This window comes from Paracoccus sp. Ld10, assembly GCF_045064235.1.
Classification (GTDB): domain Bacteria; phylum Pseudomonadota; class Alphaproteobacteria; order Rhodobacterales; family Rhodobacteraceae; genus Paracoccus.
The window spans coordinates 280,694-511,379 of the sequence record NZ_JBISHD010000032.1; the positions used below are offsets into that span (position 1 = coordinate 280,694).

Consider the following 230,686-nt stretch of genomic DNA (forward strand, 5'->3'; position numbering starts at 1 on the left):
TCGATACAAAGCGCAGCCGTTCCAGCAGGGGCACACGCGGGTTGCGCGCCTCGTCCAGCACGCGCCAGTTGAAGGACAACCATGACAGTTCGCGGTTGAAGAACCGCGCGGCTCCTTCGGGAACGCCCTCGGACATTGCCTTGGGTTCGGGGAACGGTGTGCGAAGAAAATCGGCTTGTGTCATGATCGTCCGGCAGCTGGCGTGGCCGCGATCATGCGTCAGCCTCGGACAGCTTGTCCAGCAGGTCGGCGGCAATGCGCCGGGTGACGGGCCCCTTTTGGGACATCGCCGCATGATCCATCGCGGTGACCAGACGACGCGCCAGCCCCAGATCGCGGTCCATGTGCAACACCAGCCAATCGATCAAACCCGCGGGTACGGCCACCTGACGATCCGCGAACAGCTTGACCAGCACGGCGGCCAGCAGCGCCTCGTTCGGGGATCCCAGGCGGACCTGGGGCATCGCGTCCATCCGCGACCGCAGGTCGGGCAGCACCAGCCCCCAGTCGCGCGGCGGCGTGCGCGCGGTCAGCAAAAGCAGACAGTCCCGCGGACCGCACAGGTTCCACAGGTGGAACAGGGCCTGTTCCGCACCGGCCGCAAAGCCCGCATGATCGGCATCCTCGACCACCACGGCGCCGCCATCGGTTGCCAGCAGATCGGCGGCATCGGGGCGCAGGGCCGATGCACTGATGCGTCGCGCACCGTTTTCAGCCGCCCAGAATGCCGCCAGATGGGTCTTGCCCGATCCTTCGGGTCCGATCAGCAGCATCCGGCCGGCGGGCCAGTCCTGCGGGCGGTCCAGCGCCTTCAGCGCGGCGTGGTTCGCCGGCGCCGGCAGGAAATCGGCCCGCGCATGGGCGGGTGGCGTCGTCAGATCCAACGTCAGCTGGCGCGAGGGCGGAAACAGGCTCAACCTGTCAGCCCCGGGGGTCGCGGCGCGCCAGGTCTTCCTGCATGGCCTCGATATACTGGTGGCTGCGGGCGCGGTCCGAGTCTACGCGTGCCGTGCGCATCCGGTCGGCCACGGTTCCCGCGGGCACCATCTCGACCAGGATGGGTTGCGACGGCTCTGCCGGAACGGTCTGTCCGGTGAACAGCGCGCTTTCGCGATAGATCGCGATCAGGAACCGTGCCAGCACCCCAAGCGCCGCCGCCATCGGCACCGCCATGACCAGGCCGACAAAACCGAACAACGCGCCAAAGACGGACAGCGCCAACAGCAACCACACCGGGTGCAGGCCGACATGGCCCCCGACGATCTTGGGCTGCAGATAATTGCCCTCAACGATCTGGCCCAGGGCAAAGATCGCCACGACAGCCCCGATCCACAGCGGATCGCCCCAAAAGCTGAACAGCGCCACCCCGATGGCCGTGGCACCCCCGATCAGCACGCCGACATAGGGGATGAACGACAGCATCGCGGCCATGATCCCGATGAAGAACCCAAACGGCAGCCCGACCAGCATCAGCGCCAGCGCGTACCACGTCCCCAGGATGGCGATCACAACCCCCTGCCCGCGCAGGAATCCCGACAGGGCGTCGTCAATCTCGGACGCCAATTGGCGGATGGTGGCCGCATGTTCGCGCGGCAGCAGGTTGTCGATGGCCGTGACCATGTGGTCCCAGTCCAGCAACAGATAGAACGCCACCACCGGCACGATGACCAACAGTGCCACCGTCCCCAACACGCCGGTGACCGATCCCAGCAGGGTCGAGGCAAGCCGTCCCGCCTGTTCGCCGACCGTCGCCTGAAAATCGGTCAGGGTCTGTTGCAGCCCGTCACCCTGCGGGATCAGGCTGGGGAACCGTGTGTCCAGAAATCCGCGCGCCTGGCTGATCATCTCGGGCGCGGTTTCGATCAGCGCGGTTGCTTGGCGCACCAGCACCGGCATGACCAGCAACACGACCGCGACAAAGACCAGCACGACAGCGAATGTGATCACCACCACCGCCATGGTGCGGGACAGGCCCGCGCGTTCCAGCCGGTCGGCGACCGGGTCGAGCAGATAGGCGATTCCCGCCCCCAGGATGAACGGCAGCACGGCCTGTCCCAGCAGCCACAGTGTCACCAGCAGCGTCAGGGCCGCGATGCTCCACCACATGACCTGTTTGCGTACGGCAATGCGCATGGTTCGACCCTTGTCCAGAAACCTGCGGCGAATGTGCCGCCCCCTGCGTCTGGTTGCAAGCGCGATGCTTGGCAAGGGCGGACCGATCCGGTAACGCTGCGGACCGAACCGCTTTGAAGGACCCGTGCCATGCGTCTGTCGCGCTATTTCCTGCCCGTGCTGAAGGAAGACCCCAAAGAGGCGCAGATCGTCAGCCACCGGCTGATGCTGCGCGCGGGCATGATCAAGCAGCAGACCGCAGGCATCTATTCCTGGTTGCCGATGGGCTTCAAGGTTCTGCGTCGCATCGAGCAGATCGTCCATGAGGAACAGGCCCGCGCCGGTCACATCCCGATGCTGATGCCGACCCTGCAACCCGCCGACCTGTGGCGCGAAAGCGGTCGCTATGACGATTACGGCGAGGAAATGCTGCGGATCAAGGACCGCAACAAGCGCGACCTGCTGTACGGCCCCACCAACGAGGAGATGATCACCGACATCTTCCGCAGCCACGTTGGCAGCTACAAGGACCTGCCGCTGACGCTGTACCACATCCAGTGGAAGTTCCGCGACGAGATCCGCCCCCGTTTCGGCGTGATGCGCGGCCGCGAGTTCCTGATGAAGGACGGCTATACGTTCGACCTGACCAAGGAGGACGCGCTGCACGCCTATAACCGGCATCTGGTCAGCTATCTGCGCAGCTATGAGCGGATGGGCCTGCAGGCGATTCCGATGCGCGCCGATGGCGGCCCGATCGGCGGCGATTACACGCACGAATTCCTGGTCCTGGCCGAGACCGGCGAATCCGAGGTGTTCTATGACAGCCAGATCACCGACCTGACCTTTGGCGACCGCCAGATCGACTATGACAGTGTCGAGGAATGTCAGGCCGTGCTGGAGGAATTCACCAGCCGCTATGCCCGCACCGACGAGACGCATGACCAGGCCGTCTATGCCGAGGTCCCCGAGGAACGCCGCCGCACGGCACGCGGGATCGAGGTCGGCCAGATCTTTTATTTCGGCACCAAGTATTCCGAACCGATGGGTGCCACCGTCCGTACTTCCGATGGCGCGCAGGTGCCCGTCCACATGGGCAGCCACGGCATCGGCGTGTCGCGCCTGCTGGGTGCGATCATCGAGGCGAACCACGACGACAAGGGCATCATCTGGCCCGAGGGCGTGACCCCCTTTCACGTCGGCATCGTGAACCTCAAGCAGGGCGACAATTCCACCGACGCCGCCTGCGACGCGATCTATGCGGAATTGCAGGCCCGCGGTCTGGACCCGCTGTACGATGATCGTGACGAACGGGCCGGGGCCAAGTTCGCGTCGATGGACCTGATCGGCCTGCCGTGGCGCATCACGGTCGGCCCGCGCGGCCTGACGGCAAATAAGGTCGAACTGACCAGCCGGCGCACCGGCCAGACCGAGGAAGTGTCCCCACAGGAGGCCATCGCCCGGATCGCGCAGATCTATCAGCCCGTACTGGGCGTCACGGTCGCTGACAAGTAAGCGCCGGATACGCGGGTTTGGTGTGGCCGAAATCGGCTGTCCTGATCTGGCGTTGTCAGTTCATGCGAACGGTAAACCACGCGACGTGGACTGGCACCGACGGATGTGCAGCCTGAGAGGCGGATTGATGGTGATATGAATCGTCACCGTTACCCCGTCCCGGGCGGTCTGTTTGTCGGCGTTGGGTGCGGCGTGGCGGCGGCACGATCACGCTTTGTGGCCGCACCGCCAGGTGGCATGGTCAGGGACATCGACGCGACCCCGTGCCGAAACGCTGTGTCCGATAGGGCTGCACGGGTGGTTCAGAACCGCCGACTTCACGCAGCCCGGCCGACGGCTCGGCGGGATCAAATCGGTTGGTCGTGGACCGGGCGTACCGATCACCCGGCACATTATCGTACCACCGACGTCCCCACAGCATTCCGCCCCTGCGACAAAGACGACGGCCTTTGAGGCATCGCCCTGTGCCGGACGTCAACCTGTCCGAAAACCATGCAGATACACGTGATATCGCGCTTTCTTTTTAGAAAGTGCGCTTTTAACCTGACGTGCAGGACAATGTTCCAACTGGGAGACTTCCACATGAAAAAACTTCTTCTTGCGACCGCCGCCGGGGCGATGATGGCCGGTGCCGCGGGCGCCGAAGAAATCAAGCTGGGCATCTCGCTCGGCTTTACCGGTCCGCTGGAATCGATGGCCCCTGCGATGCAGCAGGGCGCCGAAATGGCCATGACCGAAGTCAGCGATTCCGGTCTGCTGATGGACGGGTCAACCGTTGCCGCGGTCACCGGCGACAGCACATGCATCGATGCGGCCGCTGCCACCGCGACGGTCGAGCGCCTAATCGCGTCCGAGGGCATCAAGGGCCTGATCGGCGGCATGTGCTCCGGAGAGACGATCGCCTCGCTGGAAAACGTCGCCAAGGCGAACGGGATCGTCATGATCTCTCCGTCGGCCACGTCGCCCGCGCTGACCGACATCGAGGATGACGGCCTGTTCTTCCGCACTGCGCCGTCGGACGCCCGCCAGGGTGAAGTGATGGCCCAGATCATCGCGGACCGCGATATCGACACCGTCGCCGTCACCTATACCAACAACGACTATGGCAAGGGTCTGGCCGACAGCTTTGCCGCGGCCTTTACCGCCAATGGCGGCACCGTGACTGTCAACAGCGCGCATGACGACGGCAAGGCCGACTATTCGGCCGAGATCGCGGCCCTGGCGGCTGCGGGTGGCGATGCGCTGGTCGTGGTGGGTTATGTCGATCAGGGCGGTTCGGGCATCGTTCGCGGCGCGCTGGACAGCGGCGCGTTCGAGACGTTCGTGTTCCCCGACGGCATGGTTGGTCAGGCGCTGGAGGACAACTTCGGCTCCGAGATCGAGGGCAGCTTTGGGCAGAACCCCGCCGCCGAGGGCGAGGGCCGCGAGGCTTATCTGGCGATGGCCGAAACCGCGGGCTTTGACGGTTCGGGCGCCTTTTCGGCCGAGGCCTATGACGCGGCGGCGCTGATGCTGCTGGCGATGGCCAAGGCGAAATCCTCGGACCCGGCGGTCTACAAGGATCACATCATGGACGTGGCCAACGGCCCCGGCGAGGAGATCCTGCCCGGCCAGTTGGCAAAGGCGCTGGAAATCATCAACGGCGGCGGCGACGTGGACTATGTCGGCGGTACCTCGGTCGAGTTGGTTGGTCCTGGTGAATCCGCCGGTACCTTCCGCGAGATTCAGTTCACGGATGGCGTTCTGGAAGTGGTCGGCTATCGCTGATCACAGACCGGAACATGCGGCCCGGCATCATATTGGTGCCGGGCCGTTTTATAACAATAACAGCTGCTTGACGGCAGATCTTCACCCAGAATGTGAAGACAGGGAAGGTGACGCATGATCCGGGTCGAGGATCTCCACAGACATTTCGGTGGCTTTCGCGCCGTCGACGGCGCCAGCCTGACGATCGAGACCGGCTCGATCACCGGGCTGATCGGGCCAAACGGCGCGGGCAAATCGACGCTGTTCAATGTGATCGCGGGCGTGCTGCCCCCCACGTCGGGGCGCGTCTTCATGGACGGAGAGGACATCACCGGGCTGCCGCCCCACGCGCTGTTCCACAAGGGTCTGTTGCGGACCTTTCAGATGGCGCATGAATTCGGTTCGATGACGGTTCGCGAGAACCTGATGATGGTCCCGGGCGCGCAGGCCGGAGAGACGATCTGGAAGACCTGGTTCCAGCGCGGTCGCATCGAACGCGAGGAGACCGAACTGCGCCGCAAGGCTGACGAGGTTCTGGATTTTCTGACCATCCGCCACCTGACCCATGAAAAGGCCGGCAACCTGTCGGGCGGTCAGAAAAAGCTGCTGGAACTGGGCCGGACGATGATGGTCGACGCCAAGATCGTGTTTCTGGACGAGGTCGGGGCGGGCGTGAACCGGACCCTGCTGATGACCATCGCCGACGCGATCATCCGCCTGAACAAGGAACGCGGCTATACCTTTTGCGTGATCGAGCACGACATGGATTTCATCGGCAAGCTGTGCGACCCGGTGATCGTGATGGCCGAGGGAAAGGTCCTGGCCCAAGGCAGCGCCCGCGACATCATGAAGAACGAAGCGGTGATCGAGGCCTATCTGGGCACCGGCCTGAAAAACAAGGACATGGTGGGCGCATGAGCGACGCAGGCTTTGGCAATCGCGGCAATCGCGACGCCTCGGTGGTCAACACCAAGGGGATGGGCCAGATCGACGGGACACGGCGGTCGGGTCCGGTGGGGGCCGGTCGTGCAGGCGACCCGTTCCTTATCGGGGACGGTATGACGGGTGGGTATGGGACAGGCGCCGACATCCTGCACGACTGTACCATCGCCGTGGAGCAGGGCCAGATCGCGGTGATCGTCGGCCCCAATGGCGCCGGCAAATCCACCGCGATGAAGGCGATATTCGGAATGCTGAACCTGCGCCAGGGATCGGTCCGCCTGAACGGTCAGGACATCACCGCGCTAAACCCGCAGGACCGGGTCAAGGCGGGCATGGGGTTCGTGCCGCAGGTCAACAATATCTTCCCGTCCATGACGGTCGAGGAGAACCTGGAGATGGGCGCCTATATCCGACGCGACGACATCAAGGCGACCATGCAGCAGGTCTATGACCTGTTCCCAGCCGTTGCCGCCAAGCGCCGTCAGGCCGCGGGCGAACTGTCGGGCGGTCAGCGCCAGCAGGTGGCCGTGGGCCGCGCGCTGATGACCCGGCCAAAGGTGCTGATGCTGGACGAACCGACCGCGGGTGTCAGCCCGATCGTCATGGACGAGCTGTTCGACCGCATCATCGCCATCGCGCGCGGCGGCCTGCCGGTCCTGATGGTCGAACAGAACGCGCGCCAGGCGATGGCGATCGCCGACAAGGCCTATGTACTGGTGCAGGGCGCGAACGCCCATACCGGCACCGGGGCCGATCTGATGCAGAACGACGAGGTGCGCCGCACCTTCCTGGGGGGCTGAGCCGTGGATTTCCTGAACGCCCTTGTGGTCTTTCTGAACTTTGTCTTCATTCCTGCGGCCGCGTACGGCGCGCAGCTGGCGCTTGGCGCACTTGGCGTAACGCTGATCTATGGGATCCTGCGGTTTTCCAACTTCGCCCATGGCGACACGATGGCATTCGGCACGGGTATAGTGATCCTGCTGACATGGGGCCTGCAATCACTGGGCATCAGCGCGGGGCCGCTGCCCACGGCGCTGATCGCCCTGCCCTTCGGGATCGCGCTGACGGCATTGCTCGTTTTGGGCACGGACCGCGCGGTCTACAGGTTCTATCGCAGGAAAAAGGCCGCTCCGATCATTCTGGTCATGGCCTCGGTCGGCGTCATGTTTGTGATGAACGGGCTGACGCGCATTCTGATCGGGGTGGACGAATACCGTTTTGACGATGGCACGCGCTTTATCATCGCCGTGCGCGATTTCCGCGAGATGACCGGACTGGAGGAGGGTCTGGCCCTGCGCTCGACCCAGGCGCTGACGGTGATCGTGGCGTTCGTCGTGATGGTCGCGCTGTTCTGGTTCCTGAACCGGACGAAATCGGGTAAAGCCATGCGCGCCTATTCCGACAACGAGGATCTGGCCCTGCTGTCGGGCATCGATCCCGAACGTGTCGTGCGCCTGACATGGATCATCGCCGCCGCACTGGCGACCATTGCCGGGACGCTGTACGGGCTGGACAAGTCGTTCAAGGCGTTCAACTATTTCCAGATCCTGCTGCCGATCTTTGCGGCGGCCATCGTGGGGGGCCTGGGGAACCCACTTGGCGCGATCGCGGGCGGGTTCCTGATCGCGTTCTCCGAGGTGGCGGTGACCTATCCGTGGATCAAGGTCGTGGGCTATCTGGCGCCGTGGTACGAACCCGGCGGGCTGATGCAGCTGCTGGGGACAGAGTATAAGTTCGCGGTCAGCTTCGTGATCCTGATCGTCGTCCTGCTGTTCAGGCCCACGGGTCTGTTCCGCGGAAAATCGGTGTAAGGGGGACTGATCATGGCAACCAACCGTCAAGCGGCCGCATCCACGAACCCCTGGCGCGCACCGATCCTGTTCGGGGTGCTGGCCATCCTGTTTGTGCTGGAGGGGACGGTCCGCAACAGCATGTTCTCGGGCAGCTGGAACACATCGCTGGCGATCCTGAACATGGGTCTGCTGTCGGCAATCACCGCCCTGGGCGTCAACATGCAGTGGGGCTATGCGGGCCTGTTCAACGTGGGCGTCGTTGGCTTTCTGGCGATGGGCGCACTGGCCCCCGTGCTGGTGTCCCTGCCCCCGGTCGAAGGAGCATGGGCGGCGGGCGGCACGCGCCTGATGCTGGCACTGGCCGTGGGTCTGGGCACGCTGGCCATGGCCAAGCTGGCCTGGACCCGCACCCGCAGCGGCATCATGACCGCGGTGGTGCTGATCGGCGGCTTTGTCGCCTATCGCTGGCTGTTCGACCCCGCGGTCATCGCGATCGAGGGCAACAACCCCGCGCGGCACGGCAATATCGGCGGTCTGGGCTTGCCGGTGCTGTTGTCCTGGGCCGTGGGCGGCCTGTTCGCAGCAGCCGCGGCCTGGGCCATCGGCAAGGTCGCGCTTGGCCTGCGGTCCGACTATCTGGCCATCGCCACGCTTGGTATCGGCGAGATCATCGTGGCCGTGATGAAGAACGAGGACTGGCTGGCCCGCGGGGTCAAGAACATCACCTCGATCCCGCGCCCCGTCGCACAGGAGGTTGCGCTGCAGCGCAACCCCGATTTCGTCGATTTTGCCGCCAGCTGGGGTTTCCCCGCGGCCGAGGCGTCGGGCATCTGGGTCAAGCTGTCCTACATGTCGCTGTTCCTGGTCGTGCTGTTAGTCATCATCCTGCTGGCGGAACTGGCGCTGAAATCGCCATGGGGGCGCATGATGCGCGCCATCCGAGACAACGAGACCGCGGCCGAGGCGATGGGCAAGGACGTCACCCGCCGCCACCTGCAGGTGTTCATCCTGGGGTCGGCGGTGATCGGGGTCGCGGGCGCGATGATGGTCACGCTGGACGGGTTGCTGGCACCGACCAGCTACAACCCTCTGCGCTATACGTTCCTGATCTGGGTGATGGTGATCGTCGGCGGGTCCGGCAACAACTGGGGCGCGGTGCTGGGCGCCGTCACCATCTGGTTCCTGTGGATCAAGGCAGAGGTCTGGGGCCCTGCCATGATCGCGGCTTTGACCGGTCCGCTGGCGGATGGTCCGGTCAAGGCGCACCTGCTGGACAGTGCCCCGCACATGCGGTTCATCGCGATGGGGGCGGTGCTGTTGCTGGTGCTGCGGTTCGCGCCACGGGGCCTGCTGCCCGAAAAGTAAGCGAAAGGGGCGCGGATCACACCGCGCCCCTTGTCCGATCAGCGGCAGTTGTTGCCCAGGACGGTGCTGTGCCACAGCCGTCCATCCGCGCCGCGCGCGACCCCGCTTCCGATCTGATAGCTCAGCTGGCCCAACACCTGTTCACGCTGCGGTCCGGGGATCAGCCATGCGTTCACCGTCCCTTCGGGCGTGCCACCCGCACCGACCAGTTGCACGACACCGCAGGTCGGGTACCCGACCGAGCGCGCACGATCGACGACGTTCGACCCGTTCGATCCGGCCACATCCGCGCGCCCCGTGCGCGCCATATCGCAGGCATGCGACAGCGCGATGCGGTCCAGGTCGGCATTTGCGGCAAGGGCGTCCTTGCCTTCGGCCGCGCGGGCGGCACCAACGGCCGCAGTCAGGCGCATGCCCGCATCCGCATCGCCGCGGCATTCGGCGGCCAGTGTCTGATCGGCAGGGGCCTGCGGGGCCGTCATGCCGGGAAATGGCATCTGACAGGCCGACAGGGCCAGCAGGCAGGTGGCAGCAAGGGACAGGCGCTTCATCGGGATATACCTTTTGCACGGATCAGGGTGATTGTGGCGGAACGCGCGCCGGTTTCGCAGGTTCCCCCGCACTGTGGCGCCGAAATGCTTGCAAGGTGCTGAAACGACGCTTAAAGCGCACCCATGACCCAGCACCAGCGCCTTCTGATCATCGACTTCGGCAGCCAGGTGACGCAGCTGATCGCGCGTCGCCTGCGTGAACTGAACGTCTATTGCGAAATCCATCCGTTCAACACGGTGACCGACGACACGCTGCGCCAGATGGCGCCGCAGGCGGTCATCCTGTCGGGCGGCCCCGCCAGCGTCACGACCGACGGCAGCCCCCGCGCGCCCCAGGCCGTGTTCGACATGGGCGTGCCCGTGTTCGGCATCTGCTATGGCCAGCAGGTGATGATGGAACAGCTGGGCGGCCGGGTCGAGGCCGGGCACCACGCCGAATACGGCCGCGCCTTCATCGCCCCCGCGCCCGGCCACAAATCCGACGGCATCTTTGCCGGCCTGTTCGATCAGGCTGGAAAGAATGGTGGCCGCGAGGAAGTGTGGATGAGCCATGGCGACCGCGTCACCAGCCTTGCGCCGGGCTTCGAGGTCATCGGCACGTCCCCGAATGCGCCGATGGCGATGATCGCGGACGAGGCGCGGCATTTCTATGCCGTTCAGTTCCACCCCGAGGTGCATCACACGCCGAACGGCCGGACCATGCTGGAGAACTTTGTCCGGCTGGCAGGGTTCACCGGCGACTGGACCATGGCCAGCTACAAGGACGAGGCGATCCGCAAGATCCGCGAAACCGTGGGCGACCGCAAGGTCATCTGCGGCCTGTCCGGCGGCGTCGATTCGTCGGTCGCGGCTGTCCTGATCCACGAGGCGATCGGCGACCAGCTGACCTGCGTTTTTGTCGATCACGGGTTGCTGCGGCTGAACGAGGGCGAGGACGTCGTCAAGATGTTCCGCGACAACTATAACATTCCGCTGATCCACGCGAACGAGGCCGACCTGTTTCTGGGATCGCTGGAGGGCGTCAGCGACCCCGAGGTCAAGCGCAAGACCATCGGGCGCCTGTTCATCGACGTGTTCCAGAAATACGCCAGCCAGATCGACGGCGCCGACTTTCTGGCCCAAGGCACGCTGTACCCGGACGTGATCGAGAGCGTCAGCTTTAGCGGCGGACCGTCGGTCACGATCAAGTCGCACCACAACGTCGGCGGCCTGCCCGAAAAGATGGGCCTGAAGCTGGTGGAACCCCTGCGCGAGCTGTTCAAGGACGAGGTCCGCGAACTGGGTCGCGAACTGGGCCTGCCCGCCAGCTTCATCGGTCGCCACCCGTTCCCCGGCCCGGGTCTGGCCATACGCTGTCCCGGAGAGATCACCCGCGAAAAGCTGGAGATCCTGCGCAAGGCCGATGCCGTATTCATCGAGCAGATCCGCAAGCACAACCTGTACGACGAGATCTGGCAGGCCTTTGTGGCGATCCTGCCGGTCCGTACCGTGGGCGTGATGGGTGACGGGCGCACCTATGATTTCGCCTGTGCGTTGCGCGCGGTGACATCGGTCGACGGGATGACGGCGGATTATTATCCCTTTACGCACGAATTCCTGGGCGAGACCGCGACGCGGATCATCAACGAGGTCAAGGGCATCAACCGCTGCACCTATGACATCACGTCGAAACCGCCGGGCACGATCGAATGGGAATGACGCGGCACCGCGTCGCATGACATCGGGGGAACGCGCGGGGCAACCTGCGCGTCCTTGTCGTTCTGGGGGTGTGCAATGCGTGTGATTCTGGTGCTGGGCGACCAGCTGTCACCTGACCTGTCGGCACTGCGTGAGGCGCGGCCCGACGATCTGATCGTCATGGCCGAGGTGATGGCCGAGGCCAGCTATGTCCCCCATCATCCGCAAAAGATCGCGTTCCTTTTCACCGCGATGCGCAAGTTCGCCGAACAGTTGCGGCAGGCCGGTTACCGGGTCGCCTATACGACGCTGGACGATCCCGACAACAGCCAGTCCATCCCCGGAGAGCTGCTGCGCCATGCCGCGGCGCATGGCGCCGAGCGGGTGATCGCCACGCGGTCGGGCGAATGGCGGCTGATCGCCGCGCTGGACGACCTGCCCGTTCCCGTCACGCAATTGCCTGACGCCCGCTTTGTCTGCAGCCAGCCCGAATTCGAGGCCTGGGCCGATGGCCGCAAGGAATTGCGGATGGAGTGGTTCTATCGCGACATGCGCCGCAAGACCGGCCTGTTGATGGAGGGCGACCAGCCGGTCGGCGGCAAGTGGAACTTTGACCACGACAACCGCAAGCCCGCGCAGGCGGACCTGCTGCGCGTGCCCCCGCCCCGGTTCGAACCTGACGCCGTGACCGCAGAGGTTCTGGACCTGGTCGAGACGCGGTTCCCCGACAATTTCGGGCGTCTGCGGCCCTTTGGCTATGCCACCGACCGGGCGGGCGCGCTGCAGGTTCTGGACCATTTCATTGCTCATTCGCTGAACGAATTCGGCCCCTATCAGGACGCGATGCTGCAGGACGATCCGTTTCTGCACCATTCGATCCTGTCGCCCTATATCAACGCGGGGCTGCTGTCGCCGGTGGAGGTCTGCCGGGCCGCCGCCGACGCCCATGCCACGGGCAAGGTCCGCCTGAATTCAGCCGAAGGGTTCATCCGTCAGATCATCGGCTGGCGCGAATACATGCGCGGCATCTATTTTCTGGAAGGCCCCGACTATACCGCGCGTAACGTGCTGGGCCATGACCGCGCCTTGCCGCCGGTCTATTGGGGCGCGCCCACGCAAATGAACTGCATGGCGCAGGCGGTGGGACAGACCCGTGACCACGCCTATGCGCACCACATCCAGCGGCTGATGATCACGGGCAATTTCGCCCTGCTGGCGGGCATCGACCCTGCGCAGGTGCATGAATGGTACCTGGCCGTCTATGTCGACGCCTATGAATGGGTCGAGGCGCCCAATGTCATGGGGATGAGCCAGTTCGCGGATGGCGGCGTGGTCGGGTCCAAGCCCTATGTCAGTTCCGGCAATTACATCGCCAAAATGTCGGATTACTGTCGCGGATGCGCCTACAAGGTGACGCAGAAAACGGGTCCGGGCGCCTGTCCGTTCAACGTGCTTTACTGGGATTTCATGGTGCGCCACCGCGACCGGTTCCAGGCAAACCCGCGGATCAATCGCGCCTATGCAACCTGGGACCGCATGGATGCCGACAAGCGCAAACAGATCCGCGGCGATGCGGCCGCGTTCCTGAGCCGTCTGGATGCGGGCGATCCGGTCTGATCGGCTTGACGCGGGCGCATGCCCCGGCCACGCTGGCGACCGATCATCGAAAGGACCCGCCGATGGATTGCGCTTGCGGCCACACCCACACCGCCGCCCCGGACCTGTCGGGCACGCCCGTTCCCGTGGCGCGCGCGCCCATGGCGCTGCACGGTCACCTGATCTGCCACGACACGGCCCAGATGCTGACCGCGCTGGACCTGCTGGAGGATCATGCCACGGCCAGCCGTGCCGAACCCGGCTGCCTGCGCTTTGACATCGCTCAATCCGACGACCCGATGGTCTGGACCCTGACCGAGGTCTTTGCCGATGAGGACGCCTTCGCGGCGCATCAGGCCCGCACGGCGATGAGCCTCTGGGGCGTGCGCAGCCGCGATCTGGGCCGCGATTTTCACCGTCACCCCGCACAAGTCATGATCCGCCCTGAGGTGCCGTCCGACCATGCCGCGCTGGACGCCCTGCTGACGCTGGTATTCGGCGGGCCGTCCGAGGCCCGCCTGCTGCGCACCTTGCGTACCGATGGTGATCTGTCCCACTCGCTGGTGGCCCATGTCGAGGGCGTACCGGTGGGTCACATCGCGTTGTCGCCGCTGCAGGCGGTCGCGCCCGCATTCGCGCTGGCGCCGCTGGCCGTCCACCCGGCCATGCGGCGGCGTGGCATCGGGCGCGCATTGATCGATGCGGCATTGCGCGCCGCTGGAGCGCCGGTCGTTGTGCTGGGCGATCCCGCGGTCTATGCCGGATCGGGCTTTGTCCCGGCGGACCTGCTGTCGCCCTATGCGGGGCCGGGTCTGCAGATCCACGGCACCCTGCCACCGGGCAGCGTCGTCGCCCATGCTGCGGCCTTTGCGGCCCTCTGACGGCGCGCCCCTTGCGGCGCTGCCCGGCAGAGTCCACATCTGACACCAAGGCATTTTGAAAGGACCCACAATGGCAGGCACCACCGTATTCGACGCAACCGATCCGGCCCGCGCCAAAGGCAATTTCGGCATTCTGCCGGAATGGGACCTGACCGATCTGTACCCTGCCCCCGACAGCCCCGAGCTGACCGCCGACATCGCGCGCATCGAGACGCAGGCACAGGCCTTTGCTGCCGAATACCAGGGCCGGCTGGCCGATCTGACGCCCGCACAGATGCTGGCCGCCGTCGAGGCCTATCAGCAGATCCATATCCTGGCGGGGCGTGTCATGTCCTATATCGGGCTGCGCTATTACCAAAACACCACCGACCCGGTCCGCGCCAAGCAGATGGGCGACCTGCAGGCGCGCATCACCGATCTGACGACGCCGATCATCTTCTTTTCGCTGGAGTTCAACCGCATTCCCGACGCGACCTACGAGGCCGTGTTCACTGCCGCCGACGGGCCCGCGCGGTACAAGCCCGTGTTCGATCGCATGCGCGCCATGCGGCCCCACCAGCTGTCGGACGAACTGGAACAGTTCCTGCATGACACCTCCGTGGTCGGTGCCGCCGCCTGGAACCGCCTGTTCGACGAGACAACCGCCGCCCTGACATTCGATGTCGACGGAGAGACTCTGGGCCTGGAGGCCACGCTGAACCTGCTGACCGACCACGACCGGACCCGCCGCGAGGCAGGTGCGCATGCGCTGGCCAAGGTGTTCACCGCGAATGTCGGGCTGTTCACGCGCATCCACAACACGCTGGCCAAGGAAATGGCCATCGAGGACAAGTGGCGCAAGATGCCCACGCCCCAGCATGGCCGCCACCTATCGAACCATGTCGAACCCGAGGTGGTCGAGGCGCTGCGCAATGCGGTCACCGCCGCCTATCCGCGCCTGTCGCACCGCTATTACGCGCTCAAGGCGAAATGGCTGGGTCTGGACACGCTGCAGGTCTGGGACCGGAACGCGCCTCTGCCCACCGACGCGCCGCGCGTGATAGACTGGCCCGAGGCGCGGGCGACCGTTCTGGACGCCTATGCCGGGTTTTCGCCGGAACTGGCCGAACTGGCCGAACCGTTCTTTGACAGGGGCTGGATCGATGCGGGCGTCAAGCCGGGCAAGGCGCCTGGTGCATTCGCGCACCCGACCGTGTCCACCGCGCATCCCTATATCCTGCTGAATTATCTGGGCAAACCGCGCGACGTGATGACCTTGGCGCATGAACTGGGCCACGGGGTCCACCAGCGTCTGGCCGCGAAGCAGGGAGAGTTGCTGTCATCGACGCCCCTGACGCTGGCGGAAACCGCGTCTGTGTTCGGTGAAATGCTGACCTTCCGCGCGCTGTTGGCCAAGACAACCGATCCGGCGCAGAAAAAGGCCCTGCTGGCCGGCAAGGTCGAGGATATGATCAACACGGTCGTCCGCCAGATCGCGTTCTATGATTTCGAATGTCGCCTGCACGCCGCGCGTGCCGAAGGCGAACTGACCCCCGACGACATCAACGCCCTGTGGATGGAGGTCCAGCACGAAAGCCTGGGCCCGATCTTTGAATACATGCCGGGATACGAGACGTTCTGGACCTATGTCCCGCATTTCGTGCATTCGCCGTTCTACGTCTATGCCTATGCGTTCGGCGACGGGTTGGTGAACGCGCTCTATGCCGCATACGAGGATGGCCTGCCGGACTTTCAGGAGAAATATTTCGATCTGTTGAAGGCTGGAGGGTCCAAGCATCATCGCGAACTGCTGGCACCGTTCGGACTGGACGCGTCCGACCCAGCCTTCTGGGACAAGGGCCTGTCCATGATCGAAGGTCTGATCGACCAGTTGGAAGCGTTGGAGGCATGATGCCGTCTGGCGTCCCCGGCCCGTCGCGCTAGACTGTGCGCAACAGATCGGAGGGGTCATGTGGAAACGGGTGCTGCTGGGGACCGGCGCGGTTCTGGCGATAGGCGTGGCGGGGTTCCTGACCCTTGCCCCGGCCACTGTCGAACGCGGGATGAATCCTGTCACCATGCCGCCCGACGGCTGGCCGGTCACGCCGCAGGCGCAGGCGCTGCATGACCGGCTGGTGATCGGCGACTGGCATTCTGACGCGCTGCTGTGGGACCGCGATCTGCTGGACCGTGTCGATCGCGGCCATACCGATGTGCCACGTCTGCTGGATGGCAACATGGCGGTGCAGGTCTTTACCACGGTCACCAAAAGCCCGCGCGGCCAGAACTATGATCATAACGCGTCCAGCGCGGGCGACAACATCACGCCTCTGTTCATCGGCCAACTGCGCCCGCCGCGCAGCTGGTTTTCGTTGCGCGAACGGGCGCTGGTACAGGCGCAGGCGCTGCGGGACACCGCCGACCGCGCGCCTGACCGGCTGCGGATCATCCGCAGCCGTGCCGACCTGACCGACCACCTTGCGCAGCGGCAGGCGGGCGCATCGGTGCTGGGCGCGGTGCTGGGGTCCGAAGGCGGTCATCCGCTGGAGGGGGATCTGGCCAATCTGGACGTTCTGTACGACGCCGGGTTCCGGCTGATTGGGCTGACGCATTTCTTTGACAACGAACTGGGCGGCAGCCTGCACGGCGAAGGCGGCACCGGCGCGGGTCTGTCCGATTTCGGGCGTCAGGTCGCCGACGCGATGATTGCCCGCGGCATGATCATCGACGTGACCCATGCCAGCCCGCAGATGGTGCGCGACGTGCTGGCCATTCCCGACGCGCGTCCGGTGCTGTCCCATACCGGGATCACGCGCCATTGCCCCAGCCCCCGCAACCTGCCCGACGATCTGGTTGCGCAGATCGCGCAGGCGGGCGGTATCGTGGGCGTCGGATTCTGGTCGGATGTCGTCTGCGGATCGACCCCCGCCGACGTGGCGCAGGCCATCGCCGCCGCAATTGCGGTTGCTGGAGAGGACCATGTCTCGCTCGGCTCGGACTGGGACGGGTCGGTCGACACGCCGTTCGACGCCGCACACCTGCCCGCGCTGACGCAGGCGCTGCTTGACGAGGGCCTGTCCGAGGCGCAGATCGCCAAGGTCATGGGTGGCAACATGATGGCCTATCTGGCAGAAACCCTGCCGGACAATTAAAGAGGATCCGATGAAACGCACGACCTTGCTGCACGCTGAACTGTCCGGGCTGATCGCCGCGTTCGGACATGGCGACATGCTGGTGATCGGCGACGCCGGGCTGCCCGTGCCCCCCGGTGTCCGGGTCATCGACCTGGCCTTGACCCGCGGCATTCCAGGCGTCTTTGACGTGCTGGACGCCGTGCTGGCCGAACTGGTGGTCGAACGATCCACCATGGCATCCGAAGCAGATACCAGCCTGCAGGCACAATTCGCGGAACGCGACATCGGGCCGCTCACCCTCGAGTCACATGACGCCTTCAAGCAGTCATCCCGGCAGGCCCGCGCGATCGTGCGCACAGGAGAGTGCACTCCCTATGCGAACATCGCACTTTATGCGGGCGTGGCGTTTTAGGCGGAACCGATGCATCCGAATTGCGTTGCAAACCCAGATGCTTATCCACAAGGAGAATGAGCGATGCAGAAAAAGATCCTGGGCCTGAGCGCCGTCCTGGCCATGATGACGCTGGCAGCCTGCGAAACCGTGCAAGGCGCGGGCCGCGACATTTCGACCGCAGGCGCCGTCGTTCAACAGGAAAGCGCGCAGGTCCAATCCGGCATGTGATCCCGTTCGACCATCCGACCATGACAGCCCCCCGCAGTTTACTGCCGGGGGGCTTTCTTGTGATACGATCAAAGGACAAAGTTGGAACCAGATGCCGGATCAGGCCGTTTTGGCGGACCAGTCCAAAATAATGAGGCCGTTCATGCGGATCATGTTGATGGCGCTGTTGGCGCTGCCGTTACCCGCCCACGCATTCACCGCCCGAAATGGGATGGAAGCCAAACAAGTCAATGCGACCGACATCGCAGTGGAGTTCGAATCAGGTCGTGCCGGGACCGATTATTGGTGCGCTGCAGGCGATCTGGCACAGAGAGAGATGAATCAACCCGTCGGCACGCGGATCTGGCGGGCCAGTCCCGCACCCCGTGATGCCGGACGGGGCATCTTGTTCACATTGGACCCCGCCCGACAGGCCGAGGGTTCTGGCCTGTCGCAGTTCGGCTCGGGTGAGCAGGACGGCGCGATCTCGTTAGGCCACGCTGTTGCCAGCTACTGTCAGTCCGTCGTCCCGCTGTTCGACGACTAACCGTCAGTTGTCCATCTTCAGTGCCTGGATAAAGGCCGTCTGCGGAATCTCGACCTTGCCGAACTGACGCATCTTCTTTTTGCCGGCCTTTTGCTTCTCCAGCAGCTTCTTTTTGCGCGTAGCGTCGCCGCCATAGCATTTGGCGGTGACATCCTTGCGCATCGCGGACAATGTCTCGCGTGCGATGACACGGGCACCGATTGCGGCTTGGATCGGAATCTTGAACATGTGCCGCGGGATCAGATCCTTGAGCTTTTCGACCATCGCGCGGCCGCGGCTTTCGGCACGGTCACGATGGACCATGATAGACAGCGCATCCACCGGTTCATCGTTCACAAGGATCGACATCTTGACCAAAAAATCCTCGCGATATTCGCTGATCTGATAGTCAAAACTGGCATAGCCTTTCGTGACCGACTTCAACCGGTCATAGAAATCGAACACGACCTCTGCCAGCGGCAGGTCATAGACAACCATCGCCCGCGCACCGGCATAGGTCAGGTCCAGCTGAATGCCACGGCGGTCCTGACACAGCTTCAGCACGTCGCCCAAATATTCATCCGGCACCATGATCGTGGCCTTGATGCGCGGCTCCTCGATATGGTCGACATGGGTCAGGTCAGGCATGTCGGCGGGGTTGTGCAACTCGCGCACCTCTCCGTCACGCATATGCAGCTTGAAGACCACAGACGGTGCGGTGGTGATCAGGTCCAGATCGTATTCGCGTTCCAGACGATCGCGGATGACCTCCAGATGCAGCAGCCCCAGGAACCCGCAGCGGAAGCCAAAGCCCAATGCAGCCGACGTCTCCATCTCATAGCTGAAGCTGGCGTCGTTCAGCGCCAGCTTTTCGATGGCGTCACGCAAGGGTTCAAAATCGTTCGCGTCTACAGGGAACAGACCACAGAACACGACCGGCTGTGCGGGTTTGAAACCCGGCAGCGCCTTTGTGCAGGGCCTGCGTTCATGGGTGATCGTGTCGCCCACGCGCGTGTCACGGACCTGCTTGATCGATCCGGTGAAAACGCCGATCTCTCCCGGCCCAAGCTCGGCGATATCAACCATCTGCGGAGTCAGCACGGCCAGTTTGTCGATGCGGTGGCTGGCGCCCGTCTGCATCATCTTGATCTGGTCACCCTTGCGGATCACCCCGTCCATCACGCGGATCATCACGACCACGCCCAGATAGGCGTCGTACCAGCTGTCGACCAGCATCGCCTTCAGCGGCGCGTCGCGATCGCCCTTGGGCGCCGGCAGCCGTGTGACGATGGCCTCCAGCACTTCGGGAATGCCCAGACCGGTTTTTGCGGAAATCGGGATTGCGTCCTGGGCGTCGATGCCGATGACTTCCTCGATGTTCTCCTTGACGCGCTCGGGCTCGGCTGCGGGCAGGTCGATCTTGTTCAGGACCGGCACGATCTCATGGCCCGCGTCGATGGCCTGATAGACGTTGGCCAGCGTCTGTGCCTCGACCCCCTGGCTGGCATCCACCACCAGCAGCGACCCCTCGACCGCGCGCATGGATCGGCTGACCTCATAGGCAAAGTCCACGTGGCCGGGCGTATCGATCAGGTTCAGGACATAGGTCCGACCGTCCTTGGCGGGATAACTGATCCGCACCGTGTTGGCCTTGATGGTGATCCCGCGCTCGCGCTCGATATCCATGCTGTCCAGCATCTGGGCCTTCATGTCGCGATCGGCGACAGTGCCCGTGGACTGGATCAGCCGGTCGGCCAATGTGGATTTCCCGTGGTCGATATGCGCCACGATCGAAAAATTGCGGATGAGATCAAGGTCGGTCATGGCCGGGCTATACAGCCCCGCAAAGGCCGCGAAAAGAGGGTATCGCGGCCCTGCGCTATTTGGTGTCAGGGCGCGGCAGGCAGATCTGCCGCTGCCAGCATCAGCCGTGCGACCTCGGCCGATGAGGCGGGGTTCTGGCCGGTGACCAGCTTGCCGTCAGCGACCGCAAATGGCTGCCAATCGGGACCCTTCTGGTGCTTGCCGCCCCGGGCCTTCAGTTCGTCCTCCAACAGGAACGGCACGACGTCGGACAGGCCGACCGCATCTTCCTCGCTGTTGGTAAATCCCGCCACGCGACGGCCGTGAACCAACGGATTGCCCGATGACAGCTTTGCGGACAGCAGGCCAGCGGGTCCGTGGCAGACGGCGCCGACCACCGCACCCTTGTCAAATGCCGCGCCCAGCAGATCACCCAAGGCCTTTGACGCCGGCAGGTCCCACATGGTGCCATGACCGCCGGGCAGGTAGACGATGTCGCAGCCTGATACCTCGACATCATCGACCTTGGTTGTGTTCTCCAGCTTGTTCATGATCGCGTCGTCGGCCAACAAACGCCGGACGTCGTCGGTCACTGCGTCACCCTCGGCCGAGGAAGGGTCCGCAGGGGGCTTGCCTCCCTGAATGCTGGCCAATTCGATCTGCCACCCTGCGTCGGACAGGATCCAATAGGGGGCGGCCAGTTCCTCCCAGTAAAAACCGGTCGGTTTTCCGGTATCACCAAGTTTGTCATGCGAGGTCAGAATAAACAGCGCCTTGGGCATGGGAAGCCTCCTTGAAAGATGCGTCGCTCGCAATGATGCCGGGATGGCACGATGGCGTTCGGCAGCCCAATGTTTCCCGACGTTGCGAGGTTCCCCCTTGCGATGTCGCACCGGCGCGATCCAACAGGATCGCGCGGCCGCCAAGGCCCCTCGATGGGGCTGCGGCGGCCCCGCCCGCCAAAGCCACCCGAGGGCTGGCGTTCAGCCCGGGCCGGGGCGGATCAGGCTGTCGATGGGGCGCCGCCGACGCAGCCCAGCCTCGCGCCACATCGCGTAGCCGCCTGCCAACGCAATCAGCGCCGCGCCTGCCAGCGTGGCCGCATCTGGCCGTTCGCCAAAGATTACGGCCGCCACAACCAGTGCAAAGGCCAGCCGAGTATAACGGAACGGCGCGACCACCGACGCCTCGCCCAGGCGCGAGGCCGCGACCAGCGTGCCGTACCCCACCACGCCGAACACCACCGTCCCCGCCAGCAGGGCAACGTCGACCGCGCCCGGCATCACCGGCGCGGGTCCCGCCAGCATGCCCAACACCAGCCCCGCAGGAATCATCGCGCCATACGCAGACGCCGACAGCTGGTCCGACGCCACCCCTGCCGGGATGCGCCGCGTGGCCAGATCGCGCAGCGTCAGCCCCGCAACCCCCGCCACCGCCCACAGCATCGCGGGCTGGAACGCCGCCGTTCCCGGCCGCAGGATCAACAGCACCCCCACGAACCCCACGGCCACCGAAAGCCACCGCCGCCAGCCGACCTGCTCACCCAGAAACAGCGCCGCCCCCAGCACCAGCGTCAGCGGCAGCACCTGCAGAATCGCGGATGTGACCGCCAGATCGCCGACCGCCAGCGCCGTGACCAGGCAGACGGCGCCCACGACTTCTCCGACGTTGCGCAACAGCGCCATCGGGTGGAACAGGTCGCGCGTCCACAGATGCCCGCCCCGCCGCGCCAGCCGCACCCAGAAGACCGCGCCCGCGATCACCCCGACCGTGGCCAGCAATTGCCACACCGGCATCGTCCGGGTCAGCACCTTGAGAAACGCGTCTTCGATGGCGAACATCGCCATTGATGCCGACATGAACAGTGCGGCGCGCCCATTGTCGGTCATGCAGCACTCTCCAGCCGTGCGATCAGCGCAGGCAGCCCGCCCATATCGGTCAGCTGATGCAGGCGTGGATGGTCGGGGGCGTCGGCGTGTTCATGGCTCCACGTCAGGTCGTGGGGGATGAACACCCCCGTCCCGCCCAGCTCCAGCACCGGGATCACGTCGCTGCGCATGGAGTTGCCGACCATCAGGAACCGTTCTGGTTCGACCCCCTGCCCCATCAGGACGCGCGCATAGGATTCGGGCGTCTTGTCGGCCAGGATCCGCACTGCGGCGAATCGCTCCGCTAGACCGGACGCAGCGATCTTGCGTTCCTGATCCATCAGGTCGCCCTTGGTGATCAGAATCATTTGCCGCCCGTCCAGCGCATCCAAAGCCTGCTCCACCCCCGGCAGCAACGTCACGGGATGCGCCAGCATCTCGGCGCCCAGATCCAGGATACGGGCGATCTGGCGGCCCTCGATGCGCCCGTCGGTCAGCTCGATCGCGGTCTGGACCATCGACAGCATGAATCCCTTGATGCCATAGCCATAGCGCGCCAGGTTCGCGCTTTCCGTGTCGTACAGCCGGGCGGCAATGGACGCGGCATCGCCATGATCGGCCAGCATCGCGCAGAATTCGGTTTCAGTAACGCGAAAGAACGTCTCGTTCTCCCACAGCGTGTCGTCGGCATCCAGCCCGATGGCGTCAAACAGGGTCATGTCATCCTCTTGCGGTCGGCGCCGCGCTGTTTCAGGATCGCACGACCCCACAACCAAGGATCGCCCGATGATCTATTCCGTCCCCGACATGAGCTGCGGTCACTGCAAGGCCGCCATCGAGGCAGCCGTTGCCAAGGTCGGCGGCAGCGCGACCATTGATCTGCCCGAAAAGCGCGTCACCGTCGAGGGGTTGGACCCGGCAACCGCCCTATCAACCCTGATCGGCGCAGGGTTCACCGCACAGCCGATTGCCGCCGCGTGATACGAAACGCCGCCCTCACCACGATTGAGCGGCGGCCCGCTTGGTGCTAAGGTCCACAGATCGGCCAAGGCACACAAGAACCGATGAACCGGCGTGCGGCCGAAACAGGCACATCGAGGAGACAGTCCCATGCTGAACCGTTTTGTGATCGCGGCCGCCACGGTCGTCATGACCACGCCTTTGGCCATGGCCGGCCCCATTGACAGCGCCTGCGTGCGATCCGACAGGGCGCGCGGCAACGCACCGCTGTGCGGCTGCATCCAGCAGGTCGCCAACCAGACCCTGTCCCGGTCCGATCAGCGGCAGGCCGCGCAGTTCTTTCGCGACCCGCACCGCGCGCAGGAAGTCCGTACGTCGAAAAGCAATTCCGACAACGCCTTCTGGGCGCGCTATCGGAATTTTGCCACGCAGTCCGAAAGGCTGTGTCGCTGATCCGACCGGGGATCGGCCGACAAGGTCAGCCGATGCAGGCCAGGATTTCGTCCGTCAAGGACGCCATCTCGGCCATCGCCGGTCCTTTGGGTCGCTCGATCGCGCCCATCCCCATCCCCAGGCTTTCAGCATAGACGACGCGGTTCGCGACCTGCGTAACAGCCACCTGAGCGCCCAGTTCGGTGGCTTTCTGCGCAACCTCCACTGACAGGCGGGTATTGGGGCGGGCGCGGTTCAGAACGACCAGCACCTTGGCCTTGTCGCGTCGGGCCAGGTCCAGCACGCCCTCGGTTGCCCAGAGGTCGACATGGCTGGTCGCCACAGGCACCACGACCAGATCGGCCACGCGCAATGCGGGGCGCAGATCGCTGTCGATTTTGGGCGGGGTGTCGATGATCACATAATCGAACCGACGTTTCAGCTTCTCTGACTCGTAGCTGGCCCCCCACGCAGACGAGGTTGAGAAATCCAGCGCCTCGTCCTCGCCCATCGCGGACATGCGTTCCATGAACCAACGGCCCATGCTGCCCTGCGGATCGGTGTCGACCAGCGCCACCGAATGGCCCTGTGCATGCAGGCAAACGGCCAGATTGACGGCCAGCGTGGTTTTGCCCGATCCGCCCTTTTGCTGCGCCACCGTGATGATCCGACCCGACATGCGCTATTCCCCCGTTTGTCCCAGCCTATGCAGCGGCGGCAACGATTGCACCAAGTTTCTGCACATGCAGCATCAGGGATGCACCGACTGAACCTCGTACATCACGGGTTCGAATGACTTGCACATACCGTGGATCTCCCGGTTCCGTCGACGCATCTCGGGGTCGCGCAGCATCGCTTGGTAGTCGCGACGGTCGCGCCACTGCGAATAGGTGGCAATGCGGGTCTGCGCATCGTTCAGATGGATCGCGCCCCCCAGACACCCGGGCCGCGCGCTGATGACCTGGGACCAGGCCTCGGTCAGCAGATCCAGCACGTCATGGGCGGTGCCAGGGGTCACTTCGAACGTGGTGATCACGGTTTGGCCGTCGAAATCGGGGGCGATGTGGGGCATGGGCTGGCCTTTCATGGGCTTGGTCCTGTGATCAGGGTACTCGCAACGCCACTTGGCGCAAAGCGGCATTGCAGGGCAGTGCGTGATGTGCATCCTGACCGGACCAGACAGTAAGGACCCGACATGAACCCGGTATTCGATGGCCACAACGATTTCCTGCAGCGCGTCGTGGCGGCCGGTGCAGATGCGGACCAACTTTGGCTGCATGGCGATGGCAACGGCCATCTTGACCTGCCCCGCATGCGGGCGGGGGGCATGGTCGGCGGTTTCTTTGCGATCTGGGTTCCGACCCCGGCTGTCCTGGGCGACGACCACGCCATGGACGCGATGGAGAATCCGCCCTTCGAACTGCCCCTGCCGCAACAAATTGCGTCGGACGTCGCGCTGCCGCAGGCCTTTGCCCAAGCAGCGGCCTTGATGGCGCTGGAGCGCACGGGAACACTCGACATCGTGCGCGACGCTGCCGGCCTGCGCAGCACGATCTCGGCAGGGCGCATTGCAGCCATCATGCACATGGAGGGGGCCGAGGCGGTCCGCGATCGTGATGCGCTGCACCTGTGGCACGCGGCCGGCCTGCGCTCGCTTGGCCCGGTGTGGTCGCGTCCCACCCAGTTCGGAGAGGGCGTGCCCTTTGCCTTTCCCGCCAGCCCCGACATGGGCGGACCGCTGACCCCGGAGGGGCATGCGCTGGTCGTGGAATGCAACGCCCTTGGCATCATGCTGGATCTGTCGCACCTGAACCAGGCCGGGTTCGACGATGTCGCCCGCTTGTCCGACGCCCCTCTGGTCGCCAGTCACAGCGCGGTCCACGCGATCAGCCAAAGCAGCCGCAACCTGACCGACCGACAGCTGCACCAGATCGCAGACAGCGGTGGATTGGTCGGACTGAACTTTGCCTCCAGCTTTCTTCGGTCAGATGGGCGGCGGCAGCCATTGCAGGACCTGGGGGTGATGATTCGCCACTTGGATCATCTGCTGGAGATACTGGGGCCGGACGGCGTGGCACTTGGGTCCGATTTCGACGGCGCATTGATGCCGCAAGACCTGCCAGATGCAGCAGCCCTGCCCGCACTGATAAACGCGATGACGGCGGCGCAATACGGTGACGACCTCATCCGCAAGATCGCCTGTGACAATTGGATCGGTCTGTTGGAGCGGACGTGGCGCTAGGGGTCCGGCCCGGACGGGTCGGACCCACCGGGCCTACTCCGTGTCGGGCTGACCGGGAATCGAAACCTGCGCGACCGCGATCATCTGGGCAAGTTCGGGATCCGCATTCGGGTCAGCCAAGGCGAACCGTTCGGTCAGGCTGGCTGAAGACAGCTCTACTCCGCTGATGACCTGCGCCCCAGGCGCTGCGGGGCCGTAGGTCTGGCCGCTGACCGCGAAATAGACCGCGCCCGAATTTCCCGTGCGCAAGACAGGCGGCTGTTCCAGCGTCGGCAGGACAAAGCGCTCTCCTGCGTCCATGATTTTCTCCAGCAGCACGGTGCCGTCAGCCGAGGTTACGCGAACCCATGCCGGACGCGCGGCCATCAGCTCCAATCCCGGAGCTTCTGGAGCCAGTGTCCGAACCGCGCTCTCGGGGACATTGTTCTGCGCGGTCTGCAACGGACCGATGACACCGGGCAGCCCGGTCGGGACCTGTGCGACGCCCGCCTGCTGGGCCAACGCATTCTGCGGCAGCGGAATCTGCGCAATCTGGCCGGCCGATGCAATCACGTCCTCGACCGTGGCCGAGCTGTCCAGCAGGCCGGGATCGATCGCGGCGATCGGACCGTCACGCGCAGTCAGAACCGGCGCCTCAAGGATCTGGGGGCGGTACAGACGATCCAACGCCTCTGGCTGCGGCAGGCTTTGCGCGATGTCGTTGCCTTGTGCACCATCGATCACCGGGTCGGACAGACCGGCGCCTTGCGTCGGGTCCAGTTCGGCGACCACCGTCGGCAGATCGTCGCCCGGCGTCAGGGTCACGCGCTGAACCTCTTGCAGGACAGCCCAGCCCCCATACGCCAGACCGCTGATCAGTGCCATCAGGACAACAATCGCACCGATGGCGCGCGGCTCGACCTCGGCCAGAAAACCACGTTCCTGAGGGATGAACAGCGCGCGCGGATTGGCCAGCGCCTCGACCGGGTCGGACGGACGGCGGGCCGGCTTGGGTCCCGCGGCAGCAGGGGCCATGCCATGCGTCGGCTGAAAGCCGGACTCCAGGCAGAACCGACGAAACACCCAATCGGGATCCATGCCAAGATAGCGGGCATAGGACCGCACGTATCCAGAAATGAAACTGGGCGTATCAAAGGCAGAGATATCACAGTTCTCGATCGCCGCGACATAAGAGGCACGAATACGCAATTCGCGTTGGACGTCCAAAAGGGACTTGCCCAACGTCGCCCGCTCTCCGCGCATCAGATCGCCCAAACGCGTGTCATCGTCGAGGAACACGGCGGCATCCCCAACCTGCACGAAATCTTCTGCCGGGTCAGGTGCCCGCAGCCTGCTCATCGCCAATGCCCCATTCGCTTGTTAGAGGTCGCCCCGAATCAAAGGCTACCAAAGCTTCTTTAGACAAAGGTTATCACGCACGCGAGAGCAGTTCATCCGTGGATTGCATCATGCGCTCAATTCAGCGCGATTCAGCGCGCAGTGCGACCACAGTGCATCCATTGCGCCGACAAGATGGTCGATCTGCTTTGGATCGTGCACCGGCGACGGCGTAAAGCGCAACCGTTCGGTGCCACGAGGCACGGTGGGAAAGTTGATCGGCTGCACATAGATGCCATAGTCGCGCAGCAGCATGTCCGACAGTGCCTTGCAATGCACCGGGTGACCAACGTGGACGGGCACGATGTGGCTGCCATGATCGATGATCGGCATGCCAAGCGATTTCAGGCGCATTTTCAGAATTCGGGCATGCAGTTGCTGCGCATCACGCAGCTTTTGCCCTTCGGGGGTCTTCAGCAGCGCGATGGACGCGGCCGCACCTGCAGCGACTGCCGGTGGCAGCGATGTCGTGAAGATGAACCCCGGTGCATAGGACCGGATTGCATCGCACATCCGGGCGCTGGCCGCGATATAGCCGCCGAACACCCCGAATGCCTTGCCCAATGTACCGTTGATGATGTCGATCCGTCCCGACAGCGCATCGCGTTCGGAAACACCGCCGCCGCGCGGACCATACATCCCCACCGCGTGCACTTCGTCCAGATAGGTCAAGGCGCCGAATTCGTCGGCAAGATCGCACAACCCTGCAATAGGGCCAAAATCACCATCCATCGAATAGATCGATTCAAATGCGATCAGCTTGGGGGCATCCGGGTCGTCGGCGGCCAACAACTCGCGCAGATGGGCCAGATCGTTGTGACGGAAGATCCGCTTGGCGCTGCCGTTGCGCTTAATTCCCTCGATCATCGATGCGTGGTTCAATTCGTCGGAATAGATGATCATGCCCGGAAACAGCTTGGGCAGCGTCGACAGGGTCGCATCATTGGCGATGTAGGCGCTGGTAAAGACCAGCGCGGCCTCTTTGTCGTGCAGGTCGGCCAGTTCGGCTTCCAGTCGCTTGTGATAAACGGTGGTGCCGCTGATGTTGCGCGTGCCGCCAGACCCTGCACCAGTGGCGTCCAACGCCTCGTGCATTGCGGCCAGAACGGTTGGGTGCTGGCCCATGCCCAGATAATCGTTCCCGCACCAGACGGTGATTTCCTGACGTTCGCCATCGGGACGGTTCCAGACCGCCTGGGGGAAACGACCCTTTGCACGTTCGATATCGATGAAGGTGCGATAGCGACCTTCTTCGTGCAGACGTGCCAGAGCATTGTCCAAGGCGACATCGTATTTCATGGCGGGCGATCCCTTGCATAGCTGGCTGGGTGCGATCATTGTCCGACCGCGCGCTTTTTGCCTTGATAGAGGTCAAGGCCCGAAGAAAACAGGCCGAAAACGTCGCAATTCGACGAAAGGCGCAGGTAAAACCCTTTAACCGACACCGCAAAAGGTAGGAATCATGGGCGAACACGCAAGGTTGCAGGACATCCTGACGCATCTGGACCAAGGGTTGGAGGATGCACTGGCCCGGCTGATGCGGTTCCTGGAGATCCCGTCGATCTCGACCGATCCGGCGCATGTGAATGACGTGCGCAGCGCCGCCGACTGGCTGGCCACCGAGCTGCGGGATCTGGGGTTCGACACCCACATCCATGAAACGCCCGGCCACCCGATGGTCACCGCACGCAGCCCCCGGGGCGATGCGCGCCCGCTGCTGTTTTATGGCCACTACGACGTCCAGCCTGTCGACCCGCTGACCCTGTGGGATCGGCCTCCGTTTGAGCCCGCGATCGAGGATACACCCCAAGGCCGCGTCATCCGCGCCCGCGGTGCTTCAGACGACAAGGGTCAGCTGATGACGTTCGTCGAGGCGTTCCGCGCCTGGAAGGCTGTCCACGGCACCCTGCCCACCGACCTCATCCTGCTGTTCGAGGGAGAAGAGGAGTCCGGTTCTCCGTCGTTGCGGCCGTTCCTGACCGCGCATGCAGACGACCTGCGCGCCGATCTGGCGATGATCTGTGACACCGCGCGATATGCCGACGGGCGGCCTGCCATCACCACGCAGCTGCGCGGACTGGTGGGACAGGAGGTCGTGATTCACGCCGCCGACCGCGACCTGCATTCGGGCAGCTTTGGTGGGCTGGCCGCGAACCCGATCATGATCCTGGCGCAGGCGCTGGTGGCGCTGAAGGACGACACGGGTCGAGTCACGCTGCCCGGCTTTTACGACGGGGTGGCCGACCTGTCGCCGGAACTGGCCCGCGACTGGCAGGCGCTGGACTTTGATGCCGCCGATTATCTGTCGCGGGTCGGGCTGTCCCAGCCCATCGGCGAACAGGGCCGCACCGCGCTGGAGATGGTGTGGAACCAACCCACTGCCGAAATCAACGGCATCGCCGGCGGTTATGCAGGCGACGGGTTCAAGACCGTGCTGCCGGGCATGGCTCGCGCCAAGGTCAGCTTTCGCCTGACCGGCGCCCAGGACCCTCAGGCGGTGCGGGCCGCGTTCCAGGACCATGTCCGCCGCTTTGTGCCCGCCGATTGCAGGGTCGAGTTCCACGACCACGGCGCCAGCCCCGCCAGCGTGATGGACATCAGCGACCCCGCCTTTGGTCAGGCCAAGGACGCGCTGACGCAGGAATGGGGTCAGGAGGCCGCCTATATCGGCGGTGGCGGGTCCATCCCGATCGCGGGCGATTTCAAGGAATTGCTGGGCATGGATTCGATGCTGGTGGGCTTTGCCCGCGATGACGACCGTATCCATTCCCCGAATGAAAAATATGACGTCGAAAGCTTTGCCAAAGGCGCGCGGTCCTGGGCGCGCATCCTGGCGGCCCTGCGCTGACATGAAAAAGGGGGCCAGTCAGGCCCCCTTTTTTCGCTCGAACCGTTTTCAGCCCTGGGTGCTGCAATAGCTCTGGCTGGAGGTCCATGCCGCGATGTCGGCGCGCTTTTTGCTGCTGCGCATGGGTGCCCAATCCCGGGCAACGCCACGCCAGCCGCCGTCGTCGCGGGCGACCGCATTGTCGCGGCCGACCTGCTGCGCGGTGATCTTGACCGCGCAGGCCATGTTGTCGGCGCCGTCGCGGATGTTGCCGGTGCAATCGTAATTGCGCCACGTTGCCGGCGAGATCTGCATCAGGCCGATCCATTGCCCACCACCGCCCGCAGCCTGCGGGTTGAAGGTGCTTTCGTGCCGGGCGACCGCCGACAGCAGGCCCGCCCAGAACGCCTTGCGGCCCGTAGGGGCCAGCTGACGATAATTGGGGCAGAACTCCGCGATGTCATGGGGGACGTTCGACAGCATCGTGACCCCTTCGCGGTCAAGCGCCTCCATCGTGGCGCGGGTCCATTCGTCCGAACCGTTTCGCTCTCCCCACCGCATCGGGGGCACCTGGGTCAGAGCCATCTCTTGTGCCTCGACCGGGGCCTTGGTGGTGCCAGAGGCGGTCGTGGAACAGGCGGCAACCAGGGCCAGGGCGGCAAGGGAAAGCGCGGCGCGCATGAGGACCTCAAAGGGTGGTTTCGTCACCATCCGCCATACCCTGTCGGGAAAATCGTGCAAGATGAAGGATTTGCCTCGGCGGGAACCCGCCGCGCGGTGGACGTCGTATGGTCGGAAATCCGCCGATCGATACAGATCGCATTCGGCAATTCATCAAACTTTATGGAATGCGCCGCCGGATCGACGATTCGCGTGTCACCAGCGGGCGGGGCCGTGACAATGCCGCGGCCTTGCCGTAAAACCGCCGCCAGACCGTTTGCCGCCAAAGAGGCCCGCCATGCTTGACCTGACCTACTCCGCCCCCCAGCCCAAAGTCATCCAAGGTGCGAAAGGTGATTGGGAGTTGGTGATCGGGCTGGAGGTTCACGCCCAGGTCGCATCGAACGCCAAACTTTTCTCCGGCGCCTCGACCCGCTTCGGTTCCGAACCCAACAGCAACGTGGCCTTTGTCGATGCGGCCATGCCGGGCATGCTGCCGGTCATCAACGAATTCTGCGTGTCACAGGCCGTACGCACCGGATTGGGCCTGAAGGCCCAGATCAACCTGCGCAGCGCGTTTGACCGCAAGAACTATTTCTATCCCGACCTGCCGCAGGGCTATCAGATCAGCCAGCTGTACCACCCCATCGTCGGCGAAGGAGAGATCATCGTCGACATGGCCCCCGGCGTCGCCCGCCGGGTCCGGGTGGAACGCATCCACCTGGAGCAGGACGCAGGCAAGTCGATCCACGACATGGACCCGACCATGTCCTTCGTCGACCTGAACCGCACCGGCGTGGCCCTGATGGAGATCGTCAGCCGCCCCGACATCCGCGGCCCCGAAGAGGCCGCCGCCTATGTCGTGAAATTGCGCCAGATCCTGCGCTATCTGGGCACCTGCGACGGCAACATGCAGAACGGCAACCTGCGCGCCGATGTGAACGTCAGCGTCTGCAAACCGGGCGATTACGAGCGGTTCATCGAAACCGGTGATTTCGGGCATCTTGGTACGCGCTGCGAGATCAAGAACATGAACTCGATGCGCTTTATCCAGGCGGCGATCGATTATGAGGCCCGACGCCAGATCGCGATCCTGGAGGATGGCGGCTCGATCGTGCAGGAGACGCGGCTGTATGACCCCGACAAGGGAGAGACCCGGTCGATGCGGTCCAAGGAAGAGGCGCATGATTATCGCTACTTCCCCGATCCCGACCTGCTGCCGCTGGAGATAGAGCAGGCCTGGGTGGACGACATCGCCTCCTCCATGCCCGAACTGCCCGATGAGAAAAAGGCCCGCTTCGTGCGCGACATGGGTCTGTCGGAATATGACGCCGGCGTGCTGACCGGCGAGGTCGAGAACGCGGATTACTTCGAGGCCGTGGCATCGGGTCGTGAGGGCAAGATGGCCGCGAACTGGGTCATCAACGAGCTTTTCGGCCGCCTGAACAAGGAGGGGCTGTCGGTCGCGACCTCGCCAGTGTCGGCGGCGCAGTTGGGCGGCGTGATCGACCTGATCGCGGATGGCGCGATCTCGGGCAAGATCGCCAAGGACCTGTTCGAGATCCTGTGGACCGAAGGCGGCGACCCGGCCCGGATCGTCGAGGACCGCGGCATGAAGCAGGTCACCGACCTTGGCGCGATCGAGGCTGCGGTCGACCAGATCATCGCCGACAACCCCGCCCAGGTCGAAAAGGCCCGTGCCAACCCCAAACTGGCCGGTTGGTTCGTGGGTCAGGTGCTGAAGGCCACCGGCGGCAAGGCGAACCCCGCCGCCGTCAATGAACTGGTCGCACGGAAACTGGCCCTGTGACCCCCACCCCTTTGCGACAGGACGCTGAGATGCGCTTCGAATATTCCGTCATTCCTGCGCCGACCAAGGCTGAAAAGGCCCGCGAGGCCAAGACGCCGACCGACCGTTTCGCGCTGTCGCTGACCGCCGAACTGAACCGCATGTCGGCCGATGGCTGGGAGTACGTGCGCGCCGACGTCCTGCCAAGCGAGGAACGCAGCGGCCTGACCGGGCGCACCACCGTCTATCACAACGTGCTGGTGTTCCGCCGAAAGCAGGGCGCAGACCCCGAAGTCGGCCGCCTGCCCCAGCCCGACGTGCCGGATACCGCCCCCGCAGCCCCCGACGCGATGACCGACCGCCCCTAAGGGTCAGGCCGCTGCGCTGAGGGGTGCGGGGCAAAACGGCACAATCTCGACGCGGTCGCGTTCGAATGTGCAGAAGCTGCCGGGCGGAACCTCGGTCCAGTCGGCCTCGTCGCTTTCCAGCGGTTCGGACACGACAGCCCACCCCTGACGGCTATCCGACCAGCGATGGTACAGCGACGGCGCTTGATCGTCGCTGCTATAGCGCAATGCGTACAGCCGCTCTCCATCCGACAGGGCGCAGGCGGCGCGGACATGCGGGGCACAGCCACGCTGAAGGGCCAGCGCACCCAACAGGCCAAGCGCCCGTTCCATCGCCATCTTGGGGTCCCGATCCAACCCGCACCCCAAGGCGACCAGAAACAACGCTTCGCTGTCGGTCGCACCCTTGCGGTGGGGATAGTACTCATCGGGGATCAGCACGTCGGCATGGCGCCGAAACCCGTCATAGCCCCCGAACTGGCCATTGTGCATGAAGCTCCATCGACCAACGGCAAAGGGGTGGCAGTTGTTGCGGCTGGTCGCTGTTCCCGTCGAGGCGCGCACATGGGCCATGAACAGCCCTGACCGAACCTGCGCCACCAGACTGCGCAGGTTGGGGTCCGACCACGCCGGCATGACGTCGCGGTACAGCCCCGGCTCGGGCCGTTCACCGTACCACGCGATGCCGAACCCATCGGCATTCACAGGCGTATGGCACCGCATCGCGCCCTGGCTCTGCCGGATCAGCGAATGCGCTGGCCGGCTGACGATGTCTTCCAGAAAGATCGGTGCACCCAGATAGGCGGCCCAACGACACATGCCCTGCCCCTTCACGTCTCTTTTGTGACAGGACTAGCACGAAAGTCTGAAGGCTTCACCTATTCCGTGGCGGGCGCGGCCTCTTCCACGATGACAAGATCGCGTTCGCTGGCGTCTTTGGCATGTGCAAGCGCGGCTTGGTATTCGGTGCTGTGATAACAGGCAACAGCTGCGTCAATCGAGGGAAACCGTGCGACCACGTGGCGGGCGCGGTCCGCCCCCTCCAGGACGTGGTATCGGCCGCCACGCGCCAGGAAAACACCGCCATGCGCGGCGATGGCGGGCCCCGCCGCCTTGGCGTACAGACCATAGGCATCTGGGTCCGTCACGGTCACATGGGCAATCCAAAGCGCTGTCATTTGCTGTCCTCGATGATCTTGCGGGCGTCCTGGAACGCCGTTTCCGCGGCCGCCAGAGAGGGCGCGCCCCCCTGTGCCCGGTCCGGGCGGCCGCCACCGCCCTTGCCGCCCAGTGCAGCGGTTGCTGCTTGCACCAGCGCCACGGCACTGATGCGGCCTGTCAGATCGGTCGTGACGCCCGCGGCGACGGTGGCCTTGCCGCCATCCTCGGCCAGCAGCAGCACGGCGCCGCTGCCCAGGGATGCCTTCATCTCGTCGACCAGCGCGCCCAGTTCCTTGCCGCCGACGCCCGCGACCTTGCGGGCGATGAACTTGACGCCCGCGATCTCCTCTGCCTCGTCACCGCCACCCATGGCCAGCTGACGCTTCAACTGCGCGACCTCGTTTGCCAGCGCCTTTCGTTCGTCGGCCAGCGCACGGACGCGGGTCACGACCTCGGCGGACTGCGCCTTGAGGATGCCCGCGATCTCCGCCAGACGGCTGTCCGCGTCGCGCAGGTGGGCCAGCGCCGCCTGCCCGGTCAGCGCTTCGATCCGCCGGACACCCGCGCTCGAGGCCGCATCGCCCAGCAGCACAAACGCCCCGATGTCGCCGGTGCGCGCCACATGAGTGCCGCCGCACAGCTCCAGCGAATAGGTCGCGCCATCCGCGCCCTTGCCGCTGCCGGTCTGCGCGCCCATCGACACGACCCGGACCTCATCGCCATATTTCTCGCCGAACAGCGCCTGCGCGCCCAGTGCGCGCGCATCGTCCGGTGTCATGATGCGCGTGTCGACCGGGCTGTTCTGACGAACATAGCCGTTCACCTCGGCCTCGATCGTCGCCAGCTGCTCGGCCGTCACCGCGTGGTTGTGGCTGAAATCGAACCGCAGGCGGTCGGGCGCGTTCAGGCTGCCCCGCTGCGCGACGTGGTCGCCCAAGGCCGCGCGCAGCGCTTCGTGCAACAGGTGAGTCGCCGAATGGTTCGCCCTGATCGCGGAGCGGCGGCCGTGATCGACCGACAGCTGCGCGCCTTGGCCGCGACTGATCGTGCCCATCGTGACCTCGGCCTGATGGATAAAGACACCGGCAACCTTTTTGGTGTCGGTGACGCGCGCTGCGCCGGTCTCAGTGCGAATCAGGCCGTGGTCACCCACCTGCCCACCGCTTTCGGCATAAAACGGCGACTGGTTCACCACGATGGCAACCTTGGCACCCTCGGCCGCATCCGCGGTCTCGGTGCCGTCGACCACCAGCGCGGTGATCTGGCCTTCTGCCTCCTCGGTGTCATAGCCCAGGAACTCGGTGACGCCATGCTTTTCGGCCAGCTCGAACCAGATGGTGGCGTCGGCGGCCTCGCCGGAACCCGACCACGCCGCGCGGGCCATGCGCTTCTGCTCGGCCATCGCCGCGTCAAAGCCCTCTGTCTGTACCGCGCGACCCTTTTCGCGCAGGGCATCTTGGGTCAGGTCCAACGGAAAGCCGAACGTGTCGTACAGCTTGAACGCCGCCTCACCCGGCAGGTCCGCCCCCTCGGGCAGGCGCGCCAATTCGTCATCCAGCAGGCGCAGACCCCGGTCCAGTGTCTGGCGGAAACGCGTCTCCTCGGACCGCAGCGTCTCCTCGATCATCGCCTGCGCGCGGGTCAGTTCGGGATAGGCCGCGCCCATCTGGCGAACCAGCGCGGGCACCAGCTTGTGCATCACCGGGTCCTGCGCGCCCAGCATGTGGGCATGGCGCATCGCGCGGCGCATGATCCGGCGCAGCACGTAACCGCGCCCTTCGTTCGACGGCATCACCCCGTCCGCGATCAGAAAGCTGGTCGAACGCAGGTGGTCGGCGATCACCCTGTGATGCACCTTCCCCGGACCGTCGGGATCCGCGCTGGTCGCATGCGCCGAGGCCTCGATCAGGGACCGCATCAGGTCGGTGTCATAGTTGTCGTGCTTGCCCTGCAGCAGCGCGCCGATCCGCTCCAGCCCCATGCCGGTGTCGATGGACTGCATGTCCAGCGCGCGCATGGAGCCGTCCTCGAACTGCTCGTTCTGCATGAAGACTAGGTTCCAGATCTCGATGAAGCGGTCGCCATCCTCGTCCGGGCTGCCCGGAGGGCCGCCGGGGATCTTGTCGCCGTGGTCAAAGAAGATCTCGGTACAGGGGCCGCAGGGGCCGGTCGGGCCCATCTGCCAGAAATTGTCGCTGGTCGGGATGCGGATGATCCGGTCGTCGGACAGACCCGCGACCTTTTTCCAGATCTGAACCGCCTCGTCATCGGTGTGATAGACAGTGACCAGCAGCCGGTCCTTGGGGATCGCAAAATCGCGGGTCAGCAATTCCCACGCATGGGCGATCGCCTGATCCTTGAAGTAATCGCCAAAACTGAAGTTGCCCAGCATCTCAAAGAACGTGTGGTGCCGTGCGGTATAGCCCACGTTGTCCAGATCGTTGTGCTTGCCGCCCGCCCGCACGCATTTCTGCGCGCTGGTGGCCCGGTTGTAGTCGCGCGTCTCGACCCCGGTGAACAGGTTCTTGAACTGCACCATGCCGGAATTGGCGAACATCAGCGTGGGGTCGTTGCGCGGGACCAGCGGGCTGCTGTCCACGACCCGGTGGCCGTTCCTTTCGAAATAGCCAAGGAAAGTCGAGCGGATGTCATTCAGACTGGGCATGGCGGGCCTTCATCGCAAAAGTGTCTCCGGCCAAGCCGGGCTGCCGATGGTCTATCGCCCGCCCGCAGTCCTGTCCAGCAACCGCCATGCGAAAAGGCGCAGGGTTTCCCCTGCGCCCGTCCGTCGTAATCGTCGTGGACTCATTCGGTCAATGAGTCGTCTTCGCTGCTGTCCGAGCCTTCACCGACGCCGAACTCCAGACCGTGGCTGGCGCGGATCTTGTCCTCGATGGCAAAGGCCACTTCGGGGCGGTCGCGCAGGAACTGCTTGGCATTCTCGCGGCCCTGCCCGATGCGTTCGTCGCCATAGGAATACCACGCGCCCGATTTCTCTACCACGCCGGCCTTGACGCCAAGGTCGATCAGTTCACCGACCTTGCTGATGCCCTCGCCGTACATGATGTCGAACTCGACCTGCCGGAACGGCGGCGCGACCTTGTTCTTGACCACCTTGACGCGCGTGGCGTTGCCCACGACCTCGTCGCGGTCCTTGACGGCGCCGGTGCGGCGGATGTCCAGACGAACCGAGGCATAAAACTTCAGCGCGTTGCCGCCCGTGGTGGTTTCCGGGTTGCCGAACATGACGCCGATCTTCATGCGGATCTGGTTGATGAAGATCACCATGCAGTTGCTGCGCCCGATGCTGGCGGTCAGCTTGCGCATGGCCTGGCTCATCAGGCGGGCCTGGCTGCCCATCTGCATGTCGCCCATGTCGCCCTCGATCTCGGATTTCGGCGTCAGCGCCGCCACCGAATCGACCACCACCAGACTAACGGCACCCGACCGCACCAGCGTGTCGACGATCTCCAGCGCCTGTTCGCCCGTGTCGGGCTGGCTGATCAGCAGCTCATCCAGGTTCACTCCCAGCTTGCGGGCATAGAGCGGGTCCAGCGCATGTTCGGCGTCGACAAAGGCGCAAACGCCGCCCTTTTTCTGCTCCTCGGCCACGACGTGCAGCGTCAGTGTCGTCTTGCCAGAGCTTTCGGGCCCGAAAATCTCGATGATGCGACCTTTGGGCAGGCCGCCGATGCCAAGCGCGATGTCCAGACCAAGTGAGCCGGTCGAAGTCGACTCGATCTCGGCCACGGGGTTATCCTTGCCAAGCTTCATGATCGAACCCTTGCCGAACTGCCGTTCGATCTGGGCCAGGGCACTGTCCAGCGCCTTCTGTTTATCCGCTGCGCGTTTGTCCGTCATGTCGAAGATGCTCGCCTGTGCCATGTGATCCCCACGTTATTTCACAGCCCTCCGGGCGGGGCAATCAATTCGACCGACCGGATGTTCTTGTCTTGTTCACCACTAGATGCGCCATCCTTAACCAGTTTTCAAGGATGTTGTTGTCGATTGACGATCCGCCTGCATCAACATGGCCCAATGAAGGTTAACAAAGCGTTTACAGCTTTGGATCGGGACAGTATCCAAGCAAATCGAGTGGCCAAAACACGATGGTGGATCATACGCATGCTGATATTCTGGGATCAGAAACTCGTGTTCCTTGCGACACCCAAGGCCGGGTCCACTGCGATCGAAGTGGCACTGGAATCGCTTGCGTCGGCCTCGCTGTTGCGGCCTGCGGCACTCAAGCATACCGACATCGCAGGCTATCGCAAATTCGTCGGTCCTTGGTTGCACGCCCAGTCAGGCCATACATTCACCACCGTCGCATTGATGAGGGAACCCGTTGAATGGCTGCGCAGCTGGTACCGCTTCAAGTTGCGCGATGACGACGATCCGCGTCACGCGATGGACGGTATCAGTTTCGCCGATTTCGCGACACGTTACGCCGACGGTCGGCACCCCGAGATAACCAGCCAACTCGATTTTCTGACTGATGGAAGCCAGTGTGTAGACCGTATCTTCCGCTACGAAGACATCGGCCGGTTTGTCGATTTTCTGGAGGGGCGTCTGGATTGCGCAATCGAGTTGCCGCGCATCAACGTACCGCCCAGTGTCGACGTCCACCTGCCTGAAGCAGCCGAGGCACAATTGCGCCAGGCCATGACCCGCGATCTGCAGCTGTACCGGTCGCTGCAGGATCAGGGCTGAGCGAGCCTTGTATCAGTGCAGCCGGTCGGTATCGATGGGACGCGCCAATTGCATCTCGACCAACTGGGTCAGTTCGGTCAGCGTGAACGGTTTTGCCAGGAATGACGCGTCCGCAATCGGCACCTGCTGGTCGACAAAGATGTCTTCGGTATAACCGGACATGAAGATGACCTTTGCCGCCGGCACCATGCGCCGCCCTTCACGAACCCATGTGGGGCCATCCATCCCGGGCATCACGACGTCGGTGACAAAGATGTCCACCGGCCCGTTCTGGGCCTGCAGCAGGGTCAGTGCGGCCTCGCCCGACCCAGCCTCCAGCACATCGTACCCTTTCAGTTTGAGCGCACGTGCTGCAAAGGCGCGAACCGGGGCTTCGTCTTCGACCAGCAGCACGGTCGCACGGGGGCCGGTCTGCGGCTGCGGCGCCGTGCGCACGACCGGACGTGTCGCAGGGACCGATGCGATCAATGCACGCGCATGGGCGGGGAAATACAGCGAAAAGGTCGTGCCCTCTGCTAGTACGCTGTCGCAGAAAATGAAGCCTCCGGTCTGCTTGACGATGCCGTAAGCCGTCGACAGGCCCAGACCAGTCCCCTCTCCCGTACGCTTGGTCGTAAAGAACGGTTCGAATATTTTTCCCAGATGGTCTGGTGCGATACCACAGCCGTGATCACGCACCAGGATACGGACATAATCGCCCTTTGGCAGGGTGACCTGATCACGTGTCATTGCTTCGGCCAGATGCACGTTTTCAGTGCGAACGGTGATGTCACCGCCGTTCGGCATGGCATCACGCGCGTTGACGACAAGGTTCATGATGACCTGCTCCAGTTGCCGCTTGTCGGCGCGGATGGCGCGCAGCGCCGGATCGTAGGTGATGGTCAGGCCAACCCGCTCGCCCACCAACCGATTAAGCAGGTGGGTGAGGTCGGCAAGTGTGTCGCGCAGGTCCAGCGTCTCCAGCCGCAACGTCTGTTTGCGCGAGAAGGCCAGCAACTGACCGACAAGTGCCGCTGCGCGATTGGCGTTCTGGCTGATCTGGTCCAGATCAGCGTAATCGGGGTCACCCTTGTCACGCTTGAGCATCAGCAGGTCGCAATGTCCGCTGATCGCCGTCAGAAGGTTGTTGAAATCATGCGCGACCCCCCCTGCGAGCTGACCGATGGCCTGCATCTTCTGGCTCTGTACGAATTGCGCCTCCAGCGTCTTAAGCGGGCTGGCATCGGTCAAAACGGCAATCATCCGGCCGGATTCGGCAGGGTCGCATGCCAAGGACAATTGGAAATAGCGATCGCGCATTTCGCCCTGTCGGCTGTCGGGATGGCGCAGGCGCAGCATCTCTGTTCCGTTGGTGGCGCGCCCGGCGCACATGTCGGCCAGCCAGTCCGCCAGCGGGCGTCCCGGTCCTTCCAGCAGTTCGGCCAGATTCTGACCCTCATCCGCCAGCATCCCGTCCAGCAGATGGCGGGCGGCGGCATTTGCACGACAGATGCGGCCATCGGTCGCCAGACGCAGCAGCGCGACGGGGATGGCGTCTAAATCGTCGGCGGGAGAGTGATCGTCCTCCATCGCCAGGGCCAGTTCGAACCCGTCAGGCCGCACCCCGGCGCGGTAAAGCGACCAGATCTGCAGCGGCGCGTCCGGCAGGCAGGACAGGGACAGGATCTCTCCGTCAGGCAGCTCCAGGTCAGCATTGCCAACCCTGAGTGCGCGGGCCGTCAGGTCGGCCAACTGTCCCTGAGCATCGGCGCGCAGGCGCGCGATCAAGGACAGGACGGGGCGACCCGTCAGATCCTCGAAATCGGTCCGGGCGGCATCATTCTGAAACAGCACCAAGCCGCGCGCATCGCACATCCAGATGGGATCGGAGGCCGTCGCGACCTCACCCCGGATCGCGCGGAGGGCCCGCCGCGCCGCAACACCGCGTGCCAGATGGCCCACAGCGACCGCACCGCCCAGCAAATACCAAGCCACGGCCACGGTCGAGACGACCACTGCCGTCGTGCCAGTTGCGGCGCCCGGTTGCACGATCAACGCGCCCGCCCCAACCACCATCGGGGCCAATAACAGAGGCAGAGCGGCCAACGCTCCGCGTGGCAGGCCCGCCTGTTCGTCTAGATGCGCCATGCGAATCGTCCCTTGCTGTGACCGATCCTGGCATCGATAGCGCAATATTGCTTAAGTTTGCGTTAACCGCGTCGCAGCTGTGCCAAATAGAACCCGTCACCGCCTGTCAGCGGCGTCCAAACATGTTCGTCAACACGCTGAAATTGGGGGAATCGGGCCATGAACGCATCGATCTGGCCCCCGTTCTCGGCCGCAAGAAGGGAACAGGTCATATAGGCCAGATGCCCGCCCGGCGCGACCAGGGCCGCCGTCTGGTCAAGGATCCGCGCCTGCAGCGCAACAAGATCATCCAGATGCGCCGCCGTCAGACGCCATTTCGCATCCGGCGTTCGCCGCCACGTGCCCGTCCCGGAGCACGGCACATCGGCCACGACCATGTCGAACAACCCACGTGGCTGTGTCAGGATCTGGACCGGCGTCCCGGCGCGCGCAGCGCGCGCAGGCAGATCGGCCATGCGCGCCGGTGCCACGTCATGCGCAGACACCTGCATGTCGGGCTGGCGCGCCGCCAGCGCCAGCGCCTTGCCACCACCCCCCGCGCAATAGTCCAGCACCCGCAGCCCCGGCGAAAGAGGCAATCGGGCACAGGCGAGTTGCGGCGAGAGATCCTGCAACTCGACCAAGCCGTCCAGATAGGCCGCCGACCGCGCGACCTGTCGATCGCCCGATACGACCCGAAGTGCCGAGGGGGCATCCGGGGCGCCCGCGACCGTGATCCCGTCAGCCGCCAGCACCTGTATGGCCTGCGCGGGCGTTGCGCGCGACGTGTTCACACGCAGCCACACAGGCGCCCGCTGCGTCATCGCGTGCGCCACGGCATCGGCTTGATCTCCAAGGGCAAGCCGCCAAGCCGGGCGCAGCCAGTCAGGCAGATCGTCGGGCAGCGGGTTGGGCGGCACCACGGCGGCCTCTTTGGGTGTCAGTGGTGCGGGTGCGTGACCCTCTCCGGTAAAGATCGCGTCTGGCGTCTGCCCAGAGTGGCGAACATGGCCGATCATCAACCCCCTGCCCGTCAGGCCACCACCAAGAGCCGCAAGGCTGTCGCGCCGACGCAAGGCACCAAAGACCAGATCGCGTATCGCCGCCCGATCGCCTGACCCTGCAAAACGGCTGGAACGCGACCAGCGCAACAGCGCCTGCTCGGCCGGGTTGCCTGCCAGGATCTGATCCAGCACGCCGATCGCGGCGGCAATGCGTGCAGACGGCGTCACGACGCGGCCAGCACAAAGGTGCGGATATGTATCATTCGGTCCTTTGATGCAGAACAGCGCATCAGAAAGATAGCACGAATGACCCGGCACGCAAAAGCGTCATCAGGGAATCTTACCGCAATATCAGATAAACAAAATTTACCTGATACAATAGTCACGCTAATGTCCCTTCATTACGAATCGCCCGCCGTAGAATTGCTTCGCTTAACAATGCGAAGGGGTGACACGCAGCCAGCAAGATGGAGACTATGATGGACGGCAATCCGATGAACAGCGCGGGCAAATGCCCTGTGATGCATGGCAGCCATACGTCGACCGCAGCGTCGAATACCGATTGGTGGCCCAGTGCGCTGAATTTCGACATTCTGCACCAGCATGACCGCAAGACGAACCCGCTCGGTGCCGATTTTGATTATCGCGAGGCGCTGAAGTCGTTGGACGTAGAGGCGTTGAAGAACGACATCCGCGCCCTGATGACCGACAGCCAGGACTGGTGGCCGGCGGACTGGGGAAGCTATGTCGGCATGTTCGCGCGTGTGACCTGGCATGCGGCCGGGTCGTACCGTCTTGGTGACGGACGCGGCGGCGCAGGCACCGGTAACCAGCGTTTCGCACCGCTGAACAGCTGGCCCGACAACAACAACACCGACAAGGGTCGTCGCCTGCTTTGGCCGATCAAGAAGAAATACGGCAACAAGATCAGCTGGGCCGATCTGATCGTGCTGGCAGGGACGATCGCGTATGAGCAGTCGGGCCTGAAGACCTTTGGTTTTGCGTTTGGCCGCGAAGACATCTGGCATCCTGAAAAAGACATCTACTGGGGTGCCGAAAAGGAGTTTCTGGAAGGTTCGGAAAGCCGCTATGCGGATGTGACCAAGCCTGACACGATGGAGAACCCGCTGGCGGCTGTTCAGATGGGCCTGATCTACGTGAACCCGGAAGGCGTGAACGGCCAGCCCGATCCAATGGCCACTGCCCAGCACATCCGCGAGACCTTTGCCCGGATGGCCATGAACGACGAGGAAACCGTCGCCTTGACCGCCGGCGGCCACACGATCGGCAAAAGCCACGGCAACGGCCGCGCAGAAGACATGGGCGCCGAGCCGGAGGGTGCCGCACTGCATGAGCAGGGACTGGGCTGGAACGCACAGGACGGGCGCCGGGGCATCGGCCGCGATCAGATGGTCAGCGGCATCGAAGGTGCGTGGACCACCAATCCCACCAAGTGGGACATGGGTTATTTCGACATGCTGTTCGGCCACGAATGGGAGCTGCGGAAATCGCCCGCCGGCGCCAACCAGTGGGAGCCCGTGTCCATCGCCCCCGAGGACATGCCCGCCGATGTCGAGGATCCGTCGATCAAGACCATGCCGATGATGACCGACGCAGACATGGCAATGAAGGTGGACCCGGTCTATCGCGCGATCTGCGAAAAGTTCATCGCCGACCCCGCCAGTTTCGACGACGCGTTCGCACGTGCGTGGTTCAAGCTGACCCACCGCGACATGGGCCCCAAGGTCCGCTATCTTGGCCCTGACGTGCCGTCCGAGGACCTGATCTGGCAGGATCCGGTTCCCGCCGGCCGCACCGACTATGACGTTGACGGCCTCAAGGCCCGCATCGCCGCAACCGACCTGACCATCGCAGAGATGGTGACGACGGCATGGGACAGCGCGCGCACCTTCCGCGGGTCGGACCTGCGCGGCGGTGCCAACGGCGCCCGCATCCGCCTGGCCCCGCAAAAGGACTGGGCCGGCAACGAGCCCGAGCGTCTGGCCCGTGTCCTGTCCGTCCTGCAGCCCATCGCCGATGAGGCCGGTGTGCCGCTGGCCGACGTGATCGTGCTGGCCGGCAATGTCGGGATCGAGAAGGCCGCGCAGGCCGCAGGCCACAGCGTCACTGTGCCCTTTGCACCGGGCCGCGGCGACGCGACCCCGGAACAGACCGACGCGGCCTCGTTCGACGCGCTGGAGCCGCTGCATGACGGGTTCCGGAACTGGCTTAAGGCCGATTTCGCCGTCAACGCCGAGGAGCTGTTGCTGGACCGTGCGCAATTGCTGGGCCTGACTGCGGCCGAGCTGACCGTTCTGTTGGGCGGGATGCGTGTGATCGGTGCCAACCATGGCGGGTCCAAACTGGGCGTGCTGACCGACCGCGAAGGCGCGCTGACGCAGGATTTCTTTGTCAACCTGACGGACATGGCCAACCGCTGGTCCAAGGCCGAAGGCGACGCCGAGGTCTATGAAATCCGCGACCGCAAGACGGACGCCGTCCGCTGGCAGGCGTCGCGCATCGACGTCACCGTGGGGTCGAACTCGATCCTGCGCAGCTATGCAGAGGTCTATGCCCAGGACGACAATGCGGAGAAGTTCGTCCGTGATTTCGTCGCGGCGTGGGTCAAGGTCATGAACGCCGACCGTTTCGACATCGCGGCCTGATCAAGGGGGGCGCATTCGTGCGCCCCGACCGCCCATGATAAAGGCGGCCCCTTTGCGGGGGCCGCCTTTTTTGCTGTGACGCATCTGTTCAGCTAAGACGATAGTTCGGGCTTTCGCGGGTGATCTGCACGTCGTGGACGTGGCTTTCCTTAAGCCCTGCCCCGGTGATGCGGACGAACTGGCAGTTTGTGCGCATCTCGGGAACGGTGGCGCAACCGGTATAGCCCATCGCGGCACGCAGACCGCCGACCAGCTGGTGCACGACGGCGTTGGCGGTACCCTTGTAGGGAACCTGTCCCTCGATCCCCTCGGGGACCAGCTTGTCGCTGGCGGCGTCCTTCTGGAAATAGCGGTCGGCCGATCCGCGCGCCATGGCGCCCAGGCTGCCCATCCCGCGATAGGACTTGAAGCTGCGGCCCTGATACAGGATCACCTCGCCGGGGCTTTCGTCGGTCCCGGCGATGGCGCTGCCGACCATGGCGCAGCTGGCCCCTGCGGCAATAGCCTTGGCGAAATCGCCGCTGTACTTGATGCCACCGTCGGCGATGATTGGTACGTCGCCCGCGCCGGACACCGCATCCATGATTGCGGTCAGCTGCGGAACGCCCACGCCCGCCACGATCCGTGTGGTGCAGATGGACCCTGGCCCGATACCGACCTTGACCGCATCGGCGCCGGCGCCGATCAGGGCGCGCGTGGCCTCGGCGGTGGCGACGTTGCCGGCGACAACCTGCACGCCCTCGCGGAATGCCTTGACCCGTTCGACGGCACGCGCGACGCCCGCGGAATGGCCATGTGCGGTGTCGATCACGACCATGTCCACGCCCGCCTCGATCAGGGCACAGCTGCGCTCGTAGCCCTCGTCTCCGACGGTCGATGCCGCAGCCACGCGCAGGCGGCCCAGATCATCCTTGCAGGCCTGCGGGTTCAGCACGGCCTTTTCGGTGTCCTTCAGCGTCAGCAGGCCGGTCAGCTTGCCCGACCCGTCGGTGACCAACAGTTTCTCGATCCGGCGCGCCTTCATCAGGCTGATCGCCTCGGCCCGGTCGGCGGGTTCACGCAGGATGGCCAGGTTGTCGGACGACATCATCGCCCGGACCGGGGTGCGCATGTCGCTGGCGAAGCGCATGTCGCGGTTGGTCACGATCCCCAGGACGCGCCCATCCGCATCGACGACCGGAAAGCCGGTGACGTTGAAGCGGTCCTGCAACGCCTTGGCATCGGCCAGGGTCTGGTCGGGCGTCAGGGTGATCGGGTTGTAGACGATCCCGCTCTCGAACCGTTTGACGCGGCGGACCTCATCGGCCTGCTGTTCGGTGGTCAGGTTGCGGTGGATCACGCCCATGCCCCCCGCCTGCGCCATGGCGATGGCCATGCGGCTTTCGGTGACCGTGTCCATGGCGGACGACAGCAGCGGGATGTTCATCCGGATCGACCGGGTGACATGGGTGGTCACGTCAGCGGTCGAAGGAAGCACTGTCGATGCCGCCGGAACCAGAAGAACGTCGTCGAATGTGAGGGCCTCACGAATCTGCATGGGGGGTGTCCTTGCGGCAATCTCGTTTGGCAGTTTCCCCTTTCATGCCCCGCCCTCTTTGTCCAGCCCGCGCGCATGCGTTGCATGGATGACACGGCGAACTGTCGCGGATGACACAGACGTCACGTCAGCGTGTTTGGTGAATTGATCAGTAACATTCTTGCGCTACGGTGGATCCAGAGGGCGGTTCGCCCGACCGAGGGAGGATGACATGAAATTTACAATCACAAGCATGGCCGCGCTGCTTGCAGGAACCGCGCCGTTGCTGGCTGGGGGGATCGAACGCGCGCCGCAATCATTGAACATTCTGTTCGAAGAGGGCAATTACGCCGAGCTTTCTTTCGGCGCCATCGATCCGACGGTCGAAGGGAGCGACATCGCAGGGTTCATGACCGGCGACGTGGCCCAAGGGTACGGCTTCGTGGGGCTATCTTACAAACATCAGTTCACTGACCGGCTGTCGGCCGCAATCATCGTTGAGCAACCGTTTGGGGCGGACATCCTGTACCCCAGCCAAACCGGCTTGCCGGATCCGTCCGCCGATGGCTCGCCTGTGCTGGGCGGTACCCGGGTACAGATCGACTCCACGACCTACACCGCGCTGGCGCGCTACAAAATCGGCAGCAATTTTTCGGTCCACGGCGGGATCCGCGCGTCGACCGCCGATGGCACCGTGCAGTTGAATGGCGTTGGTTATCAGGGCACGGCCGGATACGATCTGAGGATCGACGATGAATGGGGCATGGGTTACGTCCTTGGAGCGGCATACGAGATACCCGATATCGCCGGCAGGGTCTCGTTGACGTACAACTCCCCCATCGAACATGACTTCGAGATGACGGAATCCGGGCCGATCATCCTGGCCGCGACCAGCGGTATCACGGACACCATCTCTGGGACGTACACCGTCAAGACCCCCCGCAGCTGGACGCTGGAAGGCCAGACCGGCATTGCGCAGGACACGCTGGTGTTCGGCTCGATCCGGTGGGTCAAGTGGTCCGAGTTCATCGTAGACAACGCGGTATTCCCGATCGGTCTTCCGACCGGTGGCTCGATCCCGCTGGTGGAGGTCGAGAATACCACGACCTACACCGTCGGCATCGGTCGAAAGTTCAACGACACCTGGTCGGGCTCTGTCTCGTTCCTGTACGAACCCAGTGAGGGCGAAACCGCCTCGCCGCTGGCACCGACGAACGGCCGGAAAGGTGTGACCCTTGCGGCGATCTACACGATGGACAACCTCAAGATAACGACCGGCATCAACTATACAAAGTTGGGCGATGCAGAGTTGGGCATTGGTGAAACCGGGAACAAGACCACGGTGGCACAAATGGACGACAGCGACGCCTTTGGTGTCGGTGTCCGGATAGGATACAGCTTCTAGTGGTCGCCAAGGGCCGGACCGGAACACGTTACCCGGCCCGCCAACCATATCAGCAGAACCCGAGGTCATCTCTGCGTTCCTGATCCTTGATCGGCCCCGTCATCGCGACGGGGCCGATCGCCTGTTCCAGCCCCCTTTCCTCGACGCGGCGTCAAGGATACCAAAGCACGCAATCGAAGAAGGGAACGGCGGATGATCTACCGCGATGCGGATGAATGGCGGTCAACGGCAAGCAAGCGGGTCGTGCTGTTCGGCATGTCCGGGTTGGGCAAGACCTATCTGGCATCGATGCTGCGCGACACCGGCGACTGGTTCCACTACAGCGTCGATTACCGCATCGGCACACGCTACATGGGCGAATACATCGCCGACAACTTCAAGCGCGAGGCGATGAAGGTTCCGTTCCTGCGAGAACTGTTGATGTCGGACAGCGTGCATATCGCCAGCAACATCACCTTTGACAACCTTGCTCCCCTGTCCACCTACCTGGGCAAGCCGGGCAGCCCGTCGCGCGGGGGGCTGCCCTTTGACGACTATTGCCAGCGTCAGGATCAGCATCGCCGGGCGGAAATCGCGTCCCTGCTGGACACCCGCCATTTCATGGACCGCGCCCGCGACATCTATGGCACACCGCATTTCGTCTGCGACAGCGGCGGCTCCATCTGCGAGGTCGTAGACCCTAACGACCCCCACGACCCGGTGCTGCAGGCGCTGGAACGCGACCTGCTGCTGGTGTGGATCAAGGGCAGCGACGCGCATACCGCCGAACTGGTGCGACGTTTCGACCGCGCACCCAAGCCGATGTACTATCAGCCGCAATTTCTGGAACGCGCCTGGATCGCCTATCGCGTCGAAAAGGGGCTGGAGGCCGATCAGGTAAACCCCGACGACTTTATCCGCTGGACCTATGCGCGGGCGTTGGCGCATCGCCAGCCGCGCTATCAGGCGATGGCCCGGCGCGGGGTCACCATCCTGGCCGAGGAGGTGGCGCAGATCCGCACGCCTGCCGATTTCAACGACCTGATCGCGACCGCAATCGCGCGCAAGGATATCTGACATGCCCATCACGCTGAACGAGAGCCTGCCCGCCTATCGCATCCTGTCGCAGGAAGGCGTCATGGTGATATCGCCGGGCCGTGCCGCGACACAGGACATCCGCCCCCTGCGCATCGCGCTGCTGAACCTGATGCCCAAGAAGATCCAGACCGAGAACCAGTTCGCCCGGCTGATCGGCGCAACGCCGCTGCAGATCGATTTCCAGTTGATCCGCATGTCGGACCACGAAAGCCGCAACACCGCAGCGGACCATCTGGAAAGCTTTTATCGCCCGTTCCGCGACGTCGAGGCGTCGGGCGAAAAGTTCGACGGCCTGATCATTACCGGCGCCCCGATCGAGCATCTGCCGTTCGAGGACGTGACCTATTGGGACGAACTGACACGCGTCTTTGCCTGGACACAGACCCATGTGCATTCGACCTTTGGCGTGTGCTGGGGCGGCATGGCGATGGCTGCGCATTTCCACGGATTGCCCAAACACCCGCTGCCCGCCAAGGCGTTCGGCTGCTTTCGGCACACGAACCTGGCCCCCGTTTCCCCCTATCTGCGCGGGTTTTCCGACGAGGTTCTGGTCCCCGTCAGCCGCTGGACAGAGGTGCGGCAGGACGATGTCGATGCCCGTCCGGCCCTGACCACGCTGCTGGCCAGCGCCGAAGTCGGGCCCTGCCTGCTGGCCGATCCGGGGCACCGGGCGCTGTATGTGTTCAATCATTTCGAATATGACAGCACCACGCTGAAGGAAGAGTACGACCGCGACGTAGCGGCAGGCAAGCCGGTCACCCTGCCTGTCAATTACTATCCTGGCGACGATCCGGCGCGGATGCCATCGAACCGCTGGCGCAGTCACGCCCATCTGCTTTACGGTAACTGGATCAACGAGATCTATCAGACGACATGGTACGACATGTCGCGCATTGGAGAGGTTTGAGGACATGGGCGCCGAACTGCCGGACCTGCCGCTGGTCGGCAAGATCACCGACTATCTGAACGACGGCGCCCCCGCGCCCATCCGCAAGGCCGTCGAAAAGGCGTCGTCCAAGGACATTCTGGACCGCGACTATCCCTATCGGGACGTGATGTCCAAGGACGAGTACGAACCGCAGATGGCGGCGTTGCAGACCCAGCTGGTCCGCATGATGCATGACGTGATCGACACCGGCAAACGTCTGGTCGTCCTGTTCGAGGGGCGCGATGCCGCAGGCAAGGGCGGCACCATCGAACGCGTGCGCGAGAACCTGAACCCCCGTTCCGCCAGCATCGTGGCCCTGCCCAAACCCAACGAACGCGAGGCGGGCCAATGGTATTTTCAGCGCTATGTCGACTGGCTGCCGGCCGCCGGAGAGATCGCGTTGTTTGACCGCAGCTGGTACAACCGCGGCGTGGTGGAACGGGTCTTTGGGTTCTCGAACGAAACACAACGGGCGGCATTCTTTCGACAGTTGCCGGGGTTCGAACAGATGCTGGTCGATGACGGGGTCATCCTGGTCAAGCTGTGGCTGAACGTCGGCCGCGCCGAACAGCTGCGCCGATTTCTGGACCGCGAAAAGGATCCTCTGAAACAGTGGAAGCTGAGCGGCATCGACGTGGACGGGCTGGCCCGGTGGGACGAATACACCGCGGCGATCCGTGACACGTTGACGGCGTCCCATTCCCCCATCGCGCCCTGGACGGTAATCCGGTCCGACGACAAGCGCCGTGCGCGGATCGCCGCAATCCAGACCATCCTGGGCGCGGTCGATTACGCGGGCAAGGACGTCGACGCCATCGGAACCTGCGACCCGCTGATCGCAGGAGGACCGGACCTGTTGCAGGACTGATCCCGACATGCGGGTCACGCCGTGCCGAAGCATCCAGCCGGAAGATCCGTTGGAATAGATCTGCGAACCGCCGCGCCCATTCGTGACACGGACGTGCAGAGGTGACCGTGCTGAACCGCCCCGCGGCGGCTTTGGGTGCTGTGGGCATCGGAACGCATGGCGCAGTGGCCAATGTCACCGACAAGGCCATCATGGCCGGGGCGCTGGACCATCCTATGGCCCCACGGACGCGGCATCGTCGTCCGATTGGACTGCGCAAGTGTGGTGTTGGGTGACAATCCAAGGGACAGCGACGACCCGATTGGCTTGTCACCCGCGAACGACCGTGCACAGAACCCTGTCATCGCGCGTATCGCATTCATCACGCCTGCGGATGTTGGCGGGCCAATGCCGACGGCTCTGCCCAACCGAAGATCAGGACAGCTGGCTGGCCACGGTGCCCTTTCCCAAGGCAGGTTGCTGATCCGATTGAATGCCCGGACCTTCCTCTGAGTCATTCAAAACAATCATCTGAACCGAGAGATGACCGGCATCGATGGTGCATTGCGGATGCAGGAGGCATCCGTCGGTCATGTGCACGCGAAACCCTTGCGCGCGCCCGCAGTGCGCCTTAGCGTCGTCGCAAATCAGACAACAGAGAGGCCAGTTTTCATGCGCTTGCTGACCACCACCATCCTGGCTGCGGCGGCCCTGCCCGCCTATGCCGCCGACCCCGACCTGACCGTGTTCGATTGGGCCGGTTTCGAGGAGCCGTCGATCTTTCAGAGCTATATCGACACGCATGGCGACAGCCCGACCTATGCCTTCTACGGCGATGACGACGAGGCGTTCCAGAAGGTCGCGTCGGGGTTCAAGGCTGACGTGATCCACCCCTGCAGCCAGATGGTCGGCAAGTATCGCGATGCCGGCCTGATAGAGCCGTGGGACACGTCGCGCATCCCGAATTTTGACCAGATCGAAGACCGCTTTCTGGACAGCGAGGTGTTCCGCGACGATCAGGGTGTGTGGTTCATCCCTACGGACTGGGGCGCGACGGCCATCGCCTATAACACGGAAACCGTCCCGGCAGAGGACGTGGCCAGCCTGAACGTGTTCACCGACCCGAAATATCAGAACCGCACCTCGCTGCCCGACAGTTCGGACGACGTGTGGGCGCTGGCCTATCTGGCGACCGGCGTGACCGACTGGTCCGAGGTCAGCGACGAACAGTTCGCCGCCGCCGCCGCGTGGCTGCGCGAGGCGCATCTGAACGTCGCCGCCTATTGGGCCGATCCGTCCGAACAGGCACAGCTGATGGCATCGGGCGCGGTCGACGTGGCGTGGTCGTGGAATGACGGCGTCGTCTATCTGCAGGAGGACGACTATCCCGTCGGCTTTCAGCGAGAGGCCGCCGAAGGATCGTCTACCTTCTTTTGCGGCTATGTGAACGCCAAGGGTGGTCCGGGCAGCGAAGACAAGGCCTATGATTTCATCAACGCCTGGCTGGAACCGGCCGCGGCCAAGGCGCTGCTGGACACGATCGGCTATGGCCACACCTCTGCCGAGGCGATGGCGACGATCGCCGACGAACCCGCCGTGGCCGAGGGTCTGGCAGAGATCGAAGCCCCGGTCCTGGCCCAGACGCCGAACGATCCCGAACTGCGTCAGCGCCAGCTGGCCGAGTTCGAAAAGATCAAGGCGGGGTTCTGACGCGACCCAAACGCAGACGGATCAGAGGGCGATCACGATGTGGTCGCCCTTTTGCATGATCGGGACGGCGTCCAGACCACAATCGGCACCCCGGACCGCCGCGCCCGTCGATTTGTCAAAACTGGCGCCATGCGCGGTGCACAATAGCCGTGTGCCGTCCGCCGACAGCAGCGTCGTCCCGCGATAGTCCAGCGGCAGGTACTGATGCGGACAGGCGTTCACGAACGCGCGCAGGACGTTGCCATCCCGCAGCACGATCATCGGAAACGCCCCACGGTTGGTGGTGACGGTCAACGGATGCACGCCGGTGATGTCAGCCGCCGGGCAGACGCGCGTCCCGGGTGCCGGGGCGCTGCTGTAATCGGTTCAGGCCATGATGACCGCTGCGTCGCCTTACTGGGCCGGGGTGGCGGCAAGGACGCCACGCCGGATCTGGTCTTCTTCGATTGATTCGAACAGAGCGCGGAAATTGCCCTCTCCGAAACCGTCGTCGCCCTTGCGCTGAATGAATTCGAAAAAGATCGGCCCGATCACCGTCTTGGAAAAGATCTGCAGCAGGATCCGCGTCTCTCCGCCGCCCACGACGCCTTCGCCGTCGATCAGGATGCCGCGGGCCTTCATGCGGTCCAGCGGTTCGTCATGATCCTTCACGCGGCGGTGCGACATCTCGTAATACGTGTCCGGGGGGCCGGGCATGAACGCCATCCCGGCATCAGCGATCTTGTCGGTGCCCGCATAGATGTCGTCCGAGGCGATGGCGATGTGCTGGATCCCCTCACCCTTGTACTCGCGCAGGTACTCTTCGATCTGGCTGTGATCGTCGGTGCTCTCGTTGATCGGGATGCGGATCTTGCCGCAGGGCGACGTCAGCGCGCGGCTGACCAGACCGGTCTGCTTGCCCTTGATGTCAAAGAACCGGATCTCGCGAAAATTGAACGTGTCGTGATAGAACTTGTACCACGTGTCCATGTTGCCGCGGATCACGTTGTGGGTCAGGTGATCCAGGTAAAAGAACCCGAACCCCTCGGGGCGCGGGTCGGGTTCGCCGGTCCAGTCGTAATCCGCGTCATAGGCGCTGCCCGCGTCTCCATAGCGGTCGATGAAATACAACAGCGACCCGCCGATACCCAACACCGCGGGCGCCTCGATCGACTTGCCGGGGCCGGTATATTCGGTCGCGCCCAGCTCCAGCGCGCGGCGCAGGGCGACCTGCGCATCGACCACGCGCCATGCCATGGCCGGGGCGCAGGGTCCATGTTCGGCGACAAAGCCCGCCGCGTGACTGTCTGGTTCCGCGTTCAGCAGATAGTTGATGTCGCCCTGACGGTACAGGGTGATCGCCTTGGTCTTGTGCGTGGCAACGGGAACGAACCCCATCTGGCGAAAGATGCGGTCCAGCACGGCCGGGTTGGGATGGGCGTATTCCACGAATGCAAAGCCGTCCGTCCCGGCGGGATTGGCGGCGCTGATCGTGGCCTTGGGGGCATCGTGGGGAAAGGGTCCCATGGCATTCCTCCTGCTGGTTGACGCCATGATGCGCGCGAAACGGCGCAATATGCTTGCAAAGCCGCCGTACCCGTGGCCAGAATTGCACGGATCGCGCATGATCTGCGCCTGTACCGCACGGATGACGCATGGACCGGTTCGACACTGCCATCCTGACCGCTCTGCAACGCGACGGTGCGTTGGGCAATGCTGCCTTGGCGCAGGTGGTCGGGCTGTCAGCCAGCCAAATCTCGCGCAGGCGTGCAGCCCTGGAGGCCGCCGGCGTAATCGAGGGTTACGCCGCGCGCCTGTCGGCCAGCAAGCTGGGCCACGGCTTTCGCGCGGTGATCCGCGTCAACCTGCGCGGCCATGGCCAGGGGCGCGAGGATGAATTCGCTCGGTTCGTGGCAGGACAGCCGATGATCCGACAGGCATTCTCGGTCTCGGGCGATGCCGACTATGTGCTGGACGTGCGGGCCCGCGACCTCGAGGCGTTCGCCGATTTCGTCCACCGCCATCTGCTGCCGCATCCGCAGGTGGCACAGGTCCGGTCCGAGATCGTCCTGAAAACGCTGAAGGACGAAGGCGGCGTTCCGGTCTGACCATGCGCCCGGCTCATGATCGTGTCGAATACTATGAATTTGCCGATGGGACGCGGAACGCCTATATCACGGGTTGAAACCGAAAGGCCTGATCCATGTCCCTGCCCCCATCACCCGCCTTCGCAGCCCTGAACAAGGCTGCATCCGAACGCATCCTGATCCTGGACGGCGCGATGGGCACGCAGATCCAGGCCTTGGCCCTGGGCGAGGATGACTATACCGGCCACGGGTCGGGCCATGTCTGCCGCCACCACACCGACCACCCCCAGCAGGGCAACAACGACCTGCTGATCCTGACCCAGCCCGATGCGGTCGAGGAGATCCATTTCCGCTATGCAATGGCCGGCGCCGATATCGTGGAAACGAACACCTTCTCCGCGACCACGATCGCGCAGGCCGACTACGGCCTGCAGGACGCCGTCCATGATCTGAACGTCGAGGGCGCACGCGTCGTGCGCCGCGCGCTGGACCGCGCCACGGCACAGGACGGGCGGGCGCGTTTCGTTGCCGGCGCCATCGGCCCGACGAACCGCACCGCGTCCATGAGCCCCGACGTGAACGACCCCGGATACCGCGCCGTGAACTTTGAGGGGCTGCGCGCCGCCTATCTGCAACAGGCCAAGGGCCTGATCGCGGGCGGCGCCGACATCCTGCTGATCGAGACGATCTTTGACACGCTGAACGCCAAGGCCGCCATCTTTGCCTGCATCCAGGCGATGGAGGATCACGGCCATCGCCTGCCGATGATGATCTCGGGGACCATCACCGATGCGTCGGGGCGCACGCTGTCGGGGCAGACACCGACCGCGTTCTGGCATTCGGTGCGTCATGCGAACCCCTGGACCATCGGCCTGAACTGCGCGCTTGGCGCATCGGCCATGCGGCCGCATCTGGTCGAACTGTCGGGCGTGGCAGACACGCTGATCTGCGCCTATCCCAATGCGGGCCTGCCCAACGCCTTTGGCCAGTATGACGAAGGCCCCCTTGATACCGCCCCGCAGGTCGCTGAATTCGCGCGCGCCGGTCTGGTCAACGTGGTCGGCGGCTGCTGTGGCACGACGCCCGACCATATCCGTGCCATCGCCGATGCCGTGGCTGAATTCGCCCCCAGAAAGGTGCCCGCCTATGCTTGATCGTTATCTGCGCCTGTCGGGGCTGGAGCCTTTCGTGCTGACCCCCGACATTCCTTTCGTCAACATCGGCGAACGCACCAACGTCACCGGCAGCGCGCGTTTCCGCAAGCTGGTCAAGGAACGCGACTATGCCACCGCGCTGGAGGTGGCCCGCGATCAGGTCGAGAACGGCGCCCAGATCATCGACATCAACATGGACGAGGGTCTGATCGATTCAAAGGCCGCGATGGTCGAATACCTGAACCTGCTTGCGGCCGAACCTGACATCGCCCGCGTGCCGATCATGATCGACAGCAGCAAGTGGGAGGTGATCGAGGCCGGCCTGCAATGCGTGCAGGGCAAGCCTGTCGTGAACTCGATCAGCATGAAGGAGGGCGAGGACCAGTTCCGCGAGCAAGCGCGGCTGTGCCTGGCCTATGGTGCGGCGGTCGTGGTCATGGCCTTCGACGAGGATGGGCAGGCCGACACCTGCGCGCGCAAGATCCAGATCTGCGAACGTGCCTATCGTATCCTGGTCGACGAGGTCGGTTTCCCGCCCGAGGACATCATCTTTGATCCCAATATCTTTGCCGTCGCGACGGGCATCGAAGAGCACAACAACTATGGCGTCGATTTCATCGAGGCCACGCGGTGGATAAGGGCTAATCTGCCCCATGCGCATGTGTCGGGCGGCGTGTCGAACCTGTCGTTCAGTTTCCGCGGCAATGAGCCTGTGCGCGAGGCGATGCACGCCGTGTTCCTGTACCACGCCATTCAGGCAGGCATGGACATGGGCATCGTCAATGCGGGCCAGCTGGCCGTCTATGACCGGATCGACCCCGCCCTGCGCGAGGCCTGCGAGGATGTGGTCCTGAACCGCCGCTCCGACGGCACCGAACGCCTGTTGGAGATCGCCGAGCGGTTCCGCGGTGACGGCCAGGGGGCCAAGCGTGAAAAGGACCTGACCTGGCGCGAATGGCCGCTGGACAAGCGGCTGGAACATGCGCTGGTCAACGGCATCACCGAATATATCGAGGCCGACACCGAGGAGGCCCGTCAGGCGGCCGCCCGCCCGCTGCATGTGATCGAAGGCCCGCTGATGGCGGGGATGAACGTGGTGGGTGACCTGTTCGGCGCGGGCAAGATGTTCCTGCCGCAGGTGGTGAAATCGGCCCGCGTGATGAAGCAGGCCGTGGCCGTGCTGCTGCCCTATATGGAAGAGGAAAAGCGCCTGTCCGGCGGGACAGAGCGTGAGACGGCGGGCAAGATCCTGATGGCCACCGTCAAAGGCGACGTCCATGACATCGGCAAGAACATCGTCGGCGTCGTTCTGGCCTGCAACAATTTCGAGGTAATCGATCTGGGCGTGATGGTGCCCGCGCAGAAGATCCTGCAGGTCGCGCGTGACGAGAACGTGGACATCATCGGCCTGTCCGGTCTGATTACGCCGTCGCTGGACGAGATGGTTCATCTGGCCAGCGAAATGGAGCGCGAGGGGATGGACATCCCCTTGCTGATCGGCGGCGCCACGACCTCCAAGATCCATACGGCGGTCAAGATATCGCCCAAATATACGCGCGGACAGGCGGTCTATGTGACCGATGCCAGCCGGGCCGTGGGCGTAGCCTCCAGCCTGCTGTCGGACGACCGCAAGGCCGCCTATATCGACGAGATCCGCGCTGACTATGTCGCCGTCGCCGACAGGCACGAACGGTCCGAGGCGTCCAAGTCCCGCCTGCCGCTGGCCAAGGCGCGGGCCAATGCGCTCAAGATCGACTGGACGGGCTATGCGCCCGTGGCCCCGACCTTTACCGGTGCCCGGGTGATCGATGATTGGGACCTGGCCGAGATCGCGCGATATATCGATTGGACGCCGTTCTTTCAGACATGGGAGCTGAAGGGCGTCTATCCGCGAATTCTGGACGACGAAAAGCAGGGCGAGGCCGCCCGCCAGCTGTTCGCCGAAGCACAGGAGATGCTGGCCCGGATCATCGACGGCCAGTGGTTCAAGCCCCGCGCCGTGGTCGGTTTCTGGCCTGCCAATGCGGTGGGCGACGACATCCGCCTGTTCACCGGCGACGACCGGGCCGAGACGCGGGCGATGCTGCACACCCTGCGCCAGCAGGTCACTAAACGCGGCGACCGTCCCAACGTGGCGTTGTCCGATTTCGTGGCTCCCGAGGGTATTCCCGACCATGTCGGCGGCTTTGTCGTGACCGCAGGTCCCGAAGAGGCCGAGATTTCGGCGCGCTATGAACGCGCCAACGACGATTACGGTGCGATCATGGTCAAGGCGCTGGCCGACCGCTTTGCCGAGGCCATGGCCGAGATGCTGCATGAACGCGTGCGGCGCGACTATTGGGGCTATGCGACGGACGAGACGTTTGCCCCCGAGGAGTTGGCGGCCGAACCCTATACCGGCATCCGTCCCGCGCCGGGCTATCCGGCGCAACCCGACCACACCGAAAAGCTGACCTTGTTCAGCCTGCTGGACGCAGAGGCCGCGACCGGCGTCACCCTGACCGAAAGCATGGCGATGTGGCCGGGTTCGTCGGTATCGGGCCTCTATATCGGGCATCCGGACAGCTATTATTTCGGGGTCGCCAAGATCGAGGAGGATCAGGCCCGCGATTACGCCGCGCGCAAGGGCTGGACCCTGGACGAGGCCGAACGCTGGCTGGCACCGGTCCTGAACTATACCAAGCGTCAGGCAGCAGCCGACGCGGCGTGACGACCGGCCCGCATCACTGCGGGCCATTCGTTCAGCCGCGCAGCATCTGGCGGCCCAGAATGTGATCGGCAGCCTTTTCGCCGGTCATGATTGACGGGCCGTTCAGGTTGCCGTTGGTGATGCGCGGAAAGATCGAACTGTCCACGACGCGCAGGCCGTCGACCCCGATCACGCGCAACTCTGGATCGACCACCGCGTCGACATCGTGTGACGCACCCATCCTGGCCGTGCCACAGGGGTGGTACGCCGACTCCGCGTGTTCGCGGATGAACGCGTCGATCTGGTCGTCCGTCTGGATCGCGTCGCCAGGTTGAATTTCATCCCCACGGTAAGGCACAAACGCAGGCGCGTCGAAAATGCGGCGCGTGTGACGGACGCAGGCGCGGAAGTCCTGCCAATCCCCGGGCTGGGACATATAGTTGAAGCGGATCTCCGGCGCCACCGACGGGTCGCCGGATGCCAGCCGGATCGTGCCACGCGAGGTTGATCGCATCGGGCCGACATGGGCCTGGAACCCGTGCCCCTTGGCCGCCGACTTGCCGTCATAGCGCACGGCCAGCGGCAGAAAGTGGTACTGGATGTCGGGATAGTCCTGGGCGTCCGACGACCGGATGAAACCACAGCTCTCGAATTGGTTGGACGCCCCCAGGCCCGTTTTCTGCAACAACCATTCGAGGCCCACACGGCCTTTGCCCAGCAGGTTGTAATACGTGTACAGCGTGATTGGCTTCAACGACTTGTACTGCATATAGATTTCAAGGTGATCCTGCAGGTTGCCGCCCACGCCCGGACGGTCGGCCAGCGGCGTTATCCCGTGTTCGCGCAGGTGATCCGCCGGACCGATGCCCGACAGCATCAGCAACTTTGGCGTGTTGATCGTGCTGGCCGAGATGATGACCTCGCGCGTCGCATGAGCAACCAGAACTTTTCCGTTACGTACGATTTCAACACCGTATGCCCGCTTTCCTTGAAATAGGATGCGGTTTGCAAGGCCGTGCACGACGGTCAACAATCCGGTTTTCTTTGCAGGCCGCAGATAGGCGTTGGCGGCTGACCAACGGCGACCTTTCCAGATGGTCGCCTCCATCGGGCCGAAACCCTCTTGCTGGGTGCCGTTATAATCGTCGGTGCGCGGCCAGCCTGCCTGGTGGCCAGCCTCGATGAAGGTGTTGAACAGCGGATTCTTGCGCTTGCCGCGTGTGATGTGCAGTGGACCGCTGGTGCCGCGCACCGACGATGTGCCGCCGTGCCATGTCTCCATGCGCTTGAAATAGGCCAGAACGCCGGCATAGTCCCAACCCGCCGCGCCGCTATCGGCCCAGTGCTGAAAATCCATAGGGTTGCCGCGAACAAAAACCATTCCGTTTATCGACGATGATCCACCGATGACCTTTCCGCGGGGCGTTGCCAGCGTCCGTCCGCCCAGATGCGGCTCGGGTTGGCTGGCAAATCCCCAGTCATAGCGGCTCATGTTCATCGGATATGACAGCGCGCCCGGCATCTGGATGAAGGGGCCCAGATCGCTGCCGCCGAACTCGATCAGCGTGACGGTCCGCCCCGCTTCGGTCAGCCGATAGGCCAATGCACAGCCAGCGCTGCCCGCACCGATAATGACGTAATCCGCGTCTTTGGCTGCTTTCGGCAGGTCAATAGGGTGCATCGACGCCTCCCATTCCCACATAGACGGATTTGATCTGTGAATAATGCTCGATCGCGGCAGCGGAATTTTCACGCCCCAAGCCCGATAACTTGACGCCGCCAAAGGGCATTTCGACGGGTGTCAGGTTGTACGTGTTGATCCAGCACGTGCCTGCCTCCAGTGCGGCGACCACGCGATGTGCCCGGGTCAGATCCTGGGTGAACACACCCGCAGCCAGGCCAAAGCCTGTACCATTCGCGCGGGCAATGACCTCGTTCTCGTCGACGAAACTCAGCGCGGTCATGACGGGGCCAAAGATCTCGTCAGTGGCTATGGCCATGTCGTCGGTTGCGTCGGCAAAGACGGTGGGCGGGATGAACGCCCCCTCGCCTTCGCCGCCACAGACAAGGCGGGCCCCCGCCTCACGACCGGCGCGGATTGCCGCGCGAATCTTTTCGGCCTGCGCCATGTTGATGACGGGTCCGTGGTTGGTCTCAGGATCCAGCGGATCGCCCATCCGGACGGCCTTTACGCGCTCGGCCAATCGGGCGAGGAAATTCTCCTTGATGCCCTCCTGCACGAAGACGCGCGTGCCGTTCGAACAGATCTGTCCCGAGCTGTAGAAATTCGCCAGGATCGCGGCGCTGACTGCATCTTCCAGATTTGCATCGTCAAAAACGATCAACGGCGACTTTCCACCCAGCTCCATCGTGACATGACGCATCCCCTCGGCGGCGGCGGCATAGACGCGGCGCCCGGTCGGCACCGAACCGGTCAGCGATACCTTGGCGACGTGCGGGTCGGTCGCCAGCGCAGCGCCAACGTCTCCCCGCCCCTGAACGACGTTGAAGACACCTGGCGGCATCCCTGCCGCGATAAATATTTCGGCCAATTTCAATACACCTAGAGGCGTTTCCTCAGATGGTTTGAAGACCATCGTGTTGCCCATGACCAGCGCCGGCGCCGCCTTCCAGCAGGCGATCTGGCTGGGATAGTTCCACGCCCCGATCCCCGCGCAGACGCCCAACGGTTCGCGCCGTGTGTAGGCCCAGTCCGCGCCAAGAGGGATCATCTGCCCGGTCAATGTCGCAGCCAGACCCGCGAAATACTCCAGCGCGGCGGCACCCGATGGCCAGTCGGCCACAAGCGTCTCCTGAATCGGTTTGCCCGTGTCCAGGGTTTCCAGTCGCGCCAGTTCATCGTTACGCTCAAGGATGATCGCGGCGGCGCGCCCCAGGATGCGGCCCCGTGCGACAGGCGCCATTGCCGCCCATTCGGCCTGAGCGGCCTTGGCCACGGCGCAGGCCTGCGCCACCTGATCAAGGGACGCTTCGCGAAGCGTCGCGATCACCTCTCCGGTCAGGGCATATCGGACGGGCACTTCGGCACCCTGACCCTCGACGGGCTGACCCCCGATGAACAGGGAGGCGGTGGGCTGGGCGGAAAGGCTCATGCAAGTGCCTCCTTCAGGTAATCCATGATCGTGTTCAGGGCCGCATCGGCATCGATCGGACCGGGGGTCAGAACCGCGCGCAGATAGACGCCATCGATCAACGCACCCAGGGTTTCGGCAGTGCGCGTTGGGTGATCGGTCAGACCGCGCAGGGCAACGATCAGATTGGATCGCAGGCGTTTGTGATAAACCCGCAGCAACCGCGCAGCCTCGGGTGAGGTCAGCGTCAGCACATAGAAGTTCATCCAGGCGCTGACCGTCTCCCGCTGAAAGTTCTGTGGGGCAAAATTGGCCGCCACGATAGCGTCAAGGCGTCCACGGGGGCCCTGTCCCGGCAGGGCATCAGCCACCGACCGACCATAGGTGCGAAGAATGTGTCGCATGGCCGCAAGAAAGATCTGGTCCTTGGATCCAAAGTAGTGATGGGCCAGGGCCGGGGACATGCCGGCCCTCTTTGCGATCTGCGCGACAGTGACATCCAGCGAGCCCGCACGCCCGACCTCGACGATCGCGGCATTGATCAGCGCCGCTTTTCGGATAGGCTCTGCCCCGAGTTTCGGCATGACTGCACCTTCGGCGGATAATTTCTGTTGCGTTGCCGTTTCCATGTATCGTTAATTGACTGAACAATCAAGAACCGGGAGCCTATCATGACCCTTCCCCGCATCCTCGCGGCCCTTGCATTGACGCCCGCACTGGCATTGCCCGCCGCGGCGCAGGAACCTGACAGTTGCCGGCAGGTGGTGTTTTCCGATGTCGGCTGGTCGGACATCACCGCGACGACGGCCATCGCGTCGACCGTGCTGCAGGCATTGGGCTATGAGACGGAAACCCGCATCCTGTCCGTACCCGTGACCTATACCGCGCTGTCGACCGACGACGTCGATGTGTTCCTGGGCAACTGGATGCCCACGATGGAGGCCGACATCGCCCCCTATCGCGACGCGGGCACGGTCGACACCGTGCGCATAAACCTGACGGGGGCGAAATACACGCTGGCCACCAACAAGGCCGGAGCCGACCTGGGCATCGCCGATTTCGCCGACATCGCCGCGCAGAGCGAGGCCCTGGACGGCAAGATCTATGGCATCGAGCCGGGCAACGACGGCAACCGCCTGTTGCTGGAGATGGTGGCGATGGATCAGTTCGATCTGGGCACATTCGAGGTCGTCGAATCCAGCGAACAGGGCATGCTGGCTCAGGTTCAGCGCGCCGGCAACAGCGACGAGCCGGTCGTGTTCCTGGGGTGGGAGCCCCATCCGATGAATGCCCAGTTCGAGATGACCTATCTGACCGGCGGCGATGATATCTTCGGCCCCGATCTGGGCGGCGCCGAGGTGCGCACCAACACCCGCGCGGGCTATGTCGCCGAATGCGCCAATGTGGGTAAGTTCCTGACCAATCTGGAATTCACCCTGGCGATGGAGAACGAGGTCATGGGCGCGATCCTGAACGACGGTCGGGACCCGATGGACGCCGCCCGCGCCTGGCTGGCGGCCAACCCCGATGCCGCGAACCCCTGGCTGGTCGACGTGACCACCGCGGATGGCAACGACCCGCAGACCGCGCTGGCCGAGGCGTTGGCACAGTGACCCCCGGCCCCGGCGCGATTCCGCCGGGGCCTCCGATCTTGCAAAGGGCGCAGGCATGGAACAGCTGACCGCATGGGTCACCGACACCAAGATTCCGGTGGGACGGACCGCGAAACTGGCCTTTGACTGGCTGAACGCCAACGCGGCCGGGCTGTTCGACGCCATCTCGATCGCGATGGAGGCATTGATCGATGCCGTTCTAGCGGGCCTCGAGGCGCCCCATCCGTTCGTGTTCATCGCCCTGGCGATGGCATTGACCTGGGCGCTACAGCGGCGGTGGGGCACCTGTCTGCTGGTCATGGTGGGGCTGCTGTTCGTGCTGAACCAGGGCTATTGGTCGGAAATGATGCAGTCGCTGACACTGGTCCTGTCGGCCTGCATCGTCTGCATGGCGGTGGGCACGCCCATCGGCATCGCCTGCGCCCACCGGCCACGGCTGTATGCCTGGATGCGGCCGGTTCTGGACCTGATGCAGACGCTGCCGACCTTTGTCTATCTGATCCCGGCGATCGTGTTCTTTGGCATCGGCATGGTGCCGGGGCTGCTGGCCACGGTGATTTTCGTCCTGCCCGCGCCGATCCGCCTGACGCAGCTGGGCATCGCCTCGACCCCGCCCGCGCTGGTCGAGGCCGCGACCGCTTTTGGCGCCACCCCACGCCAGTTGCTGTGGAAGGTCGAACTGCCAAGCGCCCTGCCACAGATCATGGCCGGGCTGAACCAGACCATCATGCTGTCGCTGTCGATGGTCGTCATCGCGGCGCTGGTCGGCGCGTCCGGGCTGGGCGTGCCGGTGGTCCGGGCGCTGAACAGCGTGAACACCGCGTTGGGGTTCGAATCGGGCATGGTGATCGTCGTCGTCGCCATCCTGCTGGACCGGATGCTGCGCATGGAGGGTCGCAAATGAACGCCGTCGAATTCGACCAAGTCTGTATCGTCTTTGGCGATCACCCTGACCGCGCCCTGCCCCTGATGGACGAAGGGCTGGACCGCGACCCCATCAAGACCGAGACGGGCCAGGTTCTGGGCGTCCATGATTGCAGCCTGTCGGTCGCCGAAGGAGAGATCCTGGTGCTGATGGGGCTGTCCGGGTCCGGGAAATCCACGCTGCTGCGCGCTGTCAACGCGCTGAACCCCGTCTGCCGGGGAGAGGTCCGGATCAAGCGCGGCGGACAGATGGTCAGCGTGACCGCCGCGGGCAGCCGTGCCCTGCGCGACATCCGTCTGCGTGACGTGGCGATGGTGTTCCAGGCATTCGGCCTGCTGCCGTGGCGCAGCGTGCGCGACAATGTCGGCCTGGGGCTGGAGCTGGCCGGCATGTCAAAGGCCGAACGGCGCGCAAAGATCGACGGCCATCTGGCGACGGTCGGCCTGTCGGAATGGGCCGACCGCAAGGTGGGAGAGCTGTCGGGCGGCATGCAGCAGCGGGTGGGCCTGGCCCGTGCCTTTGCGACCGAGGCGCCGATCCTGCTGATGGACGAACCCTTCAGCGCGCTGGACCCGCTGATCCGCGCCCGCCTGCAGGACGAGCTGTTGGAGCTGCAGGCCAAGACCGGGCGGACCATCATCTTTGTCAGCCACGATCTGGACGAGGCGTTTAAGCTGGGCAACCGCATCGCGTTGATGGACGGCGGCCGTATCGTGCAGATCGGCACCGCGCGCGAGATCATCGCCAACCCGACCAGCGATTACGTTGCCGATTTCGTGGCCCACATGAACCCGCTTGGCGTGCTGACCGCCGAGGATATTGCCGAACCCGGCACCGCCGAGGGCGAGCCTGTGCCCCGTGACATGCCCGTGCGTGCGGTGATGGGCCTGCTGGCGGATCGGGCAGCCCTGCCCGTTCAGGGCGGGGGGCGCATCACGCAGGCCGCCGTTCTGGCGCGCCTGATCGACCCGCGGGGCTAGCTGTTCTGCAAGTCCCGGTGGTATCGGACCAACAGCGCCAGCCCAAGCGCGAACAGTCCCAGACCCAGCCCGAAGACATAGACATAGCTGACGTATTCACCGGCATATTGCGGATAGAACGACCTGCGCATCTGTCCGATCACATGGATGAGGGGGTTCCACCAAAGCCAGTCCTGATAGGGCTGGGGCACGTCATCAAAGATGAAGAAGATGCATGACAGCAGGAAAAACGGCTTCATGAAAATTCCCCACAAAGGCTGCCACCAGTTGACCGCCTCGAACATGAAGCAGTTCATGACGCCGATTGCGGCACCCGTCACCACGACCATCGCCATGGCGATGGCGATCTGATCCATCTGCGGGTCGGTCCGTGTCTCTGACGTCAGAGTGATCATGGTAAAGATCACCGTGGCCACCATCAGCTGCGTGATCGCACTGAAGGCGATGCGTGCCAGCAGTGCGTCCATGAAAGTCACCGCCGGATAGGACAGCAGGGCCATGGAGTAGCGCACCGAACCGGCGACCTTGCCGGAAATGTCCAGGTACCCCAGGAACGGCACCATTCCGGTCGCATAGAACATCGCAAAGCTGGTCCCGATCGGCGGCAGTGCGAATGTCACCGAAAAGATCAGGGTCAGCAGCATGATCCCGCCTGCCGGTTCGGCGATTGCCCAGAAATATCCGCCGGTGGCGCGGCCGTTGCTGGTCTGCATCTCGCGCAGGACCAGTGCAGAGATGGCCCGCAGGCTGGCGAAACTGCGGTGCTTGCGCACCTCTTTCAGGACGCGCGGCGCTGCGGCGGTTGCTGTGCGCTGTGGAAGCGGTGCTGGCGTCGGGCCGTGTCGGGGTGTGTTCGTCTGGGACATGCGGATCACGAATGGCGCCGGGGGCGCGTTTGCGCTGCTCACGATTCCGGCAACGGATCGGTGCTGGAACTGTTCTGCGCGCTTATGTATGACAGCGCCAGCAAGATCAACAAGGCAGGCGGGGTAAGCGCATGTCCGCCCAGGACCCGAATTCCGGACCCCATGACAAGACGACCCCCGGTGCAGCCGCACCGCAGGCCGGTCCCCACCCCCCGGCCCAGGGCCAGGGACCTGCACAGGGGCAGGCTGGACAGGGGCAGCAGCCTCGACCCCAGGGGGCGGGTCAGGGGATGAATCGTCCGCTTGCCCAGCAGGGCGGTCCTGTGGCCCATCGTCCCGGTCAGGCGGCAGGCCAGCAGGTCATCCGCCCCGGGCAGCACAATCCGCAGATGCAGGCCCGAATCCAGGCCGCCATGCAGCAGCCCGTTCTTCCGCCCGCCAGCCCCGCCCGCCTTCATCGACGCCATTACGGCATGGCGATCAGCTTTGTTCTGATGGTGATCGTACCGATCCTGCTTAGCGCGATGTACATCTATACCCGCGCATCGGATCAATACGCGTCCTATGTCGGCTTTTCGGTGCGCAGCGAGTCCGCGGCCAGCCCGACGGATGTTCTGGGCGGTCTGGGTTCGCTGGTGGGTGTCACGTCCAGTTCGACCAGCGACACCGATATCTTGTTCAAGTTCATCCAAAGCCGCGATCTTGTCGAGCGCGTTGACGCCCGTATCGACCTGCGCGACGTCTGGTCCAAGGCCCCGAATGACCCGATTTTCGGGTTTCGCGGCGGTGAATCGCTGGAAGATCTGGTCAAGGAATGGGAGCGTAAGGTCCGCATTCACTATGACTCCGGCATGATCGACCTGCGGGTTCTGGCCTTTGACGCCAGTGATGCCCAGACAATCGCCAACGCGATTCTGGACGAGGGCGGCATTCTGATCAATCAGCTGAACGACATCGCGCGCGAGGATGCGCTGCGCTATGCACGCGACGAGCTGGAACGGGCACAGGACCGCCTGCGCGAGGCCCGCCAGGAGGTGACCGAATTCCGCAACCGTTATCAGCTGGTGGACCCCGTCGCCGATGTGCAGGGACAGATCGGCGTCGTCACGTCGCTGCAGCAACAATTGGCGGAACAGCTGGTCGGGCTTGGTCTTTTGCGGGCCAACGCCCAGCCCGATGACCCCCGGATCGATCAGGCAGAGCTGCGCATTCAGGTCATCCGCGACCAGATCGAGGCCGAACGCCAGAAGTTCGGCTCGACCGGCGGAGAAGAGGCCCTGTCCGATGTCGTGGGCCAGTTCGAGATTCTGACCGTCGATCGACAGTTCGCCGAGGCCAGCTATACGGCAGCTCTTGCGAGCTTTGAGACGGCTCGTGCCGAGGCCGTCCGCCAGTCGCGCTATCTGGCGCCTTACATTCGTCCGACCCTTGCACAAGATGCGGAGTTCCCCGAAAGGGCAAAGTTGCTGCTGATGATCGCCGGGTTCCTGACCGTGCTGTGGGTGATCGGCAGCCTGATCTTTTACAGCCTGCGCGACCGGCGATGATCTATCTGCAGAACCTCTGCAAGACGTACACGCTGAACGGCAAGCACAAGGTGGTGGCCGACGACATCACCGCCACGTTTCCGTCCGGCGTGTCCGTCGCCCTGCTGGGACGCAACGGTGCGGGCAAGTCATCGTTGTTGCGGATGATTTCCGGGGCAATGCTGCCGTCGTCGGGCAAGGTGCTGTCCACGGGCACGATCAGCTGGCCGGTCGGCTTTGCCGGGTCGTTCAGCGGAGAGTTGACGGGCGAACAGAACTGCCGGTTCGTTGCGCGCATCTATGGTGTCGACACCGAGGAATTGCTGTATTTCGTCGAAGATTTCGCCGAACTGGGCGACCACTTCAAGTTGCCGATCCGGACCTATTCATCGGGCATGCGGTCGCGTCTGGCGTTCGGTCTGTCGATGGCCGTCCCGTTTGACACCTATCTGGTCGATGAGGTTTCCGCCGTGGGTGATGCGGCCTTTCGCACCAAATCCAACCGGGTCTTCAACGCGCGCATGTCGAATGCCGGGGCAATCGTCGTGGCGCATTCGATGGGAATGCTGCGGCAGACCTGTCACGCGGGTGCCGTTCTGGAGCAAGGCAAGCTGACGTTCTATCCCGATCTGGAAGACGCCATCGCCGCACATATGGCCAACATGGAGCAAGCGCAGGCCGACTGAGCTTTGCCAGCTTCATGACGTCCCGGTGACGCCGTTTCTGCAGGGGTGGCGCATCCGTGATTGACCCGATATTGATTTGAATGAATTTGGCGCGACATTCGGCAAGGTCATATCATGAAAATCATCGTACTGGGTGGAGACGGTTTCTGCGGCTGGCCCACCGCCCTGCATCTGTCTGCCCGCGGCCACGACGTCGTGATCGTAGACAACCTGTCGCGTCGCAAGATCGATGTGGAACTGGAGGTCACGTCGTTGACCCCGATCCGTCCGTTGGGCGAACGGGTCAAGGTCTGGGCCGAACTGACTGGACGCGTCATCGGGACGGTGAATCTGACCGTCGGTCAGGACTATGATCAGTTGTTGTCCCTGCTGAACCGCGAGCGCCCCGACGTGATCGTGCATTTCGCGGAACAGCGCGCTGCACCCTATTCGATGAAATCCGCGCGCCACAAACGGTACACCGTCAACAACAACCTGAACGCCACGCATGACGTGCTGGCCGCGATCGTCGAATCAGGTCAGGACATCCACCTGGTGCATCTGGGCACGATGGGCGTCTATGGCTATGGCACCGCGGGGATGAAGATCCCGGAGGGTTATCTGGATGTGACCGTCCAGACTGCCAAAGGGCCCCATGATCAACAGATCCTGTACCCGGCGAATCCCGGCAGCATCTATCACATGACCAAGACGCAGGACGCGTTGTTTTTCTTTTATTACGCCAAGAACGACCGTCTCAGAATCACCGACCTGCATCAGGGAATTGTCTGGGGCACGCAGACCGCCGAGACGCAGATGGACGAACGGCTGATCAACCGGTTCGACTATGACGGCGATTATGGGACGGTGCTGAACCGGTTCCTGATGCAGGCGGCCATCGGCTATCCGATGACGGTGCATGGCACAGGTGGCCAGACACGGGCCTTCATCCATATTCAGGACAGCTGCCGCTGCATCGAACTGGCCATCGCGAACCCGCCCAAGCGCGGCGATCGGGTGCAGATCCTGAACCAGATGACGGAAACCCACCGCGTCCGCGATCTGGCGGAGATGATCGCGGACCGCACTGGAACCGACATCGCGTACCAGAAGAATCCGCGCAACGAGTCCGATGAAAACGACCTGCACGTGGTCAATGACAGCTTTCTGGGGCTGGGCCTGCAGCCGATCACACTGGCCGAGGGGCTGATGTCCGAGGTGCGTGACATTGCCCGCAGATACGCCGACCGCTGTGATCGCGACAAGATCCCCTGCATATCGCAATGGCGCACGGCCGACGCAGCCGAATAGGGTGACCGGAGGCGGACTATCCGCCCCCGCCGCAGGATCAGGCCAGAAACGCTTTGAGGTCGTCCAGCAGACGCTCTCCATGTGTGGCTGTCAGCCCGTGCGGGGCATTGTCGTATTCGATCAGCTTTGCCGTCGGCACCATGCTGGCCATCCGGTGCGCTGTGGCGCCGATGGGCACGATCTTGTCCGCGGTCCCATGCACGACCAGCGTTGGCAGGGTGATCTGCGCGACATCGGCGGTGAAATCGGTCATGCCAAAGGCCGTCACGCATTCGATCGTGGCGCGCGGGCTGGCCATCATCGCCATGCCCTGCGTCCAGTCGAGCACCGCCTGACTGACGCCGCCCAACAGTCCTTGGCCATAGAACTGCTTGGCGAAATCCTGCAGGAAGGCGGGACGGTCCTTGCGCAATCCGTCGCGCATTCCCTTGAACAGGTCGGCAGGGGCACCTTCGGGATTGGCGTCGGATTTCAGCAGTGCAGGCGCGACCGAGGAAATGAACCCCAACCGACCGACCCCCTTGGCACCGTGACGCGAGACATAGCGGGCGACCTCTCCGCCACCCATGGAGAATCCGATGATGGCAGCATCGGTCAGCCCAAGGCCGCCGATCACCGCGGCCAGATCGTCCGACAGCGTGTCATAGTCATAGCCGTCCCACGGCTGTTCCGACCGGCCAAAGCCGCGGCGGTCATAGCTGATGACGCGGTATCCGGCCTCGGCCAGACCCATGGCCTGCGTCTCCCAGCTGTCGGCGGTCAGGGGCCAGCCGTGGATCAGGACGACGGGGCGGCCCTGCCCCCAGTGCTTGACGTAAAGCTGCGTGCCATCTTTTGCGGACATCATCGGCATGGTGCGTTCCTTGGTCGGTGGTTCGCCCAAGGAACGCGTCGGGGCCATGACAGGTTCGCCCGGCCCCGATCACTGTTCTGTCGACGCTATTGCACCCGCGCCCAGGTCTGGCTGCTGCACAGCAGACCACCCGCGATGCAGCCCGACAGGCTCATCCGGTCGCCGGCGACGGCGGCCTTGCCAGCATAGACCTTGTCGTTGGACGGGCGCCATACGCGGCCCGCATAATCGCCGCCGCCACTGGGTGCCATGTCGATGACGATCTGGCGGCCCAGGTTGGGCGACTGGTATTCGGTGCTGTCCCGGAACGTCCGGGTGATCGTGCCGCAGAACGCGCCGCCACAGGGGGCGACGGTGACATGGGCGAACGCGCCCTCGTCGGGTTGGGTCTGCCAGACCCCTTCGATCGGGTCGGCGCTTGCCGCCCCTGCCGCCAGCGCGAGTGCGGCGGCCAGAATGATGTGACGCATGGGTCTCTCCTCCTCAGGATGGGGTCAGATTGCGCGGGCCGCCGCTGTCCGGGCAAGCATGACGTCAGGTCCCTTGCCGTTCCCGCCCGCCCCGTGGCAAAGGAGGCGCAACCCTTGATACCGGAGCGTGCCGCCATGATCCTCTATCCCGCCATCGACCTGAAGGACGGCAACTGCGTGCGCCTGCTGCGCGGCGACATGGATGCCGCCACAGTCTTCGGCAGCGACCCCGCCGCACAGGCCCGCGCATTCCAGGACGCGGGCGCCGAATGGCTGCATCTGGTCGACCTGAACGGCGCGTTCGAGGGCAAGCCCGTGAACGCCGCCGCGGTCGAGGCGATCCTGGCCGCCACAGACATCCCGACCCAGCTGGGTGGCGGCATCCGCGACATGGCGACCATCGAATCCTGGCTGGACCGTGGGCTGACCCGCGTGATCCTTGGCACCGTCGCCGTCGAAAACCCCGACCTGGTGCACGAGGCCGCGGACGCGTTCCCCGGCCGCATCGCGGTGGGCATCGATGCGCGCGCCGGGCGGGTCGCCACGCGGGGCTGGGCCACGGAAACGGACGTGAACGCCACCGAACTGGCGCGCCGGTTCCAGGACGCGGGCGTCGCCGCGATTATCTATACCGACATCGACCGCGACGGCGCGATGGGCGGCCCGAATATCCACGCGACCGAGGCGCTGGCCCGCGCCGTCACCATTCCGGTGATCGCATCGGGCGGGGTGTCGTCGCTGGCCGACCTGCAGGCGCTGGCCGACACGCAGGTGATCGCAGGCGCCATTTCCGGGCGGGCGCTGTATGATGGCGCGCTGGACCTGCGCCGGGCGCTGGCCGCGCTGGCCTGATGCCTGGGGGCCTCTGGCCCCGCCCCTGTCGCTGCGTTAGAACTCAGGGCTGAACAGCCCCAGCCAAAGGCCCCGCCGATGCTCAAGACCCGGATCATCCCCTGCCTGGACGTCGCCGATGGTCGCGTGGTCAAGGGCGTGAACTTTGTCGACCTGATCGACGCGGGCGACCCTGTCGAGGCCGCGCGCGCCTATGACGCCGCAGGCGCCGACGAGATCTGTTTCCTGGACATCCATGCGACGCATGAAAATCGGGGCACCATGTTCGATCTGGTGACGCGGACGGCGGAACAGTGCTTTGTGCCGCTGACGGTGGGCGGCGGCGTGCGGACGCACGAGGACGTGCGCGCCCTGCTGTTGGCGGGCGCAGACAAGGTCAGCTTCAATTCCGCGGCCGTGGCCGACCCCGACGTGGTGGCAGCCGCCGCCGACCGGTTCGGCAGCCAGTGCATTGTCGTGGCGATCGACGCCAAGTCCGTGGCGGATGGCCGGTGGGAAATCTTTACCCATGGCGGTCGCAAGCCCACCGGCATCGACGCGGTCGAATTCGCGCGGCTGGTCGAGGCCAAAGGCGCGGGAGAGATCCTGCTGACGTCGATGGACCGCGACGGCACGCGGTCGGGGTTCAACCTGCCCCTGACGCGGGCCATTGCCGATGCGGTGAACGTGCCGGTCATCGCTTCGGGCGGGGTTGGTACGCTGGATCACCTGGTCGAAGGCGTCACCGAAGGCCATGCCAGTGCCGTTCTGGCCGCCAGCATTTTTCACTTTGGCACCCACACTATCGCCGAGGCCAAGGCACACATGGCTGCCGCCGGCATTCCCATGAGGCTGACATGACCGCCCTGCACCGCCTTGCCGCGACCGTCCAGAACCGCAAGACAGCCGAACCCGACAGCAGCTGGACCGCCAAGCTGCTGGCCAAGGGCCCCGAAAAATGCGCCGAAAAATTTGGCGAGGAGGCCGTCGAGGCGATCATAGAGGCGGTCAAGGGCGACCGTGCCCGCCTGACGTCGGAGGCCGCTGACGTCATCTTTCATCTGCTGGTCATGCTGGCCGCGCGCGACGTCACGCTGGACGACGTCGAGAAGGAACTGACGCGGCGCGAAGGCATATCGGGTCTGGCCGAAAAGGCCGCCCGCCCGGGGAACTGAATGAGCAAAGCGCGAGGGAACCCTTCCCCTTGGGCAGGCACAAGGGCTATAAGCCCCGCAATCGCCGCGCATGGACGCGGCCCGACCTGAACACGTCAGAGGATGGCATGAGCAACGATTCCCACAACGACAAGCATCACGAGGGCGACGTGGCCTTCATCCGCTCGCTGGCCGAGCTGCTGAATTCAAGCGAACTGAACGAGATTCAGGTCAAACGCGAATACGGCGAGCATGACCGCCTGACGGTCAGCCTGACCAAGCAAGGCAAGCAGGTCGTCTATGCCCAGAGCCATGCCGCCCAGTCCGCCCCCGCCACACAGGCGCCCGCGCCGAGCCCGGCTGCGGGATCCGCGCCGATGCCTGCAGCCGCAAGCGCCGATCCGGCCAGCCTGCCCGGCGCGGTGACCTCGCCCATGGTGGGCACCGCCTATCTGTCGGCAGAACCCGGTGCGGCCGCGTTCGTGACAGTCGGCCAGTCCGTGGCCGAAGGCGATACGCTGATGATCGTCGAGGCGATGAAGACCATGAACCACATCCCCGCCCCCCGCGCGGGCACGGTGCGCCGCATCCTGGTCGATGACGGCAATCCGGTGGAATTCGGCACCCCCCTGATGATCGTCGAGTAAGCGCATGTTCGACAAGATCCTCATCGCCAACCGGGGCGAGATCGCATTGCGCGTGATCCGCGCCTGCCGCGAGATGGGCATCGCCTCGGTCGCGGTCCATTCGACCGCCGATGCCGATGCGATGCATGTCCGCATGGCCGACGAATCGGTGTGCATCGGCCCGCCGTCATCGACCCACAGCTATCTGTCGATGCCCGCGCTGATCTCGGCCTGCGAGATCACCGGGGCGCAGGCGATCCACCCGGGCTACGGCTTTCTGTCGGAGAACGCAGGATTCGTGCAGATGCTGGAGGACCACGGCATCACCTTTATCGGCCCGCGCGCGGAACATATCCGTATCATGGGCGACAAGATCACAGCCAAGGACACCATGAAGGCGCTTGGCGTTCCATGCGTACCTGGCAGCGATGGTGGCGTCGATGACGTCGATCAGGCCAAGGCGGTGGCGGCCCAGATTGGCTATCCGGTCATCATCAAGGCGACGGCGGGTGGCGGCGGCCGCGGCATGAAGGTCGCCGAAACCGAAGCCGGCCTCGAGGTCGCGTTCCGCACTGCGCGATCCGAGGCCAAGGCGGCCTTTGGCAACCCCGACGTGTATCTGGAAAAATATCTGCAAAGGCCCCGCCATATCGAGATTCAGGTCTTCGGCGACGGCAAAGGCCGCGCCGTTCACCTGGGCGAACGCGACTGTTCGTTGCAGCGCCGCCACCAGAAGGTTCTGGAGGAGGCCCCCGGCCCGGCCATCACCCCCGAACAACGCGCCCGCATCGGCAGGGTCTGCGCCGACGCCGTGGCCAAGATCGGCTATTCCGGCGCCGGCACGATCGAGTTCCTGTTCGAGGATGGAGAGTTCTATTTCATCGAAATGAACACCCGCCTGCAGGTCGAACACCCTGTGACCGAGGCGATATTCGGGGTTGATCTGGTCCGCCAGCAGATCCGCGTCGCCGCCGGTCTGCCGATGGAGTTCCACCAGGAGGATCTGGTGATCAACGGCCATTCAATCGAGGTGCGGATCAACGCGGAAAAGGTGCCCGGCTTTTCACCATGCCCCGGCAAGATCACCCAGTACCATGCACCGGGCGGACTGGGCGTGCGGATGGATTCGGCATTGTATCAGGGCTATTCGATCCCGCCCTATTACGACAGCCTGATCGGCAAGCTGATCGTGCACGGCCGTGACCGGGACGAGGCATTGGCGCGCCTGTCGCGTGCGTTGGGTGAGCTGATCGTGGACGGGGTCGACACGACCGTGCCGCTGTTCCGCGACCTGCTGGCCGAACCGGACATCCAATCGGGGAACTATTCGATCCACTGGCTGGAACGCTGGCTGGCCCGGCACTACGCATAGGGGTCCGATGCTGACGCCAGCGCAACTGCTGACCGGTTACGCGCGGGGCGTCTTTCCGATGGCCGAAAGCGCGGATGACGACCGCCTGTACTGGTTCGACCCCCCGATGCGGGGGGTCCTGCCAGTGGGCGGCATCCATGTCTCTAGGTCGCTACGGCGAGATTTGCGGCGCGGCGGATGGTCTGCGCATATGGACTGTGATTTTGCGGAAATCGTCGCCGCCTGTGCGAACCGAGAGACCACTTGGATCAATGCGCCGCTTGCCGACCTGTACCAGGCACTGCATGGGGCAGGTCATGCCCACGCCATTGAAATCCGCCATCACGGGGAATTTGCCGGAGGCATTTTTGGGGTGACACTCGGCGGAGCATTCTTTGGTGAATCGATGGTTTCGGCACAGGAAAACGGGTCGCGCATGGCACTGTGGTGGCTTTCATCACATCTGAGACGGTGCAATTTTTCGCTTTTTGATACGCAGTTCCTGACGCCACATCTGGCGCGAATGGGCGGCAGCGAGATACCAAGGAAAACCTATCGGATGCGTCTGACATCTGCGTTGCGCCGCAAGGCTGACATCCGTGCCGTTGCATTGGAGTCAGCAAAGGCGCTTGCAGATCAGCCCTGACAACTCATGACCCAGACATCATAGCGCGCGTCGTCCAGTGCCGACAATGCCGGCGCGCTGGCAATCATCCAGCCGCTGAAAACGGACGCATTCTGGCGCAAATCGGTAATCGTAAGCTGCGCGAACGCGTCAGAACTTGGGTCGCCAGCCGGGTACCGGCATTCCCCCAACCTGATCTCCAGACGCCCATATCTGACGGCCTGCCCGATCTGCAGCGGCAGCTCAGTCGTCCGTCCCGATACCTTGTCCAGCCCTCGCAACATCGCACCCTGCGCACGGGCGGTTTCTTGAGCAGCAAGCGGTGATGCGATCAGCATCAAGCACAACATGAGACGTATCACTGAGGGTCACCGTCCGCCGACTGACTGTCTACGAATTTCAGCATAAGCTGCAATAGACTGACAGCTCCCTGAACGTCCTCTATCTCGTCGCCTGGGGACAAGTTGTCCATAGCTCCGCCCGGTTGCAACTGAATATAGGCACCGCCCAGCAACCCGTCAGACTGAATCAGTGCGGCGCTGTCAGTCGGCAATACGATATTGTCGGGAACCGTCAGCACAGCATCGGCAAAATAGGTCTGAGGATTCAGGCGCACTTCACTGACACGGCCAATACGCACCCCTGCCAGACGCACCTCGGTACCGACCGCAACACCGTCCACATCGGGAAACGACGCTGTCAATGAATAGCCACCGCTGCTCCATTGCCCCGACGCAGCCCAAGCTAGAAAGCCCACAGCAACTGCCAAGACGGTCGCACCTGCAATCAATTCAGCACGCGTCTCGGATCGGTCAACGATGTCACCTGACATGTTATTCGGGGCGCCACGCATCATAATCACTGCGGATGACAGGCGCTGCGCGATAGAGCGACCCGGCCGGGACATAGGCATCGGACGTGCCGGTCAGGTTGGCCTGATGCGGCTGCTCCCACTTCTTGCGCGGGACAGCCAATTCGGTTGGCGCTTCGTTCCAAGTGTGGTGCAGCCAGCCGTGCCACTCTGGAGCAATCTGGCTTGCCTCGGATTCTGCTTTGTAAATGACCCAACGGCGCTTGCCATCTTTGGTCTTGTAGAACACGTTGCCCGCCGCATCCTCACCGACCTTGACGCCGTTGCGCCACGTCCAGAACTGGGTATTGAGCGTCTGGCTGTTCCACCAAGTCAAAAAGCGCAGCATGAACGACATCGGCAGGACCCTCAACGAACTGTATTTCCATTGGCATATGCCCCAGTTTCCGCGCAAGGTCCAGCCTTGCGCGGCCCGCTCTGGTCAGCCTGCCGATGCAGTCTCTTTCTTTGGATCGACGTGGATCAGCAACGGCTTTGCCGTTGGGTTGTCGACCGCCTCGTCGTTGACAACAACCTCCTGGACACTGTCTAGGCCGGGCAGTTCGAACATCGTATCCAAAAGGATCTCTTCCATGATCGAACGCAAGCCCCGCGCACCCGTCTTGCGCTTGATCGCCCGCTTGGCAATCGCTGTCAACGCATCGTCGGTAAAGGTAAGCTGGACGCCTTCCAGATCGAACAAGCGCTGGTATTGCTTGACCAATGCATTCTTGGGCTTGGTCAGGATGATGATCAGTGCTTCTTCGTCCAGATCGGTCAACGTTGCGATAACCGGCAGACGGCCGACAAACTCCGGGATCAGGCCGAACTTCAGCAAGTCTTCCGGCTCGAGTTCCTTGAACAGCTCCCCAACACCCTGATCTCCCGATTCCTTGACCGAGGCGCCAAAGCCCATCGCGGTTCCCTTGTTCCGCTGAGAGATTATTCGGTCCAGACCCGCAAATGCGCCACCGCAGATGAACAGGATGTTCGTCGTATCGACCTGCAGGAATTCCTGCTGGGGGTGCTTACGTCCGCCCTGCGGAGGCACGGATGCGACCGTACCCTCCATGATCTTCAGCAAAGCCTGCTGCACACCTTCTCCGGACACGTCACGGGTGATGGAAGGGTTGTCCGACTTACGGGTAATCTTATCGACCTCGTCGATATAGACGATGCCCCGCTGCGCTCTCTCGACGTTGTATTCGGACGACTGCAGCAGTTTTAGAATAATGTTCTCGACATCTTCTCCAACGTAGCCAGCTTCGGTCAAAGTCGTTGCGTCGGCCATGGTGAAGGGAACGTCGAGAATGCGCGCCAGCGTTTGCGCCAGCAGCGTCTTGCCGCAACCGGTCGGGCCGATCAGCAGGATGTTGGACTTGGCAAGTTCAATGTCGGTCTTGGAGCCGTGATTCAGGCGCTTGTAATGGTTGTGCACAGCCACCGACAGAACGCGCTTGGCATGTTCCTGCCCAATGACGTAATCGTCCAGCACGCCGCAGATCTCACGCGGAGTGGGCACGCCTTCACCCGACTTGAGACCGCTGGTCTTCGTCTCCTCGCGGATGATGTCCATGCACAGCTCGACGCACTCGTCGCAGATGAACACGGTCGGCCCTGCAATCAGCTTGCGGACCTCGTGCTGGCTCTTGCCGCAGAAGCTGCAATAGAGCGTGTTCTTGCTGTCGCTGCCGGACTGGTTCGCCATCGTCCATTTCCTTGACTGCCGTCCCGCAAGGTCGCGGGGCGGGCGACGGCGGGATCAGGTTTCCACGCGCCGCATCTTCGGGTTTTCTGCGGCGGATCGGCCGCCGCAGGTCATTCATGCCATGTTACGGGCCAGTCGGGCCCGTCACAATCCCTATCAAAGCTATTTCTTTTCGGGAACGGCCTTGCCACGCGGCGCCACGACCTCATCGATCAGGCCCCATTCCTGTGCCTCGTCCGCGGTCATGAAGCGATCGCGTTCCAGCGCCTCTTCGACCTCGGACAGGGATTTCCCGGTATGGTGGACATAGATCTCGTTCAGCCGGCGCTTCAGCTTCTCGGTTTCGCGGGCGTGGATCAGGATGTCGGTGGCCTGACCCTGATATCCACCAGACGGCTGGTGCACCATCACGCGGCTGTTGGGCAGCGAATATCGCAGTCCCTTTTCACCCGCCGCCAGCAGCAGCGACCCCATGCTGGCCGCCTGACCCACCACCAACGTCGAGACGCGCGGCTTGATGTACTGCATGGTGTCATAGATCGACAGGCCGGATGTCACGACTCCGCCGGGGCTGTTGATATACATGCTGATGTCCTTGGACGGGTTCTCCGCCTCCAGAAACAACAGCTGTGCACAGATCAGCGTCGACATCCCGTCATGAACGGGACCCGAAACGAAAATGATCCGCTCCTTCAGCAGGCGCGAGAAGATGTCATAGGCCCGTTCCCCGCGCGAGGTCTGTTCGACCACCATCGGCACCAGGGTGTTCATGTAGAATTCTGCCGGATCGCTCATCTTCTGTCCTTGCCTGTTCGCCCCTGTCCCCGCGATTCGACCGGGCACTTATCCCTGTCTTATCCGCGAAGTGTTGACAGAGTCTTAGTAACGGGCAAGGACAGCCGCAAGGGATGGAACGCAAATCGCCCCCGGCGGGCGGACAGGAGGCAGCCGTGAAGCTGATCGTGGGGCTGGGAAATCCCGGCGCGAAATATGCGGCCAATCGTCACAATATCGGGTTCATGGCTGTGGACAGGATCGCAGCAGACCACGATTTCACACCATGGCGCACCCGGTTTCAGGGTATGGCCGCCGAAGGGCGGCTGGGCGACATGCGCGTCACACTGCTGAAACCGCAGACATTCATGAACCTGTCCGGCCAATCTGTCGGAGAGGCCGCGCGCTATCTGAAACTGACGCCCGCGGACGTGATCGTGCTGCATGACGAGCTGGACCTGGCGCCGGGCAACTGCCGCGTGAAACAGGGCGGTGGGCATGCCGGGCACAATGGGCTGCGGTCCATCCATCAGCATATCGGCGCGGAATATGGGCGGGTGCGGCTTGGCGTCGGGCATCCGGGACACAAAGACAAGGTCGCGCCCTATGTCCTGTCCGATTTCGCCAAGGCCGAACAGGATTGGCTGGACGATCTGCTGCGCGGGATTTCGGACGGGGCGGTGGCGCTGGCTGCCGGCGACGGCGGTCGTTTTCAGAATGCGGTCGCGAACCGCACTGCCCCTGCACGAAACAGCGGTACCGACGCCCCTGCCCCAAAGGCCGCCGCGCAAGCCGTGGCCAAACCCGAACCCTCCCAGCAACCCGCCACCCTGACCGACCGACTGCGCGCCTTGAGTGAGCGGTTCAAGTGAGCGTCGTCGCAGCCTTTGGCCATCAGGCGCAGGCCTGTGCCGCCCTCGGTTCGCCACTGACTGCACAGCTGTGCCGGACGCTGCCTGATGTGCTGGGTGACGGCCCCGTCGGGGACCGCGTGCTGGGCTGGCAGGGCGATCCGTCGACAGGGGCGGATTCGGTGCCGCTGCGACTGTGTGGCGCACTGCATGCACTAGTGCTGACCGGGCGGGCACCCGATCTGGCACGCGCCTATGATGGCGGCCAGGTGAACCCGTCATTACTGCGCGCTGCGCTGAACGATTATGTCGATTTCATCCTGTCGTGGCTGGACAGTCCCCCGCAAACGAACGAGGTCGCCCGCGCCGCGCCCCTGATAGGCGCTGCCCGGTTTCTGGGCGCATTGTCGCCCCTGCCCCTGCGGCTGCTGGAGTTGGGCGCTTCGGCAGGGATGAACCTGAATTTCGACCGCTATCACCTGGGATCGAACGGGTCAGGTGTCGTCCTGACGCCCGAGTGGCGGGGCACAGTGCCGCAGGGACCGGTATCGGTCGCCAGTCGCCGAGGGGTGGATCTGAACCCGCTGGACCCGGATCGCGACGGCCTGCGGCTGATGGCCTATTGCTGGGCCGACCAGCATGACCGTATGGCGCGTCTGCGCGCAGCGCTGGACATTGCCCGCAAAGATCCGCCGCAGGTCGACCGGGGTGATGCGGGCGCATGGCTGACCGATCAACTGGCCGCAGCGGTCCCCGATCGGCTGACGCTGGTCTATCACACCGTGGCCGCGCAATATTTCCCGCCTGCAACGGTACAGGCGTGCGACGCGGCGCTGATCCGCGCCGGACAGGCGGCCGCCCTGTCCGCCCCTGTCGCGCATTTGCGGATGGAGGCGGATGGTGGCGACGGTGCCGCGCTGGACCTGACCCTGTGGGATGGCGCGCGCCGTGACTGGTCGCTTGGCCGTGCGGATTTCCATGGTCGCTGGATCGACTGGCAACCAAAGCAGTTGTGACTTTCCCCGATGCCCGGCCAAGCCTAGTCTGACGGAAAAGGAGACCGCATGGACCCCTCTATCAACGTACTGGGTGGCGCATTGCAGCCATGCTCGACCAAGCCGATGACCGGATTTTATCGCAATGGATGCTGCGACACGGGTCCAGAGGATCGCGGCAGCCATACTGTCTGTGTGATCCTGACCGATGAATTTCTTGCGATGTCACGCTATCTTGGCAACGATCTGACGACGCCACGGCCGGAATACGGCTTTGCAGGACTGCAAGCGGGCCAGCGCTGGTGCCTGTGCGCCAGCCGGTTTCTCCAGGCGGCCCAAGAGTTTGCCGCGCCGACCGTGGTTCTGGAATCCACGCACCGGAGCGCGCTTGATATCGTTCCGCTGGACCTGTTGAAGCGTCATTCCGGAACCGACGCGGACTGACGTCGGGACCCCTACCTCACATGCGGCCAACGCGCCGCGATGCAGGCGCAATCATCAGTAACGGCCGGACTGCGGTCCGACCCGCTCTGCATTGCGGCCACCGGACTGCCAAGGTAGGCGGTGTCCAATTGGATACATGATGGTCGCACGGCCGACGCAGTTCAGAATGAACGCCTGGCAGGCCGATCATCGGATGCCAGGCGCTTTCACGGCGGACCCATCATGGGCGCCGTCCGCGCCACGGTAAGCGCCTTGATACGCCACGATTTAGCAGACCGCCTGTACGCTGATCAGGTCTTCAGGTCCTGCCCCAGATGCTTGGCGACAGTAAAGATATCCTTGTCGCCTCGACCACACATGTTCATCACGATCAGATGGTCGGCAGGCAGATCAGGGGCGATCTTGATTACATGGGCCAGCGCGTGGCTGGGCTCCAACGCGGGAATGATCCCCTCCAGCGCGCAGCACAGCTGGAATGCGGCCAAGGCCTCGTCGTCGGTGATGCTGACATATTCAGCACGACCGATATCCTTGAGCCAGGCGTGTTCCGGCCCGATGCCGGGATAATCCAGCCCTGCGCTGATCGAGTGCCCCTCCAGAATTTGGCCGTCATCATCCTGCAGCAGATAGGTGCGGTTGCCGTGCAGGACGCCCGCGCGGCCACCGGACAGGCTGGCGCAGTGCTCCATCCGGTCGTCCACCCCCTTGCCTCCGGCCTCGACACCGATGATGCGGACATCCTTGTCGTTCAGGAACGGATAGAACAGGCCCATCGCGTTCGACCCGCCGCCGATGGCCGCGATGATCGTGTCGGGAAAGCGACCTTCACGTGGCATGATCTGCTCGCGGACTTCCTTGCCGATGATCGACTGAAAGTCGCGGACCATCGCCGGATAGGGATGCGGCCCCGCGACGGTCCCGATGCAATAGAACGTGTCGCGCACGTTCGTGACCCAATCGCGCAGCGCGTCGTTCATCGCGTCCTTCAGCGTACCCCGGCCCGAGGTCACGGGAATCACCTCTGCGCCCAGCAGGCGCATGCGGAACACGTTGGGCGACTGGCGTTCAACGTCATGCGCACCCATGTAAACGATGCATTTCAATCCGAACCGCGCGCAGACGGTGGCAGTTGCGACACCGTGCTGGCCCGCGCCGGTCTCTGCGATAATGCGCGTCTTGCCCATGCGGATGGCCAGTAGGATCTGGCCCAGGACGTTGTTGATCTTGTGCGCGCCCGTGTGGTTCAGCTCGTCCCGCTTCATGTAGATCTTGGCGCCGCCCAGATGCTGGGTCATGCGTTCGGCGAAATAAAGCGGGCTTGGACGGCCAACATAGTGCGTCCACAGGTCGTCCATCTGCGCCCAGAAAGACGGGTCGGTCTTGGCACGTTCGTATTCGGCCTCCAGATCCAGGATCAGCGGCATCAAGGTTTCGGACACGAAACGCCCGCCATAGATGCCAAAGCGGCCCTGATCGTCGGGGCCGGAGGTAAAGCTGTTCAGGAGATCGTCGGCCATTGAATCCGCCTCTGGGTAAGCTGGGTATCCGGGCAATCAAGATGCCCCTTTCCCCTGTTCTAGTCGCCTTGACGCGCAGGGTGAACCCCGTCCGGGCCGGGCCGTGGCGAAACTGCACGATTTCCGCGTGGCGTCATGACGCGGACCATATTCGCAGTTGACGGACCGGCAGCGACGGTCGAGACCATCCCTGCATCCTGCGGAGCGACCATGCAAAGGCCCAGACCCCTGTCGGTGAGCGATCACCATGTCGCCAGTGTCGCCCCCGCCGAGGGGCTGTTGCGCAACCCTGACCGGCAAATGCTGGAATGATGACGATCTGGACACGCTGGCTGGGCGGTTGATCGACGGGTGGACGGGCGCCGTGCCGATCTTTGCTTATGGGTCGCTGATATGGAATCCGGGATTCGCCGTACAGGACCGACGCCGCGCAACCGCGATCGGCTGGCACCGGGATTTCTGTCTGACCCTGAATCATTTTCGCGGTACGCCCGAGCGACCCGGGCTGATGCTGGCGCTGGCGTCGGGCGGCACCTGCGAGGAGCTGCTGCTGGACATCGCGCAAGGCACCGAGGTCGAATCGTTGCGGGCCATCCTGCGCCGTGAACTGGTCGCGCTGATGTCGGTTGAAGAGCAGGCGGGGCGGTTGGCGACCGCGGCAGGTGCCGCAGGCTCGGGCGCCGATTATCTTCTGCGCACTGCACGGGGACTTGCGGAGTGGGGTATCGACGACGACTACATCTGGACGTTGCAACGTCTGGTCGCTGAACAGATCGAGGCCGATCCAGGCTTTGTGCCCCAAAAGCCGCGCTTAGCCTTTCCGGACATCATTGGCATTTGCGGTAGTATTGCACGGGCTGGTGATCGCCATGAGGGCTGGCGTCAGAACCCGCAGATCGATGCATTCGGCGCTGGCAGGCGGTATCCTGGTGGAGTCTGCTGCCTGGACGTCCTGTTGTGGCGACGTGAAACCGGCGAACCCAGATATCAGCCCCCCGCCATCTGGAACGGCCGTCACTGTTGAGAAAGCCGTTTCCCGATCAGCTATCGTCGGTCTCTTCGCAGCCGCTACACATGGTGATAGTTGCGCGGGTAAACGCCGATTGCGCCGTCACCTGTACCAGTCAATGTTTGCCATTCTCTGACGACAAAATTTCTTTGGTTGGCAAACCTCATGACTGCAGGCGGGTCAGCTGGATGGCCATGCCAAGGCTTTGTTGCACAAATCGCGTGAGGGATTCATTTTGTGAATTCAGCGTTGTAACTGTGCAGTCTGAGCAAACCCACATCTCCCGCCTACAAGACCAGGAACTGGCCCGCCTATAACGAAGCGCTCAAGCGCCGTGGTTCGCTGACAATCCGGTTCGATCCCGCCATGACCTGGGAGGCGGCGCCGACCGGCAAGCGTGGTCGCCAGCCCGACTGCAGCGATGCTGGGATCCAGACCTGCCTGACGATGAAGGTGCTGTTCGGCATGGCGCTCAGACAGATCGAGCCATGAGAACGCCACCGAGTGACCATGGCGAGGGGGGTTTGTCGAGAGCCTGCTGAGGTTGATCGACCTGGACTGGGCTGTGCCGAACTTCAGCACACTGAGCCGTCGCCAGAAGACCCTGAAGGTCAACATCCCCTATCGCGGATCAGATGGCCCGCTACACCTGCTGATCGACAGCACAGTCATCAAGGTCGAGGGCGAAGGGGAGTGGAACGTCCGTAAGCATGAGGGCACCAAACGCCGCGTCTGGCGCAGGATCCGCACCGGAATTGATGAGAAGACACTGGAAATCCGGGCCACCCAGTTCACCAGAAGCAATATCGGCGACGCGCCCATGCTGCCCGAGCTGCTGGACCAGATCCCGCCAGATCAGGAGATCGGCAGCGTCACTGCTGATGGGGCCTTTGACACCCGTAAGTGCCATGAGGCCGTTGCCGCCCGCGGTGCAGCCGCAATCATCCCGCCGCGCAAGAACGGCAGGCCGTGGCAGCCTGACACTCCCGGCGCGATCGCGCGCAACGAGGCCTTGCGAGCGTCAAAACGCTTCGGCAGGACGATCTGGCGACGATGGCGCGGCTATCACCGCCGGAGCCGCGTCGAAACCAGGATGCCTTGTGTGAAACTGCTGGGCCAACGTCCGGCCGCTCGGGACTTCGACCGTCAGGTCGCCAAGTTCCAAGTCCGTGTCGCCGTCCTGAACGGCTTCACCGCGCTCGGAATACCCCTCACTGAAACCGTAGGATGAGTCTGTCCGGGGATAGAGGAACCACAACCGGCAGACCATTTGTGCAACAAAGCCTCTTCGGATGCACACCGTATTCGGCCGCCAGCTTCGACACGGTGTGCCTGCCCTTCACGGTCTCACGCGCTACGGGTGCCTTTGAGCCTACGTCATGGTTTCTGCGTTTCCGCATTCCTGACCCCCTCGTTCTTGGAGACATGCAAACGTCAGATTGTAGCTTTCGTCACTGTCTAATTGCCGGGGAGTCGCTGAAACGCTATCAAGGGCATATCACATAGAAAATCAGAAAAACTAAAGTACTTTGCCACGCTGAGTATCACGCTTCTACCTAGCCTTCAGCTTCATTGCCCTGCCCGGACGCACGATGTCTTCGACGCGGATTAAATCACTTCGATACCCCTGCGTTAAATCGGCCGCCACCCGCAGGTGCCAAATGCCTCATTCACTTGTCTGCGGTCAAATGGAATGACCTCAACATGGCGACCAAGCGCGACAGGGCACAGCGCGCGGCGCGCGCGCGGGCGTGCTCGGGCCGTATTCTGGCAGCCATTTTGGGCCCGATGATCCAATACAGCCTGACAAACAGCCGACCTGCCCGCGCCTTGACAAGATGATTGTCCCGAAATGCCCGCAGTGCAACGACATCGGGATGGTGCGGATTACCATAGGCCGACGTCGCGACAAAGCACGCGCCGCCAGACGCGGACGCGTCATCCTGATCGGTGTGTGGATCATCGGGGTCAGGGGTGTCGGGTTCATCGACGATTGGTGGAAGGACGGGCAAGACATCGTCTACGTCCGGGCGGATCGGCGGCTGCCCGTCGTCGGGAGAGGGATCGTTGCCCTCGTCCAGGTTGAGGCGTGCCATCGTCGCTTCCAGTTCGTCGAAATACATGGACACATCACGATCCCGCAGGTCTTCGAAGCCCTCAGCCTTCTGTCGAAAGACTTCGACAACCTGGTCGAATGACAGATCGTCCAGATACCCGTCGGTGACGTCCAAGATCTGGTCACGGTCCATGAAATCGATAACCCGCTCATGGAACATGTCGATATGCTCGGCCTGACCCGTCAGAACGACTTGGCTGCCGTCGGGCATGTGGACAACGATATCGCTGTCGACGACCTGTACGGCATCGTAAAGCGCCTCCGCATCGGCAAAGGACCCGCCGAACCCGATGGAATCCTGATCCGAAAAATCCAGAATCGTCGTGTTGCTTGCCGGTCCGATCAGGAAAAGGTCACTTCCTCTGCCACCTTCGATGATACTGCTGGCCTGTCCGCCACCGCCACTGGCAAAGACGACATCATCGCCATCGCCGCCCATGACCGTATCATCACCACCGTCGGCAAAGATCACATCGCCTTGATCCGATGCCACAAGCACATCGTCTCCCCTGCCGCCGGAAATGACGTTCCGCCCGCCGTGCCCCTCGATCGTATCGTTTCCGACATGACCGCGCAGAATGTCGTTGCCACGCCCGCCGACGATCAGATCGTCAACCATTCCGGTCGTCGGGTCCGTGACATTATGCGCACCCTCGATCACCAGATTCCTGTTCGGATCGGAAATTACGACGACCATCATCTCTCCCGGCCGCAGGTCATATGCCCCCTGGACGCCAAAACCGGAGGTTACCTTCATGTCGGCGCGCGCGTCAGCGATGCCATTCGGGCCAGTGAGTGTCACACCCGACTCGTCGAACCATGGTGAATGTGGCGAATCCGCAGGGGTCAGCACACGCATCGACATATGCATTCCGTCGGGTATTTCGGAAAAATCGAGGGTGCCCGTCCCACCGGTCGGATTGTGCAGAAACACGATCTGCTGGCTGTCATCCTTGAAGCCGGTCACACCAATTCCGTCAGTGGCCTCGATGTTCCGCAATGCCTCGCCGTCGGTCATGGACGTCTTGCCGACCAGATGGCTTTGGGCAATGTCATAGATCTGCCCCATCGGCGTTGCTATCGTGGCGATCTGACCTCCATTGGCTTCCGCGGGTGGAAACTTGGTGTCGTAGAACTTGTTCGACAACCAGTCATAGGCAATGCCCCAATGGTCCATTGAATCAACACCAAGATCGACCGCCCGTGAGAATGCATCAATCCACGCTGCACCCTGATCGATGCCGATGGCGCTGTTCGCACCGATGTTGAATTCGGAAAGAGAGAATTTCAGATCATTTGAAAATCCTTCGGATCGCTCGAAGACCTCCATTGGGCGGATCGCCCAGTTCAAGTTCTGCGCAATCGTGCTGGCGTCGGGATAGGAGTGTTGAAAGATCGTGTCGACCATGCCGCGGTTTTCCAGCGAAATGTTCGAGATGATGTCAGCTGATTCCTGCGGTCCGTCCGCAGTCCATTTTCCGTCCGGACCCTGCGTTGCGCGCCATTGGACACCGGCCTGAACACCCAGACCCGGACTTTGCCAGCCGGAAATGTCGTCGGACAGCCGTTCGATCATATCGTTGAGTTTGGGGATCTGGACGTTCGCGATCGTGCCATATTCGTATCCGGTAAGGCTGCCCCAGGCCATGCTGCCCCAGTACTCGTTCCCGATTTCAAGATTGCTGATCCGAGCGTCGGGATATGCCTTGAAAGCGGCCTCGAGCCTGTCGAGGTACCGGTCGAAACCCATGTGGTCAAATGCGGCACTGCGAGTGTCATAGAACTGGAAGGTCGGGACCACCACGGTCATCGGTTTACCGGTCAAAGAGGCGTATTCCAGTGCCTCGTTGATGGTCATGACATAGTCGCTACTGCCGGGCTCGATCGGATTGCCGAACATTCGGTCAAGACCACCGTTTGCCCATGTCTGATCCTCCGTCACCCCGCCACCGGGATAGCGAAAGCTGGAGAATTCGATTTCCTTGAGCGTCGATGCGAACGGCTGACCATCGTTCAGGCTATCCCGCGTCAGGATAATGTTCGCGCCAAAATGAGCATCTGTGATCATTGACACCGGTTTCTCTCCTTCAAGCCGGCACACGCACTCTGTCGAAAAACGTGTTCGACGCACGCAAGCCAAACCGCGTATCGTCGAGCGGTGGCATCAACGAAGCTACGAAAGAGCCCTTGAGAAACGGTTAAATGGCACAAAGTTTTGCGCAGCGTGCAGGCGTGCTCGGCTTTGTCATTTGGAAACGTGATCACGGACAGGCACCCGCGGGCGTCGTCGCAGTTCGGCCGGTCGCTATTTTCGTTGCGTGAAACCATGCGACAGAGCGGGGTGCACGAGCGATTCGGCACGCGTCTGTAACCGGCTGACAATCCGGTAATCTGGCCGTTCTGTCGTTGGAACCCACGGATCGCGATGGATCTTGCTGATCGTCACCTTGACCAGGCTTGCGCAACAGGACGCGAGTATGGGGTCTTGGATGCCACGACCCCAATCTGTTCCCGATTGATCTAACAGCAATAGCCGTAATGCAGACGGTAAGGATGGTGCGCCTTGGCTGGGCGGTTCCAGACGACACCACACTGGCCCAACGTCATAGGACGTTGACCTTCGATCCCGAATTGCCATGCGAACCCAGTCGAGACACGGCTGCTGGATAGTGCCGAGGTTACGCTTCCAGGCAACGGCGCATGACAGGAACGATCTGGCGACGGCATATCAACAGCTGATTTCCCTGCGGCCTGAGGTTCCCAACCGCGTCTTGAGGGGAACGGGTCGGCATCGTCGCTGCCAACAGCCTCTGATATCCGCCGCTGCCCCACGGCGATCATCGCCGGCCATGCTACTGCGATGATACGCACCCCAAGAGCAGATGCCTATGGATAGAACGTTGCCTGGCACCACGCGTCTCAAACGAGATTGGGCGTGTCAGGCGGCACAACGGCAGAGGCGCGGATATAAGTGACCCTGACGTCATAATGGAACGCATAAACGGTTCCAAAATCACGGTCCACGCCACAGCGTCCACGGCAAAGTCATAGCGAGACGGCGGGTATAGGTGGTGGGGATCGGCACGGCTTTGTTGGAGAAAACGGGTGAGGGATTCATGCGGTGAGTTCAGTGTGGTCGCTGGTCCGCAGGAGCAAACCGATACCTCCGACCTACAAGACCACGAACTGGGCTGCCTACGAGGAGGCTTTGAAGCGTCGCGGGTCACTGACGATCTGGCTCGATACTGATATGAACTGGCATTCCAGACCCTCCGGCAGGAGACAGTTCACAGACGTTCAGCGACGCCGCGATCCAGACGTGCCTGACCATGAAAGTGTTATTCGGAATGGCGCTTCGGCAAACGACAGGCTTCGTCGGGAGCCTCTTACCGTTGACAGGTCGGGATTGGGTTGTGCCGGTTTTCAGCACCATCTACCGACGCCAAAGGACGCTTGCGGTGGACATTACGTATCGTGGCGCGCACGGCCCCCTGCACTTCCTGATCGACAGCACCGGCCATCAAGGTCGAGGGCGAGTGAAACGCCCGCAAGCATGGCGGCCCCAAACGACGCGTCTGGCGCAAGATCCCCATCGGTATTGATGAGCAAACGCTGGACATCAGCGCGGTCGAGATCACGGGCAGCAACACCGGGGATGCACCGATGCTGCCTCATCTGCTCACCCAGATCCCGCGCGATCAGGAAACCGGCCGCGTGACCGCGGATGGCGCCTCCTGCACGCGCCGATGCCATGACGCCATCGCTGACCGCGGTGCGGCCGAGGTCGTCCCGCCACGCCGAAATGCCCGGCCATGCAAGCCAACCACCGCCGGCGCCATCGCCAGGAACGACGCATTGCGCGTCGAGATATCTGGGCCGGGCGCTCTGGCGACACTGGAGCGGCTATTACCGCCGGAGCCGCGTCGAGATATGAGGCGGATCGTTTTCCCGACGATTGGATGCATCGTGCACGACTGCTGGGCCAGCGGCTGATGGCGCGGGACTTTGACCGGCAACGCGCAGAGGTTCAGGTGCGCGTTGCGATCCTGAACGGCGGCACCGCCCCTGGCATCCCCGTCACAAGGGCCGTGGGATAAATCCATCTGGGGAAAAGCGAGAACCGTCTGTCAGCTGATTTGCACAACAGAGGCACCTCGGGCTGCCGCCCGTGAAAGACCCTCGATGATGGTTGCTAACATCACTGGCCACCCGGGTGCCGATCTTATCAATGGCAGCTGCGAAAAGGCTGTTGTGAACGGCAGAGCAGGCAACCGTTTCAACTATCGGCACGCGGGCGGTGCCGTCGTGGATGGTGATGCGGGGAATTATACGCACCTTGAGATAAATGCCTGACAGATTTCCATTCTGGTAGCGCAATGCGCGTAGGTTCACCGTAACCGGCGCTACGACGGCTCTGGACTTAACTGAGCTCCGGAACCTTGTAACGCTGACAGATCATTGAATGGACGGTGCGGTGCGCGGCTCACCAATTCGTGAGCCAAGCGGCACAGTGGGAGTTAGTACATCCTTTGCGGCGCAACGCCCTTGTTGTTTAAACCCTGTCCAACCCGTCGCGCTCAGCAACCGGATTTCATGTCTGGGACGCCCAATGCCATCGTGGCGCAGCCGCCCGCAGTGGGTCGCACCATCGTCTGTCCAGCGCCGAATACGCTGATCGAAACCAAGGCTTGCCGACAGCCCTAGAGGCGTGCAGGTTGTCGCCAACCCCTTCGCAGACCACGCGCAGCAATGGCATCGGCAGTCGTGTCGTCGACCAGAACGGAGTTCACGTCGTCAGCAGGCCGCCCGCAGAAACGGGCCAGCATCAGTCTGCGGCGTCATACTGCAATCTTTCTTTTCTGCGGACGTCCCGCGACATAGGTCTGGGCCACGGCACGGTCGTCGCCCATGATCTGCAGAATGAAAAGCTCCTGCGACACGGTCTCGGCGCGTTCCATCCGCAGGGCCATGGCGGGGGTGGCGCGCGCGTCCAGCACCACCAGATCGGCGGCGCTGCCGGGGGCCAGGGTGCCGATGTCTGCCTCCATGCCCAAGGTCAGGGCGTTGCCGCGCGTGGCCCAGTGGAATGCCGACAGCGGATGCAGCTTTTGCCCCCGCATCTGCAGGATCTTGTAGCCCTCGGCCAGGGTCTGCAGCATGGACCAGCTGGTGCCGCCGCCCACGTCGGTGGCGATGCCGCTGACGATGCCCGCCGACCGCAGCCCGTCGTGATCGAACAGACCCGACCCCAGAAACAGGTTCGACGTCGGGCAGAACACCGCACGGCTGCCGGTTTCCGCCATGCGCGCGATTTCGCGGGGTTCCAGATGGATCGAATGGCCCAGCAACAGCCTGTCCGACAGCAGGCCGTAGCTTTCGTAGATGTTCAGATAGTCGCGCGCCTTGGGGTACAGCGACAGCGTGTATTCGATTTCGTCCACGTTTTCGGACAGGTGGGTCTGGATATGGCAGCCGGGATGGGCGCGGGCCAGTGCACCCGCCGCCTCCATCTGCTCGGGGGTCGAGGTGATCGCGAAGCGCGGCGTAATCGCATAGCGCTGGCGGCCCTTGCCGTGCCAAGCGTCGATCAGGGCATCACTGTCGTCATAGCCCTGCTGCGGTGTGTCCAGGACGGCGGCGGGGGCGTTGCGGTCCATCAGCACCTTGCCCGCTACCATTGCCATGTCGCGCGCATGGGCGGCGGTGAACAACGCATCTGCGCTGGCCTTGTGGCTGGAGCAGAAGGCCACGGCCGTGGTCGTGCCATGGGCCGTCAGCTGGTCCAGAAACAACCCCGCCATGTGGGTGGCATGGGCCGGATCGGCGAACTCGGCCTCGGCCGGGAACGTATATGTGTTCAACCAGTCCAGCAGCTGCGCACCCCAGCTGGCAATCACCTGCAGCTGGGGGAAATGGATATGCGGGTCGATGAACCCCGCCAGGATCAGGTGCGGACGGTGGTCGATCTCCTCCAGCCCCTCGCGGGACAGGTCGGCATGATCGCCCACGGCGACGATGCGCCCGTCATCGACCAGGATGGCACCGTTTTCCCATAGGCGGTGGTTGTCCGCCGTATCCTGAGGGTCGGCGTGAAAATCGAGGACGCGGCCGCGGATCAGCTGTTGCATGGGTATGTTTTCAATGAAGAAGCGGTGAGGCGCGCCATCAGTTCGGCGGCGGTAAAGGCGGCGATGATTTCGGGTCGCTTGTCGCGCGAAAAACCCGCCCCGATGGGGCAGGTAAGGGCCGCGGCATCGACGCCGCGCGACGTGGCAAAGCGTGTGAACTGTGCGCGTTTCGTGGCGCTGCCGATCATGCCGACATAGGCCAGATCGGCGCGGGCCAGCGCCTCTGCGGCCAGCAGAAAGTCCAGCGCGTGATCATGGGTCACGATGATCACGGACGTGCCGGGCCGGGCCATGCGGATCTGTGCCTCGGGCAACGGGGTCAGCAGGGTCGGGCCGCTGGCTTGGGCCAGTTCATCGGCCCGGCCGTCGATCAGCAGAGCATTCACCGGCAGCGGTTCCAGTACGCGCGCCAAGGCGCGCCCGACATGGCCCGCACCAAAGATCAGCGCGTCAGAATGATCCAGCGGCGCGGGGCCGTGGCGATCCAGCGTCAGCATCACCCGCCCGCCGCAGCACTGGCCGATCTGGGGGCCCAATGGCACGTCCATGGTCGCGTCGGTTTCGCCTCGTACCAGCATCTGGCGGGCACGGTCGATCGCCATGTATTCCAGCTGGCCGCCGCCGATCGTGCCGGTGACGCGGGCCGTGCCCACGAACATCTCCGCCCCCGCCTCTCGCGGGGTCGAGCCTTGGGTGCGGGTGACGCGGACGCGGATCATCCGCGCAGCCGTTCCACCGCCATCAGCACGCGTTCGGGCGTTGCCGGGGCATCAAGGCGCGAGGGCGTGCGATAGTCGGCAACCGAGGCCACGGCCATGTTGATCGCCTCGAACACGCTGATGCCCAGGACAAAGGGCGGTTCTCCGACGGCCTTGGACCGCTTGATGGTCCGCTCACTGGCCTCGGACCAATCGGCCAGCGCGACATTGAAGATGCGTGGGCAGTCGCTGGCCAGCGGCACCTTGTAGGTCGACGGCGCATGTGTGCGCAAGCGACCCTTGGCGTCCCACCACAACTCTTCGGTCGTCAGCCAGCCCGCGCCCTGGACGAACGCGCCCTCGATCTGGCCCAGGTCCAACGCGGGGTTCAGGCTGCGGCCCACGTCGTGCAGGATGTCGGCGCGGTCGATCTGATATTCGCCGGTCAGTGTGTCCACCGAAACCTCGGCAACGGCTGCGCCATAGGCGAAATAATAGAACGGGCGCCCCTGCCCCCTGGTCCGGTCCCAGTGGATCTCGGGCGTCTTGTAGAAACCCGCCGCCGACAGCTGGATGCGCGCCATGTAGGCCGCGCGGATCACCTGTGCAAAGGGGATCATCTGGTCGCCCGCCCGCACATGGCCGGGCACGAACGCGACCTGATCGGACGCGACCTTCCAGTGATCGGCGACGAATGCCACCAACCGTGCCTTGATCTGTTCCGCCGCGTCCAGCGCCGCCATGCCGTTCAGATCGGTCCCCGATGACGCCGCCGTGGCAGAGGTGTTGGGCACCTTTTCGGTTGTCGTCTTGGTGATCTTGATACGGCCCAGGTCGCATTGGAACGCCTCGGCCACCACCTGCGCGACCTTGGTGTTCAGCCCCTGCCCCATCTCGGTCCCACCATGGTTCAGGTGGATCGAACCGTCGGAATAAACGTGGATCAGCGCGCCCGCCTGATTGAACCATGTCGCGGTAAAGCTGATGCCGAATTTGACCGGGACCAGCGCCATGCCCTTGCGGATCACCCCACCTTTGGCGTTCCAGTCCAGCACCGCCTGCCGTCGGGCATGATAATCGCTGCTGGCCTCGAGTTCATCGAAAATACGCGGCAGGATCTGGTCCTGAACCGTTTGGTGGTACGGCGTCAGTTGACCGTTCTGGTACAGATTGCGCTTGCGCACCTCCAACGGGTCCATGCCCAGCGCATAGGCGATCTCTTCGATCATACGCTCGGCCACGATGGCGCCTTGGGGGCCGCCAAAGCCACGAAAGGCGGTGTTGCTGACAGTGTTCGTCCGCATCGGGTGGCTGCTGATGCGCACGTCGGGATAAAAATAGGCGTTGTCCGCGTGAAACAGCGCCCGGTCCGTCACCGGCCCCGACAGGTCGGCCGAAAATCCGCAGCGGGCATAGAAATCACCCTCGACCGACCGGATGCGGCCGTCATCGTCAAAGCCTACGGCGTAATCGACCACGAAATCGTGCCGCTTGCCCGTGGCGATCATGTCGTCGTCGCGGTCGGGACGGATCTTGACCGCGCGGTTCCAACGCTTGGCCGCGACCGCCGCGACGCAGGCAAACAGGTTCATCTGCGTCTCCTTGCCGCCGAAACCGCCGCCCATGCGCCGCACGTTCACCACCACCGCGTTGCTGGGCACGCTCAGGACATGCGCCACCATGTGCTGCACTTCGGACGGGTGCTGGGTCGAGACATGCAGGACGACCTCGTCATCCTCGCCCGGCACCGCCATGGCGATCTGGCCCTCCAGATAGAAATGATCCTGGCCACCGATGGCAAAGCGGCCCTCGATCCGACGCGGCGCGCCGGCCATAGCCGCGGGCGCATCGCCCCGGCGCAGGGTCAACGGATCGGTGACATAGCCCATGCCCGCATCGCGCGCCGCGATCGGGTCCAGCGCATGGGGCAGTACGTCGTAGTCGATCTTCGCCTTGTGCGCAGCGCGGCGCGCCTGATCGCGGGTTTCGGCGATCACCGCAAACACCGGCTGGCCCCAGAACTGCACCACCCCGTCGGCAAAGATCGGATCGTCGTTCTTGCCGTTGGGGGACACGTCGTTGACGCCGGGCAGATCCGCCGCCGTCAGGATGCCCAAGACGCCGGGCTGGGCCAGCGCGTCGGTGAAATCCATGCCCGTGATGCGGCCATGCGCACATGACGACAGGCCCAGATAGGCATGGATTGTGCCAGTGGGTTCGACCAGATCGTCGGTATATTCGGCGCGGCCGGTGACATGTTTTGCGGCGCTGTCATGCGCGGTGTCCTGATGGGCCTGTCCGGTGATGGTCGCGCTGTCGTCCTTCATGGGCTAAACCCCCTCACTCTGGCGCAGCCGCACGGGCAGGCCGGGTTCCGATTGCTCCAGCCAGAAACGCCGGATCAGGTTACGCGCCACCATCGCGCGATATTCGGCGCTGGCGCGCATGTCGGACATCGGCTGGAAATCCTTGTCGATGGCGCGGGCGGCGGCGTCAAACGTCGCCGCCGCAAAAGGCTGCCCCTTCAGTACGGCCTCGGTATGGCGGGCACGCTTGGGCGTTCCGGCCATGCCGCCAAAGGCCAGTCTCGCGCGGGTGATCTTGCCATCCGTCACATCGACGCAGAACCCCGCCGCGACGGACGTGATGTCGCTATCGCGCCGCTTGCTGACCTTATAGGCCGCGATGCGCGCCTGTGGCTGCATGGGGATCAAGACCTGTTCGACAAATTCGCCCAGCTGGCGGTCCTGCTTGCCATAATCGACAAAGAACTCCTCCAGCGCCAGCTCGCGCCGCACATCGCCCCGGCGCAGCACGATCCGCGCATCCAGCGCAATCAGCAACGGCGGCGTGTCCCCGATGGGAGAGCCGTTGGCGATGTTCGCCCCGATGGTGCCCGCATTGCGCACCTGCCAGCCGCCGATGCGCGACCAATATTCGGCCGCCTGCGGGACGTGGCGGGCGATCAGGGAAGCGGCCTCGCTATACGTCACCCCGGCACCCAGGCGCATCATTCCGTCCTCGACCGTGATGTCCTTCATCAGGTGCCCGATGAAGATGGCGGGGCTGATGTCGCGCATGAACTTTGTCACCCACAAACCGACATCGGTGCCACCCGCCACCAGCGTGGCCTTGGGTTCGTCCAGCAACAGCTGGGCCAGATCGTCGGTATCGGCGGGGACCAGCGCCCGGTCCGCGCCGCGCGCAAGCAAAACCCTGGCGCCGCGCATCCCGGTCAGGCGTGCGGCCACCGCATCGCGTTCGTGCGACAGGGCGTCCTGGGCCTGCCCTCCGGCTGCGCCCGCGGCCAACGCCGCGCGAATGATCGGGGCATAGCCAGTGCAGCGGCAGATGTTGCCCTGAAGGGCGGTTTCGATATCGGCTGCATCAGCTTGGGGATTGGTCATCCACAGCCCATACAGCGCCATCACGATGCCGGGCGTGCAGAACCCGCACTGGCTGCCGTGATGATCGACCATTGCCGCCTGAACCGGGTGCAGCCCGCCATCGGGTCCGCGCAGATGTTCGATGGTGACGATATGGGTGGCGTGGCACGACGCCAGCAGCCGGATGCAGGCGTTCACCGGCTCATAGACCAACCCGGTGGCCGTCAACCGGCCCGCCAGCACGGTACAGGCCCCGCAGTCACCCTCGGCGCAGCCTTCCTTGGTGCCGGTCATACGGCGCGCTAGGCGCAGATGATCCAGCAGCGTGTCCGATGCCCCGACCTCGGTCAGCGCGATCTCGGTGTCGTTGAGCAGAAACCGCAGCTGGGTCATGATCGCCTTTCCTTGCCTTGGGTCAGAGTCTACGCCCTGCCGATGCGTTTCGAAATCGGCGGTGATCTAGAAGACTTTACACGTTCCGTTGAAAGCGGACCACCGCGACATGGCATCCGGTGCGAAAGCACGGGCGCATGCGACAATCAGAGGCAGCCACTGCGTCGACAGATCATGTCCTTGCCGGGGGCGCAGAATGGCGCGGCGGCCCCCATCGAGGGGGACCGCCGCGCCCGGGGGACTGCGCCCCCGTGTCCCACGGTCGTGCAAGCCGTGCGCGCCGCAGGACCGGCATCAAAGCCCCGCCACACCCAAGGGTCCGACCTGGCGGAACCAGCGCAGGATGGCGTCGCGTTCCTCATCCTCCATCCCGGTAATGTTGGCGGGGGGCATCGCGTCGGTCAGACCCGCCTGAATATAGATCTGATGCGCCGCGCGGGCGATATCGGCGGGCGTCTCCAGCAGCATACCTTTGGGCGCGGTGCGGATGCCCTCCCAGACCGGTTCGCGTGCATGACACATGGAACAGCGGCCGATGACGGCCTGGCTGGCCGCCTCGAACCCATCGGCTTGGGCAAAGCGAGCCTCGACCGGGGTCAGGGGCCGGGCCATCGCCTCGTCATAGCTGTCCTGATTGACACCAACCGACGCCAGCCACATCACCCCGATGAACAGCATCGTGGTGACAGCCCAAGTCCACCATCGATACCCCTTGCGGGCGTGCATGGTGTTGAAGAAATGCCGGATCGTCACGCCCATCAGAAAGATCAGCGCCGCGATCAGCCAGTTGTACTGGCTGGCGAATGCCAGCGGATAGTGGTTCGACAGCATCAGGAAAATGACCGGCAGCGTCAGGTAGTTGTTGTGGGTCGACCGCAGCTTGGCGATCTTGCCGTATTTCGGATCGGCGGCGCGCCCGGCCTTGAGGTCGGCCACAACGATGCGCTGGTTCGGCATGATGATCAGGAACACGTTCGCGGTCATGATCGTCGCGGTGAACGCGCCCAGATGCAGCAGCGCCGCGCGACCCGTGAAGATCTGGTCATAGGCCCAGCCCATCGCCACTAGCGCCGTAAACAGCAGCAGCATCAGCACCGTGGGGCGGTTGCCCAGGGGCGACTTGCACAGCCCATCATAGATCAGCCAGCCCACCGCCAGCGACCCGCCGGAAATCAGGATCGCCTGCCAGATCGCCAGGTCGGCCTTGGCGGGCTCGATCAGGTACAGGTTCGCACCCGCCCAATAGGTGACCATCAGCAGCGCGGCCCCCGACAGCCAGGTCGCATAGCTCTCCCATTTGAACCATGTCAGATGCTCGGGCATGCGTTCGGGGGCGACCAGGTATTTGCGAACGTGATAGAACCCCCCGCCATGGACCTGCCATTCCTCGCCATGCGCGCCCTTGGGCAGGTCAGGCGCCTTTTGCAGGCCCAGATCCAGCGCGATGAAATAGAACGACGACCCGATCCACGCGATCGCGGTGATCACATGCAGCCAGCGGACGGCAAAAGACAGGAATTCCCACAGGATGGCGGTTTCCGGGATCATCTCAGCTACCCCGATAGGTGGAATAGCCGAACGGAGAAATCAGCAGCGGCACATGGTAATGATCGTCCTGCGACATGCCGAAACGGATCGGGATGACGTCCAGAAAGCGTGGGCTTTCGGGTGCCACGCCCGACGCGTCCATCCAGGCACCGGCATGAAATTCCAATTCGTAGGTGCCGGTGGCGAAATCGCCCGCCGGCAGAATATGCGCGTCGGTGCGCCCGTCGGCATTGGTCACCATGCGCGCGATCTCCTGTCGCTCCGGCGACAGCCGGAACAGCACGACATGCATCCCGCGCGCGGGCAGCCCGCGCGCCGTGTCCAGAACATGCGTTGTCAGATAACCGGACATGAAAGCCCCCCGTCTTGATCGTTCATCCGCCGTGATACCCGATTTCCCCTGCCCCGGCATGGCCTTGATGCGCAAGGCAGTCTTAAGAAACCGTGCATAATCTGACACTAGTGATCGGCCAGGCGACCGGCCTGGGCCAGCTCCGCCTGATCCGCGGGGGCCGCACCGTTGTAGAACCAGTTCAGCGCCACCGCGCTGACCGCGGCCAGCAGGATTCCCGAATGGATCAGCGGATGAATCGCATGGGGCAACCACTGCTTGAAGTTCGGTGCGACCAGCGGGATCATCGCCATGCCGATGCTGATGGCCACGACGAACAGGTTGTGTCGGTTCGCGGTGAAATCGACGCGGCTCAGGATGCGGATGCCGGTGGCGGCGACCATCCCGAACATCACCAGCCCGGCCCCGCCCAGCACGGTGGTCGGCAGGCTCTCGACCAGGGCGCCCATCTTGGGGATCAGGCCCAGCACGATCATGATGACGCCGCCGGCCACGCAGACGAACCGCGACCGGATGCCCGTGACCCCTACCAGCCCGACGTTCTGCGAGAACGAGGTATAGGGGAATGTGTTGAAGATCCCGCCCAACATTGTGCCCAACCCGTCGGCCCGCAGGCCCGCGGCCAGATCGCGCGAATTGATCGGGCGGCGGCACATGTCCGACAGCGCCAGGAACATGCCCGTCGATTCGATCATCACCACGATCATCACCAGCACCATCGTGACGATCATCACCGGGTCAAAGGTTGGCAGGCCGAAATGGAACGGCTGGATGACGGCGAACCAGGCCGCCTCTGCGACCTTGTCGAATTGCATCAGGCCCATCGCGGCGGCGGCGACACCGCCCACCGCAATGCCCAGCAGCACGGCGATGTTCGACAGAAAGCCGCGGGCAAAGCGTGACACCAACAAGATCGTGCCCAGCACCAGCACCGCGATCAGGATGTTGGTGCCCGACGCATAGGCGGGGTTGGCCATCGCCGGGGCCAGACGAACGCCCGCAGGCACGCCGCCAGCCGCCACCGCCTGATCCAGCCAGGCCTGCTGCGCCGGATCGACCAGCATCGGCGCGGTCGGCCCCACCGGCAGGCCAAAGATCCAGTTGATGCCGATGGGCATCAGACTGATGCCGATGGCCAGGATCACCGTGCCGGTGACGACAGGGGGAAAGAACCGCAAGACCCGCCCGATCAGCGGCGCCAGCAATATGGCCACTAGGCCCGCCGCGATGATCGCCCCGAACAGGGCGCGCGCACCCTCGGTGCCCGGCGTCTGGCCCGCAATGGCGACCATCGGCCCGACGGCTGCAAAGGTCACGCCCATCATCACCGGCAGGCGGATGCCGAAATACTGGGTCATTCCCAGGCTTTGGATCAGCGTTGCCAGACCGCAGACGAACAGGTCGGCCGAAATCAGGAATGCCACCTCCTCGGGGGGCAGCTGCAGGGCGCGGCCAACGATCAGAGGCACCGCGATGGCACCCGCGTACATGACCAGCACATGCTGGAACCCCAAGGTGATCAACCGCCCCGTCGGCAGCATCTGATCGACGGGATGGACCGTGGTCCGGGCAAGGCTGTCTGTCATGGCGGGATCCCCTGTGGCGTCTTCGACATCGCGTCGTGACTGCGCGACTGTCCAAGACCTAGCGCGGTCAGACATTTTCCCGAAACGGATTTTCAGCCTGCGTCTTGCGCCGGGCGTGCGATTGCCCGAAAACGCGGCACCGGTTCAGGACTGGCACGTCACGCGGCGGCAGCAGTTCCGGCGTGAAAATGGAAATGAATTCTGAACGTTGGCTTTTTGACTTGCGAGGCTTCCTTTTCGCCCGCATCTAAAGGCTGCATCAACAAGGGACGCATAATGGCCGACCCGACCCGCAAGCGGGGCCGACCCCGCAAGACCTTGCCCGACGCGCCGGGCACCGTGCAGTCGCTGGACCGGGCGCTGGACCTGCTGGATCTGCTGGCGGCGCATCCCGGCCTGACCCTGTCCGAGGTGTCGGAACGATCGGCCCAGCCACCATCCACGGTGCACCGCGTCCTGCACACGCTGGCCGCGCGGGGCATGGCCGAAAGCGACCCTGCGACGCAGGCGTGGAACATCGGTCCGCAGGCGTTCCGATTGGGATCGGCCTTCATGCGCCGGTCGGGTCTGGTGGAACGCGCGCGTCCGATCATGCGCGCGCTGATGGAACATACCGGGGAAACAGCGAACCTGGGCATCCTGCAGGGCGACAGCGTGCTGTTCCTGTCACAGGTCGAAACGTCCGAAACGATCCGCGCATTTTTCCCCCCCGGCACCCGGTCGCCGCTGCACGCATCGGGGATCGGCAAGGCGCTGCTGGCGTTCCGGCCCGACAGCGTGCGGTTGCTTGGGCCGCTGGCGCGGTTCACCGACACCACGCTGACCGACCCAACCGCGCTGGAGGCGGATCTGGCCCGTATCCGCCACCGCGGCTTTTCCTTTGACGACGAGGAACGCAGCCGGGGCATGCGCTGCATCGCGGCCCCCGTCTTTGATCTGTCCGGAGAGGCGATCGCCGGGATCAGCGTCAGCGGCCCCACGCATCGCATCGGGGCCGAACACGTCAAGACCCTGGGCGCGGTGGTGGCCGCCGCGGCGGCCAGCCTGTCCGATGCCTTGGGCGGCCAGACGCCCTGACAGGGATCAATGCCCGCCGAACAGCGCGAATTTGGCCACGAACAGGGCCGCGATGACCCAGGTCGCGGCGTGCACCTCGCCTATGCGGCCGGTCAGCAGCTTGATCACCGCATAGCTGATGAAACCAAAGGCCAGACCGTTCGCGATGGAATAGGTCAGCGGCATGGCGATCGCCGTCAGGACGGATGGCGCGGCCTCGGTCACGTCGTCCCAATCGATCCCCGCCAGTTCGCGCACCATCAGCGTGGCCACATAGAGGAGCGCGGGCGCGGTCGCATAGGCCGGCACCGACCCCGCCAGTGGCGCAAAGAACATCGCCGCCAGGAACAGTACACCCACGACGACGGCGGTCAGTCCGGTCCGCCCCCCCGCCTGCACGCCCGACGCGCTTTCAACATAGGCGGTGGTGGACGACGTGCCCAGCAGCGCGCCCGCGGTGATCGCTGTCGAATCGGCCATCAATGCGCGGCCCAGGTTCGCGTTCTGGTGGGTCTGTCCCTCGGTCAGCAGTCCCGCACGCTTGGCCACGCCGATCAGCGTGCCGGTGGCGTCGAACACCTCGACCAGCACCATGACCAGCACGACCTGAAAGATGCCAAAGGTCAGTGCGCCCATCAGGTCCATCTGCAGAAAGGTCGGCGCGATGGATGGTGGCATGGACACGACGCCGGAAAACTGGCTGACGCCCAGCGCGATGGCCGCGACCGTCACCACCAGAATACCGATCAGGATCGCACCTGTCACCCGCAGCGCATCCAGAGCCACGATCAGGAAGAACCCGCAGATCGTCAGCAGCGTCCCCGTCGCGGTCAGATCGCCCAGCGCGACCAGCGTGGCGGGGTTGCCCACCACGATGCCCGACGACTGCAGCGCGATGATCGCCAGGAACAGACCGATGCCCGCCGCGATGGCGCTGCGCATCGATGCGGGGATGCCCGCGATCAGCCAGCGGCGGATGCCCGTCAGCGACAGGAACAGGAAGATCAGGCCGCTGATGAACACCGCGCCCAGCGCCTGTTGCCACGTGAACCCCATCACGCCCACCACGGTAAAGGCAAAGAACGCGTTCAGCCCCATGCCAGGCGCCATGCCGATGGGCCAGTTGGCCCACAGCCCCATGATCAGCGATCCCAGCGCGGCGGCAAGGCAGGTCGCGACAAAGACCGCATCGCGGTCCATGCCGGTGGTGGACAGGATGTCGGGATTGACGAAGATGATATAGGCCATTGTCAGAAAGGTGGTGATCCCGGCGATCACCTCGGTCCTGACACTGCTGCCTTTTTCGGCAAGTCCAAAATAGCGTTCCATGCGTCCCCCTTTTGGCGAACCCCCCGTCCACCGTTGGTCCGGACAGTGGGTGGCGCGGCGTCGTGCCGCAATTGCCCCCGGCGCGTAAGACTTTCAACGCCGATTTGAAAGACCCGGGCATTGTCGCGCATTCCTTGATACAGAATTCCGCCCCTGACCGCTTGTCCTTGCACGGCTGCCGCGCTTTGCTGACGCAACGACAGACACGAGGGAAGACCGATGCGCTACAGCCGCGACCTGACCGGATATGGCCGGACCACCCCCGACCCCCGCTGGCCGGGCGGTGCCCGCATCGCCGTCCAGATCGTCCTGAACTATGAGGAGGGCGGAGAGAACAGCATCGAACATGGCGACCCCGCCTCGGAGGCGTTCCTGTCCGAGATCATCGGCGCCCAGCCTTGGCCAGGCCAGCGGCACTGGAACATGGAATCCATCTATGATTACGGCGCGCGGTCGGGGTTCTGGCGAATGCACCGGATGCTCAGGGACCTGCCCATCACCGTATACGGCGTGGCCACCGCGCTGGAACGCAGCCCCGAACAGGTGGCCGCCATGCAGGAGGCCGAGTGGGAGATTGCGACCCACGGTCTGAAATGGATCGACTATCGCAACGTCCCGCGCGAGGTCGAGGCGGACCACATCGCCCAGGCCGTGGCCCTGCACACCGCGATCACCGGGGAACGCCCGCATGGTTTCTATCAGGGGCGCACGTCGATGAACACGGTGGCTCTTGGCTGCGAGGAAGGCGGGTTCGCGTACCTGGCCGACACCATCGCGGACGATCTGCCCTATTGGCACGTCCACAACGACCGGCCCCAGCTGATGGTCCCCTATACGATGGACGCCAACGACATGCGGTTCTCGTCGGGTCAGGGGTTTGGCACGGGGACGGATTTCTTTGACTATCTGCGCGACAGCTTTGACATGCTGTATGCCGAAGGGGTGGCGGGCGCGCCCAAGATGATGTCCATCGGCCTGCATTGCCGCCTGGCCGGCCGCCCCGGCCGCGCCATGGCGATCCAGTGGTTCCTGGACCACGCGCGCAGCCATGACGGCGTCTGGTTCGCCAGCCGCCAGGACATCGCCCGCCACTGGGCGGAGGAGCATCCGTTCCAACCCCGCATGCGCCCGTCGCAGATGGACCGCGACGGCTTTGTCGCGCGGTTCGGCGGCGTCTATGAACATTCGCCCTTTATCGCCGAACGGGTCTGGGACGCGGAAATGGGCGCGGTCCATGACACACCCATGGGCCTTGCAGGTCGTATGGCGCAGATGTTCCGCATGTCGGGCGACGACGAACGTCTTGGGGTGCTGCTGGCGCACCCGGACCTTGCAGGCAAGCTGGCACTGGCGAAACGCCTGACCGCCGACAGCACCGCCGAACAGGCCAGCGCGGGCCTCGATGCCCTGACCGATGCGGAACGCGCCGAGTTCACCCGCCTGAACGACGCCTATGTCGCCAAGCATGGGTTCCCGTTCATCATCGCCGTCCGCGACCATGACAAAACGGGCATCCTGTCCGCCATGCAGACCCGCGTCGACAACGACACCCCGACCGAACGCGCCACCGCCGAGGCGCAGGTCATCCGCATCGCCACCCTTCGCCTGAAAGAGATCCTGACATGACCGATACCGGCCCCGCAGGCGCCCCCACCGGCGACATCGCGCAACTGCCCACCGACGACGCAACCGCACCCCTCATCCGGTATGCCGGTCCCGTCGCGGGCCTGCCGCCACAGACGGGAATGACCACGGACACCGCGGTTTTCACCGACGCCTATGCGGTCATCCCGCGCACCGTGATGCGCGATATCGTCACCAGCTATCTGCCCGGTTGGCAGCGGATGCGGTTCTGGATGCTGGCGCGTCCGCTGACAGGGTTCGCCGAAACCTTCAGCCAGTACATCGTCGAACTGGCCGAGGGTGGGGGCAGCGACACCCCCGATGATGACCCCGAAATTCAACACGCAATCTTTGTCACCGGCGGCGACATGCAGGTGGTGATCGACGGGACCGAACATTTGCTGTCGCCGGGGGGCTTTGCCTATATCCCGCCCGGCACGCCGTGGCGGGTCAGGAACCGGACCGCTGGCCCCGCGGGCTTTCACTGGTGGCGCAAGCGCTGGCAACCCTTTGCCGGCATCGAAAAGCCCGACCCGATCGTGGTACAGGAACAGGACATCCCACCGTCCATGATGCCCGACACGGACGGTGCGTGGGGCACCACGCGGTTCATGGACCCGGCCGACCTGCGCCACGACATGCATGTCACGGTCGTGACCTTCAAACCCGGTGGCTCGATCCCCTTTGCCGAAACCCATGTGATGGAACACGGCCTGTTCGTGCTGGAGGGCAAGGCCGTCTATCGCCTGAACCGGGACTGGGTCGAGGTCGGCCCCGGTGATTACATGTGGCTGCGCGCCTTCTGCCCCCAAGCCTGCTATGCGGGCGGTCCGGGGCCGTTCCGCTATCTGCTGTACAAGGACGTGAACCGCCACGCGACCCTGTGGCCGAACCGGTGATCGCGCGGGCCACGATCACTTCAGCGGATCGTGGCCCCAGTTCATCAGGGAATAGCGCCAGTCGCTGTGTTCCTTGTCCTTTTCAGGGCCGCCCTGCGCCAGATGGCGCTTGATGTAACCTGCGACCTTGGCCATGTGCGACCAGTCGTCATCGGTCAGGTCGGCCTTTTTCTTGTCCTTGATGCGCAGGATGTGGCGGCCCGACTTGTGGCCCGTGCTTTCACCCTGCCCGCTCGTATCCCCGACCGACTTGCTGTCGTCGGTGTCCAGCCAATCCTTCAGCTGAGACGGCGTCATGTTGACCAGCTCCTGCCAGTCGCTCCAAGTTTGCTCATGTGATGTCATTCCGGCCTCCTGAGATCAGCGGGGAACTCTTGGCTTGGACACGCGGTTCCCGTCCGGCGATGCCGCGCGATGGCCCGTCATCGGACACAACGCAAAATAACAACGGCGGTACACGGATGCGGATAATAGGCCTGGACGCGACACGAAGCCTGGCGATCGTGCTGGCGATGTCATCGCACGTCTATGCCGACGTAAACATTGGCACCCATCTGCCCGATCCCGTGGTGCGCATGATGTGGTTCTTCTTTCAGTTTGCGACGCCGACGTTCATCCTCCTGTTCGGGACCATGCTGGAGATCGTCTATCAACCGCGTTGGACGACGCCGCTGGCGCGGCACCGCGTGGCGACACGGCTTTTGTCACGGGCGTTTCAATGCTGGGTTCTGTACGCACTGACAATCTTTGTGCTGTTCCTGACAGACGATGGATACTCGATCAAATACAGTATCGCCGCCGTGCTGTTCATGGGAAATTCGCCCTATGCCGAAATCCTGAAATTCTATGCGATCACGTTGGCATTTGCGCCCGTCCTGCTGTGGCTGCGCGGGCGGTTCGGACTGTGGCCGCTTGTGATCGCCGCGATTGCCTATCACGCCGCCTGGCCGCTGCTCACTTCCTTGCCCGATGTCGAATCCGATCTGGGCGCCCCCCGCCATATCGCCAGTCTGAGCCAGTTTCTGACCGGGTTTGGCGAATTGTCGCGTGCAGGCCCGTCGATCCTGCACGGTCTGACGCTGGTGGTCGTGGGACAATGCCTTGGCAATTATCTGGTTGGCCAGTCTCGCGCAGGCCTGCAGGGGCTGTCTACCGCGGGTAATGCAGGCTTTGGTCGACGCGTCCGCACCGTTCTGGTCGGGGGTGTGATGCTGGCGCTGATCGGGGGGCTGTTCATCGACCGTACCGTGATCGATGGGCTGTCGCAGGGGCTTTTGCGCCGGGACAGCCATCCGATGTACTTTGCTGCAGGCATCCTGTCCGCAACGGTGATGACCATGCTGTTCGTGTGGCTGATCGACGTCCACCGTATCGGGCGCACCGATGCATGGGTCCGCGCGACGTTCTTTGGCCGGACCAGCATGTTCACCTTCGCGTGGGGCAACATTCTGTTGTATCTGGTCGACCTGACCCCGGACACGCTTGGTGCGACGCTGGCTTGGGCTGCGGCATTGCTCGCCGCAATCTGCGCGATGAGCATCGCGTTCGATATCGCCGCGCGTCGTTCGACCGTGACCGCTGCAGGATTAAGGTGGCTGGGGATGCCCGGAGACCGGCTTGCCCAAGGGTTGCTGTGGGCGTCACGCGGCGGGCGACCCGTCAGGGGCTAGGGTCAGACCTTGGTCGCACCGACCGGCGGAGTGACCACGCGTGCGCGGATCCGGGCTTCGCGCCATGTGATATAGCTGATTGCCCCGATCATCAGCCCGCCACCCAGAATGACCCAAGGGTCCAGGGGTTCGTGAAACACCAGGACACCGACCAGGCTGGCCCAGATCAACTGCAGAAATGTCACTGGCTGCGTGACCGTCAGTGGCGCCGCGGCAAACGCCCGCGTCATCGTATAATGCCCAAGCGTCGCAAAGACCGCCACCAGCGCCAGCCAGCCCAACTGGGCGATCGTTGGATGGACCCATGTCGCGATTGCCAGCGGTGCCAGCCCGACCGAAACCATCAGCGACATCATCGCAACGACGACGGCCGCAGGCACCCGGTCGGATAGCTGCTTGGCGATCAGGTACGACAACCCAAAGGCGACCGCCGCCAGCACTTGGCTAAGATGCCCGGGATCCAGTTCCCGCATCCCCGGCCGCAGCACCACCAGCGCCCCGACCAGCGCCACCCCCACCGCAGCGATCCGGCGCGAAGCCAGCTTTTCGCCCAGAAACAGCGCGGCACAGATCGTCACGATGATCGGGTTCAGGAACCCGATTGCCGTCACCTCGGCTATGGTGATGCGCGACATGGCATAGAACCACGCGACGACCGCCACCACGTGCAGCGCGCCACGCAGGACGAACAATCCCCAGATCCCGCGCGAAAAGCCGCCCCTCAGCGCGCCAAGGATCACCGGAGCCAGAAATGCCATTCCGAACAGGAACCGGATGAATGCCGCCTGCGCCGCAGGCAATGCGCCGTCCAGACCGCGCACGATGGTATTCACCGCGACAAAGCACAGCCCTGTCGCCAGCATCCAACCGATGCCGATCAAGTCGCTGCGTGTGTCGCTTTGTTTATGCATGATCTGCAACTGCCGCCTTTGCCCGCGACGCGCAAGGCGCAAAACGCAAAGACGGGCCGCCCCTGGTTGGGAACGGCCCGCCTTTGCGACAGACAGCGATTACAGCTGTGCCGCAACCTCTTCCGAAATGTCGAAATTGCCGGTGACGTTCTGGACGTCGTCATCATCTTCCAGCGTATCGATCAGGCGCATCAGTTTCTGCGCGGTCTCCAGGTCGGTGACCTCCGTCGGGGCCTGGGGCTTCCAGATCAGCTTGGCGGTGTCAGATTCGCCCAACGCTGCCTCCAGCGCGCTGGAGACCTCGTTCAGCGCAGTGTCGGCGCAATAGATCCAATGGCCTTCGTCGTCGCTCTCGACATCGTCGGCACCGGCCTCCAGCGCGGCCAGCATGACCGTGTCCGCATCACCTGCGGATGCAGGATAGACGATCTCTCCGACCCGGTCGAACATGAAGCTGACCGAACCGGTCTGGCCCATGTCGCCGCCCGACTTGGTGAAATAGCTGCGGACGTTGGATGCGGTGCGGTTGCGATTGTCGGTCATTGCCTCGACCACCAGCGCGATTCCGTTGGGGCCGTAACCCTCATAGCGGATCTCGTCATAGGTCTCGGCGTCGCCGCCCTGTGATTTCTTGATGGCGCGGTCGATCACGTCCTTGGGGACGGATTTGACTTTGGCCTCCTTGACGGCCATGCGCAGGCGGGGGTTCTTTTCAGGGTCAGGGTCGCCCATCTTGGCGGCCACGGTGATCTCTTTTGCCAGCTTCGAGAACAGCTTGGACCGCAGCTTGTCCTGCCGTCCCTTGCGGTGCTGGATGTTGGCCCATTTGGAATGCCCTGCCATGTCGGGTCGTCCTTCGTCGTGCGGAAAACTGGATTATCGCCCGCTTCTAGTCCAGCGGGCACCCCCATCGCAATGCGAAACGCGGCCCCAAAGGGCCGCGCGATGGTCGTCCGATGCCTGAGGCACCATTACAAAGCGGCGGCGCCGCCCAAAATGCGGCGGACTTCGCCGTCGCGGGTCAGGCCCTTTGCGGCCAATTCCGCGTCCGACAGCAGGCTGAGCCGGTTCAGCGCGCGCATCTGCGGGCTTGCCTCGGCCAGCGCGATCAGAAAGCGGCCCACGGCACGGAACGGTGCCAACAGAACGCCAGCAGAGAAACCGTTGGATTTTTGATCGACAGAAGCGATGGTCGCCATATGGAAACTCCTTGTAAAGGACAAAGTCGTTTCCTCCCCTGACGCCTAGATCGGGGTTTTAGTCCCGAATCACAACCGCCGATGCTGCATGGCAGCATTGCAGTTGTGACAACCTCTCGTGGTTATGGAACCAGCGGCCAAAGGATGGGGATGATCACGCAGGCGACGATTCCGCAGATGATGTCCAGCGGAACGCCAACCTTGACGAAGTCTGAAAAACGGTACCCTCCGGGCCCATAGACCATCATGTGCGTCTGATACCCGATGGGCGTGGCGAAGGCGACCGTTGCCGCGAACATGACCGCGATGACATAGGGGCGCGGATCATGGCCAAGCGTTGTCGCCAGCGCGATCGCGATCGGCGTCAGCAGCACGGCGACGGCATTGTTCGACAGCACCTCTGTCAGGATAAGGCCCAGGAAATAGACCGCGGCCAGCGTCATGAACGGCGGCAGGCCCATCAGATAGGGTGCGATGAAATCAACGATCAGATTGACGGTACCGGTATGTTCAAGCGCCTCGCCCACCGCCAGCATGGCAAAGATCATCGCCATCAGGCGACCGTCCACGAAAGAGAACGCCTCTTCGGCATCGACACAACGGGTCATCAGAATCACCGCTGCGGCCAGAAAGGACAGCGCAAGGATCGGTGCGACATTCAGCGCCGCCAGCGTCACCACCGCCAACAGGCAGATGATCGCGATGGGCGCGCGGTTGCGGCGATAGGCCCGCGCCGAGGGCCGCGAGACATCAACCATCTCCATGTCGCTTGCGAGGCGGCCGATATCCTCGGGCGCGCCCTCCAGCAACAGCGTGTCGCCGACACGCACGACCAGGTCATCCAGTTGCCGGCCGATATTCTGGTTCCGCCGGTGCGCCGCCAGAACATAGATACCATAGCGACGGCGCAGGCGCAGATCGCCCAGACGCCGCCCTATCAGGTGACAGCCCGGCGAAATGAGGACCTCGACCGTCTCGGTCGCGACAGAGCCCAGCTTGTCCAGCATCTGCAGGTTCTTGTTGTCCAGCATCTCCAGCAGGTCGGACATTTCGGACCGCAGCACGACCCGGTCACCGGGTGCCAGCACGACCTCGGGCAGGTTGCGGCGCAGCGACGCGTCGCCGCGCAAGACATCGATCAGCCGCACGGCGTCACGTTTGAACAGTGCCACCTCGGTGACGTTCTGGCCGACAAGCGACGAATCCTCGGGGATCGCGACCTCGGTGAAATACTTCATCTCGCGGCGCGCGCCCAGAAAGCCCGCCAGCGACGTGCGCTCTGGCAGCAGCTTGCGTCCTATCAGCAGAAAATAGGCAATCCCCGCCAACGTGATGGCGATGCCGACCGGGGCAATTTCAAAGATGGTGAATGGCTCCATCCCACGTTCGCGGGCAACCCCGTCGACCAGTAGGTTGGTCGAGGTTCCGATCAGCGAGATCATCCCCCCCATCAGCGTAAAATAACTAAGCGGCATCAACAGCTTGGACGGCGTTGTTCCAAGGCGCATCGACAGCTGGATGCAGATCGGGATCATCACGGCGACAACAGGCGTGTTGTTCATCACCGCCGATGCGACGATGACGAACCCGAACAGGCTGGCGATGGCCAGCATCGGATTGGTATCGGCGCGGGCGGACACGATGCTGGACATCATGTCCAGCGCCCCTGTCCGCATCAAGCCACCCATCAGCAGATACATGAACGCGATGGTCCAGGGCGCGGCATTCGACAGAACGCCCGCCGCATCTTCGACCGGCAACAGCCCCAACACCATCATCGTCGCGGCCGACGCAATGGCGATGACCTCGGGCGGGTGCTTTTCGCGGATGAATAGGACAAATGTGATGCTGACGATGATCAGCATCGCGACAGAAGCGGTCGTACCGGTCAGTTCAAAGCCAAGCATGCAGATCCTGTCTGATCACACGGCCCGGATGCGGCCCCGACATCGGGGTGTACGGCAGTTTTCTGCGCTGCCGCAAGTGAAAGTTGTAAACGATGCCTGCCGGTCAGGCAGGGTGTGTCGCCGCCAGTCGACCACCATCGCGAACCGGCTGGACGCTGCGCGCCTGGCCGGTGCGGTCGTCGGTCTCGACCAGCACGCCTGACAGGGTCGCCTCACCCTCGGCGGGAACGAATCGATCGCGCACCATGCCGGTGATGAACCGGCGCAGTGGCTCTGCCTTGTCCATGCCGATCACGCTGTCATAGTCGCCACACATTCCCGCATCGGTCAGATAGGCGGTTCCGCGCGGCAAAACCTGTGCATCGGCCGTCGGAACGTGGGTATGCGTGCCGACAACAAGGCTGGCGCGACCGTCGCAGAAATGACCGACGGCCATCTTTTCGCTGGTCGCCTCGGCATGGATATCGACAAGCGCCGCCTGCACCATTCCGCCCGGAGGATGCGCACGCAGCACCCCGTCCAGCGCCGAGAACGGATCGTCATAAGGCCGCGACATGAACACCTGCCCCAGGGCCTGGACGATCAGCGCCTTGCGCCCGCGCTGGTCGCTGATGATGGTGTGACCCCGGCCCGGCGCCTCGCGCGCGAAATTCAATGGGCGCACGATCCGCGGCTCGCGGTCGATGAAGGCCAGCATGTCTTTTTGGTCAAAGGCATGGTCCCCAAGCGTCAGGCAATCGGCCCCCGCCTCCAGCAGCAGCTGCGCGTGGCCTGCGGTCAGACCACGACCACCGCTGGCATTTTCCGAATTGACCACGACAAGGTCGGCCTTCAGCCGGGCACGCAGCCCCGCCAGCCGTTCGGTGATCGCACGACGGCCGGATCGGCCCATCACATCGCCAAGAAACAGGATTTTCATGGGAGTCTGCTATGCCAGAATGGGTGCGGCCTCAAGCGCGCACATGCAAAAAGGGCTGCCTTGCGGCAGCCCTTTCATATCGTCGCCAAAAAGGCGTCGGATCAGACGAACTGAACGTTCGTTGCCGATTCGCGACCGTCACGGCCACGCTCCAGCTCAAACGTCACTTTCTGGCCATCGGCCGGAGCCGACAGGCCCGCGCGCTCAAGAGCCGAAATGTGCAGGAAAACGTCCTGGCGGCCGCCTTCCGGTTGAATGAAGCCGAAGCCTTTGGTGCTGTTGAACCACTTCACGGTGCCGTTGGCCATCGTGAGATCTCCTGTCTTAGTGTTCCACCCGCAGTATGCGGTGGCTTGGCCGTCAGATTAACAAAGCAGACTGAAGGCAGAAGCAGACAGGATGCAGAGAATTTAACGTAGCCATGTCTAGATAGGGCAAACTGTGGCGGGATGCAAGGGTAAGTTGGTGCCGGCTGAGGGATTTGAACCCCCGACCCCCTGATTACAAATCAGACGCTCTACCACTGAGCTAAGCCGGCAATGCTGCCCGATTATCAAGCCGTCCGAAATTACGCAAGCGGCCGCTTTGCGCGTCGTGCGCCGCTCAGGTTAGTGCGTGCCAACAAGATGACGGCCGCCAGCCCCACAGCCATCACCAGCAGGGCGGCTGGCGCGGCATTGCCCAGATCCTCAAGGCTGGCACGTTCATGCGTTCGGGTCGCCAGCGTTTCGAAATTGAACGGGCGCAGCAACATGGTCGCCGGCAGTTCCTTGACGCAATCGACGAACACCAACAGCAGCGCCGCCCCCACCGACCCGCGCATCATCGGCAGATAGACCGCGCGCAACACGCCCGCGTTGTCGCGCCCCAGCGACCGCGCCGCCATCGGCAGCGACGGTGGCACCCGCGTGAACGCCGCGTCGATGGCCCCCTGTCCGATCGCAAAGAACCGCACCAGATAGGCCAGCACGATGGCCGTCCCCGTCCCCGTCAGGATCAGCCCCGGATCGGTCCCCGTCACCGCCAGCCAGCCATCCGCGACCCGGTGGTCCAGTGCCGCCAGCGGGATCAGCAGCCCGACCGCCAGCACCGCCCCCGGCGCGGCATAGCCGATGGTCGTCACAGGCATCAGCAGGCGCGGCAGGGCGCGTCCCGACAGGCGCGTCCCATAAACCATGATCAGCGCCATCAGCACCGTCAGCACCGCGGCAAGCCCGCCCAGCGACACCGTATGCCACGCCGCCCGCACCAGCCCCGGTGACAGCCACCCCTGCGGATAGGCCAGCGCGTAGGTCGCGATCACCCCCACCGGCAACACGAACCCCAGCGCGAATGGCAACGCACAGGCGAGCGTTGCAGCGGCCCCGGTAAGCGCGCGCAGCCGCTGGCGCTGAATCGGCCGGGGCTGCCGGGCGCTTTGGTAATAGCGCGCATTGCGGCGCGCGAACCGTTCCCACAGCGACAACAGCACGATGATGGCCAGCATCGCACAGGCGATCTGGGCCGCCCCGCCCGCGTTGCGACGTTCCAGCCACGTGGTGAAGATGCCGGTGTTCAGGGTCTGGACCCCGAAATAGCTGACCACACCGTAATCGGCGACCGCCTCCATCATTGCGATGGCCGACCCCGCGACGATCGCCGGACGCGCCAGCGGCAGGCCCACGCGGCGGAACAGCCCCCATGGCCCGGTGCCCAGGGCACGCGCGACCTCGTACGCGCTGCCCGACTGTTCGTGCAGCGCCGCGCGTGTCAGCAGATAGACATAGGGATACAGCGCCGATGCCAGCACCACGATCGCCGCCTCCAGCGACCGGATGCGCGGAAACCAATAGTCGCGCGCCGTCTCCCATCCGAACCAGCCGCGCAGGGCAATCTGGACGGGGCCGGAATAGTCCAGAAAATCGGCCAGGGCATACGCCCCGATATAGGCCGGCACAGCCAGCGGCAGCAGCAGCAGCCATTGCAACGCGCTGCGGCCCGGAAATTCGTACATGCTGACCAGCCAGGCCGATCCGGTCCCCATCGCCGCCGCCAGCAGGCCCGTGCCCACCGCCAGCGCGACCGTGTTGCCGAAATAGCGGGGCATGACGCTGGACATCAGATGCGGCCAGATGTTGTCGGTCGGGTTCAATGCCAGCCAGACCACCGACAGGACCGGCATCAGCACCAGCCCCGCGACCAGAACCGCTGCAACCGACCACCCGCGTCCGCCCCCCTGGCGCAGCGCATGGTCGTGACGGCGGCTGTGGGTCGGGTCTGGTGCTGTCCGGGTCATGGCGAAAGGCGATATGCCAAAGCGGTTTGACTGTCCACGTCGGACGGTTAATCTGCGCGGCATATGCAGGGCAGGTCCATCCGGGCACGCCACGACAATAAAAAGACGGGACAGTTCAGATGCAGATGGTTTTTCACCTGGGGGTGCATGGCACCGACCGCGACCGCCTGCTCAAGACGTTGCTGAACAATCGTGACGCCCTGCATGGCGTCGGCACCGAGGTCGTGACCCCGAACCGCCATCGCGGCCTGTTCGATGAGGCACTGGCCTCGCTGAACGGCGGCACGGCCACGGCCGAGATGGAACAGATCATGCTGGACGCGATGCTGGAAACCGACGACCCCAAGCGGATCGTGATGTCCACATCGACCTTCATGGGTGCGCCGGGGCGGGCCGTCGGGCGCGAGGGGCTGTACCCCCAGATCGGCATGCGTGCCGCCGCGCTGTCGCGGTTGTTCCCGTCGGCGCGGACAGAGTTCTTTCTGGCGATGCGCAACCCCGCCACCCTGCTGGCCGAGGTGCTGCCTCAGTTCGGCGGCGGCGGATACGACGACCTGATGCAGGGCAACCATCCGCTGCAGCTGCGCTGGCGACTGGCCATCCAGAAGCTGGTACGATCCGCCCAGGGTCGTCGCCTGGTTCTGTGGTGCCACGAGGACGTGCCCCTGATCTGGCCCGAAGTGGTGCGGCTGATCGGCGCATTGCCCGATGGCGTACCGCTGGCGGGCAACCTGCCCTACATGTACGACCTGCTGGGCGCGCCCGGCATCGAAAAACTGCGCGAGGCGATGGCGGGGCGCGACCAGACCAACGTCGCGCAGCGCCGCCAGATCTATTCCGAGGTCCTTGAGGCCCACGCCCTGCCCGAGGTTCTGGACCAGACCATCGACCTGCCGGGCTGGACGCAGGAGCTGGTGGATCAGGTGACCCAGAACTATCGCGCCGACGTCGCCGAGATCGCGGTCCTGCCCGGCGTCGAATTCATCCTGCCCTAGGGCCGCGCGGGGCGGCCCCGGGGCGGTATCGTCAGACCATCCCCAGGGCGGCCTTGTACATGTCCAGAATCGCCTCTTCCTCGGCGATGTCGTCCTTGTCGCGGCGGCGCAGGGCGATGATCTGCTTCATCACCTTGGTGTCGTATCCACGGGCCTTGGCCTCGGCCATCACCTCTTTCTGGCGTTCGGCGATGTCCTTCTTTTCGGCCTCAAGCTGCTCGAACTGTTCGATGAACTGGCGCAGCTCGTCTGCGGCAACCCCGTAAGCCTGATCGTCCTGCATCGGATTCGTCCCTTTGTTCGCGTTTGCACCGGGTGTTAGGCGGTCTTGTTGCGGGGTGCAATCGCCGCTAGGGGACGGTCGCGAAACCCCGCTTTGCCCAAGGAGACGACCATGACCCTGTTCGACTGGATCATCTGGAGCGGCGCGGCCCTGACCCTGATCGGGCTCGGCGCGCTGGTCTGGTGCATCTGGACCGTCTCGCGCGCCCGCGCGCGGGGTCTGGACGATGCGGCGCTGCGCGAAAAGATGCGCGGCGTGCTGGCCGTGAACATGGGTGCGCTGGCGGCGTCGGTCATCGGTCTGATGATGGTCGTGATCGGCATCGTGCTGGCCCCGTGATCCGGACGTGAGGGTCCTGATCCAGCGCGTGACCCAGGCCAGCGTCACAGTCGACGACCAGATCGTGGGACGGACGGGCCCGGGCCTGCTGATCCTGGTCTGTGCCATGCGGGGCGACGATCAGGCGGCCGCAGACAAGATGGCTGCACGCGTGGCACGGCTGCGCGTTTTTCGGGACGATCAAGGGCGCATGAACCGGTCGTTGCAGGACACGGGCGGGTCGGCGCTGGTCGTCAGCCAGTTCACCCTGGCCGCCGACACGCGCAGCGGCAACCGTCCCGGTTTTTCCGCAGCAGCCGCCCCGGACGATGGCCAGCACCTGTACGAGCGGTTTGCACAGACGCTGCGTGATCTGGGTATCGCCACCGAAACCGGACGGTTTGGGGCCGACATGCAGGTGGCCCTGGTCAATGACGGGCCGGTCACGATATGGCTGGACAGCGCCGACCGGGGTTGACTTTCGCGTCATTCTGGCCCATCTGACCCCATCGCCGTCCGCTGCCGCGTGAGCAGCCCCTTGGGCCATGCCCGATGACGCCGATACCATTTCAGTTTCCCATTCACGCGGGGAGGCAGCAGGCATCCTCGTATCGCGCCTGCACCCCTGCCACTGGCCACGCCCTGCGCGTGGCCCCTGCCTTTGCGTCCGATACGGGGGACGAAAGGGACGAAAGATCCTGATGGAACAGAACAACACCCGCCGCCGCCCCAACCGTGGCGGCAAGTCCACCCCCAGCCGCGCGCCGATTTCGGCACAGTCGAACGAGGGGCGCCGCGCCCCCGCCCGCGAACCCGTCATCACCGGTCCGTTCGCGGACATGGGGATCGACCACCGCATCAACGCCAACATCATCGCGATGGGCCTGACCACGCCCACCCCGATCCAGGAACAGGGCATTCCCGCCATCGTGGAAGGCCGCGACGTGCTGGGCCTTGCCCAGACCGGCACCGGCAAGACGGCGGCCTTCGGCCTGCCGATGCTGACCCGCCTGATCAACTATGGCAAGAAGCCCGACCCCAAGACCTGCCGTGCGCTGATCCTGGCGCCGACCCGCGAACTGGCCACCCAGATCGCGACGAATATCGACGCCTATGCCGAAGGCACGCCGATCCGGTCGTTCCGCGTCGTGGGCGGCGCCTCGATCAACACCCAGACCGAGCGTCTGTCGCGCGGCGTCGATGTGCTGATCGCGACTCCGGGCCGCCTGATGGACCTGATCGAGCGTCGCGCGATCAGCCTCGAGGCTACCACCTATCTGGTGTTGGACGAGGCCGACCAGATGCTGGACATCGGCTTCATCCACACATTGCGCAAAATCGCGCGGATGCTGCCCAAGGAACGCCAGACGCTGATGTTCTCGGCCACCATGCCGAAGCTGATGTCAGAGCTGTCGGACACCTATCTGACCAACCCGCTCAAGGTTGCCGTGAACCCCCCGGGTCAGGCCGCCAAAAAGATCGATCAGGGCGTGCATTTCGTCAGCCAGGGCGACAAGGCCACGCTGCTGGCCGAATACATGTCCAAGCACACGACCGAGATGGCGATGGTCTTTGGCCGCACCAAGCATGGTTGCGACAAGCTGGCCAAGCTGCTGGAGAAGTGGGGCTTTGCCGTCGCCGCGATCCACGGCAACAAGAGCCAGGGCCAGCGCGAGCGCGCCCTTGAGGCGTTCCGCAAGGGAGAGACCAAGGTTCTGGTCGCCACCGACGTGGCCGCACGCGGTCTGGATATCCCGGACGTGGCGCATATCTATAACTACGATCTGCCGAACGTCCCCGAAAACTATGTCCACCGCATCGGCCGGACGGCGCGCGCGGGTCGTGACGGTCGCGCCGTGGCGTTCTGTTCCCCCGCCGAGTTGGGAGAGCTGCGCGCCATTGAAAAGGCGATGAAAAACAGCATTCCGGTGATCGGCGGCGACGTGCCGTCGGCGGCAGCTGCTGCGGCGGCTGGGCCTGCGGGCGGCGTTCAACGCGGACGCGGCAAGCCCATGGATGCGGGTGCGAACAAGCGCCCGGCACGTCGTCCGTCGCGCGCACCCAAAAGCCGCACGGCCTGATTCCTGCCGTAAAGTCGGATTGGGTATCGGAACAAGGTGAAAGCCGCCGGGGAGCGATCTCCGGCGGCTTTTGCTTGTCGCGCGGCGTGGTCGCGGGTATGGGCCGGGCACCATGGCAAAGCTGTATTTCCATTATTCAACGATGAACGCGGGCAAAAGCACGCTGCTGCTTCAGGCGTCCTACAACTATCGCGAAAGCGGGATGGAGACGCTGTTGCTGACCGCGGCGCTGGACGACCGCGCGGGCAAGGGCCGCATTGCCAGCCGCATCGGCATCGCCGACGAGGCACTGTCGTTTGACAGTGCATCCGACCTGTTGGCGCTGGTGGCGGCGACCACACCCCGCCCCGCCTGCGTGTTCGTCGACGAGGCGCAGTTTCTGACCGCCGATCAGGTCTGGCAGTTGGCCCGCGTTGCCGACGATCTGGGCATCCCGGTGATGTGCTATGGGTTGCGGGTCGATTTCCGGGGCGCGCTGTTTCCCGGATCGGCCGCCCTGCTGGCGCTGGCCGACGACCTGCGCGAGGTCCGCACCATCTGCCATTGCGGCAAAAAGGCCACGATGGTCATCCGCCGCAACGATGCAGGGCAGGCCATCACCGAAGGCGCACAGGTGCAGGTCGGCGGGAACGAGACCTATGTTTCGCTCTGCCGCAGGCACTGGCGCGAGGCCACGGGAAACTGATCACGTTTGGCCCGCCCCTGCTGCGCCGCGTTGCAGGGGGGATTGGGTTGATGTAACGATCGCGGAAAACAACCTAGGGGGACTTATCATGCGCGGATTCCTGATCTGCATGGCGGCGGTGCTTGCCATGACGGCCCCTGCGCGGGCCTTTGACACCACCGCATCGGCCGCATGGGTGTATGACGTTCAGACCGGCACCGTGCTGATGGAAAAGAACGCGGAAACGCCCCTGCCCCCGGCGTCCATGTCCAAGCTGATGACCCTGACCATGCTGTTCGAGGCCCTGCGCGACGGGCGGGTCAGCATGGACACGACCTTTCCTGTGTCGGAAAAAGCGTGGCGCATGGGTGGGTCCAAGATGTTCGTGGAACCCGCAGACCGCCCCTCGGTCGAAGATCTGATCCACGGGATCATCATCAACTCGGGCAACGATGCCTGCGTCGTGGTGGCCGAAGGTCTGGCCGGGACCGAAGACGCCTTTGCCCGTCAGATGAACGAACGCGCGGCAGAGTTGGGCCTGACCCACACGACGCTGACGAATTCGTCGGGCTGGCCGGCGCCGGGTCATCGCATGTCGATGGAGGATCTGGGCGTGCTGGCGGCCTATATCGTCAACGAATTTCCCGATCTGTACCCAAAATTCGCGATGACGGAATTCACCTATAAGGGCCGGGTGCCTTCGAACGCGGGCAATCGCAACCCGCTGCTGTCGATCGGCACCGGCGAATGGACGGCCGACGGGTTGAAGACCGGCCACACCCAGGAGGCCGGATACGGCCTGGTCGGATCGGCGATCCAGGACGGGCGTCGCATCATTTTCGTCATCACCGGTCTGGACACCGACCGGGCGCGTGCCGAGGAATCCGAACGTCTGGTCAACTGGGCGTTCCGCGAATTCAGCATGCGGACCCTGGTCCCTGCCGGAGAGGACGTGGCCCAGGCCCCCGTCTGGCTGGGCACCGCGTCGCGTGTCGGCCTGACAACGCAGAACGGCGTCAACGTGCTGGTTCCCGCCGGAGTCCAGGATCAGGTCACGGTCGAGGTCGTCTATGATTCCCCCCTGCCCGCCCCCATCGCGCGCGGCGATCGCCTTGGCCAGTTGGTTGTGACCATCCCCGGAACGCGCGACACGATCACCCCGCTGATTGCCACGCAGGACGTCCCCGAGGCCGGCCTGATGGGCCGCATGAAGGGGGCCGTGATGCAGCTTGGCCAACGCGCCATCACCGCCGTCACGGGCTGATGCTGATCAGCCTTGAAGGCATTGATGGCTGCGGCAAGTCCACGCAGGCCCGCCTGCTGGCCGACGCGCTGCGGGCGCAGGGGCGCGATGTCGTGCTGACCCGCGAACCCGGCGGCAGCCCAGGGGCCGAAGAGATCCGCCGCCTGCTGGTCGAGGGAGCCGGCGAACGCTGGTCGCCCGAGACCGAATGCCTGTTGTTCACCGCCGCCCGGCGCGACCATCTGGAACGCACTATCCGCCCGGCGCTGCAGGCCGGGCGCATGGTCGTAACCGACCGCTTTGCCGACAGCACCCGCGTTTATCAGGGTGCGGCGCGGGGTGATCTGCGGGACATGGTCGACCGGTTGCACGCGCTGATGATCGGTGTCGAACCGGACCGGACCTTTGTCATCGACATCGACCCCGCGACGGGGCTGGCGCGGGGCAATGCGCGCGGCGGGACCGAAGATCGGTTCGAAAGTCTGGGCCTGGCATTCCAGCAGCGTCTGGCAACCGGGTTCCGCGCACTGGCCGCTGAGTATCCCGACCGCGTGCGCCTGATCGATGGCAGCGGCAGCGCCGCGGACGTGTCCGCCCGGATCATGGCAGCGTTGTGAAAACCGACGTCGCCGACATTCCCGAACCCGACCGGGTTCCCGGTGCACCCCACCCCCGCCACGCCCCGCGCGTGATCGGCCAGGATGCCGCGGCGTCGGCCTTCCTGCAGGCCGCGCAGGGCGACCGTTTGCACCACGCGTGGCTGTTGACCGGGCCGCGTGGCGTGGGCAAGGCGACGCTGGCATGGGCCATCGCGCGCTGGCTTTTGGCCGATACCGGGCGGGCCGATCTGTCGGTCGACCCCGACACCCCCGAGGCCCGTCGCATCGCCGCCCTGTCAGAGCCGCGCCTGGCCCTGATCCGCCGCCCATGGGACGACAAGACCAGCCGCCTGCGCGCCGAGATCACCGTGGACGAGATCCGCAAGCTGCTGTCCTTTTTCCATCTGTCGGCCGCCGAAGGGGGGCGTCGCGTCGCCATCATCGACGCCGCCGATGAGATGAACACCGCCGCCGCCAACGCCCTGCTGAAGGTGCTGGAAGAGCCGCCGTCGGACGCGCTGATCCTGCTGATCGCGCATCAGCCCGCCCGCCTGCTGCCCACGATCCGGTCACGCTGTCGCACGCTGCGCCTGTCGCCGCTGCCCCCGCGCCAGATGTCGGCGATTCTGTCGGACATGGGCCTGAACGACGACGCCGAGGCGCTGTCGGCCCTGTCCGACGGGTCCGTTGGAGAAGCGTTGCGGCTGGCCGGTCAGGGGGGGCTGGACCGCTATCAGGATCTGGTCGACCTGTTCGCCACCCTGCCCCGGATGGACCGGCTGGCCGCGTCGAAATTCGCGGACGGGGCGGCGGGACGTGCCGGGGCGGATGGCGATCCGTTCGATCTGACGATCACCGTGCTGGACCGGTTCGTGACGCGGCTGGCGCGGGCGGGGCTGATGGGTGCGCCCCTGCCCCAGGCCGCGCGCGGCGAAGGCGCGCTGATGGCGCGTCTGTCGCCCGACGACCACGCCGCCCGCATCTGGGCCGAGGCGCAGGCCCGTCTGTCGGCGCGCGCCCGCGCGGGCCGGGCGGTCAACCTTGACCCTGCCGCGCTGGTCATGGATATGGTGCTGGAACTGGCGCAGCTGCCGCCTGCACAAGCGTCCCTGACGAAGGCCTGACCGATGACCGATGCGGCCCTCCGGCTGACCGATAGCCATTGCCACCTGGATTTCCCCGATTTCAACGGCGAACACGATGCGCTGATCGACCGCGCCCGTGCGGCGGGGGTCGGTCGCATGGTCACCATCTGCACCCGCCTGCGTCAGGAACCCGCCGTCCGCGCGCTGGCCGAGGCGCATGACGGCGTCTTTTACGCCGCGGGCACCCACCCGATGAGCGTCGCGGACGAGCCGATGGCCACCGTCGATCAGCTGGTCGCCTTGGCCGACCATCCGAAATTCGTGGCAATCGGCGAAACCGGGCTGGACTATCATTATACCGCCGACAGCGCGCAGGCGCAGCAGGACAGCCTGCGCATCCATATCCAGGCCGCGCGCCTGACCCGCCTGCCCCTGATCATCCACGCCCGCGATGCCGATGACGACATGGCGCGCATCCTGACGGACGAACACCGCAACGGCGCATACAGCTGCGTGATGCACTGTTTCAGCTCGACCCCGGCGCTGGCACAGGCGGCGCTGGATCTGGGTTTCTATCTGTCGATGTCGGGCATTGCGGCCTTTCCGCGCTCGTCCGACCTGCGCGACATCTTCAAGGCCGCGCCGCTGGATCGCATCCTGGTAGAGACCGACAGCCCCTATCTGGCGCCTCCGCCGCATCGCGGGCGCCGGAACGAACCCGCCTATGTCGCCCACACCGCCGCCGTGGGCGCCGACCTGTTCGGCCTGTCCCTGCCCGACTTCGCCGCCCGGACCGAGGCAAATTTCGAACGCCTGTTCTGGAAGGCCGCCCGATGACCGACACGATCCGCGCCACGATCCTGGGCTGCGGATCGTCCGGGGGGGTTCCCCGGCTTGGCGACCGTTGGGGTGCGTGCGACCCCGCGAACCCGCGAAACCGCCGCCGCCGCTGTTCCCTGCTGGTCGAACGCGACGGCCCGGACGGGACCACGCAGGTGCTGATCGACACCGGGCCCGATCTGGTCCCGCAGATGCTGGACGCAGGCGTGGCGACGTTGGACGCGGTGGTCTATACGCATGCCCATGCCGACCACGTCCATGGCATCGACGACCTGCGTCAACTGGTCTTCAACGCCCGCCGTATCCTGCCGCTCTGGGCAGACGAACCCACAGCCCATGCGCTGACCACCCGCTTCGGCTATGTGTTCGAGACGCCCAAGGGCAGCCTCTATCCCCCGATCTGCGCGCTGCGGGCGATCGACGGTCCGATCACCATCGACGGTCCCGGTGGCTCGGTGACCCTGATCCCCTTCCGCGTCCAGCACGGAGAGATCACCGCCCTTGGCTTTCGCATCGGCGGCCTGGTCTATCTGCCCGACGTCTCTGACATCCCAGATGACGCCTGGCCCCTGATAGAGGATGCGCCGGTTTTCATTATCGATGCCCTGCGCCACGAGCCGCATCCCAGCCACGCCCATCTAGCCCTGTCGCTGGACTGGATCGCCCGCGCCCGCAGCCCACGTGCCGTGCTGACAAACATGCATATCGACATGGACTATGTCAGCGTCGACGCCCAGACCCCCTCCCATGTGCAGCCCGCCTTCGACGGCATGCAGATCACCGTGCCCGCCGCGACATGACCGCCCTTTTCACAATCATCATGCCGGTCTTTTTGATCGTGGGTTTCGGCTATCTTGTCGCGTGGCGGGGTTGGTTCTCGGCCAGCGGCATCGACGGGCTGATGAATTTCGCGCAGAACTTTGCCGTGCCGACCCTGCTGTTCGTGTCAATGGCACGGCTGGATCTTGGAACGGAAATCCGCGCCCAGTTGCTGATCCCGTTCTATACCGGCGCCTTTGCGGCCTTCGCGGCGGGTTGGGCCGGTGCGCGGTTCCTGTTCCGCAGGCCGCTCGCCGACTGCGTGGCGATCGGGTTCGTGTGCTTTTTCTCGAACACGCTGCTGCTGGGGGTGCCGATCACCGAACGTGCCTATGGGCCGGATGCGCTGGCCGGAAACTGGGCGATCATCGCGATCCATTCACCGCTGCTCTATACCTTCGGGATCACGGTGATGGAGTTCACACGCGCCCGCGGCACCGGAATGTCGGTCGGCCGTGTGGCCCTGCGCGCATTGACGGGCGTTTTGCGCACGCCAATGGTGATCGGCATCATTGCAGGTCTTTCCGTGAACCTGCTGGCGCAGGCTGGCCTGGTCCTGCCGTCAGGGTTCTGGGATGCCGCCGACATGATCGCACGGGCCGCCCTGCCCGCCGCCCTGTTCGGCTTGGGCGGCGTTCTGTATCGGTATCGGCCCGAAGGCGACATGGCGACCATCGCGCTGTGCTGCGCGGCATCGCTGATCGTGCATCCGGCCATCGCCTTCGGCACGGGATGGGTGCTGGATCTGGACCGTGACGGGATGCGCTCCGCCGTGATGACGGCATCGATGGCACCGGGGGTGAACGCTTACCTGTTCGCAAACGTCTATGGGGTGGCCAAGCGGGTGGCGGCATCCAGCGTGCTGATCGCCACGGCACTGTCGACGCTGACGATCTGGATGTGGCTGGCTCTGCTGCCCTGACGCATGGCGGGGGTCCGGGGGGCCGCAGGCTTCCCGGCGGGGGGTGCGGGGGGCTGGCCCCCCGCGTCCGGGGGGCCGCAGGCTTCCCGGCGGGGGGTGCGGGGGGCTGGCCCCCCGCCGTCGCGGGACGCAATCCCACAGACGAAGCGCATTCCCACGACGCGCCTTACACTCCGAACTGTCGCCGGATCACCCGGCCTTATGCCGCGCTCCAGCCCGGTGCCCCCCTGATCCACATGGCGCCCGCGGAAAGACCGCGGCCACCCGTTAAATGTCACCGCGGCGTGACGCCCCGGATCCGCTCTGACCGCCGGCGCAACAACTCCACCGTGGTCAGCAGTGCGATCGAAAAGATCACCAACAGCGTAGCCACCGCCAGAATGGCAGGGCTGATCTGTTCGCGGATACCGTTCCACATCTGCCGTGGGATGGTCTGCTGATCGGGACCCGCGATGAACAGCACCGCCACGACCTCGTCGAACGAGGTCACGAACGCAAACAGCGCCCCCGACACCACGCCCGGCAGGATCAACGGCATTGTCACCTTGAAAAACGTCGTGCGCGGATTGGCCCCAAGGCTGGCCGCCGCCCGGTTCAGGGACTGATCGAACCCGACCAAGGTCGCGGTCACCGTAATGATCACAAATGGAATACCCAGGGTCGCATGCGCCAGCACCACACCCAGATAGGTCCCGGCCAGCCGGCCACATTGCGGGTCGAACCCGATCAGCACGAGCAATTCGCAAGGGTTCGAATAGAAAAAGAACATCCCCGTCGCCGTGATGATCAGCGGCACGATCATCGGAGAGATCAGGACCGCCATGATTGCGCGGCGGAACGGCATCTCGGGGCGCGACAGGCCCAACGCTGCCAGCGTCCCCAGCACCGTCGCCACGATGGTCGAACACACCCCGATGATGATCGAGTTCTTGGCCGCCCGCACCCATTTCGCGTTCGCCCAGGCGTCCGACCAAAAGGCCCAGCCCGTCGTGTCCGGGTCCTGCATGCCAAAGGTCAGCAGGCTGGAATACCAGCGCGTGCTGTAACCTTCCGGATCAAAACTCAGCATCTTGTCCGTGAATGTAAAATAAGGCTCGGCGTTGAACGACAGCGGGATGATCACGATGATCGGCGCGATCAGGAACACAAAGATCAGCGTGCACACCGTCAAATAGGTGTAATGCCAGACACGTTCCAGCGGGCTTGCATAGGTTGGAATTGCCATTCGCTTATCCCAGTTTCAGATTGTCGACGCCGACAAGGCGGTCATAGATCCAGTACAGGATCAGCACCGACCCCAGCAGCAGGGCCGCCAGCGCCGCCGCCATCGACCAGTTCAGCGTCCCGGTCATGTGCTGTGCGATCATGTTGGAAATCAGCTGTCCCGACGATCCACCGACCAGCGCGGGCGTGATGTAATACCCCACCGCCAGGATGAAGACCAACATCGCCCCCGCCCCCAACCCCGGCAGGGTCTGCGGGAAATAGACCCGGCGGAACGCGGTCCAGCTGGTCGCGCCCAGGCTGCGCGCGGCGCGGACATAGGCGGGGTTGATCGTCCGCATCACCGAATACAGCGGCAGGATCATGAACGGCAGCAGGATATGCGTCATCGCGATGATCGTGCCGGTGCGGTTATAGATCATCTGCAACCGCGCATCGCCGCCGATCACACCCATCCAGACCAGAATGTCGTTGATCACCCCCTGCTGCTGCAGCAGCACCATCCAGCTGGTCGTGCGCACCAGCAGTGATGTCCAGAACGGCAGCAGCACCAGGATCATCAGCAGGTTGGATTTGCGCATCGGCAGCGTCGCCAGCAGATGCGCGATCGGAAAGCCCAGGACGAATGTCAGCCCCGTAATCACCGCCGACAACCAAAAGGTGCGCCAGAACAGCGTCAGATAGATGCGCTGGCGTTCCTCTACCTGCTGGATGTTGCCGGCGTCGTCGCGGGTGCGGTCCACGGCCGCCAGATAGAAATTCGCGGTGACCGGGGTCGATGCCGACCGCATGACGGACCACAGGCGCGGATCGCCCCATTCTTCGTCGATCTCCAGCAGTGCCGCTTGGTAGGGCGGCTCCAGCCCGCGACGCACCTGACGCCCGGTCGAGGTGAACAGCGACCGCGTCCCCGGCATGTCATAGTTGATTCGCGTGCCGACCACCCCGATGCTGCGCACCTCGGCGCTGGCAACCAGATCCTGGGCCAGCGCGGTCCATGCGGCTTCGTCCGGCGCGGTGCCGCGTTCCGTGGACGCGAACCATGCCGACACCTGCGGCATGTTCGCCGAAAAGCCGTCATTGTGGAACGACCGCGCCAGCATCTGGCCAATCGGCACCACAAAGGTGATCAGGATGAAGGCCAGTAGCGGCAGCACCAGCAGAAAGGCCCGGCGTCGCGCGCGGCGTTGGCTGTGGGCCAGCGCGCGCGCCAGCGGCATCCCCTCGGCGGTGGTCAGCGTGCCCGCCCCCACCCCGGATGCGGTGGTGGCGATGGCGGCATGTGGATCAAGTGCGGCGTCGGCCATGTCATTCCCCGGCAGTCAGGTCCGCCACCCCCGATGCGGGGGCGGCAGGGTGTCAGTTCAGGATGCGGCCAGCCAGCTGTTGAAGCGTTCGGTCAGTTCCGCGGAATGGTCCGCCCAGAACTCCGGGTCGTCCGTCACCGCGTTGGCCAGCGCCTCGGGGCTGGTCGGCATGTGGGGTGCCATTTCCGTCACGCCGTCCTGATACAGCCCGACCAGCGAAGTCGAGGATTGCCGCGCCGGGCCATAGGCGATGTATTTCGCCTGATCGGCCAGCCGCTGCGTGTCGGTGGCGAATTTCAGGTATTCCATCGCCGCCTCGGGGTTGGGCGCAGCGACCGGGATCACGAACATGTCCATGTCCAGGTACTGGCCGTCCCAGATGATCTCGAAGGGCTGCTGTTCGGCCACCATCGCGTCAAAGGCGCGACCGTTGTAGACGGTGGTCATGCTGACCTCTCCGTCGGCCAGCAGCTGGACGGGCTGGGCGCCGGCCTCCCACCAGACGGTCTCTCCCTTGATGGTGTCCAGCTTGGCGAAGGCGCGGTCCACGCCTTCGGGGGTGGACAGGACGTCATAGACCTCGGCCGCGGGCACGCCGTCGGCGATCAGCGCCAGATACAGCGTGCGTTTCGGGTTCTTGGGCAGGCCGCGCTTGCCGGGGAACGTCTCGGTGTCAAAGAAATCGGCGGCGGTGCTGGGGGCCTCGCCTTCGAACTTGGTGGTGTTGAAGGAAATGACCGTGCCCCAGACGATGTTGGCGACCGCGCAATCCTGCAGGGCGCCGGCCACGAAATCGTCCACGGCGGCGGTACCGTCGGGGGCTGCGGGCAGATCGGCAGGGTCGATCTCGACCAGCGCGCCCTCGTCGCACAGGCGGATCGCGTCGCTGACCTCTACATCAAAGATGTCGCCGGTGACGTTGCCCGCCTCGACCTGGGCGCGCAGGGGCGTGGCGGGGTTGTCGGCGGCGATCATCTTGACGGCGATGCCGGTGTCGGCGGTGAAAGGCTTGTTATAGGCCTCGACCTGGCTGACCTCATAGGCCCCGCCCCAGGATACGACGTTGATCTCCTGCGCGATGGCGCCAAAGGCAACGCCGCACAGGGCGGTCGAAAGGATCACGGTGGTTTTCACGTTGGTTCTCCCGGTTGGTTGGTCTCGGGCATTTTTGCCCGTTGTCATTGGCCCACTTTGGGCGCGGACCGGGCAGGACGAACCCGCCCGGTCCGGATGGATCAGCTGGCCAGCCAGCTATTGAAGCGTTCGATCAGCTCGGCGTCGCGGTCGACCCAGAAATCCAGATCGGATGCCAGCGCGCCCGCCATGTTGGCGTCAAACGTGGGCAGATTCGGGCCCATCGGCTCCTCGGTGCCCTCGATGTTGCCGACCATCGCGGCGGCCGACCGGCGGGGCGGGCCATAGCTGATGAACTCGGCGGCGCGGGCCTGCGGCGCGGTTGCGGTGGTCCAGGCCACGAATTCCATCGCCTGCTCAAGGTTCGGGGCGCCCTTCGGCACGACCCAGCCTTCCATCTCATAGATCTGGGCGTCCCAGATGATCTCGAACGGCTGGCCATCGGACTGCGCTGCGTTGAAGATCCGCCCGTTGAACGCATAGGCCATGCTGACCTCGCCATCGGCCAGCAGCTGCGGGGGCTGTGCGCCCGCCTCCCACCAGATGACGTCCGACTTGATGCTGTCCAGTTTCGCGAATGCACGATCGACCCCCTCGGGGGTGTCCAGAACCTCATAGACCTCGGCGGCGGGCACGCCGTCCGCCATCAGCGCCAGTTCCAGGTTGAACTTGGCCCCTTTGCGCATGGTCCGCTTGCCCGGAAACGCCTCGGTGTCAAAGAAATCCGCGGGCGTCGCGGGCTTTGCGTCGGGGAACGCGGTGTCGTTAAAGGCCAGAACCATCGAATAGACGTCGGTCGCGACGAAACATTCCGTCACCGCACCGTCGATGAAATCGTCCATCGCCGCCGTGCCGTCCTCGGCCGGCATCAGGATGGCGGGGTCGATCATCTCCAGCGCGCCCTCGTCGCACAGGCGCACCGCATCGGCATATTCGACCGAGGCGACATCGACGCTGACATTGCCCGCCTCGACCTGGGCCTTGATCGGGGTCGCCGGATTGTCGGCGTCCGACATGATGACATTGGTGCCCGTCTCGGCCGTGAACGGCTTGGCATAGGCCTCCAGATGGCTGTTGCCATAGGCGCCGCCCCAGGACAGCAGGTTTACATCGGCCAGGGCCGGTCCGGCGACCAGGCCCATTGCGGTGCTGAGTGCAAGAAAACGCTTCATCGAAGTCTCCGGTTGGGAATGGGATTCAGGTGGGGTCAAGCGCGCGGGCATCCTGGGGATGCCAGCCGATGCGGATGACCTGGCCGGGGTCCAGACGGGTCTGGCCGATCGTATTTCGCATCTTCATGACGAAATTGTCGCTGCCCGCGACCTTCAGGCGGGCGCGCAGGATATCGCCCATATAGATGACGTCCATCACCTGCGCCTCGATCGTGTGGGCACCCTGGGACATCATCTCGGGTTTGAACTCGACCCGTTCGGGGCGGATCGACACGGTCGTGCGCTGACCCTTTTCACGGATATTGACGGCGGTCGCGTCGATCACGCCGCCCCCGTCCAGCCGCACCAGCGCCTTGTCGCCCTCCAGCTGCTCGATCGTACCCGGCAGGGCGTTGTTCTCTCCGATGAAGCTGGCCACAAAGATGTTCTCGGGGCGCTCGTACAGGTCCGCCGGCGGGGCCAACTGCTGGATGCGTCCGTCGTTAAATACCGCGATCCGGTCGGACATGGTCAGCGCCTCGCCCTGATCATGGGTGACATAGACGACGGTAATTCCAAGTCTTTCGTGCAAGTGCTTGATCTCGAACTGCATGTGTTCGCGCAACTGCTTGTCCAGCGCGCCCAGCGGTTCGTCCATCAGCACCAGTTCGGGGTCAAAGACCAATGCGCGGGCCAGCGCGATCCGCTGCTGCTGACCGCCGGACAGCTGCGCCGGGCTCCGGTTCGCGAACGTGCCCATCTGGACCATGTCCAGCGCGCGGGCGATGCGGGTCTGGCGTTCGTCGCGCCCCATGCCGCGAACCTCCAGCGGAAAGGACAGGTTCTCTCCGACGGTCATGTGCGGGAACAGGGCATAATTCTGGAACACCATGCCGATACCGCGCTTGTGAGGCGGGACTTGATTGATCGGACGTCCGTCAAGCCGGATCTCTCCGTTCGTCGCCGTTTCGAACCCGGCCAACATCATCAGGCAGGTCGTCTTGCCGGAACCGGACGGCCCCAACATGGTCAGAAATTCCCCCTTGCCGATCGACAAATTCAAATCTTTGACGACAAGCGTCTGTCCGTCATAGCTTTTCTGCACATGATCAAAGGCGACGAAAGCATCGTCGTGGCGGTCGTCCAGCAAAAGCGCTCTCCCTGTTTTGTCATTGGTTGTTCAGCGCAAGGATCACGTTAAGCGTCGGCCTGCCCGGCTGGCAACATCTATTGCGATATTCCATGCCCCAACGTATCGCGCCCGAAACCCCGCAAGGGAGCTTCGGGCGCGAGGGCCGTGTCGATTGCAGAGCATGCAGGGCCTGTTGCCTGTTTGACAGGCAGCAGGTCGGCCCCGCAGGCAGTCGCCGGTCAGGCGGGGCGCTTAGGGCCCTTGCGATGCGCCTTGGGCGCGCCGGCCTTGTCACCGGCGGGCTTGGATTTGGCCCAAGCAGGCTTGGGACCCTTGCCGGCATCTGCCGAGGACTTCTTCTTCCACGATTTCACGGCCGCATGGGGCCCCGTTTCGCGCGGCTCGGCCGGTGCGTCATCAGGCATCCAACCACCACGGGCCGATTTGACGCGGGCCTGATGCCCTTCGTCCGATGCGGCAGGTTTTGCGCGCGGCGCGGGCTTGCGCCCTTCCGAGCGGTTGTCGGTGCGCGGCGCGCGGGGCGCGCGTTCGATCGGCGCGTCCAGGTCGGGGGCACCGTCCATGCGGCGCATGGTGACCTCGGGTGTGATCTCGATGAAATCGCCGAACTTTGCGGCCACTTCGGACGCAATCTGGATATAGGACAGGTCCTGCTTGACGCGGATCGCACCGATGCTGTCGCGGGTGATCCCGCCGGCATCGCAAACCTTGGGCAGCAGCCAGCGCGCTTCGGCACGACCTGAATGGCCGACCGACAGCGTGAACCAGACAGACGGTCCGAATTCGCGCTGGACGCGCGGTGCCATCGGCGCGGGGGGCGCATGCGCCTCGGCCAGCTCTTCGGCGGCGGGGCGGCCTTCGCGCCACATGCGAAGGAAGGCGGCGGCAACCTGTTCGGCGCTGAATTGCTCCAACAGCTGGGCTGCCAGCGCGGCATCATCGCCCGCAGGTTCGTGCAGGCCGGGATGGTCAAGCATGCGCTGATCGTCGCGGGCGCGAACCTCGTCGGCGGTCGGCGCGTCCAGCCATTCGGCAGACACCTTGGCGTTCTGCAACAGGCGCTGTGCGCGGCGATAATCGGCGGACGGCACGATCAGCGCGGACACGCCCTTGGACCCGGCGCGCCCGGTGCGGCCCGACCGGTGCAGCATGGTGTCAGGGTTGGTCGGCAGATCGGCGTGGATCACCAGTTCCAGACCCGGCAGGTCGATACCGCGGGCCGCGACGTCGGTCGCGATACACACACGGGCACGACCGTCACGCAGCGCCTGCAGGGCGTGGGTACGTTCCTGCTGGGACAGCTCTCCCGACAGGGCGACGCATTTGAAGCCGCGGTTCGACATGCGCGCCAGCAGGTGGTTCACATTGGCCCGCGTCTTACAGAAGACGATGGCGGTCTGCGCCTCGTGGATGCGCAGCAGGTTGAAGATCGCGGGCTCACGGTCGCGGGCGGTGACGGTATAGGCACGATAGGCGATGTCGCCGTGCTGACGCGCCTCGCCCATCGCGGCGATGCGCAGGGCGTCACGCTGGAAATCGCGGGCCAGCTTTTCGATCGCGGATGGCACCGTGGCCGAGAACATCAGCGTGCGGCGTTCGACCGGCGCTGCGCCCAGAATGAACTCCAGATCCTCGCGAAAGCCCAGGTCCAGCATCTCGTCGGCCTCGTCCAGCACGGCGGCGCGCAGGTCGGACAGATCCAGGCTGCCCCGGTCGATATGGTCGCGCAGACGGCCCGGCGTGCCGACAACGATCTGTGCGCCGCGCTGCAATGCACGCTTTTCGTTGCGATAATCCATGCCGCCGACACAGGTGGCGATCTGTGCGCCCGTGCCCGCATACAGCCACTCCAGTTCGCGCGCGACCTGCAGCGCCAGTTCGCGCGTCGGTGCGATGGCCAACGCAAGCGGCAGATCGCCCGCGATCATGCGGTCGCCGTCCAGCAGGTTCTCGCCCATCGCCAGGCCGAATGCCACGGTCTTGCCCGATCCGGTCTGCGCCGAGACCAGCACGTCGCGGCCCTGTGCCTCGGGTGCCAGCACAGCGTTCTGCACGGATGTCAGGGTCTCATAGCCCTTGTCGGCCAACGCCGCCTGAAGCGGCGCGGGGAAATTCAGTTCAGTCATGTGATTCGCCAAAATGCGGGGGTCTTGAGCGACCCGATGAGCGGCACCTATCGTCGCTGCGACCGGCCCACCCTGCACCCGCCGCCCCGGACTAGCAGGGCCAAAGGCGGTTCCCTACGCGGTTTGGATCGCAAAGTCCACGCCCAATCACGGGGCGCTTGATGCGGCCTCCTGGCGGGCCGCGATCTCTCGGCGCATGGTCCGCCGCACCTCGGCGGAACGCCAGCGCTGGCGGTCGATATCGTCCTCCAGTTCGGGTTTGGGGACGGGAACGGGATGGCCGCGTTCATCGACCGCAACCATGGTGAAATAGCACGAATTGGTATGCCTGCGCGTGCCGCGGCGGATGTTTTCGGCCTCGACCCGGATGCCGATCTCCATCGAGGTGCGGCCCGTGTGGTTCACCCGGGCGCGAAAGGTGACCAGTTCGCCCACGTGAATGGCCTCCTTGAAGGTCACCTGGTCCACCGACAGCGTCACCGCATATTCCCCCGACCAGCGCGACGCGCAGGCATAGGCAACCCGGTCCAGGCAGGCCAACAGCGCACCGCCATGCACCTTGCCGCTGAAATTCGCCATGTCCGGCGACATCAGAACCGTCATTTCCAGTCCGCGCTTGTCCATCGGTCCCCCGTCTGCCGCCACGCCATCCTGCGCCAATCGCGCGGGCGCGAAAAGCCCCCCTTGCACACCGCCCACGCCGCGCCTAGCCTTGGGGTGCAAACCGTTGGGGTGTCCCGTCAGGGGCTGAGAGGCGTCAGCCAACCCATCGAACCTGATCCGGGTCATACCGGCGGAGGGAACGGTGCAGATATTCGCGTGGCCCTTGGCCCGCCCTGTCTCCCCACCCCTTTGCCCGGTCACGACCCGCCACCAAAACGGGGGACGACGTGACAGCACCCATTGCCCTGACCATCGCCGGGTCCGATTCGGGCGGCGGCGCCGGTATTCAGGCGGACCTCAAGACGTTCTCGGCACTTGGCTGCTATGGTGCCAGCGTGGTGACCGCGCTGACCGCGCAGAACACCCGGACGGTGGCCATGGTCGAACCCGCCAGCCCCGCGATGATCGCGGCCCAGATGCGGGCCGTGCTGGACGATCTGGATGTCCGCGCGATCAAGCTGGGCATGTTGGGAGGGGCCGATGCCATCGCCACCGTGGCGCGCGGGATTGCAGGTTGCGGCCTGCCGGTCGTGCTGGACCCGGTGATGATCGCGAAATCGGGCGACCGGCTGTTGCCCCCCGACGCCATCGAGGCACTGCGCGCCCTGCTGCCTGTCGCGACCCTGCTGACTCCGAACCTGCCCGAGGCCGCCTGCCTGCTGGATTGCGCCGCGGCCACGACCCCGGCGCAGATGGCCGAGCAGGGTGCCGCGCTGTGTGCGATGGGTGCGGGCGCGGTGCTGATGAAGGGCGGCCACGGCGACGGAGCGATCTGTACCGATCTGTTGGTAACTGCGCAGGGGGCGACCCCCTTCAGCGCGCCACGCCTGTCCACGCGCAACACGCATGGGACCGGCTGCACCCTGTCGGCGGCGATCGCGGCGGGGCTGGCCCATGGCCAACCGCTGGCACAGGCGGTGGGCGCCGCGCACCGCTATCTGCAGGGGGCGATCGCGGCGGCGGATGACCTGTGCGTGGGTTCGGGACACGGGCCGGTGCATCATTTCCACGCGGTCTGGGCGCATGACTGACGTCACCATCATCGGCGCGGGCGTGGCCGGCCTGTTTGCGGCCCATGTGCTGGCGTTGCGCGGGTTGACCCCGCGCATCCTGGACCGTAACGGGCCGCCCGGCACGCATGGCTGTTCATGGTGGGCGGGCGGCATGCTGGCCCCGCATTGCGAGGGCGTGACCGCCGATCCGATCATCACCCGCCTTGGGGCGGAGGCCGCCGATGCGTGGTCCGCCGTCACGCCCGTCGCGCGGCACGGCACGCTGGTCGTGGCGCTGGACCGCGACCGGGCCGAACTGGCCCGCTTTGGCCGCCGCGCCACCGCGCATGAACCCTGCGACAGTGCCCATCACGAACCCGACCTGCCGCCCCGCCCCGGTCTGATCTTTCCGACCGAGGCGCATCTGGACCCCCGCCGCGCGCTGACTGACCTGACTGCATGGTTGGCCGCGCGCGGCATCGGCATCGACCGCGCGACCGCCGATCCGGGCGATATCGCGGGTCCGGTGATCGACGCGCGCGGGCTGTCCGCCGCCCTGCCCGGCCTGCGCGGCGTGCGCGGGGAAACGGTCGTGCTGCACGCGCCCGACATCACGCTGACGCGGCCCGTCCGCCTGCTGCATCCGCGCCATCCGCTGTACATCGTACCGCGCGCGGGCGGGCTGTTCATGCTGGGCGCGACCCAGATCGAAAGCGCGTCCCGCGCCCCTGCCACTGCCCGGTCGGTGCTGGAACTGTTGTCGGCGGCCTATGCGCTGGACCCCCGCTTTGCCGAAAGCGCCATCGTCGAGCTGGGCGCCGACCTGCGCCCGGCATTCCCCGACAACATCCCGCGCGTGACGGTTCGGGGGCGGGTGCTGCACCTGAACGGGCTGTTTCGCCACGGATACCTGATGGCCCCCGCGCTGGCGCGGCAGGCGGCCGACTACCTGATCACCGGAACCAAGGGAGAACTGATCCATGAGGATTGAGGTCAACGGAACCCCCCGCGACATCGCCGCCGCCACCGTGGCAGACGCGCTGTCCGAACTGGGCTGGGCTGATGCCCGCGTGGCCACGGCGCTGAACGGTGATTTCCTGCCCGCCGCGTCCCGCACGACCCAGCCCTTGCGCGACGGCGACCGGCTGGAGGTTCTGGCCCCGATGCAGGGGGGCTGAGCGATGCGCGATTTCTATGGCGTTACCCTGCCCAACGCGCTGATGCTGGGCACCGCGCAATACCCCGCGCCGTCGGTGCTGCAAGAGGCATTCCGGGCCAGCGGCGCAGGCGTGGCCACCGTGTCGCTGCGCCGCGAGGCCGGTCAGGGGCAGGCGTTCTGGTCGCTGATCCACGATCTGGGCGTGCGCGTCCTGCCCAATACCGCCGGCTGTCACAGCGCGCGAGAGGCGGTGACCACCGCCCGCATGGCGCGCGAACTGTTCCAGACCGACTGGATCAAGCTGGAGGTGATCGGCCATGCCGACACGTTGCAGCCCGACCCCTTTGGCCTGCTGGAGGCCGCGACGACGCTCTGCGCCGAGGGGTTCCACGTCTTTCCCTATACCACCGAGGATCAGGTTCTGGCCGCCCGTCTGCTGGACGCCGGATGCCGGGTGCTGATGCCATGGGGTGCGCCGATCGGGTCGGGGTTGGGCCTGAACAACCGCCACGGGTTGCGCATGCTGCGCGCGGCGTTCCCGGACGTGCCGATGGTGATCGACGCAGGCCTTGGCCTGCCCAGCCACGCGGCGGAGGCTATGGAGATGGGGTTCGACGCGGTCCTGCTGAACAGTGCCGTGGCGCAGGCGGGCGACCCCGTCGCGATGGCACGCGCATTCGCGCTGGCCGTGCAGGCGGGGGCGTTGGCGCGCGACGCCGACCCGATGGGGGTGCGCGACATGGGCGCGCCATCGACCCCCCTCATCGGGAGGGCCTGGCTGTGAAACTTCCACGTTTCTATCCGATCTTCGACGACGTGACCTGGCTGGAACGCGCCCTGCCCCTTGGGGTACGGCTGGTCCAACTGCGGCTAAAGGACCGCGGCCCCGACGACCTGCGCGACCAGATCGCGCGCGGGCTGCGACTGACGCGGGATCATGGCGCGACACTGGTCGTCAACGACCACTGGCAGGCGGCGATCGATCTGGGCGCCGACTGGCTGCATCTGGGGCAGGAGGACCTGGACGATGCCGACCTGCCCGCCATCCGCCGCGCCGGGCTGCGGCTTGGGGTGTCGACCCATGACCGGGCCGAACTGGACCGCGCGCTGGCGCTGGCACCCGATTACGTGGCCCTTGGGCCGGTCTGGCCCACAATCCTGAAAAAGATGCGCTGGCATGAACAGGGGCTGGACCGAGTCACCGAATGGAAGGCGCTGGTGGGTGACGTCCCGTTGGTCGCCATCGGCGGGCTGAACCCCGATCGCGGTGCACAGGCGCTGGCGGCGGGGGCGGATGTGGTGTCGGCGGTGACCGACATCACGCTGAACCCCGACCCCGAGGGTCGGATGGTCGACTGGTTGGCGGTGACGGCATGAACCGGTATGCCCGCCAGATGGTGCTGCCCGGCATCGGCGCCATGGGTCAGGACCGGCTGGCGCAGTCCCATGTGCTGGTCGTTGGCGCGGGGGGCCTCGGCTGTCCCGCGCTGCAATACCTGGCCGCCGCCGGGGTGGGCCGCATCACGCTGATCGACCCCGACCGCGTGGACGAGACGAACCTGCACCGCCAGCCGCTGTACCGCATGGACCAGGTCGGCCGCCCCAAGGCACAGGCCGCCGCGGCGGCGCTGGCGGTGCTGAACCCCGATTGCCAGGTCATACCCCGCATCGAATGGCTGACTCCCGCCAATGCCGGCGATCTGGTGGGCGCGGCCGATGTGACGCTGGATTGCGCCGACAGCTTTGCGGTCAGCCTGACCCTGTCAGATGCCTGCATGGCCGCGGGCAGGCCGATGGTCACGGGGTCGGCACTGGGGCTGTCGGGCTATGCGGCGGGCTGCTGCGGTGGCGCGCCCAGCCTGCGCGCGATCTTTCCCGACCTGCCCGCACAGGCCGCCAGCTGTGCCAGCGCGGGCGTGTTGGGACCGGTGGTGGGCATGATCGGCGCGCTGCAGGCGCAAATGGCACTGGCGGTGCTGCTGGGGCTGGACCCGCAGCCACTGGGGCGGCTGTTCAGCTGGGATGCGGGCGGCTGGCGCATGGGCGGGTTCCGGTTCGACGCGGCGCCCGAACCCGCCGACCCCCTGCCCTTCATCGCGCATGACCAGATCGCCCCCGGCGACCTGCTGATCGACCTGCGGGTCGAGGCCGCGCCCTTTGCCGGCGCGCGCCACCTGCCCCCCGACCGCATCGCGCATCTGGACCCCGGCCCCGCCCCGCGGGTGGTGCTGGCGTGCCGGACCGGCCTGCGTGCGCACAATGCCGGACAGATCCTGCAATCCCGCTGGCCGGGGCGCATTGCTCTGCTGGCCCTGACCGACGACGACCTGAAAGGATGCCCATGAAGACGCTGACCCTGACGCTGGCCGTGCTGGCCCTGCCCGCCCATGCCGAAACGAAACTGACCGTGATGCTGGACTGGTTCGTGAACCCCGACCATGCGCCCATCGTGCTGGCGCAGGAGCTGGGCTATTACGCCGATGCCGGGCTGTCGGTCGAAACCGTTGCGCCGTCCGACCCCAACGATCCGCCGCGCATGGTCGCGGCGGGGCGTGTCGATCTGGCCGTCAGCTATCAGCCGCAGCTGCACCTGTCGCGCCATCAGGACCTGCCGGTGACCCGCGTCGGGACGTTGGTGGAAACCCCGCTGACCTGTCTGGTCGTGCTGGCCGACAGCGGCATCGAAACACCCGCCGACCTGGCAGGCCGCAAGGTCGGCTTTGCCGTTGCCGGCGTCCAACAGGTGATGCTGGACGCCATGCTGGCCGATGGCGGTCTGGTCCCCACGGATGTGGAACAGATCAACATCGGCTGGTCGATCGCGCCCGCGCTGATGTCGGGACAGGTCGATGGCGTCATTGGCGCGTTCCGCAATTTCGAGCTGAACCAGCTGCGGCTGGAGGGGTTCGACGGACGCTGCCTGAACCCCGAGGATCACGGCATCCCCGCCTATGACGAACTGATCTATCTGGCCGATCCCGCCCGCATGGACCGCGCCGCGATCGCGGCCTTCCTGAACGCCACCGAACGCGCGACGGCCTTTATCAAGAACGACCCCGACGCGGCATGGCAGATGTTCGCGGACACCGCAGCCGAACTGCAGACCCCCCTGAACGAGGCTGCCTGGGCAGACACCTGGCCCCGCTTTGCCGGACGCCCCGCGGCGCTGGACGCGGGCCGCTATCTGCGGTTCGAGGCGTTTCTGGCCGAACGCGGCGCCACGCCCGGCGGACAGGCCCTGTCCGATCTGGCCATCGACGTGACCGCACCATGAGCGCCCCTGATTACGGCCGCGCATTCGCACTGTGGCAACAGGCGGCGGGGGAACACTGGGACGCCTATGTGGACCACGCCTTTGTGCGGCAGCTGGCGGCGGGCGACCTGCCGCGCGACAGCTTTCTGCACTATCTGCGCCAGGATTACGTGTTCCTGCTGCACTTTGCGCGATCCTGGGCGCTGGTCTTTGCCAAGTCTGACCGCATGTCGGAGATGGCGCTGGCATCGTCCATCGTCCACGGCCTGCTGAACGGAGAGATGCCGCTGCATGTCGACATCTGCGGCCGCGAGGGCATCACGGAAACCATGCTGCAGCAGACCCCGGAATCGCCCGCGAACATGGCCTATACGCGCTATGTCCAGGCGACCGGCTATGCGGGCGACATGCTGGACCTGCTGGCGGCGCTGGCGCCGTGTGTGTTCGGATATGGCCAGATCGGGCTGATCCATGCCGACAGCGGCGGTCCCTATAGCGAATGGACCGCGACCTATGGCGGCGCCGATTATCAGCGCGTCTGCCATGATGTAGGCGCGCTGATCGACGCGGCGCTGGAGGCGCGGTTGGGCCCCGACTGGCCGTCCCTGCCCCGCGCGCAGACGCTGGCGCGCCATTTCACCCAAGCCACCCAACTAGAGGTCGGGTTCTGGCAGATGGGACTGGGCCAGACATGATCCGCATCATGGGCGACCTGATCCTGAACGGGCGGCCGCTGCTGCGCGGTCTGGCGCTTGACTGTCCGCAAGGGCGGTGGACCGCGCTGATGGGGCCGTCCGGGGTGGGCAAATCGACCCTTGGCCGTATCTCCGCGGGCCTGCCCGTGGCCGCGCAACTGCGGGGGCGCGTCGATGGCACGGGCGCGGTCACGCTGATGGGGCAACAGGATCAGCTGTTGCCCTGGGCCGATGCGCTGGCCAACGTCACCATCGGCGCGCGGCTGCGCGGTCAGCCGCCCGACCGGGATCGTGCCCGCGCCCTGCTGGCCGATCTGGGCCTGTCGGGGCTGGAGGCGCGCCGCCCCGCGCATCTGTCCGGCGGCCAGCGTCAGCGCGTGGCCCTGGCCCGCACCCTGATCGAGGATCGCCCGGTGGTGGTCCTGGACGAGCCGTTTTCGGCACTGGACGCCGGCACGCGGGCGCAGATGCAGGATCTGGCCGCGCGGCACCTGGCCGGGCGCACGGTGATCCTGATCACCCACGACCCGCTGGAGGCCGCGCGCCTGTGCCATGCCGCCTGGCTGCTGGACACGCGGGGAACCCGCGCGCTGACATTGCCCGCGACACCCATACCGCGCGCGCTGGACGACCCGCAGGTGCTGGCCACCCAAGGCGCGCTGTTCCGCAGCCTGATGCCATGCGCGGCCTGATCGCAGTTCTGGTCGCGCTGTCGGTCTGGCAGGGCGTGGTCTGGGCCAGCGGCGTGCCGCCCTTCATCCTGCCCGGACCGGGGCGGGTGGTCATTGCGCTGATCGATCATGGCGCGATGCTGGCGGTGAACGCGCGGTTCACGCTGGCCAATCTGGCGGCGGGGCTGGCCTTGGGGGTTGCGCTTGGGGTTGGCACGGCGATCAATCTGGCGCTGTCGCCCGCGGCGCGGTGGCTGATGCGGCCGATGCTGATCGCGGCGCAGGCGGTGCCGGTCTTTGCGCTAGCGCCGATCCTGACGCTGTGGCTGGGATACGGCGCGCCCAGCAAGGTCGTGATGGTCGCGCTGGTGGTGTATTTCCCGGTGGCATCGGTGCTGTTCGACGCGCTGATGCGACCGCCCGCGGCGCTGGACGATCTGGCCCTGTCGATGGGTGCGCGGCCGATGCGGCGGCTGATGCTGATCCAGCTGCCCCATGCCCTGCCCGCGCTTGGGTCGGGGCTGCGGCTGGCGGCGGTGCAGGCACCGCTGGCGGTGATCATCGGCGAATGGGTTGGGTCCAGCCGGGGGCTGGGGCACGTGATGCTGATGGCGAACGGGCGCGGTCAGACCGACCTGATGTTCGCGGCCCTTGCGGTGCTGACCGCGATGGGGCTGGCGCTGTTTGCTGCCGCAGGTGCGGTCCAGCGCCTGACGGAACGGGACCGCCCCGAAGGGCGGCCCCAGGCGGTCACCACGAGGTGATGACGGCCCCGTCATATTTCTCGTCGATGAACGCCTTGACCTCGGGCGACTGGTACGCCTCGACAAGGGTCTTGACCCAAGGCTCGGCCTCGCGGCCCTGCTGAACCACCAGGATGTTCACATAGGGGCTGTCGGCCTGTTCCATCGCGATGGAATCGCCCTTGGGCGACAGGCCGGATGCCAGCGCATAGTTGGTGTTGATCACCGCGATGTCGGCATCGGCCAGCGTGCGGGGCAGCTGCGCCGCGTCCAGTTCCAGAAACTGCAGACCCTTGGGGTTCTCGCTGATGTCCAGCGGGCTGGGCACCAGGCCGGTGCCCTCGGCCAGGGTGATGATGCCCAGATCCTGCAGGATCAGCAGCGCGCGGCCGCCATTGGTCGGATCATTCGGAATCGCGACCTGTGCGCCATCACGCAGATCGGCCATGTCCTCGATCTTGTCGGAATAGATGCCCATCGGCGTGGTGATGGTGGTGCCCACCTCGACCAGTTCGAACCCGCGATCCTTCATCTGGTTTTCCAGATAGGGGCGGTGCTGAAAGCTGTTGGCATCCAAATCGCCGTCCGCCAGCGCCTGGTTCGGCACGACATAATCTGAAAACTCGATGACCTCGATGGTCAGGCCCAGGGGTTCGGCGACCTCGGCCACCTTTTCCATGATCTCGCCATGTTCGCCGGGGGACACGCCGACCTTGATGTCCTCGGCCATGGCGGCGGTGGACAGGGCAAGGGCGGAAACAAAGGTTGTCAGACGCAGCATGGGATTGGTCCTTTCTTGTCTGCGGAAAAAACTGTGGGGTCAGGCGCCACGGTTGCGGGGCGCGCGACGATCGACGCGGGCCGCGATCCATTCGCCAAGCGATTGGACCAGCTGCACCAGCACGATCAGGATGACGACGACGGCGGCCATGACCTCGGGCATGAAACGCTGGTATCCATAGCGGATGCCCAGATCGCCCAGACCCTGCCCGCCCACGGCCCCCACCATCGCGGAGTAGCCGATCAGGCTGACCACGGCCAGCGTCAGCCCCAGTGCGATGCCGGGCAGCGCCTCGGGGATCAGCACCTTGCGGATGATCTGCAGCGGCGTGGCGCCCATCGCGCGGGCAGCCTCGATCAGGCCCTGATCGACCTCACGGATGGCGTTTTCCACCAGCCGCGCGATAAAGGGGATCGCGGCCAGCGTCAGCGGCACGATGGCCGCGTCGGTGCCGATGGACGTGCCGACCACGGCCCGCGTGAACGGGATGATCGCCACCACCAGAATGATGAACGGCACCGACCGGGTGGCGTTCACGACCAGCCCCAGCACCTTGTTCACCCACGGCGCCGACAACAGCTCTCCCCGCTGCGACATGGCCAGGAACACGCCCAACGGCAGCCCGCCCAACGTCCCCAGCAGCGCGGATATGGCGACCATGTACAGCGTCTGCAGCGTCGCGTCCCACAGGATCGGGATCAGGTTAGCGGACATGGCCCAGCACCTCCGTTGTCAGACCGTGTTCCTGCAGGAACGCACGGGCCTGATCGCCCCGGTCGTGGGGAACGGAAATCAGCAGGTTGCCGAACGGCCGCGTGCCGATTTCCTCGATCGTGCCGCCCAGGATGTTGGCGCTGATGCCCAGATCGGTGGCCAGACGGGCCAGCATCGGGTCGGTCGCATAGTTTCCGGCAAAGGTCACGCGGATCACCTGGTCGCCCGGCGGATCGGCCTGCAGCCGCGCCGCGACGAACGCGGGCAGCGTGGCCCCCGTCACCCCCGACAGAAAGCTGCGGGTGGTCGCGTGCTCCGGACGGGCAAAGACGTCATAGGTCGGACCGGATTCGACGATGCGCCCGGCCTCGATCACCGCCATGTGGCTGGCGATATCGCGCAGGACCGCCATTTCGTGCGTGATCAGCAGGACGGTCAGCCCCAGGTCGCGGTTGATTTGCGCCAGCAGGTCCAGAACGGTTTGGGTCGTTTCCGGGTCCAGTGCGCTGGTCGCCTCGTCCGACAGCAGGACCTTGGGGCCGGTGGCAAGGGCGCGGGCGATGCCCACGCGCTGTTTTTGGCCGCCCGACAGTTCCGCGGGATAGCGGTCGGCCAGCGCGCCCAGACCCACTTGGTCGATCAACTGGTCGACGCGGGTGCGGATCTGGCCGCGCGGGGTGCCCGCGACCTCCAACGGCAGGGCGATGTTGCCCCGCACGCTGCGCGAGGCCAGCAGATTGAAGTGCTGAAAGATCATGCCCACGTCGCGCCGGATCGTGCGCAGGGCGGACCCCGTCGCGGTACCGACATCGCGGCCCGCGACGGACACCCGGCCCGTCGTCGGGCGTTCCAGCCCGTTCACCATGCGCAGCAGCGTGGACTTGCCCGCGCCGGACCGGCCGATGATGCCGGTGATGCTGCCTTGCGGCACCGACAGGGTGATGTCGGCCAGCGCCATCACTTGCCCGCCCGCCTTGGGAAAGGACTTGCCCAGCCCCTCAAAGGTTATCGCCGCGCCGGTCATCCGTATCCTGCATGCTTGCCAAAAGTCAGGGCGCGGTCCTGCCCGAAACGGCTGCCGGGCGCAAGCCGCGCCACGTCGCGGCAATGGTCACGCCGGGAACGACCGTTCGTCGCAGGCCGCGCGTGCCGGAACGGATGTCGCATCCCGGCCCGCGCGGCCGGACGCGCGGAAAGGCAGATCGATGCGGGACGGAACGGCTGTCCTTATTGCGCCGCGTCGGTCAGGCTCCGCGCCAACAACGCGGTCAGGATGGCGCGCAGCGTGTCAGGTCGGAACGGCTTTTCGATCAGCGGCGCGTGGTCGAACCCCTGCGGCAGGTTTTCGCGGCCATAGCCGGATACAAAACAGAACGGCACGGACATGCTGTCCAACAGGGCCGCGACCTCGTCCACCGGCTCTCCCTTGAGGTTGCCGTCCAGCAGCGCCAGGTCGATCTGTGCGTCCCGCGCCGCCGCAATCGCCTCAGGGACGCTGCGGGCGACGGCGGTGACGGTCGCACCGGCATCCTCCAACTCGTATCGCAGGTCCAGCGCGACCAGCGGTTCGTCCTCGACCAACAGGACGCGTGCTCCCTGCAGGGTCGACACGCGCGCAACGGGCTGTCCTGCCACGGCGTCGGCGGGGGCGGTCGGACGTGCCAGCCGTGTGACGCCTTCGGTCAGGTTGATGGTCCAGACGACACCGTCGGGCTGCCAGTCGGCACTGACCGCCGCCGCGTCGCCGCCCCCCGCCGCCCCGATCAGGGTCATGCCGAATCCCATGCGGGACGGCGCGGCCACGGGCGGGCCGCCTGTCTCGCGCCATGTCAGAACCAGCCGCTGCCCCTCAAGGCGCCAGGCGATGTGCACGATGCCGCTAGGAACCGACAGCGCCCCGTATTTTGCGGCATTCGTGCCCAGTTCGTGCAGCGTCAGCGCCAGACGCAGCATGGTGTCGGGGGCCAGTTCGATCGGCGGGCCATCGCGGCGCAGACGGTCGCCGTCCAGCGTACCGGAACTGATCTGGTCGTCGATCAACTGGTCCAGCGGCGCGCTGGCCCATGTCGCATCCGACAGGATCGAATGCGCGCGCGCCAGCGCCTGCAGGCGGCCCCCAAAGCTGGTCTCGAATTCCGGCAGGCTGTCGGACTGGCGCAGGCTTTGGCGGGCGATGGCCTGGACGTTGGCCAGCGTGTTCTTGATGCGATGGTTCAATTCTCCGATCAACAGGGCACGGACCTCCTCGGATTGCTTGCGTTCGGTGATGTCCTGCACCTGCAGCGACAGCGACTGGCGGTCCTTTCCCTCGGACAGGACCGAGCCATAAACCTCGCAGCAGATCGGACCGATATCGGCGTGATCCAGGCTGATCTCGGCCGAGAAACGCGGCACGCCGTCCTGCTGGCTGTCCAGCCAACCGGTCAGCAATGTGGCGCCCTGTTCGTCCAGCCAGCCCGCGGCGGTCGCGGTCATGCCCAGCATGTCGCCCGCGGGTCGCCCGAACATGCGCTCTGCCCCCTTGGACCAGGTGCGCACGCACAGGGCCCGATCCAGCGTCACAAAGGCCAGCGGCGAATTATCCGTATGCGCCTTGAGCTGCGCCATGGCACGGTCGCGGTGGCGTGCGATATCCTGCATCTCATCGCGCTGACGCTGCAGTTCCTTGGCCTGGCGCCCGATGCGAAAGAACACCTCGGCCTTGGATTTCAGCACCACCGGGTCGATGGGTTTAAAAATATAGTCGACGGCCCCCGCCTCATAGCCGCGAAAGCGGCGGGCTTCGTCCATCTCGGCGGCGGTGACAAAGATGATCGGAACACCGCGCGTGCGTTCCGTGGAACGCATCAGTTCGGCCAGCTCATAACCGTCGGTGCCGGGCATCTGCACGTCCAGGAAAGCCAGCGCATAGTCGTGCTGCAGCATCAGTTCCAGCGCCTCGCTGGCAGAGCGGGCGGCATCGACCACCAGCCCGTCGCGGCGCAACAGCGCCTCCAGCGCCATGATGTTTTCGGCGATGTCGTCGACAATCAGGAAACGGATGGGTCTATCGGGCATGAACAGTCTCCTGGTCGGCAGTCCGGCGCCAGATCCGGTCCGGTTCGGCAAACGCCGCGAAAGCCGCGGCATGGGTGGAAAAACGCAACGTCTCGTGAGAGCCGAGGCCAAGAAAACCGTCGCGCGCCAGCGCCTCGGCAAACAGACCGACGGCGCGGTCCTGCAGCGCCGTATCGAAATAGATCAGCACATTCCGACACGATACCAGCTGGACCTCGGAAAACACCTGATCCGTGGCCAGGTTGTGTTCCGTGAACACCGTGCGCGACCGCAGGTGGCGATCAAAGGCGGCGCGCCCATAGGCGGCGTTATAATAGTTCGACAGCGACCCCCGCCCCCCTGCCCGCTGATAGTTCTGGGAAAAGACCGGCAGGCGGTCGATATCATAGATGCCGGCCTCGGCCCGTGCCAGGGCACGGCGGTTGATCTCGGTGGCATAGAACATCGTGCGGTCGAACAGGCCCTCTTCCTGGAACATGATGGCCAGGGAATACAGCTCTTCTCCGTCAGCACAGCCCGCCACCCAGACCTTGAGCGAGGGGAACGTCCGCAGATGCGGGATCACCTCGCGGCGCAGCGCCAGGAAATAGGCCGGGTCGCGGAACATCTCGCTGACCTGCACGGTCATCGCGTCGATGATGTCGGGCAGCACCGCGGGATCGTGCAGCAACCGGCCCTGAACCTCCGACAGGGTCGCGCATCCAAGACGTTCACGCGCCAGTTCCGCACGGCGCATCAGCGACCCGCGCGAATAGGACCGGAAATCATAATGGTGGCGACGGTTCAGCGCCTCCAGAAACAGGTCCAGCTCGATCGCGTCGGGCGCGCGCAGGGGGACGGGTTCGACGCTCATCGCGGCATCCAGACCCGGGTCAGCGACAACAGCTTGTCGACGTCCAGCGGCTTGGGCAGATAGTCGTTGGCCCCCGCTGCCAGGCACTGGTTCTGATCCTCGGCCATGGCCTTGGCGGTCAGCATGATGATGGGCAGGGTCTTCCAGCGGTCGATCTTGCGGATCTCGCGCGTGGCGGTCAGCCCGTCCATTTCCGGCATCATCACGTCCATCAGCACCAGATCGACCTTGGGGGCCGCGCCGTCGTTGATGCGGCCCAATGCCTCCAACGCCTCGCGGCCGTTCCGCGCGATCTGGACGGTCGCACCGTGCGGTTCGAACACGCCGGTCAGGGCATAGACATTGCGGATGTCGTCCTCGACCACCAGGATGCGGCGCCCTTCCAGCTGCGCGTCGCGGTTCAGCGATGCCGCCAGCATGTCGCGCTGTTCCTGCGGCAGGTCCGACACGACCTGATGCAGGAACAGCGTGACCTCGTTGATCAGGCGTTCGGGCGATTTCGCACCCTTGATGATGATCGATTTCGAATAACGGCGCAGGCGCTGTTCCTCGGCTTCGGACAGGGCGCGGGCGGTATAGACGATCACAGGCGGGAACGACGCGGTACCGTCCCCGTCCAGCTGTTCCAGCACCTCGAACCCCGATGCATCGGGCAGGGTCATGTCCAGCACGATGCAATCGACCGTCTGGCTGCGACAGACCTGCAACGCCTCGGCGGCCGTTCCGGCACCGACAGTCTCGACCCCGTCGCTGGTCAGCAGTGCCTTGAGGCCCAACATCTGTGCCGGATCGTCCTCGACGATCAGCACCCGCCGCAGACGCTGTTCCAGGCGGCTTTCCAGATTGCGGATGGCGGTCGCCAGATCGTCTCGACGCACCGGCTTCATCATGTAGCTGATAGCACCCTGGGCCAACGCTTCCTTGGTGTAATCGTCGGCCGATACCATGTGCACCGGGATGTGGCGCGTGGTGGTGTCGCGTTTCAATCGGTCAAGCGCGGACAGGCCCGAATGATCGGGCAGGCCCACGTCCATCACGATCGCCTGCGGCAGGAAATGGCGCGCGGCACGGACCGCGTCGTCGGCCCGGCCCACGCAGACACAGCGGAAACCCAGCTCCTGCGCCAGACCGTACAGAATCTGGGCAAAGGCCGGATCGTCCTCGACCACCAGCATGACCCGGTCCCCCGCCGCAATGTCGGCGCGATCGTCGTCGATGCCCGACAGGGCGTCCAGCATCATCGGCGCGGGTTCCGGCATCGTCGGCGCGGGCGCGGAACGGCGCGCGGGGGCTGGCGATTGCAGCGCCGGCGCGGCCGGCAGGATCAGCGTAAAGGTGCTGCCCTTGCCCGGCGTGCTGGTCAGGGTGATGCGGCCGCCCAGCAGGTCGGCCAGTTCGCGACAGATCGACAGGCCCAGCCCCGTGCCGCCAAAGCGCCGAGAGATGGTGCCGTCCGCCTGGCGGAACGCCTCGAACACGGTCTCCTGCTGGCTGGTTTCGATGCCGATGCCGCTGTCGCGCACCGACAGGGCGATCCCCTGCGGCACGGGCGACACGTGCAGCACGACCTGCCCCCGTTCGGTGAATTTCAGCGCGTTCGAGATAAAGTTCCGCAGAACCTGTTCCAGACGCTGTCGGTCGGTGTGAAAGGCCGTAACGCCCGGATCGACTTGCGCGGACAGGGTCAGCCCCTTGTCGCGGGCCTGCGCGTCAAAGGCGCGCACCAGCTTGTCGGCCAGCACCTGCGGATCGACGGTATCGCGCGACACCTCCATCTTGCCGGATTCGATCTTGGACAGGTCCAGGATGTCGTTGATCAGCGCCAGCAGATCCTTGCCCGATGCCTCGATCGTCTCGGCCCAGCGGACCTGTTCCTCGGACAGGTTGCGGCCGCGATTGTCCGACAACAGGCGCGACATGATCAGCAGCGCGTTCAGCGGCGTGCGCAATTCGTGCGACATGTTGGCGACGAATTCGGACTTGTAGCGGCTCTCTTGCGTCAGCTCCTGCGCCTGATCCTCCAGCATACGGCGCGAGCGGGCCAGCGCATCACGCTGTTCCTCCAGCTCCTGTGTCTGGGTCTCCAGCTGGGCGTTCTGCTGTTCCAGCTCGGACTGCTGGGCCTCTAGCTGGCGCTGACTGTCCTGCAGGGCGCGGGTCTGCTCTTCCAGCTCCTCGTTCGAGGCGGCCAGCTCCTCGGTGTGTTCGCGCAATTCCCCGGCCTGACGGCGGGTCTCCTCCAGCAGTTCCTGCAGCTGTTGGCGGTACTGGGCAGACCGCAGCGCAATGCCCAGATTGTCGCCGATGCGTTCGAACAGATCGATCACGCGGGGGCTGGGGGTGGCGTCCAGCCCGAATTCCAGCACGCCGTTGATCAGCTGGCCGTCCCGCATCGGCACGATCAGCGCATGCGCCGCGCGGCCGCGCGCCAACCCCGATCCCCAGCCAAGCGCCTGTTCGGGCGCCAGCGACATCTGCAGGATGCGACCTTCGGTGATGGCACGGCCCAGATGACCCTCGTTTTCGGCAACGCGGTCGGCCAATGCCGTCGCGTCGGTGCCCCAATGCGCCAGGCGTAGGTGGCCGTGACCGTTGCGGGCATAGGCGACCGCGGCACGCGCGCCGATGCCCTCGGCCAGCACCTGAAGGATCTGACCGGCCAGTTTCTGCGCGGACAGATCGCCCTGAACCGCGCGGGACACCGCGACCTGAGTTCCGGTGATCCAGTCGGTGTCCAGCAGCCTGGCACGCGTCACGATCAGCTTGCGGCCCAGAAAGCCAAGGCACAGATAGACGACCCCCGCCAACCCGCGGTTGATGGCCGCCACGGTCGGATCAATGCCGGTGTTATCCTTCTGGAACGCCAGTACCATTGCCACACAGACCATTACGGCCGTCGCCACCGGCAGCGCAGGCCAGCGGGCGAATACCGCCAAACTGAGCGGCAGGATATAGATCAGCCAGACCGCTGTCCCCAGGGGCACGATCAGATCCAGGGTGAACACGCCGGCAAGGGCGGCCGCGATGACGACCATTATCGTCAGGTCTAGGGTCTTGGTCACGGCGTCTCCTGAAGGGCGGTCATTTTCGACGGCACCGTCGAACGCCCTGACAGGGCCTTTCGTTCAACCGCCTGCAATCAATATTTGATAAATGGCCACCCGCTTTGGGTCACCACCATCCGCGCCGTGTGGCAATATCCATCCGGGATGGCCCTGTCGAGTGGTCAGCGCACGCGCGGTGGCCACATCCGTGACCAGATTTCATCGCGCCTGACAACGGCGTGGTGCACGGCCGCACCGATATGCAGGGCGATGACCGCGATCAATGCCCACGCGGCCATTTCGTGCAGGGTGCTTGCCGCATCCGCCAGGGATTTGGACCGTGGGATGAACGTCGGCATGCCAAGCGCATCCAACCCCTCTATTGGAAAGCCGCCGGCGCGGACACGCACATAGCCTGACAGCGGCATCACCACCATCAGCACGTACAGCGCCAGATGCGACAGACCCGCCAAACGCCGCTGCCAGTCCGGAACAGTCGCCGGCAGCGATGGGGGTCGATGCGTCAGCCGCCAGACCAGCCGCAGTGCGATAACGACGATCAGCAGGCTGCCCACGTTCTTGTGAAACAGATAAAGCGCATCGCCCAGGTCGCGATCCAGACCCTTTTGCACCATCAGCAGCCCCACCGGGATCATCGCCAGGATCAGCGCCGCGACCAGCCAGTGCAGCATTCGCGCGATCGTTCCATAGCCCGCGGGTCCATGTTCCATGTCGCATCCCCCCTGTCGCAACACGATAGCGTACGATCCGGCCAAGGCAAGCATGCCAACAAGTCCGCTTGACGCGTCATGCGCCTGTCATATGTTCAGCCGATGCAAATTTCGCGCGACGACCTTTCCGCTCCACCCATCAGGCAGGCCAAAGCCGCAGGCCGTCGCCTGCCCGGCGGTTTGGTTCTGGCCATTCCGACGGGCTTGGCCCTGAACCTGGGTGTCGGCGTGCTGGTTCTGGGACAAGGCACCGGCGCGCTGATGGCGGGCGTCGTCTATCTGGCGGGGGCGGCGCTGGTCTGCGTCGCCATGCGCAGGCATTATCCGCATGCCCGGCTGGGATCGTGCAATGCCGTGACGCTGATGCGAATGGCACTGACCGCGGCGCTGATCGCACCTCTGGTTGGCGGAGTGGCGGCGGGCTGGGCGGTGGCGGCGGTCGCGACGATATCGTTGTCTCTGGACGGGGTGGATGGGTGGCTGGCGCGGCGCAGCGGGTTGTGTTCCGGTTTCGGCGCCCGCTTCGACATGGAGGTCGACGCGGCGCTGGCCCTGATCCTGTGCCTGCACGCGCTGGTCGGCAGCCCTGTGGGGCCGGAAATCCTGGCGTTGGGCGTCATGCGCTATCTGTTCATCGGGGCGGGGTTGATATGGCCGTGGATCACGGCTCCACTGGAGGTCAGCTATGCCCGCAAGGGGGTTTGCGTGCTGCAACTGGCCACGCTGATCGCCCTTCAGGTGCCGGTGCTGTCGGACGATCTGGCCATTACGCTGGCCCGGATCGCGGCGGCGGCGCTGATCTGGTCGTTTGGCCGCGACGTGCTGTGGCTGCGGGGCAATCGGTGACGCCCCGGGTTCTGACGGTCCTTGCCGCCATCCTGTTGCTGCACGGCCTGCTGGCCCTGCCCACCCATCCCGATCAGCTGGCCTGGACCACATTGGTCCGCCCTGCCCCCGAACTGGCGGTTCTGGTCCTTCTGGCACTGGCGGCGGGCCGGGCGATCGCGGGGCGGCTGCTCCGCGTGACAGTCACGCTGATCCTGACCCTTGTCACCGTGCTGAAGGTCGCGGACCTTGCGATGTTGGAAAGTCTGGGGCGTCGGTTCAACCCCGTCGCTGACCTGCCGCTGATCGATGCGTCCGTCCGGCTGATTGCGGGCAGCGTGGGCCCCCTGCAGGCCGCAGGCGCGGTCGTGGCCGCACTGCTGGCCGCGATGCTGATTGCGGTCGGGACATGGTGGGCGGTCGGTGTGCTGATACGTCGGGCGCCGCGTGCGGGGTGGGCACGGAGCGCCAGCATGGCCGCCTCTGCCGTCGCAATCGCCGTGGTGTCCGCGATGGCGCCCACCGCGACTTTTGCCACCGCCGCCTTTGCCGCCGACCGCGCGCAGCTGTCGGCACGCACGGTGACCGAATTGCGCCAGTTCCGCGAACAGGCGCTGGAGGACGCGCTGGCCGGGCTGCGCGACCCGCTGGCGCTGATCGATCGCGATGTGCTGGTGATCTTTCTGGAAAGCTATGGCCGCACCAGCTTTGACACGCCTTTTTTTGCCGACACACATCTGCCCCGGCTGAGGCAGGCACAGCAGGCCCTGCAGGATCGCGGATTGGCCATGGCATCGGGGTTCCTGACGTCACCGACGCATGGCGGGCAAAGCTGGCTGGCGCATGCGACGCTGGCCAATGGGCTGTGGGTCAACGACCAGACCCGCTATCAGGCCGCCATCGCCAGCGGACGCCGCACGCTGTTCCATCACGCCGCGGATGCCGGGTTCCGCACCGCCGCCGTCATGCCCGCCATCGTGCGCCCCTGGCCCGAGGCATCAACAATGGGATTTCAGCGCATCCTGACGGCGCCGGACCTGGGCTATCGCGGCGAACCGTTCAACTGGGTCACGATGCCCGACCAGTTCACGCTGGCCGCCACTGACCGCCTGCTGCGCGACGGCAGCGATTCGCGCCGTTTGTTCGCACAGATTGCCCTGATCTCGTCTCACGCGCCATGGACGCCGGTCCCGCAGATGTTGCCGTGGGAGGATCTGGGCGACGGCACGGAATTCAATGCCATGGCCCAGGCGGGCGATCCGCCGAACGTGGTCTGGCGCGACCGCGACCGCGTGCGGGCACAGTATCGTGACACGATCGATTATACGCTGCAGGCGGTGCTGGACTATGCCGCGCGGCAGGGGGACAACGCGCCGCTGATGGTTCTGGTCGGCGACCATCAGGCCGCCACCCCCATCGGCCTGGACAATCGCCGCGAGGTTCCGATCCATGTCATCGGTCCGCCCGACCTGATCGCCCGGACCGATGCATGGGGCCTGACACGCGGGCTGATTCCGGCACCGGACAGTCCGGCCATGCCGATGGAAGAATTGCGCGATACATTCATGCGCAACTTTTCCGGATCCGGAAACGTGCCTCCTGCATGAACGTGACACGCAGTATTCAAATTCTGATCGCCTTGGCGGTGATGGCGCTTTTGTGGGTCGGCCTGGACGGGCGCCATGCGCTGCGCCTGTTGATGCGCGCCGACCCGATATGGCTGACCGCCGCTGCCGTGGCACTGACTGTGCAGACGGTTCTGTCCGCGATGCGTTGGCGGCTGACGGCACAGCAGCTGGGCCAGGCCATTCCCCTGACGCGCGCCGTTGGCGAATATTACCTTGCGCAGGTCGTGAACCAGTCGCTGCCCGGCGGCGTGCTGGGCGATGCGGGCCGCGCGGTCCGTGCGCGACATCAGGCGGGCCTGCGCCGAGCCGGCGCCGCCGTCGCGATCGAACGTCTGGCAGGTCAGGTCGCGCTGTTTCTGGTGCTGGCAGCGGGCGCGCTGGTCGTGACGCTGATGCCGGGGGGGCTGACGCTGCCGTCTTGGGTCATGGGACTGATCGGCGCATTGCTGAGCGTGGCCGTCATCGTGGTGCTGGCGGTCGGCGGCGCAGGACAGTTGCCCGGCCGTGCGGGCGCGGTCGCGCGCGATCTGCGTAACGCGCTGCGCGTCACGCTACTGGCGCCGGGGGCTCTGCCGCGTCAGGCGGCACTGAACCTGTCCATCACCGGGGCGAACCTGTCGGCCTTTGCCTTTTGCGCAGCCGCCACCGGCACGATGATGACCCCTGTCGAAACCGCCGTGCTGGTGCCCCTGATCCTGCTGACCATGATCCTGCCGCTGACCGTCAGCGGTTGGGGCCTGCGCGAGGGGGCAGCCGCCGGTCTGTTTCCCCTGATCGGTGCCAGCGCCCAGGCAGGCCTGGCGGCCAGTCTGGCGTTCGGGCTGGTGTTTCTGGCCAGCAGCCTGCCGGGACTGCTGGTCCTGCTCGCACAGCGCCGCGATATTCGTCCCATTCCCGCAGCAATACAGGCAGATCCGTGACCGACGCCAAGACCCTTTCATTTTCCCTGCCGGGCGACATCAACACGCTGACCGGCGGCTATATCTATGATCGCCGCATGGTCGAGGGACTGCGTGAGCAGGGCCGAACCGTCAACGTCGTCGCACTGCCGGACAGCTTTCCGACACCGTCCGCCGCGGACATGCGGCAGGCACTGGATACCCTGCAGGCGCTGCCGCCGGATCAGGCTGTGATCATCGACGGTCTTGCCTTTGGCGCGCTCGATCCGCAGGGCGTGGCGGCAATCCGTGCACCCATCGTGGCGATGATCCACCACCCGCTGGCACAGGAGAGTGCCCTGCCCGCCGATCTGGCCGATCACCTGTGGCGGACGGAACGCGCAAACCTGGCCCATGCGCGCCATGTGCTGGTTCCCAGCCCACATACGCGCGACATGCTTATTAAACGCTATGACGTGCCCGCCGACCGGATCACCGTTGCCCGACCCGGAACCGACCGACCCAGAAACGGCGCGGCGCCACTGGACCCGCCGCTTATTCTTTCGGTGGGCATCCTGCACCCGCGCAAGGGCCATGACGTCCTGATCGCGGCGCTGGCGACGTTGACCGATCTGGACTGGCGGGCGGTGATCGTCGGCAATCCGTGGGACGCCACCCATGTCGCCGCATTGGAGGCGATGGTCGCAGCCAGCGGCCTCTATACACGGCTGACGCTGGCAGGCCGGGTCGACGCAGATCGTCTGGCCGAACTGTATACCCAAGCGTCGATCTTTGCGCTGGCCACCCGATACGAGGGGTACGGCATCGTCTTTGACGAGGCGCTGTCGCACGGGCTGCCCATCGTCAGCACACACGCCGGCGCGGTTCCCGATACGGTTCCGGCCGATGCCGGTCTGCTGGTCGCGCCCGACGATGCGCCAGCGCTGGCACAGGCGTTGCGTCACATGTTGACTGACCGGGTGGATCGTTCGGCGCGTGCCGCCGCCGCCGCGCGCGCGGGTGCGGCACTACCCGGATGGGCGGACACCGCAAGGTTGGCGGGCGAGGTGCTGGACGCGGTTTAGCGACCTTGCACAGTGCCCAATGCGCGTGCATCTATGGTCATCAAACACGGAGGCCGCCATGAAATCCCTTTTTCACCTTGCCATACATGTCACCGATCTGGACGCGGCACGCCATTTTTACGGCGGGATCATGGGCTGTGCCGAGGGGCGGTCCACTGATACATGGGTCGACTTCGACTTTTTCGGCCATCAGTTGTCGCTTTATCTGGGCACGCCGTTCCCGACCACGCGCACCGGCAAGGTGGGCGACCACATGGTCATGATGCCCCATCTGGGGGTTGTGCTGCGTCTGGCCGATTGGCTGGCATTGTCCGACCGGATGGTCAGCGCGGGCATTCCCTTTGATATCCCACCCCAGATCCGCTTTGAGGGGCAGCCCGGAGAGCAGCGGACGATGTTCTTCTTCGACCCTTCCGGAAACCCCATAGAAATAAAGGGCTTTGCCGATTTCGACGGGCTTTTTGCGGCCTGAGCCTCGGGTGGCGTTGCAGACGTGCACCTTGTCGCGATAGGCCGTCTGGCGTTGTCCCGGCTGTCGGTTCGCCCCCCCCGTCCACAAAGCCGCATCGTGACCGACACAGTCTGGACAGCCGCGCTGGCGTGGGGCTTGTTTGATGTGGCCGCAGATCGGCGCATGCCATGCACCACCCGGAGACAGCAGACCGCGGTAATTTCAGTGTCCGTATATCGCGCCTCTGGTCGTCGGGTGAACCGGCTTGGAACATAAAACTGATCCTCAAAGGCCTGACGCAATTTTCGCAACAACCAAGCTACCCGCTTGCAGAAGACGACGCGCAGTGTTTCAGACGCTTGATAGCCTCAGCATGGCGCCGGATCGTGTCAGCCCCTCCCAAGCAGCGATACACCGAGTGTTGTCGATGCGGTTTGTACAGCGGCCTTATCTTGCGCGGACCAGTACAGGAGGAAATCGAACTCAGGGTGTCCATGGGCGTTGTTTCAGAAGTTCAGCCTGCCGCGGTATTAATACGGATGAGTTGGTAGGGTAAGCGTCTTGGCATGAGTAAATCCAACGCTGCGCGCTATCTGCACGACGACCTGGAACCCTAACAATGACCCCCTGATGCGTCGCGGGTCACTGCTTATCTGGCTGGACAAGGACATGGTTTGGCTGGCCACCAAGGCCGAGCGTCCCGGCCGTCCGCCGGTGTTCTCCGATGCGGCTATCCGGTTCTGCCTGATGGTGAAGTTGCTTTTTGGACTACCACTCCGGCAGACTACAGGAATGGTGACCAGCAACCTGGAGATGGCAGAGCTCAACTGGCCGGTGCCGGATTGCTCCACCCTGAGGCGCAGGCGAAAGTCTTTTGCTGTTCAGGTCCTTCACCGCCGAAGGCCGGGGCCGCTGAGCCTGCTGGTCGACATCACCGGGATCAAGCTCGTTGGTGACGGAGAGTGGCTGGCACGCAAGCATGGCACCCACCGCAGGCGCCAGTATCGCTGTGTTCACCTAGCCACGGACACGGCCTCCGGCGACATTCCAGGGGTGGAGTTCACCTCGAGCCGTGAGGGTGATAGCCTTGTTCTCCCTGATCATCTGAGCCAGATCCCGCCGGATGAACAAATCGGCACCGTGACCGGCGATGGTGCCTTTGACAACCGGCGGTGCACCACGGCCATTCTCGATCGCGGCGGCGCAGCCGTCATCCCCATCCGCAAGACCGGACGCTTCTGGAAGGAGGACCGTCCTGCCGCCTGTGCCCGCAACGACATACTCCGGCCGACTAGGCGCTTCGGGCGGGCGAACTGGAAGCAGTGGTCTGGCTATCACGTTCGAAGCAGGATCGAGGAAGAGATGCGCTGCCCGAAGTCCATCGGCGAGCGCATCGCCTCGCGAGACCCGGACAGGCAGACGACCGAGGTCCACATCGCCATCGCCCTAATGAACAGCTTCAACGCACTCGGCACCGCCGAGATCGAACGCATAGTCTGAACTTCATGGGGTAAGGGAAAGTCACGCATCAACGCAAAGTGCTGAAACAATGCAGGCGCGGTCCAGTCGATGGCAGCGCAGGAAAGGGCTGGCGCGCCCATTTCGTCTCAGCCCCAGACGGCTTGGAATTCGCGCCACTCTCGGGCACCCATCCCAGAGCTTTCCTGCGTCACGGACTCCCCTGCCAAACGGCGGCGCAACGCATCCGCCGCCTGCGCGGACAGGTTGACGGCATTCATCCGGTAGTCCTGAAATGCGCCGAAAGCCGCAGGCACCCAGTCGCGGGTGATGTCGCTTATGATATCGGCATAGACCCGGATCTCGTACTGGGCATGGCTGTCGGCGCGCAGGCGCAGGAAGTGAAGCAGGTTATGCAGATCCACCTTCCAATACCATTGCGTGTAAATGTTGGCGGGCAGGTTCATGCGTGCCAATTCACGTGCAAGACCCTGCTGACCATCCTGGCTCAGCATCGATTCGTAGCTGTCATAGCTGCGCATCGCGTCCTCTCGTAGCAGATCGAGAACGCGCTGCGCCTGGTCGCCTTGCAGCACCTCGCCCCGTCCCTGATGGTTCTGCGACGACTGCGCGGCCAGATGTTCCGGGGCGGGAATATAGAATTCCCGATCAAGGATCGAATAGCGACCCGAATATTCGTTCACGTTTGCAGTACGGTGGCGAATCCATTGGCGGGCCACGAAAACCGGCAGCTTGACGTGCAACTTGACCTCGCACATTTCGAACGGCGTGGAATGCCAGTGCCGCATCAGATAGCGGATCAGCCCTTCGTCGTTCTGCACCGATTTAGTGCCCTTGCCATAGCTGACGCGCGCTGCCTGACAAATCGCCGCATCGTCGCCCATATAGTCGATGACCCGGACCAGCCCGTGATCCAGAACCTGATGAGCCACGTACAGGTGGTTTTCCATCCCCTCGGACACCGCGCGCAGAGTCTGGCGGGACGTTGCCCGCTGGCTGTCGATCTCGGCCTGTTGGTCGGGCGTGAGGGGCATGGCGGCGGTCCTTTCAGGCGGTGCGATAGCCTTTGTCCTAAGTCAAGAACGCGACTGCGGCAACCGCCCTGCGGGGGGTGCGTTGCACAGGCGGTACGCCCATGTCACCATCGCAGCCAAACGTCAAAGGAGACCCCATGAAGATCCGCTATCTGCATACGATGCTCCGCGTGAAAGACCTCGATAAAACGATGGACTTTTTTCGCCTGCTCGGGCTGGAGGAGACACGCCGCATCGACAATGAGAAAGGCCGCTTCAGCCTGGTGTTCATGGCCCCGCCGGAGCAGCCGGAATGCCCGGTTGAACTGACCTGGAACTGGGACGGCGACGAAGGCCTGCCTTCGGACAGCCGTCACTTCGGCCACCTGGCATACCGCGTCGGCAACATCTACGACATGTGCCAAAAACTTCACGACGCAGGCGTGACGATCAATCGTCCGCCGCGGGACGGGCACATGGCCTTTGTCCGCAGCCCTGACAACGTGTCCATCGAACTGCTTCAGGAAGGCGATAGCCTGCCTGCGCAGGAGCCGTGGTCCAGCATGGAAAACACCGGCACCTGGTAGGGCGCCAAGAAAGGGAACACCCGGCCCCGCAGGGCCGGGTTCAATTCAATAGATATAGCGGATCTGCTCGGTCCAGAACCGCTCGATCCGGCGGCATTGCAGGTTCACCTGGTCCAGTGGCGGATCCTCCAGCACACCGGACATGGCCAACCCCTCGGCGTGGCGGATGAACAACTGCTGAACCAGTTCGCGAACCGCTTGTCCTTCTGCCGTCAGGCGCACGCGTACCGAACGCCGATCCATGTCGCAGCGTTCGTGATGGACATAGCCCATCGCCACAAGCTTTTTCAGATTATAGCTGACGTTGGATCCCTGATACATGCCGCGCGACCGCAGCTCTCCGGCCGAAACCTCAGCCTCGCCCAGATTGTACAGGATCATTGCCTGCACCGGGGTCAGATCGCCCCGGTGAAGGCGTTCGAATTCGTCCTTGACCAGATCCAGCATCAGCCGGTGCATCCGCTCCAGCAACTGCAGGGATTCCAGATAGGCGTCGGTCATGTCCGACAGGGGCACGTCCAAGACCGTTGGATCGACTGTCGGTTGCTGTTCGCGGGGTGCAGGGGCAAGCATGGCTTCGGGATGTCCTGTCCTGTTCGTCATGAACACTCAATGACAGACAAAAGACAATCTTCGGTTAATCGGACCCCGGACCCGCACCAAGAATGCCGAAATTTTTAGCGATCGGCTGCAAACCGGGTCGCCGCGTGCCGGGCTATGCGGTCCAACATCGGCGCCAGCATCTGCGGCGCGTCGCGAGCAGGACCCTCGCCGATGCGCGCCGTGACCCACAGGTACAGGTCCTGATCGTTCTCGGCCAGCATCCGCTCGTACAGGTCCAGTTCGATTTCCGACAGACCAGCCAGGCAATCGTCGGCAAAGCGGCCCAGAATAAGGTCCATTTCCTTCATGCCGCGCCGCCAGCTGCGCATATGCAGGCGCTTCAGGCGGTGTTCGGGGGTTTCAAGCGTTTCAGCCATGCGACAGTGCTTCCTCCAGACGGTCCACGCGTGCGGCGGCCTCGGCCAGCAGGCGGCGCAGATCGGCCAGCTCGGCGCGCAGGGCCGCCCCCGCGCTTGCGTCTTGCGGTCCCGCACCCTGTCCCGTCAACAGCCAAACAGGGGATACGCCGGTGACCGTGGCGATCCGTCCCATCAGGCTGGCCGTGGGTTCGGCCTGATCGACCTCCCACCCCTCCAGCGTCTCGGGGCGCAGGCCAAGCGCCTCGGCCATGGCGGGAATATCCAGACCCGCGCCTTCGCGCGCAGCGGTCAGGCGGTCGCCAAGGGTCGCCACCGGTTCGGCATAACTGTCGATCATGTCTCTCGTCCTTGTGAGGCGGTGCTGCGAAGCGTATGCCATGCTGGCCGACAGTTCAAACCGACAGAAGCAAGGTGTCTTATGGCGTTCATCTCGGACCGGCTGGCCCGTATCAAACCCTCTCCCACGATGGCGATGACGACCCGCGCGGCGGACCTGCGCGCGCAGGGTCGTGACATCATCAGCCTGTCCGCCGGAGAGCCCGATTTCGACACGCCCCTGAACGTGCGCGACGCGGCCAAGGCCGCGATTGACGCGGGCCACACCCGTTACACCGCCGTGGACGGCACACCCTCGCTGAAACGCGCCATCGCCGAAAAATTCGCGCGCGAAAACGGGCTGAACTATACCACCAGCCAGATCACCGTCGGCACCGGCGGCAAGCAGATCCTCTACAACGCCCTGATGGCGACGCTGGACGACGGTGACGAGGTGATCGTCCCCGCGCCCTACTGGGTCAGCTATCCTGACATGGTGCTGCTGGCGGGCGGATCCCCGGTCATCGTCGAATGCGATCAGACGACCGGGTTCCGCCTGTCCCCCGACGCGTTGGAGGCGGCAATCACGCCGCGGACCAAATGGCTGATCCTGAACTCACCGTCGAACCCGTCGGGTGCCGGCTATGACCGGGCGCAGATGGCGGCGCTGTGCGCGGTGCTGCTGCGTCATCCGCATGTCTGGGTGCTGACGGATGACATCTATGAGCATCTGGTCTTTGACGGTTTCGAATTCTGCACCCCTGCACAGGTCGAACCCCGGCTGAAGGACCGCGTCCTGACCATGAATGGGGTCAGCAAGTCCTATGCCATGACCGGCTGGCGCATCGGCTATGGTGCGGGGCCCGAACCGCTGATCCGGGCGATGGCAAAGCTGCAGTCGCAATCGACCTCGAACCCCTGCTCGATCAGCCAGTACGCTGCCGAGGCCGCGCTGACCGGACCGCAGGATTACATCACCGACAGCCGCGCGGTGTTCCAGCGGCGCCGCGATCTGGTCGTGGCGGGGCTGAACGCCTGCCCGGGGCTGGACTGCCCGGTGCCGCAGGGGGCGTTCTATGTCTATCCGTCGATGGCGAGGCTGATCGGCCGGACCAGCGCCGGCGGCACTTTGATCGACAGCGACGAGGCCTTTGCGAACGCATTGCTGGACGAGACCGGCGTTGCGGTGGTCTTTGGCGCTGCGTTTGGCCTGTCGCCGCATTTCCGCATCTCCTATGCGACAGGTGACGCTGTGCTGAGCGATGCGATGTCACGCATCCGACGCTTTTGCGAGGGCTGCAACTGACACGTCCCGGCTTGCGTTGACCCCGTGAAAGCGAACGCAAGAAGGAGCTGAGAATGTTGCCCCATAATGCCCTGATCGTCGTTGCCGACGGCCACTCTGCCACGCTGTTTCGCAACGTCGCCAAATTCGGGCTGGAGTTGACGGAAACCACCAAGGTCACGCAGGACAGCCTGTCGAACGACGGCGCGCAGATCGACGAAGCATCGCCCAAAGACGATGAAGAGGCGACATTCGCGGCACATCTGTCGCGTTATCTGAACGCCATGGTCCTAAAGAACAAGTTCGAGGATATCGCGATTATCGCCGACCCATCGACCCTTGGCGTCATGCGCAAGCATTATCACAAGGAGCTGCAGCTGAGGCTGCGCAAGGAAATCGCCAAAACGCTGACGAATTCCGACATCCAGACCATCCAGAACAGCCTGTCCTGATCGATTGTAACTGGAAAAAGGGCGCCCCGCATCACGGAGCGCCCGTTCGCATCAAAAGATGCCCAGAACATACAGGATCACGATCACAACGACCGGAACCCCCAGAAACCACGCAAAGAGACCCTTCATCACCGCATCCTCACATTAACTTGAGAGGAACGGCGCCGGGTCCCGCGTGGTTCCCCATCACAGGGCGGTCCAACCGCCGTCGACGCTGATCGTGGTGCCGGTGATCTGGGCCGCAGCATCGCTGCACAGAAACACGGCCGTGTCCCCCAGCTGATCCGTCGTGGCGAACTCTTTGGACGGTTGGCGTTCCAACAGCACCTTTTCGATCACCTCATCCCGATCCATGCCGTATTTTTCCATCGTGTCCGGGATCTGGCTTTCGACCAGTGGGGTCAGCACATATCCGGGGCAGATGGCATTGGCGGTGATCGCCTCGCGCGCGGTTTCCAGACCCGTGACCTTGGTCAGCCCTATGACGCCATGCTTGGCCGCGACATAGGCAGATTTATAGGGGCTGGCCGTCAGCCCGTGCGCGGATGCGATATTGATCACCCTGCCCCATCCCGCCGACCGCATCATCGGCAATGCCGCAGCGGTGGTATGAAACGCGGACGACAGGTTGATTGCCATGATGGCGTCCCATTTCGCGACCGGAAAGTCAGGGATCGCCGCAACATGCTGGATGCCCGCGTTGTTGATCAGGATGTCACAGGCACCCGCCTTTTCGATCAGCGCGCGACAGTCATCGGCTTTGGACATGTCGGCCTGGATATACCGAACTGTCACGCCATGTTCGCGTGCCATCGTATCGGCCAGCGCATGATCCTCGGCAGTGTCGCTGAAGCTGTTCAGCACCACGTCGGCCCCTGCCCTCGCCAGCCGGTCTGCCACGCCCAGCCCGATGCCGGAATTGGACCCGGTGACGATGGCGGTCTTGCCCTTAAGGAATTTCTCGAACATCGGCTGCTCCTTGACGGCCCACGGGGGCGGTTTACAGGCGCAGCATGGGCAAAAAAAAACGCCCGCACAAGGCGGGCGCAAGTTATGAGGCAGGTTTCATACAGGCAAGAAACCTATCGAGCAGTGCCCTATTTATACGCGAGGAACCGCCCGAGTCCAACAGCGATCTTGTCGCCTTGGTTGACGCCCGCTGGTCAAGCCTGTTGATAATGCGGCCAAACAAGAAACGACGGGGCGGCGGGCAATGCGAATCTTCGAAAACCTTAACAAATCCGCGATCAGGGGGGCAGTTCTAGGTATGGCCAGCCTTACCGTCGGTGTTGCATCTATGCCGCTGGCAACCCTTGCTGAACCTGCCCATGGCATTGCAATCTATGGAGAACCTGCTCTGCAACAGGGCTTTGCACACTTGCCCTATGCCAATCCGGACGCGCCAAAAGGTGGTACGATTCGGCTGGCTGAACCGGGTGGGTTCGACAGCCTCAAACCCTGGGTGCTCAAGGGCAACGCGGCGTGGGGCGTGGGTGTCCACGTTACCGAGTCGCTGATGATGCGGTCGATCGACGAACCGTTCAGCCTGTACGGCCTGTTGGCCGAGACGATCGATGTCGCCCCCGACCGGGCCTGGGTCGAGTTCACCCTGCGCGAGGAGGCGCGGTTTTCGGACGGCAGCCCGGTGACCGTCGACGACGTGATCTGGTCCTATGAGACGCTTGGGACACAGGGCCATCCCCGCTATCTGGCGGCCTGGTCGCGGGTCGACCGGATCGAGGCCACCGGCCCGCGCAGCGTTCGGCTGACCTTTGTCGAACCCGACCGCGAACTGTCCCTGCTGATGGGGCTGCGCCCGATTCTGAAAAAGGCCCAGTGGGAGGGGCAGGATTTCGCGGCATCCTCGCTGGAGGCGCCGATCGGCAGCGGTGCCTATATCGTCGATCAGGTGGAACCGGGACGCTCGATCAGCTTTCGCCGAAACCCGGATTACTGGGGCCGCGACCTGCCATTGATGGCCGGGGTGAACAATTTCGACGGCATCCGCTATGACTATTTCGCCGATGCCAATGCCATGTTCGAGGCGTTCAAGGCCGGTGCGGTCACCGTCTGGCGCGAGCTGTCGGCGCAGAAATGGGCCGGCGAATACGGATTTCCGCTGATGACCGACGGACGCGCGGTGCAATCCGAGATCCCGAACGAACGCCCGTCCGGGATCGTGGGGCTGGTGATGAACACCCGAAACCCGGATTTCGCCGACTGGCGCGTGCGGCAGGCGCTGATCGAGATGTTCAATTTCCGGTTCATCAATCAGACCCTGAACGGCGGTGCCGATCCGCGGATCACCTCCTATTTCTCGAACTCGGTTCTGGCGATGCAGGATGGGCCCGCGACGGGTCTGGTGGCCGACCTGCTGACGCCATTTGCGGCCGACCTGCCCCCCGGCACGCTGGACGGCTATGCCCTTCCCCAAGGGTCGGACCGGCCCATGGACCGTGCCGGCGTCCGTCGCGCCATGGCGCTGATGGAGGAGGCCGGCTGGACCGTGCAGGACGGTCAGTTGCGGAACGCGCAGGGCCGCCCCTTCGCCTTCGAGATCCTGCTGAACCAGAACGGCACCGCGATGCGCAGCGGGTCCGAGGTTCAGCAGATCGTGAACATCTATGTCGAGGCGCTGCGCCCCCTGGGCATCACGCCGCGCATCACGATGTTGGATTCGGCACAATATATCGAGCGGACGAACAACTATCAGTTCGACATGACATGGTACGAACGCGGGCTGTCGCTGTCGCCGGGCAGCGAACAGCGCCTGTATTGGGGCCGCGACGGGGTGACCACCCCCGGCACGCGCAACTGGATGGGCATCGACAGCCCCGCGGCTCAGGCCATGATGGACGCGATGGTGGCCGCCGACACGGCGGAGGATTTCACCGCCGCCGTGCAGGCGTTGGACCGGGTGCTGACCGCGGGGCGATATGTGATCCCGGTCAGTTTCTCGCCGATCTCGCGGCTGGCGCATGCCGCAGATCTTAAATACCCAGACGCAATACCCATGTACGGGGATTGGCCGGGCTTTCTGCCCGAAGTCTGGTGGCAGGAGACGAACTGATGCGGATGTTTTGGGTTACAGTAGCGGCTTGCACGATGCTGGCCGGTTGCAACACCGTCGCCGGTGTCGGCGAGGACATTACAGGGACGGCGCGCTGGTTTCAGGGCAGCCTTCCGACAGGAGGTTATTGATGAAGTGGCACCATGTTCAGGAAAACTGGGCGGCCTTCTATGAAGCGATCATCGACAAGTGGCCCGAGGCCGAGGACACCGAGTTGGACGAGATCGACGGCGACCAGCGCGCGTTTGTCGCTTATCTGGTCGAGGTGACCGGCCAGGAGCCCGCCGAGATTCGCGAAGAACTGCGCGAATGGCTTGTCGGAGAGATCCCGTCGGATGTCGTGATGGACCCCGTCCATGACAATCACTCGATCGCTTTGTCCTCAAAGTTCGTCAACGAAGGCGAGGACGAGTTCTCAGACGATGCCCGCTTTGGCGACGACGACAGCGACAAGGAAAGCTGAGGGGACCGGTTCCCTTGGCCGGCAAGCCGGGCGGCCTGTACCGCCCGACTTGTCGCTGCGCCTTGCCGGAAACTACGGGATCACTTTGCATGGCTCCACGACGATCGGGCCGGCAAACCTTAGTTTGAAGGGTCAATGACCGACCCTGTGGCAAAAAGCGGTCCGGTCCATTTAGTACCTTATGCGACGAGCGCACCGTGATCGCGCACAAACGTATTATATTGTCCGCCCAAATCACGTTGGATACCGCGCCCTCACCGGCTGTTCAGCGATCGTGCGATCACGCCCCCCGCGATCAGGGGAGACAAGAGGCTGAACTTTGAACCACGCGAGTGGCAGGCCGCCGCGTCATGACCGCAGCTCAGCGTCCCTTAAGCTCCCCAACTGCCAGCGGCATGAACGCACAGATATGGCCGATCTGACAAAGCACCGGAATGGTCCCCATTTGGGACCAAGGCATGACATGTGTAGGAAATGCCCTCCCATCATTGGGACGCGGGCGAAAGGGCAATGAATACACTCTTCCATGGACAAAACCATTCAGTACCAACGGCACAACGGCTGAAACCTGAAACCCGGGACATCGCAAGATTGCCGAACCGGTCGGTTGAATGACCAGCGCGCAGTTCTGGTCGATTGACAGGTTCGGTCCTTCTGTCGGTCGGTTCGACATATATAGCCGGCGAAAATCAAGCCTGCCGCGTTGATAGCCAGGCACCGGATCCATACAAGACTGAGGATGCAAAACTGCCGCGGAGGGGGGTAATCATGCTGTTCTTCACGGGACGTCTTCGCAACATTCAAGTCGCCTTTGTAGGTTCTATCGCCAGCGTGATGCCCTCGGTTCGAAGGTTCAGTCGGTCACCATCGAACAGCAAGGTTTTCTGCCTGTAACAAGCCGGCCCTATTCGCAATCCTTACATCAGCGGGTAAAGTCGCCGGCATCTTTGACCATATTTCTGCCCCTTGGGCATGGCCGAAGCGTCCGGCAAGTTCCGGTCCATCCCGTCGTGCAACCTTTGCCGGCCCCCCTGGGACCAGCGAATGTTCATGCCTTACTCCGCAGGTTCATTTTTCGAAGTTTTTGACTTGGCGGACAGTGTTGCCATTCCAAAGGGCACCTTGACGTGGCCCAAGCAGCAGAGGTGCATCTCGCGTGTACTTGATCAGGCCAACCAACAGGTCAACGATTCACGCGGGCCTACCTTTTTGGATCCTGACCGGCTGCGTTGCACAATTTGCATGAGGGGTTGATAGCATAAGTCCAGCGTGTTGGCTGGGATGGCGCTTCTACAGGCAGGTGCGGCCCCAAGCCAGGCTGCAGCGATGCAGACCTGTCTTTCGATAACGGTGCTGTTCGGCAAGGCGCTCCGTCTGCACGCTGTCGCGCCGCCAAGGATCGTCACCGAAAACCTCCCATATCGTGGGCCGAAGGGGCAGCTGCACCTGCTGATCGACAACACCTGCGTCAAGGTCGCTAGCGGAGCCGAGTTTCACGCCAGCAAGCCTACTGGTCTCAAACGTTTAGTATGGCGCAGGGTTTATCTGATGATAGATCAGGAAACGCCGAAGATCCGTATTATTGAGATTGATCGGGAGCCGTATCGGTGACGCCCCTGTCCTACCGGATCAGCCGAGCCAGATACCGATTGGCGAAGAAGTCGGTGACCGCCGACGGCACTGGCAGGTTCCACGATGCGGTCCCAGCACGCCGTGCCCAGGCCGCCCTCCCGCGCCGCAAGAACGCGACGCCGTGAAAGGCCATTACCCGATAGCCGTGGCACGAAATGTCGCCCTTCGCGTGGCCGAATATCCTGATCGGGTGCAGGGCGACGACGAAGCGGATACCGCGGCTAGGCTCTGGACCCATTGATTTCAGATTGGCTGCGTGATTCAGGGTTCTGGAAACGGAGCGGTGATATGTCTGATCTCTTCTGGCTGAGCAACGCGCAGATGGCGCGTCTGGAGTCTTGTTTTCCGAAGTCCCACGGCAGGCCAAGGGTCGATGACCGCAGGGCGCTGAGCGGGATTATCTCTATCAACCGCAATGGTTTGTGCTGGCGTGATGCACCTGCGGAATACGGTCCGCACAAGACACTCTACAACCGTTGGAAGCGATGGAGTGACAAGGGCGTCTTTGCCCGGATCGTGGCCGGCCTGGCCGCAGAGTGCCGCGAAAAGAATACCGTCATGATCGACGCGACCGACCTCAAGGCACACCGCACCGTGACCAGCATGGGCGTGAAAAAGGGGGGCGCGGTCGCCTGATCGGTCGGACCAAGGGCGGCATGAACACCAAGCTGCATGCCATTTGTGACAGCCAGGGCCGGCCGTTGAACCTTTTCGTTACCGCCGGGCAGGTCAGCGATTACATCGGCGCGCGGGCGTCCCAGAGCAGCCTGCCGGATGTCGGCTGGCTGCTCGGGGACCGCGGATATGATGCCGACTGGTTCCGAAAAGCGTTGGAAGACAACGGGATACGCGCATGCATCCCGGGGCGCAAGCAGCGCAGGACAACCGTGAAATACGACAAGCGTCGCTCCAAACGCCGCAATCGCATCGAGATCACGTTCGACAGGCTCAAGGACTGGCGGCGTGTCGCAACTCGGTATGACAGGTGCCCCAAGGTCTTCCTCTCGGCGATCGCGCTCGATGCAACCGTTATCTATTGGTTATGAGTCCAGAGCCTAGAGCCGCATCTGGACAACGATACACTACGTGGCACTAGCGGGGGGGCAAGGTGCCGGTCTTTCTCCTCAGGTCGCCGGACTCCGGGTGTGCATCGCCGCCATGAACGGCTTCTGTATGCTTGGCATACACATCACGGAACCTGCGGGATCAGTCCGTCCGATGAACGGTCAGCCCCGGACGTCAGCCGATTATTGCAGCGTAGCCCAAGCCTTGGTTCCCCTGACCGCGTTGCTGGCACTGTCACCTTATGCGGGGCCTGGCGGATCAAAATCACTACCGTGCCGTTCGCGCGATGACGTGCAGAACAATGACGGCTGGCGTTCTTTGCGATACTACATTGCAACAGGTGAATGACCGTCACCGCCACGGCATGTCCCACAGGGCCGCCATCACCGTCATAGCCCGGATGATCGCCTGAATACCAAAGGCTGCTTTGAAAATCAAATTTGGTTCAGCCGACAAGACATTGCAGCGACGGCACGGGATCCGCGTGTCTCCGACGGGCAAATGGGTGCAGCCATGGCTTGAGATTTCACGCCTTATCTGCGACATGCTGCCCACAACCATTCCGTTTGTGGCCAAGGGGACGACCTGATGTCCAGCAGCCTGAAAATCGCCGTCGGCAGCATTCTTGTCGGCTTGATCGTGCTTGGGCTGAAGAGTCTTGCGTGGCATCTGACCGGATCGGTGGCGCTGTTGTCGGATGCGCTGGAAAGCATCGTCAACGTGGCCACTGCGCTTGCGGCGCTGGTCGCCATATCGGTCGCACAACGCCCCGCGGATCAGGCGCACCCCTATGGCCATCACAAGGCAGAATTCCTCAGCGCCGTGCTGGAAGGTGTGCTGATCATCGTCGCCGCCCTGCTGATCCTGCGCGAGGCATGGCACGCCTTTCAGAACCCGCGAGAGATTCAGGCCGCGGGTCTGGGCATGGCAATCAATGCCGGTGCCGGGGTGCTGAACGCGATCTGGTGCGGCGTCCTGATCCGTCAGGGGCGGCGACTGCGATCGCCCGCCCTGGTGGCCGATGGCAAGCACCTCTTGACCGACGTGGTGTCGTCGGGCGGCGTGTTGCTGGGCATCGGCCTGGCGGTTGCGACGGGCTGGTCGTATCTGGACCCGCTGCTGGCGATGCTGGTCGGCGTGAACATCCTGTGGTCGGGATGGAAGGTCATGGCATCGTCGGTGTCGGGCTTGCTGGACGAGGCTGTTCCTGAAAAGACGCTGGCCAAGATCCGCGACATCATCTCGGACAAGGCCAGCGGCGCATTGGAGGCGCATGACCTGCGCACACGCCATGCAGGCGCGGTCACATTCATCGATTTTCATCTGGTCGTGGACGGGCGGACCACGGTGTCGGATGCCCATGACATCTGCGACCGGATCGAGGCCAGCATCAAGGCCAGCCTGCCGGAATCACAGGTCACCATTCATGTCGAACCGGAACACATGGCCAAGCATTCCGGCGTTCTGGTGATCTAGGCCGCCAGTCGCACCCAGACCGGGACGTGGTCGCTTGGCTTTTCGCCGGCTCGGGCGTCGCGGTCCACGCCCGTCTCGATCATCAGATCGGCCGCCTGCGGCGACAGCAACAGATGGTCGATGCGGATGCCGTTGTCGCGCTCCCACGCCCCCGCCTGATAGTCCCAGAAGGTGAACGGCCCCCGCGTGGCCCACGGATCGCGGATGCGTACCGCGTCGGTCCAGCCCTGGTTCACGATGGCCTGGAACGCAGCCCGGCTTTGGGGCAGGAACAGCGCGTCTTCGGTCCAGCGGTCGGGGTGGGCGGCGTCGCGGGGTTCGGGGATGATGTTGTAGTCGCCCAGCATCACCACCGGCATTTCCGACGCCAGCAGGTCGGCCGCGCGCAGGCGCAAACGCTCCATCCAAGCCAGCTTGTAGTCGTATTTCGGCCCCGGCGCGGGGTTGCCGTTGGGCAGGTACAGCCCGGCGATGCGCACGGCCTGCGTGCCGACCACCGTCGCCTCGATATAGCGGGCCTGTTCGTCGGCATCGTCGCCGGGCAGGCCGCGGGTCACGTCCTCCAGCGGCAGGCGTGACAGGATCGCCACCCCGTTGAAGCCCTTTTGGCCGTGGGTTTCCACTTGCCAGCCAAGGTCCTGGAAATGCTCTCGCGGGAAATTCTCGTCCACGGACTTGATTTCCTGTAGCACGACTAGATCGGCATCGGTCGCGGCCAGCCAGTTGGTCAGCGCCTGCATGCGGGCCTTGACGCCGTTGATGTTGAAGCTTGCGATTTTCATGGGCGGCATCTTTAGCGCCGTCGCCGCGTTTGGCAACACGAACCGCAAGGGGGCCGTGATGATCCGACTGCTGATCCTACTGATATTCCTGCCAATGGCCGCCGCCGCGCGCCCGGTCACCGGACTGCTGGAAAAGACCGCCCCCCTGCCCGCGACGATCCCGCTGCAGGTCCGGGCGCCATCGGACATGGATCATGCGATCACGCTGACGGATGCGGACGGCACGCCGGTCATCAGCGCCTATCTGCGCGGCGGGGCGGTGCTGCGGCTGCTGGTGCCACCGGGCGATCACCGGATGACGGTAGCCAGCGGACAGCCGCAGGACTGGCAGGGGCTGCCCGACATGTTCGGTACCCCGGCCGTCACTTTGCCGCACCTGCTGCCGTTTCGCATCGATGGCACCCGCCGCGAGGGGCAGTCGATCACGCTGGACAGGGACGGCAACGCGTTGCGCATAATCGACCGACAGAACCGGGTGGTCTGTCAGCTGGCGGATTGGAATAACACGCAGGTGGTCGAGACGCTGCCGTCAGGAACCCGGTTCCGTTATCTGGAACAACGGCTGGACCCGCGCAGCATCCCCTGTGATTAAATCGAAAAGCTGGTTCCGCAGCCGCAGCTGGCGGTGGCGTTCGGGTTCTCGATCACGAAACGGGCGCCGATCAGTTCGTCGGTGAAATCGATCACCGCGCCGGCCAGATAGGGCAGCGATACTGGATCAACCACGACCGCCTGTCCTGATTTTTCCAGGATCAGGTCGTCGGGTTCGGGCGCGTCCAGACGGATGTCATACTGGAACCCCGAGCACCCGCCGCCCAGCACGGCAACGCGCAGCGGCACCGGGTCCTTGCCCGCATTGATCTGGGACAGGCGGTCATAGGCACGGTCGGTCACTTTGGGCGGCAGGTTCATGGGGCGTTCCCGTTTTCGTCTGGTTGCATCAAATATAGGGTCCGCGGGGTGAACCCGCAAGGAAGGCTGACCCCGTGACCGCACTCGCGCCCTATGCCTGCCAGCCGCAAGACAGCCGCGGGCGTCTGCATGACGAAAGCCTGTCGACCTTTCGTTCGCCCTGGCAGCGCGACCGTGACCGGATCATCCACTCCAGCGCCTTTCGCCGGCTGAAGCATAAAACCCAGGTCTTTGTCGAACATGACGGCGAAGGGTATCGCGGCGACTATTTCCGCACCCGCCTGACCCACACGATCGAGGTCGCGCAGGTCGCCCGCACCATCGCGGGCGCCCTGAACCTGAACACCGACCTGGCCGAGACCGTGGCCCTGGCCCATGATCTGGGCCACCCCCCCTTTGGCCATACCGGAGAAGATGCGCTGTCGGCGCTGATGGCGCCCCACGGCGGCTTCGATCACAACGCGCAGGCGCTGCGCATCGTCACGCGGCTGGAACGGCACTATGCCGATTTCGATGGGCTAAACCTGACGTGGGAAAGCCTGGAGGGCATCGCCAAACATAATGGCCCGATTGTCGGGACAGGCCCGACGGGGGGCCCGGTGACCGGCGACCTGCCCTATGCGCTGTATGACGTGAATGCGCTGTGGGATCTGGAATTGCACACCAATGCCAGCGCCGAGGCGCAGGTGGCAGCCGTCGCCGACGACGTGGCCTATAACCACCACGACCTGCATGACGGATTGCGCGCGGGCCTGTTCACCGAGGCCGATCTGGCGGAACTGCCCGTGATCGGTCCGGCATTCGCCGAGGTCGACCGCCTGTATCCCAATCTGGACCCCACCCGCCGCCGCTATGAGGCGCTGCGCCGCGTGTTCGGCGTCATGGTCGAGGACGTGATCGCCGTCGCCCAGAACCGCCTGACCGCGCTGCAGCCCCGGACGGCCGACGACATCCGTGCGATGGACGGCGCGATCATCCGTTTCTCCAAGCCGCTGTACCAGAACATCAAGGCGATCAAATCCTTTCTGTTCCAGCGGATGTACCGTGCGCCGTCGGTCGTCGTCGAACGCCATCACGTCACCCAGATGCTGAACGACCTGTTCCCGATGTACCTGGACCACCCCGACCGCCTGCCCGACCAGTGGCGCGATGCGGCAGTGCGGCTGAACGATCCGACGGACCGCGCGCGGCTGGTGCTTGATTACGTTGCAGGCATGACCGACCGCTATGCGATTACGGAACATCAACGCCTGGTTGGCCCTCAATCCTGAACCTTGGATGGTGTTGCCGCGTTGAGCGCGCAACACTGACCCAAGAAAAGGATTGATCTCATGATTACCCGTACCGGATCGGCTGAATGGACTGGCGGCCTGAAAGAGGGCAAAGGCCAGGTTTCGACCAAGTCGGGCGCGCTGTCCGCCCAGCCCTATGGCTTTAACACCCGCTTTGAGGACAAGCCCGGCACCAACCCCGAGGAACTGATCGGTGCGGCCCATGCGTCGTGTTTTTCCATGGCGCTGGCGATGATGCTGGAACAGGACGGCATCACGGGCGTGTCGATCAAGACGACATCCGACATTTCGATGGACAAGGATGGCGACGGGTTCGCGGTCAAGAAAGCGCATCTGACCACGACGATCACAGCAGATGCGGATCAGGCGAAAATCATGGAAATCGCGGAAAAGGCCAAGACCGGCTGCCCGATCAGCAAGCTGCTGAACGCAGAGATCACCATGGACGCTTTGGTTTCCTGATGCGCGTCCGGGTCGGTCACGAATTCCGCATTACGGTCGAACAGCCGACCCCTCTGATCTGCCTTGTCGCCCCCGAGGCGGCACGGCAAACCGATTTCGTTGCACCCGAACAGATCATAACCAAACCTCATGTCGATGTGCATGAATATAAGGATCTGTTTGGCAATATCAGCCGTCGCATGGTCGCCCCCGCGGGCGAGTTCACGCTGCGCAGCGACGTTACCCTGCACGACGACGAAATGTGGGACGACGTCGATTTCGCCGCGCAGGAGATCCCGGTGGAGGATCTGCCCGACGACGCGTTGATCTATCTGATGCCGTCACGCTATGTCGAAAGCGATGTCCTGTCGCAGCAGGCATGGGATCTGTTCGGTCATCTGCAACCGGGCTGGGGCCGGGTTCAGGCGGTATTGGACCACGGCCACCAGGTCCTGCAGTTCGATTATGGCACCGCATCGGTCTTTCGCACCGCCAATGATGCCAGCAAGGGCGGCATGGCGGTCTGCCGCGATTTCGCGCATCTTTCGCTGGCCTATCTGCGCGCACTGAACATACCCGCGCGCTATGTGAATGGTTATGTCGGTGACATTGGCGTTCCCAAGGTCGATGCGGCGATGGATTTCGCCGCGTGGATCGAGGTTTACCTGTCCGGCCGTTGGTGGACGTTCGACCCGCGCAACAACGAACGCCGCCTTGGGCGTGTCGTCGTCGCACGGGGCCGCGATGCGGCGGACGTTGCGATGCTGGCCAGTTTCGGCCCGCATCAGTTGGTCGGTTTCACCGTCTGGTGCCATCCGGTCGATGAGAGCGGGCAGGAAATGGACGGAATGGCCTTTGGGCAGGAAGCCGGGCCCTAGACCATCATCTCCTTGGTCGCGGTCAGCTTCAGGTCGGGGTGGTCGCGCCCGATACGGTCGATGTCCCATTGCAGGCGGGTCAGGTACACCAGATCGCCGTCGTGGTCATGGGCCAGGTGCCCCTTGTTCGTTTCCGCAAACGCATCGACAACCGCCTTGGCGCCGCTGACCCACCGGGCGCTGGTGAACTGGCTGCCCTCGAACCGCACCGGGATGCCGTATTCCAGCTCGATCCGGCTGGCCAGCACCTCGAATTGCAACGCGCCGACGACGCCCACGATGAAACCCGATCCGATGGCGGGTTTGAACACCTTGGCGGCGCCTTCCTCCGCGAACTGCATCAGCGCCTTTTCCAGATGCTTGGCCTTCATTGGGTCGGTCGCGCGCACCGACTGCAGCAGCTCTGGCGCGAATGACGGAATGCCCGTAAAGCGCAGCGTCTCTCCCTCGGTCAGGGCATCGCCGATGCGCAGCTGGCCGTGGTTCGGGATACCGATGATGTCGCCGGCCCAGGCCTCTTCGGCAAGTTCGCGGTCGGCGGCCAGAAACAGAACCGGGTTGGACACCGCCATAGGCTTTTTCGTGCGCACGTGGATCATCTTCATGCCACGTTCGAAATGCCCCGACGCCAGACGGACAAAGGCCACGCGGTCACGATGTTTGGGGTCCATGTTGGCCTGAACCTTGAACACGAAACCGGTCACTGTCTTCTCGTCCGGCGCGATCTCGCGTTCCGCACTGTTCTGCGGCTGCGGAGGCGGACCATAGGTGCTGATGCCCTGCATCAATTCCTGAACACCGAAACTGTTGATCGCGCTGCCGAACCAGATGGGCGTCATGTGGCCTTCCAGGAACGACTGTTGATCAAAGCGGGGCAACAGTTCGCGCGCCATCTCGACCTCTTCGCGCAGCTTGGCCAGCAGGTCGGCCGGCACATGTTCCGCCAGCCGCGGATCGTCCAGCCCTTGCATGGATATCGACTGCGCGACCTTGTTGCGGTCGGCCCTGTCCATCAGCTCCAGCCGGTCGCCCAGCATGTCATAGCAGCCGATGAATTCGCGCCCGACGCCGATGGGCCAGGATGCGGGGGCCACGTCGATGGCCAGGTTTTCCTGGATCTCATCGATAATTTCGAACGTGTCGCGGGATTCGCGGTCCATCTTGTTGCAGAACGTCAGGATCGGCAGGTCGCGCAGGCGACAGACCTCGAACAGCTTGCGGGTCTGCGATTCGACGCCCTTGGCCCCGTCGATGACCATGATCGCCGCATCGACCGCCGTCAGCGTGCGATAGGTATCTTCGGAAAAATCGCTGTGACCCGGCGTGTCCACCAGGTTGAAGCGGTGTCCGTCGAAATCGAACGACATTGCCGATGCCGACACCGAGATGCCGCGGTCCTGTTCCATCTTCATGAAATCCGACCGCGTACGCCGTGCCTCGCCCTTGGCACGCACCTGCCCGGCCATCTGGATGGCGCCACCGTACAGCAGAAACTTTTCGGTAAGGGTGGTCTTGCCGGCATCGGGATGCGAAATGATCGCAAAGGTCCGGCGGCGGGCGATTTCGGGCGGAAGGTCGGGGCGGTTTGTCATGTCGCGGCTTTAACGCGCCCGCGCGTCCGACGCAATTCCCGGCATTGTGCGGTCGGTGGTGCGAATTGTCTGCATCCGATCCTTGCTTTACGGCGTCCTCCGCGCATGATTATGACGAAACAGACGAGGGCACAGATGGATGGATCACTGGACCAATTGATGCGACTGCTGTCCAACCGCGGCCTTGAATGGCTGCGCCAGCGCATCATGGCATTGCCCGATCCCTGCCCTGTGAACCATCCCGACATCGGCGCACTGGCCCTGGCGGGACAGATCGCACCCGTGCTGTCGGGGCTGCGCGGACGAATTTCCCCGATCGAGGTGATCGTGCTGCGGCGGCTGACGCCCGAGCTGGTCCGACAGGGCGCCCTGCGCGTCCTTGATGGAGCACGAGACGATGCGATGATCCGGCTGACGCTGGCAGGCGGGTTGGTCGCACCGACCGACCCCCTCTGGCAATTGGCGTGCGAGGCATTGGCCGATGATCCCGACATCGCCTTGGCATACAGGCTGGCCCTATGCGACGACGTCGCCCTGCTGGAACAGGCGGAAACGGTCCTGACCACTCTTCCGACCCGCATCACCTCGGATCACGTCGCAAACGTTTCGCAGCTTTTGATGCAATTGTACCGCCATGGCGCCCGTCGGCCCCGGTTGTCCCATCCGCGGGCCTTTACGCTGATCTTTGATCATCTGCAGGCGCTGGCGGACTGGGGACGCGACGCGCGTTGCACGGCATCCGTCGCGCGGATGGCATTTTGCCTGCGCCTGCTGGACGACGACCACCCCGTGGGCGACATGATGTCCGAATTGATCCAGGCTCAGCGCCCCGACGGATCGTTTCCCGTCAAATTGGGTTTCGGCACGGCTGATCAAACATTTTCGGATGCGGTCCAACCCACGGTCCAGGTCGCAATGGCCCTACACATGGCGGCATGGAAACGCTGGCGCGGCCCCGCACCGATTTGGTTGCAACCCCATCCCGTCCAGACCGTCGCCCGCGAACTGGCAGATCGCATGGCGGTCATGGACATTCCTGCCGACATGGCCCTGTTCGTGGCGACCAGCCTGACCCGCGCCACCGGAGAGAATTGGCTGGTCCGACTGAAACCGTCACGACATGCCACACCCGCCGATCTGGAACGTCTGGCACGCGCCTGCTTTCGCGACCCGATTGCGGCCCGGCATGTGCGGGGATGGCTGGGTCTGACGCGGCAGGATACACGGTTGATCGGTCTTGCCAGCGCAGAGGCCGCATGGCTGGCCGGACGGACGGTCGCCATCGCCAGCCCGCTGCCGGATCAACTATGCCAAATGTGGGACCGCGCCGCGATCGCCGGCAACGTGGAGGCGTTCATGGAATGCGCACGGATCGCGCAGTACCATTCGGACGGCCCGACGACCCCGGCGATCAGGGCCATGACGCGACGCCTGTGTGTCGAGGCGTTCACGCAGGGTGCATCACTGCCCCGGATGCTGCAGATGCTGGATCGCCTGACCCAGCTATCCCGCCTGTTCGAGCCCGAGGCAAAAGCCGCCGCCGCCTGATCGCGTCAGAACAGCCCCTCGACCTGTCCCAGATCGTCCAACCCGATGACTTCGGCGGCGGGGTGGCGCGGCAGGCCGGGCATGGTCATGATCTGTCCACAGATCGCCACGACGAACCCCGCACCGGCGTTCAGCCGCACCTCGCGGACGGGGATGACATGCCCTGTGGGGGCGCCGCGCAGGTCCGGGTCCGTCGAAAAACTGTACTGCGTCTTGGCGATGCAGACCGGCATATGCCCATGCCCCGCCGCCTGCCACGCGGCCAGCTGATCCAGCACGCCGGGTCCGGGTTCGACCCGCGCGGCGCGGTGGATTTGGGTGCAGATCGTCTGGATCTTGTCCCACAGCGGCATCGCGTCGGGGTACAACGGTGCGAACGGCGCGGGTTCGTCAGCCAGGGCCACGACCGCGCGGGCCAGATCCTCGGCCCCCGCACCGCCCATGGCCCAGTGCCGTGCCAGGACTGCCTGCACACCCTGATCGGCGCAATAGGCCTGCAAGGCCGCGATCTCGGTCGGGGTATCGCCGTCGAAATGGTTCAGCGCCACCACGACTGGCAGGCCAAAGCTGCGGATATTTTCGATATGGCGGCCCAGATTGGCACAGCCCGCGGTGACGGCGGCCACATCTTCGGCCCCCAGATCGGCCTTGGCCACACCGCCGTTCATTTTCAGCGCCCGCACCGTCGCCACCAGCACCACGGCCGAGGGCGCAAGACCCGCCAGACGGCACTTGATGTTCAGGAACTTCTCGGCCCCCAGATCGGCGCCAAAGCCCGCCTCGGTCACCACGTAATCGGACAGGCGCAGCGCGGCGCGCGTCGCAATGACGCTGTTGCACCCATGCGCGATGTTGGCGAACGGCCCGCCATGGACCAGGGCCGGATTGTTCTCCAGCGTCTGGACCAGGTTCGGCTGCAGCGCGTCCTTCAGCAGGACGGTCATCGCGCCATCGGCCTGCAGATCGCGGGCCGTGACGGGCCGGCGGTCGCGGTCATAACCTACGACGATGCGGCCAAGCCGGTCCTGCAGATCGGCCAGATCGCGCGACAGGCACAGGATTGCCATCACCTCGGACGCGACGGTGATATCAAAGCCCGACTGGCGCGAGAACCCGTTCCCCGGCCCGCCCAAACCCACCACCACGTCGCGCAGCGCCCGGTCATTCATGTCCATGACCCGCCGCCAGGTGATGCGCCGCATATCCAGGTCCAGCGCGTTGCCCCAGTGGATATGGTTGTCGATCATCGCTGCCAGCAGGTTGTGCGCCGAGGTGATCGCATGGAAATCGCCGGTGAAATGAAGGTTCATCTCCTCCATCGGCACGATCTGCGCGCGCCCGCCCCCGGCCGCCCCGCCCTTCATGCCGAAATTCGGGCCAAGACTGGCCTCGCGGATGCAGATGGTGGCGCGGTGGCCGATCCGGTTCAGCGCGTCGCCCAGACCCACGGTCGTGGTGGTCTTGCCCTCTCCCGCAGGGGTAGGGTTGATGGCCGTGACCAGGATCAGGCGGCCTTCGGGCCCGGTCAGACCGGCCAGCGCGTCATGGGTGATCTTGGCTTTGTCATGGCCATAGGGCAGAATCTGGTCCGGCGTCAGGCCAAGGCTGGCGGCGATGTCGTTGATCGGGCGCTTGGTCGCCGCGCGCGCGATCTCAAGGTCGGTCCGCATGGTCTAGCGCACCACCATCACCGAGACGGGGGAATGGCGGACCACGGCGTTCGCATCGCGGCTGACCAGAATGCTGCGCAGCTCGTCCGGCTTGTCGCTGGCCATCACGATCAGATCCGCCTTGTGGCGGGCCGCGGCCTTCAGGATGGTTTCCGACACGTGGCCGTGGCCCACATGGACCTGCACACGCGACTGGTCCGGGAAATGCTGGCTGGCGAAATCGTCCAGCGCGCCCTTCATCTTTTGCAGGGCCTTCTGCTCGTACCCCTTGGGCAGAAAGGTTGCCACCATCGAACTGCCGAAATCATGCACGATCCCCAACAGGTGGATCACGCCATGGTCCCCCGCCAGCCGCATGGCAGCAGGCAGGGCCTTTTCCCAGCTTTCTGGATGCTGAAGGTCGATCGGCAACAATACGACATCATGCATGACGCGGTCCTTTCATGGGCTGGGGGCGGTCCTCGCGCCGACGTTGCGACCAGATCACCAGACCCATCAACAGAAAGGCCGGGATATAGATCCAGTACCGCGACGGCGCATCGACCGGGGAATTGACGGCCAGAACGGTTTGATCCCAATCCAGCCCCGCCGCCTGCGCCGGACTGTCAAAGGCGACGTTGTCGATCAGCGTCCGGTCGCCGTCCTGGATCAGGGTGATGCCCGCCGCGTCCAGCCGTTCCGCGCCGGTCGCGCCCTCGGGGACGGGCAGCAGGGCCGTGAACTCGACCGGGCTGCCGATGTCGTTCAGCCCGGCGATGCGCAGGCGCAGGCCATCGCCGACTTCGCTGTCTTCCAGCGACTGGACCAGTTCGGTTCCGGGACGTTCCTCAAACGGCGGGAACGCATAGCCCCAGAAAAAGCCGGGGCGAAAGATCGTGAACGCGATCAGCAGCAGCATCGCCGTCTCCCACAGGCGGCTGCGGACCAGGAACCACCCTTGGGTCGCCGCCGCGAACAGCAGCATCGCGATGGTCGCCGTGACAAAGACAAAGATGCCCTGTCCCCAGCCCACATCGATCAGCAACAGATCCGTGTTGAAGATGAACAGGAACGGCAGGACCGCCGTCCGCATGCTGTAGCCAAAGGCGATGACGCCGGTCTTGATCGGATCGCCCCCCGACACGGCCGCGGCGGCAAAGGATGCCAGACCCACGGGCGGGGTTACGTCGGCCATGATGCCGAAATAGAACACGAACAGGTGCACCGCGATCAGCGGCACGATCAGCCCGTTCTGCTGGCCAAGCGTCACGATGACCGGGGCAAGCAGCGCCGAGACCACGATATAGTTCGCGGTGGTCGGCAGCCCCATCCCCAGGATCAGCGACAGGACCGCGGTCAGGCCCAGGATGGCCAGCAGGTTGCCGCCCGACAGCACCTCGACCACCTCGGCCAGGGCCGATCCAACGCCGGTCTGGCTGACCGCGCCCACGATGATGCCCGCGGTCGCCGTGGCGATGCCGATGCCGATCATGTTGCGGGCGCCGGAAATCAGCCCGTCCACCAGATCGTCGAACCCGGCCCGCAGCGCGCGTCCGGTGTGCGCGTTGCCGGTGCGGTCCGATCCGCGCAGCAGCACCATCAGCGGCCGCTGCGTCAGCAGGATGAAGATCATGTAGGCGGTGGCCCAGAAGGCCGACAGCCCCGGCGACAGACGGTCCACCATCAGCGCCCAGATCAGCACCACCACCGGCAGGATGAAATGCAGCCCCGACCGGACCGTCGGTCCCGGCAGCGGCAGGGCGGTCACCGGTGCGTTGGGGTCGTCGATCTGCAACGGCTCTTCGCGCGCGGCAACCCACAGCAGGCCGACATAGGCCGCCGTCAGGATGCCAAAGACCGCATAGGGGGCGGCTGCGCCGAATGCCGGACGCATCCAGCCCATCAAGTAATAGACCGCCATCGACAGCGCACAGATACCCGCGATCAGGAAGGCCGCGAACATCAGCCGGCGCAACAACGGCGGCGGTGTGTAGGCGCGTGGCAGGCCCTGCATGCCGGCCTTCATCGCCTCGAGGTGCACGATATAGACCAGCGCGATATAGCTGATCGTCGCGGGCAGAAAGGCATGCTTGACCACGTCGAAATAGGGGATGCCCACGTATTCGACCATCAGGAAGGCCGCGGCCCCCATCACCGGCGGCATGATCTGGCCGTTGACCGACGACGCGGTTTCCACGGCACCGGCCTTTTCACTGGAAAAGCCCACCTTTTTCATCAGCGGAATGGTAAAGGTGCCCGTGGTCACGACATTGGCGATGGACGATCCGGAAATCAGCCCGGTCATCGCGCTGCTGACCACGGCGGCCTTGGCCGGGCCGCCCCGCAGATGGCCCATCAGCGAAAAGGCAACCTGAATGAAATAGTTGCCGGCCCCCGCCTTGTCCAACAGCGCGCCGAACAGCACGAACAGGAAGACGAAGCTGGTCGATACGCCAAGGGCGATGCCGAACACGCCCTCGGTTGTCACCCATTGGTGGTTGGCGACTTCGGCCAGCGAATTGCCGCGATGCGCGATGATCGACGGCATGTAGGGGCCGAGAAAGGTATAGGCCAGAAAAACGGTGGCCACGATCATCAGGGCCGGGCCAAGGCTGCGACGCGTGGCCTCCAGCAGCAGCAGGATGCCCACGACGGCCATGATCAGGTCGGTGGTGATCGGCGCGCCGACCCGCCGTCCCAGTGCGTCGCTGTTGACAAAGACGTACATGGTGACCGCCACGCCCGCCAGCGCCAGCGCCCATTCCCAGGGCGGTACGCGGCTCTTGGGGCTGCCCAGCAGCACCGCCGCAACGACGCCCGTCCCGGCCAGCGCCAGCCACCACAGCGGCATTGCGTCAGGCGCGCCATAGATGAACAGCCCAGACAGGATCACCGGAACCGACACCCCAAGCGCAATCTGGAACGGTGATTTTTCAGCGGGATAGGCCATGAAAGCCAGAAACAGCGCGAAGGCGAGATGCACCGCGCGGGCATCCGTGGCGCTGATGATGGCAAAGTTCAGCATGAAGGGCAGCGGCGAGGCGATCCACAGCTGGAACAGCGACCAGCACAGGGCTACCCCCAGGATCAGCTTGCCCACGATACCCGGCGGGGTGCGCGCCCCGGTATCCGAGGATGCGACAAGCTCGTCCAGTTCTTCCTGGGTCAGGGCACCGTGGCCCGCGGCCTGCATCTCGACCGCGCTGGCCTGTTGCTGGCGTTCCCTGGTCTTGTCGTCGTCGCTCATCACGGCACCCCCTGCGATGCATGTTTTTCTTGTTGAAGCATGATGATGGGGCGGCCCCAAAGGGCCGCCCCGGTCAGTGTCGGATCACTCGACCCAACCCTGCTCGCGATAGTAACGCTCGGCTCCGGGATGCAGCGGGGCGCTGTTGCCATCAGCAACCATTTCCTCGGGCGTCAGGTTCGCAAAGGCGGGGTGCAGACCCTTGAAGCGGTCGAAATTGTCGAAAACCGCCTTGACCACTTGATAAACCGTTTCTTCGGGGATCGCGGCCGAGGTCACCATGGTCGCCTTGACGCCGAAGGTTTCGGTATCTTCGTCGTTATTGGCATACATGCCGCCGGGAATGGTGACCTTGGAATAGAACGGATTGTCCGCGACCAGCGCGTCGATCGCCTCTCCGGACACGTCGACCAGGGTCGCGTCCACGGTCGAGGTCGCCTCCTGGATCGAACCGTTGGGATGGCCCACGGTATAGCTGATGGCATCGACCTGGTTGTCGCCCAGGGCGGCCGACTGTTCGGCAGGGCGCAGTTCAGACGACAGCGCAAAGTCGTCCATGCTCATCCCCATGGCGTCCAAAACGACCTCGAACGTGCCGCGCGACCCGGAACCGGGGTTGCCGACGTTCACGCGCTTGCCGACCAGATCGGTAAAGGTCTCAATCTCGCTGTCGGCGCGGGCGACGACGGTAAAGGGTTCGGGGTGGACGGCGAACACGGCCCGCAGGTCGGTAAAGGCATCGCCTTCGTAATCCGAACTGCCGTTATAGGCGTGGAACTGCCAGTCGGACTGGGCCACGCCCATGGTCATGCCGCCGGACTTGATTTGGTTGATGTTGTCGATCGATCCACCCGTGGCGGGCGCGGTGCAGCGCAACCCGGTGGTGGCCGTATCCCGGTTCACCAGACGGCAGATCGACTGACCCACGACGTAGTAAACGCCGGTCTGGCCGCCCGTGCCGATGGTGATGAACTGTTCTTCCTGCGCCATCAGCGGGGTCGCGCCCAACGCCATGACGGTGCCCAGCAGGATCGTTTTCAATTTGCCCATGTCGGCTTCTCCCTAACGGTTTTTGACAGGCAAACGCGATCGGCGCGTTCCTGCCGGATGGTCTTATCGTCACGGATGCGTGTCCAAAACACAAGCCCGGCGGGCGCAGCATACCGGGCATAGCACGCTGGATCAGTCCAAAACTGCAGCCACGCGGTCCCGCAGCACCGGCAGCAGGTCGGACCCGAACCACGGATTGGCGCGCAGCCATCCCGTGTTTCGCCAGCTTGGGTGCGGCAAGGGAAAAACCGCAGGCGAATGGGCGCGCCAGTCCCGCACGGTCTGTGTCACGTCGCGTACACCCAGATGCCAACGCATTGCGTGCCCCCCGACCAGCAGGGTCATCTGTGGGTCGATCTGGTCCATGACCTGCTGTCGCCACGTCGCCGCACAGATCGGCGGGGGCGGCAGGTCCGACCCCTTTGCGTCGTATCCCGGAAAACAGAACGCCATCGGCACGATGGCGATGCGATCACGGTCATAAAACGTCGCAGGGTCCACCCCCATCCAGTCGCGCAGCCTGTCACCGGACCGGTCGGTAAAGGGCTGCCCGCTGTCATGAACCCGCGCGCCGGGCGCCTGACCGACGATCAGGATGCGCGCGCCGGGTCGGAACCACACCACCGGTCGCGGCGCATGGTGCGTGGCGGTCACGGCGAACCGGTCCGCGCACAGCCTGCAGGCGCCGATTTGGTCGGCCAGTGGGGCGTCAGGGTCGCACATGAATCGCATTTATGGCGAAATTGCGGTGATATAAGGCTGGCCAGATCACAATTTTTAGGGCCCGATGCCGGGACTGGACACCCCGTCCGCCCCACCATAAGGTCGCCTTGGCAGTCGAGGCTCCGGCATGGCACGCCTCGTGCCAAATTTCTTTTGCAAAGCAAGGCCATGCTTGAATTTGACAACGTGTCCAAGTCGTTCTGGACCGGCAAGCAGCACAAGATCATCCTTGAGCAGGCCTCTTTCCGGGTCGAGCTTGGACAGTCGCTTGGCATCCTGGCCCCCAACGGTACGGGCAAAACCACGCTGATCAACATGATGTGCGGGCTGGAAAAACCCGATGAGGGCAAGATCCGCCGCGAATGCCGCATTTCTTTTCCTTTGGGGTTCATGGGGGGCCTGGTCACCCGGCATACCGGAAACGAGAACGCCCGCTATATCGCGCGCATTTATGGTCTGGACCCGGATTATGTCGCGGCCTTTACGCGCTGGTTGTGCGACATCCATGAATATTTCGACATGCCGGTTGGCACCTATTCGACGGGCATGCGGCAACGCTTCAACTTTTCGCTGTTGCTGGCGCTCGATTTCGACATCTACCTGATCGACGAGGGGATGCCACAGACCACCGACGTGGAATTCAACCGCAAGGCCGGTCGTGTCCTGTTCGAGCGGTTGCAGACCGCGACCACCGTCATCGTGTCCCACCAGCCCAGCACGATCGAGAAATTCTGCAACCGCGCTGCGATCCTGCGTGACGGCAGGCTGTATCTGTTCGAGACCCTCGACGAGGCCAAGCAATATTATGACTACACCTCCTAAAGCACGCCGATACAATACGCAGCCGATGGCCTCGGTCACGCCGCAGCCCCCCGTGCCACGCGACGAGGCAACGCCGGACATTCCCGCCCTGCCCCGGCTGGAGGTCACGCGTCGCAGTGACGCACCCCCAACAGAGGCGTCCGAACGCCAAGCCCGGTTGGAGCGGTTCCTGTCGACGGAACCGATCGATGATGGTCTTGGTGATTTTCGCCTGCCCCCGCCCACCCCCGCCAAGGATACGCCGACCGCGCCCCCGGCGGATGCAGGCGACATCGAGCCTCGCCTGGCCGCAATTCGCGCCGAAAAGCTGACCGAACGTCAGTTGCGCATCGCCAAGCGGATCGCGGCCCTGCACCAGATAGAGGTCTCGTCCGCAGAAGAGGCGGTTTTGCGCCTGCGCGACCGGGGGATCGACCCGTCTCATCGCACCGCTGTCAGCAGCATTCTGTCGTCGGAAGGAACGCGCGCGCAGGCGGCACCGGCCCCCAACGCACCCGCGGTGCGGCAAGCGCCAGTGCCGTCGATCCTGCCCGACCGCAGCCCGTCGCTTCCCGGCCGCCCCGCCCTGCCATCCCGCGAGGAACTGACCGAGGAAAAGCGCGCCGCAGAGATCTATCGCATCCAACGCGACCTGGCCCGCCGCCGCCGCCGCCGCATGGCGATGCTGGTGATGCGTCTGGCGGTGTTCGTGTTCCTGCCGACCGCATTGGTCGGCATCTACTATGGACGCTATGCGTCTCCTCTGTTTGCCACTGTATCGCAGTTCCAGATCCAGTCCGCCGAAAGCGGATCCAGCGCCGGTGGGCTGGGCGGGATGCTGGGCGGGTCTGGCCTTGGTACGAACCAGGATGCGGTTGCGGTGCAAAGCTATCTGACATCACGCGACGCGATGCTGCGGCTTGACGAGGATCTCGGCTTTCGCCGTGCATTCCAGGACCCGTCGGTCGATGCGATCAAGCGTCTGCCCGCCGACGCCACGAACGAAGCGACGTTCAGTCTGTACAAGGACTCGGTCAAGATCGGGTACGACCCAACCGAGGGCGTCCTGAACATGGAGGTGATCGCCCCGGACCCGCAGCTGAGCGAGCAGTTTTCGCGAGCACTTATTTCGTATGCGGAACAACTTGTTGATGCGCTGACCTCGAGGATGCGAGCCGACCAGATGGACGGAGCCCGGGACACCTATCAGGACGCTGAGAACAAGATGCTTGCAGCCCAGGTCCGCGTACAGGAGTTGCAGGAAAGGCTGGGCGTGCTGGACCCCGTTGCAGAAAGCGGCGTCGTGATGGCACAGGTCAGCGTCCTCGAAGGGCAACTGGCCGAAAAGCAGCTTGAACTGGGTCAGTTGCAGGCAAATGCCCGCCCGTTGCAAAGCCGCGTGACGACCGTCGAAGGCGACATCGCACGCCTGCGCGATCTGATCGCACAGACCCGCCTGCAGCTGACGCAGGGCAACGACACCCGCAGCTCGCTTGCCGCCATCGGCGGAGAGCTGCGCGTGGCCGAGGCCGAGATGCTGACACGTCAGGAAATGCTGGCCGCTGCCGCCGCCCAGATGGAGACCGCGCGGATCGAGGCGAACAAGCAGGTGCGATATCTGTCGCTGTCCATCGCGCCCATTCCACCAGACGAAGCGACCTATCCCCGCGCGTTCCAGAACACGCTGGTGGCATTCCTAGTGTTTTCGGGTATCTATCTGATGCTGTCGCTGACGGCTTCCATCCTACGCGAACAGGTATCGACATGACGACTGCCAAACATATCCCCATCGGTTCGATCACCTGCGGCAACGACCTGCCGCTGACCGTGATCGCCGGACCCTGCCAGCTGCAAAGCCTGGACCACGCATTGATGATCGCCGACGTCATGGCCAGGGCCTGTGCCGACGCGGGCGCGTCCTTTATCTTCAAGGCCAGTTATGACAAGGCGAACCGCACATCGCTGTCGGGTCGCCGCGGCCTTGGCATCGACGAGGGGCTGGACATCCTGGCCGCCGTTCGCGACCGCTTTGGCTGTCCCGTGCTGACCGACATCCATGACGCCGATCAGGCGGTGCGCGCGGCGCAAGTGGTCGACGTGATCCAGATCCCGGCATTTCTGTGTCGTCAGACCGACCTGCTGCTGACGGCCGGACGCACGGGCGCGGTGGTCAACATCAAGAAGGGTCAATTCCTGGCGCCGTGGGACATGCCCAATGTCGCGGACAAGGTCGCATCGACCGGCAACGACAACATCCTGCTGACCGAACGCGGCGCCAGCTTTGGCTATAACACATTGGTGGCCGACATGAGGTCGCTGCCAATCATGGCGCGCACCGGCTATCCGGTGATCATGGACGCCACCCATTCGGTTCAACAGCCGGGCGGACAGGGCGGCAGTTCCGGCGGACAACGCGAATTCGCGCCGGTCATGGCCCGCGCCGCAGTGGCCCTCGGTGTTGCCGGCGTTTTCATAGAAACCCATGAGGATCCTGACACCGCCCCGTCGGACGGCCCCAACATGATCCCCCTGGACCGAATGCCGGCGCTGATTGCCTCGCTGATGGCCTTCGACCGGCTGGCAAAGGCCGATCCGCTGTCCGCATGATCCGTGTCCTGCTGATCCTGCTGGCGCTGGCGACCCCCGCAGGTGCCCAGATCGCCGACCCGTCAGCACCACAGACGCCAAGCGGGGCGATCTCAACCAGGGACGACCAGGCGACAGATCTGGCCATCCTTGCGCGCATTTCCAGTATCTTGGCACAAGTACCTGAATTTGATGGGGTCCGCGCCCGTGTTGATGCGGGAATCGTCACGCTGATCGGCGAGGTCACAGAGCAGCAGACGATATCCCGTCTGGAAACCCTGTTGGCCCGCGTCGAAGGGGTCGTCGCCATCGAGGATCAGGTGACTTTGTCCACCGATCTGGGCACGCGGCTGGTTTCCGTCCGTGACCGCTTTCAGTCGCGCCTGACCGCGGTGATCGCCGGCCTGCCCTTTATGGCGCTTGGTCTGGCGGTGGGGACCGTGATCGTGCTGGCGGGGGGCTGGTTGTCGCGGCGGGAACGGACCCTGTCCGGGATCGCGCCAAACCCCTTCATCGCAGGATTCCTGGCACAGACGATCCGGCTGACCGCCTGGATCGTGGCACTGGTCGTGGCGCTGGACCTGATGGGGGCACGGGCGCTGCTGGGCACATTACTGGGTGCGGCCGGCATCTTTGGTCTGTCGCTGTCCTTTGCGGCCCGTGACACGATCGAGGGGTTTGTGGCCACGATGCTGCTGTCGCTGCGCCAGCCTTTCAACCCCAATGACCTGATCGAGGTGAACGGCCTGCGCGGTCGGGTGATCCGCCTGACCAGCCGGGGCACGACGCTGCTGACGCTGGACGGCGACCACATCCGCATCCCGAACCAGATCATCTACAAGGCCGTTCTGATCAATTACACGCGCAATTCCGAACGCAGGTTCATGGTCGATCTGACCATCGATCCGGGCGCCGATCTGGGGCGTGCCCGCGATCTGGTACTCCGGGCGCTGGCTGGGATGGATTTTGTGTTGAAACGCCCTGAACCCGTCGCCTGGCTGGATGCCGAGGGTCCGGACCATGTCGTCGTTCGCGCCGGCGGATGGGTGTCCCAGGATGGCACCGATTTCGACCTGGCGCGAGGAGAGGCATTTCGCCTGCTGCGCCATGCGCTGGACACCAAGGGCTATCTGGTGCCGGACCCTGTTCACCGTATTCGGCTGGAACAGCCAGAGACCGAGGCGCGTCCCGCCCCCGCCCGCCCTTCGCGGCCCGCGGACGCACGCCTGTCGGACACGAACGCAGACGCCGCGTTCGAAGAGATGGTCGAGCGTGGCCGCATCGATGACGGTCGCGACCTGCTCAGTCCGACGCCGCGGGCCTAGGCGGCGCGACCAGCGGCGTCTGCGGATGCCCAGGCCCATTGAAAATTGTACCCGCCCAGCCAACCCGTCACATCGACGCATTCCCCGATAAAGGCCAACCCCGGTACCTGCCGCGCCTGCATGGTCCGCGCATCCAGATCACGCGTGTCCACGCCGCCCAGGGTAACTTCGGCGGTGCGATAACCTTCGGTGCCCACGGGCCGGACCTGCCAGCGGTTCACGCGGGCACCAAGCGCGTCCAACCGGGCGTTCGGCTGATCGGCCAGCCGAGCCTGCGCCAGCCCCGCGTCCGCGGCAACGGACTGCGCCAACCGTTCCGGCAGCATCTGCGCCAGAACCGTTGCGACCTGTGCCTTGCCGCCCCGTGCCGCTTTGAGTGCGGCGGCGATGTCGCGGTCGGGAGCCAAGTCAACCGTCAGCGCCTCTCCAGCCTGCCAAAAGCTTGAGATTTGCAGGATCACCGGCCCACTGAGCCCGCGATGCGTGAACAGCAATGCGTCGCGAAAGCTGCCCGTGCCATGGGTGATCCGCGCCTCGACCGACAGTCCGGCCAGGGGGCGGCACAATGCCAGATCCTGTTCCGCAAAGGTCATCGGCACCAGCGCGGGACGCGTGTCGACCAGGCGCAGGCCGAACTGGCGGGCCAAGTCATAGCCCAGCCCCGTCGCGCCGATCTTGGGGATGGACTTGCCCCCGGTGGCCACGACGACCCGCCCCGCGGTGATCGGCCCGTCAGAGGTCGCCACCACAAACCGCTCGCCGTCCTGCGCGACCCCGTCGATCACCGTGCCAAGGCGCAGATCCGCCCCGGCCATGCGATCAAGCAGCATATCGGTGATCTGCGTAGCCTTGCCGTCGCAGAACAGCTGCCCTTGGGTTTTCTCATGCCAGGCAATTCCCGCCCGGTCGACGAGATCGACGAAAGCCTGCGGGCGATAGCGTGCCAAGGCGCTGGCCGCAAAACGCGGATTGCCCGACAGGAATCGGTCGGGCGCCGTCGCCAGATTGGTGAAATTGCACCGTCCCCCACCCGAAATGCGGATCTTTTCCGCAGGCGTGGGCGCATGATCCAGCACGACGACCCGTCTGCCTTGCGCAAGGGCCGATCCGGCACAAAATAATCCGGCCGCACCGGCCCCTAGAATGATGATATCGGCATGTTCCATACCACGTCGATACCGAGCCTTTCGAACCGGGGCAAGATTTCTGCATTTTTCGTCTTGCACCCATCTGCGGGCTTGGGTAATCACCCTGCACAGTTGGGGCGTGGCCAAGTGGTAAGGCATCGGTTTTTGGTACCGTGTACCGTAGGTTCGAATCCTACCGCCCCAGCCAATATCTTCTAAGTCGTTGAACCTTATCGTCTTATTGAAGACGGACGGCCGATCTCGACCATTGTCCATCATGGCATTTATGTCCCCAGCCAAAGGGACCCGCCATGGGCATCGCCAATTTCATCTTCCGTCGGGGCGCGATCTACACGTGGCGTTGCCGCATTCCCAAACGTGCCGATTCAGTCGCAGCAAATCTCCAGGTGTCCGTTCGCACCGCTTGACCGTGAACAGCGCGCGGGCTGGCCATCATCGTGACGGCAGAGAGTGACCACGTATTTGACCGTATGGAAATGGAAAGTCTGACGCCCGATGTAGCGTGGCAGTGTCTCGAGATTGGTGATCCGCGACGAGTTAGAAGATACGGCACGGCGCACCCGCGCGACCCTTCATCCGCCGAAGACCGGCGCCCCAGTGGAAAGCGTTCACCACGACAGGTTGGCGGGCGAAGTTTTGCGCTTGGCTGCGTGCAAGGGCATAGGTGGATCTCGATGAGGACGGACGCTGCGAACTTACAGCGCGCTGCTATTGCGAAGCCGATATCAACCGGATTAACCACTATCAGCATCACCTCGGGCAAGCCGGGCGTCACGGCTTCGCTGACTTGGGACCGGGGAATGGAATTGGCGTCTCATCGCGAATTCGCCATCGCGACAGACGTCAGCGCCTTCATTTGTGATCCAAAGGGTCCGTGGCAGCGTGGTAGTATAGAAAACATCAATTGGTTGCTTCGCCGATACTTCCCGAATGGGAAGGACCTATCCATTTTACACGCAGAATGATCTTGACCAGTCGCTTTGTGGCTACGACGCAAGGCTACGGAAAACGCTTGGCTTCGAAACCCCGGCTGCTACATTCGAGAGCGCCGTTACCCTGACCGCTCGCAACTACTGCGGCTTTTTCAGGATATCACGATTAGCCGGGGAAACGATCCCACAAATATTTTCTCAATACGGCTTAAATGCTTCAGGACCGCATTCTCCCGCCACAGACGTTTCAGTCCGGCCTGCATATCGACAGAGGCCTCACTTGGCCCCCCTGCATCGCACCCCCGACCATGCGCTCGCCTCAGCGTCGATAGCCCGATGCAAAGATCCTCCGCGATCTCCCATCGCGTCCGATCGTTGGTCAGCGCAAGCCGCACTTGGAAATTGCGACGGCGAAGTTGCAATGCATCGGAGCCGAGTCGCCGCCCTGAACGGCCTCACCCCACGCGGCATCCCCGTCATTGCAGCAGGGCGATGAGACTGTCCGCGGAACGCGGAGCCTCGACCTACATCCGATTTGTGAAACAGAGCCCCGCTGGATCCACAGGATGAATTGCCTGTGTGGTCATGTCGCGTATTCGTACCGCCCCGAGTGCTTGTTTAGGCCACATAGCGCTCGAAGGCCAAGGGGCTTTTCCATCCCAAGGCTGAATGCCGGCGGCGCGGGTTTTAGAAGCCGTTAATGTAGTGAAAGATGGCCGTCTCAGCCTAGCGGCGAGTCTCCCAAGTGCGTCGCCAGATCAGCTCTGGCTTGATGGTTTTGAAGAAGGTCTCGACAGCAGCGTTGTCATAGCAATTGCCCTTGCAGCTCAATAACGCTTTCAGGCCATGTTCGCGCATGATTTTCTGGTAGTCATGCGAGCAGCGTTGGCTGCCACGGTCGGCTCGTGGAAGATGCAGCCCCGAGGTGGTGTTCGCAGAGCAATGGCCATCTTCAGCGCCCGAATCGCCAAATTGCGTTTCATGCGGTTGCTCACGGCCCAACCGATCACCCGCCGGGAATGCAGGTTCAGGAGCGAGACCATATCCGCCATCGCTCCGAGGACCATGGTCGAGCGCCAGATACATTCAGCCCTCGCGGGTCCAGATGTAGCTCATATCGCCCGCCCATTTCTGGTTCGGTCGATCTACGGTGAAGTCACGGTCCGAGCTAAGTTCGGTGCGATGTTCTACGTGTGGTCCCTGTCAGTGGTCGCTGTGAACTTCCTCGTTCTTTCAACGACGATACCGTTCTCGCGCAGTGAGACCGGTTCTGAAAACGATCCGGGGAATCGTTTTCCTGTCGAACGCGCCCGACCCTGCGGTGCCCGACATCGACGCCGACATCCTTTAGCTCTTCTTTCATCCTGGGGCGGCCGTAGCTATCCCGGCTCAGTCGCAATCGCTGCTTGATGTGCGCCAGAACCACCATGTCCATGTGCTGCCTGCGGCTGGCAGGGCGGCTGCGCAAAGCCCTCAACCCGCGGGGGCTGACATTCATCACCCGACACAGCCGGTCGATCGGGAAAGCCCCGCACTGTTCCTCAACGAACCGGAACCTCACGGTGTATGGCATTCCCTCGAATCCATGGCGTTCATGCCCTCCATGGCTCGTGAAGAGCCGGGTGGCTTTATTTAGGATGCCCCTCTCCTCGCGAAGTATGCGGTTCTCACGCCGAAGCCGGTCGGTCTCAGGCGCAAGTTCACGATCCTCAATCGACACCGCATCTGTGTCACCATGCTTGGTTATCCACTTGTTCAGCGTCGCCATCCCGATCCCAAGATCATCAGCGATTCGTTTGCATGAGAGCCCGCTGGTCAGGGCGATCCACGCCGCATTTTTTCGAAATTCATCCGTTCTTACCGCGCCCACAGTTTATCTCACTTGCCGCACATCATGCCACAAAACGAGCGGCACCAAACCGCGACAGGTCCGCCTGTTCTGTGCGGCAACGCAGGACAGCATCAACGTGCCTTACGCGGACATGATGCTGCGGACGGCCTCGGCGGCGAGGGGCGCGTTGCGGCGGCGGAACTCCTCGGGGTCCCATTCCGACAGCGATCCGGCGATATGGATGGCGGCAATCGGGCGTCCTGTCGCATCCGGGATCGCCACTCCAAGTGCGACCTCTCCCATCAGGATCTGCTCCACCGCCAGCGCGTGGCCCGTCTGTCGTGCCAATTCGATCTGATCCCGGATTGCCTGAGGGTCGGTCAACGTGCGGGGGGTCAGCGGCTGCAGGCTGGCCTGGGCCAGGATCCGGTCGACCTCGGGCGGGGGCAGCATCGCCATGACCGCCCACCCTCCCGATGTACAGGTCGTGGGCACGGTGTTGCCGACCAAGGTTGCAAAGAACGTCTCGCGTTTGCTTTGCATCCGCGCGGCATAAACCATGCGCTGTCCGTCGAAAATCGACAGGTCGACCCGTTCGCGGACATTGCGGCGCAGGTCCAGAAGGACCGGACTTGCGCGCCGCACCAACGGGTTGAGGCGCAGATAATCATGCGTCAGATCAAGAATGGGCAGGTCCAGACGAAAGCCGCGGCCATCTTCTGACAGCGTCAGGTACCCCAACTTGCGAAAAGTGTGCACCAACCGTTGCGCCGCGCTGCGGCTGAGCGAGGCCCGATTGGCGATCTGTGTCAACGACAGAGCACCGTCAGCATCGCGAAACGCCTCCAGAACGCTCATTCCGCGGGCAAGCGACTGAACGAACAGGGCATCATCTGCCTGCGGAATGTCCGGCGCGTGATTTTTGCGTGGCATGCAATCTCCGACATTGACACGAACAATTCTACGTCAATACGCTCGCAATACAATGCAACTGTATCGGATGACAATACATTGCTTATCCCGGCGCCCCCTGCCCGTCCCCTGCGCATCGCACTTGCCGGGTTTGTTCACGAAAGTAATTCCTTTGCTCCAAGTCCCGCCGACATGGCGGCCTTTGAACAAGGCGGTGGCTATCTGCCGCTTTGCCGGGGAGAACAGATCACTGATCGCGCGCGGAACGTGAACCTGCCCATCGCCGGTGCGATTGCGTATGGCGAACGACAAGGCTGGGACATGGTGCCGCTGGTCTGGGCGGGCGCCGTACCGTCGGCGCCGGTGACGGCCGACTGTTATCGGGACCTGATGGAGGAGATCCTGCGGGGACTGCGTCAAGCGGGCCCGTTGGACGGTGTTTTCCTGGACCTGCATGGAGCGATGGTGGCCGATGGCGTCCCCGATGGCGAGGGCGCGCTGTTGGCCCGGATACGGCAGACAGTAGGCCCCGACATGCCCATCGTCGCCGCGCTGGACCTGCACGGCAATATCAGCGCGCGGATGATGGACAGTGCCGACCTGATGGTCGGCTTTCGCACCTATCCGCATGTCGACATGGCCCAGACCGGGCATCGCGCTGCACAGCATCTGGACCGGCTGATGGGTGGTGCCCCGAATGCCAAGGCATTCCGGCAGCTGGACTTTCTGATCCCCATCGCGTGGCAGGCGACCGATGCCCAGCCCGCCGCCGCGTTGTACGACATGGTCGCTGCCTGCGACGATCAGGGCTGTGCGTCGCTGTTAATGGGCTTTCCGGCAGCCGATTTCGTTGACTGCCGCCCTTCGGTCATCGCCTATGCCGACACGCAGGCGCAGGCCGATGCGATGGCCGACCGCCTGGCGCAGGCGCTGCGCGAGGCCGAACCCGCGTTTCGCGGCGACTGCTTTGCCCCCGCCGACGGCGTGGCCGAGGCAATGCGCCGGACCGCGGACCAGCCGGTCATCCTGGTTGATACGCAGGACAATCCCGGCGCGGGGGGCAACTCCGACACGACCGGCATGCTGCGCGCGCTGGTCGCGGCCGATGCACAGAATGCGGCCATCGGGCTGATTACCGACCCCGCGGCGGCGGCGGCGGCCCATGCCGCAGGGGTGGGCGCCACGGTCGAACTGTCCTTGGGCGGGCGGTCCGGCATTCCGGGCGACGCGCCGTTTCAGGGTCGGTTCACCGTCAATGCGCTGTCAGACGGGACGTGTCATGCAACCGGCCCTTATTACGGCGGCGCGCATCTGGCGCTTGGGCCGTCGGCCTGCCTTCGCATCGGCGGCGTGCGCATCGCCGTCGCATCAGAAAAGGCGCAGATGGCCGATCGGCAGATGTTCCGGTTCCTGGGCATCGTCCCCGAGGATCAGGCCATTCTGGTCGTCAAAAGCTCGAACCACTTCCGTGCCGATTTCGCCCCCATCGCGGCGGCGATCCTGACCTGCGCCGCGCCCGGGCCGATGCCCGTCAGCCCGGCCAGCCTGCCGTTCCGCCACCTTGCCCCCGGCCTTCGGCTAGAGCCGGGCGGCGCCCCCTTCACACCCCCCGCGCAAGGCTGACGCCAAGAACAGCCCGCGGACCCGTTCAACAGAGAGGACACCATGCTCAAGACATTGACCGCCACCCTGCTGGTTTCGACCATGCTGACAGGCACGGCCTGGGCCCAGACCACCGTCAAGGCCGTGATGCATTCCGGCCTGCGCGTGCTGGACCCGGTGATCACCACCGCCCATATCACGCGCAACCACGCCTATATGATCTATGACGTGCTGATCGCCCAGGATGCGGAATTCCAACCACAGCCGCAGATGGCCGACTGGACCATCTCGGACGATCAGCTGACCTATACATTCACGCTGCGCGATGGCCTGACCTTTCATGATGGCGCGCCGGTGACGGCGGCCGACGCCGTGGCCTCGCTGAACCGGTGGGGACAAAAGGATGCGGGCGGCCAGGTCATCATGGACCGCACCGCCAGCCTTGAGGCTGCCGACGACACGACGATCACCTGGACCCTGACCGAACCCTTTGTGCCGATGCTGGACGTGCTGTCCAAGCAATCTGCCCTGCCGCCCTTCATCATGCCCGCCCGCGTGGCCGAAACCTCGGCTGATGAGGCGATCACCGAATACGTGGGATCAGGGCCGTTCCGGTTTGTCGAAGCAGAGTTTCAGCCGGGCCTGATGGTCGTCTATGAAAAGTTTGACGAATACGTGCCCCGCCAAGAGCCCTCCGACTGGATGGCAGGCGGCAAGGTCGTGAACGTGGACCGCGTCGAATGGGTGAACATGCCCGACGTCCAGACCGCCGTGAACGCGCTGTCGGGCGGAGAGATCGACTATATCGAGGCGATGCAGGTCGACCTGATCCCGCTGTTGGAGGGCGATCCGAACATCGTCGTCGAGACGCGCGAACCCACCGGCATGCAGACGATGACGCGGATGAACTTTCTGCACCCGCCCTTTGACAACGTTCAGGTGCGCCAGGCCGCCATCAAGGCGATCACCCAGGAACCCGTTCTGGCCGCGATGGTCGGCAACCCCGAATACTATTCGGTCTGCGGCGCGATCCTGGGCTGCGGCACCCCGCTGGAAAGCGTGGCGGGCACGGACACACTGACCCAGGGAGGCGGCGCCGAGGACGCGCGGTCGCTGCTGGAACAGTCGGGGTATGACGGCACACCCGTCGTGCTGATGGCACCCACCGACATGGTCGCGCTGGCCACCCAGCCGGTCGTCGTATCGCAGATGCTGCGCGAGGCGGGGTTCGAGGTCGAGCTGCAGCCGATGGACTGGCAGACGCTGGTGACGCGCCGCGCCAGTCAGGCGGCCCCGGCCGAGGGTGGCTGGAACGTGTTCATCACCAACTGGATGGTGCCTGAAATCTCGAACCCGATTTCCAACCCGATGCTGAACGGACGGGGCAACGACGCCTGGTTCGGCTGGCCCACCGACGAGACCATCGAGAGCCTCAAGGAGGAGTTCATCGACGCCCCGGACGCCACCGCCCAGGCCGCGGTCGCCGAAAAGATCCAGGCCCACGCGATGGAAAACGCCCTGCTGATCCCGCTTGGACAATACACCCTGCCCCAGGCGCGGCGCACCACGATCACCGAGATGATCAACTCGCCCGTGCCGGTCTTCTGGGGTCTGCAGAAATCGCAGTGATCCTGCCCCTGAAAATGCGTGGGGAGCGGTCCTGCCGCCCCCCTTCCCGTCCGATCGGAGAAACCTGATGCTGGGGTATATCCTGCGGCGCTGCCTTGCCGTCATTCCGGTGATGCTGTTGGTCGCCGTCTTTGTCTTTCTGCTGCTGCGCCTGACGCCGGGCGACCCGGCCGCGATCATCGCGGGCGACATGGCCACCCCCGCCCAACTGGCGCGCATCCGCGAGGCGATGGGCCTGAACGACCCGCTGCACGTGCAGTTCGTGACATGGGTGGGACAGCTGTTGCACGGCGATCTGGGCGTTTCGCTGATCTCGAACACGCCGGTGGCCACGATGGTTGCGGACCGCATCGCGCCGACGCTGTCCATCGCAGTGCTGACGATCATCATGTCGGTCGCCCTGGCCGTGCCGATGGGCGTGCTGGCCGCATGGAAACATCGCAGCGCCGCCGATTATGCGGTCATGACATTCTCGGTCCTGGGCTTTTCGGTCCCGGTCTTTGTAATCGGCTATCTGTTCATCCTGATCTTTTCGCTGCAACTGGGCTGGTTTCCTGTTCAGGGTTACACGCCGCTGTCTGCGGGACTGGGCGGGTTCCTGTCGAACGCCTTTCTGCCCGCACTGACACTGTCGACGATCTATATCGCGCTGATCGCGCGCATGACCCGCGCCAACATGCTGGAGGTTCTGGGAGAGGACTATATCCGCACCGCCCGTGCCAAGGGCGCCCCCGAACGCACCGTCCTGTTCCGCCACGCGCTCAGGAACGCGGCCGTGCCCATCCTGACCGTGATCGGCACCGGCTTTGCCCTGCTGATCGGGGGCGTGGTGGTCACCGAAACCGTCTTTAACATCCCCGGCGTCGGCCGCCTGACGGTCGATGCGATCCTGGCGCGCGATTACCCGGTGATCCAGGCGATGATCCTGCTGACCAGCTTTCTGTACGTGCTGGTGAACCTGCTGATCGACCTCAGCTACAGCCTCTTTGACCCAAGGATCCGTTATTGATGGTACAGGTACCGCAACCGACCTCGGCGATGCAGCCGGTCCTGCGCGCGCTGCGCCTGCCGCAATTCGGCCTGGGCAGCAAAATTGCGGCACTGGTGCTGGCGTTCATCGTCGTCCTGACGCTGCTGGCGGGCTGGATCGCGCCGCACGACCCGCTGACCATGAACCCCATGGCGCGCCTGCAGGGTCCGATCGAGGGTCACCCCCTGGGCACCGATAATTTCGGTCGCGATATTTTCAGCCGGGTGCTGATCGGGGGACAGCTGTCGCTGATCATCGGCATCGCCACGGCGGTGGTGTCGGTCCTGCTGGGGCTGATCATCGGCATGATCGCGGGGTTCTTCCGCACCGCGGACGCGATCATCATGCGGATGATGGACGCACTGATGGCGATCCCGTCGATTCTGCTGGCCATCGCGCTGGTGGCGCTGAACGGGCCGTCGGTCGGATCGGTCATCGCCGCGATCACCATCCCCGAAATCCCCCGCGTCGTCCGTCTGGTCCGCGCCGTGGTCCTGTCGGCACGCGAGGAACCCTATGTCGAGGCCGCAATCGCCCTGGGCACGCCCATGCCCAAGATCCTGGTGCGGCACCTGGTGCCGAACACCACCGCACCGCTGATCGTGCAGGGCACCTATATCCTGGCATCCGCCATCCTGACCGAGGCGATCCTGTCCTTTCTGGGCGCGGGCGTCAGCACCGAGACCCCCACCTGGGGCAACATCATGGCCGAGGGTCGGCTGTTCTTTCGCATCAAGCCGGAACTAATCCTGTATCCGGGCATCGCGTTGTCGCTGTGCATCCTGTCGATCAACCTTCTGGGCGACGCGGCGCGCGACATGCTGGACCCGCGGCTAAAGAAACGGGCGGGGTAAGACCATGCTGTTCAAGACACGCAATTTCGACGCCAAGGACGTGGTGCTGCAGGCACGCGGCCTGACCGTGACCCTGCCGGACACGCCGGGCAATCCGGGTGTTCTGAAATCCATCGACGTGACCATCCGCGCAGGCGAGACCGTCTGTCTGGTGGGCGAATCCGGGTCGGGGAAATCGGTCACCTCACTGGCGATCATGGGGCTGCTGCCCCAGGCACTGCGCGTTGCCGGCGGCACGATTCAGCTGCAGGGCCGCGATCTGCTGCCCCTGACGCAGGCCCAGATGCGCGAACTGCGCGCGGCCCGCGTCGCCATGATCTTTCAGGAACCCATGACCGCGCTGAACCCGGTGCTGCGCGTGGGCGACCAGATCATGGAAGTGATGGAGCTGCACACGGACCTGCCAACGGCGGAGCGCCGCAGGCGCGCCGTGGCGATCATGGAACAGGTGCATCTGCCCGACGTTGAACGCATCTTTCGATCCTATCCCCACCAGTTATCGGGCGGTCAGCGCCAACGGATCATGATCGCGATGGCGCTGGTGCTGGAACCGGTCCTGCTGATCGCGGACGAACCCACGACCGCGCTGGACGTGACCACGCAGAAACAGATCCTGGCGCTGATCGACGAATTGCAACGTGATCACGGCACGGCGGTGCTGTTCATCACCCATGACATGGGTGTCGTCGCAGAGATTGCCGACACCGTCTATGTCATGAAGCACGGAGAGATCGTCGAACACGGTGCGGTCGAGACGCTGTTGCGCGCGCCGCAGGCGGATTACACCCGCAAGCTGCTGCAGGCCGTGCCTAGCCTGTCACCACGCGACGCCCGACCCGCCGCGGACGACGCGGTCCTGAAGGTCGAGCGTCTGAACAAGATCTATGGCGGCGGTGGCATCCTGAAAAAGCTGCCGCAGGCCCATGCGGCCAAAGACGTAACATTTTCCCTGTCGCGGGGACGCACCTTGGGCATCGTCGGCGAAAGCGGTTCGGGCAAATCGACGGTTGCGCGGTGCATCATGCGGCTGATCGACCCCAGTTCGGGGCGGATCCTGCTGGACGATGCCGACATCGCGGGCCTGTCGCGCGGCGCCATGCGCCCGCACCGGCGCAAGCTGCAGGTGGTGTTCCAGGATCCCATGAGGTCGCTGAACCCCCGTTGGACCATCGGCGAGAGCCTGATCGAGGGGCCGCTGAACTATGGCACATCACGCGCCGATGCCATGGCCGAGGCCGCGCGCCTGATGGGTGTCGTGGGCCTGCCCACGGACGCATTGGCCCGCTATCCGCATCAGTTTTCTGGCGGGCAGCGGCAAAGGATCGCGATCGCCCGCGCGGTGATGATGCGCCCCGACGTTCTGGTCGCCGACGAGGCGGTGTCGGCGCTAGACGTATCGGTGCAGGCGCAGGTGCTGGACCTGCTGGATCAGTTGCAGCGTGATCTGGGCATCGCCATCGTGTTCATCACCCACGACCTGCGTGTGGCCGCCCAGATCTGCGACGAGGTGATCGTCATGCAGCGTGGCGCGGTCGTCGAACACGGCCCCGCCGACCAGGTGCTGGCGGCACCCGCCCACCCGTATACCCGCGCCCTGATCGAGGCCGCCCCCGGCCGGTCATGGGACTTTCAGAACTTTCGTGAGATGCCAAAGGTGAACCATGCCGAACCTGCCTGAGATCGACGCCGCCGTCCCCGACATGACGGCCATCTTCCGTGACCTGCATGCCCACCCCGAAATCGGCATGGAGGAGGTCCGCACCAGCGCCGTCGTCGCGGCAAAGCTGCGCGAATGGGGCGTGGACGAGGTCCACGAGGGCATCGGCCAGACCGGCGTCGTGGGCATCGTGCGTGGCCGCGGCCAGGGCAACCGCCGCATCGGCCTGCGCGCCGACATGGACGCGCTGCCGATCCATGAGGCGACGGGCCTTGCCCATGCCTCGACACAGCCCGGCAAGATGCATGCCTGCGGCCATGACGGGCACACGACGATGCTGCTGGGGGCTGCGCAGTATCTGGCCCGGACGCGCAATTTCGACGGCACGGCGGTGCTGATCTTTCAGCCCGCCGAGGAGGGTCTGGGCGGCGCCCGCGCCATGATCGCCGACGGCCTGTTCCAGCGTTTTCCAGTGGACGAGGTCTACGGCATGCACAACCAGCCCACCGGCCAGTCGGGCAAGGCGACATTGTGCAAGGGGCCGGCGATGGCGGGGGCGTCCTTTTTCGACATCACCGTGACGGGCAAGGGCAGCCATGCCGCGATGCCGCAACAGTCGCGTGACGCACTGGTCGCGGCATCCGGGCTGGTTGGACAGTTCCAGACGATCCTGGGTCGCAACGTCGCGCCGCTGGATCAGGCCGTGCTGTCAGTGACCCAGATCCACGCGGGCAGCGCCTATAACGTCGTGCCGGAAACCGCGACCCTGGCGGGCACGATCCGCTTTTTCAGGCCAGAGGTCCGCGATCTGATGCAGGCCCGCATGCGCGCCATCTGCAACGGCGCCGCACAGGCGTTCGACCTGCAGATCACCTGCGACTTTCGCGAAATTTTCGATGTGCTGGTGAACGATGCCGATCTGTCGGACGCCTGGACCCAGGCCGCCGCCGACGTGTTAGGCGCCGAAAACGTCCGCGACGACAGCGCCCCCTTTACCGGATCCGAGGATTTCGCCGACATGTTGCAGCAGGTTCCCGGCGCCTATGGCAATGTCGGCCACACGGGCACCGTACCGCTGCACAATCCGGGCTTTGTGCTGGACGAGGCGATCCTGCCGGTCGGCGCGTCCATCTATGCCCGGCTGATCGAACGTCGCCTGCCGGTGGCGGCATGAGCGCGCTTGACCTGCCGTTTGACGATGATGCGATGCTGGCGGGACTGCGCCCCTGGGTCGAATGCGAAAGCCCGACCTGGGACGCGGCCGCCGTCAGCCGCATGATGGATTTGGCCGCGCGCGACCTGTCTGCCATCGGGGCCACGGTCGAGACGGTGCCGGGAACCAAGGGGTTCGGCACCTCGATCCGTGCGACTTTTCCGCATCCGGATCAGGGCAAGCCAGGCATCCTGGTGTCGGGTCATCTGGATACCGTTCACCCGATCGGTACGCTGGAAAAGCTGCCGTTCCGGGTTCAGGACGGCAAGGCCTGGGGCCCGGGCATTCAGGACATGAAGGGCGGAAATTACGTTTTCCTGGAGGCGATGCGCCAGATCGCGCGCGCCGGCCTGACCACCCCTCTGCCCGTGACCTTCCTGTTCACGCCGGACGAAGAGGTCGGCACCCCCGCCACCCGCACCCTGATCGAGGATGCCGCTCGCGGACAGCGCGCCGTGCTGGTGCCCGAACCCGCATTGGCAGACGGGGGCGCGGTGATCGGCCGATACGCCATCGCGCGTTTCGACCTGCTGACCCATGGACGCCCCAGCCACGCTGGCTGGGCACTGAAAGACGGGCGGTCGGCCATTGCCGCAATGGCCCGCCGCATCCTGGAAATCGAGGCAATGACCACCGGGGACTGCACCTTTTCCGTGGGTGTCATCCATGCCGGGCAATGGGTCAACTGTGTCGCGTCCGAATGCCGGGCCGAGGTGCTGTCCATGGCCAAGACGCAGGCCGATCTGGACCACGGCGTTGCGGCCATGCTGGCCCTGCAGGGCGAACGGGACGGGGTCCGGTTCACCGTCACCCGCGGCGTCACCCGCCCGGTCTGGGAGCCGCAGCCCGGCACGATGGCCCTGTACCATCTGGCGCGCGATCTGTCCGCGCAGATCGGGTTCGACCTGTCGTCGGATCGGTCCGGTGGCGGGTCTGACGGCAACTTTACCGGTGCGATGGGGGTCCCGACACTGGACAGCATCGGCGTGCGTGGCCGCGGCCTGCACACACTGGATGAGCATATCGAGGTTTCCAGCCTGACCGAGCGTGCGCGCCTGGCGGCGGGCCTGCTGACCCAGATCACCTGAGGGCCCGATGAACGCACTTTACGACCTGACCGCCGCCGCGATGACCGAGGGCTTTGCCGAGCGCAGCCTGTCCCCCGTCGAGGTGACCCGCGCCGTCCTGGACCGGATCGATGCATGCGAGCCGGTGCTGAACGCGATGTGGACCGTTGATCACGACACGGCGCTGGAGGCTGCCCGCGCCTCGGAGGACCGCTGGCGGAACGGCAATCCGTTGACGGTGAACGGCGTGTCACTGGACGGTGTGCCGATCACCATCAAGGAGAACATCGCGACCCGCGGTTTGCCGATGCCCCTTGGCACCGCGGTCAGCGACATGACCCCGCGGACCCAGGACGCCCCCCCTGCCGCCCGCATGCGCGAGGCTGGGGCGGTTTTTCTGGGCCGCACGACCATGCCCGATTTCGGAATGCTGTCGTCGGGCCTGTCCAGCTTTCACCGGCTGGCGCGCAATCCGTGGAACACCAAAATGAACCCCGGCGGGTCAAGCGCCGGGGCCGGGGCCGCCGGGGCGGCGGGATACGGGCCGATCCACCTTGGAACCGACATCGGCGGCTCGATCCGACTGCCTGCGGCGTGGTGCGGTCTGGTGGGGCTGAAGCCCAGCCTGGGCCGCGTGCCGATCGATCCGCCGTTCATGGGCCGCGCTGCGGGACCGATGACGCGGACGGTGCGCGACGCCGCGATGGCCATGGCGGTGCTGTCGCAGCCGGACCCGCGCGACCACATGTCCCTGCCCCCCGCGACGATCGACTGGCTGGACCTTGATCAGGATCTGGCGGGCCTGCGCATCGGGGTGCTGGCGGATGCGGGTTGCGGCATGGCCGTCGATCCGCAGGTTCGCGATGCCGTGACCGCAGCCGCCGCATTGTTCGAACAAGCCGGCGCAATCATCTGCCCCATCGATCCTTGGATGACCCCCGACCTGCTGCAGGGACTGGACGATTTCTGGCGCACACGTGCAGGGCTGGACGTACTGGCGCTGAACCCGCAACAGCGGGCGGCGGTCCTGCCGCAGGTGCGGGACTGGGCAGAATCGGGGTTGGGCCGCTCCGGAGAGGACGTCTGGCGCAGCTATGGCGCCACGGTCGAGATTCGCCGTCGCACTACGGTTGTCACGACCGATCTGGACCTGATCCTGTCCCCCATCTCCCCTAATGTGGGCTTTCCGGCGGATTGGGCCTATCCGGCCGACAACGATGTGACCCGTGCGATGCAGCACATCGCCTTTACCGCGCCCTTCAACATCGGGGAACAGCCGGCGATCAGCGTGCCCTGTGGATACGACGCTGCGGGCGTGCCGATCGGTTTGCAGATCGCCGGCCGCCGGTTTGATGATCTGGGGGTGCTGCGGGCCGCACGGGCATGGGAACGGATCGCCCCGCCCAAACGCCCCTGGCCTGCAGTCGCAGGCTGATCATAGGCGGGCTTGTCCTTGGCAATGAACGGGGCGGCCGCTTCGGTCAGGTTATTGTCGGCAAAGCCGTGCGGCAACCACGCCCTGCAACAGGGCGCAGGTCACGGGACAGGCGGTTGGCTGCGTTGGCAACTGCGAAACATGCGCCGTGACCGCCTCCCGCGGTAAGCACATCGATGAAGGCCGCACCCCGGATCCCCTTCTGTCGCGTACAGGCCGCCCGCCTGCCTATCAGAAGTGATGTGAGCTGATCCGACATCACCGGTATGAATAACGCTTGGAGCAGGCACAGCCTACCCGGCTTGGCCCTTTGCGGGGCTCGGGGTGCCACGGCTGAATCCACGGACACCCTGCCCGCGTCACGCGCCAGCGCTGGCGGCCACACCATGCCGGCTGTCATCCGATCCATCGTCTTCGCCAAGTCTGCATCGGGACACGCTTACACCATGACAGACCTTAATTTTCGATATAACTACAGTGGCTTATAATGACATTTGACGAACGGACGCGCATCGCGACACGCATGGCCTTTTTGGACGGCAGCCGGGCACGGCCCACAGTGCCATCCTGTCAGAGAGGACCCACCGATGTACCGTGTCATCGGGTTGATCGGGCGCGGAACCGCAGCTAACGTCCATGCGGCCATCACTTCGGCCCGAGCCACCATGGACGCGTCATAGGAGGCATTGACTACTACTGATCATGCGCAAACTCTTGTGCAGATGTCCGATCAGGTCATGGGCCGGCCAAATGACCTTGCAATGGGCGAGACCCTGTTCGTCCCCAAGCGCCTGAGCCACTCGCGTTGAACTTGGATCGCGCTGGCTCATCTTCCAAATTGCCACAGCGGTACTGCAGGCAAGCTGATCGGCACCACGACCCTCTATCCACAGGGCTCTGGCTTGCATGAACCGCGCGGCGTCTGTGGCATCATCATTCAGTGGGGCTAATCCTGTGCGGCGCAGTCGCGCCAGCCCCGGGCACGGGCAACGCCGTGGTGCTGCCCCCGGCCATGACGCCGCCATGACCGCGCTGCTTTCTACACAAACTGCGGATCGGGAGGGCTTGGACCCCGAGGCTTTCGCCGTTGGGACCCGATGTGGCTGCCGCGTTTTCCGGGCATTCAAGCTGCCTCACCCGTCTATTATCCAATCGGTCGGAGCGGGCCCGGCATTCTGCGCGCAGCTGCGGCGAATGCCGGGCCTGACACGCGTCAAATTACGGACAATCCGCCCCAGATCACTTTCAACGATCCCAACGTCGATTGGACGATCCTGATCCTGATCGCTGCCTGTATAAAAATGCCAGCAAGACCTGTACGGCGGTGTCCCGCCTCCTGGTATCACGCAGGCGTCTAAACCATCTCCGCCGACGCACCGCCGACATCGTCCGGGGCCTGAGGGTCGCTCCGGCACAGAAAGGATCCGATTTGAGTCCGCTAGTGCCAGCGAGCGTCCGGCCCGATCAAACGCTGGCGCAGCGAATGATTTATGGTCCTGTGCATGTCATGATGCCGTTTGCCTGAGAGATAAAAGCGCCGTGCATCGCCAACGGTACGGCTGGTCGCTGGCATGTGGAACGTCAGGGCGTCGTCAGTTGTGCGTCGCAAGCCGGTTGAACGGTGGTCAGGTTTTTACAAACAACCATGCTACCGGTATCGGTGTCAGCTCGCCCTGTCTGCAGATCGACATATTGAGTCGTAGACGCAAAATGGGGCCCGAGGGACTGTGTGGATACGCCCGCAACAAGACCGTCGCGTTTCACCACGGCTGACACGGGGCGCAGAACGCCCCGATTGCCGATCAGAACACCGTGACTTGTGTGCCGATTTCCGCGACCGCATACAGCCGTTCGACATGTTCATTATAGAGGCCATAGCAGCCAGACGACGATCGCCGCCCGATCTTGCGCGTGTCATGGGTCCCGTGAACCAGATAGGCGGGCCAGCCAAGATACAGGCCGAATTTCCCCAACGGATTTTCAGGTGCTCCGCCCTCGACCCGCTGCGGCAGGCTTGGGTCCTTGACACGCATGCTGGGCGTGGGGGTCCAGGATGGGTTGGCGACCTTGCGGACGATCTCGGTCTGACCACGGCGTGTCAGTTCGTCCGTCATCGGGATCGCGCAGGGGAACACGAAATGCACGCTCTCGTCACCCGACCAGTAATGGACGGCGCGCGATGTCACGTCCGCCAGCAGCACGCCCTTGCCGATCGAGGGATAGAAATCACGCCAGTGCCGGGCACGGAACGACGACTGGTTGCGCTGCGGTCCCGCGTCGGCCTGACCATAGGCCGTGGCGGGGATAAGGACGCCAGCCGCCGCAAGCCCCTGAAGGAAGGTCCGTCGGTCGCCAAAGGGACGATTCGTTGCCATGCTGCTGCCTCGTTCTTGATTTCGTCTTTCGAACAACAATAGTCGTGCCGGACCCGTCCCCCAAGCCCCTCCGGAAAAGTTCACCACCAACCCCGGAGTTTTTGCAACAGATAGACCCCTGTCGCCAGACGCGATCAAGCATCAGGCAGCGGGCGCGGCGGTCGTATCGATTGCAGGAGCGCGCCCAATGCAGCGCGACTGAGCGGCTTTACCAGCGTCTTGTCCATGCCGGCTGCCTGAAATCTGGCAAGATCTTCGGGCATCGCATGAGCAGTCAAAGCGACAATCGAAGTGTCCCGATTGGGGCCGCCGGCGCGGATGCGAAGTGCGGCCTCTACGCCGTGCAGGCGCGGCATGCTGATATCCATCAGGATCAGATCAAAGCGGCGGGTACCCGCAAGTGTGACGCCGACCAGACCGTCCTCTGCCTCGGTCACCTCGCATCCCTGCCTCCGCAGCATTTCACGCGCGACCAGGCGGTTGATGGCGTTGTCCTCGACCAACAGAACGCTCAATGTGGGGCATTCGGGACTGGCAACGGCAGCCGGTGACATTTTATCTTGCGTGGCAAAGGCAGGTTGCAGGGGCAACGTCACACGGAACGACGTGCCGCTGCCCGGTTCACTCGTCACAGCAATCTGCCCACCCATCGTGTCGACCAGACCTTTAACGATGCTGAGACCCAGCCCTGTTCCCTCGACCTTGCGATCGAACGTCGAACCAAGGGTCACGAAGGCATCGAATATCCGATCAAGATCGGCTGCCGGGATGCCGATCCCTGTGTCCGTAACGCTCAGTTCGACAGTGCCCTGCTGGCACGTCCTGTCGACATGAACCGTGATCTGTCCATTTTCGGTAAACTTGATGGCATTTCCGACGAGGTTGACAACGATCTGCTCCAGACGTGCGGCATCGCCCAGCACCGGCCCGCCAACACCGCCCGTATGCACCGTCGTCAGAGTGGTCCCAGCCGCCTGTGCCTGGCTTTGAAGCCCCAGAACAGCCGTATCGACAAGCGCCCGCAGATCAACAGGATTTTGCGCCAGCACCAGGCGGCCGCTGCGCACCCGCGAGGTATCCAGCACATCGTTGACATGGCCAAGCAGCATCCGGCCCGAATGCTCCATCGCGGCGATGTACTGGCGCTGACGGTCGTCCAGCTCGGTCAGGCACAGCAGGTCCAGCAGCCCCAGGATACCGTTCAACGGGGTGCGCATCTCGTGGCTCATCACGGCGATCATGCGGGTCTTGGCCTGTTCGCCCGCCACGGCGCGGTCGCGTGCCTCGATGAGTTCATCTTCTTGTGCGGCACGCCGGGAGACGTCGCGAACGAACGCGACCATCAGCGGCCCATCTTCGCCGCGGGCGACAGACATGGACAATTCGACCGGGATGATGCGGCCGGACTTGTGCCGTGCCGTCGACTGCAGAATCTCGGGCGTGCCGTCATTCAGGCGGGTCGTGCCGTCGCGGACCGCAGCCAAGCCGCGCTGCACCTGCGCACGATCGTCGTGAGGGGTCAGCAGATCGACGACGTCGCCGCCCAGAACCTCGGACCGGTCATAGCCATAGATGCGCTGTGCCGCGGCGTTGAAACCCTGGATCTGCCCGTCCGGGCGGGCCACCAGGATCGCGTCGATCGACGCCTCGAACAGGGAATCGAGGCGGTCACTGACAGCAGCAATACGGCGGCTTCGATCGCCCGCCATGCGCACCATTATGGCAAGAACCACCACGCTGCCCGTCAGCACAATGAACAACGGTACGACCAGCAATGACAGCGTGGTCAGCGCGCGCGCCACACCCTGGTGACGCGATGCTGACGTTTCGGCAAACAAGCGGACCCCCTCAAGGGATATTTTCCGGATCAGGGGCACGGCCTTATCAATGGTCGTGATGATCCGGGGCAGTTCCGCGATCAGCCCAACATCATCGCCGTCTATTGCGGGCAACGCCATGCCAAGGTCGGCTTGAATAGTGTCAAGCACAGCGGTGATGCCCGGTTTCGCCCGCAGCCGATCATAGGTCCGCCCCTGCTCCAGGGTCAGGATACGCGAATAGAAAATGTCGAACATACGGCGCAGATCCTGCGCCTGCTGAGCCGTGGCGCCCGGTGCAGCCAGCAGCATGGCCGCACGCTGCAGGGCCATGACCTCGACTTCTGACTGGGCCAGAAACCACTGGGTGTTGTCGGTGGCGGCGGTCCCCATCTCGTCGATCTGGCGGCGGGCGTCCATCTGCAGCATCCAGACCGCCAGGCCCATGACCACGATCGCAATACCAAAACAGGCGGGCATCAATCTTACAGCACGCGCCATGCAGGGAGTGTGCAGATCACGGCCCGCCACGTCTATCACCGGAGCGACTCGATGCGAACCATCTGCCAGATGCTGCGTGCCAGGATCAGTTCGGATTGCAGGGCGGGGTCAGAATCATACGGATAGACCAGCCACAACGGACCCTTGTCGCGCACCGACATCGCCTTTCCGTCCATCTGCAGGGCCACGATGGGATAGTCCGCCGTCACGGTCGTCACCGGAATCTGAACCGCGTACTCGTTGATGGCGACTGCTGACACGACGCCTGCGTCAATGCCCGCGTCTGTCAGAACCGCCTGCAATGGTACGCCGGTAAAGGCTGTCTGCCGTTCCGTCCAGATGGTCGAGGTGGTAAAGCTGACCAGTCCAAGCGCACTCAGCGCGGCCTGATCATAGTTACGCGTGCCATCGGGGCCATCAACGGTCAACAAGGGGTCGCCGGCCTGTGCCGCCCCCCCCAGCGCGAGCAAAAGAAACAGGGCTGTGGTCTTCATGGGGCAGCCTTTGAAAAACGGGGTAATGGTCGAGAGGGGTAGTCCCGTCACATTGCGCTCATCCACGCGATTTTGGCAGCAAACCCTTGCTAAAATGTTAGCGAACCGGCGGTCGCTTTACTTGTATGGAAGTATGGTATAGTCCGGCGCCAAGAGGTTTTTCATGATTCCGGTTCGCGCTGCAACGACGTCCCAGCAGGTCCATGAGTGGCTGTACCGCTGCGTGCTGCGCGGCGATCTGCTGCCGGGAACCCGCCTGTCCGAAACCGAAATCGCGGCACAGGTCAACCTGTCGCGCCAACCTGTGCGCGAGGCATTCATCCGCTTGGCCGCAGACGGTCTTGCCGAGGTCCGGCCCCAACGCGGCACGTATATCGGACGCATATCGATGCGTGCAGTCCTGTCGGCGCGTTTCATCCGCGAGGCCGTCGAAAGCGACCTTGCCCGCCAGGTCGCGAACACACGTCCCGATCTGGCCGCGATGGCGTCTGAACTGATCGAACAGGAACGCTGCGACGTCGCAAGTGATGTGCCCGGGTTCATTGAATCCGATGACCGCTTTCATCGGTCCATGGCGCTGGCTGCATCTCAGGCGGGCGTCTGGCAAGACCTGGAACGGCTCAAGGCTCAGATGAACCGCCTGCGTCACCTGTCGATGCGGGTCTTTGACCGAAGCGAGACGATAGCACAACACCGCGCCATCCTGACCGCGCTGCAGGCCGGCGACGCGGACGCGGCCGAGGGTGCGATCCGCATCCACCTGCAACAGATGCTGACCGAACTGCCGCAGATGGCCGCGGCACATCCTGATTATTTCACCGACTGAAAGGCCCCGTCCTATGCCGCACCCTGATCTTCGTCCCGCATCCCCGTCCCGTATCCTGTCCATCGGCGAGGCCATGGTCGAGATGTCGCGCGCCTCTGATCCGGACCTGTGGCGCATGGGAATTGCGGGCGACACGCTGAACACCGCCTGGTATCTGCGCCGCCTGTTGGACGACGCATGGCAGGTGGATTACCTGACCCGCGTCGGCACCGGCGATTTTTCGAACCGGATGGTGGATTTTCTGCAGGCAGAGGGTTTGGACACCGCTCATGTCACCCGCCAGGCTGATGCCGAGATCGGTTTGTACGCGATTAGCTTGGCAAACGGCGAACGCAGCTTTTCGTATTGGCGGGATAATTCCGCCGCACGACGGTTGGCCGATGATCCCGCCCTGCTGGATACGGCGCTACAGGGTTGCAAAATGGCCTATCTGTCGGGGATCACGCTGGCGATCCTGCCGCCCCAAGGGCGTGCAAGCCTGCTGCAGGCACTGGACGATGCCCGGCAGGCCGGCACGACGGTCGTCTTTGACACCAACCTTCGCCCGCGACTGTGGTCCGACGCGGAAACGATGCGCACGGTCACTCAGGATGCGGCAGGTCGGGCTGACCTTGTCCTGCCCAGCTTTGATGACGAAGCCGCGTTGTTCGGCGACGCTGACCCCCGGGCCACGCTTGACCGGTATCTGACCCTCGGCGCGGCACAGGTCGTGGTCAAGAACGGCGGCGGTCCGATCCTGTTCGGCGGGCATGACGGTGAGGGCTGCATCGATGATCTGAGCATCGACGCCCCGGTCGACAGCACCTCGGCTGGTGACAGCTTCAATGCGGGCTATCTGGCGGCGTGGCTGACAGGCTCTGATTGCGCGGATGCCGTCCGGGCCGGCCATGCGCTTGGGCGGCAGGTCATCCGCCATCCAGGCGCCCTGATCCGGCAAGCAGTCGCGGACGCACGCCCGTAACGCTGATCCGTCACAGCGTGTGCCCCCTGTGGGTCCGGACCGGTTTTTGCTCACGGCTGTAACAGACAGCCGCAAGCAGGCCGCAGGGCATCTGTCACATACCGTGGCTACACCACCTTTGCCTTTCAGGCGTCCGACCGTGATCCCAAAGCGATAGCGCCGGGTTTCGCAGATCACGGTCGTGCTTGCGGGACGTCGGGCCCGGGATAGATGTTTCTCGCGGCCAGCAATAGACGTGGCCCCGGTCGACCGGAAACCGGCAGCCCTGCATAACCCGGGGTGCCACCACCGCCTGCAGCCGTTCCCCCCGTCAGACAAAGAAAGGCGGTTGGACCGGCCTTTCATGTCAGCAGCCCCGTACGGCGTCTGTTCCGTTCAAGGCGCCACGGCCCTGTGGAAACGCGCTTACATTCTGGAACCCTGCTGTGCATGCTATCTGGCGATCGTGCGCAGCACTGCACGCAGGCGGCGCACGTGCCGCGCGCCGTCAGGTCCACATCCGTACGGACGACAGCCTGTTCATCACCCCAACGATTTCGATGAACAGGGCATTTTTTACAAGACTATGGTCCATCGGTGTGCCGTATCGCTGCGCGTCAGCGCAATTGATCACGTGATCACGCGGATGATCCGAAAATGATCACCGTCCGGCGATGGCCGTTAGGAGTGACCGGAGAAGGGCGCGCGATCGTTGCTTATCTCTGCAAAGGCAGGCCGTTCGCCGGTCATTTCTCCGTGTCACGCCTGCATCACATGGCGGCTTAAGTGCAGTTGGTCCGGAAACCAGTGCCATGGCTCTCGTATAGAGTGGTTCCGGGCGGCGTGTCACGTTGACGAACCTTTGGCGCGCATCGATGCCGCGCCGGGCGTCGTTCAATGGGTATGTCCGGACGCATCGCGCGAAGGCTCACACCACCTCTATGAATGTCGACAACCGCGCCCAGACTTTCGTTTCGCATCAAGGACGACGGGTTGACGCACCAGGAAGGCCCCGCCAATCGCGCAGCAAAGCGAAGCAATGGCCGACGATCTCTCCGGCAGATCATGCACGCTACCTTTCTGTGATCAACAAACATTCGCGGGCGGTCCGGTCGACATGGTGCCTGTCCAGACAGGGATCTGCAACCCGGTCGACCGGCGCACAGGGGCGAACGCCAAGGGCGCACGGCTGGACCGAGGATATGGACGCCAGCATCGTGCATCGCGATGATCAGCACCCTTGAACCGCATGGGTCTTTGCCCCCTGCGCGGCGCGCGCAACAGTGCACCATAACGGGGAAGATACGCCTTATCCCGTTTGTTCAGGCGCGAACAGCGGCCCGTGCACCGTGGCCGAGCAGCAAGTTCAGGGCGCCGACAAGATCGGACCGAAACCCGGGATCATCGCGCAGGGACGCCGGAAAAACCTGCGCCAAAGCGAGAAACGCGTCGACCGTCGCGACCGGATCGGTGTGCCACAATGCGGCCAGTTGCGGTGCCAAAGGATCCTTGACCTCAATGGCCGCGCCTGCCTCGTCACGCCCTGAAACATAGCGCATCCATGCCGCCATGACGAGGGTCAGGCCGGGCACCGGCCGCCCTGCGGCCCGCCCTTCGGCGATGGTGCCCAGAATGCGCTGCGGCAGCTTTTGGCTGCCGTCCATGGCGATCTGCCACGTCCGGTGACGGATCGCCGGGTTGGCATAGCGCGCGGCCAGCGCATCGGCATAGGCTGCCAGATCGGTACCAGGCAGAGGCGTCAGCGCGGGGATGATCTCGGACCGCCACAGGCGATCGACGAATTGCGCCATGTCCGGGTCGGCCATCGTGTCCGCGATGGTCTGGTGCCCCGCAAGGTATCCCAGATAGGCCAGACTGGAATGGGTGCCATTCAGCATCCGCAGTTTCATGTGTTCAAACGGCGTGACATCATCGACCAGCTGCACCCCGACCGCGCCCAGATCGGGGCGTCCGGCACAGAACCGGTCCTCGACCACCCATTGGCGAAAGGGCTCGTGCATCACAGGCGCTTCGTCACGCTGGCCGGTCAGGGCCTTGACCCGGTCCAGATCATCGGGCGTGGTCGCGGGCACGATCCGGTCCACCATGGTCGAGGGGAATGCCACGTTCGCCTCGATCCACGTTGCCAGATCGGGGTCGATCAGCCGCGCCAGGTCCAGCACGACGCCGCGCACGACACGGCCGTTTTCCGGCAGGTTGTCGCAACACAGCACGGTGAACGGCCCCACCCCCGCCGCCCGCCGCGCCTGCAACGCGCGGACCAGGAACCCCGGCGCCGATTTCGGCAGCGGACCCGCCAGATCGTGGCGGATGTCGGGATGATCGGCGTTCAGCCGACCGGTTGACGGCTGATGGCAGTACCCCTTTTCCGTGACGGTCAGGCTGACGATGCGGACCGCGGGCGCGGCCATCGCGTCCAGCACCGCCTGCGGGTTTTCCGGCGCGACCAGAACATCGCGCAGGACGGTGACGACCTGTGCGGTCTCTCCCTCCGGGCCCAGTTCCAGCGCGGTATAGGCCCAGCCCTGCGGGGCCAGCCGGTCGCGCGTTCCGGGCGATTGCAACGACACGCCGATGATGCCCCAGTCCCCCCCCGACGCCGCCATCGCCTGTTCGACATAGATCGCCCCATGCGCGCGAAAGAACGCGCCAAGGCCCAGATGGACGATGCCTGCGGGTGCGGCGGACGCAGTGTGGTGCAACCTAGCGGGCAAGCCAGCCTCCATCGACGTTCAGAATGGCACCGTTGACGTAATCGGACGCAGGCGCGGCCAGAAAGACCGCGGTCTGGGCGATATCCTCGGGTCGGCCCCACCGGCCGGCCGGAATGCGGTCCAGAATGGCGCGCGACCGGTCAGGGTCGGCGCGCAGCGCCTCGGTGTTGTTCGTCTCGATATAGCCCGGCGCGATGGCGTTCACGTTCAGCCCGCGACCGGCCCATTCATTGGCCATCAGCTTGGTCAGTCCCGCCACGCCATGTTTCGACGCGGTATAGGACGGCACCCGGATGCCCCCCTGAAACGACAGCAGCGAGGCGATGTTGACGATCTTGCCCCGACCGCGCGGCAGGGCGGCGCGGGCAAAGGCCTGGCAGGTAAAGAACAACGCCTTGGCGTTAACGTCCATCACCGCGTCCCAATCGGCCTCGGTGAAATCGACGGCGTCATCGCGGCGGATGATGCCCGCGTTGTTGACCAGGATGTCGATGGGCTGATCCGAGAACACGTCGCGGGCCGCCATCGGGTCGGCGAAATCCAGCGTCAGCGACCGCCCCGACCCCATCATCGCCAGCGTCTCGTCGCAATCGCGCCGGCCGCTGGCGATCACCTCGGCCCCGGCCTGCGCCATGGCGACGGCGATGGCCTGACCGATGCCGGTGTTGGCGCCAGTGACCAGCGCGGTGCGCCCTTCAAGCGAAAAGGCGGTCACCGCAGATCCTCCGGCTGGACAAAGTCCATGTCGGTGTAATCGACATTGTCCCCCGCCATCGCCCAGATAAAGGTGTATTCCCCGATGCCCGCGCCGGAATGGATCGACCAGGACGGCGACAGAACGGCCTGTTCATTGGCCACGAACAGGTGGCGCGTCTCCTGCGGTTCGCCCATCAGGTGCAGCACCCGCGATTGCGGCGCCATTCCGTGATACAGATAGGCCTCCATCCGCCGGTCGTGGACATGGGAGGGAATGGTGTTCCAGACCGACCCCTCCTGAAGGGACGTATAGCCCAGCACCAGCTGGCAGCTCTCCATCACCAGGGGGTGGATGAACTGCTTGATGACCCGCTTGTTCGACGTTTCGGCTGCGCCCATCTCGACCTTCTTGGCCTGATCCACGGTGATCAACCGATGCGGCAGCGCGCGATGCGCGGGCGCCGAAGTAATATAAAACCGTCCCTCGCCCGAAAACGTGACGGCCCCCGCCCCCATGCCCAGATACAGCACATCGCCATTGGCCATGTCCCAGCCCTCGCCCGCGGCCTCGACCCGGCCGGGACCGCCGATATTGACGACACCCATCTCGCGGCGGTCCAGAAAGCTGGGGGTCCGCGTCTCGTCGATCGCGTCCAGCACCAGGGGCGCCCCCTCGGGCACAGCGCCGCCGACAACAAAGCGGTCGTAGTGGGTATAGGTCAGACGGATCTGGCCCGCGACGAACAGCCCCTCGACGAGGAAATGCTGCCGCAGTTGGGCGGTATCCATGCCGCGGGCGTGATCCGGATGGATCGCGTGGCGGGTCTCGACATGCGTCATAGCGGGTCCTTTCAGATGAAAATGATGCGGCGGCGACGATGCTGCCGGACAGCAAGCCGCGCGCCGACGACGGATGGGTACGCTCCTCCCGGCAAGGAATGGCCGCATGCGTCGGCACGACGATGATCAGCGTGGCCGGGTGTCATTCGCGCCAGCCCCACATCTGCCTGCTTGGGTCGGGCGGTCGCAGCGCGGTATCCGATGATCCGATCGCGTGGTGCGCGTTTCCCTGAACACGACATCCATCCCTTACGGACACGTCCGGATCCGGCCGCGCCGGGCGGTGCGACTACGGTCGACCGCTGTCGGAGTTCGCACCTGTCCGTGGACGTGTCGGGAACGGTGGCCATGCGGTCGATCACCGTCGTTCTGACGCCAGAACCGACCCCTGCGCCGGGCGCACGCATCGGGTTGGCGCCTGAGGGGTCTGCCGTCGGGTCCAGCATCATACCGTCATACCGCATCGCGACCGTCAAAGCTTGTAAGCCCGCTTGGCCAAACCATGGCTCAGGTCGCGCGCCACGTCATGGGCCTCGTCCTCCTCCAGACGTCCGGTCGTGACCAGATCGGCCAACCAGGCGCAATCGACCCTGCGCGCCACGTCGTGACGGGCCGGGATCGAACAAAAGGCGCGCGTGTCGTCGTTGAACCCCACGGTATTGTAAAAGCCTGCCGTTTCCGTGGTCATCTCGCGAAAGCGGCGCATCCCTTCGGGGCTGTCGTGGAACCACCATGCCGGACCAAGCCGCAGGCAGGGCCAGACACCGGCCATGGGTGCCAGTTCGCGGGCATAGGCGGTCTCATCCAAGGTGAACAGGATCACCGTCAGGCGCGGGTCCATGCCGACCGCGTTCAACAACGGCCGCAATGCGGTCACATAATCGGTGCGCCCGGGGATATCGAAACCTTTGTCGCGCCCGAACATCGCCAGCACGTCGTCGGAATGGTTGCGGCGCGATCCCGGATGGATCTGCAGGACCAGTCCGTCCTCAAGGCTCATCCGCGCCATCTCGGTCAGCATGTGACCGCGAAACGCGTCGGCCTCCTCTGCGGTGCAGGTGCCGCGCAGCGCCTTGGCGAACAGGGCTGCGGCATTCGCCTTCGGCAGATCCTCGGTCCGGGCGCTGGCATGGCCATGATCGCTGGATGTGGCACCATGTGCGATAAAGAACGCGCGTCGTGCCCGGTGCGCGTCCAGATAGCCGTCCCATGAGGCTGTATCGAACCCGGTCTGCTGGCCCATCAACGCGACGTTGTCGGCAAAACCCTCGGCTTCGGGGTCGATCACGCCGTCGGGCCGATAGGCGGTGACCACCCTGCCCCCCCAGCCGCTGTCGCGGATCATCCGGTGCCAGCGCAGATCGTCGGTCGCGGCCTCAGTGGTGGCGATCGCCTCGATGTTGAAACGGTCGAACAGCGCGCGGGGGCGGAATTCCGGGCGGGACAGGCAATCGGCGATATGGTCATAGTACCAGTCAGCCGTATCCTCCGACAGGCGACGGTCGATGCCAAAGACATGCTGGAAACTGTGGTCCAGCCACATCCGCGACGGCGTCCCGCGAAACAACGGATAGTGACGCGCGAACAACCGCCAGATTGTCCGCCCGTCCGTTTCGGTCGTGCCGCCGTCGGCGCGGGACAGGCCCAGATCCCCCAACGACACGCCTTGAGAGCACAACATGCGGAACACATAGTGGTCCGGCGTCACGAACAGCTGCGCAGGGTCGGGAAATGCCTCGTTCAGCGCGAACCAGCGCGGATCAGTATGGCCGTGCGGACTGACGATCGGCAGGTCCCGGACCTGATCGTACAGCGCGCGGGCCAGATCACGCGCGCGGCCATGAGTGGGAAACAGGCGGTCTTTGTGCAACAGCGCCATGAGATCTCTCTGTGCCCAACTTGTCATATCACTAGTCGTCTAATATGCTAGTTGGCACAGTCGGTCAATGCGGGGATGATGATGGCAAATCAGGTTCTGAAACACCTCCCTCCCTTGCAGGATATCCGGGTTAGCAGCGTTACCGATCAGATCTTTGATTTGTTGTATTCACAGGTCGTGGGGCTGGACCTGCCCCCCGGCGCAAAACTGTCCGAAGCAGAGGTCGCGGCCCAGATGGGCGTGTCGCGCCAGCCGGTCCGCGACGCGTTCTATCGATTGTCCCAGCTGGGTTTCATCCAGATCCGCCCGCAACGCGCGACCACCGTCACCCCGATCTCGACCGAGGCCGTGATGCACGCCCATTTCATTCGCAGCGCCTTGGAACAGGCGACGATGCGGGTCGCGGCGCTGCGGCTGCAACCTGCGGACTGGGACGGGCTGGACCGCCTGATCGACCTGCAGGAGGCCGCCAGCCTGACCGACAGGCGCGCCGATTTCCATGCACTGGACGACCAGTTCCACCGCAACATCTGCGCGGCGGCGGGCAAAGAGTTTGTCTGGAACCTGGTGCGCGATAACAAGGGACATATGGACCGCGCGCGGTTTCTGTCGCTGTCTTATGGCGCGTCCACCGCCTTTGTCGAGCACCGTGAGATCCTGGCCGCCCTGCGGGCCCGCGACCCCGAGGCCGCGGCAGGTGCGTTGCGCGACCACCTGAGCCATATAGAACGTATTTTAGAACGGCTGCGCATCGACCAGCCGGGTATCCTGGCCTAGTCGGCCGGGATCACCAACACGGCGCGGAAATCGTTGACATTCGTCAGGGTGGGCCCAGTGCGGATCAGGCTGCCTGTTGCGTCGAACAGGCTGTAACTGTCGTGCGCCGCCAGGGCTGCGCGCATGTTCAGGCCACGTTCCGCGGCCCGTTGCGGCAGGTCTGGACCGATGATGGCGCCTGCGGCATCCTCGGTCCCGTCGATGCCGTCGGTGTCGGCGGCCAACGCGTGGATGCCGGCCTGTCCCCCAAGCGTCACCGCCAGCGACAACAGAAACTCGGTATTGCGCCCGCCGCGGCCCGGAACACCCTGGCCGATCGTCACGGTCGTCTCTCCCCCCGACAACAGCACGGCGGGCGCAGGCGCGGGCGTGCCATGGGCGGCGGTGGCGCGGGCGATACCGGCCATGGCGATGCCCAGCTGCGCGGCCTCTCCCTCCAGCGCGTCGCCAAGCAGGATGGGCGTCACCCCGGCCTTTTTGGCGATTTGGGCTGCTGCCATCAGTGACATCTGGGGCGTGGCGATCAGGCGGTAGTCGACGTCAAAGGCGTCCGCGGGCTGCGGCGGCGCCATCAGCAATTCACGCGCAGCCTGTGGCAGGTCCGGGCCAAGCCGGTCCACCAGCCAGGACAGATCCTGCCCGGCGGTCGGATCGGGCACGGTCGGACCCGACGCGATGGCTGCCGGATCGTCGCCCGGCACGTCGGAAATCGCCAGCGTCACCAAACGTGCGGGTGCCGCCGCTTGGGCCAGCCGCCCGCCCTTGATCGCCGACAGACGCCGGCGGACGCGGTTCATATCCTCGATCGTCAGCCCGGATCGCAACAGCAGGCGATTGACCGCGATCTTGTCCTCCAGCGTCAATGGCGGGCGCGGCGCCGCCATCAGCGCGGACCCCCCGCCCGAAATCAGCGCCAACACCAGATCGTCCGGCCCCGCCGCCTGCGCCGCGGCCAAGATCCGCTCGGCTGCATCCTGCGATGCCGCATCGGGGACGGGGTGCGACGCCTGACAGACGGTGATGCGGCGCGTCGGAACGTCATGCCCATGCCGCGTGACCACGACGCTGGACAGATCGATATCAGGCCAGGCAGCCTCCAGCGCCGCGGCCATGGCGGCGGCCGACTTGCCTGCACCCACGACAATACAACGGCCCTGCGGCTTGGGCGGCAGATGATCGGCCAGAACCTGTGCGGGATCGGCTGCGGCAACCGCCGCGTCGAACATCGCGCGCAGCAGCGCCTGTGCCTGGTCCTGGGTCATCCCGCCTCCCTCCGTATCGATCACGCGCGGCGGCGTGCATGTCGTCCCATCATAATGTCTTGTCGGCGATCCGCTATCCCCCGTCCACGCGTAATGGCCCCCCGGTGCCTGCGTACAACCGGTCGGGACGCCGCTGTCTGACAATCGGATGTCAACAACGGCCCGGATCCAACCGAACGGGCGGCTAGTATCGACCGGCGCATCGAGATCGCACGTGGTGATCAGCCCGATTGTGGCGTGCCGGCCCACTTGGCCGCGAACGCGGCGGATGCTACAAAGCTGCCTGGTTCAGGCGACACAGGCGGCGGGTCGCAGACGCCTTCCTCCAGGTATTTCAGGGCCGCGACAAACCCTGCTGACGAAAACGGTTTGGCAATAACGCCATGCGCGCCTTCGAAATCATCGGGGATTTTCTTTGGGTTCGCGGTCACAAACACGACGATCGTGTCCGGCCATTGTTTCTGAATGGCGCTGTTCACCTGCAGCCCGGTGCTGCCACGGGCCAACTGCATGTCGACCAATGCCACATCAGGGGCCTTGTCGGGCGGAAGGGCCATCACATCCTGCAACGACGACGCGACCGCCAGCACCTGATGGCCGCAATCCTCGATCATCATTTCAATATCCATCGCGATGATGAACTCGTCTTCGACCACCAGGATCGACAGCGGCGCCTTTGGGCGGTTCATGGATTTTCCTTGTCGATGATGACACTGACGTAGATCGACCCCTGGTCGCTGCGGGACCAGGTCACGCGTGTGCGTGTCTGTACGGCAAGCCGCGCAATGATCTGTTCATTCACCCCGGATGGTGAGTAACCGGGATCTGTCTGTGCCGCTGCCGCGCCGGATGGGCCGAAACCGATAGACAGCTCTACCCGTGCAGGGGTGGTCCGCGACGAGATGTCGAAAACCTGCCCCTGCCCCGCATCTGCGAGGCGGATCATATGGGTCAGGATCTCGTTCACGATCAGGCCGATCGCGGCGGCCTGCCCGGCAGGCACCTCGGCCCGGCCCAGATCGGCGCGAATGCGGACGTCGCATTCCGCGCGGCTTTGCGTCAGGTCGGACGCAAGGTTCACCGCATATGACCCGATGTCGAACCGCGTGACGTCATCGGCCTGATAAAGATGGCGGTGCACCGTCGCCAAGGCATCGATCCGGGTCATCATGGCCCGCAGCATGTCGGCGGTATCGCTGTCCGCCGCCTCGCGCAGCTGCAGGCGCAGGATCGACCCGATCATGGTCATGTTGTTCTTGACGCGATGATCCACCTCGTGGAGCAACAGCCGCTGCGCATCCAGCGAGTCGCGCAGTTCAGCCACGCGGCGGGTCACCTCGGCCTCGACCCGGGACTTTTCGCGCGCCATCCGCGACTGGACATCAATTCGGTCTGTCACATCCAGTTGCGAGGCGAAAAAGAACAGGATGCTGCCGTCGTCATCCCGCACCGGGCTGAGATACAGCGCATTCCAGAACGACGTTCCGTCCTTGCGATAGTTCAGAATATCGATGGCGATATCCGTACCCTTGCCGACGGCGTCCCTGATCCGGGCAACGGAATCAAGATCCGTCTGCGGCCCTTGCAGAAAGCGACAGTTTCGTCCGACGATCTCTGGGCGGTCATAACCGGTCAGGCGCTGAAAGGCGTCGTTTGCAAAGACGATGGGGTTGTCGGGCAGGTTCGGGTCGGTGATGACCATCGCCATCCGCGTGGCCCGGACGGCTGCTGCAAACGGATCGCCCCTGCCCTGTTCGTGATGCAGCGCCTGGGTCAGGTGCCAGTCGTCCCGTTCGTCCACGTCGCGCCCCTTGTCATCCTGCGCCAGAAATTGTCGTCTGCGTTAAGGCATTGGCCGGTTGTTTGGTTCCGGCGTATCGAAAATGGTGCGGCGTGACGCGACCCCGCAAGGTGACATGATGACCAAGACGACGAACCTTTCTGACTTGCGCGATCGCCTGCGCGATCTCTCCTGCGGATCGGGCAGACACATGGTCGCACTGGCAGGACCGCCGGGTGCGGGCAAAAGCCATGTCACCGATGCAATGCTGGCTGATGTGCCGGCGGCGGCCTTGGTGTCGATGGACGGATACCACCTCGACGACGGGCTGTTGTCCGCGCGCGGCGATTTGCCGCGCAAGGGTGCGCCTTGGACGTTCGACCTGGACGGGTTCGCCGTGATGCTGGACCGATTGGCCGCCGATGACGGGCGTGACGTGTTGATCCCCGTCTTTGACCGCAACCTGGAGATCAGCCGCGCCGCCGCGCGTCACGTCCCGGGATCGGCACGGCTGATACTGGTAGAGGGGAATTATCTGCTGCTGGACAGCCCGGGGTGGCGCGACCTGACGCGTCATTTCGCGCTGACCGTGATGCTGGATGTGCCGCAACCAGTCCTGCGGGCCAGACTGACGGCCCGCTGGTCGCACCTGCCCGCCGATCAGGCCCGCGCCAAGCTGGAGGCCAACGACCTGCCCAACATGGACCTGGTCCTGACCGGCAGCCGGGCGCCCGACCTGATTCTGCCGAACGGCTAGGCCCCGCGCCGTCGCCGCGCGACCTCGTATGCGATGGCGCCGATGACCGTCGCCACGATGATGACCAGTGCCAGCGCATTCACCGCCGGGGTCAGGCCGGTGCGGACCTTGGTGGCGATGAACACGGTCAGCGGCGTCTCGAACCCGCGCACGAACAGGGTGGTGTTGTAGTTCTCGATCGACTGCAGCACGGCCAGACCGGCAGATGCGATCAGCGCGGGCCGCAGGAACGGCAGGGTCACCCGCCGGAACACCATCACACGGCTGGCGCCGAGGCCCAGGGCCGCCTCTTCCTGCGTGCGGTCGAACCGTTGCAGGCGCGCCATGACCATCAGCATGACATAGCAGATGATGAAGGTGGATTGCGCCAGGACGATCAGGACGATGCCGCCGCCGACACCCATCTGCCGCCACAGGATCAGCGTGGAGATCCCGATCACCACCCCCGGCGTCAACAGCGGCGACACCATCACCGCATAGGCGAAACTGCGCGCCCGCGCATGCAGCGATGTCAGCACCAATGCCGCCGCCGTCCCCACCGGCACCACGATCACCACCACGCAGACCGCGACCAGCACGGAGGTCCACAGCGATTGCCACATGGCCCCGTCGGCCCACATGGCCGCGAACCAATCGGTCGTGGTTCCCTGCCACGGGATCACCGTGGGAAAGCGGCTTTCGTTGAAGCTGGCCGCGCCCATGATGATCAGCGGCGTGAACAGATAGGCCGCGAACACGACCAGATACAGCCAGAACATGGCGTTGAAGATACGCTCCGCCCTCATTTCGCGACATCCGTCAGGTTGACGCGGAACAGCCGCAGCGTGACCAGAACGACCGCCAGGCACAGGACCAGCAGCACCAGCGCATAGGCCGCGCCGCGATTCCAGTCGCCACCCTCAAAGAACCAGTTATAGATGATCTCGGTGAACCATCGGCTGCCCGGCGATCCCAGCAGCGCGGGGGCCACGTATGATCCAGCGGCCAGCATGAAGGTGAACACGAAGGCCGTGGCGATGCCCGCCTTGGCATGTGGGATTACCACGCGGGTGTGGATGCGCCAGCGGGACGCGCCCAGGTCGCGGGCAGCCTCTATCTGGGCCTTTTCCAGCGATTCGATGGCGTTGTAGATCGGCAGCAGCATGAACAGGATATAGGCATAGACCATTGCGGCCAGCACGCCGCCATTGCCCTGCCAGCGGATCGGGGCGTCGATCAGGCCGATGTTCAACAGCACCGCGTTCAGCGGCCCGCGATAGGCCAGGATGATGAACCACGCCAGCGTGCGCAGCACTTCGTTGATGAAAAACGGAATGATGATCAGCATCAGCGCAATGGCCAATTGTCCTGTCGTGGCCCGCTGTGCCATCCAGAAGGCGATGGGATAGCAGACGGCGAACGTCACCGCGGCCACCAGCCCGCTGGCCCAGATCGTCTTGAAAAAGATCGCGCGGTGCGTGGGCTCGCCCGCCAGATACAGGATGTTCGACAGCGAATAGGTGTCGTCCGGCCCGCCCAGCGCGGCAGGTGGCAGGTTCGGGCGCAGGGCGTAATCGATCATCATCAGGTTCGGGGCCAGGACCATCACGGCCAGCCAGAACAGAACCAGGATCAGAAAAATCGTCGAAAGCCCCGGTCCGAAACGATTTTTCAGATCACCCATCGCCCAGCACCACAGCATGCGCCTGCTGGAAACCGAACGACGCGCGGTGCCCCGGCACGGGCGCATCGGCCAGTCGCGTCGACGGCACGGACGCGGTCAACGCCGCCCCACTGTCAAAACGACCGTGGACCAGCGCAAACGAGCCTTCGAAATCGACGCGTTCGATCTGCGCCTGGACGGGGTTTTCGCCACCCCCGGGCATCAGCGCCTCGGGGCGGACATAGATCGTGCCCTGCACGCCCTGCGCGGCACCCTGCCCCGCGCGGCCCAGCAGCGGGCCTAAATCGGTGTCGATGCGGGCGGTGCCCGCCTGAACGTCCGTGATGCGGCCGGGAATTGCGTTCGTCTCTCCGACAAAGCGGGCGACAAAGGGGGTGGCGGGGTTGTCGTACAGGTCGCGCGGGGTGGCCACCTGTTGCAGCAGCCCCGACGACATTACGGCGACGCGGTCCGACATGGCCAGCGCCTCGGACTGGTCGTGGGTGATATAGATGAACGTCACGCCGGTGCGTTTCTGCAAGGCGCGCAGTTCGGCGCGCATGTGCTGGCGCAGTTTCAGGTCCAACGCGGACAGCGGTTCGTCCAGCAACAGGACGCCTGGTTCGACGGCCAGGGCGCGGGCAATAGCCACGCGCTGGCGCTGGCCGCCGGACAGTTCGCCCGGCATGCGGTCGCCGTATCCCTCCAGCGCGATCAGACGCAGCAGGTCGTCGGCCTTGGCGCGGCGTTCGGTGCGGCCCATGCCGCGGGCCTCGAGGCCAAAGGCGATGTTGTCGCGCACCGACATCAGCGGAAACAGGGCCAGCGACTGGAATATCATCGCGGTCGGGCGCTGATTGGGGCCAAGGCCCGCCATGTCCCGGTCACCGATCAGCACGCATCCGTCGGTCGGTTCGATGAACCCCGCGATCATGCGCAGGATCGTCGTCTTGCCACAGCCCGACGGACCCAGGATCGAAAAGAACTCCCCGGCCTCGACCTTGAAGCTGACATCGCTGACGGCGCGGGTGGTGCCAAAAGTCATGCCGATGCCGGCAAGTTCGACCGAATGGGACATCTTTTCTCCTGCAAAGATATGGGGGCGGCCCGGGCCGCCCCCGGTTGGGTTCAGGCCGACAGGAAGCGGTCCTGATACTCGTTGCGCTTGGTGATGTACCAGCTTTCCTGGATCGGCCACCACCACAGTTTTTCCAACGCATCGCCCGGATAGGCGGCGGCAAAGAACGCCTTGGCCTCGTCCGAGGTCAGCTGATCAGACCCGACCGCGGTCGAATTGATCTTGGTCGCGTTGGTGTACATGGCGCCGGCCTCGGGGGTCAGGAACCAGTTGATGAACGCATAGGCCCCGTCCAGGTTTTCGGCGCCCGTCGGGATCGACAGACCCTCCATCCAGGCCAGCGCGCCTTCCTTGGGCGCGATAAAGCCCACGGGCAGGCCCTCGCCCGCCAGCGCGGCCGCGGTCGAATCCCAGGTCTGGCCGACGGTCGCGCCGTTGACGCGGAACGCGCCCTGAGCCTCGTTCTCGTTGGTCCAGAACTGGATGATGTTGCCCTTGCGCGCGACAGCCTCGGCCAGGATCACGTCAAAGATCTCGATCTGTGCCTCGGGCGAAGTAAAGGCGTCCAGCAGCGGGCGCGGAAGCTTGCCCTCGGCCTCCAGCCACAGGCCCAGGCCGATCAGCGAGGAATGCCCGCGCACGGTCGCCTGCGCGCCGTCCTTCCACAGGTCGCCATAGGAGGCGGTGCCGTATTCAAGCGGGTTCTGTTCGGTGTCGAACGCGATCGCCTCGGTGCCCCAGTCGGTCGGCACCTGATAGCGTGCGCCGTCCACGACCGCGCCCAGGTTGACCGAATTCTCCCAGGCACTGGGCAGGACGCGGGCGACCTCGATGCGCGATTCGTCCAGCGGCTGGATCAGCCCGAATTCGACATAGTTCGGCACGCGGTCGACCGTCGGCCAGATCAGGTCGAACCCGGCACCGTTATTGGCACGCAGCTGGTTCAGCAGCTCGTCGTTGGTGCCATAGGGGGTGTAATTCGGGGTGATGCCGGTTGCCTCCTGAAAGGCGCCCAGGATCTCGTCGTTCAGATAGCCGGCCCAGGCAAAGATGTTCACCTGGCCCGCACCCTGCGCCATGGCGCCGCGCGCCAGGTAGGGAGAGGCCAGCGCCACGCCAGCCGTGGCCGCAGCCCCGCGCAGAAGGCCGCGTCGGTCGATCCGTGTCATTGAGAGATCCTCCATGTCATTGTCACTCAGCCGTTTCCCGTTATCCCGCATGCGTGTCGATAAAATGACACAACGCCAAGGGCTTTGGCTTGGCTCGCAGCTTAGACCGACGCCGCGCCAACGCAAAGTGCCTGGTTGGACAGCCGATGCCTGCGACATGCAAAAGGGCCGCCCCTCACGGGACGGCCCTTGCGGCAAGATGTCAGCGACGATCAGCGGGCGGTTTCGCGCACCAGCTGACCCTGCCGGTCCAGCTCCAGGGTGACGGTCTCTCCGTCAGGGTTGGTCGCGTCCAGCATGACGCGCGGACCCTTCTGTTGCATCGTGCCAAGGTCGCTATAGCCCGCCTCCGTCAGACGCTGGCTGGCCGCCGCGGCATCAAGCTGCGCCGCGGGGGGCATGTCACCGCGCGCACCATTGCCACGGTTGCCGCCATCATTGGGGCGATCACCGCGTGGGCCATCGCCATTGTGACGATCACCACGGGGGCCGTCGCCATGGGGGCGATCGCCACGCGCACCGTCGCCGCGCGGGCCGTCACCGCGGGGACCATCGCCATCGGGGCGATCGCCGCGGGGGCCGCGGTCGCGATTGTGGCCGTTGCGGTCGTCGCGGCGGTCGTCGTCGCGACCGAACCGCAGGACGGTCCCGGCGTCATCAAACGCCGCGCGCATCTCCTGACCATCGGCATCCTCTCCCTTGACCCCGAAATGGCCGTATTCCGCCATGATCCCTTCGATCGATGCGAACTGCGCCATGATCTCGTTGCCGCGCACGGCTTGGGGCAGCATCGCGTCGATGATCGGTTGCGGCAGGGCGGTACCGTCGGTGGCGATCTGGACCAGCGTGTTGTCGGGGGCGAAACGGGCCTGGACCTCGGTGTCGTCTTCCTGCCAGCCTGCGATCTCCAGGTGGCGTGGGGTCTGCCTGATTTCTTCATAGCGGGTGAACAGCGCCATTGCGGGCGTATTCAGGACGTCGCCGGGCACGGCGGCATCGATCAGCGGTGCGGGCAAGGCGCCGTCATCGGCCTCGACCTTGATCAGGTTTCCGGCCATGTCGAACATGGCCTCGATCTGGGTGCCGTCCGGCAGATGGCCTTCGTACTCGCGCTGACCGTCACGCCGGGTTTCGACGCTGATGCGGTCCAGATCCAGACCCTGCAGCACGCCGGGCAGCTCCACGTCGGGGGTCTGGGCGATGGCGGGGACGGCCCCGGCGATGATGGCGATCAGGGCGGCAGTGGATGCAAGATGCTTGCGGGTCATGTGACACTCCTTGGGTCGATGTCGGCCAGCGGTTCCGGCCTTCTGCGAATCATCTTTAGTCCAGTGGACCCGAACGGATCGCCAACGCGCCGTTTGGTTTTCATTTCCCACAATGCGGTCATAGTGGGTACCATGACACGCATCACGAATCCCATGCTTCTGGTTCTGGTCCTGATGGCGCCGCTGGCGGCGCTGTCTCAGCCCGTGTCCCCGACCGACCCCTGGGGCAGCAGCTTTCAGCCGCAGCCGTTCCACCGAATGGCCGAGGCGGTCACCGCCCGCTATCATGGTCGTCTGGTCGCAGCCGAGACGCGCCCGCCCCTGCCCGAAGAACGCGCCGCGGGGGTCGAGCTGATCTATGAGTTCCGCCTGCTGACCGCACAGCGCAACATCCTCAACATCCGCGTGGACGCGCGCACGGGGCGTTTTCTGGACGTGGCCGGACGCGGCCAGCTGGAGGCGCGTCGCGCGCCCCGCATCAAGAATTGAAAGACACGACATGCGCGCTCTGATCGTCGAGGACGACCCCCTGCTGGCCGACCAGCTGTCCAGGGCCATGGCTCAGGCCGGTTTCGTGACAGACATCGCAACCGACGGCACCCAGGGCGAGTTTCTGGGCGCGACCGAAACCTATGACGTGGCCGTGCTGGATCTGGGCCTACCCGGCCTGCCCGGTATCGAGGTCCTGACCCGCTGGCGCGATCAGGGCATCGGCATGCCCGTCCTGATCCTGACCGCACGCGGTGATTGGACCGACAAGGTCGCGGGCTTTCGCGCAGGTGCGGACGATTACGCAGTCAAGCCGTTCCGCCTGGACGAAGTCGTGCTGCGCGCCCAGACCCTGATCCGCCGCGCCGCCGGTCACGCCCGCCCCCAGATCGCGGCCGGTCGGCTGCAGCTGGACGGGCAGCTGGGCGTGTTCACCCTGGACGGCATGGCGCTGCGGCTGACGGCGTTCGAACAGCGCATCATGACCTATCTGATCACCCATCAGGGCCGGGTCATCAGCCGCACCGAACTGTCCGAACATCTATACGAGGCCGAGACCGACCGCGATTTCAAGTCGATCGAGGTCGTGATCGGCCGCCTGCGCAAAAAGGTCGGTGAGGGCATCATCGAGACCCGCCGTGGCGAGGGCTATGTCCTGAGGTCGGCGTGACCCGGTCCATTCGCGGCCGGCTGCTGCTGCTGGCGGCGGTGTGGCTGACGGCGGCGCTGTTGGGGGCGTTCCTGCTGATCGCGCAGCTGCTGGAGGATTTCGTCACCGACCGGTTCGACGCCGAGACGCTGGCCGTCGCCGACAGCCTGATCGGCCAGCTGGAGGTCGACGACGATCGCATCGAACTGGACGATACGCCGCTGGACGTGCGTTTCACCCTGCCCGTGTCGGGCTGGTACTGGCAGGTGACGGCGGATGACGCCACGGTGGCGCGCTCGCCGTCCCTGCTGGACGGACAGCTGACGGGGCCCGCGGGCGATCTGACCGGGGCGGTCGGGCGCGATACCGACACCGCAGGCCTGCGCGTGCTGCGCCGCGAGCTGACCATACCCGACAGCGATGCCCTGATCGCGATCACCGTGACCGCCCCTCGGTCCCAGATCGACGCCGCCGTTAGCCAGATCGTGCGCCCTCTGGCCGTGGCGCTGGCGGTCCTGGGGCTGGGGTTGGCGGCGGCCAGCCTGATCCAGGTGACGATCGGCCTGCGCAGTCTTGACCGCCTGCGCGCCGATCTGGCTCGCGTTCGTTCGGGCGACAGCGACCGTCTGGCCCGCCCCGACGTGTCCGAACTGCGCCCCCTGACGACCGAGATCAATGCGGCGCTGGACCAGAATGCCACCTTGCTGACCCGGTCGCGCCAGCATCTGGGGAACCTGGCCCATTCGCTGAAGACACCGCTGGCGGCCCTGTCGAACGAACTGCCCGCGGACCACGCGGGCCAGGCGCTGATCACCCGCATGGACCGGCTGATCGGCTGGCACCTGCGCCGCGCACGACAGGCCGGGCCGCGCCTGCTGGGTCAGCGGACCCCTGTCGCACCGGTGATCGACGACATCCTGCTGGTGCTGCGTTGGCCGCTTGCCGACCGGGGGATGACCGCCGATGTGGATTGTCGCCCCGACGCGGCGTTTTCCGGCGAACGTCAGGATCTGGAGGAGATGATCGGCAACCTGTCGGAGAACGCCGCGAAATGGGGCCGCACCCGGTTGCGGATCACCGTGTCGACGCCGCCCGACCGGCTGGTTCTGCGGGTCGAGGATGACGGGCCCGGCCTGTCTGCCGATCAGGCCCCCCGCGCCCTGATGCGCGGCGCGCGTCTGGACGAATTGGGCGCCCCCGGCGCGGGGCTGGGTCTGGCCATCGTTGCCGATCTGGCCGCGCTGCATGGCGGCGGACTGCGGCTGGAACGGTCCGATCTGGGTGGTCTGGCGGCGGTTCTGGACCTGCCTGCCTGAAATTTCCGCAAAGCATTGCGGCCTAGATTTTACCATTTGATAAAAAAATAGACCTGTGTCAGCCTGATTTCACCAACAGGTGAGCCAGGAGACAAAAATGTCCCAAGCGAGATTGAGCCCCGGCGTCATGCCGGGACGATTGACCCCCGACCAGCTGGCGGCGAACTTTGTCGACGTCGCCCCGCCGCTGGACCGCCACGAGGCGCATGTGGCGGCCGACCGCTGCTATTTCTGCCATGACGCGCCCTGCATCACGGCCTGTCCGACCAGCATCGACATCCCGCTGTTCATCCGGCAGATCGGCACCGACACCCCCGACGCGGCGGCGATGACGATCTTTCATGCCAACATCCTTGGCGGCATGTGCGCCCGCGTCTGTCCCACCGAACAGCTGTGCGAGGGCGCCTGCGTACGCATGGAGGCCGAGGGCAAGCCGGTAGAGATCGGCGCCCTGCAACGCTATGCGACCGACGGGCTGATGGCCCAGGGGACGCATCCGTTCAAACGCGCCGCCCCCACGGGCAAACGCGTCGCTGTGGTCGGCGCGGGTCCTGCGGGTCTGGCCGCCGCGCATCGTCTTGCCGCCAAGGGTCATGACGTTGTAATCCTTGAGGCGCGGCCCAAGCCCGGCGGGCTGAACGAATACGGCATCGCCAGCTACAAGGCCGTGGACGGGTTCGCCCAGGCCGAGGTGGACTGGCTGCTGGGCATCGGCGGCATCGAGTTGCGCCACAACAAGGCGATTGGCCGCGACATCACACTGGCATCGCTGCAGGCGGAATACGACGCGGTGTTCCTGGGCATGGGTCTCGGCGGCGTGAACGCGCTGCGCGTCGATGGTGAGGACCGCCAGCACGTGCTGGACGCGGTCAGCTTCATCCGCGACCTGCGTCAGGCCGGCGACCTGACCGCTCTGCCCGTGGGCCGCGACGTGGTGGTGATCGGTGGCGGCATGACCGCCGTGGACGCCGCCGTGCAGGCCCGTCTGCTGGGCGCGGAAAACGTCAGCATCGTCTATCGCCGCGATCAGTCGCGCATGGGCGCCAGCCGCCACGAACAGGACCACGCGACAGCCAGCGGCGTGCGGATCATCTGCAACGCCGCCCCCATCGCCGTCCACGGCAACGGCGCCGTGACCGAGGTCGAGTTCGCCTATACCCAGGATGGCCCGGACGGGCTGCACGTGACCCAGGATCGGTTCCGCCTGCGGGCCGACCAGGTGTTCCGCGCCATCGGCCAGCGTCTGGACGGCGCGCCGGAGGGGCTGGAGCTGGCGGGCGGCAAGATCCTGGTCACCGGGCCGGGCCGCACCACGCTGGACGGCGTCTGGGCCGGTGGCGATTGTGCCGCGGGCGGGGACGACCTGACCGTGACCGCCGTGGCAGAGGGCCGCGACGCAGCAGAAGACATCGACGCCCGGCTGACCGGACGTCCCGTCGAAATCCCCGGCTGAGGACGCACCCCATGGCAGACCTGCGCAGCAGTTTCATCGGCATCAAATCCCCGAACCCCTTCTGGCTGGCCTCGGCCCCACCAACCGACAAGGAATACAACGTCCGCCGCGCCTTTCAGGCCGGTTGGGGCGGCGTGGTGTGGAAGACCCTCGGTTCCGAAGGCCCGCCCGTCGTGAACGTCAATGGGCCGCGATACGGCGTGATCCACGGGGCCGACCGGCGCGTTCTGGGCATCAACAACATCGAGCTGATCACCGACCGCCCGCTGGAGGTGAACCTGCGCGAGATCAAGTCGGTCAAGCGCGACTATCCCGACCGGGCGTTGATCATTTCGCTGATGGTGCCCTGCGACGAGGACAGCTGGCGCGACATCCTGCACCGGATCGAGGATACCGGCGCGGACGGGGTCGAGCTGAACTTTGGCTGTCCCCACGGCATGGCCGAACGCGGCATGGGATCGGCCGTGGGCCAGGTGCCCGAATACATTGAGATGGTCACGCGGTGGGTCAAGAAACACAGCCGCATGCCCTGCATCGTCAAGTTGACGCCCAACATCAGCGACGTGACCAAGCCGGCCGAGGCCGCGCGGCGCGGCGGCGCCGACGCGGTCAGCCTGATCAACACGATCAATTCGATCACATCGGTCGATCTGGACCTGTTCGCGCCCCAGCCCACCATCGACGGCAAGGGCAGCCATGGCGGCTATTGCGGCCCGGCGGTGAAACCGATCGCGCTGAGCATGGTCTCCGAGATCGCGCGCAACCCGGCCACCGCAGGCCTGCCCATCAGCGGCATCGGCGGCGTGACCACCTGGCGCGACGCGGCAGAGTTCATGGCCCTGGGCGCAGGCAACGTGCAGGTCTGCACCGCGGCGATGACCTATGGCTTCAAGGTCGTGCAGGAGATGATCACCGGCCTGCACGATTATCTGGACAGCCATGACATGGCGCTGTCCGACCTGATCGGACGGGCCGTGCCAAACGTCACCGACTGGCAGCACCTGAACCTGAATTACGTCACCAAGGCGGTGATCGACCAGGACGCCTGCATCAGCTGCGGCCGATGCTATGCCGCCTGCGAGGATACCAGCCACCAGGCGATCGCCATGAAACCCGGCCGCGTGTTTGAGGTGATCGAGGAGGAATGCGTCGCCTGCAACCTGTGCGTCGACGTCTGCCCGGTCGCGGATTGCATCACCATGCGCGAGCTGGAGATCGGTGAGATCGACAAGCGTACCGGCATGCCGCGCGGTGATTATGCGAACTGGACCAGCCACCCGAACAACCCGATGGCTCGCGCCGCCGAGTGATTGGGGCCCTTGGACACCGGGGGCTGGCACCCCCGCCCAAGGGTAGCTCGGCACCCGCCACGAACTGGGTGCCACCTGTGGCGTGTTTCGCTGAGAGCGGTTTTCGTCAGGGTGGCACGTGGCCCGAACGCCGTTGGGTAAAGGTATCCCGGCTTCGAATGACGCCGCCGGGGCAGGCAGATGCGTTCGATGGTGTCAGCATATCGGCGCGGACCTCACCAAAAGGGCGATACCCTATGTGGGCTGATGTCGTGTCAATGGCGTTCAGAGGAAACATTCGATCGCCTGCCCCGCCCGGTTCGACGGCGGCGCTTACAGGCTCAATGCGGGCAACGACCAGGCGTTCACAGGCATCCGTTGGCGCGCCACGACGCCATGGCCAAACCCGCAATGCATGTCGCAACATCAGCCTATGAGTCCAGTGCAGGCCGCGCGCCACCCCACGTCCAGAACAGCGCAACAGGCTCGATCACTGGTTTTGGAGGTCGTCTCGATCGCCGTGATCAGCCTTGCGTTGTGGATCCCACATATCCCGGTCTGGTGGTAAGCTAGCCGTCGACGCGCCAGCGCGGAATCTGCGGCTCATATCAGAGCCAGCTGATCAGCCGGATGTGTCGATGTCTGGCATTGATGGCCACCCCCATGTCGCCTTGGGCACGAAACCGCGTTCGCCCATTGCCCTTGAACCAGCGGCATATCAAGGCCGAACGCTGCCTCAGGATGGCACAATCCGCCCGCAGATGGACCATTCCACAATCGATGGAGCCGATGCCGCAACTGGGACAATCGTGGACAGGTCCAGACCTGCCACCGCCACACCATGATCAGGCACAAGCCTGGCCTTATGCCTTAAATGCATCGCGGAACGTCCACCTTGTCATACTCCGTCTCAACGTCCCTCGTCGCAATCGTGTCGTCACCGCCACGATAGACATAGCAGATCACGTCACCGGGACGACGCCATGCCGTTGGCTCAGGGCGCGTGCTTGATCACAGCCAGAGCGATCGCGGAGAGACTGGTCTCGGTGCGTCTGCCATAGCGCATGGCGACCCGTCTCTGGTCCTTCAACTGACCGAACATGATCTCAATGCGTTTGCGCCATTTGGGCCGATGCCAATCATATTCCACCGTCATCATGCGGGACTGCAGGCCATGGATGGTGCATTCTATCGTTGGTCTGTCGTGCTTTTCTCAGCCAGTCCGCATCGTCGCGCATGCCCGCCAAAAGCCGGTCGGCCCTTTGCATCCATCTTGGCGTTCAGCCTTGTGTTCTGTTCTCGGGCGAAACCGTCCCCCCGGCAGTTTCGTCGTCCCTCAATTTTTCTTTCGTACCGATCTGGCGACCGTCCCGGCCTTTTTCGTACGCTGGCTGCAGGCCATACGGTGCGCCTCTAAAAATGTCGCATCAATCATGATCGTCGTCAGATCAAAACGCCAGGCGGCCAGGCGTGCCATCATCCAGGCAAAGACCCCGTTACCGCTTGACCATCTCCACCGGTTTCAAAGGGCCTTTCCAAGACTCCCGACCCTAACGTTGCGCCATCACATTTGACCGACCGTCACGTGCGCGGATGGATTGGTTCCCTGACCTTCTTCAGTACCATACCAAACGATGATAGGCTGCTTTGGGTGTGGTGATACAATTGGAACAGGGTAGCGTCGGAGCGCGAGCATACCTGTGGTCACACTGGGAAACAGCCAGCATGTCGCAATTAGCGA

General features: G+C 64.4%; 210 protein-coding genes, 2 tRNA genes, 5 pseudogenes and 1 riboswitch (1 of these 218 only partly in view). Of the genes and pseudogenes, 116 read left to right on the forward strand and 101 right to left on the reverse strand.

Annotated features, from left to right (window positions below):
• The 3 genes in view from ACJJVR_RS15205 to ACJJVR_RS15215 are tightly spaced (at most 28 nt apart) and all read right to left on the reverse strand, a layout consistent with a single transcriptional unit that may run on beyond the window.
• On the reverse strand, positions 1-184 hold the 5' portion of the coding sequence (locus ACJJVR_RS15205; RefSeq protein ID WP_405405806.1) for an RNA degradosome polyphosphate kinase. 1,982 nt of this gene lie to the left of the window's left edge; 184 of the gene's 2,166 nt are visible here — the first part of the coding sequence; its start codon is at positions 182-184; the stop codon falls past the left edge of the window.
• Positions 185-212: 28 nt separating this feature from the next.
• On the reverse strand, positions 213-917 hold the full coding sequence (locus ACJJVR_RS15210; protein WP_405405807.1) for a chromosomal replication initiator DnaA: 705 nt from the start codon (positions 915-917) through the stop codon (positions 213-215).
• 4 nt (positions 918-921) lie between these two features.
• Complete coding sequence (locus ACJJVR_RS15215) at positions 922-2,133, reverse strand: AI-2E family transporter (protein WP_405405809.1); 1,212 nt, start codon at positions 2,131-2,133, stop codon at positions 922-924.
• 129 nt (positions 2,134-2,262) lie between these two features.
• Between ACJJVR_RS15215 and proS the strand changes: the two genes are divergently transcribed.
• The 6 genes from proS to ACJJVR_RS15245 all read left to right on the forward strand — a co-directional run bounded on the left by proS (position 2,263) and on the right by ACJJVR_RS15245 (position 9,470).
• Positions 2,263-3,624: a proline--tRNA ligase gene (gene proS, locus ACJJVR_RS15220; protein ID WP_405405810.1), complete on the forward strand. Its 1,362-nt coding sequence runs from the start codon at positions 2,263-2,265 to the stop codon at positions 3,622-3,624.
• A 582-nt stretch (positions 3,625-4,206) separates the two neighbouring features.
• Positions 4,207-5,391, forward strand: coding sequence for an ABC transporter substrate-binding protein (locus ACJJVR_RS15225; protein WP_405405812.1), 1,185 nt, complete (start codon positions 4,207-4,209; stop codon positions 5,389-5,391).
• Between the two features lie 114 nt (positions 5,392-5,505).
• The gene (locus tag ACJJVR_RS15230) at positions 5,506-6,288 is read left to right on the forward strand and encodes an ABC transporter ATP-binding protein (protein WP_405405813.1); all 783 of its coding nucleotides are present in this window, start codon (positions 5,506-5,508) and stop codon (positions 6,286-6,288) included.
• Entirely contained in the window at positions 6,285-7,112 is an 828-nt protein-coding gene (locus ACJJVR_RS15235) for an ABC transporter ATP-binding protein (RefSeq protein ID WP_405405815.1), read from the forward strand. Before ACJJVR_RS15230 ends, ACJJVR_RS15235 begins: the two co-directional genes overlap by 4 nt.
• A gap of 3 nt (positions 7,113-7,115) precedes the next feature.
• Entirely contained in the window at positions 7,116-8,123 is a 1,008-nt protein-coding gene (locus tag ACJJVR_RS15240; protein ID WP_405405817.1) for a branched-chain amino acid ABC transporter permease, read from the forward strand.
• A gap of 12 nt (positions 8,124-8,135) precedes the next feature.
• The gene (locus tag ACJJVR_RS15245) at positions 8,136-9,470 is read left to right on the forward strand and encodes a branched-chain amino acid ABC transporter permease (RefSeq protein WP_405405818.1); all 1,335 of its coding nucleotides are present in this window, start codon (positions 8,136-8,138) and stop codon (positions 9,468-9,470) included.
• Between the two features lie 38 nt (positions 9,471-9,508).
• On the opposite strand, the gene ACJJVR_RS15250 is transcribed toward ACJJVR_RS15245, so the two are convergent.
• Positions 9,509-10,021 carry a CAP domain-containing protein gene (locus ACJJVR_RS15250; RefSeq protein WP_405405819.1) on the reverse strand — a complete coding sequence of 171 codons (513 nt, stop codon included), beginning with the start codon at positions 10,019-10,021 and terminating at the stop codon, positions 9,509-9,511.
• A gap of 123 nt (positions 10,022-10,144) precedes the next feature.
• Between ACJJVR_RS15250 and guaA the strand changes: the two genes are divergently transcribed.
• The 8 genes from guaA (at position 10,145) to ACJJVR_RS15290 (ending at position 18,436) form a co-directional block, all read left to right on the forward strand.
• A complete protein-coding gene (gene guaA / locus ACJJVR_RS15255; RefSeq protein ID WP_405405821.1) occupies positions 10,145-11,719 on the forward strand; it encodes a glutamine-hydrolyzing GMP synthase in 1,575 nt (524 codons plus the stop codon).
• 75 nt (positions 11,720-11,794) lie between these two features.
• Positions 11,795-13,315: a cryptochrome/photolyase family protein gene (locus ACJJVR_RS15260; protein ID WP_405405823.1), complete on the forward strand. Its 1,521-nt coding sequence runs from the start codon at positions 11,795-11,797 to the stop codon at positions 13,313-13,315.
• A gap of 62 nt (positions 13,316-13,377) precedes the next feature.
• Positions 13,378-14,175, forward strand: coding sequence for a GNAT family N-acetyltransferase (locus tag ACJJVR_RS15265; protein WP_405405825.1), 798 nt, complete (start codon positions 13,378-13,380; stop codon positions 14,173-14,175).
• Between the two features lie 70 nt (positions 14,176-14,245).
• Complete coding sequence (locus ACJJVR_RS15270; RefSeq protein WP_405405826.1) at positions 14,246-16,066, forward strand: M3 family oligoendopeptidase; 1,821 nt, start codon at positions 14,246-14,248, stop codon at positions 16,064-16,066.
• A 58-nt stretch (positions 16,067-16,124) separates the two neighbouring features.
• Positions 16,125-17,306 (forward strand): dipeptidase, encoded by a 1,182-nt coding sequence (locus tag ACJJVR_RS15275; protein ID WP_405405827.1) that lies wholly within the window; start codon positions 16,125-16,127, stop codon positions 17,304-17,306.
• Positions 17,307-17,316: 10 nt separating this feature from the next.
• Entirely contained in the window at positions 17,317-17,700 is a 384-nt protein-coding gene (gene rbsD / locus ACJJVR_RS15280) for a D-ribose pyranase (protein ID WP_405405829.1), read from the forward strand.
• 63 nt (positions 17,701-17,763) lie between these two features.
• Positions 17,764-17,910, forward strand: coding sequence for an entericidin A/B family lipoprotein (locus tag ACJJVR_RS15285; protein ID WP_081995167.1), 147 nt, complete (start codon positions 17,764-17,766; stop codon positions 17,908-17,910).
• A gap of 142 nt (positions 17,911-18,052) precedes the next feature.
• Entirely contained in the window at positions 18,053-18,436 is a 384-nt protein-coding gene (locus ACJJVR_RS15290; protein ID WP_405405831.1) for a hypothetical protein, read from the forward strand.
• Positions 18,437-18,439: 3 nt separating this feature from the next.
• Here the strand turns inward: ACJJVR_RS15290 and lepA are convergent, their stop codons facing one another.
• The 4 genes from lepA to ACJJVR_RS15310 form a co-directional block, all read right to left on the reverse strand.
• Positions 18,440-20,239 carry a translation elongation factor 4 gene (lepA, locus tag ACJJVR_RS15295; RefSeq protein ID WP_405405833.1) on the reverse strand — a complete coding sequence of 600 codons (1,800 nt, stop codon included), beginning with the start codon at positions 20,237-20,239 and terminating at the stop codon, positions 18,440-18,442.
• 65 nt (positions 20,240-20,304) lie between these two features.
• On the reverse strand, positions 20,305-21,000 hold the full coding sequence (locus tag ACJJVR_RS15300; RefSeq protein ID WP_405405835.1) for a type 1 glutamine amidotransferase domain-containing protein: 696 nt from the start codon (positions 20,998-21,000) through the stop codon (positions 20,305-20,307).
• A gap of 201 nt (positions 21,001-21,201) precedes the next feature.
• A complete protein-coding gene (locus tag ACJJVR_RS15305; protein ID WP_405405836.1) occupies positions 21,202-22,107 on the reverse strand; it encodes a DMT family transporter in 906 nt (301 codons plus the stop codon).
• Positions 22,104-22,805 carry an HAD family hydrolase gene (locus ACJJVR_RS15310; protein WP_405405837.1) on the reverse strand — a complete coding sequence of 234 codons (702 nt, stop codon included), beginning with the start codon at positions 22,803-22,805 and terminating at the stop codon, positions 22,104-22,106. Before ACJJVR_RS15310 ends, ACJJVR_RS15305 begins: the two co-directional genes overlap by 4 nt.
• Positions 22,806-22,872: 67 nt before the next feature.
• On the opposite strand from ACJJVR_RS15310, the gene ACJJVR_RS15315 reads away from it, so the two are divergent.
• Together ACJJVR_RS15315 and ACJJVR_RS15320 are read left to right on the forward strand one after the other, a co-directional pair.
• On the forward strand, positions 22,873-23,067 hold the full coding sequence (locus ACJJVR_RS15315) for a heavy-metal-associated domain-containing protein (protein WP_405405839.1): 195 nt from the start codon (positions 22,873-22,875) through the stop codon (positions 23,065-23,067).
• A 129-nt stretch (positions 23,068-23,196) separates the two neighbouring features.
• A complete protein-coding gene (locus ACJJVR_RS15320) occupies positions 23,197-23,499 on the forward strand; it encodes a hypothetical protein (protein WP_405405841.1) in 303 nt (100 codons plus the stop codon).
• A gap of 25 nt (positions 23,500-23,524) precedes the next feature.
• Here ACJJVR_RS15320 and parA read toward each other — a convergent pair whose 3' ends face one another.
• Positions 23,525-24,157 carry a ParA family partition ATPase gene (parA, locus tag ACJJVR_RS15325; protein WP_405405842.1) on the reverse strand — a complete coding sequence of 211 codons (633 nt, stop codon included), beginning with the start codon at positions 24,155-24,157 and terminating at the stop codon, positions 23,525-23,527.
• A 72-nt stretch (positions 24,158-24,229) separates the two neighbouring features.
• Complete coding sequence (locus tag ACJJVR_RS15330) at positions 24,230-24,550, reverse strand: antibiotic biosynthesis monooxygenase family protein (RefSeq protein ID WP_405406468.1); 321 nt, start codon at positions 24,548-24,550, stop codon at positions 24,230-24,232.
• Positions 24,551-24,673: 123 nt separating this feature from the next.
• On the opposite strand from ACJJVR_RS15330, the gene ACJJVR_RS15335 reads away from it, so the two are divergent.
• Positions 24,674-25,720, forward strand: coding sequence for a dipeptidase (locus tag ACJJVR_RS15335; RefSeq protein WP_405405843.1), 1,047 nt, complete (start codon positions 24,674-24,676; stop codon positions 25,718-25,720).
• Positions 25,721-25,753: 33 nt separating this feature from the next.
• Here the strand turns inward: ACJJVR_RS15335 and ACJJVR_RS15340 are convergent, their stop codons facing one another.
• Both ACJJVR_RS15340 and hemA read right to left on the reverse strand, forming a co-directional pair.
• Positions 25,754-27,058, reverse strand: a complete 1,305-nt coding sequence (locus ACJJVR_RS15340) for a helix-turn-helix domain-containing protein (protein WP_405405845.1) — start codon at positions 27,056-27,058, stop codon at positions 25,754-25,756.
• Between the two features lie 108 nt (positions 27,059-27,166).
• Positions 27,167-28,396 (reverse strand): 5-aminolevulinate synthase, encoded by a 1,230-nt coding sequence (gene hemA, locus ACJJVR_RS15345; protein WP_405405846.1) that lies wholly within the window; start codon positions 28,394-28,396, stop codon positions 27,167-27,169.
• A 163-nt stretch (positions 28,397-28,559) separates the two neighbouring features.
• On the opposite strand from hemA, the gene ACJJVR_RS15350 reads away from it, so the two are divergent.
• Positions 28,560-29,945: a M20/M25/M40 family metallo-hydrolase gene (locus tag ACJJVR_RS15350; protein ID WP_405405847.1), complete on the forward strand. Its 1,386-nt coding sequence runs from the start codon at positions 28,560-28,562 to the stop codon at positions 29,943-29,945.
• 48 nt (positions 29,946-29,993) lie between these two features.
• Here ACJJVR_RS15350 and ACJJVR_RS15355 read toward each other — a convergent pair whose 3' ends face one another.
• On the reverse strand, positions 29,994-30,635 hold the full coding sequence (locus ACJJVR_RS15355; RefSeq protein WP_405405849.1) for a lytic transglycosylase domain-containing protein: 642 nt from the start codon (positions 30,633-30,635) through the stop codon (positions 29,994-29,996).
• A 247-nt stretch (positions 30,636-30,882) separates the two neighbouring features.
• Here ACJJVR_RS15355 and gatB point away from each other — a divergent pair, with 247 nt between their 5' ends.
• Positions 30,883-32,394 (forward strand): Asp-tRNA(Asn)/Glu-tRNA(Gln) amidotransferase subunit GatB, encoded by a 1,512-nt coding sequence (gatB, locus tag ACJJVR_RS15360; RefSeq protein WP_405405851.1) that lies wholly within the window; start codon positions 30,883-30,885, stop codon positions 32,392-32,394.
• Between the two features lie 29 nt (positions 32,395-32,423).
• Entirely contained in the window at positions 32,424-32,741 is a 318-nt protein-coding gene (locus ACJJVR_RS15365; RefSeq protein ID WP_405405852.1) for a DUF4177 domain-containing protein, read from the forward strand.
• 3 nt (positions 32,742-32,744) lie between these two features.
• On the opposite strand, the gene ACJJVR_RS15370 is transcribed toward ACJJVR_RS15365, so the two are convergent.
• The 4 genes from ACJJVR_RS15370 to recA all read right to left on the reverse strand — a co-directional run bounded on the left by ACJJVR_RS15370 (position 32,745) and on the right by recA (position 37,766).
• Positions 32,745-33,539, reverse strand: a complete 795-nt coding sequence (locus ACJJVR_RS15370; protein WP_405405854.1) for a class II glutamine amidotransferase — start codon at positions 33,537-33,539, stop codon at positions 32,745-32,747.
• Between the two features lie 59 nt (positions 33,540-33,598).
• Positions 33,599-33,898, reverse strand: a complete 300-nt coding sequence (locus ACJJVR_RS15375) for a DUF1330 domain-containing protein (RefSeq protein WP_405405856.1) — start codon at positions 33,896-33,898, stop codon at positions 33,599-33,601.
• The gene (alaS, locus tag ACJJVR_RS15380; RefSeq protein ID WP_405405858.1) at positions 33,895-36,546 is read right to left on the reverse strand and encodes an alanine--tRNA ligase; all 2,652 of its coding nucleotides are present in this window, start codon (positions 36,544-36,546) and stop codon (positions 33,895-33,897) included. The genes ACJJVR_RS15375 and alaS overlap by 4 nt, the downstream gene beginning before the upstream one ends.
• A gap of 140 nt (positions 36,547-36,686) precedes the next feature.
• A complete protein-coding gene (gene recA, locus ACJJVR_RS15385) occupies positions 36,687-37,766 on the reverse strand; it encodes a recombinase RecA (protein WP_405405860.1) in 1,080 nt (359 codons plus the stop codon).
• 123 nt (positions 37,767-37,889) lie between these two features.
• Here recA and ACJJVR_RS15390 point away from each other — a divergent pair, with 123 nt between their 5' ends.
• Positions 37,890-38,591 (forward strand): hypothetical protein, encoded by a 702-nt coding sequence (locus ACJJVR_RS15390; RefSeq protein ID WP_405405861.1) that lies wholly within the window; start codon positions 37,890-37,892, stop codon positions 38,589-38,591.
• 12 nt (positions 38,592-38,603) lie between these two features.
• Here the strand turns inward: ACJJVR_RS15390 and ACJJVR_RS15395 are convergent, their stop codons facing one another.
• Both ACJJVR_RS15395 and ACJJVR_RS15400 read right to left on the reverse strand, forming a co-directional pair.
• A complete protein-coding gene (locus ACJJVR_RS15395) occupies positions 38,604-40,718 on the reverse strand; it encodes an ATP-binding protein (RefSeq protein ID WP_405405862.1) in 2,115 nt (704 codons plus the stop codon).
• A gap of 62 nt (positions 40,719-40,780) precedes the next feature.
• Entirely contained in the window at positions 40,781-41,929 is a 1,149-nt protein-coding gene (locus ACJJVR_RS15400) for an RsmB/NOP family class I SAM-dependent RNA methyltransferase (protein WP_405405864.1), read from the reverse strand.
• A gap of 251 nt (positions 41,930-42,180) precedes the next feature.
• Between ACJJVR_RS15400 and katG the strand changes: the two genes are divergently transcribed.
• Positions 42,181-44,367, forward strand: a complete 2,187-nt coding sequence (katG, locus tag ACJJVR_RS15405; protein WP_405406470.1) for a catalase/peroxidase HPI — start codon at positions 42,181-42,183, stop codon at positions 44,365-44,367.
• An 88-nt stretch (positions 44,368-44,455) separates the two neighbouring features.
• Here katG and guaB read toward each other — a convergent pair whose 3' ends face one another.
• Positions 44,456-45,904 (reverse strand): IMP dehydrogenase, encoded by a 1,449-nt coding sequence (guaB, locus tag ACJJVR_RS15410; RefSeq protein ID WP_405405866.1) that lies wholly within the window; start codon positions 45,902-45,904, stop codon positions 44,456-44,458.
• Positions 45,905-46,115: 211 nt separating this feature from the next.
• Between guaB and ACJJVR_RS15415 the strand changes: the two genes are divergently transcribed.
• The 5 genes from ACJJVR_RS15415 to ACJJVR_RS15435 all read left to right on the forward strand — a co-directional run bounded on the left by ACJJVR_RS15415 (position 46,116) and on the right by ACJJVR_RS15435 (position 50,436).
• Complete coding sequence (locus ACJJVR_RS15415) at positions 46,116-47,288, forward strand: OmpP1/FadL family transporter (RefSeq protein ID WP_405405867.1); 1,173 nt, start codon at positions 46,116-46,118, stop codon at positions 47,286-47,288.
• A 192-nt stretch (positions 47,289-47,480) separates the two neighbouring features.
• Positions 47,481-48,344, forward strand: a complete 864-nt coding sequence (locus tag ACJJVR_RS15420; protein ID WP_405405869.1) for an ATPase — start codon at positions 47,481-47,483, stop codon at positions 48,342-48,344.
• A 1-nt stretch (position 48,345) separates the two neighbouring features.
• Positions 48,346-49,272, forward strand: a complete 927-nt coding sequence (gene metA / locus ACJJVR_RS15425; protein WP_405405870.1) for a homoserine O-succinyltransferase — start codon at positions 48,346-48,348, stop codon at positions 49,270-49,272.
• 4 nt (positions 49,273-49,276) lie between these two features.
• Positions 49,277-50,161: a polyphosphate kinase 2 gene (ppk2, locus tag ACJJVR_RS15430; RefSeq protein WP_405405872.1), complete on the forward strand. Its 885-nt coding sequence runs from the start codon at positions 49,277-49,279 to the stop codon at positions 50,159-50,161.
• Between the two features lie 101 nt (positions 50,162-50,262).
• A complete protein-coding gene (locus tag ACJJVR_RS15435) occupies positions 50,263-50,436 on the forward strand; it encodes a hypothetical protein (protein ID WP_405405873.1) in 174 nt (57 codons plus the stop codon).
• Between the two features lie 139 nt (positions 50,437-50,575).
• Here the strand turns inward: ACJJVR_RS15435 and ACJJVR_RS15440 are convergent, their stop codons facing one another.
• A complete protein-coding gene (locus ACJJVR_RS15440; RefSeq protein ID WP_405405875.1) occupies positions 50,576-50,734 on the reverse strand; it encodes a hypothetical protein in 159 nt (52 codons plus the stop codon).
• Between the two features lie 78 nt (positions 50,735-50,812).
• On the opposite strand from ACJJVR_RS15440, the gene ACJJVR_RS15445 reads away from it, so the two are divergent.
• Positions 50,813-51,850 (forward strand): ABC transporter substrate-binding protein, encoded by a 1,038-nt coding sequence (locus ACJJVR_RS15445; protein WP_405405877.1) that lies wholly within the window; start codon positions 50,813-50,815, stop codon positions 51,848-51,850.
• A gap of 21 nt (positions 51,851-51,871) precedes the next feature.
• Here the strand turns inward: ACJJVR_RS15445 and ACJJVR_RS15450 are convergent.
• A pseudogene (locus ACJJVR_RS15450) lies at positions 51,872-52,168 on the reverse strand (Rieske (2Fe-2S) protein); the annotation flags it as partial.
• Between the two features lie 75 nt (positions 52,169-52,243).
• Positions 52,244-53,356, reverse strand: a complete 1,113-nt coding sequence (gene hppD / locus ACJJVR_RS15455) for a 4-hydroxyphenylpyruvate dioxygenase (RefSeq protein ID WP_405405878.1) — start codon at positions 53,354-53,356, stop codon at positions 52,244-52,246.
• A 128-nt stretch (positions 53,357-53,484) separates the two neighbouring features.
• Here hppD and ACJJVR_RS15460 point away from each other — a divergent pair, with 128 nt between their 5' ends.
• The 3 genes from ACJJVR_RS15460 to metH all read left to right on the forward strand — a co-directional run bounded on the left by ACJJVR_RS15460 (position 53,485) and on the right by metH (position 57,780).
• Entirely contained in the window at positions 53,485-53,937 is a 453-nt protein-coding gene (locus tag ACJJVR_RS15460) for an Lrp/AsnC family transcriptional regulator (RefSeq protein WP_405405880.1), read from the forward strand.
• Positions 53,938-54,032: 95 nt separating this feature from the next.
• Positions 54,033-55,070: a homocysteine S-methyltransferase family protein gene (locus ACJJVR_RS15465; protein WP_405405882.1), complete on the forward strand. Its 1,038-nt coding sequence runs from the start codon at positions 54,033-54,035 to the stop codon at positions 55,068-55,070.
• The gene (gene metH, locus ACJJVR_RS15470) at positions 55,063-57,780 is read left to right on the forward strand and encodes a methionine synthase (RefSeq protein ID WP_405405884.1); all 2,718 of its coding nucleotides are present in this window, start codon (positions 55,063-55,065) and stop codon (positions 57,778-57,780) included. The genes ACJJVR_RS15465 and metH overlap by 8 nt, the downstream gene beginning before the upstream one ends.
• Before the next feature lie 31 nt (positions 57,781-57,811).
• Here metH and betA read toward each other — a convergent pair whose 3' ends face one another.
• Genes betA through betI form a run of 3 tightly spaced genes read right to left on the reverse strand, consistent with a single transcriptional unit; the run spans position 57,812 to position 61,435 of the window.
• Entirely contained in the window at positions 57,812-59,440 is a 1,629-nt protein-coding gene (gene betA, locus ACJJVR_RS15475; RefSeq protein WP_405405886.1) for a choline dehydrogenase, read from the reverse strand.
• On the reverse strand, positions 59,427-60,872 hold the full coding sequence (betB, locus tag ACJJVR_RS15480; protein WP_405405888.1) for a betaine-aldehyde dehydrogenase: 1,446 nt from the start codon (positions 60,870-60,872) through the stop codon (positions 59,427-59,429). The genes betA and betB overlap by 14 nt, the downstream gene beginning before the upstream one ends.
• The gene (gene betI / locus ACJJVR_RS15485) at positions 60,869-61,435 is read right to left on the reverse strand and encodes a choline-responsive transcriptional repressor BetI (RefSeq protein WP_405405891.1); all 567 of its coding nucleotides are present in this window, start codon (positions 61,433-61,435) and stop codon (positions 60,869-60,871) included. The genes betB and betI overlap by 4 nt, the downstream gene beginning before the upstream one ends.
• A gap of 87 nt (positions 61,436-61,522) precedes the next feature.
• Here betI and choX point away from each other — a divergent pair, with 87 nt between their 5' ends.
• Genes choX through choV form a run of 3 tightly spaced genes read left to right on the forward strand, consistent with a single transcriptional unit; the run spans position 61,523 to position 64,369 of the window.
• Positions 61,523-62,464, forward strand: coding sequence for a choline ABC transporter substrate-binding protein (gene choX, locus ACJJVR_RS15490; protein WP_405405893.1), 942 nt, complete (start codon positions 61,523-61,525; stop codon positions 62,462-62,464).
• A gap of 55 nt (positions 62,465-62,519) precedes the next feature.
• Entirely contained in the window at positions 62,520-63,368 is an 849-nt protein-coding gene (gene choW / locus ACJJVR_RS15495) for a choline ABC transporter permease subunit (RefSeq protein WP_405405894.1), read from the forward strand.
• A complete protein-coding gene (choV, locus tag ACJJVR_RS15500; RefSeq protein WP_405405896.1) occupies positions 63,365-64,369 on the forward strand; it encodes a choline ABC transporter ATP-binding protein in 1,005 nt (334 codons plus the stop codon). The genes choW and choV overlap by 4 nt, the downstream gene beginning before the upstream one ends.
• Here the strand turns inward: choV and ACJJVR_RS15505 are convergent.
• Positions 64,366-65,277: an ABC transporter permease gene (locus ACJJVR_RS15505; protein WP_405405898.1), complete on the reverse strand. Its 912-nt coding sequence runs from the start codon at positions 65,275-65,277 to the stop codon at positions 64,366-64,368. The genes choV and ACJJVR_RS15505 overlap by 4 nt on opposite strands.
• 248 nt (positions 65,278-65,525) lie before the next feature.
• Between ACJJVR_RS15505 and ACJJVR_RS15510 the strand changes: the two genes are divergently transcribed.
• From ACJJVR_RS15510 to ACJJVR_RS15520, 3 genes are all read left to right on the forward strand, one after another.
• Positions 65,526-66,782: a sugar transporter gene (locus tag ACJJVR_RS15510; protein WP_405405899.1), complete on the forward strand. Its 1,257-nt coding sequence runs from the start codon at positions 65,526-65,528 to the stop codon at positions 66,780-66,782.
• On the forward strand, positions 66,779-67,447 hold the full coding sequence (locus ACJJVR_RS15515; protein WP_405405901.1) for an ABC transporter ATP-binding protein: 669 nt from the start codon (positions 66,779-66,781) through the stop codon (positions 67,445-67,447). Before ACJJVR_RS15510 ends, ACJJVR_RS15515 begins: the two co-directional genes overlap by 4 nt.
• Before the next feature lie 114 nt (positions 67,448-67,561).
• Positions 67,562-68,737 (forward strand): NAD-dependent epimerase/dehydratase family protein, encoded by a 1,176-nt coding sequence (locus tag ACJJVR_RS15520; protein WP_405405902.1) that lies wholly within the window; start codon positions 67,562-67,564, stop codon positions 68,735-68,737.
• A 37-nt stretch (positions 68,738-68,774) separates the two neighbouring features.
• On the opposite strand, the gene ACJJVR_RS15525 is transcribed toward ACJJVR_RS15520, so the two are convergent.
• Both ACJJVR_RS15525 and ACJJVR_RS15530 read right to left on the reverse strand, forming a co-directional pair.
• Complete coding sequence (locus ACJJVR_RS15525; RefSeq protein ID WP_405405904.1) at positions 68,775-69,590, reverse strand: alpha/beta fold hydrolase; 816 nt, start codon at positions 69,588-69,590, stop codon at positions 68,775-68,777.
• 86 nt (positions 69,591-69,676) lie between these two features.
• Positions 69,677-70,060 carry a DUF2147 domain-containing protein gene (locus ACJJVR_RS15530; protein ID WP_405405906.1) on the reverse strand — a complete coding sequence of 128 codons (384 nt, stop codon included), beginning with the start codon at positions 70,058-70,060 and terminating at the stop codon, positions 69,677-69,679.
• Between the two features lie 135 nt (positions 70,061-70,195).
• On the opposite strand from ACJJVR_RS15530, the gene hisA reads away from it, so the two are divergent.
• The 6 genes from hisA (at position 70,196) to aat (ending at position 74,668) form a co-directional block, all read left to right on the forward strand.
• A complete protein-coding gene (gene hisA / locus ACJJVR_RS15535) occupies positions 70,196-70,912 on the forward strand; it encodes a 1-(5-phosphoribosyl)-5-[(5-phosphoribosylamino)methylideneamino]imidazole-4-carboxamide isomerase (RefSeq protein ID WP_405406473.1) in 717 nt (238 codons plus the stop codon).
• A gap of 78 nt (positions 70,913-70,990) precedes the next feature.
• Positions 70,991-71,752: an imidazole glycerol phosphate synthase subunit HisF gene (gene hisF, locus ACJJVR_RS15540; protein ID WP_405405908.1), complete on the forward strand. Its 762-nt coding sequence runs from the start codon at positions 70,991-70,993 to the stop codon at positions 71,750-71,752.
• Positions 71,749-72,066, forward strand: coding sequence for a phosphoribosyl-ATP diphosphatase (locus tag ACJJVR_RS15545; RefSeq protein ID WP_405405910.1), 318 nt, complete (start codon positions 71,749-71,751; stop codon positions 72,064-72,066). The genes hisF and ACJJVR_RS15545 overlap by 4 nt, the downstream gene beginning before the upstream one ends.
• Before the next feature lie 107 nt (positions 72,067-72,173).
• Positions 72,174-72,692: an acetyl-CoA carboxylase biotin carboxyl carrier protein gene (gene accB, locus ACJJVR_RS15550; RefSeq protein ID WP_405405913.1), complete on the forward strand. Its 519-nt coding sequence runs from the start codon at positions 72,174-72,176 to the stop codon at positions 72,690-72,692.
• Positions 72,693-72,696: 4 nt separating this feature from the next.
• On the forward strand, positions 72,697-74,043 hold the full coding sequence (gene accC, locus ACJJVR_RS15555) for an acetyl-CoA carboxylase biotin carboxylase subunit (RefSeq protein ID WP_405405915.1): 1,347 nt from the start codon (positions 72,697-72,699) through the stop codon (positions 74,041-74,043).
• A 7-nt stretch (positions 74,044-74,050) separates the two neighbouring features.
• Entirely contained in the window at positions 74,051-74,668 is a 618-nt protein-coding gene (aat, locus tag ACJJVR_RS15560; protein WP_405405917.1) for a leucyl/phenylalanyl-tRNA--protein transferase, read from the forward strand.
• Here the strand turns inward: aat and ACJJVR_RS15565 are convergent.
• The 5 genes from ACJJVR_RS15565 to ACJJVR_RS15585 form a co-directional block, all read right to left on the reverse strand.
• Positions 74,659-74,985, reverse strand: a complete 327-nt coding sequence (locus ACJJVR_RS15565; RefSeq protein ID WP_405405919.1) for a DUF2155 domain-containing protein — start codon at positions 74,983-74,985, stop codon at positions 74,659-74,661. The genes aat and ACJJVR_RS15565 overlap by 10 nt on opposite strands.
• A gap of 20 nt (positions 74,986-75,005) precedes the next feature.
• Entirely contained in the window at positions 75,006-75,479 is a 474-nt protein-coding gene (locus tag ACJJVR_RS15570) for an outer membrane lipid asymmetry maintenance protein MlaD (RefSeq protein WP_405405921.1), read from the reverse strand.
• A gap of 1 nt (position 75,480) precedes the next feature.
• On the reverse strand, positions 75,481-75,855 hold the full coding sequence (locus ACJJVR_RS15575) for an NADH:ubiquinone oxidoreductase subunit NDUFA12 (protein WP_405405922.1): 375 nt from the start codon (positions 75,853-75,855) through the stop codon (positions 75,481-75,483).
• Positions 75,856-75,939: 84 nt separating this feature from the next.
• On the reverse strand, positions 75,940-77,205 hold the full coding sequence (gene clpX / locus ACJJVR_RS15580) for an ATP-dependent Clp protease ATP-binding subunit ClpX (protein WP_405405924.1): 1,266 nt from the start codon (positions 77,203-77,205) through the stop codon (positions 75,940-75,942).
• A 162-nt stretch (positions 77,206-77,367) separates the two neighbouring features.
• A complete protein-coding gene (locus ACJJVR_RS15585; protein ID WP_405405926.1) occupies positions 77,368-78,000 on the reverse strand; it encodes an ATP-dependent Clp protease proteolytic subunit in 633 nt (210 codons plus the stop codon).
• A gap of 155 nt (positions 78,001-78,155) precedes the next feature.
• On the opposite strand from ACJJVR_RS15585, the gene pth reads away from it, so the two are divergent.
• The 3 genes from pth to ACJJVR_RS15600 are packed head-to-tail and all read left to right on the forward strand — an operon-like array spanning position 78,156 to position 80,269.
• Positions 78,156-78,851: an aminoacyl-tRNA hydrolase gene (pth, locus tag ACJJVR_RS15590; RefSeq protein WP_405406475.1), complete on the forward strand. Its 696-nt coding sequence runs from the start codon at positions 78,156-78,158 to the stop codon at positions 78,849-78,851.
• On the forward strand, positions 78,848-79,846 hold the full coding sequence (locus ACJJVR_RS15595; protein ID WP_405405927.1) for a DUF2332 domain-containing protein: 999 nt from the start codon (positions 78,848-78,850) through the stop codon (positions 79,844-79,846). The genes pth and ACJJVR_RS15595 overlap by 4 nt, the downstream gene beginning before the upstream one ends.
• Before the next feature lie 48 nt (positions 79,847-79,894).
• The gene (locus tag ACJJVR_RS15600; protein ID WP_405405929.1) at positions 79,895-80,269 is read left to right on the forward strand and encodes a DUF2237 family protein; all 375 of its coding nucleotides are present in this window, start codon (positions 79,895-79,897) and stop codon (positions 80,267-80,269) included.
• Positions 80,270-80,559: 290 nt separating this feature from the next.
• Here the strand turns inward: ACJJVR_RS15600 and trpB are convergent, their stop codons facing one another.
• On the reverse strand, positions 80,560-81,786 hold the full coding sequence (trpB, locus tag ACJJVR_RS15605; protein WP_405405932.1) for a tryptophan synthase subunit beta: 1,227 nt from the start codon (positions 81,784-81,786) through the stop codon (positions 80,560-80,562).
• 364 nt (positions 81,787-82,150) lie between these two features.
• Between trpB and ACJJVR_RS15610 the strand changes: the two genes are divergently transcribed.
• Both ACJJVR_RS15610 and ACJJVR_RS15615 read left to right on the forward strand, forming a co-directional pair.
• Positions 82,151-82,810, forward strand: a complete 660-nt coding sequence (locus ACJJVR_RS15610) for a gamma-glutamylcyclotransferase (RefSeq protein WP_405406478.1) — start codon at positions 82,151-82,153, stop codon at positions 82,808-82,810.
• A gap of 249 nt (positions 82,811-83,059) precedes the next feature.
• A pseudogene (locus ACJJVR_RS15615) lies at positions 83,060-84,026 on the forward strand (IS5 family transposase).
• A 439-nt stretch (positions 84,027-84,465) separates the two neighbouring features.
• On the opposite strand, the gene ACJJVR_RS15620 reads toward ACJJVR_RS15615, so the two are convergent.
• Entirely contained in the window at positions 84,466-87,042 is a 2,577-nt protein-coding gene (locus ACJJVR_RS15620) for a calcium-binding protein (RefSeq protein ID WP_405405934.1), read from the reverse strand.
• A 1,008-nt stretch (positions 87,043-88,050) separates the two neighbouring features.
• Between ACJJVR_RS15620 and ACJJVR_RS15625 the strand changes: the two are divergent.
• A pseudogene (locus ACJJVR_RS15625) lies at positions 88,051-89,008 on the forward strand (IS5 family transposase).
• An 85-nt stretch (positions 89,009-89,093) separates the two neighbouring features.
• Positions 89,094-89,264: a hypothetical protein gene (locus ACJJVR_RS15630; RefSeq protein ID WP_405405936.1), complete on the forward strand. Its 171-nt coding sequence runs from the start codon at positions 89,094-89,096 to the stop codon at positions 89,262-89,264.
• Positions 89,265-89,749: 485 nt separating this feature from the next.
• Here ACJJVR_RS15630 and guaD read toward each other — a convergent pair whose 3' ends face one another.
• From guaD to ACJJVR_RS15665, 7 genes are all read right to left on the reverse strand, one after another.
• Positions 89,750-91,039, reverse strand: a complete 1,290-nt coding sequence (gene guaD, locus ACJJVR_RS15635; RefSeq protein WP_405405938.1) for a guanine deaminase — start codon at positions 91,037-91,039, stop codon at positions 89,750-89,752.
• Positions 91,027-91,758, reverse strand: a complete 732-nt coding sequence (gene xdhC, locus ACJJVR_RS15640) for a xanthine dehydrogenase accessory protein XdhC (protein ID WP_405405940.1) — start codon at positions 91,756-91,758, stop codon at positions 91,027-91,029. Before xdhC ends, guaD begins: the two co-directional genes overlap by 13 nt.
• Positions 91,755-94,064 (reverse strand): xanthine dehydrogenase molybdopterin binding subunit, encoded by a 2,310-nt coding sequence (gene xdhB, locus ACJJVR_RS15645; protein ID WP_405405941.1) that lies wholly within the window; start codon positions 94,062-94,064, stop codon positions 91,755-91,757. The genes xdhC and xdhB overlap by 4 nt, the downstream gene beginning before the upstream one ends.
• Before the next feature lie 3 nt (positions 94,065-94,067).
• On the reverse strand, positions 94,068-95,516 hold the full coding sequence (gene xdhA / locus ACJJVR_RS15650; RefSeq protein WP_405405943.1) for a xanthine dehydrogenase small subunit: 1,449 nt from the start codon (positions 95,514-95,516) through the stop codon (positions 94,068-94,070).
• A gap of 294 nt (positions 95,517-95,810) precedes the next feature.
• A complete protein-coding gene (locus ACJJVR_RS15655) occupies positions 95,811-97,064 on the reverse strand; it encodes a urate hydroxylase PuuD (protein WP_405405944.1) in 1,254 nt (417 codons plus the stop codon).
• A 1-nt stretch (position 97,065) separates the two neighbouring features.
• Positions 97,066-97,416 (reverse strand): hydroxyisourate hydrolase, encoded by a 351-nt coding sequence (uraH, locus tag ACJJVR_RS15660; RefSeq protein ID WP_405405945.1) that lies wholly within the window; start codon positions 97,414-97,416, stop codon positions 97,066-97,068.
• Positions 97,417-97,523: 107 nt separating this feature from the next.
• Positions 97,524-99,002, reverse strand: coding sequence for a nucleobase:cation symporter-2 family protein (locus ACJJVR_RS15665; RefSeq protein ID WP_405405947.1), 1,479 nt, complete (start codon positions 99,000-99,002; stop codon positions 97,524-97,526).
• A gap of 276 nt (positions 99,003-99,278) precedes the next feature.
• Between ACJJVR_RS15665 and bhcR the strand changes: the two genes are divergently transcribed.
• Positions 99,279-100,079, forward strand: a complete 801-nt coding sequence (gene bhcR / locus ACJJVR_RS15670; protein ID WP_405405948.1) for an HTH-type transcriptional regulator BhcR — start codon at positions 99,279-99,281, stop codon at positions 100,077-100,079.
• Between the two features lie 6 nt (positions 100,080-100,085).
• Here the strand turns inward: bhcR and ACJJVR_RS15675 are convergent, their stop codons facing one another.
• Positions 100,086-101,387: an NCS2 family permease gene (locus ACJJVR_RS15675; RefSeq protein ID WP_405405950.1), complete on the reverse strand. Its 1,302-nt coding sequence runs from the start codon at positions 101,385-101,387 to the stop codon at positions 100,086-100,088.
• Positions 101,388-101,606: 219 nt separating this feature from the next.
• Here ACJJVR_RS15675 and puuE point away from each other — a divergent pair, with 219 nt between their 5' ends.
• Both puuE and ACJJVR_RS15685 read left to right on the forward strand, forming a co-directional pair.
• Positions 101,607-103,013 carry an allantoinase PuuE gene (gene puuE / locus ACJJVR_RS15680; RefSeq protein ID WP_405405952.1) on the forward strand — a complete coding sequence of 469 codons (1,407 nt, stop codon included), beginning with the start codon at positions 101,607-101,609 and terminating at the stop codon, positions 103,011-103,013.
• A gap of 119 nt (positions 103,014-103,132) precedes the next feature.
• On the forward strand, positions 103,133-103,909 hold the full coding sequence (locus tag ACJJVR_RS15685) for a bifunctional allantoicase/(S)-ureidoglycine aminohydrolase (RefSeq protein WP_405406479.1): 777 nt from the start codon (positions 103,133-103,135) through the stop codon (positions 103,907-103,909).
• A gap of 15 nt (positions 103,910-103,924) precedes the next feature.
• Here the strand turns inward: ACJJVR_RS15685 and ACJJVR_RS15690 are convergent, their stop codons facing one another.
• A complete protein-coding gene (locus ACJJVR_RS15690; RefSeq protein WP_405405954.1) occupies positions 103,925-104,254 on the reverse strand; it encodes a DUF3140 domain-containing protein in 330 nt (109 codons plus the stop codon).
• 116 nt (positions 104,255-104,370) lie between these two features.
• On the opposite strand from ACJJVR_RS15690, the gene ACJJVR_RS15695 reads away from it, so the two are divergent.
• Entirely contained in the window at positions 104,371-105,579 is a 1,209-nt protein-coding gene (locus ACJJVR_RS15695; protein WP_405405955.1) for a heparan-alpha-glucosaminide N-acetyltransferase domain-containing protein, read from the forward strand.
• A 2-nt stretch (positions 105,580-105,581) separates the two neighbouring features.
• Here ACJJVR_RS15695 and ACJJVR_RS15700 read toward each other — a convergent pair whose 3' ends face one another.
• The 8 genes from ACJJVR_RS15700 to ACJJVR_RS15735 form a co-directional block, all read right to left on the reverse strand.
• On the reverse strand, positions 105,582-106,490 hold the full coding sequence (locus ACJJVR_RS15700) for a DMT family transporter (protein ID WP_405405956.1): 909 nt from the start codon (positions 106,488-106,490) through the stop codon (positions 105,582-105,584).
• Between the two features lie 99 nt (positions 106,491-106,589).
• Positions 106,590-107,333 carry a YebC/PmpR family DNA-binding transcriptional regulator gene (locus tag ACJJVR_RS15705; protein ID WP_405405958.1) on the reverse strand — a complete coding sequence of 248 codons (744 nt, stop codon included), beginning with the start codon at positions 107,331-107,333 and terminating at the stop codon, positions 106,590-106,592.
• A 128-nt stretch (positions 107,334-107,461) separates the two neighbouring features.
• Positions 107,462-107,689, reverse strand: coding sequence for a DUF1127 domain-containing protein (locus ACJJVR_RS15710; protein WP_405405959.1), 228 nt, complete (start codon positions 107,687-107,689; stop codon positions 107,462-107,464).
• Between the two features lie 122 nt (positions 107,690-107,811).
• Positions 107,812-109,596: an SLC13 family permease gene (locus tag ACJJVR_RS15715; RefSeq protein ID WP_405405961.1), complete on the reverse strand. Its 1,785-nt coding sequence runs from the start codon at positions 109,594-109,596 to the stop codon at positions 107,812-107,814.
• Positions 109,597-109,699: 103 nt separating this feature from the next.
• On the reverse strand, positions 109,700-110,515 hold the full coding sequence (locus tag ACJJVR_RS15720; protein WP_045999019.1) for a TIGR00282 family metallophosphoesterase: 816 nt from the start codon (positions 110,513-110,515) through the stop codon (positions 109,700-109,702).
• A 101-nt stretch (positions 110,516-110,616) separates the two neighbouring features.
• On the reverse strand, positions 110,617-110,823 hold the full coding sequence (locus ACJJVR_RS15725) for a cold-shock protein (RefSeq protein WP_042248736.1): 207 nt from the start codon (positions 110,821-110,823) through the stop codon (positions 110,617-110,619).
• A gap of 155 nt (positions 110,824-110,978) precedes the next feature.
• A tRNA-Thr gene (locus ACJJVR_RS15730) sits at positions 110,979-111,053 on the reverse strand.
• A gap of 30 nt (positions 111,054-111,083) precedes the next feature.
• Entirely contained in the window at positions 111,084-112,790 is a 1,707-nt protein-coding gene (locus ACJJVR_RS15735) for an ABC transporter permease (RefSeq protein ID WP_405405964.1), read from the reverse strand.
• Between the two features lie 119 nt (positions 112,791-112,909).
• Here ACJJVR_RS15735 and ACJJVR_RS15740 point away from each other — a divergent pair, with 119 nt between their 5' ends.
• Positions 112,910-113,785 carry a hypothetical protein gene (locus ACJJVR_RS15740; protein ID WP_405405966.1) on the forward strand — a complete coding sequence of 292 codons (876 nt, stop codon included), beginning with the start codon at positions 112,910-112,912 and terminating at the stop codon, positions 113,783-113,785.
• Positions 113,786-113,816: 31 nt separating this feature from the next.
• On the opposite strand, the gene ACJJVR_RS15745 is transcribed toward ACJJVR_RS15740, so the two are convergent.
• Positions 113,817-114,068 carry a DUF2312 domain-containing protein gene (locus ACJJVR_RS15745; protein WP_042248738.1) on the reverse strand — a complete coding sequence of 84 codons (252 nt, stop codon included), beginning with the start codon at positions 114,066-114,068 and terminating at the stop codon, positions 113,817-113,819.
• Between the two features lie 111 nt (positions 114,069-114,179).
• On the opposite strand from ACJJVR_RS15745, the gene ACJJVR_RS15750 reads away from it, so the two are divergent.
• The 10 genes from ACJJVR_RS15750 to ACJJVR_RS15795 all read left to right on the forward strand — a co-directional run bounded on the left by ACJJVR_RS15750 (position 114,180) and on the right by ACJJVR_RS15795 (position 122,639).
• The gene (locus ACJJVR_RS15750; RefSeq protein WP_405405968.1) at positions 114,180-114,407 is read left to right on the forward strand and encodes a hypothetical protein; all 228 of its coding nucleotides are present in this window, start codon (positions 114,180-114,182) and stop codon (positions 114,405-114,407) included.
• Positions 114,408-114,414: 7 nt separating this feature from the next.
• Positions 114,415-114,864, forward strand: coding sequence for a D-aminoacyl-tRNA deacylase (gene dtd, locus ACJJVR_RS15755; protein WP_405405970.1), 450 nt, complete (start codon positions 114,415-114,417; stop codon positions 114,862-114,864).
• A 223-nt stretch (positions 114,865-115,087) separates the two neighbouring features.
• Entirely contained in the window at positions 115,088-116,467 is a 1,380-nt protein-coding gene (locus ACJJVR_RS15760) for a DEAD/DEAH box helicase (protein WP_405405971.1), read from the forward strand.
• Positions 116,468-116,579: 112 nt separating this feature from the next.
• Positions 116,580-117,152: a thymidine kinase gene (locus ACJJVR_RS15765; protein WP_405405973.1), complete on the forward strand. Its 573-nt coding sequence runs from the start codon at positions 116,580-116,582 to the stop codon at positions 117,150-117,152.
• Positions 117,153-117,240: 88 nt separating this feature from the next.
• Positions 117,241-118,395, forward strand: coding sequence for a D-alanyl-D-alanine carboxypeptidase family protein (locus tag ACJJVR_RS15770; RefSeq protein WP_405405974.1), 1,155 nt, complete (start codon positions 117,241-117,243; stop codon positions 118,393-118,395).
• Complete coding sequence (gene tmk / locus ACJJVR_RS15775) at positions 118,395-118,991, forward strand: dTMP kinase (protein WP_405405975.1); 597 nt, start codon at positions 118,395-118,397, stop codon at positions 118,989-118,991. The genes ACJJVR_RS15770 and tmk overlap by 1 nt, the downstream gene beginning before the upstream one ends.
• Positions 118,988-120,097, forward strand: coding sequence for a DNA polymerase III subunit delta' (locus tag ACJJVR_RS15780; protein WP_405405976.1), 1,110 nt, complete (start codon positions 118,988-118,990; stop codon positions 120,095-120,097). The genes tmk and ACJJVR_RS15780 overlap by 4 nt, the downstream gene beginning before the upstream one ends.
• Before the next feature lie 3 nt (positions 120,098-120,100).
• On the forward strand, positions 120,101-120,895 hold the full coding sequence (locus ACJJVR_RS15785) for a TatD family hydrolase (RefSeq protein WP_405405977.1): 795 nt from the start codon (positions 120,101-120,103) through the stop codon (positions 120,893-120,895).
• The gene (locus tag ACJJVR_RS15790; RefSeq protein WP_405405978.1) at positions 120,892-121,698 is read left to right on the forward strand and encodes an MBL fold metallo-hydrolase; all 807 of its coding nucleotides are present in this window, start codon (positions 120,892-120,894) and stop codon (positions 121,696-121,698) included. The genes ACJJVR_RS15785 and ACJJVR_RS15790 overlap by 4 nt, the downstream gene beginning before the upstream one ends.
• Positions 121,695-122,639: an AEC family transporter gene (locus tag ACJJVR_RS15795; protein ID WP_405405979.1), complete on the forward strand. Its 945-nt coding sequence runs from the start codon at positions 121,695-121,697 to the stop codon at positions 122,637-122,639. The genes ACJJVR_RS15790 and ACJJVR_RS15795 overlap by 4 nt, the downstream gene beginning before the upstream one ends.
• 274 nt (positions 122,640-122,913) lie before the next feature.
• On the opposite strand, the gene ACJJVR_RS15800 is transcribed toward ACJJVR_RS15795, so the two are convergent.
• The 7 genes from ACJJVR_RS15800 to ACJJVR_RS15830 all read right to left on the reverse strand — a co-directional run bounded on the left by ACJJVR_RS15800 (position 122,914) and on the right by ACJJVR_RS15830 (position 131,358).
• A complete protein-coding gene (locus ACJJVR_RS15800; protein WP_405405981.1) occupies positions 122,914-123,864 on the reverse strand; it encodes an ABC transporter permease in 951 nt (316 codons plus the stop codon).
• Between the two features lie 4 nt (positions 123,865-123,868).
• Positions 123,869-125,170, reverse strand: a complete 1,302-nt coding sequence (locus tag ACJJVR_RS15805) for an ABC transporter permease (RefSeq protein WP_405405983.1) — start codon at positions 125,168-125,170, stop codon at positions 123,869-123,871.
• A 57-nt stretch (positions 125,171-125,227) separates the two neighbouring features.
• Positions 125,228-126,304 carry an ABC transporter substrate-binding protein gene (locus ACJJVR_RS15810; RefSeq protein ID WP_405405984.1) on the reverse strand — a complete coding sequence of 359 codons (1,077 nt, stop codon included), beginning with the start codon at positions 126,302-126,304 and terminating at the stop codon, positions 125,228-125,230.
• 101 nt (positions 126,305-126,405) lie between these two features.
• Positions 126,406-127,476 (reverse strand): ABC transporter substrate-binding protein, encoded by a 1,071-nt coding sequence (locus ACJJVR_RS15815; protein ID WP_405405986.1) that lies wholly within the window; start codon positions 127,474-127,476, stop codon positions 126,406-126,408.
• Positions 127,477-127,501: 25 nt separating this feature from the next.
• On the reverse strand, positions 127,502-128,605 hold the full coding sequence (locus ACJJVR_RS15820) for an ABC transporter ATP-binding protein (RefSeq protein ID WP_405405988.1): 1,104 nt from the start codon (positions 128,603-128,605) through the stop codon (positions 127,502-127,504).
• A 221-nt stretch (positions 128,606-128,826) separates the two neighbouring features.
• Complete coding sequence (locus ACJJVR_RS15825; protein ID WP_405405990.1) at positions 128,827-130,734, reverse strand: DEAD/DEAH box helicase; 1,908 nt, start codon at positions 130,732-130,734, stop codon at positions 128,827-128,829.
• A 147-nt stretch (positions 130,735-130,881) separates the two neighbouring features.
• The gene (locus ACJJVR_RS15830) at positions 130,882-131,358 is read right to left on the reverse strand and encodes an acyl-CoA thioesterase (protein ID WP_405405992.1); all 477 of its coding nucleotides are present in this window, start codon (positions 131,356-131,358) and stop codon (positions 130,882-130,884) included.
• Between the two features lie 94 nt (positions 131,359-131,452).
• Positions 131,453-131,553: riboswitch (TPP riboswitch) on the forward strand.
• Between the two features lie 71 nt (positions 131,554-131,624).
• On the opposite strand from ACJJVR_RS15830, the gene thiD reads away from it, so the two are divergent.
• Genes thiD through ACJJVR_RS15880 form a run of 10 tightly spaced genes read left to right on the forward strand, consistent with a single transcriptional unit; the run spans position 131,625 to position 138,931 of the window.
• The gene (thiD, locus tag ACJJVR_RS15835; RefSeq protein ID WP_405405994.1) at positions 131,625-132,428 is read left to right on the forward strand and encodes a bifunctional hydroxymethylpyrimidine kinase/phosphomethylpyrimidine kinase; all 804 of its coding nucleotides are present in this window, start codon (positions 131,625-131,627) and stop codon (positions 132,426-132,428) included.
• A complete protein-coding gene (locus tag ACJJVR_RS15840) occupies positions 132,421-133,380 on the forward strand; it encodes an FAD-dependent oxidoreductase (protein ID WP_405405995.1) in 960 nt (319 codons plus the stop codon). Before thiD ends, ACJJVR_RS15840 begins: the two co-directional genes overlap by 8 nt.
• Positions 133,370-133,567 (forward strand): sulfur carrier protein ThiS, encoded by a 198-nt coding sequence (gene thiS / locus ACJJVR_RS15845; protein ID WP_405405997.1) that lies wholly within the window; start codon positions 133,370-133,372, stop codon positions 133,565-133,567. The genes ACJJVR_RS15840 and thiS overlap by 11 nt, the downstream gene beginning before the upstream one ends.
• A gap of 3 nt (positions 133,568-133,570) precedes the next feature.
• Entirely contained in the window at positions 133,571-134,332 is a 762-nt protein-coding gene (locus tag ACJJVR_RS15850; protein WP_405405998.1) for a thiazole synthase, read from the forward strand.
• Positions 134,329-134,925: a thiamine phosphate synthase gene (locus tag ACJJVR_RS15855; RefSeq protein ID WP_405406000.1), complete on the forward strand. Its 597-nt coding sequence runs from the start codon at positions 134,329-134,331 to the stop codon at positions 134,923-134,925. The genes ACJJVR_RS15850 and ACJJVR_RS15855 overlap by 4 nt, the downstream gene beginning before the upstream one ends.
• On the forward strand, positions 134,922-135,893 hold the full coding sequence (locus tag ACJJVR_RS15860; RefSeq protein WP_405406002.1) for a ThiF family adenylyltransferase: 972 nt from the start codon (positions 134,922-134,924) through the stop codon (positions 135,891-135,893). The genes ACJJVR_RS15855 and ACJJVR_RS15860 overlap by 4 nt, the downstream gene beginning before the upstream one ends.
• Positions 135,890-136,822, forward strand: coding sequence for an ABC transporter substrate-binding protein (locus ACJJVR_RS15865; RefSeq protein ID WP_405406004.1), 933 nt, complete (start codon positions 135,890-135,892; stop codon positions 136,820-136,822). Before ACJJVR_RS15860 ends, ACJJVR_RS15865 begins: the two co-directional genes overlap by 4 nt.
• Positions 136,819-137,496 (forward strand): TenA family protein, encoded by a 678-nt coding sequence (locus ACJJVR_RS15870; RefSeq protein ID WP_405406006.1) that lies wholly within the window; start codon positions 136,819-136,821, stop codon positions 137,494-137,496. Before ACJJVR_RS15865 ends, ACJJVR_RS15870 begins: the two co-directional genes overlap by 4 nt.
• Positions 137,497-137,504: 8 nt before the next feature.
• The gene (locus ACJJVR_RS15875; protein ID WP_405406007.1) at positions 137,505-138,188 is read left to right on the forward strand and encodes an ABC transporter ATP-binding protein; all 684 of its coding nucleotides are present in this window, start codon (positions 137,505-137,507) and stop codon (positions 138,186-138,188) included.
• A complete protein-coding gene (locus tag ACJJVR_RS15880) occupies positions 138,176-138,931 on the forward strand; it encodes an ABC transporter permease (RefSeq protein ID WP_405406008.1) in 756 nt (251 codons plus the stop codon). Before ACJJVR_RS15875 ends, ACJJVR_RS15880 begins: the two co-directional genes overlap by 13 nt.
• Here ACJJVR_RS15880 and ACJJVR_RS15885 read toward each other — a convergent pair.
• The 7 genes from ACJJVR_RS15885 to ACJJVR_RS15915 form a co-directional block, all read right to left on the reverse strand.
• The gene (locus ACJJVR_RS15885; RefSeq protein WP_405406009.1) at positions 138,918-139,691 is read right to left on the reverse strand and encodes a MetQ/NlpA family ABC transporter substrate-binding protein; all 774 of its coding nucleotides are present in this window, start codon (positions 139,689-139,691) and stop codon (positions 138,918-138,920) included. The two genes, ACJJVR_RS15880 and ACJJVR_RS15885, sit on opposite strands and share 14 nt — an antisense overlap.
• Positions 139,692-139,730: 39 nt before the next feature.
• A complete protein-coding gene (locus ACJJVR_RS15890; RefSeq protein WP_405406011.1) occupies positions 139,731-140,405 on the reverse strand; it encodes a methionine ABC transporter permease in 675 nt (224 codons plus the stop codon).
• The gene (locus ACJJVR_RS15895) at positions 140,395-141,429 is read right to left on the reverse strand and encodes a methionine ABC transporter ATP-binding protein (protein ID WP_405406014.1); all 1,035 of its coding nucleotides are present in this window, start codon (positions 141,427-141,429) and stop codon (positions 140,395-140,397) included. Before ACJJVR_RS15895 ends, ACJJVR_RS15890 begins: the two co-directional genes overlap by 11 nt.
• A 203-nt stretch (positions 141,430-141,632) precedes the next feature.
• Positions 141,633-143,462, reverse strand: a complete 1,830-nt coding sequence (locus ACJJVR_RS15900; protein WP_405406016.1) for a response regulator — start codon at positions 143,460-143,462, stop codon at positions 141,633-141,635.
• Complete coding sequence (locus tag ACJJVR_RS15905; protein ID WP_405406018.1) at positions 143,452-144,315, reverse strand: CheR family methyltransferase; 864 nt, start codon at positions 144,313-144,315, stop codon at positions 143,452-143,454. The genes ACJJVR_RS15900 and ACJJVR_RS15905 overlap by 11 nt, the downstream gene beginning before the upstream one ends.
• Positions 144,312-147,377 (reverse strand): response regulator, encoded by a 3,066-nt coding sequence (locus ACJJVR_RS15910; protein ID WP_405406020.1) that lies wholly within the window; start codon positions 147,375-147,377, stop codon positions 144,312-144,314. Before ACJJVR_RS15910 ends, ACJJVR_RS15905 begins: the two co-directional genes overlap by 4 nt.
• Before the next feature lie 164 nt (positions 147,378-147,541).
• Complete coding sequence (locus ACJJVR_RS15915; RefSeq protein ID WP_405406021.1) at positions 147,542-148,090, reverse strand: cytochrome b; 549 nt, start codon at positions 148,088-148,090, stop codon at positions 147,542-147,544.
• Positions 148,091-148,168: 78 nt separating this feature from the next.
• On the opposite strand from ACJJVR_RS15915, the gene ACJJVR_RS15920 reads away from it, so the two are divergent.
• The 6 genes and pseudogenes from ACJJVR_RS15920 (at position 148,169) to ACJJVR_RS15945 (ending at position 154,457) form a co-directional block, all read left to right on the forward strand.
• Positions 148,169-148,936: a CDP-alcohol phosphatidyltransferase family protein gene (locus tag ACJJVR_RS15920; RefSeq protein WP_405406022.1), complete on the forward strand. Its 768-nt coding sequence runs from the start codon at positions 148,169-148,171 to the stop codon at positions 148,934-148,936.
• Positions 148,933-150,522 (forward strand): sulfatase-like hydrolase/transferase, encoded by a 1,590-nt coding sequence (locus ACJJVR_RS15925; protein ID WP_405406023.1) that lies wholly within the window; start codon positions 148,933-148,935, stop codon positions 150,520-150,522. The genes ACJJVR_RS15920 and ACJJVR_RS15925 overlap by 4 nt, the downstream gene beginning before the upstream one ends.
• On the forward strand, positions 150,519-151,463 hold the full coding sequence (locus tag ACJJVR_RS15930; RefSeq protein WP_405406024.1) for a YbhN family protein: 945 nt from the start codon (positions 150,519-150,521) through the stop codon (positions 151,461-151,463). The genes ACJJVR_RS15925 and ACJJVR_RS15930 overlap by 4 nt, the downstream gene beginning before the upstream one ends.
• Positions 151,460-152,506: a glycosyltransferase family 4 protein gene (locus tag ACJJVR_RS15935; protein ID WP_405406026.1), complete on the forward strand. Its 1,047-nt coding sequence runs from the start codon at positions 151,460-151,462 to the stop codon at positions 152,504-152,506. The genes ACJJVR_RS15930 and ACJJVR_RS15935 overlap by 4 nt, the downstream gene beginning before the upstream one ends.
• Before the next feature lie 58 nt (positions 152,507-152,564).
• Entirely contained in the window at positions 152,565-152,978 is a 414-nt protein-coding gene (locus ACJJVR_RS15940; protein ID WP_405406028.1) for a VOC family protein, read from the forward strand.
• Between the two features lie 545 nt (positions 152,979-153,523).
• Positions 153,524-154,457 (forward strand): annotated as a pseudogene (locus ACJJVR_RS15945) (IS5 family transposase).
• 107 nt (positions 154,458-154,564) lie between these two features.
• Here ACJJVR_RS15945 and thyX read toward each other — a convergent pair.
• On the reverse strand, positions 154,565-155,470 hold the full coding sequence (gene thyX, locus ACJJVR_RS15950) for an FAD-dependent thymidylate synthase (RefSeq protein ID WP_405406029.1): 906 nt from the start codon (positions 155,468-155,470) through the stop codon (positions 154,565-154,567).
• 137 nt (positions 155,471-155,607) lie between these two features.
• Between thyX and ACJJVR_RS15955 the strand changes: the two genes are divergently transcribed.
• Entirely contained in the window at positions 155,608-156,036 is a 429-nt protein-coding gene (locus tag ACJJVR_RS15955; protein ID WP_405406031.1) for a VOC family protein, read from the forward strand.
• A 45-nt stretch (positions 156,037-156,081) separates the two neighbouring features.
• Here the strand turns inward: ACJJVR_RS15955 and ACJJVR_RS15960 are convergent, their stop codons facing one another.
• The 3 genes from ACJJVR_RS15960 to ACJJVR_RS15970 form a co-directional block, all read right to left on the reverse strand.
• Positions 156,082-156,537 carry a MarR family winged helix-turn-helix transcriptional regulator gene (locus ACJJVR_RS15960; protein WP_405406480.1) on the reverse strand — a complete coding sequence of 152 codons (456 nt, stop codon included), beginning with the start codon at positions 156,535-156,537 and terminating at the stop codon, positions 156,082-156,084.
• 176 nt (positions 156,538-156,713) lie between these two features.
• The gene (locus ACJJVR_RS15965; RefSeq protein ID WP_405406032.1) at positions 156,714-157,016 is read right to left on the reverse strand and encodes a succinate dehydrogenase assembly factor 2; all 303 of its coding nucleotides are present in this window, start codon (positions 157,014-157,016) and stop codon (positions 156,714-156,716) included.
• Positions 157,009-157,356: a helix-turn-helix transcriptional regulator gene (locus ACJJVR_RS15970; protein ID WP_405406034.1), complete on the reverse strand. Its 348-nt coding sequence runs from the start codon at positions 157,354-157,356 to the stop codon at positions 157,009-157,011. The genes ACJJVR_RS15965 and ACJJVR_RS15970 overlap by 8 nt, the downstream gene beginning before the upstream one ends.
• A gap of 81 nt (positions 157,357-157,437) precedes the next feature.
• Here ACJJVR_RS15970 and ACJJVR_RS15975 point away from each other — a divergent pair, with 81 nt between their 5' ends.
• Together ACJJVR_RS15975 and ACJJVR_RS15980 are read left to right on the forward strand one after the other, a co-directional pair.
• Entirely contained in the window at positions 157,438-158,640 is a 1,203-nt protein-coding gene (locus tag ACJJVR_RS15975) for a pyridoxal phosphate-dependent aminotransferase (RefSeq protein ID WP_405406036.1), read from the forward strand.
• Between the two features lie 53 nt (positions 158,641-158,693).
• Entirely contained in the window at positions 158,694-159,071 is a 378-nt protein-coding gene (locus tag ACJJVR_RS15980; RefSeq protein WP_405406038.1) for a host attachment family protein, read from the forward strand.
• 186 nt (positions 159,072-159,257) lie between these two features.
• On the opposite strand, the gene ACJJVR_RS15985 is transcribed toward ACJJVR_RS15980, so the two are convergent.
• Complete coding sequence (locus tag ACJJVR_RS15985; protein WP_405406039.1) at positions 159,258-160,040, reverse strand: 3-hydroxybutyrate dehydrogenase; 783 nt, start codon at positions 160,038-160,040, stop codon at positions 159,258-159,260.
• A gap of 244 nt (positions 160,041-160,284) precedes the next feature.
• Between ACJJVR_RS15985 and ACJJVR_RS15990 the strand changes: the two genes are divergently transcribed.
• The 5 genes from ACJJVR_RS15990 (at position 160,285) to ACJJVR_RS16010 (ending at position 166,777) form a co-directional block, all read left to right on the forward strand.
• Positions 160,285-162,141, forward strand: coding sequence for an extracellular solute-binding protein (locus ACJJVR_RS15990; RefSeq protein WP_405406041.1), 1,857 nt, complete (start codon positions 160,285-160,287; stop codon positions 162,139-162,141).
• A gap of 130 nt (positions 162,142-162,271) precedes the next feature.
• The gene (locus ACJJVR_RS15995; protein ID WP_405406043.1) at positions 162,272-162,604 is read left to right on the forward strand and encodes a hypothetical protein; all 333 of its coding nucleotides are present in this window, start codon (positions 162,272-162,274) and stop codon (positions 162,602-162,604) included.
• A 1,326-nt stretch (positions 162,605-163,930) separates the two neighbouring features.
• Complete coding sequence (locus tag ACJJVR_RS16000) at positions 163,931-164,215, forward strand: hypothetical protein (protein WP_405406045.1); 285 nt, start codon at positions 163,931-163,933, stop codon at positions 164,213-164,215.
• 309 nt (positions 164,216-164,524) lie between these two features.
• A protein-coding gene (locus ACJJVR_RS16005) for an IS5 family transposase (protein ID WP_405406046.1) occupies positions 164,525-165,282 on the forward strand; the annotation gives its coding sequence in 2 pieces (ribosomal slippage) (positions 164,525-164,846 and positions 164,846-165,282; 759 coding nt in all).
• Positions 165,283-165,889: 607 nt separating this feature from the next.
• Positions 165,890-166,777 (forward strand): cation diffusion facilitator family transporter, encoded by an 888-nt coding sequence (locus tag ACJJVR_RS16010; RefSeq protein ID WP_405406048.1) that lies wholly within the window; start codon positions 165,890-165,892, stop codon positions 166,775-166,777.
• Here the strand turns inward: ACJJVR_RS16010 and xth are convergent.
• On the reverse strand, positions 166,774-167,559 hold the full coding sequence (xth, locus tag ACJJVR_RS16015) for an exodeoxyribonuclease III (RefSeq protein WP_405406050.1): 786 nt from the start codon (positions 167,557-167,559) through the stop codon (positions 166,774-166,776). The genes ACJJVR_RS16010 and xth overlap by 4 nt on opposite strands.
• Here xth and ACJJVR_RS16020 point away from each other — a divergent pair.
• Positions 167,558-168,151 carry a hypothetical protein gene (locus ACJJVR_RS16020; RefSeq protein ID WP_405406052.1) on the forward strand — a complete coding sequence of 198 codons (594 nt, stop codon included), beginning with the start codon at positions 167,558-167,560 and terminating at the stop codon, positions 168,149-168,151. The two genes, xth and ACJJVR_RS16020, sit on opposite strands and share 2 nt — an antisense overlap.
• Here ACJJVR_RS16020 and ACJJVR_RS16025 read toward each other — a convergent pair.
• Entirely contained in the window at positions 168,148-168,471 is a 324-nt protein-coding gene (locus ACJJVR_RS16025; RefSeq protein WP_405406053.1) for a HesB/IscA family protein, read from the reverse strand. The two genes, ACJJVR_RS16020 and ACJJVR_RS16025, sit on opposite strands and share 4 nt — an antisense overlap.
• Before the next feature lie 74 nt (positions 168,472-168,545).
• Between ACJJVR_RS16025 and ACJJVR_RS16030 the strand changes: the two genes are divergently transcribed.
• The 3 genes from ACJJVR_RS16030 to ACJJVR_RS16040 are packed head-to-tail and all read left to right on the forward strand — an operon-like array spanning position 168,546 to position 171,082.
• Entirely contained in the window at positions 168,546-169,742 is a 1,197-nt protein-coding gene (locus ACJJVR_RS16030; RefSeq protein WP_405406055.1) for a deoxyguanosinetriphosphate triphosphohydrolase, read from the forward strand.
• A gap of 60 nt (positions 169,743-169,802) precedes the next feature.
• Entirely contained in the window at positions 169,803-170,225 is a 423-nt protein-coding gene (locus ACJJVR_RS16035) for an OsmC family protein (RefSeq protein WP_405406056.1), read from the forward strand.
• Positions 170,225-171,082, forward strand: a complete 858-nt coding sequence (locus ACJJVR_RS16040; RefSeq protein ID WP_405406058.1) for a transglutaminase family protein — start codon at positions 170,225-170,227, stop codon at positions 171,080-171,082. Before ACJJVR_RS16035 ends, ACJJVR_RS16040 begins: the two co-directional genes overlap by 1 nt.
• Here the strand turns inward: ACJJVR_RS16040 and ACJJVR_RS16045 are convergent.
• Positions 171,079-172,674 carry a peptide chain release factor 3 gene (locus ACJJVR_RS16045; RefSeq protein WP_405406059.1) on the reverse strand — a complete coding sequence of 532 codons (1,596 nt, stop codon included), beginning with the start codon at positions 172,672-172,674 and terminating at the stop codon, positions 171,079-171,081. The genes ACJJVR_RS16040 and ACJJVR_RS16045 overlap by 4 nt on opposite strands.
• 159 nt (positions 172,675-172,833) lie before the next feature.
• Between ACJJVR_RS16045 and ACJJVR_RS16050 the strand changes: the two genes are divergently transcribed.
• Positions 172,834-174,222, forward strand: a complete 1,389-nt coding sequence (locus tag ACJJVR_RS16050) for a hypothetical protein (protein WP_405406061.1) — start codon at positions 172,834-172,836, stop codon at positions 174,220-174,222.
• Between the two features lie 5 nt (positions 174,223-174,227).
• Here the strand turns inward: ACJJVR_RS16050 and ACJJVR_RS16055 are convergent, their stop codons facing one another.
• From ACJJVR_RS16055 to ACJJVR_RS16075, 5 genes are all read right to left on the reverse strand, one after another.
• Complete coding sequence (locus ACJJVR_RS16055; protein WP_405406063.1) at positions 174,228-175,892, reverse strand: formate--tetrahydrofolate ligase; 1,665 nt, start codon at positions 175,890-175,892, stop codon at positions 174,228-174,230.
• Between the two features lie 3 nt (positions 175,893-175,895).
• Positions 175,896-176,321: a universal stress protein gene (locus ACJJVR_RS16060; protein WP_405406065.1), complete on the reverse strand. Its 426-nt coding sequence runs from the start codon at positions 176,319-176,321 to the stop codon at positions 175,896-175,898.
• The gene (locus tag ACJJVR_RS16065; protein WP_405406066.1) at positions 176,314-179,118 is read right to left on the reverse strand and encodes a TRAP transporter permease; all 2,805 of its coding nucleotides are present in this window, start codon (positions 179,116-179,118) and stop codon (positions 176,314-176,316) included. Before ACJJVR_RS16065 ends, ACJJVR_RS16060 begins: the two co-directional genes overlap by 8 nt.
• Before the next feature lie 84 nt (positions 179,119-179,202).
• Entirely contained in the window at positions 179,203-180,168 is a 966-nt protein-coding gene (locus ACJJVR_RS16070) for a TAXI family TRAP transporter solute-binding subunit (RefSeq protein WP_405406068.1), read from the reverse strand.
• A gap of 132 nt (positions 180,169-180,300) precedes the next feature.
• Entirely contained in the window at positions 180,301-180,891 is a 591-nt protein-coding gene (locus ACJJVR_RS16075; protein ID WP_405406070.1) for a uracil-DNA glycosylase family protein, read from the reverse strand.
• A 168-nt stretch (positions 180,892-181,059) separates the two neighbouring features.
• Between ACJJVR_RS16075 and ACJJVR_RS16080 the strand changes: the two genes are divergently transcribed.
• Genes ACJJVR_RS16080 through ACJJVR_RS16095 form a run of 4 tightly spaced genes read left to right on the forward strand, consistent with a single transcriptional unit; the run spans position 181,060 to position 185,603 of the window.
• Positions 181,060-181,713, forward strand: a complete 654-nt coding sequence (locus ACJJVR_RS16080) for an ABC transporter ATP-binding protein (RefSeq protein ID WP_405406071.1) — start codon at positions 181,060-181,062, stop codon at positions 181,711-181,713.
• Positions 181,714-181,738: 25 nt separating this feature from the next.
• Complete coding sequence (locus ACJJVR_RS16085) at positions 181,739-183,460, forward strand: capsule biosynthesis protein (protein ID WP_405406072.1); 1,722 nt, start codon at positions 181,739-181,741, stop codon at positions 183,458-183,460.
• Positions 183,457-184,299 (forward strand): 3-deoxy-8-phosphooctulonate synthase, encoded by an 843-nt coding sequence (gene kdsA, locus ACJJVR_RS16090; protein ID WP_405406074.1) that lies wholly within the window; start codon positions 183,457-183,459, stop codon positions 184,297-184,299. The genes ACJJVR_RS16085 and kdsA overlap by 4 nt, the downstream gene beginning before the upstream one ends.
• Entirely contained in the window at positions 184,296-185,603 is a 1,308-nt protein-coding gene (locus ACJJVR_RS16095) for a mechanosensitive ion channel domain-containing protein (protein ID WP_405406076.1), read from the forward strand. Before kdsA ends, ACJJVR_RS16095 begins: the two co-directional genes overlap by 4 nt.
• Here the strand turns inward: ACJJVR_RS16095 and ACJJVR_RS16100 are convergent.
• On the reverse strand, positions 185,600-186,769 hold the full coding sequence (locus ACJJVR_RS16100) for an NAD(P)/FAD-dependent oxidoreductase (RefSeq protein WP_405406077.1): 1,170 nt from the start codon (positions 186,767-186,769) through the stop codon (positions 185,600-185,602). The two genes, ACJJVR_RS16095 and ACJJVR_RS16100, sit on opposite strands and share 4 nt — an antisense overlap.
• A 94-nt stretch (positions 186,770-186,863) precedes the next feature.
• Here ACJJVR_RS16100 and ACJJVR_RS16105 point away from each other — a divergent pair.
• Positions 186,864-186,938 (forward strand) — tRNA-Gln (locus ACJJVR_RS16105).
• Between the two features lie 1,363 nt (positions 186,939-188,301).
• Here ACJJVR_RS16105 and ACJJVR_RS16110 read toward each other — a convergent pair.
• Both ACJJVR_RS16110 and ACJJVR_RS16115 read right to left on the reverse strand, forming a co-directional pair.
• Positions 188,302-189,553, reverse strand: a pseudogene (locus tag ACJJVR_RS16110) (IS3 family transposase).
• A 102-nt stretch (positions 189,554-189,655) separates the two neighbouring features.
• Complete coding sequence (locus ACJJVR_RS16115) at positions 189,656-190,447, reverse strand: IclR family transcriptional regulator (RefSeq protein WP_405406079.1); 792 nt, start codon at positions 190,445-190,447, stop codon at positions 189,656-189,658.
• Between the two features lie 78 nt (positions 190,448-190,525).
• Between ACJJVR_RS16115 and ACJJVR_RS16120 the strand changes: the two genes are divergently transcribed.
• From ACJJVR_RS16120 to ACJJVR_RS16155, 8 genes are all read left to right on the forward strand, one after another.
• Entirely contained in the window at positions 190,526-192,049 is a 1,524-nt protein-coding gene (locus ACJJVR_RS16120; protein WP_405406080.1) for a M81 family metallopeptidase, read from the forward strand.
• A gap of 42 nt (positions 192,050-192,091) precedes the next feature.
• Complete coding sequence (locus tag ACJJVR_RS16125) at positions 192,092-193,657, forward strand: ABC transporter substrate-binding protein (protein ID WP_405406081.1); 1,566 nt, start codon at positions 192,092-192,094, stop codon at positions 193,655-193,657.
• A 67-nt stretch (positions 193,658-193,724) separates the two neighbouring features.
• Positions 193,725-194,666 carry an ABC transporter permease gene (locus tag ACJJVR_RS16130; protein ID WP_405406083.1) on the forward strand — a complete coding sequence of 314 codons (942 nt, stop codon included), beginning with the start codon at positions 193,725-193,727 and terminating at the stop codon, positions 194,664-194,666.
• On the forward strand, positions 194,666-195,541 hold the full coding sequence (locus ACJJVR_RS16135) for an ABC transporter permease (protein WP_405406084.1): 876 nt from the start codon (positions 194,666-194,668) through the stop codon (positions 195,539-195,541). Before ACJJVR_RS16130 ends, ACJJVR_RS16135 begins: the two co-directional genes overlap by 1 nt.
• Before the next feature lie 4 nt (positions 195,542-195,545).
• Positions 195,546-197,219, forward strand: coding sequence for an ABC transporter ATP-binding protein (locus ACJJVR_RS16140; RefSeq protein WP_405406085.1), 1,674 nt, complete (start codon positions 195,546-195,548; stop codon positions 197,217-197,219).
• Positions 197,203-198,372: a M20 aminoacylase family protein gene (locus tag ACJJVR_RS16145; RefSeq protein WP_405406086.1), complete on the forward strand. Its 1,170-nt coding sequence runs from the start codon at positions 197,203-197,205 to the stop codon at positions 198,370-198,372. The genes ACJJVR_RS16140 and ACJJVR_RS16145 overlap by 17 nt, the downstream gene beginning before the upstream one ends.
• Positions 198,369-199,499: a M20/M25/M40 family metallo-hydrolase gene (locus ACJJVR_RS16150; protein WP_405406087.1), complete on the forward strand. Its 1,131-nt coding sequence runs from the start codon at positions 198,369-198,371 to the stop codon at positions 199,497-199,499. Before ACJJVR_RS16145 ends, ACJJVR_RS16150 begins: the two co-directional genes overlap by 4 nt.
• Before the next feature lie 7 nt (positions 199,500-199,506).
• Positions 199,507-200,913, forward strand: coding sequence for an amidase (locus ACJJVR_RS16155; RefSeq protein WP_405406088.1), 1,407 nt, complete (start codon positions 199,507-199,509; stop codon positions 200,911-200,913).
• Between the two features lie 1,802 nt (positions 200,914-202,715).
• On the opposite strand, the gene ACJJVR_RS16160 is transcribed toward ACJJVR_RS16155, so the two are convergent.
• From ACJJVR_RS16160 to ACJJVR_RS16170, 3 genes are all read right to left on the reverse strand, one after another.
• Entirely contained in the window at positions 202,716-203,288 is a 573-nt protein-coding gene (locus tag ACJJVR_RS16160) for a L,D-transpeptidase (RefSeq protein WP_405406089.1), read from the reverse strand.
• Between the two features lie 134 nt (positions 203,289-203,422).
• Positions 203,423-205,585, reverse strand: coding sequence for an ATP-binding protein (locus tag ACJJVR_RS16165; RefSeq protein WP_405406091.1), 2,163 nt, complete (start codon positions 205,583-205,585; stop codon positions 203,423-203,425).
• A 56-nt stretch (positions 205,586-205,641) separates the two neighbouring features.
• Positions 205,642-206,100, reverse strand: coding sequence for a molybdopterin-dependent oxidoreductase (locus ACJJVR_RS16170; RefSeq protein ID WP_405406093.1), 459 nt, complete (start codon positions 206,098-206,100; stop codon positions 205,642-205,644).
• A 163-nt stretch (positions 206,101-206,263) separates the two neighbouring features.
• On the opposite strand from ACJJVR_RS16170, the gene ACJJVR_RS16175 reads away from it, so the two are divergent.
• On the forward strand, positions 206,264-206,926 hold the full coding sequence (locus tag ACJJVR_RS16175; RefSeq protein ID WP_405406094.1) for a GntR family transcriptional regulator: 663 nt from the start codon (positions 206,264-206,266) through the stop codon (positions 206,924-206,926).
• Between the two features lie 13 nt (positions 206,927-206,939).
• Positions 206,940-207,887: a sugar kinase gene (locus tag ACJJVR_RS16180; RefSeq protein ID WP_405406096.1), complete on the forward strand. Its 948-nt coding sequence runs from the start codon at positions 206,940-206,942 to the stop codon at positions 207,885-207,887.
• Positions 207,888-209,188: 1,301 nt separating this feature from the next.
• Here the strand turns inward: ACJJVR_RS16180 and ACJJVR_RS16185 are convergent.
• From ACJJVR_RS16185 to uxaC, 4 genes are all read right to left on the reverse strand, one after another.
• Positions 209,189-210,613 carry a mannitol dehydrogenase family protein gene (locus tag ACJJVR_RS16185; protein ID WP_405406098.1) on the reverse strand — a complete coding sequence of 475 codons (1,425 nt, stop codon included), beginning with the start codon at positions 210,611-210,613 and terminating at the stop codon, positions 209,189-209,191.
• Positions 210,591-211,316: a 2-dehydro-3-deoxy-D-gluconate 5-dehydrogenase KduD gene (gene kduD / locus ACJJVR_RS16190; RefSeq protein WP_405406099.1), complete on the reverse strand. Its 726-nt coding sequence runs from the start codon at positions 211,314-211,316 to the stop codon at positions 210,591-210,593. Before kduD ends, ACJJVR_RS16185 begins: the two co-directional genes overlap by 23 nt.
• A complete protein-coding gene (gene kduI, locus ACJJVR_RS16195) occupies positions 211,313-212,137 on the reverse strand; it encodes a 5-dehydro-4-deoxy-D-glucuronate isomerase (protein ID WP_405406100.1) in 825 nt (274 codons plus the stop codon). Before kduI ends, kduD begins: the two co-directional genes overlap by 4 nt.
• Positions 212,138-212,609: 472 nt before the next feature.
• Entirely contained in the window at positions 212,610-214,016 is a 1,407-nt protein-coding gene (uxaC, locus tag ACJJVR_RS16200; RefSeq protein ID WP_405406102.1) for a glucuronate isomerase, read from the reverse strand.
• A gap of 114 nt (positions 214,017-214,130) precedes the next feature.
• Here uxaC and ACJJVR_RS16205 point away from each other — a divergent pair, with 114 nt between their 5' ends.
• Complete coding sequence (locus ACJJVR_RS16205; RefSeq protein WP_405406104.1) at positions 214,131-214,793, forward strand: GntR family transcriptional regulator; 663 nt, start codon at positions 214,131-214,133, stop codon at positions 214,791-214,793.
• On the opposite strand, the gene ACJJVR_RS16210 is transcribed toward ACJJVR_RS16205, so the two are convergent.
• The 3 genes from ACJJVR_RS16210 to ACJJVR_RS16220 form a co-directional block, all read right to left on the reverse strand.
• A complete protein-coding gene (locus tag ACJJVR_RS16210) occupies positions 214,790-216,055 on the reverse strand; it encodes a glycerate kinase (protein WP_405406106.1) in 1,266 nt (421 codons plus the stop codon). The genes ACJJVR_RS16205 and ACJJVR_RS16210 overlap by 4 nt on opposite strands.
• A gap of 221 nt (positions 216,056-216,276) precedes the next feature.
• Positions 216,277-216,744, reverse strand: coding sequence for a response regulator (locus ACJJVR_RS16215; protein WP_405406108.1), 468 nt, complete (start codon positions 216,742-216,744; stop codon positions 216,277-216,279).
• The gene (locus ACJJVR_RS16220) at positions 216,741-217,856 is read right to left on the reverse strand and encodes a PAS domain-containing protein (protein WP_405406109.1); all 1,116 of its coding nucleotides are present in this window, start codon (positions 217,854-217,856) and stop codon (positions 216,741-216,743) included. The genes ACJJVR_RS16215 and ACJJVR_RS16220 overlap by 4 nt, the downstream gene beginning before the upstream one ends.
• Positions 217,857-217,971: 115 nt before the next feature.
• Here ACJJVR_RS16220 and ACJJVR_RS16225 point away from each other — a divergent pair, with 115 nt between their 5' ends.
• On the forward strand, positions 217,972-218,592 hold the full coding sequence (locus ACJJVR_RS16225) for a nucleoside/nucleotide kinase family protein (RefSeq protein WP_405406111.1): 621 nt from the start codon (positions 217,972-217,974) through the stop codon (positions 218,590-218,592).
• Here ACJJVR_RS16225 and ACJJVR_RS16230 read toward each other — a convergent pair.
• The 5 genes from ACJJVR_RS16230 to ACJJVR_RS16250 form a co-directional block, all read right to left on the reverse strand.
• A complete protein-coding gene (locus ACJJVR_RS16230) occupies positions 218,589-219,377 on the reverse strand; it encodes an ABC transporter permease (RefSeq protein WP_405406113.1) in 789 nt (262 codons plus the stop codon). The genes ACJJVR_RS16225 and ACJJVR_RS16230 overlap by 4 nt on opposite strands.
• Positions 219,374-220,255 carry an ABC transporter permease gene (locus tag ACJJVR_RS16235; RefSeq protein ID WP_405406114.1) on the reverse strand — a complete coding sequence of 294 codons (882 nt, stop codon included), beginning with the start codon at positions 220,253-220,255 and terminating at the stop codon, positions 219,374-219,376. The genes ACJJVR_RS16230 and ACJJVR_RS16235 overlap by 4 nt, the downstream gene beginning before the upstream one ends.
• Positions 220,248-221,312: an ABC transporter ATP-binding protein gene (locus ACJJVR_RS16240; protein WP_405406115.1), complete on the reverse strand. Its 1,065-nt coding sequence runs from the start codon at positions 221,310-221,312 to the stop codon at positions 220,248-220,250. The genes ACJJVR_RS16235 and ACJJVR_RS16240 overlap by 8 nt, the downstream gene beginning before the upstream one ends.
• 50 nt (positions 221,313-221,362) lie before the next feature.
• On the reverse strand, positions 221,363-222,481 hold the full coding sequence (locus tag ACJJVR_RS16245; protein WP_405406116.1) for an extracellular solute-binding protein: 1,119 nt from the start codon (positions 222,479-222,481) through the stop codon (positions 221,363-221,365).
• A 212-nt stretch (positions 222,482-222,693) separates the two neighbouring features.
• A complete protein-coding gene (locus ACJJVR_RS16250; RefSeq protein WP_405406117.1) occupies positions 222,694-223,749 on the reverse strand; it encodes a hypothetical protein in 1,056 nt (351 codons plus the stop codon).
• Positions 223,750-223,881: 132 nt separating this feature from the next.
• Here ACJJVR_RS16250 and ACJJVR_RS16255 point away from each other — a divergent pair, with 132 nt between their 5' ends.
• From ACJJVR_RS16255 to preA, 5 genes are all read left to right on the forward strand, one after another.
• Complete coding sequence (locus tag ACJJVR_RS16255) at positions 223,882-224,238, forward strand: PepSY domain-containing protein (RefSeq protein ID WP_405406119.1); 357 nt, start codon at positions 223,882-223,884, stop codon at positions 224,236-224,238.
• A gap of 10 nt (positions 224,239-224,248) precedes the next feature.
• Positions 224,249-224,908, forward strand: a complete 660-nt coding sequence (locus tag ACJJVR_RS16260; RefSeq protein ID WP_405406120.1) for a response regulator transcription factor — start codon at positions 224,249-224,251, stop codon at positions 224,906-224,908.
• Positions 224,905-226,203, forward strand: a complete 1,299-nt coding sequence (locus tag ACJJVR_RS16265; protein ID WP_405406122.1) for a sensor histidine kinase — start codon at positions 224,905-224,907, stop codon at positions 226,201-226,203. Before ACJJVR_RS16260 ends, ACJJVR_RS16265 begins: the two co-directional genes overlap by 4 nt.
• A gap of 97 nt (positions 226,204-226,300) precedes the next feature.
• Entirely contained in the window at positions 226,301-227,656 is a 1,356-nt protein-coding gene (locus tag ACJJVR_RS16270) for an NAD(P)-dependent oxidoreductase (protein WP_405406123.1), read from the forward strand.
• 11 nt (positions 227,657-227,667) lie between these two features.
• Complete coding sequence (gene preA, locus ACJJVR_RS16275; RefSeq protein WP_405406125.1) at positions 227,668-228,966, forward strand: NAD-dependent dihydropyrimidine dehydrogenase subunit PreA; 1,299 nt, start codon at positions 227,668-227,670, stop codon at positions 228,964-228,966.
• 973 nt (positions 228,967-229,939) lie between these two features.
• On the opposite strand, the gene ACJJVR_RS16280 is transcribed toward preA, so the two are convergent.
• A complete protein-coding gene (locus tag ACJJVR_RS16280) occupies positions 229,940-230,104 on the reverse strand; it encodes a transposase (RefSeq protein WP_405406127.1) in 165 nt (54 codons plus the stop codon).
• A 177-nt stretch (positions 230,105-230,281) separates the two neighbouring features.
• Positions 230,282-230,425 (reverse strand): hypothetical protein, encoded by a 144-nt coding sequence (locus tag ACJJVR_RS16285; RefSeq protein ID WP_405406129.1) that lies wholly within the window; start codon positions 230,423-230,425, stop codon positions 230,282-230,284.
• Positions 230,426-230,686 lie beyond the last annotated feature (261 nt).

Coding starts and splice junctions, on each gene's coding strand:
- ACJJVR_RS16230 (WP_405406113.1), bottom strand. CDS start 219,377: ATGAGGGCGGAGCGTATCTTCAACGCCATGTTCTGGCTGTATCTGGTC.
- ACJJVR_RS15565 (WP_405405919.1), bottom strand. CDS start 74,985: ATGCTGATCGCATCACCGCTTGCTGCTCAAGAAACCGCCCGTGCGCAG.
- ACJJVR_RS16145 (WP_405406086.1), top strand. CDS start 197,203: ATGCCGAACCTGCCTGAGATCGACGCCGCCGTCCCCGACATGACGGCC.
- ACJJVR_RS16150 (WP_405406087.1), top strand. CDS start 198,369: ATGAGCGCGCTTGACCTGCCGTTTGACGATGATGCGATGCTGGCGGGA.
- ACJJVR_RS15865 (WP_405406004.1), top strand. CDS start 135,890: ATGAAGACGCTGACCCTGACGCTGGCCGTGCTGGCCCTGCCCGCCCAT.
- ACJJVR_RS15770 (WP_405405974.1), top strand. CDS start 117,241: ATGCGCGGATTCCTGATCTGCATGGCGGCGGTGCTTGCCATGACGGCC.
- ACJJVR_RS15790 (WP_405405978.1), top strand. CDS start 120,892: ATGACCGACACGATCCGCGCCACGATCCTGGGCTGCGGATCGTCCGGG.
- ACJJVR_RS15890 (WP_405406011.1), bottom strand. CDS start 140,405: ATGTCCGCTAACCTGATCCCGATCCTGTGGGACGCGACGCTGCAGACG.
- ACJJVR_RS16065 (WP_405406066.1), bottom strand. CDS start 179,118: ATGAGCGACGACGACAAGACCAGGGAACGCCAGCAACAGGCCAGCGCG.
- ACJJVR_RS15630 (WP_405405936.1), top strand. CDS start 89,094: ATGATGGTTGCTAACATCACTGGCCACCCGGGTGCCGATCTTATCAAT.
- ACJJVR_RS16270 (WP_405406123.1), top strand. CDS start 226,301: ATGTCCCAAGCGAGATTGAGCCCCGGCGTCATGCCGGGACGATTGACC.
- ACJJVR_RS15265 (WP_405405825.1), top strand. CDS start 13,378: ATGGATTGCGCTTGCGGCCACACCCACACCGCCGCCCCGGACCTGTCG.
- ACJJVR_RS15800 (WP_405405981.1), bottom strand. CDS start 123,864: ATGGCAATTCCAACCTATGCAAGCCCGCTGGAACGTGTCTGGCATTAC.
- thyX (WP_405406029.1), bottom strand. CDS start 155,470: ATGCCCCTCACGCCCGACCAACAGGCCGAGATCGACAGCCAGCGGGCA.
- hppD (WP_405405878.1), bottom strand. CDS start 53,356: ATGGGACCCTTTCCCCACGATGCCCCCAAGGCCACGATCAGCGCCGCC.
- ACJJVR_RS16235 (WP_405406114.1), bottom strand. CDS start 220,255: ATGGGTGATCTGAAAAATCGTTTCGGACCGGGGCTTTCGACGATTTTT.
- ACJJVR_RS16255 (WP_405406119.1), top strand. CDS start 223,882: ATGACACGCATCACGAATCCCATGCTTCTGGTTCTGGTCCTGATGGCG.
- guaA (WP_405405821.1), top strand. CDS start 10,145: ATGACCCAGCACCAGCGCCTTCTGATCATCGACTTCGGCAGCCAGGTG.
- ACJJVR_RS15305 (WP_405405836.1), bottom strand. CDS start 22,107: ATGACCGACAATGGGCGCGCCGCACTGTTCATGTCGGCATCAATGGCG.
- ACJJVR_RS16000 (WP_405406045.1), top strand. CDS start 163,931: ATGCAGACCTGTCTTTCGATAACGGTGCTGTTCGGCAAGGCGCTCCGT.
- ACJJVR_RS16060 (WP_405406065.1), bottom strand. CDS start 176,321: ATGCATGATGTCGTATTGTTGCCGATCGACCTTCAGCATCCAGAAAGC.
- ACJJVR_RS16075 (WP_405406070.1), bottom strand. CDS start 180,891: ATGTGCGACCCTGACGCCCCACTGGCCGACCAAATCGGCGCCTGCAGG.
- ACJJVR_RS15975 (WP_405406036.1), top strand. CDS start 157,438: ATGGCGTTCATCTCGGACCGGCTGGCCCGTATCAAACCCTCTCCCACG.
- ACJJVR_RS15230 (WP_405405813.1), top strand. CDS start 5,506: ATGATCCGGGTCGAGGATCTCCACAGACATTTCGGTGGCTTTCGCGCC.
- ACJJVR_RS16050 (WP_405406061.1), top strand. CDS start 172,834: ATGCGACTGCTGTCCAACCGCGGCCTTGAATGGCTGCGCCAGCGCATC.
- ACJJVR_RS15960 (WP_405406480.1), bottom strand. CDS start 156,537: ATGACCGACGCCTATCTGGAATCCCTGCAGTTGCTGGAGCGGATGCAC.
- ACJJVR_RS15545 (WP_405405910.1), top strand. CDS start 71,749: ATGACCGCCCTGCACCGCCTTGCCGCGACCGTCCAGAACCGCAAGACA.
- ACJJVR_RS15515 (WP_405405901.1), top strand. CDS start 66,779: ATGATCTATCTGCAGAACCTCTGCAAGACGTACACGCTGAACGGCAAG.
- ACJJVR_RS15655 (WP_405405944.1), bottom strand. CDS start 97,064: ATGATCCCGGAAACCGCCATCCTGTGGGAATTCCTGTCTTTTGCCGTC.
- tmk (WP_405405975.1), top strand. CDS start 118,395: ATGCTGATCAGCCTTGAAGGCATTGATGGCTGCGGCAAGTCCACGCAG.
- ACJJVR_RS16185 (WP_405406098.1), bottom strand. CDS start 210,613: ATGGAGGCTGGCTTGCCCGCTAGGTTGCACCACACTGCGTCCGCCGCA.
- thiS (WP_405405997.1), top strand. CDS start 133,370: ATGAGGATTGAGGTCAACGGAACCCCCCGCGACATCGCCGCCGCCACC.
- guaB (WP_405405866.1), bottom strand. CDS start 45,904: ATGCAGATTCGTGAGGCCCTCACATTCGACGACGTTCTTCTGGTTCCG.
- ACJJVR_RS15715 (WP_405405961.1), bottom strand. CDS start 109,596: ATGCTTGGCTTTGAACTGACCGGTACGACCGCTTCTGTCGCGATGCTG.
- katG (WP_405406470.1), top strand. CDS start 42,181: ATGGACGGCAATCCGATGAACAGCGCGGGCAAATGCCCTGTGATGCAT.
- accB (WP_405405913.1), top strand. CDS start 72,174: ATGAGCAACGATTCCCACAACGACAAGCATCACGAGGGCGACGTGGCC.
- ACJJVR_RS15370 (WP_405405854.1), bottom strand. CDS start 33,539: ATGTGTCGTTGGGCCGCCTATCTGGGTGCACCGATCTTTCTGGAAGAC.
- ACJJVR_RS16020 (WP_405406052.1), top strand. CDS start 167,558: ATGGGCGGCATCTTTAGCGCCGTCGCCGCGTTTGGCAACACGAACCGC.
- preA (WP_405406125.1), top strand. CDS start 227,668: ATGGCAGACCTGCGCAGCAGTTTCATCGGCATCAAATCCCCGAACCCC.
- alaS (WP_405405858.1), bottom strand. CDS start 36,546: ATGCCCAGTCTGAATGACATCCGCTCGACTTTCCTTGGCTATTTCGAA.
- ACJJVR_RS16180 (WP_405406096.1), top strand. CDS start 206,940: ATGCCGCACCCTGATCTTCGTCCCGCATCCCCGTCCCGTATCCTGTCC.
- ACJJVR_RS16085 (WP_405406072.1), top strand. CDS start 181,739: ATGGCCTCGGTCACGCCGCAGCCCCCCGTGCCACGCGACGAGGCAACG.
- ACJJVR_RS15235 (WP_405405815.1), top strand. CDS start 6,285: ATGAGCGACGCAGGCTTTGGCAATCGCGGCAATCGCGACGCCTCGGTG.
- ACJJVR_RS15335 (WP_405405843.1), top strand. CDS start 24,674: ATGAACCCGGTATTCGATGGCCACAACGATTTCCTGCAGCGCGTCGTG.
- ACJJVR_RS15575 (WP_405405922.1), bottom strand. CDS start 75,855: ATGTCGTTCATGCTGCGCTTTTTGACTTGGTGGAACAGCCAGACGCTC.
- ACJJVR_RS15320 (WP_405405841.1), top strand. CDS start 23,197: ATGCTGAACCGTTTTGTGATCGCGGCCGCCACGGTCGTCATGACCACG.
- ACJJVR_RS15315 (WP_405405839.1), top strand. CDS start 22,873: ATGATCTATTCCGTCCCCGACATGAGCTGCGGTCACTGCAAGGCCGCC.
- uxaC (WP_405406102.1), bottom strand. CDS start 214,016: ATGGCGCTGTTGCACAAAGACCGCCTGTTTCCCACTCATGGCCGCGCG.
- ACJJVR_RS16035 (WP_405406056.1), top strand. CDS start 169,803: ATGATTACCCGTACCGGATCGGCTGAATGGACTGGCGGCCTGAAAGAG.
- ACJJVR_RS16100 (WP_405406077.1), bottom strand. CDS start 186,769: ATGGAACATGCCGATATCATCATTCTAGGGGCCGGTGCGGCCGGATTA.
- ACJJVR_RS15990 (WP_405406041.1), top strand. CDS start 160,285: ATGCGAATCTTCGAAAACCTTAACAAATCCGCGATCAGGGGGGCAGTT.
- ACJJVR_RS15440 (WP_405405875.1), bottom strand. CDS start 50,734: ATGACCGACGGATGCCTCCTGCATCCGCAATGCACCATCGATGCCGGT.
- ACJJVR_RS15870 (WP_405406006.1), top strand. CDS start 136,819: ATGAGCGCCCCTGATTACGGCCGCGCATTCGCACTGTGGCAACAGGCG.
- ACJJVR_RS15695 (WP_405405955.1), top strand. CDS start 104,371: ATGCGGATAATAGGCCTGGACGCGACACGAAGCCTGGCGATCGTGCTG.
- ACJJVR_RS15570 (WP_405405921.1), bottom strand. CDS start 75,479: ATGTCAGGTGACATCGTTGACCGATCCGAGACGCGTGCTGAATTGATT.
- gatB (WP_405405851.1), top strand. CDS start 30,883: ATGCTTGACCTGACCTACTCCGCCCCCCAGCCCAAAGTCATCCAAGGT.
- ACJJVR_RS16280 (WP_405406127.1), bottom strand. CDS start 230,104: ATGATGACGGTGGAATATGATTGGCATCGGCCCAAATGGCGCAAACGC.
- ACJJVR_RS15980 (WP_405406038.1), top strand. CDS start 158,694: ATGTTGCCCCATAATGCCCTGATCGTCGTTGCCGACGGCCACTCTGCC.
- trpB (WP_405405932.1), bottom strand. CDS start 81,786: ATGGCCGACGATCTCCTGAACAGCTTTACCTCCGGCCCCGACGATCAG.
- ACJJVR_RS16175 (WP_405406094.1), top strand. CDS start 206,264: ATGATTCCGGTTCGCGCTGCAACGACGTCCCAGCAGGTCCATGAGTGG.
- ACJJVR_RS15530 (WP_405405906.1), bottom strand. CDS start 70,060: ATGCGTCACATCATTCTGGCCGCCGCACTCGCGCTGGCGGCAGGGGCG.
- xdhA (WP_405405943.1), bottom strand. CDS start 95,516: ATGACCCAGCTGCGGTTTCTGCTCAACGACACCGAGATCGCGCTGACC.
- ACJJVR_RS15900 (WP_405406016.1), bottom strand. CDS start 143,462: ATGCCCGATAGACCCATCCGTTTCCTGATTGTCGACGACATCGCCGAA.
- ACJJVR_RS16285 (WP_405406129.1), bottom strand. CDS start 230,425: ATGATGGCACGCCTGGCCGCCTGGCGTTTTGATCTGACGACGATCATG.
- parA (WP_405405842.1), bottom strand. CDS start 24,157: ATGTCGGGTCGGATCATCACGGTGGCGCAGCAAAAGGGCGGATCGGGC.
- ACJJVR_RS16245 (WP_405406116.1), bottom strand. CDS start 222,481: ATGACACGGATCGACCGACGCGGCCTTCTGCGCGGGGCTGCGGCCACG.
- ACJJVR_RS16240 (WP_405406115.1), bottom strand. CDS start 221,312: ATGTCCCATTCGGTCGAACTTGCCGGCATCGGCATGACTTTTGGCACC.
- ACJJVR_RS15805 (WP_405405983.1), bottom strand. CDS start 125,170: ATGGCCGACGCCGCACTTGATCCACATGCCGCCATCGCCACCACCGCA.
- metA (WP_405405870.1), top strand. CDS start 48,346: ATGCCCATCACGCTGAACGAGAGCCTGCCCGCCTATCGCATCCTGTCG.
- betB (WP_405405888.1), bottom strand. CDS start 60,872: ATGAGCCTTTCCGCCCAGCCCACCGCCTCCCTGTTCATCGGGGGTCAG.
- ACJJVR_RS15850 (WP_405405998.1), top strand. CDS start 133,571: ATGCGCGATTTCTATGGCGTTACCCTGCCCAACGCGCTGATGCTGGGC.
- ACJJVR_RS16160 (WP_405406089.1), bottom strand. CDS start 203,288: ATGGCAACGAATCGTCCCTTTGGCGACCGACGGACCTTCCTTCAGGGG.
- betA (WP_405405886.1), bottom strand. CDS start 59,440: ATGCACCCTATTGACCTGCCGAAAGCAGCCAAAGACGCGGATTACGTC.
- ACJJVR_RS16155 (WP_405406088.1), top strand. CDS start 199,507: ATGAACGCACTTTACGACCTGACCGCCGCCGCGATGACCGAGGGCTTT.
- ACJJVR_RS16025 (WP_405406053.1), bottom strand. CDS start 168,471: ATGAACCTGCCGCCCAAAGTGACCGACCGTGCCTATGACCGCCTGTCC.
- ACJJVR_RS15720 (WP_045999019.1), bottom strand. CDS start 110,515: ATGAAAATCCTGTTTCTTGGCGATGTGATGGGCCGATCCGGCCGTCGT.
- ACJJVR_RS16115 (WP_405406079.1), bottom strand. CDS start 190,447: ATGCCACGCAAAAATCACGCGCCGGACATTCCGCAGGCAGATGATGCC.
- ACJJVR_RS15245 (WP_405405818.1), top strand. CDS start 8,136: ATGGCAACCAACCGTCAAGCGGCCGCATCCACGAACCCCTGGCGCGCA.
- recA (WP_405405860.1), bottom strand. CDS start 37,766: ATGGCACAGGCGAGCATCTTCGACATGACGGACAAACGCGCAGCGGAT.
- ACJJVR_RS15710 (WP_405405959.1), bottom strand. CDS start 107,689: ATGGCGACCATCGCTTCTGTCGATCAAAAATCCAACGGTTTCTCTGCT.
- ACJJVR_RS15995 (WP_405406043.1), top strand. CDS start 162,272: ATGAAGTGGCACCATGTTCAGGAAAACTGGGCGGCCTTCTATGAAGCG.
- ACJJVR_RS16165 (WP_405406091.1), bottom strand. CDS start 205,585: ATGCCCGCCTGTTTTGGTATTGCGATCGTGGTCATGGGCCTGGCGGTC.
- ACJJVR_RS16130 (WP_405406083.1), top strand. CDS start 193,725: ATGCTGGGGTATATCCTGCGGCGCTGCCTTGCCGTCATTCCGGTGATG.
- ACJJVR_RS16140 (WP_405406085.1), top strand. CDS start 195,546: ATGCTGTTCAAGACACGCAATTTCGACGCCAAGGACGTGGTGCTGCAG.
- ACJJVR_RS16040 (WP_405406058.1), top strand. CDS start 170,225: ATGCGCGTCCGGGTCGGTCACGAATTCCGCATTACGGTCGAACAGCCG.
- hisA (WP_405406473.1), top strand. CDS start 70,196: ATGATCCTCTATCCCGCCATCGACCTGAAGGACGGCAACTGCGTGCGC.
- ACJJVR_RS15970 (WP_405406034.1), bottom strand. CDS start 157,356: ATGATCGACAGTTATGCCGAACCGGTGGCGACCCTTGGCGACCGCCTG.
- ACJJVR_RS15520 (WP_405405902.1), top strand. CDS start 67,562: ATGAAAATCATCGTACTGGGTGGAGACGGTTTCTGCGGCTGGCCCACC.
- clpX (WP_405405924.1), bottom strand. CDS start 77,205: ATGGCGAACCAGTCCGGCAGCGACAGCAAGAACACGCTCTATTGCAGC.
- ACJJVR_RS15885 (WP_405406009.1), bottom strand. CDS start 139,691: ATGCTGCGTCTGACAACCTTTGTTTCCGCCCTTGCCCTGTCCACCGCC.
- ACJJVR_RS15300 (WP_405405835.1), bottom strand. CDS start 21,000: ATGCCCAAGGCGCTGTTTATTCTGACCTCGCATGACAAACTTGGTGAT.
- ACJJVR_RS15375 (WP_405405856.1), bottom strand. CDS start 33,898: ATGACAGCGCTTTGGATTGCCCATGTGACCGTGACGGACCCAGATGCC.
- puuE (WP_405405952.1), top strand. CDS start 101,607: ATGCGCTACAGCCGCGACCTGACCGGATATGGCCGGACCACCCCCGAC.
- ACJJVR_RS15290 (WP_405405831.1), top strand. CDS start 18,053: ATGCGGATCATGTTGATGGCGCTGTTGGCGCTGCCGTTACCCGCCCAC.
- ACJJVR_RS15955 (WP_405406031.1), top strand. CDS start 155,608: ATGAAGATCCGCTATCTGCATACGATGCTCCGCGTGAAAGACCTCGAT.
- ACJJVR_RS15270 (WP_405405826.1), top strand. CDS start 14,246: ATGGCAGGCACCACCGTATTCGACGCAACCGATCCGGCCCGCGCCAAA.
- ACJJVR_RS15465 (WP_405405882.1), top strand. CDS start 54,033: ATGTCCCTGCCCCCATCACCCGCCTTCGCAGCCCTGAACAAGGCTGCA.
- ACJJVR_RS15310 (WP_405405837.1), bottom strand. CDS start 22,805: ATGACCCTGTTTGACGCCATCGGGCTGGATGCCGACGACACGCTGTGG.
- ACJJVR_RS15930 (WP_405406024.1), top strand. CDS start 150,519: ATGAACGTGACACGCAGTATTCAAATTCTGATCGCCTTGGCGGTGATG.
- ACJJVR_RS15525 (WP_405405904.1), bottom strand. CDS start 69,590: ATGCCGATGATGTCCGCAAAAGATGGCACGCAGCTTTACGTCAAGCAC.
- ACJJVR_RS15915 (WP_405406021.1), bottom strand. CDS start 148,090: ATGGAACATGGACCCGCGGGCTATGGAACGATCGCGCGAATGCTGCAC.
- ACJJVR_RS15920 (WP_405406022.1), top strand. CDS start 148,169: ATGCGCCTGTCATATGTTCAGCCGATGCAAATTTCGCGCGACGACCTT.
- choW (WP_405405894.1), top strand. CDS start 62,520: ATGGAACAGCTGACCGCATGGGTCACCGACACCAAGATTCCGGTGGGA.
- ACJJVR_RS15350 (WP_405405847.1), top strand. CDS start 28,560: ATGGGCGAACACGCAAGGTTGCAGGACATCCTGACGCATCTGGACCAA.
- ACJJVR_RS15965 (WP_405406032.1), bottom strand. CDS start 157,016: ATGGCTGAAACGCTTGAAACCCCCGAACACCGCCTGAAGCGCCTGCAT.
- ACJJVR_RS15260 (WP_405405823.1), top strand. CDS start 11,795: ATGCGTGTGATTCTGGTGCTGGGCGACCAGCTGTCACCTGACCTGTCG.
- ACJJVR_RS16250 (WP_405406117.1), bottom strand. CDS start 223,749: ATGACCCGCAAGCATCTTGCATCCACTGCCGCCCTGATCGCCATCATC.
- proS (WP_405405810.1), top strand. CDS start 2,263: ATGCGTCTGTCGCGCTATTTCCTGCCCGTGCTGAAGGAAGACCCCAAA.
- ACJJVR_RS15675 (WP_405405950.1), bottom strand. CDS start 101,387: ATGGAACGCTATTTTGGACTTGCCGAAAAAGGCAGCAGTGTCAGGACC.
- betI (WP_405405891.1), bottom strand. CDS start 61,435: ATGCCGAAACTCGGGGCAGAGCCTATCCGAAAAGCGGCGCTGATCAAT.
- ACJJVR_RS15700 (WP_405405956.1), bottom strand. CDS start 106,490: ATGCATAAACAAAGCGACACACGCAGCGACTTGATCGGCATCGGTTGG.
- ACJJVR_RS15815 (WP_405405986.1), bottom strand. CDS start 127,476: ATGAAGCGTTTTCTTGCACTCAGCACCGCAATGGGCCTGGTCGCCGGA.
- ACJJVR_RS15415 (WP_405405867.1), top strand. CDS start 46,116: ATGAAATTTACAATCACAAGCATGGCCGCGCTGCTTGCAGGAACCGCG.
- ACJJVR_RS15705 (WP_405405958.1), bottom strand. CDS start 107,333: ATGGCAGGGCATTCCAAATGGGCCAACATCCAGCACCGCAAGGGACGG.
- ACJJVR_RS15860 (WP_405406002.1), top strand. CDS start 134,922: ATGAACCGGTATGCCCGCCAGATGGTGCTGCCCGGCATCGGCGCCATG.
- ACJJVR_RS16125 (WP_405406081.1), top strand. CDS start 192,092: ATGCTCAAGACATTGACCGCCACCCTGCTGGTTTCGACCATGCTGACA.
- ACJJVR_RS16045 (WP_405406059.1), bottom strand. CDS start 172,674: ATGACAAACCGCCCCGACCTTCCGCCCGAAATCGCCCGCCGCCGGACC.
- ACJJVR_RS15895 (WP_405406014.1), bottom strand. CDS start 141,429: ATGACCGGCGCGGCGATAACCTTTGAGGGGCTGGGCAAGTCCTTTCCC.
- kdsA (WP_405406074.1), top strand. CDS start 183,457: ATGACGACTGCCAAACATATCCCCATCGGTTCGATCACCTGCGGCAAC.
- ACJJVR_RS16055 (WP_405406063.1), bottom strand. CDS start 175,892: ATGCGGACCGACCTTGAGATCGCGCGCGCGGCGACCAAGCGCCCGATC.
- ACJJVR_RS15785 (WP_405405977.1), top strand. CDS start 120,101: ATGACCGATGCGGCCCTCCGGCTGACCGATAGCCATTGCCACCTGGAT.
- bhcR (WP_405405948.1), top strand. CDS start 99,279: ATGGCCGACCCGACCCGCAAGCGGGGCCGACCCCGCAAGACCTTGCCC.
- accC (WP_405405915.1), top strand. CDS start 72,697: ATGTTCGACAAGATCCTCATCGCCAACCGGGGCGAGATCGCATTGCGC.
- ACJJVR_RS15420 (WP_405405869.1), top strand. CDS start 47,481: ATGATCTACCGCGATGCGGATGAATGGCGGTCAACGGCAAGCAAGCGG.
- ACJJVR_RS15750 (WP_405405968.1), top strand. CDS start 114,180: ATGACCCTGTTCGACTGGATCATCTGGAGCGGCGCGGCCCTGACCCTG.
- ACJJVR_RS15665 (WP_405405947.1), bottom strand. CDS start 99,002: ATGACAGACAGCCTTGCCCGGACCACGGTCCATCCCGTCGATCAGATG.
- hisF (WP_405405908.1), top strand. CDS start 70,991: ATGCTCAAGACCCGGATCATCCCCTGCCTGGACGTCGCCGATGGTCGC.
- ACJJVR_RS15275 (WP_405405827.1), top strand. CDS start 16,125: ATGTGGAAACGGGTGCTGCTGGGGACCGGCGCGGTTCTGGCGATAGGC.
- metH (WP_405405884.1), top strand. CDS start 55,063: ATGCTTGATCGTTATCTGCGCCTGTCGGGGCTGGAGCCTTTCGTGCTG.
- ACJJVR_RS16225 (WP_405406111.1), top strand. CDS start 217,972: ATGATGACCAAGACGACGAACCTTTCTGACTTGCGCGATCGCCTGCGC.
- ACJJVR_RS15875 (WP_405406007.1), top strand. CDS start 137,505: ATGGGCGACCTGATCCTGAACGGGCGGCCGCTGCTGCGCGGTCTGGCG.
- ACJJVR_RS15690 (WP_405405954.1), bottom strand. CDS start 104,254: ATGACATCACATGAGCAAACTTGGAGCGACTGGCAGGAGCTGGTCAAC.
- ACJJVR_RS15940 (WP_405406028.1), top strand. CDS start 152,565: ATGAAATCCCTTTTTCACCTTGCCATACATGTCACCGATCTGGACGCG.
- rbsD (WP_405405829.1), top strand. CDS start 17,317: ATGAAACGCACGACCTTGCTGCACGCTGAACTGTCCGGGCTGATCGCC.
- ACJJVR_RS15760 (WP_405405971.1), top strand. CDS start 115,088: ATGGAACAGAACAACACCCGCCGCCGCCCCAACCGTGGCGGCAAGTCC.
- ACJJVR_RS15840 (WP_405405995.1), top strand. CDS start 132,421: ATGACTGACGTCACCATCATCGGCGCGGGCGTGGCCGGCCTGTTTGCG.
- ACJJVR_RS15745 (WP_042248738.1), bottom strand. CDS start 114,068: ATGCAGGACGATCAGGCTTACGGGGTTGCCGCAGACGAGCTGCGCCAG.
- choX (WP_405405893.1), top strand. CDS start 61,523: ATGACCCTTCCCCGCATCCTCGCGGCCCTTGCATTGACGCCCGCACTG.
- ACJJVR_RS15795 (WP_405405979.1), top strand. CDS start 121,695: ATGACCGCCCTTTTCACAATCATCATGCCGGTCTTTTTGATCGTGGGT.
- ACJJVR_RS15830 (WP_405405992.1), bottom strand. CDS start 131,358: ATGGACAAGCGCGGACTGGAAATGACGGTTCTGATGTCGCCGGACATG.
- xdhC (WP_405405940.1), bottom strand. CDS start 91,758: ATGATCCGCGTCCGCGTCACCCGCACCCAAGGCTCGACCCCGCGAGAG.
- ACJJVR_RS15395 (WP_405405862.1), bottom strand. CDS start 40,718: ATGGCGCATCTAGACGAACAGGCGGGCCTGCCACGCGGAGCGTTGGCC.
- hemA (WP_405405846.1), bottom strand. CDS start 28,396: ATGAAATACGATGTCGCCTTGGACAATGCTCTGGCACGTCTGCACGAA.
- choV (WP_405405896.1), top strand. CDS start 63,365: ATGAACGCCGTCGAATTCGACCAAGTCTGTATCGTCTTTGGCGATCAC.
- ACJJVR_RS16215 (WP_405406108.1), bottom strand. CDS start 216,744: ATGAACCGCCCAAAGGCGCCGCTGTCGATCCTGGTGGTCGAAGACGAG.
- ACJJVR_RS16135 (WP_405406084.1), top strand. CDS start 194,666: ATGGTACAGGTACCGCAACCGACCTCGGCGATGCAGCCGGTCCTGCGC.
- uraH (WP_405405945.1), bottom strand. CDS start 97,416: ATGTCCGGTTATCTGACAACGCATGTTCTGGACACGGCGCGCGGGCTG.
- ACJJVR_RS16080 (WP_405406071.1), top strand. CDS start 181,060: ATGCTTGAATTTGACAACGTGTCCAAGTCGTTCTGGACCGGCAAGCAG.
- ACJJVR_RS15585 (WP_405405926.1), bottom strand. CDS start 78,000: ATGAGCGATCCGGCAGAATTCTACATGAACACCCTGGTGCCGATGGTG.
- ACJJVR_RS16095 (WP_405406076.1), top strand. CDS start 184,296: ATGATCCGTGTCCTGCTGATCCTGCTGGCGCTGGCGACCCCCGCAGGT.
- ACJJVR_RS15340 (WP_405405845.1), bottom strand. CDS start 27,058: ATGAGCAGGCTGCGGGCACCTGACCCGGCAGAAGATTTCGTGCAGGTT.
- xth (WP_405406050.1), bottom strand. CDS start 167,559: ATGAAAATCGCAAGCTTCAACATCAACGGCGTCAAGGCCCGCATGCAG.
- ACJJVR_RS15250 (WP_405405819.1), bottom strand. CDS start 10,021: ATGAAGCGCCTGTCCCTTGCTGCCACCTGCCTGCTGGCCCTGTCGGCC.
- ACJJVR_RS15880 (WP_405406008.1), top strand. CDS start 138,176: ATGCGCGGCCTGATCGCAGTTCTGGTCGCGCTGTCGGTCTGGCAGGGC.
- ACJJVR_RS15725 (WP_042248736.1), bottom strand. CDS start 110,823: ATGGCCAACGGCACCGTGAAGTGGTTCAACAGCACCAAAGGCTTCGGC.
- ACJJVR_RS15460 (WP_405405880.1), top strand. CDS start 53,485: ATGGACCGGTTCGACACTGCCATCCTGACCGCTCTGCAACGCGACGGT.
- ACJJVR_RS15735 (WP_405405964.1), bottom strand. CDS start 112,790: ATGACCCGGACAGCACCAGACCCGACCCACAGCCGCCGTCACGACCAT.
- guaD (WP_405405938.1), bottom strand. CDS start 91,039: ATGCAACAGCTGATCCGCGGCCGCGTCCTCGATTTTCACGCCGACCCT.
- ACJJVR_RS15765 (WP_405405973.1), top strand. CDS start 116,580: ATGGCAAAGCTGTATTTCCATTATTCAACGATGAACGCGGGCAAAAGC.
- ACJJVR_RS15985 (WP_405406039.1), bottom strand. CDS start 160,040: ATGTTCGAGAAATTCCTTAAGGGCAAGACCGCCATCGTCACCGGGTCC.
- ACJJVR_RS15600 (WP_405405929.1), top strand. CDS start 79,895: ATGGACCCCTCTATCAACGTACTGGGTGGCGCATTGCAGCCATGCTCG.
- ACJJVR_RS15215 (WP_405405809.1), bottom strand. CDS start 2,133: ATGCGCATTGCCGTACGCAAACAGGTCATGTGGTGGAGCATCGCGGCC.
- ACJJVR_RS16210 (WP_405406106.1), bottom strand. CDS start 216,055: ATGACCCAGGACCAGGCACAGGCGCTGCTGCGCGCGATGTTCGACGCG.
- ACJJVR_RS16170 (WP_405406093.1), bottom strand. CDS start 206,100: ATGAAGACCACAGCCCTGTTTCTTTTGCTCGCGCTGGGGGGGGCGGCA.
- ACJJVR_RS15510 (WP_405405899.1), top strand. CDS start 65,526: ATGAATCGTCCGCTTGCCCAGCAGGGCGGTCCTGTGGCCCATCGTCCC.
- ACJJVR_RS15685 (WP_405406479.1), top strand. CDS start 103,133: ATGACCACGGACACCGCGGTTTTCACCGACGCCTATGCGGTCATCCCG.
- ACJJVR_RS15355 (WP_405405849.1), bottom strand. CDS start 30,635: ATGGTGACGAAACCACCCTTTGAGGTCCTCATGCGCGCCGCGCTTTCC.
- xdhB (WP_405405941.1), bottom strand. CDS start 94,064: ATGAAGGACGACAGCGCGACCATCACCGGACAGGCCCATCAGGACACC.
- ACJJVR_RS15225 (WP_405405812.1), top strand. CDS start 4,207: ATGAAAAAACTTCTTCTTGCGACCGCCGCCGGGGCGATGATGGCCGGT.
- ACJJVR_RS16260 (WP_405406120.1), top strand. CDS start 224,249: ATGCGCGCTCTGATCGTCGAGGACGACCCCCTGCTGGCCGACCAGCTG.
- ACJJVR_RS15365 (WP_405405852.1), top strand. CDS start 32,424: ATGCGCTTCGAATATTCCGTCATTCCTGCGCCGACCAAGGCTGAAAAG.
- ACJJVR_RS15330 (WP_405406468.1), bottom strand. CDS start 24,550: ATGCCCCACATCGCCCCCGATTTCGACGGCCAAACCGTGATCACCACG.
- ACJJVR_RS15445 (WP_405405877.1), top strand. CDS start 50,813: ATGCGCTTGCTGACCACCACCATCCTGGCTGCGGCGGCCCTGCCCGCC.
- lepA (WP_405405833.1), bottom strand. CDS start 20,239: ATGACCGACCTTGATCTCATCCGCAATTTTTCGATCGTGGCGCATATC.
- ACJJVR_RS15825 (WP_405405990.1), bottom strand. CDS start 130,734: ATGACTGAACTGAATTTCCCCGCGCCGCTTCAGGCGGCGTTGGCCGAC.
- ppk2 (WP_405405872.1), top strand. CDS start 49,277: ATGGGCGCCGAACTGCCGGACCTGCCGCTGGTCGGCAAGATCACCGAC.
- kduI (WP_405406100.1), bottom strand. CDS start 212,137: ATGACGCATGTCGAGACCCGCCACGCGATCCATCCGGATCACGCCCGC.
- ACJJVR_RS15285 (WP_081995167.1), top strand. CDS start 17,764: ATGCAGAAAAAGATCCTGGGCCTGAGCGCCGTCCTGGCCATGATGACG.
- ACJJVR_RS15905 (WP_405406018.1), bottom strand. CDS start 144,315: ATGAGCGTCGAACCCGTCCCCCTGCGCGCGCCCGACGCGATCGAGCTG.
- ACJJVR_RS15740 (WP_405405966.1), top strand. CDS start 112,910: ATGCAGATGGTTTTTCACCTGGGGGTGCATGGCACCGACCGCGACCGC.
- ACJJVR_RS16010 (WP_405406048.1), top strand. CDS start 165,890: ATGTCCAGCAGCCTGAAAATCGCCGTCGGCAGCATTCTTGTCGGCTTG.
- aat (WP_405405917.1), top strand. CDS start 74,051: ATGCTGACGCCAGCGCAACTGCTGACCGGTTACGCGCGGGGCGTCTTT.
- ACJJVR_RS16070 (WP_405406068.1), bottom strand. CDS start 180,168: ATGGGCAAATTGAAAACGATCCTGCTGGGCACCGTCATGGCGTTGGGC.